At 42.1% G+C, this 230,686-nt stretch carries 206 protein-coding genes, 1 other RNA gene and 1 pseudogene (2 of these 208 only partly in view); 100 read left to right on the top strand and 108 right to left on the bottom strand.

Annotated features, from left to right (window positions below; genetic code table 11):
- The 9 genes from PQO05_RS20005 to PQO05_RS19965 all read left to right on the top strand — a co-directional run.
- A protein-coding gene (locus PQO05_RS20005) for a multiubiquitin domain-containing protein (protein ID WP_273629212.1) crosses the window boundary here: on the top strand, positions 1–672 show its 3' portion. It extends 465 nt beyond the left edge of the window; the window shows 672 of its 1,137 coding nt (coding positions 466–1,137); its start codon lies off the left edge, out of view; the stop codon is at positions 670–672.
- A 2-nt stretch (positions 673–674) separates the two neighbouring features.
- The gene (locus PQO05_RS20000) at positions 675–2,060 is read left to right on the top strand and encodes a ThiF family adenylyltransferase (RefSeq protein WP_273629211.1); all 1,386 of its coding nucleotides are present in this window, start codon (positions 675–677) and stop codon (positions 2,058–2,060) included.
- Entirely contained in the window at positions 2,057–2,389 is a 333-nt protein-coding gene (locus tag PQO05_RS19995) for a ubiquitination-like system serine protease family protein (protein WP_273629210.1), read from the top strand. Before PQO05_RS20000 ends, PQO05_RS19995 begins: the two co-directional genes overlap by 4 nt.
- A 36-nt stretch (positions 2,390–2,425) precedes the next feature.
- The gene (locus tag PQO05_RS19990; protein WP_273629209.1) at positions 2,426–3,364 is read left to right on the top strand and encodes an AlbA family DNA-binding domain-containing protein; all 939 of its coding nucleotides are present in this window, start codon (positions 2,426–2,428) and stop codon (positions 3,362–3,364) included.
- Between the two features lie 317 nt (positions 3,365–3,681).
- Entirely contained in the window at positions 3,682–4,443 is a 762-nt protein-coding gene (locus PQO05_RS19985; protein WP_273629208.1) for a hypothetical protein, read from the top strand.
- Between the two features lie 150 nt (positions 4,444–4,593).
- On the top strand, positions 4,594–4,860 hold the full coding sequence (locus PQO05_RS19980; RefSeq protein ID WP_273629207.1) for a helix-turn-helix domain-containing protein: 267 nt from the start codon (positions 4,594–4,596) through the stop codon (positions 4,858–4,860).
- A complete protein-coding gene (locus tag PQO05_RS19975; RefSeq protein ID WP_273629206.1) occupies positions 4,857–5,171 on the top strand; it encodes a hypothetical protein in 315 nt (104 codons plus the stop codon). Before PQO05_RS19980 ends, PQO05_RS19975 begins: the two co-directional genes overlap by 4 nt.
- 279 nt (positions 5,172–5,450) lie before the next feature.
- A complete protein-coding gene (locus PQO05_RS19970) occupies positions 5,451–6,011 on the top strand; it encodes a BfmA/BtgA family mobilization protein (RefSeq protein ID WP_273629205.1) in 561 nt (186 codons plus the stop codon).
- Between the two features lie 68 nt (positions 6,012–6,079).
- On the top strand, positions 6,080–7,003 hold the full coding sequence (locus PQO05_RS19965) for a DUF5712 family protein (protein ID WP_273629204.1): 924 nt from the start codon (positions 6,080–6,082) through the stop codon (positions 7,001–7,003).
- 376 nt (positions 7,004–7,379) lie between these two features.
- Here the strand turns inward: PQO05_RS19965 and PQO05_RS19960 are convergent, their stop codons facing one another.
- From PQO05_RS19960 to PQO05_RS19945, 4 genes are all read right to left on the bottom strand, one after another.
- Entirely contained in the window at positions 7,380–9,251 is a 1,872-nt protein-coding gene (locus PQO05_RS19960) for a DUF2075 domain-containing protein (RefSeq protein WP_273629203.1), read from the bottom strand.
- Positions 9,252–9,253: 2 nt separating this feature from the next.
- Complete coding sequence (locus tag PQO05_RS19955) at positions 9,254–9,583, bottom strand: nucleotide pyrophosphohydrolase (protein WP_273629202.1); 330 nt, start codon at positions 9,581–9,583, stop codon at positions 9,254–9,256.
- A gap of 646 nt (positions 9,584–10,229) precedes the next feature.
- On the bottom strand, positions 10,230–11,186 hold the full coding sequence (locus PQO05_RS19950; RefSeq protein ID WP_273629201.1) for a hypothetical protein: 957 nt from the start codon (positions 11,184–11,186) through the stop codon (positions 10,230–10,232).
- 185 nt (positions 11,187–11,371) lie between these two features.
- Positions 11,372–11,539 carry a hypothetical protein gene (locus tag PQO05_RS19945; protein ID WP_273629200.1) on the bottom strand — a complete coding sequence of 56 codons (168 nt, stop codon included), beginning with the start codon at positions 11,537–11,539 and terminating at the stop codon, positions 11,372–11,374.
- Between the two features lie 52 nt (positions 11,540–11,591).
- On the opposite strand from PQO05_RS19945, the gene PQO05_RS19940 reads away from it, so the two are divergent.
- Both PQO05_RS19940 and PQO05_RS19935 read left to right on the top strand, forming a co-directional pair.
- On the top strand, positions 11,592–11,915 hold the full coding sequence (locus PQO05_RS19940) for a helix-turn-helix transcriptional regulator (RefSeq protein ID WP_273629199.1): 324 nt from the start codon (positions 11,592–11,594) through the stop codon (positions 11,913–11,915).
- A 5-nt stretch (positions 11,916–11,920) separates the two neighbouring features.
- The gene (locus PQO05_RS19935; RefSeq protein WP_273629198.1) at positions 11,921–12,460 is read left to right on the top strand and encodes an ImmA/IrrE family metallo-endopeptidase; all 540 of its coding nucleotides are present in this window, start codon (positions 11,921–11,923) and stop codon (positions 12,458–12,460) included.
- A gap of 141 nt (positions 12,461–12,601) precedes the next feature.
- Here PQO05_RS19935 and PQO05_RS19930 read toward each other — a convergent pair whose 3' ends face one another.
- Positions 12,602–13,018, bottom strand: coding sequence for a helix-turn-helix transcriptional regulator (locus tag PQO05_RS19930; protein WP_273629197.1), 417 nt, complete (start codon positions 13,016–13,018; stop codon positions 12,602–12,604).
- Between the two features lie 194 nt (positions 13,019–13,212).
- On the opposite strand from PQO05_RS19930, the gene PQO05_RS19925 reads away from it, so the two are divergent.
- The gene (locus PQO05_RS19925) at positions 13,213–14,643 is read left to right on the top strand and encodes a hypothetical protein (RefSeq protein WP_273629196.1); all 1,431 of its coding nucleotides are present in this window, start codon (positions 13,213–13,215) and stop codon (positions 14,641–14,643) included.
- Positions 14,644–14,950: 307 nt separating this feature from the next.
- Here the strand turns inward: PQO05_RS19925 and PQO05_RS19920 are convergent, their stop codons facing one another.
- The 9 genes and pseudogenes from PQO05_RS19920 to PQO05_RS19885 all read right to left on the bottom strand — a co-directional run bounded on the left by PQO05_RS19920 (position 14,951) and on the right by PQO05_RS19885 (position 21,918).
- Positions 14,951–15,898, bottom strand: coding sequence for a site-specific integrase (locus PQO05_RS19920; RefSeq protein WP_273629195.1), 948 nt, complete (start codon positions 15,896–15,898; stop codon positions 14,951–14,953).
- Between the two features lie 69 nt (positions 15,899–15,967).
- Positions 15,968–16,174, bottom strand: a pseudogene (locus PQO05_RS26770) (Arm DNA-binding domain-containing protein); the annotation flags it as partial.
- Between the two features lie 26 nt (positions 16,175–16,200).
- On the bottom strand, positions 16,201–16,488 hold the full coding sequence (locus tag PQO05_RS19915) for a helix-turn-helix transcriptional regulator (protein ID WP_273629194.1): 288 nt from the start codon (positions 16,486–16,488) through the stop codon (positions 16,201–16,203).
- Between the two features lie 644 nt (positions 16,489–17,132).
- Entirely contained in the window at positions 17,133–17,492 is a 360-nt protein-coding gene (locus tag PQO05_RS19910) for a helix-turn-helix domain-containing protein (RefSeq protein ID WP_273629193.1), read from the bottom strand.
- 135 nt (positions 17,493–17,627) lie between these two features.
- Complete coding sequence (locus PQO05_RS19905) at positions 17,628–18,149, bottom strand: ORF6N domain-containing protein (protein WP_273629192.1); 522 nt, start codon at positions 18,147–18,149, stop codon at positions 17,628–17,630.
- A 107-nt stretch (positions 18,150–18,256) separates the two neighbouring features.
- On the bottom strand, positions 18,257–19,474 hold the full coding sequence (locus PQO05_RS19900) for a site-specific integrase (RefSeq protein ID WP_273629191.1): 1,218 nt from the start codon (positions 19,472–19,474) through the stop codon (positions 18,257–18,259).
- Positions 19,475–19,718: 244 nt separating this feature from the next.
- Positions 19,719–20,086, bottom strand: a transfer-messenger RNA (tmRNA) gene (gene ssrA, locus PQO05_RS19895).
- 143 nt (positions 20,087–20,229) lie between these two features.
- Positions 20,230–21,426, bottom strand: coding sequence for a pyridoxal phosphate-dependent aminotransferase (locus PQO05_RS19890; RefSeq protein ID WP_273629190.1), 1,197 nt, complete (start codon positions 21,424–21,426; stop codon positions 20,230–20,232).
- 90 nt (positions 21,427–21,516) lie between these two features.
- Entirely contained in the window at positions 21,517–21,918 is a 402-nt protein-coding gene (locus tag PQO05_RS19885) for a DUF1573 domain-containing protein (protein ID WP_174314643.1), read from the bottom strand.
- Between the two features lie 135 nt (positions 21,919–22,053).
- On the opposite strand from PQO05_RS19885, the gene PQO05_RS19880 reads away from it, so the two are divergent.
- From PQO05_RS19880 to PQO05_RS19865, 4 genes are all read left to right on the top strand, one after another.
- Positions 22,054–24,486, top strand: a complete 2,433-nt coding sequence (locus PQO05_RS19880) for an alpha-ketoacid dehydrogenase subunit alpha/beta (RefSeq protein WP_273629189.1) — start codon at positions 22,054–22,056, stop codon at positions 24,484–24,486.
- 51 nt (positions 24,487–24,537) lie between these two features.
- Positions 24,538–25,281, top strand: coding sequence for a peroxiredoxin family protein (locus PQO05_RS19875; protein ID WP_273629188.1), 744 nt, complete (start codon positions 24,538–24,540; stop codon positions 25,279–25,281).
- Between the two features lie 427 nt (positions 25,282–25,708).
- Complete coding sequence (locus PQO05_RS19870; protein ID WP_273629187.1) at positions 25,709–26,287, top strand: nitroreductase family protein; 579 nt, start codon at positions 25,709–25,711, stop codon at positions 26,285–26,287.
- Positions 26,288–26,455: 168 nt separating this feature from the next.
- Positions 26,456–27,259: a murein L,D-transpeptidase catalytic domain family protein gene (locus PQO05_RS19865; protein ID WP_273629186.1), complete on the top strand. Its 804-nt coding sequence runs from the start codon at positions 26,456–26,458 to the stop codon at positions 27,257–27,259.
- A gap of 317 nt (positions 27,260–27,576) precedes the next feature.
- Here the strand turns inward: PQO05_RS19865 and PQO05_RS19860 are convergent, their stop codons facing one another.
- From PQO05_RS19860 to PQO05_RS19850, 3 genes are all read right to left on the bottom strand, one after another.
- Complete coding sequence (locus tag PQO05_RS19860) at positions 27,577–28,329, bottom strand: SDR family NAD(P)-dependent oxidoreductase (protein ID WP_273629185.1); 753 nt, start codon at positions 28,327–28,329, stop codon at positions 27,577–27,579.
- Positions 28,330–28,448: 119 nt separating this feature from the next.
- Complete coding sequence (locus PQO05_RS19855; protein ID WP_273629184.1) at positions 28,449–28,838, bottom strand: ArsR/SmtB family transcription factor; 390 nt, start codon at positions 28,836–28,838, stop codon at positions 28,449–28,451.
- Positions 28,839–28,946: 108 nt separating this feature from the next.
- Positions 28,947–30,488: a L,D-transpeptidase family protein gene (locus PQO05_RS19850; RefSeq protein WP_273629183.1), complete on the bottom strand. Its 1,542-nt coding sequence runs from the start codon at positions 30,486–30,488 to the stop codon at positions 28,947–28,949.
- A 105-nt stretch (positions 30,489–30,593) separates the two neighbouring features.
- Between PQO05_RS19850 and PQO05_RS19845 the strand changes: the two genes are divergently transcribed.
- Positions 30,594–31,070, top strand: coding sequence for a DinB family protein (locus PQO05_RS19845; RefSeq protein ID WP_273629182.1), 477 nt, complete (start codon positions 30,594–30,596; stop codon positions 31,068–31,070).
- A gap of 33 nt (positions 31,071–31,103) precedes the next feature.
- On the opposite strand, the gene PQO05_RS19840 is transcribed toward PQO05_RS19845, so the two are convergent.
- The 5 genes from PQO05_RS19840 to PQO05_RS19820 are packed head-to-tail and all read right to left on the bottom strand — an operon-like array spanning position 31,104 to position 37,593.
- Positions 31,104–31,682 carry a chemotaxis protein CheB gene (locus PQO05_RS19840; RefSeq protein WP_273629181.1) on the bottom strand — a complete coding sequence of 193 codons (579 nt, stop codon included), beginning with the start codon at positions 31,680–31,682 and terminating at the stop codon, positions 31,104–31,106.
- The gene (locus tag PQO05_RS19835) at positions 31,664–32,482 is read right to left on the bottom strand and encodes a CheR family methyltransferase (RefSeq protein ID WP_273629180.1); all 819 of its coding nucleotides are present in this window, start codon (positions 32,480–32,482) and stop codon (positions 31,664–31,666) included. Before PQO05_RS19835 ends, PQO05_RS19840 begins: the two co-directional genes overlap by 19 nt.
- A 6-nt stretch (positions 32,483–32,488) precedes the next feature.
- Positions 32,489–32,863: a response regulator gene (locus tag PQO05_RS19830; protein ID WP_273629179.1), complete on the bottom strand. Its 375-nt coding sequence runs from the start codon at positions 32,861–32,863 to the stop codon at positions 32,489–32,491.
- 9 nt (positions 32,864–32,872) lie between these two features.
- Positions 32,873–36,439 carry a response regulator gene (locus tag PQO05_RS19825; protein WP_273629178.1) on the bottom strand — a complete coding sequence of 1,189 codons (3,567 nt, stop codon included), beginning with the start codon at positions 36,437–36,439 and terminating at the stop codon, positions 32,873–32,875.
- 32 nt (positions 36,440–36,471) lie between these two features.
- On the bottom strand, positions 36,472–37,593 hold the full coding sequence (locus tag PQO05_RS19820; protein ID WP_273629177.1) for an ATP-binding response regulator: 1,122 nt from the start codon (positions 37,591–37,593) through the stop codon (positions 36,472–36,474).
- A gap of 331 nt (positions 37,594–37,924) precedes the next feature.
- Between PQO05_RS19820 and PQO05_RS19815 the strand changes: the two genes are divergently transcribed.
- Genes PQO05_RS19815 through PQO05_RS19805 form a run of 3 tightly spaced genes read left to right on the top strand, consistent with a single transcriptional unit; the run spans position 37,925 to position 40,717 of the window.
- Positions 37,925–39,049: an acyltransferase family protein gene (locus PQO05_RS19815; RefSeq protein ID WP_273629176.1), complete on the top strand. Its 1,125-nt coding sequence runs from the start codon at positions 37,925–37,927 to the stop codon at positions 39,047–39,049.
- A 50-nt stretch (positions 39,050–39,099) separates the two neighbouring features.
- Positions 39,100–39,591, top strand: a complete 492-nt coding sequence (gene moaC, locus PQO05_RS19810) for a cyclic pyranopterin monophosphate synthase MoaC (protein ID WP_273629175.1) — start codon at positions 39,100–39,102, stop codon at positions 39,589–39,591.
- Positions 39,572–40,717, top strand: a complete 1,146-nt coding sequence (locus PQO05_RS19805; RefSeq protein ID WP_273629174.1) for an NTP transferase domain-containing protein — start codon at positions 39,572–39,574, stop codon at positions 40,715–40,717. Before moaC ends, PQO05_RS19805 begins: the two co-directional genes overlap by 20 nt.
- Here the strand turns inward: PQO05_RS19805 and PQO05_RS19800 are convergent.
- The 11 genes from PQO05_RS19800 to PQO05_RS19750 all read right to left on the bottom strand — a co-directional run bounded on the left by PQO05_RS19800 (position 40,705) and on the right by PQO05_RS19750 (position 51,498).
- Positions 40,705–41,343, bottom strand: coding sequence for an HAD family hydrolase (locus tag PQO05_RS19800; RefSeq protein WP_273629173.1), 639 nt, complete (start codon positions 41,341–41,343; stop codon positions 40,705–40,707). The genes PQO05_RS19805 and PQO05_RS19800 overlap by 13 nt on opposite strands.
- Positions 41,344–41,376: 33 nt before the next feature.
- Entirely contained in the window at positions 41,377–42,606 is a 1,230-nt protein-coding gene (locus PQO05_RS19795; RefSeq protein WP_273629172.1) for an MDR family MFS transporter, read from the bottom strand.
- 58 nt (positions 42,607–42,664) lie between these two features.
- Complete coding sequence (locus PQO05_RS19790) at positions 42,665–43,288, bottom strand: hypothetical protein (RefSeq protein WP_273629171.1); 624 nt, start codon at positions 43,286–43,288, stop codon at positions 42,665–42,667.
- 23 nt (positions 43,289–43,311) lie between these two features.
- The gene (gene aroC / locus PQO05_RS19785) at positions 43,312–44,400 is read right to left on the bottom strand and encodes a chorismate synthase (RefSeq protein ID WP_273629170.1); all 1,089 of its coding nucleotides are present in this window, start codon (positions 44,398–44,400) and stop codon (positions 43,312–43,314) included.
- 179 nt (positions 44,401–44,579) lie between these two features.
- Positions 44,580–45,899, bottom strand: a complete 1,320-nt coding sequence (gene aroA / locus PQO05_RS19780) for a 3-phosphoshikimate 1-carboxyvinyltransferase (RefSeq protein ID WP_273629169.1) — start codon at positions 45,897–45,899, stop codon at positions 44,580–44,582.
- A 6-nt stretch (positions 45,900–45,905) separates the two neighbouring features.
- Entirely contained in the window at positions 45,906–47,033 is a 1,128-nt protein-coding gene (locus tag PQO05_RS19775; RefSeq protein WP_273629168.1) for a chorismate mutase, read from the bottom strand.
- 241 nt (positions 47,034–47,274) lie between these two features.
- Positions 47,275–48,111: a prephenate dehydratase gene (locus tag PQO05_RS19770; RefSeq protein ID WP_273629167.1), complete on the bottom strand. Its 837-nt coding sequence runs from the start codon at positions 48,109–48,111 to the stop codon at positions 47,275–47,277.
- 254 nt (positions 48,112–48,365) lie between these two features.
- Positions 48,366–48,947 carry a PH domain-containing protein gene (locus PQO05_RS26790; RefSeq protein WP_475582065.1) on the bottom strand — a complete coding sequence of 194 codons (582 nt, stop codon included), beginning with the start codon at positions 48,945–48,947 and terminating at the stop codon, positions 48,366–48,368.
- Positions 48,948–49,272: 325 nt separating this feature from the next.
- Positions 49,273–50,169 (bottom strand): sterol desaturase family protein, encoded by an 897-nt coding sequence (locus tag PQO05_RS19760; RefSeq protein ID WP_273629165.1) that lies wholly within the window; start codon positions 50,167–50,169, stop codon positions 49,273–49,275.
- Positions 50,170–50,211: 42 nt separating this feature from the next.
- Positions 50,212–51,288: a 3-dehydroquinate synthase gene (gene aroB, locus PQO05_RS19755; protein WP_273629164.1), complete on the bottom strand. Its 1,077-nt coding sequence runs from the start codon at positions 51,286–51,288 to the stop codon at positions 50,212–50,214.
- A 3-nt stretch (positions 51,289–51,291) separates the two neighbouring features.
- On the bottom strand, positions 51,292–51,498 hold the full coding sequence (locus PQO05_RS19750) for an RNA-binding S4 domain-containing protein (protein WP_174312815.1): 207 nt from the start codon (positions 51,496–51,498) through the stop codon (positions 51,292–51,294).
- A gap of 64 nt (positions 51,499–51,562) precedes the next feature.
- Between PQO05_RS19750 and PQO05_RS19745 the strand changes: the two genes are divergently transcribed.
- The 4 genes from PQO05_RS19745 to PQO05_RS19730 all read left to right on the top strand — a co-directional run bounded on the left by PQO05_RS19745 (position 51,563) and on the right by PQO05_RS19730 (position 56,035).
- The gene (locus tag PQO05_RS19745; RefSeq protein WP_273629163.1) at positions 51,563–52,765 is read left to right on the top strand and encodes a proline dehydrogenase family protein; all 1,203 of its coding nucleotides are present in this window, start codon (positions 51,563–51,565) and stop codon (positions 52,763–52,765) included.
- 6 nt (positions 52,766–52,771) lie between these two features.
- The gene (locus PQO05_RS19740) at positions 52,772–53,344 is read left to right on the top strand and encodes a Crp/Fnr family transcriptional regulator (RefSeq protein WP_273629162.1); all 573 of its coding nucleotides are present in this window, start codon (positions 52,772–52,774) and stop codon (positions 53,342–53,344) included.
- A gap of 96 nt (positions 53,345–53,440) precedes the next feature.
- Positions 53,441–54,148 carry a hypothetical protein gene (locus tag PQO05_RS19735; RefSeq protein WP_273629161.1) on the top strand — a complete coding sequence of 236 codons (708 nt, stop codon included), beginning with the start codon at positions 53,441–53,443 and terminating at the stop codon, positions 54,146–54,148.
- 51 nt (positions 54,149–54,199) lie between these two features.
- Complete coding sequence (locus PQO05_RS19730; protein WP_273629160.1) at positions 54,200–56,035, top strand: hypothetical protein; 1,836 nt, start codon at positions 54,200–54,202, stop codon at positions 56,033–56,035.
- 52 nt (positions 56,036–56,087) lie between these two features.
- On the opposite strand, the gene PQO05_RS19725 is transcribed toward PQO05_RS19730, so the two are convergent.
- Positions 56,088–56,381 (bottom strand): putative quinol monooxygenase, encoded by a 294-nt coding sequence (locus tag PQO05_RS19725; protein WP_273629159.1) that lies wholly within the window; start codon positions 56,379–56,381, stop codon positions 56,088–56,090.
- Positions 56,382–56,593: 212 nt separating this feature from the next.
- Between PQO05_RS19725 and PQO05_RS19720 the strand changes: the two genes are divergently transcribed.
- Entirely contained in the window at positions 56,594–59,095 is a 2,502-nt protein-coding gene (locus PQO05_RS19720) for a S9 family peptidase (protein ID WP_273629158.1), read from the top strand.
- A 53-nt stretch (positions 59,096–59,148) separates the two neighbouring features.
- On the opposite strand, the gene PQO05_RS19715 is transcribed toward PQO05_RS19720, so the two are convergent.
- The 5 genes from PQO05_RS19715 to PQO05_RS19695 form a co-directional block, all read right to left on the bottom strand.
- Complete coding sequence (locus PQO05_RS19715) at positions 59,149–59,805, bottom strand: response regulator transcription factor (protein ID WP_273629157.1); 657 nt, start codon at positions 59,803–59,805, stop codon at positions 59,149–59,151.
- Between the two features lie 3 nt (positions 59,806–59,808).
- Positions 59,809–60,594 carry a sensor histidine kinase gene (locus PQO05_RS19710; RefSeq protein WP_273629156.1) on the bottom strand — a complete coding sequence of 262 codons (786 nt, stop codon included), beginning with the start codon at positions 60,592–60,594 and terminating at the stop codon, positions 59,809–59,811.
- Positions 60,552–61,220, bottom strand: a complete 669-nt coding sequence (locus PQO05_RS19705; protein ID WP_273629155.1) for a hypothetical protein — start codon at positions 61,218–61,220, stop codon at positions 60,552–60,554. The genes PQO05_RS19710 and PQO05_RS19705 overlap by 43 nt, the downstream gene beginning before the upstream one ends.
- 8 nt (positions 61,221–61,228) lie before the next feature.
- Complete coding sequence (locus tag PQO05_RS19700; protein WP_273629154.1) at positions 61,229–61,813, bottom strand: hypothetical protein; 585 nt, start codon at positions 61,811–61,813, stop codon at positions 61,229–61,231.
- A gap of 384 nt (positions 61,814–62,197) precedes the next feature.
- Complete coding sequence (locus PQO05_RS19695) at positions 62,198–62,425, bottom strand: hypothetical protein (protein WP_273629153.1); 228 nt, start codon at positions 62,423–62,425, stop codon at positions 62,198–62,200.
- A 66-nt stretch (positions 62,426–62,491) separates the two neighbouring features.
- Between PQO05_RS19695 and PQO05_RS19690 the strand changes: the two genes are divergently transcribed.
- Both PQO05_RS19690 and PQO05_RS19685 read left to right on the top strand, forming a co-directional pair.
- Positions 62,492–63,799: an MFS transporter gene (locus PQO05_RS19690; protein WP_273629152.1), complete on the top strand. Its 1,308-nt coding sequence runs from the start codon at positions 62,492–62,494 to the stop codon at positions 63,797–63,799.
- 30 nt (positions 63,800–63,829) lie between these two features.
- Positions 63,830–64,180, top strand: coding sequence for a VOC family protein (locus PQO05_RS19685; protein WP_273629151.1), 351 nt, complete (start codon positions 63,830–63,832; stop codon positions 64,178–64,180).
- 621 nt (positions 64,181–64,801) lie between these two features.
- Here PQO05_RS19685 and PQO05_RS19680 read toward each other — a convergent pair.
- The 6 genes from PQO05_RS19680 to PQO05_RS19655 form a co-directional block, all read right to left on the bottom strand.
- Positions 64,802–65,452, bottom strand: a complete 651-nt coding sequence (locus tag PQO05_RS19680) for a hypothetical protein (RefSeq protein WP_273629150.1) — start codon at positions 65,450–65,452, stop codon at positions 64,802–64,804.
- 49 nt (positions 65,453–65,501) lie between these two features.
- Complete coding sequence (locus tag PQO05_RS19675; RefSeq protein ID WP_273629149.1) at positions 65,502–67,919, bottom strand: ABC transporter permease; 2,418 nt, start codon at positions 67,917–67,919, stop codon at positions 65,502–65,504.
- Between the two features lie 160 nt (positions 67,920–68,079).
- Positions 68,080–70,464: an ABC transporter permease gene (locus PQO05_RS19670; protein ID WP_273629148.1), complete on the bottom strand. Its 2,385-nt coding sequence runs from the start codon at positions 70,462–70,464 to the stop codon at positions 68,080–68,082.
- Between the two features lie 180 nt (positions 70,465–70,644).
- Positions 70,645–72,081 carry an outer membrane protein assembly factor BamB family protein gene (locus tag PQO05_RS19665; RefSeq protein ID WP_273629147.1) on the bottom strand — a complete coding sequence of 479 codons (1,437 nt, stop codon included), beginning with the start codon at positions 72,079–72,081 and terminating at the stop codon, positions 70,645–70,647.
- 112 nt (positions 72,082–72,193) lie between these two features.
- Complete coding sequence (locus PQO05_RS19660) at positions 72,194–72,793, bottom strand: FMN-dependent NADH-azoreductase (RefSeq protein WP_273629146.1); 600 nt, start codon at positions 72,791–72,793, stop codon at positions 72,194–72,196.
- Between the two features lie 134 nt (positions 72,794–72,927).
- Positions 72,928–73,299, bottom strand: a complete 372-nt coding sequence (locus PQO05_RS19655) for a DoxX family protein (protein WP_273629145.1) — start codon at positions 73,297–73,299, stop codon at positions 72,928–72,930.
- A gap of 106 nt (positions 73,300–73,405) precedes the next feature.
- Between PQO05_RS19655 and PQO05_RS19650 the strand changes: the two genes are divergently transcribed.
- Positions 73,406–73,807 (top strand): winged helix-turn-helix transcriptional regulator, encoded by a 402-nt coding sequence (locus PQO05_RS19650; protein ID WP_273629143.1) that lies wholly within the window; start codon positions 73,406–73,408, stop codon positions 73,805–73,807.
- 63 nt (positions 73,808–73,870) lie between these two features.
- On the opposite strand, the gene PQO05_RS19645 is transcribed toward PQO05_RS19650, so the two are convergent.
- The 3 genes from PQO05_RS19645 to PQO05_RS19635 form a co-directional block, all read right to left on the bottom strand.
- On the bottom strand, positions 73,871–74,263 hold the full coding sequence (locus PQO05_RS19645; RefSeq protein ID WP_273629142.1) for a pentapeptide repeat-containing protein: 393 nt from the start codon (positions 74,261–74,263) through the stop codon (positions 73,871–73,873).
- Between the two features lie 165 nt (positions 74,264–74,428).
- The gene (locus PQO05_RS19640; RefSeq protein WP_273629141.1) at positions 74,429–75,400 is read right to left on the bottom strand and encodes a GlxA family transcriptional regulator; all 972 of its coding nucleotides are present in this window, start codon (positions 75,398–75,400) and stop codon (positions 74,429–74,431) included.
- Between the two features lie 254 nt (positions 75,401–75,654).
- A complete protein-coding gene (locus PQO05_RS19635) occupies positions 75,655–77,673 on the bottom strand; it encodes a tetratricopeptide repeat-containing sensor histidine kinase (RefSeq protein ID WP_273629140.1) in 2,019 nt (672 codons plus the stop codon).
- A gap of 234 nt (positions 77,674–77,907) precedes the next feature.
- Between PQO05_RS19635 and PQO05_RS19630 the strand changes: the two genes are divergently transcribed.
- Positions 77,908–78,450, top strand: a complete 543-nt coding sequence (locus PQO05_RS19630) for a hypothetical protein (RefSeq protein ID WP_273629139.1) — start codon at positions 77,908–77,910, stop codon at positions 78,448–78,450.
- Positions 78,451–78,811: 361 nt separating this feature from the next.
- Here PQO05_RS19630 and yidC read toward each other — a convergent pair whose 3' ends face one another.
- From yidC to trpS, 7 genes are all read right to left on the bottom strand, one after another.
- On the bottom strand, positions 78,812–80,626 hold the full coding sequence (gene yidC / locus PQO05_RS19625) for a membrane protein insertase YidC (RefSeq protein WP_273629138.1): 1,815 nt from the start codon (positions 80,624–80,626) through the stop codon (positions 78,812–78,814).
- Between the two features lie 18 nt (positions 80,627–80,644).
- On the bottom strand, positions 80,645–82,255 hold the full coding sequence (locus PQO05_RS19620; protein ID WP_273629137.1) for a CTP synthase: 1,611 nt from the start codon (positions 82,253–82,255) through the stop codon (positions 80,645–80,647).
- 379 nt (positions 82,256–82,634) lie between these two features.
- Positions 82,635–84,170, bottom strand: a complete 1,536-nt coding sequence (locus PQO05_RS19615) for a response regulator (protein WP_273629136.1) — start codon at positions 84,168–84,170, stop codon at positions 82,635–82,637.
- Positions 84,171–84,199: 29 nt separating this feature from the next.
- Positions 84,200–85,330: an FIST signal transduction protein gene (locus tag PQO05_RS19610; protein ID WP_273629135.1), complete on the bottom strand. Its 1,131-nt coding sequence runs from the start codon at positions 85,328–85,330 to the stop codon at positions 84,200–84,202.
- A 288-nt stretch (positions 85,331–85,618) separates the two neighbouring features.
- The gene (gene kdsB, locus PQO05_RS19605) at positions 85,619–86,347 is read right to left on the bottom strand and encodes a 3-deoxy-manno-octulosonate cytidylyltransferase (RefSeq protein ID WP_273629134.1); all 729 of its coding nucleotides are present in this window, start codon (positions 86,345–86,347) and stop codon (positions 85,619–85,621) included.
- A gap of 96 nt (positions 86,348–86,443) precedes the next feature.
- A complete protein-coding gene (locus PQO05_RS19600; protein WP_273629133.1) occupies positions 86,444–87,058 on the bottom strand; it encodes a deoxynucleoside kinase in 615 nt (204 codons plus the stop codon).
- A 99-nt stretch (positions 87,059–87,157) separates the two neighbouring features.
- Positions 87,158–88,153 carry a tryptophan--tRNA ligase gene (gene trpS, locus PQO05_RS19595; RefSeq protein WP_273629132.1) on the bottom strand — a complete coding sequence of 332 codons (996 nt, stop codon included), beginning with the start codon at positions 88,151–88,153 and terminating at the stop codon, positions 87,158–87,160.
- A 39-nt stretch (positions 88,154–88,192) separates the two neighbouring features.
- On the opposite strand from trpS, the gene PQO05_RS19590 reads away from it, so the two are divergent.
- The 4 genes from PQO05_RS19590 to PQO05_RS19575 all read left to right on the top strand — a co-directional run bounded on the left by PQO05_RS19590 (position 88,193) and on the right by PQO05_RS19575 (position 91,322).
- On the top strand, positions 88,193–88,924 hold the full coding sequence (locus PQO05_RS19590; RefSeq protein WP_273629131.1) for a lysophospholipid acyltransferase family protein: 732 nt from the start codon (positions 88,193–88,195) through the stop codon (positions 88,922–88,924).
- Positions 88,921–89,247 (top strand): Asp-tRNA(Asn)/Glu-tRNA(Gln) amidotransferase subunit GatC, encoded by a 327-nt coding sequence (gatC, locus tag PQO05_RS19585; RefSeq protein WP_273629130.1) that lies wholly within the window; start codon positions 88,921–88,923, stop codon positions 89,245–89,247. Before PQO05_RS19590 ends, gatC begins: the two co-directional genes overlap by 4 nt.
- 50 nt (positions 89,248–89,297) lie before the next feature.
- Positions 89,298–90,014, top strand: coding sequence for an ABC transporter ATP-binding protein (locus PQO05_RS19580; protein ID WP_273629129.1), 717 nt, complete (start codon positions 89,298–89,300; stop codon positions 90,012–90,014).
- Positions 90,015–90,569: 555 nt separating this feature from the next.
- A complete protein-coding gene (locus PQO05_RS19575) occupies positions 90,570–91,322 on the top strand; it encodes a hypothetical protein (protein WP_273629128.1) in 753 nt (250 codons plus the stop codon).
- A 269-nt stretch (positions 91,323–91,591) separates the two neighbouring features.
- Here the strand turns inward: PQO05_RS19575 and PQO05_RS19570 are convergent, their stop codons facing one another.
- Positions 91,592–92,602: a chitinase gene (locus tag PQO05_RS19570; RefSeq protein ID WP_273629127.1), complete on the bottom strand. Its 1,011-nt coding sequence runs from the start codon at positions 92,600–92,602 to the stop codon at positions 91,592–91,594.
- A 120-nt stretch (positions 92,603–92,722) separates the two neighbouring features.
- Here PQO05_RS19570 and PQO05_RS19565 point away from each other — a divergent pair, with 120 nt between their 5' ends.
- The 3 genes from PQO05_RS19565 to PQO05_RS19555 all read left to right on the top strand — a co-directional run bounded on the left by PQO05_RS19565 (position 92,723) and on the right by PQO05_RS19555 (position 93,853).
- Entirely contained in the window at positions 92,723–93,271 is a 549-nt protein-coding gene (locus PQO05_RS19565) for a cob(I)yrinic acid a,c-diamide adenosyltransferase (RefSeq protein WP_273629126.1), read from the top strand.
- Between the two features lie 94 nt (positions 93,272–93,365).
- Positions 93,366–93,587 carry a DUF2795 domain-containing protein gene (locus PQO05_RS19560; protein WP_002996718.1) on the top strand — a complete coding sequence of 74 codons (222 nt, stop codon included), beginning with the start codon at positions 93,366–93,368 and terminating at the stop codon, positions 93,585–93,587.
- A 119-nt stretch (positions 93,588–93,706) separates the two neighbouring features.
- Entirely contained in the window at positions 93,707–93,853 is a 147-nt protein-coding gene (locus tag PQO05_RS19555; RefSeq protein WP_174314695.1) for a lmo0937 family membrane protein, read from the top strand.
- 25 nt (positions 93,854–93,878) lie between these two features.
- Here the strand turns inward: PQO05_RS19555 and PQO05_RS19550 are convergent, their stop codons facing one another.
- Together PQO05_RS19550 and queA are read right to left on the bottom strand one after the other, a co-directional pair.
- Positions 93,879–94,601, bottom strand: coding sequence for a 2-C-methyl-D-erythritol 4-phosphate cytidylyltransferase (locus PQO05_RS19550; protein WP_273629125.1), 723 nt, complete (start codon positions 94,599–94,601; stop codon positions 93,879–93,881).
- Positions 94,602–94,862: 261 nt separating this feature from the next.
- On the bottom strand, positions 94,863–95,912 hold the full coding sequence (gene queA, locus PQO05_RS19545; RefSeq protein WP_273629124.1) for a tRNA preQ1(34) S-adenosylmethionine ribosyltransferase-isomerase QueA: 1,050 nt from the start codon (positions 95,910–95,912) through the stop codon (positions 94,863–94,865).
- Positions 95,913–96,069: 157 nt separating this feature from the next.
- On the opposite strand from queA, the gene PQO05_RS19540 reads away from it, so the two are divergent.
- On the top strand, positions 96,070–97,317 hold the full coding sequence (locus PQO05_RS19540; protein WP_273629123.1) for an ABC transporter permease: 1,248 nt from the start codon (positions 96,070–96,072) through the stop codon (positions 97,315–97,317).
- 230 nt (positions 97,318–97,547) lie between these two features.
- Positions 97,548–98,834, top strand: coding sequence for a citrate synthase (locus PQO05_RS19535; protein WP_273629122.1), 1,287 nt, complete (start codon positions 97,548–97,550; stop codon positions 98,832–98,834).
- Positions 98,835–99,206: 372 nt separating this feature from the next.
- Here the strand turns inward: PQO05_RS19535 and PQO05_RS19530 are convergent, their stop codons facing one another.
- Genes PQO05_RS19530 through PQO05_RS19520 form a run of 3 tightly spaced genes read right to left on the bottom strand, consistent with a single transcriptional unit; the run spans position 99,207 to position 104,924 of the window.
- Positions 99,207–100,238, bottom strand: coding sequence for a SusE domain-containing protein (locus tag PQO05_RS19530; RefSeq protein ID WP_273629121.1), 1,032 nt, complete (start codon positions 100,236–100,238; stop codon positions 99,207–99,209).
- Positions 100,239–100,289: 51 nt separating this feature from the next.
- Complete coding sequence (locus PQO05_RS19525; RefSeq protein ID WP_273629120.1) at positions 100,290–101,879, bottom strand: RagB/SusD family nutrient uptake outer membrane protein; 1,590 nt, start codon at positions 101,877–101,879, stop codon at positions 100,290–100,292.
- Between the two features lie 18 nt (positions 101,880–101,897).
- Positions 101,898–104,924, bottom strand: coding sequence for a SusC/RagA family TonB-linked outer membrane protein (locus PQO05_RS19520; RefSeq protein ID WP_273629119.1), 3,027 nt, complete (start codon positions 104,922–104,924; stop codon positions 101,898–101,900).
- Positions 104,925–105,269: 345 nt separating this feature from the next.
- Between PQO05_RS19520 and PQO05_RS19515 the strand changes: the two genes are divergently transcribed.
- The 9 genes from PQO05_RS19515 (at position 105,270) to PQO05_RS19475 (ending at position 116,457) form a co-directional block, all read left to right on the top strand.
- Positions 105,270–106,415, top strand: a complete 1,146-nt coding sequence (locus PQO05_RS19515) for an alpha/beta hydrolase (RefSeq protein ID WP_273629118.1) — start codon at positions 105,270–105,272, stop codon at positions 106,413–106,415.
- A gap of 44 nt (positions 106,416–106,459) precedes the next feature.
- Positions 106,460–108,352 carry a RecQ family ATP-dependent DNA helicase gene (locus PQO05_RS19510; protein WP_273629117.1) on the top strand — a complete coding sequence of 631 codons (1,893 nt, stop codon included), beginning with the start codon at positions 106,460–106,462 and terminating at the stop codon, positions 108,350–108,352.
- A gap of 169 nt (positions 108,353–108,521) precedes the next feature.
- Positions 108,522–109,121 (top strand): GIN domain-containing protein, encoded by a 600-nt coding sequence (locus PQO05_RS19505; RefSeq protein ID WP_273629116.1) that lies wholly within the window; start codon positions 108,522–108,524, stop codon positions 109,119–109,121.
- Positions 109,122–109,239: 118 nt separating this feature from the next.
- Positions 109,240–109,962 (top strand): head GIN domain-containing protein, encoded by a 723-nt coding sequence (locus PQO05_RS19500; RefSeq protein WP_273629115.1) that lies wholly within the window; start codon positions 109,240–109,242, stop codon positions 109,960–109,962.
- 288 nt (positions 109,963–110,250) lie between these two features.
- Entirely contained in the window at positions 110,251–111,606 is a 1,356-nt protein-coding gene (tig, locus tag PQO05_RS19495; RefSeq protein WP_273629114.1) for a trigger factor, read from the top strand.
- 234 nt (positions 111,607–111,840) lie between these two features.
- Positions 111,841–112,560, top strand: a complete 720-nt coding sequence (clpP, locus tag PQO05_RS19490; RefSeq protein ID WP_074488351.1) for an ATP-dependent Clp endopeptidase proteolytic subunit ClpP — start codon at positions 111,841–111,843, stop codon at positions 112,558–112,560.
- A 112-nt stretch (positions 112,561–112,672) separates the two neighbouring features.
- On the top strand, positions 112,673–113,911 hold the full coding sequence (gene clpX, locus PQO05_RS19485; protein WP_273629113.1) for an ATP-dependent Clp protease ATP-binding subunit ClpX: 1,239 nt from the start codon (positions 112,673–112,675) through the stop codon (positions 113,909–113,911).
- 241 nt (positions 113,912–114,152) lie between these two features.
- On the top strand, positions 114,153–115,013 hold the full coding sequence (locus tag PQO05_RS19480; protein ID WP_273629112.1) for an AMP nucleosidase: 861 nt from the start codon (positions 114,153–114,155) through the stop codon (positions 115,011–115,013).
- Between the two features lie 82 nt (positions 115,014–115,095).
- Positions 115,096–116,457, top strand: a complete 1,362-nt coding sequence (locus tag PQO05_RS19475; protein WP_273629111.1) for a pyridoxal-phosphate dependent enzyme — start codon at positions 115,096–115,098, stop codon at positions 116,455–116,457.
- A 263-nt stretch (positions 116,458–116,720) separates the two neighbouring features.
- Here PQO05_RS19475 and PQO05_RS19470 read toward each other — a convergent pair whose 3' ends face one another.
- Positions 116,721–117,092: a DMT family protein gene (locus tag PQO05_RS19470; RefSeq protein ID WP_273629110.1), complete on the bottom strand. Its 372-nt coding sequence runs from the start codon at positions 117,090–117,092 to the stop codon at positions 116,721–116,723.
- 101 nt (positions 117,093–117,193) lie between these two features.
- Positions 117,194–118,747 (bottom strand): ArnT family glycosyltransferase, encoded by a 1,554-nt coding sequence (locus PQO05_RS19465; RefSeq protein ID WP_273629109.1) that lies wholly within the window; start codon positions 118,745–118,747, stop codon positions 117,194–117,196.
- 75 nt (positions 118,748–118,822) lie between these two features.
- On the opposite strand from PQO05_RS19465, the gene PQO05_RS19460 reads away from it, so the two are divergent.
- The 3 genes from PQO05_RS19460 (at position 118,823) to PQO05_RS19450 (ending at position 120,738) form a co-directional block, all read left to right on the top strand.
- On the top strand, positions 118,823–119,386 hold the full coding sequence (locus tag PQO05_RS19460) for a helix-turn-helix domain-containing protein (protein WP_273629108.1): 564 nt from the start codon (positions 118,823–118,825) through the stop codon (positions 119,384–119,386).
- 81 nt (positions 119,387–119,467) lie between these two features.
- Positions 119,468–120,196, top strand: a complete 729-nt coding sequence (locus PQO05_RS19455; protein WP_273629107.1) for a heavy-metal-associated domain-containing protein — start codon at positions 119,468–119,470, stop codon at positions 120,194–120,196.
- A gap of 182 nt (positions 120,197–120,378) precedes the next feature.
- Positions 120,379–120,738 (top strand): hypothetical protein, encoded by a 360-nt coding sequence (locus PQO05_RS19450; protein ID WP_273629106.1) that lies wholly within the window; start codon positions 120,379–120,381, stop codon positions 120,736–120,738.
- Positions 120,739–120,835: 97 nt separating this feature from the next.
- On the opposite strand, the gene murA is transcribed toward PQO05_RS19450, so the two are convergent.
- The gene (gene murA / locus PQO05_RS19445; RefSeq protein ID WP_273629105.1) at positions 120,836–122,143 is read right to left on the bottom strand and encodes a UDP-N-acetylglucosamine 1-carboxyvinyltransferase; all 1,308 of its coding nucleotides are present in this window, start codon (positions 122,141–122,143) and stop codon (positions 120,836–120,838) included.
- 144 nt (positions 122,144–122,287) lie between these two features.
- Entirely contained in the window at positions 122,288–123,022 is a 735-nt protein-coding gene (locus PQO05_RS19440; protein WP_273629104.1) for a DUF4290 domain-containing protein, read from the bottom strand.
- A 266-nt stretch (positions 123,023–123,288) separates the two neighbouring features.
- On the opposite strand from PQO05_RS19440, the gene PQO05_RS19435 reads away from it, so the two are divergent.
- Complete coding sequence (locus PQO05_RS19435; RefSeq protein ID WP_273633540.1) at positions 123,289–124,344, top strand: mandelate racemase/muconate lactonizing enzyme family protein; 1,056 nt, start codon at positions 123,289–123,291, stop codon at positions 124,342–124,344.
- Here the strand turns inward: PQO05_RS19435 and PQO05_RS19430 are convergent.
- The 3 genes from PQO05_RS19430 to PQO05_RS19420 form a co-directional block, all read right to left on the bottom strand.
- Positions 124,334–125,680: a deoxyguanosinetriphosphate triphosphohydrolase gene (locus PQO05_RS19430; RefSeq protein WP_273633539.1), complete on the bottom strand. Its 1,347-nt coding sequence runs from the start codon at positions 125,678–125,680 to the stop codon at positions 124,334–124,336. The two genes, PQO05_RS19435 and PQO05_RS19430, sit on opposite strands and share 11 nt — an antisense overlap.
- A 92-nt stretch (positions 125,681–125,772) precedes the next feature.
- Positions 125,773–125,910, bottom strand: coding sequence for a hypothetical protein (locus PQO05_RS19425; protein ID WP_273629103.1), 138 nt, complete (start codon positions 125,908–125,910; stop codon positions 125,773–125,775).
- Between the two features lie 71 nt (positions 125,911–125,981).
- Positions 125,982–127,352 carry a dipeptidase gene (locus PQO05_RS19420; protein ID WP_273629102.1) on the bottom strand — a complete coding sequence of 457 codons (1,371 nt, stop codon included), beginning with the start codon at positions 127,350–127,352 and terminating at the stop codon, positions 125,982–125,984.
- Between the two features lie 292 nt (positions 127,353–127,644).
- Between PQO05_RS19420 and PQO05_RS19415 the strand changes: the two genes are divergently transcribed.
- The gene (locus PQO05_RS19415; RefSeq protein ID WP_273629101.1) at positions 127,645–128,595 is read left to right on the top strand and encodes an SGNH/GDSL hydrolase family protein; all 951 of its coding nucleotides are present in this window, start codon (positions 127,645–127,647) and stop codon (positions 128,593–128,595) included.
- A 6-nt stretch (positions 128,596–128,601) separates the two neighbouring features.
- Here the strand turns inward: PQO05_RS19415 and PQO05_RS19410 are convergent, their stop codons facing one another.
- From PQO05_RS19410 to PQO05_RS19380, 7 genes are all read right to left on the bottom strand, one after another.
- Positions 128,602–128,775, bottom strand: a complete 174-nt coding sequence (locus PQO05_RS19410) for a hypothetical protein (protein WP_273629099.1) — start codon at positions 128,773–128,775, stop codon at positions 128,602–128,604.
- Between the two features lie 61 nt (positions 128,776–128,836).
- Complete coding sequence (locus tag PQO05_RS19405; protein WP_273629098.1) at positions 128,837–129,262, bottom strand: hypothetical protein; 426 nt, start codon at positions 129,260–129,262, stop codon at positions 128,837–128,839.
- Positions 129,263–129,325: 63 nt separating this feature from the next.
- The gene (locus tag PQO05_RS19400) at positions 129,326–129,505 is read right to left on the bottom strand and encodes a hypothetical protein (protein WP_273629097.1); all 180 of its coding nucleotides are present in this window, start codon (positions 129,503–129,505) and stop codon (positions 129,326–129,328) included.
- Between the two features lie 67 nt (positions 129,506–129,572).
- Positions 129,573–129,752 (bottom strand): hypothetical protein, encoded by a 180-nt coding sequence (locus tag PQO05_RS19395; RefSeq protein ID WP_273629096.1) that lies wholly within the window; start codon positions 129,750–129,752, stop codon positions 129,573–129,575.
- Positions 129,753–129,798: 46 nt separating this feature from the next.
- Positions 129,799–129,981 carry a hypothetical protein gene (locus tag PQO05_RS19390; RefSeq protein ID WP_273629095.1) on the bottom strand — a complete coding sequence of 61 codons (183 nt, stop codon included), beginning with the start codon at positions 129,979–129,981 and terminating at the stop codon, positions 129,799–129,801.
- Positions 129,982–130,045: 64 nt separating this feature from the next.
- Positions 130,046–130,225 carry a hypothetical protein gene (locus PQO05_RS19385; protein WP_273629094.1) on the bottom strand — a complete coding sequence of 60 codons (180 nt, stop codon included), beginning with the start codon at positions 130,223–130,225 and terminating at the stop codon, positions 130,046–130,048.
- A 60-nt stretch (positions 130,226–130,285) separates the two neighbouring features.
- Positions 130,286–130,468 (bottom strand): hypothetical protein, encoded by a 183-nt coding sequence (locus PQO05_RS19380; protein ID WP_273629093.1) that lies wholly within the window; start codon positions 130,466–130,468, stop codon positions 130,286–130,288.
- 198 nt (positions 130,469–130,666) lie between these two features.
- On the opposite strand from PQO05_RS19380, the gene PQO05_RS19375 reads away from it, so the two are divergent.
- Positions 130,667–132,100: a tetratricopeptide repeat protein gene (locus PQO05_RS19375; protein ID WP_273629092.1), complete on the top strand. Its 1,434-nt coding sequence runs from the start codon at positions 130,667–130,669 to the stop codon at positions 132,098–132,100.
- A 3-nt stretch (positions 132,101–132,103) separates the two neighbouring features.
- Here PQO05_RS19375 and PQO05_RS19370 read toward each other — a convergent pair whose 3' ends face one another.
- The 4 genes from PQO05_RS19370 to PQO05_RS19355 all read right to left on the bottom strand — a co-directional run bounded on the left by PQO05_RS19370 (position 132,104) and on the right by PQO05_RS19355 (position 138,161).
- Positions 132,104–132,403 carry a hypothetical protein gene (locus tag PQO05_RS19370; RefSeq protein WP_273629091.1) on the bottom strand — a complete coding sequence of 100 codons (300 nt, stop codon included), beginning with the start codon at positions 132,401–132,403 and terminating at the stop codon, positions 132,104–132,106.
- A 234-nt stretch (positions 132,404–132,637) separates the two neighbouring features.
- Positions 132,638–133,006 carry a helix-turn-helix domain-containing protein gene (locus tag PQO05_RS19365; RefSeq protein ID WP_273629090.1) on the bottom strand — a complete coding sequence of 123 codons (369 nt, stop codon included), beginning with the start codon at positions 133,004–133,006 and terminating at the stop codon, positions 132,638–132,640.
- A 181-nt stretch (positions 133,007–133,187) separates the two neighbouring features.
- Positions 133,188–135,476, bottom strand: a complete 2,289-nt coding sequence (locus PQO05_RS19360; protein WP_273629089.1) for an ATP-dependent helicase — start codon at positions 135,474–135,476, stop codon at positions 133,188–133,190.
- Between the two features lie 294 nt (positions 135,477–135,770).
- Positions 135,771–138,161 carry an ABC transporter permease gene (locus PQO05_RS19355; RefSeq protein WP_273629088.1) on the bottom strand — a complete coding sequence of 797 codons (2,391 nt, stop codon included), beginning with the start codon at positions 138,159–138,161 and terminating at the stop codon, positions 135,771–135,773.
- Between the two features lie 255 nt (positions 138,162–138,416).
- Here PQO05_RS19355 and PQO05_RS19350 point away from each other — a divergent pair, with 255 nt between their 5' ends.
- Positions 138,417–140,414 (top strand): thioredoxin domain-containing protein, encoded by a 1,998-nt coding sequence (locus tag PQO05_RS19350; RefSeq protein WP_273629087.1) that lies wholly within the window; start codon positions 138,417–138,419, stop codon positions 140,412–140,414.
- A gap of 28 nt (positions 140,415–140,442) precedes the next feature.
- A complete protein-coding gene (locus tag PQO05_RS19345; protein WP_273629086.1) occupies positions 140,443–140,940 on the top strand; it encodes an FKBP-type peptidyl-prolyl cis-trans isomerase in 498 nt (165 codons plus the stop codon).
- A 135-nt stretch (positions 140,941–141,075) separates the two neighbouring features.
- On the opposite strand, the gene PQO05_RS19340 is transcribed toward PQO05_RS19345, so the two are convergent.
- Both PQO05_RS19340 and PQO05_RS19335 read right to left on the bottom strand, forming a co-directional pair.
- A complete protein-coding gene (locus PQO05_RS19340) occupies positions 141,076–141,363 on the bottom strand; it encodes a GIY-YIG nuclease family protein (protein WP_273629085.1) in 288 nt (95 codons plus the stop codon).
- A 193-nt stretch (positions 141,364–141,556) separates the two neighbouring features.
- Positions 141,557–142,243: a hypothetical protein gene (locus tag PQO05_RS19335; protein WP_273629084.1), complete on the bottom strand. Its 687-nt coding sequence runs from the start codon at positions 142,241–142,243 to the stop codon at positions 141,557–141,559.
- A 142-nt stretch (positions 142,244–142,385) separates the two neighbouring features.
- Here PQO05_RS19335 and PQO05_RS19330 point away from each other — a divergent pair, with 142 nt between their 5' ends.
- Together PQO05_RS19330 and PQO05_RS19325 are read left to right on the top strand one after the other, a co-directional pair.
- Positions 142,386–142,961: an acyl-CoA thioesterase gene (locus PQO05_RS19330; RefSeq protein WP_273629083.1), complete on the top strand. Its 576-nt coding sequence runs from the start codon at positions 142,386–142,388 to the stop codon at positions 142,959–142,961.
- Between the two features lie 844 nt (positions 142,962–143,805).
- The gene (locus tag PQO05_RS19325; RefSeq protein ID WP_273629082.1) at positions 143,806–144,897 is read left to right on the top strand and encodes a fatty acid desaturase; all 1,092 of its coding nucleotides are present in this window, start codon (positions 143,806–143,808) and stop codon (positions 144,895–144,897) included.
- Positions 144,898–145,120: 223 nt separating this feature from the next.
- Here the strand turns inward: PQO05_RS19325 and treY are convergent, their stop codons facing one another.
- The 3 genes from treY to glgX all read right to left on the bottom strand — a co-directional run bounded on the left by treY (position 145,121) and on the right by glgX (position 153,479).
- On the bottom strand, positions 145,121–149,341 hold the full coding sequence (gene treY, locus PQO05_RS19320) for a malto-oligosyltrehalose synthase (RefSeq protein WP_273629081.1): 4,221 nt from the start codon (positions 149,339–149,341) through the stop codon (positions 145,121–145,123).
- A 176-nt stretch (positions 149,342–149,517) separates the two neighbouring features.
- Entirely contained in the window at positions 149,518–151,347 is a 1,830-nt protein-coding gene (gene treZ / locus PQO05_RS19315; RefSeq protein WP_273629080.1) for a malto-oligosyltrehalose trehalohydrolase, read from the bottom strand.
- 2 nt (positions 151,348–151,349) lie between these two features.
- On the bottom strand, positions 151,350–153,479 hold the full coding sequence (gene glgX / locus PQO05_RS19310) for a glycogen debranching protein GlgX (protein WP_273629079.1): 2,130 nt from the start codon (positions 153,477–153,479) through the stop codon (positions 151,350–151,352).
- Between the two features lie 151 nt (positions 153,480–153,630).
- On the opposite strand from glgX, the gene PQO05_RS19305 reads away from it, so the two are divergent.
- From PQO05_RS19305 to PQO05_RS19235, 15 genes are all read left to right on the top strand, one after another.
- On the top strand, positions 153,631–155,172 hold the full coding sequence (locus tag PQO05_RS19305; RefSeq protein WP_273629078.1) for a TolB family protein: 1,542 nt from the start codon (positions 153,631–153,633) through the stop codon (positions 155,170–155,172).
- A complete protein-coding gene (locus tag PQO05_RS19300; RefSeq protein WP_273629077.1) occupies positions 155,172–156,092 on the top strand; it encodes a sugar phosphate isomerase/epimerase family protein in 921 nt (306 codons plus the stop codon). Before PQO05_RS19305 ends, PQO05_RS19300 begins: the two co-directional genes overlap by 1 nt.
- Positions 156,093–156,191: 99 nt before the next feature.
- On the top strand, positions 156,192–156,791 hold the full coding sequence (locus tag PQO05_RS19295; protein WP_273629076.1) for a gluconate 2-dehydrogenase subunit 3 family protein: 600 nt from the start codon (positions 156,192–156,194) through the stop codon (positions 156,789–156,791).
- A complete protein-coding gene (locus PQO05_RS19290; protein WP_273629075.1) occupies positions 156,784–158,502 on the top strand; it encodes a GMC oxidoreductase in 1,719 nt (572 codons plus the stop codon). Before PQO05_RS19295 ends, PQO05_RS19290 begins: the two co-directional genes overlap by 8 nt.
- Before the next feature lie 133 nt (positions 158,503–158,635).
- Positions 158,636–160,318, top strand: coding sequence for a GMC oxidoreductase (locus PQO05_RS19285; protein ID WP_273629074.1), 1,683 nt, complete (start codon positions 158,636–158,638; stop codon positions 160,316–160,318).
- Positions 160,319–160,339: 21 nt separating this feature from the next.
- Positions 160,340–161,779: a Gfo/Idh/MocA family oxidoreductase gene (locus PQO05_RS19280; RefSeq protein WP_273629073.1), complete on the top strand. Its 1,440-nt coding sequence runs from the start codon at positions 160,340–160,342 to the stop codon at positions 161,777–161,779.
- 53 nt (positions 161,780–161,832) lie between these two features.
- Positions 161,833–162,402 carry a gluconate 2-dehydrogenase subunit 3 family protein gene (locus PQO05_RS19275; protein WP_273629072.1) on the top strand — a complete coding sequence of 190 codons (570 nt, stop codon included), beginning with the start codon at positions 161,833–161,835 and terminating at the stop codon, positions 162,400–162,402.
- A gap of 118 nt (positions 162,403–162,520) precedes the next feature.
- Entirely contained in the window at positions 162,521–163,672 is a 1,152-nt protein-coding gene (locus tag PQO05_RS19270) for a Gfo/Idh/MocA family protein (protein ID WP_273629071.1), read from the top strand.
- 7 nt (positions 163,673–163,679) lie between these two features.
- On the top strand, positions 163,680–164,732 hold the full coding sequence (locus tag PQO05_RS19265; protein WP_273629070.1) for a sugar phosphate isomerase/epimerase family protein: 1,053 nt from the start codon (positions 163,680–163,682) through the stop codon (positions 164,730–164,732).
- A gap of 19 nt (positions 164,733–164,751) precedes the next feature.
- Entirely contained in the window at positions 164,752–165,201 is a 450-nt protein-coding gene (locus tag PQO05_RS19260) for a c-type cytochrome (RefSeq protein ID WP_273629069.1), read from the top strand.
- A gap of 8 nt (positions 165,202–165,209) precedes the next feature.
- Positions 165,210–166,463, top strand: a complete 1,254-nt coding sequence (locus PQO05_RS19255; RefSeq protein WP_273629068.1) for a nucleoside permease — start codon at positions 165,210–165,212, stop codon at positions 166,461–166,463.
- 12 nt (positions 166,464–166,475) lie between these two features.
- Positions 166,476–167,360 carry a hydroxypyruvate isomerase family protein gene (locus PQO05_RS19250; RefSeq protein WP_273629067.1) on the top strand — a complete coding sequence of 295 codons (885 nt, stop codon included), beginning with the start codon at positions 166,476–166,478 and terminating at the stop codon, positions 167,358–167,360.
- A gap of 45 nt (positions 167,361–167,405) precedes the next feature.
- Positions 167,406–168,269 carry a sugar phosphate isomerase/epimerase family protein gene (locus PQO05_RS19245; protein WP_273629066.1) on the top strand — a complete coding sequence of 288 codons (864 nt, stop codon included), beginning with the start codon at positions 167,406–167,408 and terminating at the stop codon, positions 168,267–168,269.
- Between the two features lie 10 nt (positions 168,270–168,279).
- Positions 168,280–169,062, top strand: coding sequence for a 3-keto-disaccharide hydrolase (locus PQO05_RS19240; RefSeq protein WP_273629065.1), 783 nt, complete (start codon positions 168,280–168,282; stop codon positions 169,060–169,062).
- Positions 169,063–169,661: 599 nt separating this feature from the next.
- Positions 169,662–170,927: an alkaline phosphatase family protein gene (locus PQO05_RS19235; protein ID WP_273629064.1), complete on the top strand. Its 1,266-nt coding sequence runs from the start codon at positions 169,662–169,664 to the stop codon at positions 170,925–170,927.
- 82 nt (positions 170,928–171,009) lie between these two features.
- Here the strand turns inward: PQO05_RS19235 and PQO05_RS19230 are convergent, their stop codons facing one another.
- Positions 171,010–173,796, bottom strand: a complete 2,787-nt coding sequence (locus tag PQO05_RS19230; protein ID WP_273629063.1) for a M14 family metallopeptidase — start codon at positions 173,794–173,796, stop codon at positions 171,010–171,012.
- Between the two features lie 242 nt (positions 173,797–174,038).
- Here PQO05_RS19230 and PQO05_RS19225 point away from each other — a divergent pair, with 242 nt between their 5' ends.
- The 7 genes from PQO05_RS19225 to PQO05_RS19195 all read left to right on the top strand — a co-directional run bounded on the left by PQO05_RS19225 (position 174,039) and on the right by PQO05_RS19195 (position 185,909).
- Positions 174,039–178,193 carry a hybrid sensor histidine kinase/response regulator gene (locus tag PQO05_RS19225; RefSeq protein ID WP_273629062.1) on the top strand — a complete coding sequence of 1,385 codons (4,155 nt, stop codon included), beginning with the start codon at positions 174,039–174,041 and terminating at the stop codon, positions 178,191–178,193.
- A gap of 133 nt (positions 178,194–178,326) precedes the next feature.
- Positions 178,327–179,670 (top strand): APC family permease, encoded by a 1,344-nt coding sequence (locus tag PQO05_RS19220; RefSeq protein WP_273629061.1) that lies wholly within the window; start codon positions 178,327–178,329, stop codon positions 179,668–179,670.
- 120 nt (positions 179,671–179,790) lie between these two features.
- Complete coding sequence (locus tag PQO05_RS19215) at positions 179,791–181,080, top strand: zinc dependent phospholipase C family protein (RefSeq protein WP_273629060.1); 1,290 nt, start codon at positions 179,791–179,793, stop codon at positions 181,078–181,080.
- A gap of 329 nt (positions 181,081–181,409) precedes the next feature.
- Positions 181,410–181,778 (top strand): hypothetical protein, encoded by a 369-nt coding sequence (locus PQO05_RS19210; RefSeq protein WP_273629059.1) that lies wholly within the window; start codon positions 181,410–181,412, stop codon positions 181,776–181,778.
- Between the two features lie 149 nt (positions 181,779–181,927).
- Positions 181,928–184,270, top strand: a complete 2,343-nt coding sequence (locus PQO05_RS19205) for a TonB-dependent receptor (RefSeq protein WP_273629058.1) — start codon at positions 181,928–181,930, stop codon at positions 184,268–184,270.
- The gene (locus PQO05_RS19200; RefSeq protein WP_273629057.1) at positions 184,270–185,724 is read left to right on the top strand and encodes a PepSY-associated TM helix domain-containing protein; all 1,455 of its coding nucleotides are present in this window, start codon (positions 184,270–184,272) and stop codon (positions 185,722–185,724) included. The genes PQO05_RS19205 and PQO05_RS19200 overlap by 1 nt, the downstream gene beginning before the upstream one ends.
- A gap of 2 nt (positions 185,725–185,726) precedes the next feature.
- Positions 185,727–185,909 carry a heavy metal-binding domain-containing protein gene (locus PQO05_RS19195; protein ID WP_273629056.1) on the top strand — a complete coding sequence of 61 codons (183 nt, stop codon included), beginning with the start codon at positions 185,727–185,729 and terminating at the stop codon, positions 185,907–185,909.
- A 643-nt stretch (positions 185,910–186,552) separates the two neighbouring features.
- Here the strand turns inward: PQO05_RS19195 and PQO05_RS19190 are convergent.
- Positions 186,553–187,356, bottom strand: coding sequence for a DUF4249 domain-containing protein (locus PQO05_RS19190; RefSeq protein WP_273629055.1), 804 nt, complete (start codon positions 187,354–187,356; stop codon positions 186,553–186,555).
- The gene (locus PQO05_RS19185; RefSeq protein ID WP_273629054.1) at positions 187,347–190,112 is read right to left on the bottom strand and encodes a TonB-dependent receptor; all 2,766 of its coding nucleotides are present in this window, start codon (positions 190,110–190,112) and stop codon (positions 187,347–187,349) included. Before PQO05_RS19185 ends, PQO05_RS19190 begins: the two co-directional genes overlap by 10 nt.
- A 370-nt stretch (positions 190,113–190,482) precedes the next feature.
- Here PQO05_RS19185 and PQO05_RS19180 point away from each other — a divergent pair, with 370 nt between their 5' ends.
- Positions 190,483–190,848: a hypothetical protein gene (locus PQO05_RS19180; protein ID WP_273629053.1), complete on the top strand. Its 366-nt coding sequence runs from the start codon at positions 190,483–190,485 to the stop codon at positions 190,846–190,848.
- A gap of 470 nt (positions 190,849–191,318) precedes the next feature.
- Here the strand turns inward: PQO05_RS19180 and PQO05_RS19175 are convergent, their stop codons facing one another.
- Complete coding sequence (locus PQO05_RS19175) at positions 191,319–191,699, bottom strand: hypothetical protein (RefSeq protein ID WP_273629052.1); 381 nt, start codon at positions 191,697–191,699, stop codon at positions 191,319–191,321.
- 596 nt (positions 191,700–192,295) lie between these two features.
- Here PQO05_RS19175 and PQO05_RS19170 point away from each other — a divergent pair.
- Positions 192,296–192,982, top strand: coding sequence for a hypothetical protein (locus PQO05_RS19170; RefSeq protein ID WP_273629051.1), 687 nt, complete (start codon positions 192,296–192,298; stop codon positions 192,980–192,982).
- A gap of 58 nt (positions 192,983–193,040) precedes the next feature.
- Here the strand turns inward: PQO05_RS19170 and PQO05_RS19165 are convergent, their stop codons facing one another.
- Together PQO05_RS19165 and PQO05_RS19160 are read right to left on the bottom strand one after the other, a co-directional pair.
- Entirely contained in the window at positions 193,041–194,189 is a 1,149-nt protein-coding gene (locus PQO05_RS19165; protein WP_273629050.1) for an FAD-dependent oxidoreductase, read from the bottom strand.
- A gap of 12 nt (positions 194,190–194,201) precedes the next feature.
- Complete coding sequence (locus PQO05_RS19160; protein WP_273629049.1) at positions 194,202–194,801, bottom strand: TetR/AcrR family transcriptional regulator; 600 nt, start codon at positions 194,799–194,801, stop codon at positions 194,202–194,204.
- Positions 194,802–195,097: 296 nt separating this feature from the next.
- Between PQO05_RS19160 and PQO05_RS19155 the strand changes: the two genes are divergently transcribed.
- A complete protein-coding gene (locus PQO05_RS19155; protein WP_273629048.1) occupies positions 195,098–196,153 on the top strand; it encodes a nucleoid-associated protein in 1,056 nt (351 codons plus the stop codon).
- A 138-nt stretch (positions 196,154–196,291) separates the two neighbouring features.
- Here PQO05_RS19155 and PQO05_RS19150 read toward each other — a convergent pair whose 3' ends face one another.
- On the bottom strand, positions 196,292–197,302 hold the full coding sequence (locus tag PQO05_RS19150) for a glutamine synthetase beta-grasp domain-containing protein (RefSeq protein ID WP_273629047.1): 1,011 nt from the start codon (positions 197,300–197,302) through the stop codon (positions 196,292–196,294).
- Positions 197,303–198,035: 733 nt separating this feature from the next.
- Here PQO05_RS19150 and PQO05_RS19145 point away from each other — a divergent pair.
- Positions 198,036–199,622 (top strand): ammonium transporter, encoded by a 1,587-nt coding sequence (locus PQO05_RS19145; protein ID WP_273629046.1) that lies wholly within the window; start codon positions 198,036–198,038, stop codon positions 199,620–199,622.
- Positions 199,623–199,910: 288 nt separating this feature from the next.
- Positions 199,911–201,011, top strand: coding sequence for an outer membrane beta-barrel protein (locus PQO05_RS19140; RefSeq protein ID WP_273629045.1), 1,101 nt, complete (start codon positions 199,911–199,913; stop codon positions 201,009–201,011).
- A 169-nt stretch (positions 201,012–201,180) separates the two neighbouring features.
- Here the strand turns inward: PQO05_RS19140 and PQO05_RS19135 are convergent, their stop codons facing one another.
- The gene (locus tag PQO05_RS19135; RefSeq protein ID WP_273629044.1) at positions 201,181–202,431 is read right to left on the bottom strand and encodes a glutamate-5-semialdehyde dehydrogenase; all 1,251 of its coding nucleotides are present in this window, start codon (positions 202,429–202,431) and stop codon (positions 201,181–201,183) included.
- 8 nt (positions 202,432–202,439) lie between these two features.
- Complete coding sequence (gene proB / locus PQO05_RS19130; RefSeq protein WP_273629043.1) at positions 202,440–203,519, bottom strand: glutamate 5-kinase; 1,080 nt, start codon at positions 203,517–203,519, stop codon at positions 202,440–202,442.
- Positions 203,520–203,852: 333 nt separating this feature from the next.
- On the opposite strand from proB, the gene PQO05_RS19125 reads away from it, so the two are divergent.
- Positions 203,853–206,405 carry a TonB-dependent receptor gene (locus PQO05_RS19125; RefSeq protein WP_273629042.1) on the top strand — a complete coding sequence of 851 codons (2,553 nt, stop codon included), beginning with the start codon at positions 203,853–203,855 and terminating at the stop codon, positions 206,403–206,405.
- A gap of 113 nt (positions 206,406–206,518) precedes the next feature.
- Here the strand turns inward: PQO05_RS19125 and PQO05_RS19120 are convergent, their stop codons facing one another.
- The 3 genes from PQO05_RS19120 to PQO05_RS19110 form a co-directional block, all read right to left on the bottom strand.
- Positions 206,519–206,845 carry a HesB/IscA family protein gene (locus PQO05_RS19120; RefSeq protein ID WP_166584917.1) on the bottom strand — a complete coding sequence of 109 codons (327 nt, stop codon included), beginning with the start codon at positions 206,843–206,845 and terminating at the stop codon, positions 206,519–206,521.
- 91 nt (positions 206,846–206,936) lie between these two features.
- Complete coding sequence (gene iscU / locus PQO05_RS19115; protein WP_273629041.1) at positions 206,937–207,350, bottom strand: Fe-S cluster assembly scaffold IscU; 414 nt, start codon at positions 207,348–207,350, stop codon at positions 206,937–206,939.
- A 182-nt stretch (positions 207,351–207,532) separates the two neighbouring features.
- The gene (locus tag PQO05_RS19110; protein WP_273629040.1) at positions 207,533–208,744 is read right to left on the bottom strand and encodes an IscS subfamily cysteine desulfurase; all 1,212 of its coding nucleotides are present in this window, start codon (positions 208,742–208,744) and stop codon (positions 207,533–207,535) included.
- A gap of 105 nt (positions 208,745–208,849) precedes the next feature.
- Here PQO05_RS19110 and mce point away from each other — a divergent pair, with 105 nt between their 5' ends.
- The 6 genes from mce (at position 208,850) to PQO05_RS19080 (ending at position 214,575) form a co-directional block, all read left to right on the top strand.
- Complete coding sequence (mce, locus tag PQO05_RS19105) at positions 208,850–209,251, top strand: methylmalonyl-CoA epimerase (RefSeq protein WP_273629039.1); 402 nt, start codon at positions 208,850–208,852, stop codon at positions 209,249–209,251.
- Positions 209,252–209,752: 501 nt separating this feature from the next.
- Positions 209,753–210,001 carry a type B 50S ribosomal protein L31 gene (locus PQO05_RS19100; protein ID WP_273629038.1) on the top strand — a complete coding sequence of 83 codons (249 nt, stop codon included), beginning with the start codon at positions 209,753–209,755 and terminating at the stop codon, positions 209,999–210,001.
- 68 nt (positions 210,002–210,069) lie between these two features.
- On the top strand, positions 210,070–211,263 hold the full coding sequence (locus PQO05_RS19095) for a putative sugar nucleotidyl transferase (RefSeq protein WP_273629037.1): 1,194 nt from the start codon (positions 210,070–210,072) through the stop codon (positions 211,261–211,263).
- Between the two features lie 44 nt (positions 211,264–211,307).
- Positions 211,308–212,072, top strand: coding sequence for a triose-phosphate isomerase (gene tpiA / locus PQO05_RS19090; RefSeq protein WP_273629036.1), 765 nt, complete (start codon positions 211,308–211,310; stop codon positions 212,070–212,072).
- Between the two features lie 321 nt (positions 212,073–212,393).
- Positions 212,394–213,233 carry a 50S ribosomal protein L11 methyltransferase gene (gene prmA, locus PQO05_RS19085; RefSeq protein WP_273629035.1) on the top strand — a complete coding sequence of 280 codons (840 nt, stop codon included), beginning with the start codon at positions 212,394–212,396 and terminating at the stop codon, positions 213,231–213,233.
- A gap of 154 nt (positions 213,234–213,387) precedes the next feature.
- Entirely contained in the window at positions 213,388–214,575 is a 1,188-nt protein-coding gene (locus tag PQO05_RS19080; RefSeq protein ID WP_273629034.1) for a T9SS type B sorting domain-containing protein, read from the top strand.
- 25 nt (positions 214,576–214,600) lie between these two features.
- Here PQO05_RS19080 and PQO05_RS19075 read toward each other — a convergent pair whose 3' ends face one another.
- Positions 214,601–214,846 carry a hypothetical protein gene (locus tag PQO05_RS19075; protein ID WP_273629033.1) on the bottom strand — a complete coding sequence of 82 codons (246 nt, stop codon included), beginning with the start codon at positions 214,844–214,846 and terminating at the stop codon, positions 214,601–214,603.
- A 156-nt stretch (positions 214,847–215,002) separates the two neighbouring features.
- On the opposite strand from PQO05_RS19075, the gene PQO05_RS19070 reads away from it, so the two are divergent.
- Positions 215,003–215,590, top strand: a complete 588-nt coding sequence (locus PQO05_RS19070) for a hypothetical protein (RefSeq protein WP_273629032.1) — start codon at positions 215,003–215,005, stop codon at positions 215,588–215,590.
- A 56-nt stretch (positions 215,591–215,646) separates the two neighbouring features.
- Here the strand turns inward: PQO05_RS19070 and PQO05_RS19065 are convergent, their stop codons facing one another.
- Positions 215,647–216,288: an NAD(P)-dependent oxidoreductase gene (locus tag PQO05_RS19065; protein WP_273629031.1), complete on the bottom strand. Its 642-nt coding sequence runs from the start codon at positions 216,286–216,288 to the stop codon at positions 215,647–215,649.
- A gap of 54 nt (positions 216,289–216,342) precedes the next feature.
- Positions 216,343–216,750 (bottom strand): Rrf2 family transcriptional regulator, encoded by a 408-nt coding sequence (locus tag PQO05_RS19060; RefSeq protein ID WP_273629030.1) that lies wholly within the window; start codon positions 216,748–216,750, stop codon positions 216,343–216,345.
- Between the two features lie 157 nt (positions 216,751–216,907).
- Between PQO05_RS19060 and PQO05_RS19055 the strand changes: the two genes are divergently transcribed.
- Positions 216,908–218,278: a UDP-N-acetylmuramate--L-alanine ligase gene (locus PQO05_RS19055; protein ID WP_273629029.1), complete on the top strand. Its 1,371-nt coding sequence runs from the start codon at positions 216,908–216,910 to the stop codon at positions 218,276–218,278.
- Positions 218,279–218,349: 71 nt separating this feature from the next.
- Positions 218,350–218,691: a helix-turn-helix domain-containing protein gene (locus PQO05_RS19050; protein ID WP_273629028.1), complete on the top strand. Its 342-nt coding sequence runs from the start codon at positions 218,350–218,352 to the stop codon at positions 218,689–218,691.
- Between the two features lie 76 nt (positions 218,692–218,767).
- On the opposite strand, the gene PQO05_RS19045 is transcribed toward PQO05_RS19050, so the two are convergent.
- The 3 genes from PQO05_RS19045 to scpB all read right to left on the bottom strand — a co-directional run bounded on the left by PQO05_RS19045 (position 218,768) and on the right by scpB (position 220,861).
- A complete protein-coding gene (locus PQO05_RS19045; protein ID WP_273629027.1) occupies positions 218,768–219,886 on the bottom strand; it encodes a GNAT family N-acetyltransferase in 1,119 nt (372 codons plus the stop codon).
- A 94-nt stretch (positions 219,887–219,980) separates the two neighbouring features.
- Complete coding sequence (locus tag PQO05_RS19040) at positions 219,981–220,172, bottom strand: hypothetical protein (RefSeq protein ID WP_273629026.1); 192 nt, start codon at positions 220,170–220,172, stop codon at positions 219,981–219,983.
- Positions 220,173–220,300: 128 nt separating this feature from the next.
- A complete protein-coding gene (gene scpB, locus PQO05_RS19035) occupies positions 220,301–220,861 on the bottom strand; it encodes an SMC-Scp complex subunit ScpB (RefSeq protein WP_273629025.1) in 561 nt (186 codons plus the stop codon).
- A gap of 85 nt (positions 220,862–220,946) precedes the next feature.
- On the opposite strand from scpB, the gene PQO05_RS19030 reads away from it, so the two are divergent.
- The 4 genes from PQO05_RS19030 (at position 220,947) to PQO05_RS19015 (ending at position 224,621) form a co-directional block, all read left to right on the top strand.
- Positions 220,947–221,639: a ferritin-like domain-containing protein gene (locus PQO05_RS19030; protein ID WP_273629024.1), complete on the top strand. Its 693-nt coding sequence runs from the start codon at positions 220,947–220,949 to the stop codon at positions 221,637–221,639.
- Positions 221,640–221,651: 12 nt separating this feature from the next.
- On the top strand, positions 221,652–222,479 hold the full coding sequence (locus tag PQO05_RS19025) for a ferritin-like domain-containing protein (protein ID WP_273629023.1): 828 nt from the start codon (positions 221,652–221,654) through the stop codon (positions 222,477–222,479).
- 600 nt (positions 222,480–223,079) lie between these two features.
- On the top strand, positions 223,080–223,772 hold the full coding sequence (locus PQO05_RS19020; protein WP_273629022.1) for a ferritin-like domain-containing protein: 693 nt from the start codon (positions 223,080–223,082) through the stop codon (positions 223,770–223,772).
- A 21-nt stretch (positions 223,773–223,793) separates the two neighbouring features.
- Positions 223,794–224,621, top strand: a complete 828-nt coding sequence (locus PQO05_RS19015; protein ID WP_273629021.1) for a ferritin-like domain-containing protein — start codon at positions 223,794–223,796, stop codon at positions 224,619–224,621.
- 431 nt (positions 224,622–225,052) lie between these two features.
- Here the strand turns inward: PQO05_RS19015 and PQO05_RS19010 are convergent, their stop codons facing one another.
- From PQO05_RS19010 to PQO05_RS18990, 5 genes are all read right to left on the bottom strand, one after another.
- Complete coding sequence (locus PQO05_RS19010; RefSeq protein ID WP_273629020.1) at positions 225,053–225,352, bottom strand: peptide deformylase; 300 nt, start codon at positions 225,350–225,352, stop codon at positions 225,053–225,055.
- Positions 225,349–225,534 carry a peptide deformylase gene (locus tag PQO05_RS19005; RefSeq protein ID WP_273629019.1) on the bottom strand — a complete coding sequence of 62 codons (186 nt, stop codon included), beginning with the start codon at positions 225,532–225,534 and terminating at the stop codon, positions 225,349–225,351. Before PQO05_RS19005 ends, PQO05_RS19010 begins: the two co-directional genes overlap by 4 nt.
- 180 nt (positions 225,535–225,714) lie before the next feature.
- Positions 225,715–226,839 carry a CofH family radical SAM protein gene (locus PQO05_RS19000; protein WP_273629018.1) on the bottom strand — a complete coding sequence of 375 codons (1,125 nt, stop codon included), beginning with the start codon at positions 226,837–226,839 and terminating at the stop codon, positions 225,715–225,717.
- A 65-nt stretch (positions 226,840–226,904) separates the two neighbouring features.
- The gene (locus PQO05_RS18995) at positions 226,905–227,249 is read right to left on the bottom strand and encodes a hypothetical protein (protein ID WP_273629017.1); all 345 of its coding nucleotides are present in this window, start codon (positions 227,247–227,249) and stop codon (positions 226,905–226,907) included.
- Between the two features lie 51 nt (positions 227,250–227,300).
- Positions 227,301–228,806, bottom strand: coding sequence for an ATP-binding cassette domain-containing protein (locus PQO05_RS18990; protein WP_273629016.1), 1,506 nt, complete (start codon positions 228,804–228,806; stop codon positions 227,301–227,303).
- 72 nt (positions 228,807–228,878) lie between these two features.
- On the opposite strand from PQO05_RS18990, the gene PQO05_RS18985 reads away from it, so the two are divergent.
- Positions 228,879–229,169, top strand: a complete 291-nt coding sequence (locus tag PQO05_RS18985) for a DUF3175 domain-containing protein (RefSeq protein WP_273629015.1) — start codon at positions 228,879–228,881, stop codon at positions 229,167–229,169.
- Positions 229,170–229,399: 230 nt separating this feature from the next.
- Here the strand turns inward: PQO05_RS18985 and PQO05_RS18980 are convergent, their stop codons facing one another.
- A complete protein-coding gene (locus PQO05_RS18980) occupies positions 229,400–229,627 on the bottom strand; it encodes a hypothetical protein (RefSeq protein ID WP_273629014.1) in 228 nt (75 codons plus the stop codon).
- Positions 229,628–229,793: 166 nt separating this feature from the next.
- Here PQO05_RS18980 and PQO05_RS18975 point away from each other — a divergent pair, with 166 nt between their 5' ends.
- A protein-coding gene (locus PQO05_RS18975) for an alpha/beta hydrolase (protein WP_273629013.1) crosses the window boundary here: on the top strand, positions 229,794–230,686 show its 5' portion. 301 nt of this gene lie beyond the right edge of the window; only the first 893 of its 1,194 coding nucleotides appear in the window; its start codon is at positions 229,794–229,796; its stop codon lies beyond the right edge, outside the window.

Genomic DNA, 230,686 nt, shown 5'->3' with positions numbered 1-230,686 from the left:
GATATTGAGCATTGCTTTAACTGTGGCGTTATACCTGTCATAGCTTTTAAGTACATTATCAAAATCAATACCACACCGTTCACGGTTGATAAACCCGCTATGACTGGCCGTGAGATACTGGCCTTAATCAATGAAACCCCTGAAACCTACTATTTAAGATATAAGCATAAAGGGGGGGCTAAAATTGTCGAAGCCGACGAGGTAGTTGATTTCACAGCCTGTGGTATTGAAAGGTTTAGTGCCAAAGCCAAAAATTGTACAGAAGGTCGCGTTAACAAACGCGACTTTCTTTTACCGGAAGAGGATATTAATTATTTGGAAGAAAAAGGTATCGCGTACGAAACTGTTCTCAATGGTGAAACGCAATGGGTTATTTTACGCGGCTATGGTATACCTGCGGGTTATAACCATGCTAACCCTGATATAGCCATTCGCATACCGCAAAACTATCCCATTGCACCGCTCGATATGTTTTATATGTATCCAAACCTGGCAAGAACCGATAATCAGGCCATAGGCGCTTTATCTCCGTTAACCATTGAAGGCAAATCTTACCAGCAATGGTCAAGACACCGAACCGCAGCTAATCAGTGGGTACCCGGTGAAGATAACCTGGCGACCCACATTGCGCTAATGAACCATAGTTTGCAACAAGAATTCAACAAACGATAACGATGGAGTTCCACTTAAAAATGACCGGTGACAGCCACCGGCAACTGAGGGAACATCTTTTCCCCGGTGATGAAAAAGAAGCCATCGCGTTTGCATTATGTGGCCGTCACATTACAAGTAACCAGAAATGGTTACTTGTACATAGGCTATTGTTTATACCACATGACGTATGTATCAGGAAGGGTGACTTTATAGAATGGCCGACGAACCTGATTGACGATCTGGTGAATGAAGCTGCCAGAAAGGGAATGGGTGTTTTAAAAATACACTCCCATCCGAAAGGTGATACCAGTTTTTCTGAACTTGATGACGCTTCTGACCGTATTATCTTTCCGTCCATTTATTCGCTGATGAACGATACGGAGCCGCACATGAGCGCGATAATGTATGAAGACGAGTCCATTATTGCCAGGGTGGTAACACCGGGTAATGAGTTTTTAAACGTTGAAAGAATTACCGTTGTAGGGGATACTGTTAAATTGATGCGCAGCAAGAATGAGTTTACCACCCATGCTGCCTCGCTGCGAAATCAACAAACATTTGGCGAGGGTACGGTATCTCTTCTAAAGGACATGACGGTCGTAGTGATTGGTTGTTCGGGTACCGGTAGTATAACTATTGAACAGTTGGCGAGATTAGGAGTGGGTAAATTAATAATCGCGGATTCAAAACCAATCGACTATAAGAACCTTAACAGGATATTAAATTCTAAAGAAGAGGACGCACGTTACAAAAGGCCGAAGGTCGATGTTTTAAAAGCGGCGATCACCTCTTTCGGGTTTAATACGGAAGTTGAAATATATCAGAGCCTGTTACAGGAAGACCCTAGGCTGATCAATGCCGCTATAGGTGCCGATTTCGCGTTTGGATGTGTTGATTCGGTTGAGGGACGCAGCATTTTAAACTCCCTGGCTACTTTTTATCTTTTGCCATATATAGATATGGGTGTAAAATTAGTTGCAGATAAAAAGGGCGGTATAGATGAAATATCGGGTTCAGTGCATTATTTACAGCCGGGTAAATCATCCTTGCTTTCAAGGGGTGTTTATACATTGCAACAGTTAAGTTCAGAAGAACTAAAAAGAACCAATCCTGAAATGTATGAGGAACAGCGTAAAAGAGGCTATGTGGTAAATATGGATGTGGAAAGTCCGGCTGTAATTTCTATCAATATGCAGGTTTCGTCGCTTGCCGTATTGGAGTTTTTAGCCAGAATACACCCATTTAGGTATGATCCCAATAAGCGGTTTGCACAAACCGATATAACGATCAGCGAATGGGAGATCTGGCATTCCGAAGAGGGTGAGCCGGATAGATACCTTGCTAAGTTTGCCGGGCGCGGATTGATGCAGCCATTTTTAAATTTATCATCACTACGCATGTTATGATTAAAAAACTGTTTTTCTTTTTAAAAGTTCAATACAGACGAATCGTTTTACGTAAGCCTTTATATATCAATAAATATGTAGAAACGATACCGGAAAATTTGAAGCCGGGCATATTATATATAGAAGGCAGCGATGGTAAATATTGGTTTGCCGCTTTATTGTGCCCTTGTGGTTGCGGAAAAGAGATCAACGTTAACTTGGACAGCGATGAATCACCCTGCTGGAAGCTGGGTGATTCAAAATGCTCAGATTTAACTCCATCTCTTTGGAAAAATAATGGCTGTAAAAGTCATTTCTTTTTAAAAAAAGGAGAGATCAAATGGTGTTAAGTGACCAGTTATATTTGAATTATAATCAAATCCATTATGATGTTTGACCACAACTACTTATTACAACTTATTGCTGATAGCGTAGAGGAAAATCCGGAGCTTGAATATAAAGCGGCGGGTGCATTGCAGCGTGATGATAAAAAGGTCATGGAGATCACTAAAGATGTATCTTCGTTAGCAAACTCAAACGGTGGCGTATTAATTTATGGCATTGCTGAAAACCAAAATAACAAGCGTTTCCCCGAAAAAATAGATCCGGTTGACTGTAAGTCAATTAGTAAAGAATGGCTGGAACAGGTGATTAACGGTAAAATTCGGCCACGCATTCACGGGCTGAAAATCCACGTTGTAGCAATACCGGGAAATCCGGATCAGGTGGTTTATATTTTGGAAATTCCTAAAGGTGAAACCGCACACCAGGCCGATGATAAAAAATATTATCGCCGCCATAATTTTATGGTAGAGCCTCTATATGACCATGAAATCCGGGATATTATGGGCAGGCAGAATAGCCCGAAGATAATGGTAGACTTTGAGATAGTCAAAATTGAGGATTATATACAAGTTGTTGGCGGAAAGAAATTTTTTCACTACTTCCTAAATGTTTATGCCCAAAACGTTGGCCGGTTATATGCGAAGTATATTAACGTTACGCTTACCGTGCCCAAAAGGTGCGTCAATCTACAGAAATATGAAGGGCAAAACGAGGCATTAACGCAGTTGCAATTAGATAACAAAGTAAGAGATCTGGTTGAGCCGAATGCTGAACGCTATTATCAAGGGCCAATTGCTAAGCCTAAACAATATGGCCCGGCGCGTCATGAGCCCCTTTTGCCGGGTATGCGTACAGCAATTGGCCAAATACCTATTCACGAATATTCGACAGATTCGGGCAATACTATCAGTTGGACGTTATATGCTGATAATGCAGAACCAACAGCCGGTGAGGTAGAATTCTGTGATGTAAAACGATAATGAAACATTGATTACAAGAAATATGCATCCATCTGATCAATACCTGCTTATAACATAAACAGCAAGTTAGGGGCAAAAAAAAATCGGACAAAACTTGATATTTCAAGTTTGTCCGATTCGGTAGCCCAAACAAGACTCGAACCACTTAGGAGTTTAGAGTACCCAAATCCATCAACTGGACTAATAAATAGTTCGAAAATAATCTCATAGGGATCGCCATAATGTAACCTATGGGATTCGAACCGTAATGAATAAACCGAATTAGCGGGAGACTAAAACTATAGGTTGTAAAAGTAGTTATTCTTAAAAACCTACCTATGGCAACACAAAGCAAATATTTCAAATTCCGTGGACGTTTCGATTTCTCACCACACCGTTTCGAGATCGGCAACCCGATCATACAGAATAAGGCTTTGTCAGATAACTTCTTTCTAAATAAGCTCTACAAGCTTGGTAAAGAAGAATTTTCATCGTACTATAACTTTCACCTCATTTACTTTTCAAAGTGCAATCCTGAGCAGGAAGAAGAGTTTTTTTATCATGTTACAGACATTGTAATTAGTCGCATCGCCTTCTTTAAAAAAAAAGATCCGTTTTCGTCAAGTTACCCCGATCACATGGCAACGGCGAGGCAATTGGAAGCTTTCCTATATTTCTTGAAGAAAGTTGACCGCTGGCATAAACTCGCGCCTATAGAATCAGTCGTAGCAGAAAAAGACCGGATGATCGATCAGCTAAACGGCAGAATAGCTGATCTGGAGGCACAGTTAAAAGAGTCCACTAAATATGATGCAGGCGAAAAGATCGTCATTGACAAAGGTAGCATATCTACTTTCATGAATCTCGTACATCAAATACAAGATCTAAAACTACCAAACAATAACCGGCTCGCCCGTTCCCAGGCACAAAGCCCCTGGTATAAAATGATTGCCAAATATTTCAAACATGGTGATAAAGACATCTCCATTGATACTGCGCATAATTACTTCCCGGCGAATAAGGACGACAAGCCATCCAAGTACATCAATATTGCAGAAGACGACAAGCTTTTCAAAATCGTTCCCAAAGAGAAAAAGTAAACTACCTGTCCAAATCTGACTAAACGCCTCCATTGGTCATTCATTTTGCCATTTCCCTCTTGACATTTGAGCTATAGTGTTCACAGGTAACTATTGTATACCGCCTTTGAACCGGTTTAATATTTACCCAAAACAACAGGAGGATCAGTGATGAATTTGGAGATTATCACCAAAGAAGATTTAATGGAGTTCAAAAGCGAGCTGCTAACCGAGATTAAAAAACTCGTTCAGCTGGACGGACAAGCTACGTCTAAGAAATGGCTCAAAAGCAACGAGGTCAGAAAGCTGCTGAAGATCTCGCCTGGCACCTTGCAAAACCTGCGAATCAACGGTACGCTTCGCTTTACCCGTATCGGAAGTATCATGTACTACAAGCTGGAAGATATCAACAAGCTTTTGGAAGGAGGCATTCAATGAGAACCAAGCTATCGAATGCAGAGCTTACCGGATACGGTAAGCTGCTGCGCCGCATGAGCAAAGACGAGCGGCTCAATGCAACGCATGTCAGCCTGTTTACAGGCTTGTTCGTTCATTGGCAAAGGAATGGCTATGCCAACCCTTTTGCAATCACCAGGAAAGAGATGATGGCGTTCAGTAAGATCGCCTCGATTGCCACTTACCACAAGTGCATTAAAGAACTGGATGCGTATGGCTATATCCGTTACCAGCCCTCTTACCATCCCAAACTCGGCAGCCAGGTTTACTGGCCTGCCGGTTGGGAGATTTAAAAGTTATAGCGATAGCTGGTTATACAGATATACAACTAAGCATATAACCAGCTATCGGTATAACAAAATAACCGGTCTGCAAAGCAGACCGGCGGCGAAGCAATGTCCTCGCGCAGAAAGCGGGGGGAGCAAGCGGAAGTCGGGCGCACCCGACTTTTTCCGCTTGCCCTGCGGGGCAAAGGCGTTTTGCGTATACCTGCGGTATACTTTACCCCCCGCTTAAAGCCATAACAATAAGAAACAGTATACCTGGCGGTATACTAAGAACGAAGAAAGTGTATGAAGGCTACGAAAGATGAAAATGTGAAAACGATCAGGTTCCCGGTCAAGACAGACGAGAAGCTGCAAATACTGGCTAATAAGAGCGGACTGACCAAGCTGGATTTCTTTATCCACATGGTGGATTATTTCTATAAGTCAAAGAAAGATCCAAGGGACCTGAATGATGAGTTGCTGAAGAATGCGATCAATAAAAAGACCGATAATATCGTTGCTTTTATCAAGACGCAGGAGCAGGATTTGTTAATCCCGATGAAGAAAGATTCTGAAAAGATAGTCACCGTACAAGGCAAAATCGTGGATGCCTTTAACCAATCTGTGATCAGATTTAATGATGAACAGAGAGTCATCAATCAAAGCCAGGCAGCCAATATGACTAAGATTGCCGAGTACATGAGACGGATTGACCTGATGCAATACGACAAGGCCGAGCTTAAAAGAAAGTTTATGGAAACACTGGAATTCTACAATAGGCGCAGGGACCAAATGTCTATGATGACGAAGCAATCGGAAAAGGATGAATTGATCGCTCACGTCCGTGCAGAGGTCAGCAAGCTGTGAGCAATGAAAGTTGATAAACTATAATATCGAACCCAGAGAAGAGAAAAAAGCCTTATTAATGAAATATCATGCACATCAACATCACGAAAAGCGCAACCGGGAACAACAAAGGTAGCAGCAGCCAATTGGTAGCTTACCTGGAAAAAGAAAACATGATGGCCGAGCAGTTAAATAAGAACTACCAACCTGAATACTGGTTCAACCATGAAAGGCATGATATACATCCTTACGAGGTAAGGCTGGGGATAGATAATAACGTCGCAAAGCTTTCTAAAGACGACGCGAAGTTCTTCCTGATTAATGTTAGCCCAAGCGAAAAGGAAATCCTATTTCTGAAAACCAAATATGGAGAGGAGGATGCTAAAGCGCATCTGATTACCTATACAAATCAGGTGATGGATGCTTACGCCAAGAACTTTAAACGTGATGGTGTTAATGGCAATCAGGATCTGGTGTATTTCGGGAAATTGGAAAATAACCGTTACTACACTTACAAAGATCTGGAATTCAGGAAAGGGCAGGCCAAGAAAGGCGATATTAAGCCAGGTGAACAAATGCATGTGCAAATTATCGTTAGCCGTAAGGACGCCAGTAATAGCATTAAACTAAGCCCATTAAATAATTCAAGAGGCACGAATAAATCACATAGCCAAAAGGTGGGACAGTTTGACCGGGTTGCTTTTAAGCAAGCTACAGAAAGCTTATTCGACAATATGTTTGGTTACAACCGGGAGGTCAAAGAATCGTTTAACTACGCGAATGCCTTAAAGCATGGTTCATACGAACAAAAGGAAGAAGTAAGAGAACCGCAAAGGGCAGAACAGGTTATGAAATTTGGTTACAAACAGGGTTATCATGGCAAAGGTGTATTAGAAACATTATTGGACAATAGCGGCAATATCAATATTGCGCCAACATCTGATGATAGCCGGTGGAAGAAAAAGAAAAAAAAGAAACCGGGGCAGGATCAGAGCCGTGGCCCGAGCCGATGATGGTTTTATATGAGATATTCCAATTAAAATAATTCCCCTTACACTCGCTGTTTGGGGAATTAAACCTAAACCTTATCACAATAGGACAAAAGAATTTTGCCCTGGTACAAAGATATTAATATTATTGGGAGCGTTTATAAGCCGATCCGGCTGCGGCAGACGGCTGCGTGTCACCACGCGCTTAGCGCCAGGTTCCATGCCACCGTCCGCCTCGCCTCCCGCACATGCAGGAGTGTTCGTACCTCACATACCTGCCCAAGCCCAACTTCTGAATTATGGAATTAATACTTACCGAGTGCTGATCAGATTAGTTATTAATTAACAATCTAAGGTGTCAGCTATTGGCAAATATTGGAATTATTGAGAGCAAAAGACTTTACTCTGAACGGCGAAAGTCGCTTAGCTTTTCTTTAAAATAAGCGTTGGTTTCAGCGTCTGTGCAAAATATGTAGCACCCTTTCATCCCCCTGGTCATTAATGCGCGATAAGTATTTTTAATAATGCTATCGATAAAATCCGGGCCGGATTCCGGCTGCTTAGCCAAGTAGCTCTTGTAATGATTGGTAGACTTATCTGATTTAGCTCTTTTAGATGCGTCTGTAATTACTTCGCCATCGCGAATAATCAGATCAGGTCCTATGACTACACCGATATAGTCGACCTCCAATCCCTGGCAAGTATGAATACATCCAATTTCATTTACGGACTCCGGGCTTATAATCCATAAACTACCATCGGTAGTCAGGTTCCATCGGATACGAAAATCATAAGCAGGCATGTCTATGTCATATACGCTGGGATCTTTTTTACTGATCCAGTTCCAACAATAGCCAGCAACCATTCTGGCTTTATTATTTACCTTATTCTTTTCAAGAATTAATTCTCGAAGCGAAGTTGGCGAATCCAAAACCCGGAAATCATAAGCTAATTCAGCGATGTTATCGTTAGCGGTTTCCCGAATATCGAGTACCTGATCCAGCCAGGCCAGATAACCATCGGAACCATTACAGCGAAACTGGGATGATAGCTCTACTTCAATAATTTTCGCACCTGCTAAATTGCCCCATTTATAAATTTCCTGTTTATCGCCAATGTCTTTAAGCGTTACCCGCTGATCTTCATCGATAAAGAAGATGCTGGTTTTTGACGACCTTATCAGTTCCTTGATCTGATTTTCTCCCTGGTTACCATAAAGACCGCCCTGCGCATTGAGCCGGTGAGCCTCATCTATAATTAATGCATCGAATGTATCTGGCAAAACATCTATATAAACCCCCGAGCCTTTAAAAAGATTGCGTATTGCTGTTGCGCGTAGTGTACCGCTTAGTTTAGCTTCATAAACTGCACGTGGCGCTGCGTTCTTTGAAACATACTGCGCTAACAAGCCCAACTTGGTTAAAGCCACTAACAAATTAATGGCGACTACAGATTTGCCCGTGCCTGGCCCGCCCTCAACAATAAGGATTTGCTTTTCTGATTGGTGGCCTTTGACTAATGCCAACGCGGTCTCGTAAACCACTTTCTGCTCATCAATGAGCACAAACTCTTGTTGCCCCTTGAGCATGGCGGCCAGACTATCCGCCAATGCTTTAGATGGCTTAATTTTACCCGAATCAATACGGTAAAGAATGTCTGTCGTATCACCATATTTAACATGCTGCTTGATAAAGTCCTGCAATTTTTTGGCGTCGTATTTTAGGAACACGGGAGCCTTGTCTATGTACCCCTGATAGAACGGGTTTAAAATAACATCATCAGGCGGATAGTTATGCAGGTAAGCACAGGGTATCAACCCGATATTTTCGTCGTAAATAGTTTGATTAAAGCCTTGAAGTAATGTAGCATATGACCACGCCTGATAAGCCGGATGACTGGTTAAAGCCTGTCCATGTTCAAATCGGGTACTTACTAATCCGTCTTGTCCTGTAAGTTTTGCTTCACTCCATTGTTTTAATTCAACCAGGATGACCTGATCTTCACCATCTGCATTTTGACCGGACAGAATGAAATCAATACGCTTACCGGTTTGAGGTATCTGATATTCTATAGAAACTCCGCAGTTATCTGGAATAGCGTCATCTCTTAAAATCCGATCCATATAGTGCATGGATTCACGCCATGAACGGATTTCATTTTTTTGGCTACGTTTTTGAAGTTTTTTCCTGTAAAAATCGTGAATGATATTTTCTATATCATTGGAAAAGACATCGTCGAGAAACTGCTTTTTTGAATTCTGATAGACGATCATTATTACAGTTCAGTATATTTTGTTGCGTTGCCCTTAGCTTTGGCTACTGGATATTTCTCGTTATTAATTTGGATCTTTTCCGCCATTATGGCTGAGATATCCAATTTATATTCATGGACAAGTAATAGTAAGAATGAGAAGATATCAGCAATCTCATGTCTGATTTTCTCTTTATCAGCAGCTTCAGGGCTTTTCCACAAGAATAGCTCATTCAGTTCTGAAGCTTCAATAGATAGTGCTAATGCAAGATCCTTGGGATTATGGAATTGTTCCCAGTCACGATCCTTCCTGAATTCTAATAATTGCGTTATAATATTATCCCAGTCTTTCATAAAGGAATAAAGCTAATATATTTATCGATGGCGTACAAGTGAGGCGAAGGCTGAGTTGGTCGCTAAAATGAATCTTATACACATAGTCTATGCCCTCACGGTTGCGGCAGACGGCTGCATTTCACCACGCGCTTTGCGCTGGGTTCCATGTCTCCGTCCGCCTCAATTCCCGCACATGCAGGAGTGTTCGTACCTCATACACCTGCTTTCCCAAACGCACCTCTTGAAAGTAAGGCATAGCGCCGCGGGCACAAAATTAGCACCGCAGATAAATTGTAAAGGGTATATAAACAGCGCGGCGATGTATCGTTTTTCAGCTGTGCGCTGCCCTTGACAATTACCTGCTAACGCTCCCTGTTGTTTAAGCGGTGAAATGCCAACCTATGTTTTGAAACGGATGCTTAGCTAAAGATAGAGGTGACTTATTTATGCGACAATCAACCTTGGTTAAATGAATGCCTTGAAGAGATCAGCATAAGAACAGACATGAAATTCTTAAATAACCGTAGAAACACAATTAAAAAATGAAACGATTGTAAATTCTAAAAAAGTGAATTACAATTGTTAAACACCTTCTATTAATATAACTAATATATCTGACTGAAATTTAAATAAGCGGCCCATAGATATATGGGCCGCTTAGAATTTATTGTTTCGAAATTGATTCAAGAACGATTAGCTCGAGTTCGCTATCAGATAAGAAGTCAATATCATCGGAATAGGAAATCTCAAAATCATTGATGAGTCCAGAGATCTTTTTTATGAATTTTCTGAATTCTTCTTTTTCTGGAATTCCGTTCCTTTTTAGGAATTCTTTATATTCCTTTTTAGTCAATCCTTTATCGATGTTTTTAATTAAATCAGCATATGCAGAATCATTTTTTACATACTTTTCAAAGGCGAAAGACATGAATCGTCTAAATGCTTTTTCTCCAAACTTCCTGTTAGATATTACAAACTTAGGAAGAAGTATAATTGATCTCCCGTTAAAATGAGGTAGATCGCATATCACATTTTCCCAAAGCCCGGAAGTTGAATTGTAGACGTTGGGTACGGAAAACGATTTGGTTGGCAGATTGTACTTCTGCGCAATAATGCCAGTAAAGTCAATAAGCTGCTGTTTTACTATACCTACCAAAATATCAGAAGTCCTATCTGCCCCAATGTTATCTAAGCCAAAATAAAATGAATTAGGTGTAAAATTACCCTGTTTCAATGATTCCATAAGGTGCTCAATTTGACCTTGTATAGCGACTTTAAGCACGTTTCCAACGGCCTTGCCTCGGATTTGTCTAATGCTAAATCCTAAAGAAGTATGATTGGTTTCACCTAAGCCAGAAAGCAGCGTGTTCAACTTTATGGAATGTTGAAAATGAGCAAAATTAAATAGATTTTTCATGAAGGAATCTATTGAGCTCAACATTTCCTTTGCCAATCTGTCTCCAGTAATAGCTTTTTTCTTAATTAAGTTGTAATCTACGAATGCTTCGTTGTCAGAATCTAAATTGACATTGAAAAATTCAACGTTTTGCTGGGTTAATACACTTGTGAAACCCAATGAGTTAATAGCCGTGTTGGCTTTTTGTTGTTTATTAAAATTCATTTTAATGATTGAAAATATTTTATTTCTAAAAAAAGCTTCATGACATTTCTATGACAAAATAATTATTTTCACTTCTTACTTTTGTAGTACGAAATACAAGTAAGAATATTCATCAGAATTACCTGTCAGTCACATTGTTATCAATGTGCATAATTCCTTTAGGTGGCAAGCCTTTTGGATTTCTCTTATTGAGCAGCAATGTCGACTGCGCCATTTGATACTTTTTTATTAATGCCAGATAGTAATGCCCGTGTTGATGGGTATTTACTACAAATATAACTAAATTTTTGGTTTTTCCAAATTTTATTTACATTTATTTCTGAATCACGTAAAAAGTAAAGTATTGCAAACATTTTCTTAAATTTATTCTTACTTTATATATATTCGAATATTAATTAACCTCATATGAAAATAGAAGAGGAAGCGTTTTATAAAGTACTAGGAGAGAAAATTGCGTCAGAGAGAAAGAAAGTTGGTATGACTCAAGAACAGCTTGGTGAGATTCTGAGCTTATCGAGGGTATCAGTCGTCAATATCGAAAATGGGAAACAAAAACCATCGATCTACCAACTTTATTTAATTGTTGAAAAATTTAACGTAACATTAGATTCGCTAACATCAGCATATCATTTTTCTTCTTCGACAGACACAGAGAATATTCAAGGAAGAGAAATTGATAAAAGATCATTAATTGAATTCAGTAATTTCCTCAATCAAATTAAAAAATAAATTCGATGATGAAGCAGATTAGTTACCAAGACCTTACCAATGAGTTTATTGATAAAGTTTTGAATGAAAATAATATAATCACCGTCCCTATTGATGTTGAACAAGTTGCAAAATCAATAGGTTTAAAAGTACTTGACTATCCGTTTCAGGAGGACATATCAGGCGTGCTTGTAATAAACGAAGATGGTGCAACTATAGGTTATAATCCTAATGAATCAAGTGTAAGAAGACGTTTTTCGATTGCACATGAATTAGGTCATTTTGTCCTTCATGCAGATAAAAACTCCTCAGGGATGTTCATGGATAAGTTGCTTTTTAGAAAAAACATAACCACATACAGCACTAAAGAAGAAGCGATTGAACGTGAGGCAAATTATTTTGCAGCAAATTTATTAATGCCTCAAGAGTTAGTTATTAGTGAGGTTAATAAGCTGAATCCCAATAAAGACGACGAGGAAAATATTAAAGTGCTTGCCAAGAAATTTGATGTTAGCGTTAGTGCAATGACATATAGGTTGGTAAACTTAGGTATTTATTATAAGTAAGAAGTTTAAGTATACATTAAACGGCAAGAATCACATAAGCTTTTATATCAATACTACATTTCTGGACAAATTGAGTCGTATATGAAAATAGCATACGACTCAATTTGTCCAGAAATGTTAATTCCCTATTATTAGTTTCCTTTAACTTTTATTTTTCAACAGTTCAATCTTTTCACGTTCGCTAGCTAACAATTGCTCATACAGCTTTTTATTTTCTTCGTAAATTTGAATTAGTTTATCAATTGGATTGAAGTTGGGATTATAATTTACTGCATTTAACATCGAAGTGTCGTTGAATGTGTTGGATATGATGTTCACCGCCTTTTCTTCATCAAGGTTTTTTATCGCCTCTTCAGGCACGTTCAATGCTTGCGCTACCTGGCGCAATATATCAGCTTCCAATGTTTCCTTAGCTTCCAATAACGATACACGTTTTTGATTCCACTCTTCACCAAGTCGAATAGCCAATGCTTCTTGCTTCAGTCCCAGCATTTCGCGGAAACGTTTTACATTACGGCCTTGATGGATATTTTTTGAGGTTTCAGTAGCTGCGCTCATGGGTCAAATGTAGGTTTAAGCAAAGGTAATCATTTCCTTATAATACGAATAAAGGCCTTTTTTGCTTAATAAGCAAGGATAATTTATCCTTTGGTTTTACTTCGTTAGAAACCTACAGAATAGGTTAGCATTTCCACGTTCCGGTTATTTGTACTCATAAGGTTGATAAATAGTTAATAGTTAGTTCTGACGCCTTGGCAGCAGCGGGCGGCCCCTTCGGTTCTCACGCCGCCCGGCTTGCTGTCTTTCATTATCAAACGTACAACATGATGAAAAAGACAATTAAAGCAGTTAGCAACGCAAGAGTAGCATACGATGATCTGTTCTTTTATGCCATACCCTTAGAAAACAATGATCTGCTACTGGATAAAGCCGTCCTCAATAAACATTATCCCGCCTATAAAAAGCTTCCAAAAGAAAAAAATGGAATGCACTTCATCTTTACCGATTACCGTGACGGGATATTTACGCTTGTCATGCAGCAGAACGATATCCGTTTTGAGCAGATCTACTTAGGTATTGAAAAGAAAACATTGTATGTAGCCTGTGATTGCGGTATGCCGGGAGCGGTTTTATGCGAGCATGCTTATAAAGGACTTATTAATATAAGTTATGGACAGAATCGCAAACTTGAAGGTTATTACTGGCCGGGGTTTGAACCGGACGCGAATGGGGTGAGCAAGTATTTGGACATAGACATCACAAGGCTTGAGGCCTATATATCACCCCGAACTGATTTCGGTAACCTTTATAGACGTGGCATGGGCTTTAAAGACCAAAGTGTTGTTGTCTTCGACCACAAACTCCCTGAATCAGCAAAAAGAGAAGAAGGCGCTCACCAAACATTAGGTTATCAGCTACTATATAACCGGTATTCGTTTTATAAAAATCACCTTCCTTTTCTGTTGCCTTTTGTGGGAACAACCACCAAAAGCGGAGATGATATTGGCTATTACGATTATTATCTCGTCAAGGAGAAACAGTTTAACCATGGCTTAAACCTGTCTAACGACCAAATCATCCTGAATGAGATATCTAAAGCCATGTTTGAAATTGCAACCTCAGTCGAACATAATAAAGTGAAGGGAGAATACTCAGCAGAAACCAAAGAGTACATACCTTTGATGCTTGACCTCTGGCGAAAGGCTATCCCCAAATTACGGTTTGAGCAGCATTTAAAAAGCATCTATTCTCATAGCAGTTCCTGCTACCGGGATCGCCCGAGAAAGGCAGATGCAAAAGCTACCCGGGTCACTATGGACGATTTGGAGATCAGCTTTATATTAAGTGATCAGGGAGACTATTATCAGCTCAAGCCGGTTATAAAAACAAATGGAAAAGATATCAGTAAAGACTGTTACAAAGTCTCGCTTTTCGTAATTGAACCTATAACAACAACAAACTTTCATTTCCACTTGGTCGGCAATCTACAGGACGAATATCTATTAAACTGGCTGAGCGAGGACTATAACAAGCTTACTGTTTTAAAACAGGATTTCGAGAGCTTCCACGAAGGATTTTTACAGCAACTTACCGAGTGCTATCAGATTTCATTCCGTAAATATAAAGGCAGCATGCTTCAGCCTTTTCAATACGATCACGTAAAATCCCAAATTCAACACTAAATATAGCAATTGACGCTGACCAGATATAGTTCTCCTGTAGGCAGTTCTCTTTAAGATAGCAGTCACCATCGCCTTCATATTTGGCATAAAAAGGATTATCGAGTTCAAAAGCACATTGCCCGCCTAATTCGTGAATGTTGTTTATATGGGCAAGTAACCAGTCAACTAATTCTGATCTTTCCATACTGGAGGGTAGCTAAATTTGGAACGTCATAGCAAAGCGTTTATTCTAATGAAGGTAAATTGATTGCAATGCAACTTATTGACAAATACGCGATCTCGTTAAAAATTTTAATTGAATAAATATTTAAATATCCGCTAAAAACAGCTTTTGACCAGCATACTTTTTCTTTAAAACCCGCATATCCTTACTAACCTTAGTATCCGTTACTCTCGCGTAAATTTGAGTAGAGCGAATACTTTTGTGTCCAAGCATTTGGCCAACAGTTTCAATTGGAACGCCGTTTGTCAAAGTTACCGTAGTTGCAAACGTGTGTCGCGCACAATGATAAGTTAGGTATTTATTCCATCCAAGCGCCTTTGTTATTTCTTTTAGATAAGCATTTGCTTTTTGATTGCTTAGTTTGGGCAGAATAGCTTCATCGTCTTTTAGTCGGGGATAATCCTTATAATGATTGATCAGTTCTAATGCGGGAGCGAGGAGAGGAATCCGAACCCGATTATTATTCTTCATCCGGTGTGTTTGTATCCAAGTACCGCCATCTTCCCCTTTTACAATATCTGATTTAGTTAACTTTACAGTATCCGCGTAAGAGAGTCCAGTATAACAGCTAAACAAAAAAAGATCCCTTGCAACATGTAGCCGTTTCTTGGATAAATTTTTCTCCGCAAGTTCGCGTAGCTCTTCACTGGTCAGGTACTCCCGGAAAACTTCTTCATTATGAGCGCGGTATGCAATGAATGGGTCTTGTTTAGCCCAGCCAATCTCAATTGCAATTTTCATCATTGTTCTCAGTTTTTTCAACATCTGCGTTGCCGTATTGATCTTAACCCCATAATCCGTTTTCAGGTAATAATCAAAAGCTCTGACAAACCGGTAATCGATCTTATCCAGGCGTATATCGTCCGTCTGACTATTCAATAACATAAAACGTTTTAATACTCGGAAAACTGACTTGTATTTTTGCAGCGTACCCGGCGTGTATTGCTTACCAATGAGACCCGCAATATGCGTGGTGTGATAAGTCCAGATATCGGAAAGCGTTTTAGGGGTATCCAATTCTTCACCCTGCATAACTTTGCGGATGTGTTGTGGGGTAAAAGATTTTCCTGAGGAGTATAGTTCCTGTCTACTTAGAAGTGCCCGTCCGTAAAGTGTGTCAAGCCAGGAATTGATGTTACGGGCATCCGGAGTGTTTCCTTTTAACCTGCTTTTTTGTCCATCCCAATCCTCACGTTGACATTGAGATTGCGTAGACCATTCTTCTCTTTGGCCGTTAACACTGATCCGGATGTAAATGTAATAGCAAGGCCTACTTAGACTTTTTGTCTTTTTTAAGAAGAATAGCACTTTAAAAGATTGTGCCTCAGCCCGAATTAAATCAGCTTTTTCGGGCTTTTTTTTTCAGGGGCGTTCAGCAACTTCTCGATCTCCTCCGCTTTGTAAAACAAGATCTTGCCAATTTTCCGGGGGGTGAGCGTGCCATCTTTTTGAAGGTTCGATAAAGTTCCTGGAGAAATTTTTAGCATGGTACGGACATCTTTGCTTCTTAACCATTTTTGCCGTTGAAAGGATTGCGTTACTACTATTGGTTTTAAAAGTTCAAATAGTTCGGCTTTAAAATTTTCAAGATCCTTTTTAGTGATTAGTTCGTCAAGGGTCATATAATATTGTTTGTAAATCTTATCATGGGTGTATTGAAAACCGATGTTCTTTGGCTAACAAATCAATGATTTGTTACATTATCTTACCTTTGATAGGCAAGCAAGAGACACCATGTTTCTAAATATTCAGCTTAACAAAAGAGCAAAAGGTTTCCCGGATATGAAATTCCTGACCGGGATAAGTTAGTATAAAGCAGGCATATTTAATCAAAGACCGTTGTGGAAACGGATAGCGAACAATTAAGTCGTTACTTAAAGCCCGCGGGGGTGAAAATGTGGGCTCTTATGGAAATAAAATCAACGGCTTTATTATCATTTTCCCGCCTTGCTTTGAAGTCGCATTTTGCGACCTCAACCTATTATGTGTGATTGGGCTTTTTTGTGTCGATCTATTGATGGTATAAGCTGTAACCCTATTCGAAATTATTCTATGAAGATTAGTAAAAAGTTTTCATGAGCCGATTAATTGAAATAATCGGCTCTTGAATTGCCGTTTTTTTGAGCCGATTAAAATTTCGACGATCAAGATTTGTGTCCGATCTACCAGTAATGTCTCAGACACATAACTATTCAACAAACTAAACAAGGGCGTTTTTTCGTCGACCTTGTAAGCCTTCTACTCTTACTATAACATGTCGTTATAATTAATAAGCCTGAATTAAAACTTCGGCAGGTATATGCAGGATTTCGTTCAATTTTCTAATCATAGCTAAACTCAATTTTCTTTTTCCAGAAAGGATTTCCGATTTACGAGACCGGTAACCTAAAATATCGCCCAGTTCTTTTTCAGACATTTCCATTTGATCAAGTCTGAATTTAATTGCTTCCAGTGGGCTAGGAGAAGGCAAAAGATGGTATACCAACTCATATTCCTTAATAAGAATACTAAGAACCTCCAACTCATCTGATGCCACAGAGCCTTCATTTATATCAGTTTGCATCAGCTCATACACGCGAGCCAAAGCATCATTGTATTGTTTTTCTTCTTTAATTGACTTTAACATAAATTATATCATGAATTTAACGACGGCTTTATAGGTAGGTTTATCATATCGTCTCCATTAATTGGCTTATTCTACTCTATGTTCAAGGGGTCACAAAATGTGACCCCTTGAAGGTTAGTTAATGAAATTCTTCTCTCAACCTTTCAGTTTAAAACCAATCGGTTCCCGAGGTTCATTCTTTTGATGTATTAATTGTTTCAATGCTGCAAAAATGGTATTGATGTCATCATCATGCTGAACGATTAGCTTTTCAAGCTGTTCGAATTTAAGTAATAGATCTTTTTGAGAGATTAACATTTCTCTAAATTTGACAAATACCTCGATAATTCTAATGCTCATGGTAATAGCCTGCTGGCTTTTGATTACGTTCGCAAGCATTAATATCCCATGTTCACTAAATGCATAAGGCAAAGTACCGCCTAACGACTGTCTCGATGGTATCGCATTTTGTGATACCAATGAATCTACTTCTTTATCGGAAAGTTGAAACATAAAATGTTCGGGAAAACGCTCCATGTTACGTTTGACCTGTTGCCGTAAACGCTTAGGAATTGTTCCATACATTTCCGCAAGATCTTTGTCCAGCATAACTTTTATTTCCCTTATCAGATATATCTTTTCAACTATTTGTTGGTCGTTTGTGTTTAGCTCTTTCATCGTTTAATTTCTACTTTTGAGGTCGCAATTTGCGACCTCGGATATTCTGTTGTATTAACGCGCATCAATTATGCTGAACGGAACGATTAATGTTCCTCCAATCAATGTCAGGAAGTTTGCAGCTTCTTTCTCAAAGCTCCCATATCTTCGCCAACCTTTAAATCCAAGATCCTCGCGTAATGCTGCGTGGTTTTAATATTGGTATGGCCAAGCATTTTGGACACGCTCTCTATTGGTACACCATTCAATAAGGTGACGGTGGTTGCGAAAGTATGCCTGGCAATATGAAAAGTTAGATCTTTATTTATACCGCACAAATCTGCAATCTCCTTTAAGTAAGCATTCGTTTTTTGGTTGCTTAATATGGGTAGGAGCTTATCCTCAATCTCACATTGTGGATGATCGCGATATTTTTCAATTACACTCAATGCATAAGGCATAAGTGGAATACGGGAGGGTGTATCGGTTTTTTGGCGACTTGTAAAAATCCATTGCTCACCGTCGTGACCCTTGACAATTTCAGAGCGCCTAAGTTTTTGCACATCGATGTAAGCCAATCCTGTATAACAACTGAATAAAAAGATATCCCTGACCTGCTCAAGACGAGCGCTAACGAAAGTTTTCGAAGCCATGATCTCCAACTCTTCTTTCGACAGAAATGGCCGATCAACTTTTTTAATTTTGATTTTGTAATTAAGAAAGGGATTGACAGTAATCCAGCCACTCGCCAAACAGATGCGAACAATTTTACCAAAGTTCTTGATATACTTTAAAGCTGAATTGTTATTGCATTTACGAACCGAACGGAGGTAGAACTCAAATTCACTGATAAACCGGTGATCAATTTGCTTGACGCGGATATCATTGATCTTGTATTTCCATTGCATAAAGTCTTGCGTATGCTTTAGCGTTGTTTCATACCGGGTAACGGTCGCGGGTGCAAATTCCTCATTCACCAAGGCTGCTACTTTACGGTTATGTTCCTTGAATACGTCAACCAGCATAACGGGCTTTTCAGTTTTGCCCAGGAACCTGTTTTTGATTTTTTCCGCTGTGAGCTCTTCACCACAATCTTTTAAGTAACGGATCGTATCGTTAATCTTTAGTTCGAAATCATTAAGGGCCGAGTTCAATTTATACACCGCCTCTGTTTTGCCTTTGGCTCTTTCTTCACTGGGATTCCAGAGCTTTGCCTGAATTTTTTGACCGGTTGCCAATTCGGCACGCTGTCCATCGCAGGTGATCCGTACATAAACCGGAACTTTTTCTTCTTTTGAATTCGTCCTCTTTTTCAGATAAAAGAGAACAGCCACATTTTTGATCATAAAAAGCTGTTAAAAAGTTAAACAAATTTACCTTTACAGCATAATTCTCACAAGATGTTCATTCTCTGAACACCTTGTTTATCAATTAGTTACAAGAGCTCTGGTGAGCACTTGTTTTGAAATCAGGTGCTCACCAGAATGCTCACCAAAATGGCCGTTCAAAGATGAGCAAATGACACCAAAATGCAACAAAAAACCCCTCAAACGTAGCGTTTGAGGGGTTTAGTGGTGTTTGATACCGTTTTCGTGGAGCCGGAGGGATTCGAACCCTCGTCCAAACATGGTATAAGGTAAGCTTTCTACATGCTTAGTACTGTTTGGTTGTAGGGCAGGGGAAGGTCAGTTACTCACCTATACCGTCTACCTTAGGTGCTTTATCTTACCTGCTATGCACACCTTTAAGCAGGCCAGTTTCATCTTTCGATGCCCCATATACCGATCCGATGAAACGGAAAACCGGTGGGACAAAAGCTAGTTAATTCTAAATTAAGCAGCTAAGGCGTAAGTATTTTCGCCATTTGAAAGTTTGAGCGTTCAGATTTTAGCGCTAATTCACCCAACGCGCTGCGTGCTTACTTACTTATCTCCATCCTGTCAATTCCGGTCGACCCCATTGGTTGTAGTGGTAGTCCTTTTTTTGCAGTAGCAGTTAAGGGTTACAAATATACTAAATATTAGTTGCAGTTTTTTAGTAGCAGTGGCAGTCCTGGCATTATAATTATAAAGGTGACTGCTACTGCCACTAACCACTGCTACTATTTTCTTCCCGGGTAAACCTTCAACGCTTCCTGCAGGCAAGTCATTGCGGCTTGCAGGTCATCACTGTTTAAAACATAAGCCATTCTTACTTCGTTGGTTCCGGCACCAGGGGTGCTGTAGAAACCTGTAGCAGGGGCCATCATTACGGTTTGGTTGTTGTATTCAAACTCTTCCAGCATCCATTGGCAAAACTTGTCGGCATTGTCAATCGGGAGTTTGGCTACCACGTAGAATGCTCCACCCGGATTAGGACAGAAAACGCCTTCCATGTTGTTTAAGGCTTTCACTAAAACATCACGGCGATGGGTATATTCTTTATTTACACCTTCAAAATAACTGTCTGGTGTATCAACGGCGGCTTCGCCGGCAATTTGTTCTAGCATACCTGCGCTTAGGCGGGCCTGGGCAAACTTTAATCCTGTTTTAATTACGGCTTCGTTTTTGGTAATCAGGCAACCCAAACGGGCACCACATGCACTGTAGCGCTTGCTTACAGTATCCATCACCAAAACATTTTCGTCTAAACCATCTAAATGCATGGGCGAAATAAACTCGCGGCCATCATAGCAAAACTCACGGTAAGCTTCGTCAGAGAATAAATACAGGTCGTGTTTCAGACACAGTGTCTTTAACTCTTCCATTTCCTCTTTCGAGTAGAGGTAACCTGTCGGGTTGTTAGGGTTGCAGATAATAATCGCCTTGGTTTTATCGGTAATCACCTTCTCAAACTCGCTGATCTCGGGCAATGCAAAACCATTGTTAATGTAAGAGAGGATCGGTTTCACCACAATATCGCTCTGGCAGGCAAAACCATTATAGTTGGCGTAGAACGGTTCGGGAATAATTACCTCGTCGCCCGGATTTAAGCAAGTCATCATGGCTATTGTAATAGCTTCAGAACCGCCGGTGGTTACAATAATATTTTGCGGGGTAATGTTATAGCCCAGCTTATTATAGTATTCCGTAAGTTTTTGGCGATAGCTTAATGTACCTTCTGATGGCGTGTAGGCCCATACTTTAAAGGTGCTGTTATGTATGGCATCCAGCATTCCCTGTGGGGTCTCGATATCGGGTTGACCAATATTTAAGTGGAATACCTTTTTGCCCTGTTGCTTTGCAGCATCGGCAAACGGAGTTAGTTTACGTATAGGAGAGGCGGGCATTTGCTCGCCCTTGTGCGAAATTTGCGGCATGCGGCAAAGTTAGCAAAAAGATGCAAGCCCTATAAACGAAGAAAGGCGCAATTTGCGCCTTTCGTTATAATGTTATTGTTTAAAAACAAATTATTTACTGCTCGATGTTGGTGCAGCTACCACTTCGCCCACAATGTTCAGGTATTTCTGAGGGGTTTTAGCGTTTGATGTAACAATGATGGTTTTGTTGAACGGAGCAACTACAGCAGCATTGTAAGTGATTTTGATAATACCTTTGTCACCTTTTTTAACAGGTGTTTTAGTGTAATCGGCAATGGTGCAACCACAGGTAGGTTTTACATCAGATAAAATTAAAGGTTCTTCGCCGGTGTTAACGAAAGTGAACTCGGTAGTAACTGGTTTACCCTGAGGGATTTTACCGAAATCATGCTTTTCTTCGTTAAATTTAAACTCGGCTTTGTTATCAGTCTGTGCTGAAGCAGTAAAGGCAAAACCTAAGATTACTGCGCATAATATCATTAACTTTTTCATATCCTTGTATACTTTGTACAAATATAAAATGTTTCATTGGAAACCAAAATTTTACAGTAAACGGTTTAAACAATTGCAAAAGCCGTTAATAACAAAATACAATTTTATAACTTTGACTTCTAATCAAAATATAATATGCCTCAGACCGCTCAACTTACTACCAACAGGTTTGATTCTGCCGAACTGAATTTTGAAGACTTTAAAAAAATAGTCATCAATGATTATCGTATAGGCTTCGAGAGCCGACAAGCCGCTTTGATCGGCCGTCGCGAAGTACTTACGGGTAAGGCAAAGTTCGGCATATTTGGTGATGGTAAGGAAGTAGCGCAACTGGCTATGGCCAAAGCTTTTAAAGCCGGCGATTGGCGTGCAGGCTACTACCGCGACCAAACTTTTATGTTTGCCACAGGCATGAGCAACATGAAAGAGTTTTTTGCCCAATTATATGCTAACCCTGATATAGAAAAAGATCCTGCATCGGGCGGCCGCCAGATGAATTGCCATTACGCAACCCGCTATCTGGATGCTGATGGTAACTATACCAACCAGGCCGAAACGATGAATTGTTCATCAGATATTTCGACTACAGGCGGGCACATGCCACGACTATTGGGTTTGGCTTATGCCTCTAAATTATATCGTAACAATCCAGAATTATCAGATCTAACGAAATTCTCAGTTAATGGGAACGAGGTTGCATTCGGTACCATAGGTAACGGATCAACTTCCGAAGGTTTATTTATGGAAACCTTTAATGCCGCAGGTGTTTTACAGGTGCCTATGGCTATTTCTATTTGGGATGATGCTTACGCGATTTCTGTACCGGCCAAACTACAAACTACTAAAGAAGATATTTCTGAAATACTAAAAGGCTTTCAGCGCGAAGATGGCACCAATGGCTACGAAATCTTTAAGGTTCGCGGCTGGGATTATGTTGCCCTTTGCGAAACTTATGCCCGTGCTATTGAAGTATGCCGTACCGAGCAGGTGCCGGTATTGATCCACGTAACCGAGATGACACAGCCGCAAGGCCACTCAACTTCAGGTTCGCACGAACGGTATAAATCAAAAGAAAGACTGGCCTGGGAGGCAGAGCACGATTGCCTTTTGCAAATGCGTAAATGGATCATCTCATCGGCCATTACCACCGAGCAGGAGCTTGATAAAATAGAAGCCGAAGCCAAAATACATGTACGTGATTGCCAGCGTGAAGCCTGGAACGAACTGGGGGCAGTAATTAAAGCCGAACTGGAAGAAGCTGCCTCATTAATAGATGCTGTTGCACAGGAAGCTACCGCACAGGATGAGGTAGAAGAAGTAGCCCAGGTATTGCGCGAATGCATTGATCCTGGACGGAAAGATATTATTGGCGCTATCCGCAAAACACTACGTTTAACCATCAAACAAAATTTTGCGACTAAGCAAACGCTTGTTAACTGGTTTAATAATAATAACGCACAAAACCACGAGCGTTACAATACCAAGCTGTTTACCAATAGTGCGCACTCGCCGCTAAAAGTTCCGGTTAACCCGGCACAGTATGAGGCAGATGCCCGTTTGGTTGATGGCCGCGAAGTATTAAACGCTTGTTTCGATGCCAACTTCGGTCGCGATAAAACTATTGTTGCCTTTGGCGAAGATTTGGGTAACATCGGTGATGTTAACCAGGGTTTTGCTGGTTTACAAGCTAAATATGGCGATCTGCGTATTACTGATACCGGCATCCGCGAATCAACTATTATAGGTCAGGGAATGGGTTTAGCGATGCGTGGCCTGCGCCCGATTGCCGAAATTCAATACCTTGATTACCTGCTTTACGCCATGACGGTATTAAGTGATGACCTGGCCTCATTAAGCTACCGCACCAGTGGCGGACAAAAAGCGCCTGTTATTGTACGTACACGTGGCCATCGTTTGGAAGGTATCTGGCATTCAGGTTCGCCGCTTGGGATGATCCTGAGTTCGTTACGTGGACTGCACATCTGCGTACCGCGCGATATGACACAGGCTGCCGGGATGTACAATACCTTGCTGCGTGGCGATGAGCCTGCTTTGGTTATCGAAAGCCTGAACGGCTACCGCTTAAAAGAAAAACTCCCGATCAACGTTGGCGACTTTACTGTACCACTGGGCAAAGCCGAAATTATAAAAGAAGGCACCGATATTACCGTGATCTCTTACGGCTCAACCCTACGTATTGTAATGGAAGCTGCCGAAGAACTGGCCCAAATGGGTGTAAATATAGAAGTGATTGACCCGCAAACGCTTTATCCTTTCGATACCGATCAGCTGAGCCTGGCTTCTTTAAAGAAAACCAGCAAACTATTGGTGGTTGATGAAGATGTACCAGGTGGCGCTTCTGCCTATATTACCCAAAAGGTTTTAGAAATGCAGGGTGGTTATTATCAACTGGATGCTCAGCCCAAAACGCTTTGCGCTAAAGAACATCGCCCGCCTTATGGCTCAGACGGTGATTACTTTACCAAGCCATCTGCAGATGATATTATCGAGGTAGCTTACGCGATGATGAGCGAGGCTAACCCGGCTAAATATCCGTCGATTTATTAATCGATAAATAAGTAAATATTGTACATTGCTTCATAATAACTAAATCTTATTATGAAGCAATTTTTTTTGATACTCCTCTGTGTTTTTACAGTTAAATCGTATGCCCAGGATACTATTAGGCGCCGTACCGTTACCTATGGTGTTAGTAGTATGCACATGAAAACGGATACCACAAAATTGGTATATGATGAAAACGGAAACGCACTTCATTTTTATCAGTATCAAAAACTGATGAATACGGGCGATTATACGATAACAACCAAACGCGCTTCGCCCCAAGATCCTGCTACAAAACTCTACCTCAAAAAGCTTTCGGACGAGGAAAAAAGGAAGATGTATGATTTGGCTAAACCTCTCATGGCTATTAAAAGCCCATTACTGCAAGAGAATACAGAAATTAATATTACGCCACTAACACAGGCCATAAGTGCCGAAGAGTTAACCAACAAGGTAATAGTACTTATTTTCTGGAATGCAGACTGTAGTGCATGTACCGAAAGCTTTGGCAGTTTAAACGCATTTTTGCAGCAAATTAACAACCCCGAGAACCTGGTGGTTTTAGCCATTACCCCAGATGCACAAGCCATTGCAGAAGCAAAACTTAAAGAGAAACCATTGCACCATGCGCAATTATTAAGCAATGCCGGGTCTATTGCCAAAAGTTATCAATTATATAGCTACCCCTCATTTGTTGTAGCCGACAAAAGCCATATTATAAGGTACGCAGTATCGGGCATGGGGCCAATTGTGCTGCCCTCATTTAAAGAAGCTATTAAAGCCGTACTTTTTCAATAATAAGAAAGGCTAATACAGAGACAAAAGATACGCTCGTCATTGCGAGGAACGAAGCAATCGCGAACTATGCAGAGCGGCTAAGCATGTCGGGTGCTTCGACGGAGCTCAGCATGACAAAGCTTCGTACCTCGCAATTGACGGTTTTTTTATTAATTCTAAAAATTCCACACGCAGTCGCTCGGCTCTTGCCGAGTGACGACTATTTTAGGCCTCTGGCCTTTGCTACCCGATTAAAAGATGCCAGGAGGGATCCGCAAGAATCGTCACTCGGCAGGAGCCGAGCGACTGCATTAGAGAGTCAAGAACCAAGACAGGAAATTCTGGTAATTCATAAATTCTAATAATTCTGGTTCAAGACAGGAAAAATTCTACTTCAAGACCGAATTATCTTATTTTTGCCCCGGCTTAAAATGCCGATAAACGATATATGGATTCTATCACTTTTACGGCTGTTGCCGAAACTATTAAAAAACGCCGCACCATAAAACCGGCAACCATGAATGGCAACAAAATCCCTAACGGGCATGTTGCTGCATTGCTTGAGCTGGCCGACTGGGCACCTACCCACGCATTAACCGAGCCATGGCGCTTTGTGGTTTACGAAAACCCGGCTGACTTTTGTTTACAACATGCCGAAATGTACAAAGCCAACACGCCTGCCGAAAACTTTAACGAGGCTACTTACACAGGTTTCCAAAATACTGGTAACAAGGCATCGCACGTAGTGCTTACCTATATGACCCGTAGCGAGCTGACTAAAATCCCGGTTTGGGAAGAAGTTGCTGCTGTAGGTGCTGCTGTACAAAACCTATTGTTAGGTGCTGCTGCATTAAATATTGGTGTTTTCTGGAGTACCGGTGGCATGGCCTTAAAACCTGTTATGAAAGAGTTTTTAAACTTAGGCGAACTTGACCAGGTGATGGGCGTACTTTACTTAGGTTATACTGATGTACAGCCAGAAGGTAAACGCAAAGTTTCTTTGGAAGAAAAAATAACCTGGAAATAATTCTTGCTTCTTTTTTGCTTTTTGAAATAATTATTTAACTTTAGGGTATTAATGAGAATGCTATGACGTTTAATTGTATTAAAAGAGGTACTTTTGTATACTCTAAGTACAATTAACCTCATAACCCTGTTTACTTTTAAACTTATTGATTAACTCAAAAAGCAAAAAATGAAGAAAACATTTTGGTGGATAACAAGCGTTCTGATCCTGTTCATGATTGTCACTGTAGGTTTTAAAGCCGCAGTTGATACCACAACAAACAACGCCGATATTACCACTAAAACTGCTTCCTTAACAAGCGAGGTGCGTTTTAGTAACATGGTATCTGATGTTTATAAATCTGCAGGGTTACAAAGTTCAGGCTTAGACCTCGGTACTTTTCAAAAAGCAATAACAGGTTTTTATAACCTAAAGCTGGCACACAAGCTTCCTTTCAGCAGTAATATTTTAACCGTTGTAGATTTTAACAAACCCAGCCACGAAAAACGGATGTGGATTGTTGACCTGCAAAGCAAAATGCTGTTGTTAAACACCTGGGTAGCACACGGCCAGGGTAGTGGTAACGACGTGGCAGATCATTTCTCTAACAACGAAGAATCGCATCAAAGCAGTTTAGGTTTTTATGTTACCGATGATATTTACATGGGTAAACATGGCCGCTCGTTACGCTTAGATGGTATGGATGCCGGTTTCAACGATAAAGCCCGCGAACGTGCCATTGTATTACATGCTGCCGATTATGTTTGCCAGAATACCATTAACCAGTTAGGCCGCTTAGGTCGCAGCTTTGGTTGCCCTGCTGTATCGCCAATGGTTATTGATCAGGTAATCAGCACACTGAAAGGTAAAACCGTGTTGTTTATTAACGGCCCGGATACTAAGTATAGTTCGAGATATTTAAACACTAACCTCGCTGCAAGTTTTGCAGCGCCCGATACTACTTCGCAACCTGTGTTAAGCGCGAGAATGTAAGTTGGTTATTTTTGGTTATTAGGTTACTGAGTTATTAAGTTGCTGTGTAAATCTTCTAATAACCTAATAACTCAATAACTACTTGCTAACTAAAGAGTTTTTTAAATCCAATTATAAATCAAAAAGCCTCCCGGTACATCAGGAGGCTTTTGTGTTTATACACTGTTGAGTTTGTTCGCACTTTTATGATACTCAAAAATTGATCGTCATTGCGAGGTACGAAGCAATCCCTGACCGTGCAGTTCTAATTTACAGAACCGCTCTGTAAATCGGGGATTGCTTCGTTCCTCGCAATGACGTGGTTGTTTAATAACCAATTAGATTAACCCACCAGAGGTAACAATCCTTTCCGCAGTGATCCATCCTGAAGCGTCAGATGCCAGGAAGGTTACAACATTGGCAATATCCAAAGGCTGGCCAACGCGGCCAAGCGGTGTAGTTGCAATAAATTGTGCTTCCATTTCGCTGCCTTTAACGCCTGCCGAAATAAAACCTTCTGTTTCTACCGGGCCAGGGGCAACCACATTCACACGGATATTTTTAGGGCCTAACTCTACAGCCAATACTTGGGTCAGGGTATCTAAAGCACCTTTTGTGGCCGAGTAAACACTGGCGCTATGTGTGCGGCTTGTGCTGGCTACCGAACTGATGTTGATGATACTACCACCTGTAGCCGGGATATATTTCAAGGCCTCCTGTGTGGTAAGGATTGGGCCCAGCACGTTGATGTTAAACTGGCGATGAAACTCATCTTCGGTAACACCTTCTATCGGTGCAAACTGGTATACACCTGCATTATTTACAACAATATCAACTTTGCCGTAAGTTTGGGCAGCGATAGCAAATAGCTGTGCTACCTCGGCAGCATTATCAACACTGGCTTTTACTGCTGTTGCATTACCACCAGCGTGGATGATGCTTTCAACCACGTTATCAGCGTCAGTTTGGCTGCTGGCATAGTTTACAATAACATTTACGCCCTCGGCAGCCAGTGCTTTAGCAATACCTGCGCCTATACCTTTGGATGCGCCGGTTACTACGGCAACTTTTCCTTTTAAGTTTAAGTTCATTTTAATTTACTTATTTAAATGTTTAGATGTGTTTGTGTGTTATATTGCGTACATCAATAAAACATAAGTAAAATTACATTAATACATTTAAATGTTTTGATGTATTAATGTAATTTTTTTTAACCTTTTATTCCTTGTAAAAATTTTGTGTAGGCATCAACAACACCTTTATCAATCGCATACTTAATATTGCGCCCTTCCTTTTCGGCGATCAATAAACCTGCGTCGGTAAGTTGTTTAATGTGGTGGGAGATGGCAGACTGGGTAAGATCAATCATTTCAACAATATTGGCGCATTGTGTGCAGTCGCGGCTTTTGCCCACGTATTGCATTATTTTAATGCGATGCGGGTCGCCCAATGCTTTCGATATACGTTCAAATTGTTTATTATCCATTGTATTTACAGATGCAAATATATTAATAAGTATTTTTATGTTGGGCTTTTGCTGTAAAGGATCGTAAAAAGCCTCATACCTGTCAGGATATGAGGCCTTTTTAATGGATGTCATGCGATGAAGTAATATCGAACACAGAATATCCAATATCGAATAATGAAGTAAAACTTCGATGTTGGATATTCAAAATTCATTATTCGATATTGTTTACCCTTCTGTCGTTTATACTCCCAAAAACTTCTGCATGTGTGCAAAAAGCACAATATCTAAACCATAAACATCGGGGCGGTATTGCAGGGTTCCGCTTTCATCGGCCCAGCAGGTAACGTAGGTTATGTATACGGGTACTTTTTTGGGCAGGGCAACATCGGTAGGTTTAGGGTTGTCCTGGCTCATAAATTGTTTAATCATCTCGAACTTTTCGCCGTCACCAAACAGGCTGTGGGCTAAATCTAACGGCTTTTCTAAACGCACACAACCGTGGCTTACAGCGCGCATAGTATAACCGAATGGCGCTTGTGCCGGCGTATCGTGTAAATAAACGCTGCTCTTGTTAGGGAACAGGAATTTTACTTTACCAAGTGAGTTATCATCACCTGGTTTTTGCTTGAAATCGTATTTACTCAAATCTTCCGATCCCCATTTAATAGTCTCGGTATCTTCCAGTTTTTTACCGTTTTGGTATACTTCAATGTTGTTGTTGTCAAGGTAGTACGGATCATCTTCGGCATGTTTAACAATCTCTTTGTTTACAATACTTTGAGGGATATTCCAAACCGGGTTCACCTGTGCTTCATAGATCAAACTGTTCAATTGTGGTGTTTCGCGCGAGAACGGGCGATCGGTTTTGTCACTGTCGTCATACTCAACCAGGTTATTGGCGTAATCTTTATTACGGCCTTCGCCCACGCAAACCTTCATGTTTAGAGATGATTTGCCATCTTCCATTACATCCAGACGGAAATCGGGGATATTCACAATCACATACTTAGCTTCAGATGGTTTGTTTTTCCAACGCAGGCGTTCCAGGTTCACTTTAATGATGCGGTCTGTTTCTTCCTTAGTCATGCCTGGCGCTGTTGTACCTGCGGCCAAGGCTTTTTGCAAAGCAATGTATTGCGGGTTTTTAGGCTGAATGCTATCCAGATAGGCTTTCATGTTGGATACGGCCAGTACCTGCCTAACCGAATTGCTATCAGGGCGCAGCGTTTTGGTAAAATAACGCGCATAGATCCGGCGCGGACTAATCAACCCGAACTGCAAGTCATTAGAATAATTGATAAACATATTAGCCGTCATCACCTCCAGTTCGGCCATATCGTGGTAGGCTTCGTCGGTGGTTTTGATGGCGGTTTTATCGTAGAATTTGTTCAGCAGGTCATTATATGCTTGCGCGTTGAAGATTTTTGGGTCGAGGCCATGTTCGCCGGCTTTTTGTAAATATTCGCCGAAAGCTTTAAGGTCACCGTTACCTAAATGGTCCATCACAAAGCTTGGGTCGTACTCATTCTGTTCGTAAAAAGCTACAATCTGTTGCGGGTTGTTAAGGTTCTTTTTTTCATCTGCCAACACCTTTTGAAATATTGGGTCAAAGCCCTCTGGAGTAATATTTTTAAATGCTTTGTTGGGAGTTATCTTGTAAAGTGCGTTTGCCATGTCAGATCGCTTCTTTTTACAGCTTTCAACCGTAAGCAGCACCATAGCAATAAGTATAAGCAGCAAGCTAATAGGGGTCTTACTTAATTTATAGGTAATGTTTTTCATTTATATTATAGTTGTGTATGCCAACTAAAGCAATTGTAATACCATAAAGTTTGGGGTAAATTATTAATGTTGAAAATGAACAGAAAGCTATGCTAAATTTGTGGGATGAGTACAGATAACATGCCCGAAGTTTGGTTACGCGGCCCGATAGATGAAATCCCTGAACTGGTACAGCCGGTAGCTTTTGCCCTGTTACAGGCCCGTGAAGAAATAGAAGTTTTGATGGAAGATTTCCCTGATGAACTGCTTTGGGAAAAGGTAGCCGGTATGGCATCGCCCGGTTTCCATTTGCAGCATATAGCCGGTGTGCTTGACAGAATGTTTACTTATGCTAATCAAAAGCAATTAAGCGCAGGTCAAATAGAATACCTGGCCGAAGAGGGCAAACCGGAAGAAGGGATTACAACGGAACAATTAGTAAATACATTTAGCCTCGCTGTCGAATTATCCTTACGCCAATTAGGCCGTGTTGATGAAGGCATGCTGACCGAATACCGCGGCGTTGGCCGAAAGAACTTACCATCTACATTAATGGGCTTGTTAACCCACGCTGCCGAACATACTATGCGCCATACAGGATAGCTGTTGGTTACAGTAAAAGTTTTAAAAGCAGGTTTATAATTGGTTAATAAAGTCGGGGATCTGCTCAACCGTAAGCGTATGATCAATCGGCATGGCATCAATGGCTTGCTGGGGCATATAGGGCACCTGTGCGGTTGATGGGTCTTGCACAACGATAGTCCCTTTGTGGGCTTTGATAATGCTCAGGCCTTCCACGCCATCGGCATTGGCTCCTGATAATAAAATACCGGTTACGCCTTCGCCATAAGCTTCGGCTGCGGTTTCGAACGTTACATCGATACTTGGGCGCGAAAAGTTAATCTTTTCAGAATCGTCCAGCGAGAAATTTTTGTCGGTCTCAATCAGTAAATGATAATCGGCAGGGGCGAGGTAAACATTCCCCGGTAGGATGGCTTCCTTATCATCGGCCTCTTTTACGGGCAGATCTGTACGAAAAGCCATCAACTGGCTCAACGACGAATCTGAATCATTTTTGCGGTGCAATATAATCACGATTGGGATGTTAAGATCGGCACGCAAACGCGCAAGTATATGCAGGATAACATGCAAGCTGCCTGCTGAGCCCCCGATAACTACAATTTTTTGAACCCCGTTTAGTGAATTTTGCGCCATATTTTCTCTTTACCTTCCTGCCGGTACTTAGAGATAATGGGCGATAGCTTTAAAGTTTCTTTACTACCAAGCGCCAAAAATCCTAAGTTTTCCAGACTATCATCAAAGAGTGCAAAAACCCTGCCTTGAAGTTCTTTTTCGAAATAGATAAGCACATTTCTGCACATGATCAATTGAAACTGGTTAAAAGAGCTTTCAGATACCAGGTTATGTGTCGAAAAAACCATGCGGCTGCTTAGCTCTTCATCAAATTTAACCATATTATAACTTGCTGTATAATAACGCGAAAAATCTTCCGTTCCACCACCGGCAATATAGTTCTCAGAGTACTGTTTCATCTGGCTCATGGGGAATATCCCTGTTGATGCCTTTTGTAACACTACCGGGTTAAGATCTGTAGCGTAGAGTAACGATTTGTGTAATAAATTGGCCTCTTTGAGTAAAATTGCCATCGAAAAAACTTCCTCACCTGTTGAGCAGCCCGCGTGCCAGATGCGGATAAAAGGGTAGGTGGCCAGTACCGGCAGCACATGTTCGCGCAGGTTTTGGTAAAACACGGGGTCGCGGAACATCTCGGTTACGTTAACTGTAATTTGTTCTACAAAGCGTTTAGAGTAATCAGGATCGTTGCGCAGGTGGTACCTGAACTCGGCAAAGCTGGGGAAGCGATCCAGTGTAAATAAGCGGTTAATCCGTCTTTTGAGCGAAGCTTTGGCATAGTCTGTAAAGTCGAAACCATACAGCTCCAGCATATCGTTTAATAAAAGTTTAATCTCCTGCTCTCCAACGGGCGTATCCATTCAGTATTATAAATAAGTATTCAATAAATCAATCAACACATCCACATTAACGGGTTTGGATATGTAGGCGTTAGCGCCCGCCTCGAGGCATTTTTCACGGTCGCCGGGCATGGCCTGCGCGGTTACGGCAATAACAGGCAGGTCGCGTAGTTTTTTATCGTCGCGTATGCGGTTAATGGCTTCATAACCATCCATTTCGGGCATCATCATGTCCATCAATACAATACCAATGGTATCATCTTGCTGCATCATGTTAATGGCCCTTGCCGCATCGGTTGATGACAGGCAGGTATAGCCTTTTGAACGCAGGGTGAGGCTTAGCGCAAAAATATTGCGTGTATCGTCATCCACAATCAGGATCTTTTTGGCAGGGATACTCATGTATTAATTTTAACTGTTTTTGTCATACAACCAAACACGCAGCAACGATACCAGCTGATCAATATCAACCGGTTTAGAGATATAATCAGACGCACCTGCACGGATACATTTTTCACGGTCGCCCATCATGGCTTTAGCTGTTACGGCAATAACCGGCAGGTTTTTAAAGCGTGGGTTCTGGCGTATTGTGGCGGTGCTTTCGTAACCATCCATCTCCGGCATCATCATATCCATTAATACGATGGAGGTTTCGGGGTGTTTCTGTAGCTGCGCCAAAGCCTCTTTACCATCCGTGGCCGATATTACGCGCATCTGATGTTTCTCAAGCGATTTGGTGAGCGAGAAAATGTTGCGCACATCATCATCGGCAATTAATACAGTTTTATCTTTCAATACCTCATTCATTGGTGCGTTAGAGGTAGTGCGGGTAGCATTTGGTTTCTCTTTATTTTCCTCAATCAGGTGCAGGAACAAAGCAACCTCATCCAGTATACGTTGATAAGAGTGGGCAGTTTTTACGACGATCGAATCTGCGTATTGCTTAATCCGGCCTTCTTCGGCCGACGACAGGTTTTTGCCTGTAAATACAATGATCGGCAGGTTTTCCAGTCCGGGGTTTTGTTTAACAACTTCCAGCGTTTCGTAAGCGTTTTTATCAGGGATCCCCATATCCAGTATCACGCAATCAACTTCTTCTCTTTTCAAGGTATTAACACCATCGCTCACACTGCTCGAAACGGCCGATGATACGTTGAAAGTTTCGAGGAAGTAGGCAAGCGCTTTGGCATGTTTGCTGTTCTCTTCTACAATCAGCACTTTTTTAGGGCTTCGGCTCAGGGCATCTTCCAGCTTGGCAAACATCTGTTTCATCTGCTCCATGGCAATCGGCTTGTTAATAAAGTCGACAGCGCCACGCAGGCGGCTCTCTTTCTTAGCCTCCATTGATGACATGATGTGTACCGGGATTGGCCGGGTTGCCGGGTTGCTCTTCAGCTCTTCCATTACTTCCCAGCCATCCATAACCGGTAGTTGTAAATCGAGTAGTATAGCCAGCGGGCGATATTTCAAGGCCATCTCTACACCCTGGTCGCCGCGTACAGTAATTACACCTTTGTAACCACGCTGGCGGGTAAAGCCAAGCAGGGCTTTGGCAAAGGCGGTATCATCCTCAATGATCAGGATCACTTTATCGCCTTTAACAATGCTTTCGCGATCGTCGTCAATATCGCCCGGTATATTTGGCGAAAGGTGTTTGATGCGCTCGTCAACCTTAACTTCTTCTACAGGTAACGGGGTAATAATCTGTACAGGTTGTGGCAGTGGCACCGTAGCCGGCTTAACTTTAGGCAGTATCACGGTAAAGTTACTTCCCTTACCAGGCTCGCTGGTTAGTTTAATTTCGCCGCCTAACAAACGCGCAAGTTCACGGCTGATTGATAGCCCCAACCCGGTACCGCCAAACTTGCGCTTAGTTGAACCATCGGCCTGTTTAAAGGCTTCAAATACCATCTCCTGTTTTTCTTTAGGGATACCAACGCCGGTATCTTTAACAGAGAATTCGATCAGCGAATTATCATCCGCAGTAGGCTGTATCGTTAATTGAACCGAGCCCGAAGTGGTGAATTTAAGCGCATTGCTAAGCAGGTTTTTGATGATCTGCTCCAGGCGCATTTTATCAGTCTCGAAGGCATCCGTTGGTTTAAATTTGTTATCGATAACCAGTTCCAGTTTCTTCTCGCGGGCAATTGGGCTAAATAATGCCTGCATATCAGCCGCAATACCTGCAAAGGGAATATTCTCGTATTCGAGTTCCATTTTACCGGCTTCAATTTTTGATAGATCGAGTAATTCATCTATCAGGTCTAATAATCCGTTACCCGAGTTGAGGATCACACGTGCCGATTCGGTTTGCTCTTCGGTCAAGTTCTCTTCATTATTTTCTGACAGGTATCTCGACAACAACAAAATAGAGTTTAAAGGCGTACGCAACTCGTGCGACATGTTGGCCATAAACTCAGATTTGTAGCGGGTGCTTTGCTCCAGTTCGGCAGCTTTGCGTTGGATCTCTTCGTTACGGTCGTTAATAATACGATTGCGTTCTTCCAGCTCGCCATTGGTTTGCTGCAATTCTTCCTGTTGTACACGCAGCTCTTCTTCTGATGTTTGCAGGCGTTGGGTATGCGCCTCAAGCTCGGTGTTAAGGTTTTCGAGCTCGCTGTGCTGTGCCTGTAGCTCTTCAGATTGTGCCTGGGTTTCTTCCAGCAATTCCTGCATTTTTTTGCGGTTCTGTGCGCTGGTTATGGCAATACCGATATTACCGGAAACGTTCTGCAAAAACTCGAGCTTACGTGGTGTGTAATTATTGATGGATCCCAGTTCAATAACCCCACGTACTTTATTATCCTGAAATACCGGGATAGCAATTACATTTTTAGGTTTAATATTACCTGTAGCATGGCTTACCGAAATATATTCGGGGTCGATATCATTCAGGAAAATTTGTTTACCTGTTGAGGCCACCCTTCCTAAAATACCTTCATTAGCAGGGATAGTTTTGCTTATGCTTGAGGATAGTGCAAAGCCGCTTTGCAGGTGCAAAGTTTCGCCCTCAAAGGTGTATAAAGCACCAACCTGGCTTTTGGTGTAGTTGGCCACAAAATCAAGAATATCATCGGCAATTGCTACCACATCCTTTTCGCCAACCATACGGTCGTTTAGTTGGGCGATACCAGTTTGCAGCCATTCGTTATCAGATAGTTTGGCGAAAGAAAAATCGAGCGATTCGGCCATTTTGTTTAATGAACCTGCCAGGCTTCCCAGCGTATCTTTCTCCTTATCATCAACCCTGATCTCGTATTCGCCATTCGAAATTTTATCGGCAATACCTTGTATCACGCCTATACGGTGCGATGTTTCTATGTCTTTATCTTCAAGCGCTTTTTGTAAACGGTTACGTTCGGCCAAATCGCTGGTTACTTTAAAATAAGAGAAAATAGAAATTACCAAAGATAGTATAGCTGCAAAAACGATAATAATTGGAGTAATGGACGAAAACTGTTTAAGCCTTGCGGTGCGTTCAATCAACATGGCATTCTCATCATGCTCCATATTACCTACTGCAGCGCGCAGGGCATCCATGCTGGATTTACCCTGGCGAAGATCATCAACACTAACCACCTGGCCCGATCTTTTTTTGTTGATCAGCTGCTCCAAAACGGTCATGCGTTTCAGCATAATGTCTTTTATCGCCTTTACGTTTTCCTGCTGACGCGCATTATCAACTGTTAGATCGGCTGCTTTATTAACGTTTAAAAGCGCTTTTTCGTAAGCGCCATTGTAAGGTTCCAGAAATTCATCCCGGCCGGTTAGTAAAAAACCACGCTGGCCGGTTTCGGCATCCTTCATGGTTGAGATTACCGTTTCGAGCGATTGCATAACCTGCCCGCTATGGTCAACCATGTCTGAACTGGTGAGCAGGTTAGTGATGCTGAAGTAAGAAACTATAGAGCTGATGACAAGCAACAGCAATGAAAGTCCGAATCCAATTTGCAGATTACGGGTAACAGTAGTTTTCATTTTCGAAAGAAGTATATTTTATAAGATTTTATTTACTGTTTATCTTTTTGAGTAGGTACCGTGAAATAGAAGGTAGAACCTTCGCCTTCTTCACTCTCTACCCCAAAGGTACCGCCATGCCTTTTAATAATTTCGGCACAGATGTATAAACCCATCCCCAGGCCCTGGAAACGGTTTGATGATTCTTCTACGCGGTAAAACTTATCAAAAAGCTGCTCCTGTTTAGCCTTGGGGATGCCAATGCCTTTATCGCGTACACGCAGGGTTACCTTGTTGGCCGGCAGTGCGGCTACTTCAACAAAAACCTCATTGCTATCAGGCGAATATTTGATGGCATTGGTTAAATAATTGAGTACAACCTGCTCCAGTCGCAGCGGGTCGCCATAGATCTTAACATTGGCAAGGCCGGTTTTAATAATGTGCTTGGTAGGATAAGATTGCTGGATAATATCGATAGCACTTTCTACAAACGGCTCGAAATCAAACTCTTTGAAATGGTATTCGAGCTGGCCCGAAATTATTTTAGAAGTATTTAACAGGTCGGAAACCAATTGGTTCAATTTGTTCAATTGTGTTTTAGTACGGTCGAGGTACATGCGCGTATTGGGCTTGTTATCTTTCTCGAACGATTTTTCGGCCAGCTGTAAATAACCTTTAACCGAGGTTAGCGGCGTATTTAACTCGTGGCTGGCTATGCTGATAAATTCATCCTTTTTGCTCTCAGCTTCTTTACGGTATTCAATTTCTTCGAGCAGGGCACTTTGAATGCGGTTCAGCTCGTCGGTTTGCTCGTAAAGTTTAATAAAGGTGCGGATCTTAAGCACCAGGATATCCGGATCGATAGGTTTAACCAAATAGTCGCGGCCACCCGAAGCATAGCCCTTGCTAATAAACTGTTTATTGATCTTAACAGCCGATAGAAATATGATCGGGATGTCCTTTGTTTTACTGTAGCCAACAATAGCTTCGGCCACTTCGAAACCATCCATGCCGGGCATCTGCACGTCAAGAATGATCAGTTTATAGGAGTACTTGAGTATTTTGCGTAGCGCTTCTTCTCCCGACAAGGCTGTGTCGACGCTGAAATTATGCGTTTCCAAGATTTTTTTTAACGCAATAAGATTTTCAGACTTATCGTCAACTATTAGTATCATGAATCTTTATCAATCGGTAGATGAAAAATGTAAATATATAGTACAGAGCTGTGTTAAGCAATAATTAATTTAGTTTGATAAGAAATTTATTCGTTTTAAGAATATAAGTGTGGTTATGTAATTCATGATTTCTTATTTCTAAACAGATTTACTTACTGATGAATTTCTGTTAAATATTTGTTAAAACAAAGCAGCGGATATTGTTAATTAAAGTCATTTATCCGTTACTGTATAACCCCATTTGGGAAACTTAGTTTTAAGAAATAGCATATTAGTTTTATGAATATATTAAATAAAACATATCTTGTTGATCCCAATCATCTAAACCCGAATGAACAAAAAAATATACTTTGAAAATCTTGACGGACTGAGGTTTTTGTGCTTTTTGTCAGTTTTCTTTTATCATAGTTTTTATACGCAATTTGCTTATATCGAGAAAGATGCGGTTTACCAGTTTATAAAGCATGGCATATTTGGAAATGGAAACCTGGGGGTTAATTTCTTTTTTGTGCTTAGTGGGTTCTTAATTACCACATTACTTATTGAAGAAAAAAAGTTAAACGGGAACATTAAAATCCCATTTTTTTGGTTGCGACGAATTTTACGGATATGGCCCTTGTTTTATGCGGCTGTATTTATTGGGTTTGTGATATTTCCGTTTTTGAAAAGGTTAACCGGGCAGGTGCCTAATGAAACGGCTCACCTGGTTTATTACCTCACTTTCACCAACAATTTTGATATGATTAAAAATGGCCTGCCCGATGCCTCAATATTGGGCGTACTGTGGAGCGTTGCGGTTGAAGAGCAGTTTTACTTTGTATGGCCAATTATCCTCTATGTATTCCCTATTAATAAACTTTGGATCCCTTTTAGTGTGATTCTTATTAGCAGCCTTATTTTTAGGGCTTTAAATCATAATTATGCCATGCTCGAAAATCATACGCTATCATGTATTGGCGATATGGTTATTGGAGCAACAGGTGCATGGCTAATAGAAATTTCGCCCAGGTTTAAATTGACGATTCAAAAATTAAGTAAAACTAAAATATTGTTAGTATATCTTGTTTTTGCTGTTATTTATTTTTTCAGGCAACAGCTATTACTGGCCAATTATGGAACCATGATTTTTGAGCGATTGTTTATAGCAATTGTTATTGTGACTATCATTATGGAGCAAACTTACGCAAGCAACTCGTTTTTCAAAATGTCGAGCTTTAAGCGGATGTCAAAATTGGGCACTATTACTTATGGCCTATACTGCCTGCATTTTTTAGGGATATTGATAGCTATTAACATTACTAAAAAACTTTCCATCAACAATAAATTGTGGGAGGTAATGATTGTGGATACTTCGATTGCTCTTGTAACTGCAATTATAATAAGTGCAATAAGCTATAAGTTTTATGAGGCGCCTTTCCTGAAGTTGAAAAACAAATTCGCTTTTATCACCAAATAATAACCTGCCGCTTTAAAGCAATATTGCATAGCTTTGTTATATAACCGGATATGGAAAATAATACAGCCAATTTTACGCATATTGATACCGACACCAATTATCCAACCATGGTTGATGTAAGCGAGAAGCAGGTAACCAAAAGAACTGCCGTTGCCCAAAGCATTGTATTGCTGGGAGCGGAAATTATGGCGCAGTTGACTGGTAATGAGATCCAGACCAAGAAAGGCCCGGTTTTTCAAACCGCTATTATTGCGGGCACTATGGCTGCAAAAAAAACTGCCGACCTGATACCGCTTTGCCACCCTTTGGCGTTAGAAAGTGTAAAGTTTGATATTAACATAAATAACGAGCAGGAAGTGGTGATTATATGCACAGCTACCATTACCTCCAAAACCGGCGTAGAGATGGAAGCCTTGACCGGAGCAAGTATCGCTGCCTTAACCATTTACGATATGTGCAAAGCATTTTCGCACGATATAGTGATCAAAGAAACCAAACTGATACAAAAAACAGGAGGGAAGAGTGATTACCAAAACAAATAAACCACACCAAAAACATGCGCAGTTGGCAAGACCAAATCTCGGCGATTTCGGCAGGAATGAACTGGCGATTTTGGGTGCGCCATGCAACGTGATCCGTAGCCTGGCAGAACGTTGGTTGAAATTGTTGGACGGCAAATGGAAGGTAGCGTATGCTGATGCCGACCATAAAAATGACAGCCCATCAAATGACTTGTTAGAGGGCGCTTCGCTGCAGTTTACCGATAAAATAAGCCACAAAAGGATAGATTTTAGGCAAAAAAATGTTACTCATTTAAGTAATAGGATTTTGTTCAATAATGAGGACTTAGTGCTCATTAATGGCAACCATTTTATCGGTAAAAAGCAGATTGTGATTATCCATCCCGATAAGCCGTTGAATGAGAAACTGGATAAGCTAACCGATGTTGCGTTGATATTGCTAAGTGAACATGCGCGCATCCCAGAGTTTATGGAAGCCCATTTGCCGGATATAAAAAACGTCCCGGTACTGGCTTTGCAGGATGAGGCCAGGATCATCTCCTTCCTTACCATATTTTTAAACGAAAGCGTGGCCCCACTTAGCGGACTGGTTTTAGCCGGAGGCAAAAGCACCCGTATGCTGGCTGACAAAGGCAGTATCGCTTACCACGGCATGACTCAGCGGGCTTATATGGTTGAGATGCTTGGTCGTTTTTGTGGCCATGTTTATTTATCAGATAACACCAAAACCGGCTTTGAAACCATTGAGGATACTTTTATAGGTTTAGGGCCGTTCGGTGGGATACTGTCGGCCATGCAAAGCAACCCAAATGCGGCCTGGTTAACCGTAGCCTGCGATTTGCCTTATTTAACCGCCGATACTTTAGATTACCTGGTGAAACATCGTAACCCATCAAAACTGGCTACTGCATTTTTAGATAGCGATAGTAAATTCCCCGAACCGTTGATTACCATTTGGGAACCACGCGCTTACCCGGTAATGCTGCAGTTTTTGGCGCAGGGCTATTCGTGCCCGCGCAAAGTGTTGATCAATAGTGATATTGAATTGTTGACCGCACCCGATGTAAGTGAGTTTAGAAACGCCAACACACCCGAAGAACGGGACGAGGCACTACGCTTTTTCAAATCCGAAAATCATTCTTTCTGATTCTCGATCAGCCATTGCAACTTCTTGTAGTTCTGCTCGTGGTAGGTTACTGTGCCGGTTTTAAAGCGGCTTTCAGGATCATACAGGTAGGTTTTAATACCGAGATCGTGGGCCGCTTTTATTTCAGATTCTGGGTCATCACCAATGGCCAGCAGTTCATCTTTGTGGTAGCCGTATTTCTCCATTATATCCACAAAAATATCGCGCTTGGTTTTAGAGCTGATCTCGGGATCAACTACAAAAATCTCCTTAAAATGGCTGCGAACACCCAAACCATCAATTTTGCTCTGCTGTAGTTTTACAAAACCAAACGTTACCAGAAATTTGGGTAAGCTGATGGATTCAACAATCTCATAATCCTTGTAAGGTTTGATGGGTTTGTTGTATGTGGTATTTTTGAGCAGTTCGATAGCGTTGGTTTTAAACTCTTCGGTAAAGCCATGTTCATCAGCCACTTTTTGGAAAGGTGTGCGGCTTAATGCAGTCTTGGCTTCGGCTAACTGTTCGTCGTTTAAGTTGCCGCGATGCTCTTCCATCAGATGTTCGATGGTGGCGAAGATCTCATCTGAAATGGTTTTGGTTGGGAATATGGTGTTATCCATATCCAGTATCAGTGCTTTAATCATAGGTATAAAATAAGGGAAACGGGTTTAATGTTTTTATTCGACTTCAGATTTTATAGTTATCAATTGGTTCTGAAACCTCAATTTATAAAGCAGGAGGAACCCTATAGCAGCAGCCAGACAAACGCACGCCAATGACCACCACAACGCCCCGTAACCAAACAATGCAATAATCTGGCTGCCGATAACAGGTGCCAGTATTTGAGCCGCTGACCATGCCATAGTATAAAGCGCAGCATATTGTCCCCGGTTATTATCGTTGGTGCGCACAATCCAGAACGAGTTCATGAAAGGCATGGCAAACATTTCGCCGAAAGAGATAACGATGATAACCATTGTAGCCACCCAGACAGCCGGCGGCAGCAGATTCATAAACGTTAAAGAAATACCGGTTAACAGAACGCCGAGGCAAATGTACCGCAAGGCATGCCGCTTGCCTTCGAGCCAGTTGATGAGCACCATTTCTATAAAGGCCACCATTAAGCCGTTTAAGGCCATTAAGCTACCAATAACCCGTTCATCGATATGCCATATCGTTTTGTAGAAAACAGGCTGAATGGTAAATGTTTGAAAGAAACACATGCCGAACAAGGTAGTCAACAGAATGAAAATCATATAGATACTATCCTTATAAGGCGATGTTTTTGCATCGGGATGTGTATCATTTGCCGGTTTTTTGTAGTTGGATCTCGGCATGATTTTCAGCAAGAGCAATCCCGACATCAGGTTAGTACAACCATCAACCCAAAATAATAAATGATAATTGTGCGCTGCCAAAAAACCACCCAATGCACCACCAAACGACCAGCCCAGGTTTACAGCCAACCTGTTGAGCGAATAGGAGCGGGTCTTATTTTCGGGCGTGCTGTAAGCAGCAATGGCCGTGGAGTTGGCCGGACGGAAGGCATCGTTACACATACTCAATATGTAAACACAACCGCAAATAGCAAAAAAGTTGGTTTGATAGCCCAGCAAAATAAACAGCAAGCCTGCGCTAAGCAGTGAGCAAACCTGCACATCGTAAAAACCGTACTTGTCGGTAATTTTGCCGCCGATAAATGCCCCTGTTATAGAACCCAGCCCAAACAAACCCATGATAATACCTGCCTGCACAATGGTAAAATGCAGGGCCTGGGTACAGTAAATGGTCATGAAAGGCAGTACCATAGTACCGCTGCGGTTAATTAAAACCACCAGCGACAGGTACCAACTATTGCGAGATAAGCCGCTATATGCTTTTTTGTATAACTGGATAGGAGAGGTCACGGTGTAAAGGTAATGAAAGTACGTGCGTGCCTGTAGTTAAATGTGCTATTGCGTATTGCTATATTTTGGCCGTTCTAAAGTGTCGCTTTAAATCATATTCATAGATTATACAGGCAACAAAACCTATGAACCCAACTATTGATATCCATTTTTTGACCAACACAAACGGGATATAACTTTTAAATAAACCAACCAGGATCATTGCGCCGAAGGCAAATTCTAAGATGTTTAAAATTGTGCGCTGCCTGCCATGATCAGAAGCCCTGAGCCAAACCTTATACATGTCGTTTTCAGGATCAGCATCAACTAACTTTTTTAAGATAGGATAGGCCGATGAATAATCTTTTAGCTGATTGCAGGACATAGCTTTCGAAAACACGATAGCCTGATAAAGCTGACTATTGAAAAGTGAATAATTTATTTTTTCAATAGAACTGTCAATCATCGGTAGCACCTTATTTATTATTACAAGTGCATTATTGAACTGCTTTTTATAAGTTAAAGCTTTAGTATACCAATCGTTAATTGCCATAAAAGCAGTTATTTCATCTTCGGTATCCAAACTTGTTACATTGCTTAAAATAAGCAAATGGCTTTGATAGAAGGTGATAATATTGTCTGGGCTTTTGTTTGGTAAGGCAAGCAGTTCATTATAAATATTAATAAGCTGTAAGGCAGGCATTTTTAAGGGGTTTAAATATCAGCTTACAATATAGCCGATTTATTCCTTAAATAATGATCTGCAATAACCAGCGCAGCCATCGCTTCTACAATAGGTACAGCACGCGGAACCACACAAGGGTCGTGGCGGCCTTTGCCTTGTATTTCGGCGGCATCGCCATTGGCATCAACGGTTTGCTGATTGGTCATAATGGTGGCTACCGGTTTAAAGGCTACTTTAAAGTTAATAGGCATACCATTGCTGATACCGCCCTGAATACCGCCAGAATAATTGGTCAGCGTACGGATCTGATCGCCGGTGTTTACAAACAAATCGTTATGCTCAGAGCCTTGCATCTCGCTGCCCTCGAAGCCCGAACCGTATTCGAAACCGTGTACAGCGTTGATGCTCAGCATCGCCTTGCCTAAGTCCGCATGTAGCTTATCGAAAACAGGTTCGCCCAAGCCAACAGGGCAATTGGTAATAAAGCAGGTTACTTTACCACCGATGGTATCGCCTTGCTTACGGATGCTGTCGATCTTCTCGATCATTTCCTCAGCCGTAGCCGGGTCAACACATCTTACAATATTTTTTTCACGCTCTTCAATAAATGCTTGCGGATTGCTGATATCTACATTCGGCGCATCAATTTTGCCTACGCTGCTTACGTGTGCAATTACCTCGATTCCTTTTGCTTTAAGCATTAGTTTAGCCACCGCACCTGCCGCCACACGGGCAGCAGTTTCGCGGGCTGATGAACGGCCGCCACCACGGTGATCGCGGATGCCATATTTACTGTGGTAAGTATAATCGGCATGCGATGGGCGGAACACATCTGTATTATGGCTGTAATCCTTAGAGCGTTGATCTTCATTCGGGATAATCATCGCGATAGGTGTACCGGTTGTTTTACCTTCAAATACGCCTGAAAGAATCTTTACTGTATCGGCCTCTTTACGTTGCGTAGTAATTTTAGACTGACCAGGTTTGCGCTTGTCCAGCTCTGATTGAATGTAATCCAAGTCGATGTCCAGTTGAGCCGGACAGCCGTCTATAATTACACCAATTGCCTCGCCATGCGATTCGCCAAAAGTTGTTATCCTGAATATTTGCCCGAAGGTATTGCCTGCCATGTGTTTAGATGTGAGATATTAGATTTGAGTATTGAGATTACCTTTTTTACTCTTTGTATTATATTTTAGAACGTCATTGCGAGGTACGAAGCAATCACCGACTGTGCAGTTCGACTATACAGAGTTGCTCTGTAAGTAGGGGATTGCTTCGTACCTCGCAATGACGTGTATTTTGTAGATTAAACGTCCAACACTTCAAACCCTGCCTTTTCCAGATCAGTCCAGAACGCCGGGTAAGATTTATCAACCACTGCGGCTTCTTCAACTTCCAGTTCGGGGATGATGAGGGCTAGCGGTGCGAAGGCCATCGCCATGCGGTGATCTTCGTAAGTTTTGATGGTCATTTTTTGAGGGATAAACTTCTCGCTGCAGTCAAGTTTGTAAACCTGTCCTTTTTCAATCAGTTTAACACCCATTTTGCCCAGCTCGTTTTGTAAAGCTGCTATACGGTCGGTTTCTTTAATTTTTAAAGTTTCCAGTCCGGTAAAGGTAGCTTCGTGGCCAAGAGCTGCACATACCACTACAACTGTTTGCGCCAGATCGGGGCATTGGATCATATCGAAGATCTTGCGAACAATTGGCTTAGGCTCTTTTTTCAGATACACACCGCCGTCTTTAAACTGCGAGGTGATGCCGAAGTTGGCCATAATTTCGCCGATTACGCTGTCGCCTTGCAGGCTGTACGAGGTTAAGCCGGGTAAAAATAATTCGGCTTCGTCGCTCAGGGCCGCAATGGCGTACCAGTACGATGCTGCGCTCCAATCTGGTTCAACCCAGATGCTGGTTTCTGCAAATTCTTGCGAAGCAATGCTGATCACGTTATCTTCCCATTGATGCTGGATGCCTGCCTGTTGCAGCATGCTCAAAGTCATCTCTACATACGGGCGTGAGGTTAATTCACCTTCAATCTGTAGTCTTAAACCTTGCGGTAAACGCGCAGCAATCAGTAACAAAGCAGTAATATACTGACTGCTGATATTACCCTGGATGCTAATCAGATCAGTCTTTTGCTCAAAGCCGCCTTTGATGTGCAGGGGAGGGTAACCGTCCTGCTCTACATAATCAATATTGGCACCCAAAGTGCGCAAAGCATCAACCAAAATACCGATTGGGCGTTGTTTCATGCGCTCGCTTCCGGTTAGGATCACTTCTTCGCCACTGATTGCGTAATAGGCAGTCAAGAAGCGCATAGCCGTACCAGCGGGACCGATGTTTACGGTTGTCAGTTGTCGGTTATCGGTTGTCAGAGGTCCGGATTCACTTTCTGAGTTCTGAGTTCTGGCCTCCGAATTCTGTACTCCGGCCTCTGACAACTCGGACCTCAGGATACCTGCTAACAGCACAGCATCCGCAGCATCAGAAACGTTGGTTACTTTTACGCGGCCCTGGCTTAAGGCCTCAATAACGAGTGCACGGTTGCACTCGCTTTTTGAGCCTGTTAATTGTATTGTAGTATTTACCGTTTTACTGTTTTTACGCAGTATGATGTTTGGTTTCATCAGCAATTATGCGTGGGTTAAATTTTCCTTAACACCGGTACCAGCATTCATGATAGCGGTTTGTTTGCGGATTGATTCGCTGTGGATCAGTTCTAATAATTTCTCAGTAAAATCTTCGTCCAGTTTCAAAGCTTTGCCGTATTGAACTCCTTTTTTCAGGATCTCGTCCCAACGGTTAACTTGTAAAATGGTGATACCGTTATCTTTTTTGTAGTTACCGATTTTCTCAACAATCTGCATACGCTCAGCCAGTTTCTGGATCACTAAGTCATCAATTTTATCGATGTTGGCACGTAGCTCAGCCAGGGCATCTTTAATGTCAGCGTTTTTAACTTCCGGTTTACGTAAAGTAAGGTTGTCAATTAAGTCGGCCAGTGCTTTAGGTGTAACTTGTTGTTTAGCATCAGTCCAGGCAACAGAAGGATCGATGTGTGATTCGATCATTAAACCTTGCATATCCATATCCAAAGCTTTTTGAGCGATGTAAGGGATCAGATCGCGGTTGCCGGTAATGTGGCTTGGATCGTTGATGATAGGCAGATCTGGCGCATGTGTTTTTAAGTTGATAGCCATATCCCACATTGGTTCGTTACGGAAAGCAGATTTCTCGTAAGATGAAAAACCACGGTGAATAGCAGCCAGTTTAGTGATACCTGCATTGTTGATGCGCTCTAAAGCACCAATCCACAAAGTTAAATCAGGGTTAACCGGGTTTTTAACCATTACCGGTACGTCAACACCTTTTAAAGCATCAGCAATTTCCTGCACGGTAAAAGGGTTAGCGGTTGAACGTGCACCTACCCAAAGGATATCCACACCAGCTTTTAAAGCTTCTTCAACGTGTTTTGCAGTTGCAACCTCAACAGCGGTTGGCAAGCCTGTTTCTTGTTTAGCAGTTTTTAACCACTCTAAACCAATGCTGCCGATACCTTCAAACTCGCCCGGGCGGGTACGTGGTTTCCAGATACCTGCACGCAGTGCGCTCAGTTTGCCTGTTTTAGCTAAAAGTTGGGCAGTAGCAACTAACTGTTCTTCAGTCTCGGCACTGCAAGGGCCTGCAATTAAAAGCGGTTGATTTTCGTTAGCCGGTTTAATCCAGGTGCTTAATGGCTGTATTTTAAGATCGATTTTCATACTTTTTTAGTCCGGAAGTCAGTAAGACCGTAAGTCCGGAAGCTTTTTATGTTATTTTTTAATATTTACTGTTTAGTCCGGAAGTCAGTAAGACCGAAAGTCCGGAAGTTTATTTCTATATGTTAATTTTTCTTTCGGTCCGCAATTTTTGTCTTTCGGACTTCCCGACCCCGGACTTCCAGACTTTTTTCTTTTGTCTTTCGGACTCACGGACTTACCGACTTCCGGACTACTCACAAATTTACTCCTCTATAAAGCGTTTATATTCACCAAGTATGTTAAAATTGTGTGTATACTTTAACACCTGGCGAATGGCGGCGTCGTAAGCTTTGCCATCTTCCCACTCTACATCTACATAAAAGTTGTATTCGTTACGTTTACCCAGTACCGGCATCGATTGGATCTTGCTCATGTTAACACCTTCTTCGGCCAAAATATTCAGCACCTTTGCCAGTGAACCAACCTCGTTGCTTACCTGAAAACAAAGCGATGCTTTATTGGCAGGGATATTCTTAGCGTTTTCCTGGTGGGTAAGGATCAGGAAACGGGTAAAATTCTTTTTGTTCGATTCGATGCGGCGCTCCAGAATTTGCAAATCGTACAGCTTGGCAGCCAGTGAGTTGGCAATGGCAACCGTATCAGTCAATTGCTCTTCGCGGATACGTTTGGCACAGGCTGCGGTGTCGCTGCTTTCAACCACTTTCAGTTGGGGATGATCGTTAAAGAAATCATCACACTGACGGATAGCAATAGGGTGCGACATGGCTGTTTTTATATCCTCGAACTTAACACCAGGTAAGCCCATTAAGTGCAATTGGATAGGCAAATAAATTTCGCCAACCACGGGGAAGTTGTAGCTCAGCAACAACGAGTAGTTAGGCAAAATACTGCCTGCAATGCTGTTTTCGATAGCCATTACTACATAGTCAGCTTCGCGGGCCTGCAGCTTGTCGAATGTTTGTTTAAACGAGTTGCATTCTATCGTTGTAATGTTTTCGCCAAAGAATTTGAAGGCTGCTTCTTCGTGAAAAGATGCCCTTATTCCTTGAATTGCTACCCGTGGTTTCTGCTGTTCCATAATGTGTTAAACAAAAAAGTCCCGGCTGTTGGGCCGGGACTTTTTCTGATTTGTGTATGTCTTGTTATGGCATATATCAGTCCCGGCTCTTACTGCTAAAGTAAAAGTAGAAACCAAAATAATATGCGCCTGTGTATTTCATTGTTGTGTTACGGCGGTAAATGTACTGTTAAAAATTAAATTGTCAATAGAAAATTTTTATTTTTCGATATTTCATGACACAAACCAAATTTTATTTGCTTTAAGATGATAATCTACAAAGATACCGGCCATTTATTACGTGTATATTGAATATCGATCCCGGAAAATTTGTTGAGAAAATCGTAGTAAGGAATCAACAGCCCCGGAAACCTGATAGATATATCATCCTTAAATGTGATGTTGTAAATGGGAGATTTATCATTTTTACTCACGTTTGAGATAGTGATAGCCTTAATATCGGCCTTGTTATAAGTGTTAATGTCATTATTATCACCAAATTGAAAAACGTTATTTCCCTTTGAAAGGTGAAGGAACATATTTTTCGATTTTGAATAGGTTTTCAGTACAATATATGGAAGGGTAAACATTGATAGGGTGAATGCAATAAAAAATATACGAAAGAATAACGGACAGTCTTTTGCAGTCAAGATAATAGTTGAACTAAAAATTAGGATTAATAATAGAAATAGGAGTACAAAAAAATTCCAATAAAAGGTATTATGACTGACTGTATAATCGAAACTTTTGCTTTCGAAATGTTTGCTGGCACCAATATCGAGCAGGTGCTTATCAAATTTTTGTAGGTCTAAATTGCCGTTAAAGTAGTCAGTCACTAAACTGCAAGCAGTATCCATATCCGGTGAATGGTACTCATAGACATGGGCGCCATAATCTAAAAAATACAGGCAGAATTTTCCGTTGAAGTATAGGCCAACTTTTAAATACTCCCTGTCTTCATTCTTTATGGTAACCGATGGCCCGGTGAGTTGAATATCAGTTAACGGCCTTTCCTCATCCCAGGGGAAGGTTTTAATAAGACGAATCGTTTCTTCTAAAGTTCTGGGCTGCTCGTCAGAGAACTCACCTTTCTCGTAGGTATTGTGCTATAGTTTGGATATGAATTGGGGCATCAGAATCTAAGTCAAAAATAATATAGATTACTAATGTGCTTAATTCGACTTACGCCGCCTTCTCCTGCTTATACTCCCTTTGCAAAACCCTGGCCGTTTGTGTGCTACCATCGTGGCTCCAGCCGGGTGGGTTAAACATATAGCCAAGTTTGTTTTTAATACCCGGTGCTTTTTTTACGTCATGCACCAGGGCTTTCCACTCGTGGAAAATGATGTTGACTGCACCGGTATCTTCGGGTTGGTGGGTGAGGCCGTATTTGATAGGCTCGGGCAGGTTCTCATCTTGGAAGGTGCCAAACATGCGGTCCCAGATAATGAGCATCATGGCCATGTTTTTATCCAGGTAGGGGATGTTTGATGCATGGTGGACCCGGTGATGCGATGGTGTAACAAAGATCCAGCCGTACCATTTGGGTAGGTTAACCTTGTATTGAGTGTGTACCAGGTTGCCGTATAATTGGGTAACCAGGTAGGCGTATAAAATATCTATGGCGTTAAAGCCCATCAAAGCCAATGGCAAATAAAAGAAAACGCGGTACAAAGGCTCGAACACGGTAGACCGGAACCCCGTAGTAAAGTTAAAATGCTCAGACGAATGGTGCGTTACATGCATAGCCCAGAAGAAGCGGCAGTAATGGCCGGTATAATGCAGCACCCAGTATAAAAAATCCTGCGTTACAACCAGCACAAACCAGTACCAGAATACGTTGCTAATCTCAAACAGCCTGAACTGGTAAAAGTACTGCAGCACAAGAAAGGTAGAACCCTTAACAGCAAGATTGATAAAAAATGTAATGGTTGTTAAATAGATGTTGGTAAGCGTATCGCGTTTCTCGTAATAATGACGGTTTTCACGATAGCTGAGCCACATTTCGGCAAGGGTTAAGGTAACCAGCAAACCGATTAATACAACAACGGCATCATTTTTAGCATTAAGGGGAATCATACTAATAATAACTATAAAAAGAAAGAATGTGTTTTGAACGTATTACAAAGCTGCGTAGTATTTTAAACTTTCGCTCAACTCGTCTTCGGTACAAATCGCGTTAATACTATAAGTGCCAATGGCTTTTAACAGGGTACAGTTAATGGTATTGCCTTCGTTTTTCTTATCCTTTTTCATCAGCTCAATTAAAGCTGGGAAAGTCGAATCTTTGATTTCGTATTTAGGGTACAAACGGGTCAATACTTTAACCGTATCATTTAGTTCAGACTCAGTTAAACCGGTGTTCTTTTTTACAGAAAGCCAGGCTTCGCAGATCATGCCGATAGCAATAGCTTCACCGTGGGTCAAATGCTCTTTCTCGTCATGATCTAAAGACCATGTCTCCACAGCATGACCAACCGTGTGACCAAAGTTCAATGCCTTTCGGTGACTCTTCTCTGTCGGGTCCGAAATTACGATGCGATTTTTAATCACTACCGATTGTGCAATCAGCTCGGTTGATGGGATAGAAAGGTCGCTGTTTTTTAAAGCTTCCCAATAAGCTGCATCGGCAATTAAACCATGTTTCAGCATTTCGGCCAGACCCGATAATATTTCTCTTGATGGCAGGGTTTTCAGAAAGGCCTGCTCTATAAATACGGCTTTAGGTTGGGTAAACGTACCGATGATGTTTTTAATACTATCCATATCGATACCGGTTTTGCCACCAACAGAGGCATCAACCTGCGAAAGTACGGTAGTAGGTACATTCACAAAATCAATCCCGCGTTTAAAGGTCGAGGCTGCAAAGCCACCCAGATCGGTAACTACGCCACCGCCAACGTTAATTAACAAGCTGCGGCGATCGGCACCAAAATCAATCAGCATTTTCCACACACCAATGCAAAAGTCGATGGTTTTGCATTCTTCGCCTGCGCTGATCTCAATCAGGTCGTAAGTTTTACCTGTTAATTTCTCTTCAATAAGCGGCAGGCAGTGTACGGTTGTAAACTCGTCGGTAAGGATAAAAAACTTAGAGTAATTGCCTTGCTCAACAAAATTTACCAGTTCGTTAAGGCTATCGTTTAAATAAACATTGTAACCAATGCTTTCTATCGGTTGTATTTGTGCTGTATCCATAGGTTAAACAATCGTGATTTTCTGACCTCTAAACTCAACAACGTCGCCTTTTTTTACTTTAAGGCGTTTGCGGTAATCAACCTCACCGTTGTAGGTTACTTCGCCTTCCGATACTACAATTTGGGCTTCGCCGCCGGTTTGCACCAGGTTTGTGGCCTTTAACAGTTGTATAAGGGGAATATATTCGCCTTCGAGCTCAAAATTTATCATGATGGCAAAAATAAACTATTCGCAGGATAATGAGTTATAATAATGCATTTTCTAACTTTGCAGCATGGCTTTAAATGATACTGCTGCTGCGCCGAAAAAGAATTTACTTTCTTTCGAAAATACTGAGATCGCTTTCAAACACCTATCCAACGGTAGTTTAGACCGTGCTTACTGGTTGTTTAAGGCAATTAATAATAACACGCTGGTTAAAGTTGGGCCACCGGTTACTAACCTGGCCATGAAAATTGGCTTGCCGATCAAAAGCCTGATCAAGGCTACCATTTTTAAACAATTTTGCGGAGGAGAAACCATTGCCGAATGCGATGCTGTAATTAAGGAACTGGCTTCCGGCCATGTAGGTACTATTTTAGATTACTCTGTCGAAGGTGAAGAAGACGAATCTGTTTTCGATTTTACCCGCGATGAAATTATCCGCACCATTAACCGTGCAACCGGCGATAAGGCTGTGCCGATCACTGTATTTAAAGTTACAGGCGTAGGCCGTTTTGGCTTATTGGAGAAACTGGATACAGGCGCAACACTTACTGCCGAAGAAGAACAGGAATGGCAAAAAGTACAAGCCCGTGTATTGGACATTTGCCAAAAGGCATTTACCGCAGGCGTACCGGTAATGATTGATGCCGAAGAAACCTGGATCCAAAAAACGATTGATAGGTTAGCGATGGATATGATGCGCAAATTTAACCAGTACAAGGCCATTGTTTATAATACTTACCAGATCTATCGGCATGATAAACTGCAATCATTAAAAGATGATTTCAAAGTCGCTAAACTGGAAGGTTTTATCCTGGGCGCCAAACTGGTACGCGGTGCTTACATGGAGAAAGAGCGTAAACGTGCAGCTGAAATGGGTTACCCATCACCTATACAACCCAACAAAGAAGCAACCGACCACGATTATAACGAAGCCTTAAAATTCTGCACGGATTATATCGAGAAAATCGCCTTTGTAGCCGGAACGCACAACGAAGATAGCTGCCTTGTCCTTACCAACCTGATGACGCAGAAAGGCATCCCGCACAACCACCCGCATGTGTATTTTTCGCAACTGCTGGGCATGAGCGATAACCTGAGCTTTAACTTGGGCAGTGCCGATTACAATATTGCCAAGTATGTTCCTTACGGTCCGGTTAAGGCGGTGTTGCCATACCTGTTCCGCCGTGCGCAGGAGAATACGGCCATTGCCGGCCAAATGAGCCGCGAGCTGAGTTTGATTTTGAAAGAGAAGAAACGCAGGAAGTTGTAATTGAGCATGTCATCACCGCTTATCAATTACCTGCGCTTGTTCAGGCATATCTCGGCAGAAGATGAAGCGTTGATTGCTACAGCCTTTATACCGCACAATTTTAAGGAGGGCGATGTGTTGTTTAGCTCCGGCCATGTGTGTAAAGAGATGTTCTTTATTTGTAATGGTGTGCTGCGCATTATGGTGCAGAACGAAAAAGGAGTAGAGGTAACGTACTTCTTCCTGAAAGAGAATTATTTCTGCACCATCCTCAATAGTTTCAATAATGAAGTTATTGCCCACGAAAGCATCCAGGCCGCTTGCGATGTTGATGTGCTCATTGTTTCTAAATCACGCATAACGGCGTTGTATCAGCAAATTCCTTACCTTAAAGATCTAATAGATCAGATTACCCAACAGGGTCTATTAGATAAGATCCAGATCCGCAACGCCTACCAGGGGCTCGACTCAACCGAACGCTATAAACTGTTTATGATGCGCCAGCCCGAAATTGCCTTGCGTGTGCAATTAACAGATGTAGCATCTTACCTTGGCATTACACCACAGTCGTTAAGCAGGATCAGGAAAAATATGCGGTAGTAGTAAACTAACTTATAAGTTAGTTTCATTTGTAATTAAAATACTATTTTAGTTGCGGAGAAATTCTCCGATTTATTAACAACTAAACCTTTTTACGTGCAAAAACTACTTCTGCTATGTGTGGCAGTCCTTTTACTGGGAAGCTGCGCTAAAGATCACACAGTAAATCCAGTAAATTCAAAACCATCATTTAAGCTTTCATTTGCCCCTGTTGTAAACGGTATACCCAACACGCCGTGGAAACAGGTATTAGGTGGTAAAGGGCTTATTACCTTTGCCTTTATTGCTAACGATACCGTTACAGCCTCAACAATTAAAGATAGCGTAAGCTTAAAAGACATCAGCACTTATAAGCACGATGTGCTGGCCGGTGCGTACAACATTACCCTCGGTACAGTGAGTGCTGCAGTAGCAGATACCTTTATCAGGTTTAATGCCCAGGCACAAAATATTACTATTAATAAAGACCAGGCCATTAGTTTGCCTGCTACCACTACTGATGGTGTAATTACAATTAGTAAAAGCCTCATTAAGGCCGGTACAACCCCAACTTTTACCGATGCTAAAACAGCCGTTGTTTACAAGCTGGGCCTGGCCAATGATTATTATTTTTTATATGCAAAGGATGCAACAGCAGGCAGGTTAAGTTTTACAGAAACCACCAGTGGCGATGTGTTTTTGAAAGACCTTACACTTGCTGCCTTAAACTGGTATGATGTGTCTGCGGTTCTTAACAAAACCTCTTCTGTTAGTATTGCTCAGCATGCTTTTAACCTGAACGGTTTTTCTGGCAAAGTTCAATAAAATATCATGCTAAACACTTTATCAGTTATCCCTCCCCGAACCTTATTTCACATGAAAAGAAATTTATATTTTTTATTCTTTGCTTATGTATGCCTGCTTAGTGCATGTTCAAAAAAAGAAGCATTAACAGATGTTGTTGTTACGGTACCACCGGTTACCATCAGCAATATAAGCTTGCCATCATTTACCAACAGCACCTGGGTACAGGTAGCCGGCGGCACAGCCTTAATTCAATACAAGTTAAAGGATAGTAAAGATTCTACATCGTCGGTTACTAAAGATAGTATCGACCTTAAAAATTTATCGACCTATAAAAAAACTTTAGCGGCCGGTACGTATGATATTGTTATATCGTCAAAAAATCAGAGTTCTGCTGCCGATACCTTTATGCGTGTTACCGAAACCGCAAAAGGCTACACTGTGCCCAGTCAGCAAGCGCCGGTTTTTACAGAAAGCAGTACCGATGGTTTAATAACCATTGGCAAAAGCTTTATAAAAGATGGCGCTGTACCAACCTTTAAAACAGACACAGGCACCAAAACATACAAAATGGGTTTAATAAACGGGTTTTATTACCTATATATTAAAGGGGGCCTGCAAGGCGCAATTTCATTTACTGCAAAAACAGGCGGGCAGGCAGTGGTTAAGAAATTAAGTATTGTTGCGGCCAAGCATCAAAATATGTCTGTTGTAACCAATGGTGTTAACGGTGTAAGTGTGGTGTTTACAGATTTTGCCTATAACCAGGTATCAGCAAATTCAACTACGTTGATAACCTTAAATATTAACCCCGACAGGATGGCCGGATACACCAGTTATTATGTAGCTACCGACGAGAACGGCAACATTATAGCTGAGGCTAAATATCAAACAGGCACCACTACGTTTAAATTAATATCAACCAACCCGTATGACAAAGACAGGTTGAATTTTTATGAAATAAAGGTAGCCGATAACCCTTCCACTGTACCCGGCATAACCGGATATTTACAAGTAAAGAAAGGTTGCGTTTATACCCAGTTCCCAGGTCAGCAAAGCCCCGAATCTAATGCGCCGCTTAATATCCATTTAAAGAATGCCGCCCAATTTGATAAATTGAGTATCAGTACCGACAGAAATGCCGGGACAATCACTTCACCGGCTGATAGCGCTAATTTTAAACAATGGGATTATAGCAGTAACAGCCAGGTATGGGTACAGGTGTTAAAGAACAACCAGACCTTATATAACCTTTTCGATATTGCGAAGGGTACGCATGATTATACAGTTGATTTAGCACAGTGCATAAAAACTGCAGTTGCAAAAACCATAACAGCGCCGGGAGGTAATTTTCAAATGAATTTATTTGGGAAGAATGATGTAACGGCAACTTGGCAATACAATCATGACCTGGAGTATAACTTCGGTATGGTTTATTCACAATATGGCAGCCTGATATATAATTACCCGTCAGAAGCATTTAAATCGTATGTTGCTGTGATGTATTACAGTATAGGCGATTACAATTACAACCAGGTTAAAATTGGTGCAGTGCCAGATAAGGCCGATTCGTTTGATGCGTCATTCACCGTAGCCGGAACTTCAATGGCCGATTTTAAACCATCGTTCTCAGGCACGTCTGATTATTACCAGGCACATTTTATAAACGCGCCGTCATCGCCTAACTTGTCTGTATACCTGCTTTCGCCATCGGTCGCTGGTTACACCAATGTGAAGTTTCCCGATTTTTCGAAATATCTTAACATAACCAGTTTAGATTTGAGTAAGGTAAAATTGGTCAACTTTGGTTTATACCAACAGGATACCTTTAGTGAAACGAATGTTCCGTATAACGATACCCACAACTATCATTACCTCAATAGCAAATCGGTTCAGAAAAACTACTAAGACAATCATCATAAAAAAGGCTTTAGATTTTTCTAAAGCCTTTTTTATTGATTTATTTCTCTGCCAGTACCGTCACCATTTCTATAACCGGGGCTTTAGCCAACAGCTCGGGCGCGTGTTGCATTAATGCCTGCGCGATAGGGCCGGATAGGTGAGCCTGGCGGCCTTCCTCATCATCAAACGTATCGAATATCCCGAATGTTGATTCGCCGATTTGCCAGGCGTACCAGCTACGAGTATCAGGTTCGCTCTGTGCTAATGGCAGGGCGTTTTTTAAAAAATCGGCTACTTCTTTTTCTTTGCCGGGTTTAGCCTCTAAGCGGGCCAGTAATGCTAATTTGCTCATGGTAGTTTTAATGTGTTTACAATAACTACGTATGGCACTTACCATAGGTTTACACTTCTGGGCTATTTAATTATTTGGCCATTTGGATTGAAATTAAATACTTCAAAACACACCAACCTTTATAACAAGAATTTGGGTTACCACCGTATTAAATTTGTTGCAAATGCTTTTATTGCGCGGTATCATTTAAATTAGTCGGTCTAAATTATTGTATGAAAAAACTTTACCTCTTGCTGTCGGCTTCCCTGTTTTGTTTGCACACCAAGGCGCAAACACCAGCGGCTGCACCGGCACCTGTACAGGCTAACTATCAGTTGGCTGCCAGGTTTTCGCCCAAAAAAATTCAGAAACTTGTTTTTACAACCAATATCGAACCGCATTGGCTAAAGCAAAGCGACCGCTTTTGGTATGTGTACGAAACCAGCAATATTAAGAACTGGTACCTGGTTGATCCGGGCGCGCAGAAAAAAGAGCTGCTTTTTGATAATGCTCGCCTGGCTGCAGAAATTACGCTGATTGTTAAAGATCCGTTTGATGCCCAGCATTTACCTATCGAGAACCTGAAATTCACTAAAGATGAAAAAAGCATCCAGTTTGAACTGAAGAGCAGTATTGACGTAGTGAAGAAAGACCGCAAGGATAAAAAAGCGGCAGACTCGTTAGAGAAAAAGACTTTTTATTTTCAATATAACCTCGCCACAAAAAAACTGGCCGAACTTAAAAACTACGAAAAAGTAAAGCCTAAACCAAAATGGGCTTCTATAGCGCCTGATAGTTCGGTTGTAATTTTTGCCCGGTACTTTAACCTGTACTGGATGGATAAGGAGAATTACAAAAAAGCAGTAAAGAACGAAGACGACAGTACTATTGTTGAGCATGCGCTTACTAAAGATGGGGTAGAATATTACGCCTACGGCAACAGCGGTAATGATGATGATACGGACACGGATGGTGACGATGCCAAAAGCAAAAAGAAACGTAAATCATCATCTGTATTATGGTCGCCGGATTCGAAGCATTTTGCTTTGATCCGTAGCGATGAACGTAAGGTGAAAGATCTGTGGGTAATTAACAGTATTGCCCAGCCACGCCCAACCCTGCAAACTTACAAATACGAAATGCCTGGCGAAAAAGAGCAACCGCACCGCGAATTGCTTTTGTTTGATTTTGATGCCAAAACCAGCAAAAAGCTAAACGTTACTTTATTTAAAGATCAGGAGCTTTCTACATGGCAGGCACCTGTTTTAGCCAAAAATAAAGATGATGAGTTTAGGCCATCTGTTTGGTTAGGTACCAACAGCCGTTTCTACTTTTACCGCACAGGCCGAGACCTTAAGAAGATTGATGTATGCAGTGTTGATATTAATACCGGCAAGGTTGACATTAAGGTTGAGGAGCGCATGAACACCTACGTTGAAATTGCGAAACCGGGACTGATTAATGGCGGCAAAGAACTGGTAGAATGGTCGGAACGTGATGGTTGGGCTCATTTTTATTTATATGATGATGCCGGCAACCTTAAAAATCAGATCACTTCGGGATCATTCCACTGCGATGATATTGTTAATATAGATGAAAAGAACAGGGTATTGTATTTTACAGCATCGGGCAGGGAACCTAACGAGAACCCTTACTATGTGCATTTATACCGTATAAATTTAGACGGTAGCGGCTTAAAGCTGTTAAACGCCGGTAACTTTGATCATACCAGTAACCAGAACGATACCGAAAAGTATTTTGTTGATGCTTTTTCGAGAGTAAACACAGCACCAAAATCTGTACTGTGTGACAACACAGGCCGTAAATTGATGGATCTGGAAACTGCCGATCTTTCGCGCCTGATGGGTGCTGGTTATAAATTCCCGGAGCCATTTAAAATTAAGGCTGATGACGGTATTACCGATTTGTATGGCGTAATGTACAAACCGTTTGATTTCGACCCGACTAAGAAATATCCTTTGATAGAGTATGTTTACCCTGGCCCGCAAACCGAAGCTGTAAACAAAGCATTCAGTTCAAGAATGGACAACGTAGACAGGCTGGCGCAGTTTGGCTTCATCGTAGTTACGGTAGGTAACCGTGGCGGTAACCCGGAACGCTCTAAATGGTACCATAACTTTGGTTACGGTAACCTGCGCGATTATGGCCTGGCCGATAAAAAAGCAGCGGCAGAGCAACTGGCAGATAAATATCCGTTTATTGATATTAACCGTGTGGGTATAACCGGTCACTCGGGCGGTGGCTTTATGTCGAGTGCGGCTATGCTGGTTTATCCCGATTTCTTTAAAGTGGCGGTATCAGAATCTGGTAACCACGATAACAGCGTGTACAACCGCTGGTGGAGCGAGAAACATAACGGTGTAAAAGAGATCATCACCCCTAAAGGCGATACCACTTTCCAGTACACCATTGATAAAAACCCGGATGTAGCTAAGAACCTGAAAGGCCGCTTACTGCTTTCTACCGGTGATATTGATAATAACGTACATCCGGCCAATACCATCCGTTTAATTAATGCTTTAATTAAAGCCAACAAGCGTTTTGATTTTGTATTGCTACCGGGCCAAAGACATGCTTACGGCGATATGACCGAATATTTCTTCTGGCAAAAAGGTGATTATTTCTGCAAATACCTGTTGGGCGATTTTAACCAGCCGGTAGATATTGTAGAGATGGACCGCGAAATAGAAATGAGCAATAAAAAGAAACCATAAAAGAGTTCTTATAATAACAAAGAAGGCCTTGCTTTAAGCAAGGCCTTCTTTGTTTAAAACTTAGCAATGTTGTTTTTCAGGGCGAACATGACCAGTCCTGTACGCGATTTAATATCGAATTTCTGAAACAAAGCCTCCCGGTAATTATCAATAGTATGCGGGCTGAGGAACATTTTATCAGCAATCTCCTTGTAGGTAAGTTCAGAACAACAGTACTCTAAAAACTTGGTTTCATTAGCTGTTAACTCACTGGTAGGTTCTTTTGGCAGGGTATCATCCTGTATAGAACGAAGGAGTTTTCCCGAAACCAGGTTATTTAAAAAGAAACCGTGTGTGGCGATAGTTTTAATAGCATACACCAGGTCTGATGCTTTTGATTCTTTGAGGATATAGCCGCCTGCACCGCTTTTCAGCATTTTTATAATGGGCTCATCCTCCTCAAACATGCTCAGGGCCAATACCCTTACCTGTGGATAGTTTTGTTTTATCCAGGCGGTGGTTTCGTAACCGTTCATCAGGGGCATGGTAATATCCATCAGTATTACCTGGGGTAGTGGGTATCTGGATAATTTCTCCTTTAACTCCAGGCCGTTTGCTGCATCAAATAAAATCTCGATCTCTTTATACTCTGATAACAGGCTGCCTATCCCTTGCCTGAATAAGGTATGATCATCAACAATAGCGATCTGTATTACCTGATCTTCCATCATAATTTAATAGGGTACAATTATATTAATTTCGGTTCCAATATTTGGGGTGGCAATTATATTAACATCGCCATCAATAATCTGCACTCGCTTGCGGATGTTAAATAATCCCATGCCGCGTTTTTCTTTCAATACTTCTTCGGCATTAAAACTTTTGCCATTGTCTTTTATCACCAGGTTTAAACGTTTGTCGTTTTGGGTAATGGTAACATCTATGGCAGTGGCGGCTGCATGCTTTATCACATTGTTAAGCACTTCCTGGAAGATGCGGAACAGGATAATTTCTTTATCAGACTGCCCTTCTTTATTTAAATAGTTACTATTAAAGGTAATGGCATGCAAGCCCGCTGTTTCTAAATAATCCAGCTCAAATTTAATGGCATCTGCCAACCCCATCCGGATAAGCTCCTGCCCATAAATCAGTCGCGAAAGTTGCCGCAGTTCTTTGATCGATCGTTTAGCCAACTGGCTGGCCGATTCTACTTTTTCTGCAACCCGGTCGGGATCATCAGGGTTAATGGCACTTAGCGTAACTACGGTAAGGCTTAACAGCTGGCCAATATTATCATGCAGGTTACTGGCAATGGTTTGCATGGTTTGCTCCTGAACTTCCATCTGACTTTTTAACAGCTCGTTCTCAAAGTCTTTCTTCAGCTGTTCTTTCTCTTCTTTATGCCTCTTTTTTCTCCGGTTATATAAGTTAACATATATAATGAGGGAGACCGGTGCGATAAGAAAGATAACAGACGTTAATCCGATAAGGAAGATGAAGTCCTCTGACGATATCTGCATATAAATGAATATGACCAGTTTAAATACAAAACAATATTAAGAATATTAAAAACCACATACCTTACGGAGTGATTGATGATCGGGGCGCGGTCTTTAGCCAGGTAGCTGAAAAAGATGTTACTGGCAGTGCCTGCAAAGTAAAAACATAAAGTACCGCTTACCCACCAAAATGGCGCATATACAGAAAGGCTCCTAAACTGGTCTTCGCGCAGCACCAGGTAATAGTAATACACACTTGCCAGTACCAGCACAACCGAAACAACGGTAAATGTGATAAACACAAAACCTGCATATTTATTAGTTATCAGTTCGGCAAAATAAACGAACAGAAAAATAATTGCCCACGAGCCAAACAGTTTAAAACGATTGTAGTACGTTTTGTACAGGTGGTAAAAAAAGTAGCTTTCAACCAGGCACTCTATCACTAAAAAAACATTGTACAGCATAAAGTTGGGTTGCTGTAATACCCTACGCATGTAAATGCCGCCCACTTCAACCATACTTGTTACCAATAAAAATAAGATAAGGAGCCGCCAAACGGGGTCCTTATCTTTATATAAGCAAAGTAGCGATACTACAAAGCAAATAAACTCGGCAGTAGTGTTTACGGTTATGTAGGGAGACATTTTTGTTTTTATTGTTCCAATAACATGGCGCCTTGTGTGTTACATTTTGCAGGTGGCGGGCATAGTTCGCCCTCATTTTCTGGGGTTGCCGATATAATTATGCCGCTATGTTTAGCATCGATCACAGATTTACCGTTAAGTAGTTTTGTTTGTTCTTTATAGTAATCCATGTGTTTGCCGCTTAGCAAACCGGTTCCTTTGCGGGTAGTAACCATTACGAGGGTACTATAGTTAGCATACTCTGGTTTAAAATTGTTAAAGCCGTGTGCAGGTATCGAATCGTAAGTGGCCAGGTAGAAACGGATACCGTCACCATCTTGTATAGAATCTACCTTGCTTAGTAATGCTTTTAATTGATCTTTACTAAACCAAACACAGCGGGTATCGCCCATGTTTTCTTTAAATTTATGGCTGCGTGACTTAAATCTAGCAACCCATCGCTTTGCTGTGGTCGTATCTACTTTACCCGTTAGCACCGGGGTGGCAGCAGTGGCTTCGGGTATGGCATCATGGTCTTTGTTGGGTGCCTCATTGCAGGCACTAATCATAAGTACTGCTAAAGCAAGAAGTGGGATCAGTTTAAGTGTTTTCATAATTGTGGGTTTTTAATTGGCTACGGAAATATAGATATTATATAACACATTGCCTGTACAAAGCAATAAATAAGTGCCCACAGCCCAAAGGGTGAAAACAGCTTTACAGCTTACAGAAAATTAGCTTATCAGCGCTTTTTTTAACCGCATATATTACAACCTGTTTACGATTTTGAGTGAAAGGGTGAAATTACCCTGCCAGATACCCTGTAAGCTATCATATACAGTACAGGGTGATCGTACTAACTTAGCTTCACAGATCATTAATCAGTAATACCCCTGCAGGAGAGGCCTAAAGCCTGAACCTTATCCGTTCCTGTATATTTTTTACGAGAGAAGCCCCGATTGGTATCGGGGCTTCTTGTATTTGAGGTATTCGACAGCTCAATCTTCCCAAACGATATACCATTTGCTATCGTCATTTTTGGCATAAATAAGGCCGTCGCTCATTTCGTGTACATCGCGGCCCTGCTTTTCGCTGAACCATGTTTTCTTTTCATAGATACGGACCCCGCCGTTTTCGCGCTGTAAATAAACCTGCAGCGCATTAATAGTTGGCGGCACCTCGTGCAGCCACTGTTGATCACTTTCCCTTACAAATGCCGAACTCATATAATTATAACATGCGCTACTACTTAATGTTGCTGTAAATCAGCCGGAAAATGATATTTTTAAGGCATGGAGCAATTAACCCTCAGCAAGTCACAATTAATCAGGTCGCGTGTAAAAGGCGTGGTAGGCGGTTCGATAGGTAATTTGGTGGAGTGGTACGATTGGTATGCCTACTCTGTATTTGCACTGTATTTCGGCGCTGCATTTTTCCCCAAGGATAGCGAGACTGCCCAGTTGCTTAATACCGCAGGCATATTTGCCATTGGCTTTTTAATGCGCCCCATAGGCGGCTGGATAATGGGTACTTATGCCGACAGGAGAGGGCGTAAAGCTGCACTAACTCTCTCTGTGCTGTTAATGAGCGCCGGTTCATTAATGATTATGCTGGTGCCGGGTTATAAAAACATCGGTATTGCTGCACCTATTATATTGGTTTTAGCACGTATGCTGCAAGGCTTAAGTATTGGGGGAGAGTATGGTACTGCCGCCACTTACCTCAGCGAAATTGCCCCTAAAAAACACCGTGGGTTTTATTCGAGTTTTCAATATGTAACTTCTTGTTTAGGTCAGCTTATAGCTTTAAGTATTTTGCTGGTATTGCAGCGTTTTTTGTTAACCAAAGAACAATTGGGCGATTGGGGCTGGCGAATTCCATTTGGACTGGGTGCTATACTATCAGTTTCAGCTATTTATTTGCGCCGCAGTTTGGCCGAGACAGATTCATTTAAAAATGAAAAGGTAGCAACATCGCGCAAGGGTTCGTTTAAAGAATTAATGAAATATAAGAAGGAGGTGCTGCTTATCATCGGTTTTACTATTGGTACCACGGTAGCATTTTATACGTTTACCACTTACATTCAAAAGTTCCTGGTTAATACGGCTAAATTCTCGAAGAACGATTCGACCACAATTACCATGATTGCCCTGTTCATTTTTATGATAGCGCACCCCATTGCAGGTGTAATAAGCGATAGGGTAGGCCGCAAAAAAATTATGATCATCTACGGCGTAGTAAGCATGCTGACTACCTATCCAATTATGATCGGCCTTGGTAAAACGCACGATTTATGGACGGCTGTATTGCTCATCACCCTTGCTTTGGTGATATTAAGTTTATGTACCTCAATTTCGGCTATTATTAAGGCGGAGTTGTTTCCGGCCAATGTGCGCTCGTTGGGTGTAAGCTTCCCGTACGCGCTGGCTGTAGCCATATTTGGTGGCACGGCCGAGTATGTTGCGCTGGGCTTTAAGCAGGCAGGGCATGCCAATTATTTCTTCTGGTATATCACAGCATGTTCGGTGGTTTCGCTTATTGTGAGCTTTAATTTACCCGATATGGACAGGCACTCTAAAATGGACGAGGATTTAAAATGATTTCATTAATTTAGGTCGATATAACCAATTATGAAAATCTCAATCATCTCTATCCCGGTTACCGATCAGTCGCGCGCCAAAGAATTTTATATAAAGCTTGGCTTCCAGGTACTTGTTGATGCCCCTATGGGCGGCGACCAACGCTGGGTACAATTAGCCCTGCCCGGTACCGAAGGTAGTATTGCGCTTGTTACCTGGTTCGAATCTATGATTCCGGGCAGCATCAGAGGTTTGGTGATCACAGTAGATGATATCGAACAAAAAATTAAAGAGCTTAACGTTGGTGGTATTGAGGTAGAACCTATCGAAAAATTGCCATGGGGCAGGTTTGCCGCAGTGGAAGATCCGGATGGTAATAGGTTGAGTTTGCATCAGGAGTAATCGTCTCGTCCGGCAATACCGTCATTGCGAGGTACGAAGCAATCTCAGACCGATCTGACGTAGCTTTCATATAGCAGAAATCCGTTTTTCATTAGGAATGGTAGAGTGGATAAATCATCGCCGGTGGATGTACTTTTTCTTTTCTCTCAAAAGAAAAAGTACCAAAAAGAAAAGTCGCAGCCGGGTCCTGTTGCTATTAAGTGCAGTGGTTAGGCAGGGACAGTGGTTGCCGCAACATTACCAATGCTGCCTTGAGGAAGGTTAGGCTAAGGCAGTGGTGGGTTGGGCCAGAAAGGCTTTGAATCTTACGAGCGATGGCCCGGACAGAAAAGCGGGGCCGAGGGTTAGCTTGTGTGGTGGAGCTTTTTTCTGTCTTGATGTTATTCACCAGTTAATTGTTTTTAATAGGTATTCATGAAACCGCTGCGCTAAGTATTGGTTACTTTTGGATCAAGCCAAAAGTGACAGCCTACCCGCGGCGATTGAGCGGGACTGACTTTAATCAAAGCACCATCCTAATGAGTGCCCTTCGATGAAATTCAAAAAACAAAAAAAGGACAGATGCTCTCACCCATCTGTCCCTCACATTCACATTAATTAACTAAGCTAAAACCTCAATCCCTATTGAGTAATAGTTAGATTCTTCCATTCGCCTTCAGAGCCATTGCCCGCCCAGAAACCAATCCGGGTGCCGTTTAACCTGGCGAGTTGCTGCACTGTAAGTGCGGCTTTAGTATTATGATTTACATAAACGCTGATTGTTACACCCTGTACTATAATTTTTACATGGAACCAGTTATTAGGCTCAGGAGCGGACTCAAGCGGTTGTTCGTATTTATTCGGAAACTTTTCGCGCAGCACCGGCCAATCGTAGTTAGGTATGCTGATGTATTGCACCGCGTGTGATTTTCGCACCGCATCATCAGCCTTAAAATTAAAAGGACGGAAGTAGATGGCATCGTAAGTATGCTCGTCAGTAGCATGGAAGGCAATGCCCACAAAACTTTGCTGTAGTACATCCTTGCCTTTCATATCAAACTCGATGGTACCATTTGTAAACGTGTAACTATTGAGCCAGGCGATGCCCACATCGGCCTGTTCATCTAAATACATAACTGTGTCGATACTTTTAAGCACGCCACCGTGGCGGTTAAAAATATTGATCTTTTTCTCCCTGCTCTGTTTCAAAAGATCAACTTTAGTTGACATTTGCGAAAAAGCCGATAATGAGATCAGGCATAAAGGCAGTATATATTGTATTTTAAATTTCATAGATATTATCAACTACTCACACTCACTAATTCACTACTCACAATTAAATTTACTCGCTCCTCAGGCTCTTAACCGGGTTAGCCAGTGCAGCTTTAATCAGCTGGAAACTCACCGTAGCCAGCGCAATAAACACGGCCATACCGCCCGATAACACAAATATGTCCCAGCGGATGTTGATGCGGTAAGTATAATCCTGCAGCCATTTTTGCATCAGGTACCATGTAATAGGTGATGCTATTACAAAGCCAATCACAATCAGCATCACAAACTCTTTAGAGAACAGGAACACAATGCCCGATACCGAAGCGCCCAACACCTTGCGGATACCCACTTCTTTGATCCGCTGTACAGCCATAAAAGAAGCCAGTCCGTACAAGCCGAGACAGCTTAATAAGATGGCAACTGCTGCAAACCAGGTATAAATACTGGCCAGCTGGTTTTCCTGTTTGTAAAACTGGGCCATTTGCTCATCTACAAAATGGTACTCGAAAGTGTAATCAGGATATACCTCGCCCCATATTTTTTCTAATGCAGGCAGGGTAGTGGCAATGCTGTTTGCCGAAAGTTTAATATTAGTCAGATGATAACCCCATTTTGGTTTCATGGTGGTCATCAGCATTGGCGCAGTTTCATTTTTAAACGAACGGTTGTGGAAGTTTTTAATCACGCCTACAACGATGCCTTTAGCATGTTCGCCCAGTTTAATTTCCTTGTTTAAGGCATCTTCGGGATGATGAAGCCCTAATTTTTGCACTAATGCTTCGTTAATCAAAAATTCTTTCAGGGTGTCTGAAGCCATTAAATCTCTGCCTGCCACCAGTTTGATCTGGTAAGTGTCGAGGTATTGGTTATCAACCAGTTTGAATATCGAATAGAAATCGGTTTGTTTTAAAGCATGATCGAAATTAAACATGCCCCAATTGGTGTTCTCGCTGGCCGGGAGATCTGAGCTGATACTCATTTTCTCGACGCCTTTTAAGCCGCCTACTTTTTGCCGCAGATAGGTTAGTTTACTTACCGAGGCACTATCCTGCGGGAAAGGCACGTTTACAATGGCATCTTTAGCAAAGCCCATGCTGGTGCTGCTAAAATAATGCATCTGTTTAACTATGATAAGGGTACAAATAATAAGCCCCTGTGCAATAATAAACTGAAATACTACCAGCCCGCGTCGCAACGAAATACCTTTTGCCGTTTTAACGGCCAGCTTGCTTTTAAGCGCATTGATAGGGTTAAAGCCTGATAAAACGATAGATGGATAAAAGCCTGCAATCAGCGTTACACAAATGGTAGCAGCGATTAAAAATGCCGCTACTTTAAACTGGAGTAATAAACCTGCTGTTAAAGGTAACTCCAATACCCGGCCAATAAACGGAATAGCAATGGCGCTAATGCCCAGTGATACAATTACAGATGCCAGCACAATAACCAAAGTCTCCGTCAAAAACTGGATTTGCAATTGGCCACGGTTACCACCCAGCACCTTACGGATACCTACTTCTTTAGCACGGTTTACGGCCTGTGCTGTTGCCAGGTTAATGAAGTTTACACAGGCTATAATGAGGATAAAGGATGCAATAAGCCAAAGCATCCGGATCATTTGCGGGCTGATTGATTTGCCCGAGTAATTGCCCGATTGCGTATCGAAATGAACATCTTTTAACGGTTGTGCAACTTCACTATCGGTTATGCCATCTGTATGGTTCTTTTTAACCAGGGCACGCAAGCGCGATGTAAGGTAAGCCCCAGTTACATTAGGCGGCAACAAAACATAGCAGCCAAAATTAGTACTGGTGCTGTTCCAGTCTTTAGATTGCATATACTTAGCTGTATAACCCGTACCAACCGACATTACTACTTTAAGCTGAAAATCTGAATTTTTGGGGATAGGGGCCAGTATACCTGTTATTTTTACAAGATCGGTATTATTCCACTTCATGGTTTTGCCCATCGCGTTTTGCCAGTTGCCAAAGTATTTTTCGGCTGTTTCCTGGCTGATGATGGCTGTGTTGGGATATTTCAGAGATGCCGTGGTGCCCGCTACCAACGGGAAATCGAATATTTTGAAAAATGCTGGTGTTGTGGCAAAGATGCCGCTGGTTTCTTTAAACTTTTTATCTGTTTGCCCGGCTGCGTTAAGCACCTGGATCTGGTCGTCAAAATTGTTAAAAACCGGGGCGATTTCTTGTACCGATGGCATATCTATACGCAACCCCTGCGGTATAGGAGCCGAGATGCCCGACCCGTAAAATACATCCTTGGTATCTGCGTGATGATATTCGGTTAACAGGCGATAGATGCGGTCTTTTTTTGTATGGAAACTATCGAAACTGCTATGGAATTGTATGAGCACAAAAATGAGCAAACAAACTGCTATGCCCGAACCAAGGCCAATAATGTTAATAAGCGTATATGATTTTTGGCGGGTGATGTTTCGCCAGGCGGTTTTAAAGAAATTTGACAGCATAGTTGTTGGTTTTAATGGTTTTGTACCCTGATACTAATTAATTGACAAGCGTAGTGCCAGTCGCAAAATCGCTGTTTCTGTATTGTTTAAAGCATATCCATATTTACAGGTGTACGAAAACGGACGATTCTACGTACGCTTTCGTACATTGTATTGATGTTTACTCGTTCCTTAAACTTTTGGTTGGATTTGCCAGCGCCGCCTTGATAGATTGAACGCTGATGGTAATAAACGCAATGGCAATAGCGCCAACCCCTGCAACCGCAAACAGCCACCATTGTATGTTGGTACGATAGGCAAAATCCAACAACCATTTGTTCATGGCATACCACGATACCGGCACAGCAATAAACAGGGCAATTACTACCAGCAGCATAAACTCGGTAGCCAATAAGGCCACAATACGCACGATACTGGCGCCAAATACCTTGCGGATGCCAATTTCCCGTGTTTTTACCTGTGCCGTATAAGTAGCCAAACCGAACAAGCCAAGGCACGACAAGGTGATGGTGATAGCCGAGAACAAGTTGAACAAAGAAGCCGTATGCTGCTCGGTATTATACAGCTTATTATAATCATCATCTAAAAAAGCATAGCTTATAGGGACTTGCTGGGTATTATATTTTTTCCAGATTTTTTGGGCTGCTATGATGGCATTAGAAGCATCTTTACCGGTGGTTTTAATATAAACCCGCCAGGCTTGTTTGGGATCATATAACATTACAAGCGGTTCAATTTTTTGGCGCAGGCTGTTAAAATGGAAGTCTTTTACTACGCCAATTATGGTGCCTTTATTTTTCCAAACGCGCATCTGTTTACCAACAGGATCCTTCAATCCCATTGCTTTTGCGGCGGCCTCGTTTATAATATAGTTCATTGAATCTGCCGCCAAACCGCTAAAGTTGCGGCCGGAAGCGATTTTCATTTTAAAAAATGGTATAAAATTTTGGTCGGTTACCACCGGGTGAAATAACAGGTTTGAATTAACCGGTTTGCCCTCCCAATCATTATCTCCGGTCCAGCTATCATAATGCACAATATTATTTCCCGACCGTGCTACCGCAAGTACACCAGGTTGTTTAAGCAGGTCGGCACGTATGGCATCGTAATGTTTAACCATATCTTCACGGATATTAAATGAGAGCGTGTTTTCTTTATCATAGCCCAAATTTTTGTTACGAATATATTTGAGCTGATTGCCAATAATCAGCGTACCGATAATGAGCACAATGGATACGGTGAATTGCACTATAACCAGTACCCGCCTAAAACCAACATTGCTTATGCTTGCTGTAATCTTGCCTTTCAATGCCTTTAATGGTTCGAATGATGAAAGTAACAGGGCCGGATATATACTTGAAGCCGCCAATGTTGCAATAAGCGCGGTACCTATGCATTCCCAGATATGATAATTGCTGATGTTGAGTGTTAGCTGTTTGCCCGAAAAATCATTAAATGCGGGCAGCAACAGATACATAATAGTGATAGCCAGTATAGATGCCATCATAAACAGCAACGTTGTTTCCACAATAAACTGCATAAACAACTGCATTTTGCTTGCGCCAATAATTTTACGCATGCTTACTTCTTTAGCGCGCAGTATAGACCGTGCTGTTGATAGGTTAACGTAATTTATACTGGCTACAATAAGGATTAGCAGGGCCACCAATGCAAATATCCTGACTGTGCTAATACCATTATCCGTACCATCGGCTTTGTACAGGTGCATTTGTAACAGGGGCTGGGCAAGGTAGGGTACAGGTGCGTCGTCAGGTTTCTGGCGTTCGTGGATGCGCTGTAAATTTTTCTCCAACAGGTGTATATCGGCACCGGGTTTTAAAAGCAAGTAAGTTTCGAAATTAAATTGACCCCAGTCGGCATCCATAGAAGGTACGCGTACATCATTATAGGCTGTGGTATGTGCTACATAAACAATATGGTTATAAAAGCCAATCGGTGCTAATAACTTATAATTAAAGCTCGAATTGGTGGGCCCATCTTTAATAATACCCGTTACAGTAAAACTGAATTTATCAATCGTAATTACTTTGCCAACCGGCTCTGCATTGCCGAAATACTTTTTGGCTGTGGATTGGGTAATCACTACCGAATTATTATCGGGGAAAGGTTTCTTAGCGTTGCCATCGATAAGATGAAAATCGAGCATCGAAAAAAATGCAGGATCGGTAAAAGCAAGCTGTTTTTCCAGGAATACCTGATCTTTATATTTTATTGGGGTTTCGCCTGCATTGTTAATGCGGAAACCATCTTTAACATCAGGTATCTCATTTTTGGCAAATGGTACTACCGGGGCAATAATGTTGTTGAAGATTTGCCTTGTAGGGCCGGTACCGCCAACTATACCTATTTTATAAATGTTATCGGCCTGCTTATTGAAGCGGTCGAAACTTAATTCGTCCTGTACCCAAAGTAAAATGAACAGGCCAATTACAAGGCCAATAGTAAGCCCCGCTATATTGATGAAGGTGTAAAATTTATTATTGAAAATATTACGCCAGGCGGTTTTAAATAGGTTTCTGAACATAGGTCTGGAAAATTGAATCAATATACTGATATCAATGCCAGTGCCATTCAAAAAAACGATGTTTCTGCACTACTGTGGCAGTTTGCCCATTTTTCGGTGTACGAAAACGGACGGTGGCACGTACGCTTTTAAACAGGCGCAATAGCCAGCCAGGTGTAGGCTATCTAAGCTACAATCAGATTAATTAGTTTGCCTGCCATAAACCAAACCCGTACTGCCAATGATGCAAGGTGCCGATGTAAAAGTGTTCCCCGGCATCGGGAAGGTCCATTTGGTGGCACCGGTATTTGCGTTTAAAGCATACAGGTTGCCGGTGCCGCCCCCTACAAATACATAACCTTCGGCAAGGGTAGAAGTGGTATTACTGTTGGGGTAAATAAGCGATTTCCAAAGCACGCTGCCATTTTTGGCATTTAGGGCGTACATGTAGCTATCAAAGCAAGTGGCATAAACCGAATTGCCGGATACAATAGGGCTGCTGTAAAAACCTTTATGTTCAAGAGCCTTCCAGATAACTGAACCCGTATTAGCATCAACAGCGTACATGCTGCCTAAGGCTGTGCTTGTGGTATCCATGCTTTGGGCTGTACCAAAATAAACTACGCCGCCTGTTACAAATGGATGTGTAAAGCCTGCCGAGATGCCATCGGTGCCCAACTTCCATTTTAACTGTCCGCTGCCTGAACTTAGGGCATACATGTTGTTATCATCACTGCCAATATATAATACATTGTTAGCAACGGTAGGGCTCGATCCGGCTACTGCGCCCCCTGTCTTGAATATTCTTGTAGAAGTTGCTTTGCTTAAATTGATAGCATAAACACTGCCTGTAGAGCTGCTGATATAAGCAATGCCGTTTACAATGCTTGCTGTAGTGTTTAAATCATCAGGCTCGGTAATATCCAGTTTTACTGCGCCGGTTACGGCATCAAGCCCGCGGAAATGATGATCGTAGCTGCCGAAATAAACCACACCATTATCGTAAGCAGGGGCGGCTTTAATTTTGTTGCCGGTATCAAAGGTCCAGTTCACTTTGCCGCTTGCTGCGTCAAAAGCATACAGAGTATTATCAGCAGCTGCATAAACCGTGTTATTGTAATATATAGGGCTCGAGTAGCAAAAGTTTTTCTGGTCGCTGTAGCTCCAGATCTTTTGGCCGTCTATGGCATCTATCGCATAAAAAACTTTGTTGTTACTGCCTGCAAACACAATGTTTTTAAGCGGGCTTAGTTTTACCACTACGGTATAGGTTTTTGTGCTGCCATCTTCGGCCTTTACAACGTATTTAACAGGTTTGGTGAAATTTTGTACGGTTTCATTAGCAGGTGTTATCGCATGTGCCCTGATAGAAATGTCGGGAATTAATTTGGTTAGATCTGTTTGGCCGGGTACATAAACTTTGATGGTATCGGCGCCTATAGTAGTGCTGATATCGGAAGACCTGAATGTAGTATTGTCTGGTTTTTTAAGCGAAAAGGCTACAACCGATTTATCGGTTGGTTCAACAAAGTTACCGCCATCTAATCGTTCGGTTTTGCACGATTGGATAACAGTAGTTGCGATTAGGCAAAGTATTCCTATACAGCGTTTTACGCTGTTGTGGGTTATGTTTTTCATCGGCAGACTGAGTGTGGTTGAATTCACTCAACAGCCATCTTTACGCAAAAGTGAAAGCATCTGTTGCGCTTTTACAACAAATACTTTCACTTTTAACTATTTGGCAATTTTATTATAAAATAATGCTGTTTACGGCTGTTTCAAGCGCTGTATCTTTCAAATTTGGATAAGCTACGCCTTCAACTCTAAACACGCTTAGGTCTGTCATACCCATAAAACCTAACAGGCTTTTAAGGTAAGGTGCTGCAAAATCATATTGCTGCATCGGTCCGGCACTGTAAACACCACCCGATGCCAGGGCTATGTATACCTTTTTGCCTTTAACCAAACCTTCGGGGCCATTTTCGTCGTACTTAAATGTAACTCCGGCACGTGCAATATGGTCTATCCAGGCTTTAAGCCCCGATGGAATACTGAAATTATAAAGCGGCGCATCAATTACAACTACGTCTGCGTCCATTAACTGGGCAATGGCCTCGTCAGAATGTTTAATGGCTTCAATGTTTTCAGGTGTACGTTGTTCGGCCGGAGTAAAAAACGAGGCAAGTTGCGCTTCTTCCAAATGTGGCAACGGCTTTTTGGCGAGGTTGTTTTCTGTAACTGTACTGCCCGGATTAGCTTCTTTTACTTTTTCTATAATAGCATTACCCAATTTTATGCTAAATGATGCATCGCCCTTAGGGCTCGAAATAACATGAAGGATCTTTTTCATTTTTGGAATTGAATTTTTAATTATTTGGTGTTTTATTAATAATGCATGGATTAAGAATTTTTGGACAAAGGCAAGCCAACCCAGCCTGATTTTTTTAATCAGAAGGGCAAACGTTGGCCGGTTTTAATATTAAACTATGCGGTTATTGCCTTGCGCTGTTTATGGTAAGTGATATATGAAACGATGAGCAGAATTAAAAAGATGACCGGCATGATGCGATTAGCAACCGGATCGCCCGAAACAGTATGGGCAATAAATGCCGAAATAAAGGTGATGGCAAAACCGGCATAAGCCCATTCTTTGATGCGTGCAGCCAAAGGGACAAGTAGTAAGATTGCACCTATTATTTTGCCGATGGCGAGTTCGATCCTGAAATAATCGGGATAGCCCAGGTGATGAAAGGCGGCAGCCATGGCGGGTTGAGTTAGGTATGCTGATGCTGAATAAAGCATCATTAAGGCCACTATTGCAGTGGTTATCCAGTACGTAATTTTAGTTGCTTTCATTATTTACTTGTATTTAATGATGCAAACTTAAGTACCTTTACTATCTAAAGGATACTACTATCCAAAAGGATACCGGTATCCTTTTGGATAGTAATTACATTTGTACATGTTACAAAGAGCAACAGAAATTGATGAAAATGAAGCCGTAGTATGGCCAGAACATACTGCCGAAGCTTGCGGTGTAGCCATAGCAGGCGTTAGGGATGCGCTTTACGTATTAAACGGAAAATGGAAGCTGCCCCTAATTGTAGCTTTAACAAACGGGCCGCAGCGCTTTAAAGATATCCAGCGGGCATTAGGTGATATTACGCCCAAAATTTTATCCAAAGAATTAAAGGAACTGGAACTGAATGAGTTTGTAGTCCGCAAGGTATATTCAACAACCCCGGTAACCGTTACCTACCAGCTAACGCCTTACAGCCAAACGTTGGACAAGGTGATGCAAGAGTTGAGAGACTGGGGAATACAGCACCGCCAAAGGATTGTAGCGAGCCGGAAAAGAGGTTAGTTGTCGGATGCCGGTTGTCGGAGGTCGGAGGAACTTCACTTGTAGAACTGACACTCGCCACTGCTACTTCTTCAAAAGCTCTTCAATCAAAATACCATTAATCCGCAGGCCTGTAATATTGCAATTGCTGATATCCAACCCACTCAAATTACAGTTAGTTATTGTACTGCCTGATAAGTCGCAATCCTCAAACTTTAATGGCCGCTGTTCAACATTAGCATCATAGTTGGGATGGCCTTTGGGCGGCATGCCGATGTTATGGATATAAGCGCCGCCCAACTGTGCGTTTTCAATCTCAAGGTCGCTTAAATTGGCATCTGTTATTTTGCAATTGGCCATGTTCACATCCTTAAATAACAGATGTGTTGAGCAAACCATCTGAAACTCCGAATGATCGATGTTCGAACGTTTTACGTCCAGTACTTTGTTGTCGTCTATGATTTTTATCTTCTCCATTTTGGTTCAGTTGCGAGTTGCGAGTTGCGAGTTGTGTGTTGCGAGTTGCGAGATGCCGGTGTGCGTTATCGGTTGCGATTTATCAGTTATCTGGAACAAGTTTGGTTATATGTAATAGGAGGAGGAGCTCCCGGCAACTGAAAGCTGACACCCGGCAACTGACACTCAATTGACCTGGAATTTTTCGCGATAGCCGGTTGGGGTCATGCCTACGGTTTTCTTGAATACTTTGCGGAATGCTTTCGGGTCGTTGTAGCCCGAGTTGAGCATAATCTCGGTCATTTGCTGGTTGGTTTGTTCCAGTAATTTCTTAGCGCCTTCAACCCGTAAATTCTGTAAGTACTCGATAGGGGTGTAGCCGGTTACCTGTTTAAAACGGCGTACCATATTGCGCCTGCTCGATGGGATGTCTTTGATCATCTCCTCGATAGTGGCAGGCTCGTGGTAAGCAGCTGCTATTTTCTGCTGGGCCATAGCCACCAGCTCGTCGTTATGATCCTGTGATGGTGCAAAGGTACCGAAGTAGGCCTGTTGGCTCCGGTCCATATCTATCGAAAATATTTTGGCCGTACGGATAGCCATTTCACTGCCGCAATATAGTTTAATGAGGTGCAGCATTAAATGAAAGCTCGATGTTGAACCGCCGCTGGTGTAAATGCCACCATCGCTGGTAACTACCTGGTAAGGCAACAGGTTTACATCAGGAAATGTGGCCGAAAATGCGCCGCAGGCATCGATATGCGTAGTTGCCGCGCGGCCGTTTAACAAACCTGTAGCACCCAATAAAAACGCACCTGTACAAAAGCTTGCAATGTGTGTACCATTAGCAAACTGATTGCGCAGCCAAGGGATATAATCCAGATTATCCTGCACAGCCTGCTGGGTTTGCTCGGTACCAAATGCAGGTATCAGTATAATATCCTGCTTTTCGGCCTGGCTGATGTGGTAGATCTGGTCGTTGATCAAAGCGTCGGTAGCTTGTGAAGCGCTCTCATCAGCCCGTAATAAACTGATGTTAAAATAAGGCGATTGTCCGGCATATTCGGCCAGCTTGTTAACCGTTTGAAATACATCCAGCATGGCGGCCACGCTTAGCAACCTATATTGACGGGTTAGTAAAATACCTAAGTTTATCATAACCTGGTTTATTGGTTTTGGTAAAGCTATATAATTTTTTCTGTCCCGAATAGCCCTGTTGTATTAAATTTTATATCGCTTTTAAGAATGATGAATTGATTATCAGGGAAAAGTGTGAGATAAAGCACGTTATTGCGAGCGATAGCGTGGCAATCCCCGATAAGCAGAGTCACTCTGTATAGTTCGCGATTGCTTTCCCGAAGTAAATTCGGGACAGGCTGTTCCTCGCAATGACGATGTGGCGACAATGTGGCTTACAATTTGCTTACCGGCTTCTTTTCTTTATTATCAACCGGGGTTTCTTGCGTGATAGTAGCTTTAAGTGTAAAAGAGAACACTGAACCTACTCCCGGGGTACTTTTTACGCCAATAGAGCCTTCGTTGGCATCTATAAACTCTTTCGACATTAGCAGGCCTAGGCTGGTACCCTTTTCGTTATAGGTACCATTGCTGCTGATATTATTGAGGCTGAAAATAGAATTCAACCGATCGGGTGCAATACCAACGCCGGTATCTTCAACAGTAATGGTTGCTATATTACTTTGTGGATCAAAAAATGAGTTGATGGTTACCTGCCCGCCTACACTGGTAAACTTAATGGCATTTGAAATCAGGTTACGTAATACAAACTCAACATGGTCTTTATCTGCAAGCAGGATCAAATCGTCGGAGATATTATTTTTAATTCCGATCCGCTTAAAATTGGCAGCACCGGCCAAGAGCAACAATACCCGTTCGGTTATAGGTTTAAGCACAAATTCGTGGCGGTTAAGGCGCACACCTTTAATTTGCATTTCGCCCCATTTGAGTAAGCCGGTAAGGGTTTCGAGCGCGGCTTTACTGGTTGTTGATAGCTCTGTCACCATTTCCTTGCGGGTATCGGCAGGCAGGTCTTCATCATCAATCAACTCTAAAAGATTAATTACCGATACAAACGGCGACCGCAGATCATGCCCCAGGATAGAGAAAAGTTTATCCTTCAACTGGTTCGATTCATCGAGATTGGCGTTGGCATTGCGCAGCTTTTTATTAAGTGAACGGGTACGATAGTTAGAATAACCAATAACCAGCAGTATCAAAATAGCCCCGATAGCTACAGCCATTATAATTTTACGCTCCAGCGCCTGGTGAATATTAATGTAGCGCAGCTCCTGCACCTTAGCCCGTGATTTACTTAACTCATAATCGTTCTGTAAACTGTTTACCTGTTTCGACATTTCTTTGTAGAAATATTTGTCGGCCAGGTTATACTCTTCATTTTTGGCATCAAGGGCCGCTTTGTAATCCCCCTTTTTAGTGTAAAGCTCTGAGATACCCTGCAAGGCATCTATTACCTGCTTGTAGCCCTGACGGCCTTCGGCAAGCGTTTTGGCCTTGTAGAGGTAACTTAGGCTGCTATCAACACTAATATTCTCATAACTGCCGGCCAGTCCGTTCAAGGTTTGTAGCTGGCGGATGTAATTATGGATCTGTATCGATTTCCTCAAAGCCTGTTTTTGCAGGACGATCGAATATTCGGTATTGCCTTCTTTGGCATAAATAGTAGCCAGGGCATTGGTGAGGGTAATATTATGGCCCTGGTACTGTTGCGGATTGCTAAGGCTGATGCCCTTTTCCAGGTAATCTTTGGCTTCTTCTAAAAGGCCGGTTTCGCGGTAGGTAACACCAATATCATTAAACAGGTTAAATGTTAAGTTTGATAAGGGGAGCGTATTGTTGATTTTTTCGGCTGTTTTAAGATAACGCAGTGCTGTATCATATTTATGCTGGCCCATGTAACCTTCGCCCAGGGTTATGTTGGCTTCCATTATACCCATTGGGTCTTTGATACTTTCGCTTAGTTGCAGTGCTTGCAGAAAAAATGCGATAGCCTTATCATAATTGCCTTTACGCAGTTCAACAACGCCCAAACGTATAGTAACTGTGGCCATCCCTTTGGTTTGGCCAACAGATTTATACAGGCTGTAGGCTTCATGATAATTATTCTGCGATTCTGTAAACTGGCCGCGATTATCATTAATCATGCCCAGCTGGTTTAATATCATGGCCTTACCGGCAGTATCACTGGTTGCTTTTGCCAACTCGAGGCCTTTGCTCACATATATTAAAGCCGAGTCGGGATTTTCGTAACGGTAAAGACTGATGAGTTTGTTATACTTCTCTATCTGAGAAAGCGGCTTGGCGGGTTTTGCAATAGCTGTATTTTGCGCCCTTACAACAGGGGCGGCAAATAAGCTGATAATGAGTAAAAATATAAATCCACACTTTGCCATAGTTGTGCCGGGCAAAACCAATTTAATTAGGGTTAAAGCAAAGATAAATTTTATTATTTATTAATGAAGAGTGTTAAATATTTTCGTTTAAATTAATTTCATGCAGATGACAATTTTATAAAAAGCAGCCACATCAGTAACATTATTTATTAAAAATAAATTTTAACGGAGGCAACCTATCTGTAAATGTGGCAGTAATATCAATAAACGAATATTATCTAATTACAATTACAGATGAAAAAACTATCAAAACTAATAGCCGTAGCGTTTGCAGCCGCAGCTTTATTTGTTACAACCCAGGTAAAAGCACAAACTACACCTGCCAATGCTTTTACTTTTAGTTTGGGCGTTGCAGCCGGCGTACCTACCGGTAATGCACATAACTATTCTACATTTAATCTTGGCGGTACAGGCCGCTTACAATATGGTATCACCAATAATTTTGCAGTATTGTTTGAGACTGGTGGCGATCACTTTTTCAGCAAAACCATACCAGGTACCGATGTGCGTTATGCCAGCTACGGTGTAATACCATTGAAAGGTGGTGTTAAAGGCTTTATCGCACCACATATTTATATCGCGGGAGAAGCTGGTGCCGGTTTCGAGGTATTGGAGCATGGCTTGTTTAAAGACGGACAAACTAAACTGATCCTTGCACCATCTGCAGGCTGGGCTAACAGGCACTGGGATGTAGGTGTACGCTACGATAGTTTTACCGGCGATGGCAATAACTATGGCACAATTGGCGTTCGTGTAGCATACGGTTTTCAGTTATAAAGATTTATAGATAGGGTAGAGCCTATCTTGTGTTCGGGCAGGGTATCTTGATGAAAGGACCCTGCCTTTTTTTGTACCGCCATGTCATGCTGAACTTGTTTCAGCATCCCACTTGCTAAGTATAAAATATGCTCTGTATGTTAAACCTACAAGTTTGTAACCTGTTCTGTGAGGTGCTGAAACAATCCCGATAGCTATCAGGACAGCATGACAGATAGGGGATTAATATTCTGTTAATTCTCAAATTCTATAAATTCTGGTTCAAAAATATGGTGTATAACAAAAAAGGCTTTCAGATTATCTCTGAAAGCCTTTTTTATATCTTGAGTGTGAACTTAATCAACCACTCACCAATTACCAATTACTTTTTCTTTGGTGCCTGGTTTTGTTGGCGCATCATTTCTTCCATACGTGCCTGGAAACCACTTTTCTTTTTCTTGGTGTCTTCAGGTTTCTTTTTGTTTTCCTGGATCTGGCTGTGGATCTTCTTGTCGTCAACCATCTGACGGATCAGGTATTGTTGTAAGAAGGTCATCATGTTGGCCAGGAAGTAGTAGTAGTTCAAACCGGCAGGGTAAACGTTCAGTACGCCGAAGAAAATAAGCGGAGAGATGTATCCGATATATTTCATCTGGCCTGTAGCACCCGAGATCTGGTTATTAAAATACGTATAGATCAGGGTAGAGATAGTCATCAGTAAACACATAGCACTGATGTGGTCCCAACCTAATAATGGCAATGCAGGGAAATTTAAGATGGTATCGTAAGTCGATAAATCGTGCATCCACAAGAAACTTTGTCCACGCAGCTCGAACAAGCCCGGGAAGAAGCGGAAGAATGCGATTACGATAGGCATTTGCAGCAATAAAGGCAAACAACCCCCAAGCGGGTTAACACCGGCTTTACGGTACAGCTTCAAATACTCCTGTTGTAATAAGGTAGGGTTGTCTTCGCCAACTTTAGCTTTAATCTCGTCCATTTCCGGCTTCAGCACACGCATTTTAGCCATTGATAGGTATGATTTGTAGGTAAGCGGAGAAAGTACCAGCTTAAGCAAAAGTGTAAGCACCAGGATGATGATACCATAGTTCCAGCCGAATTGCTGTAAGAAGTTAAATACCGGTAACACCGCAAAACGGTTAATGTATTTCAATGGACCCCAGCCTAAGTTGATGATCTTTTCGAAATCATTTCCCTGTGCCTGTAAAGTTTTAAACTTGTTTGGACCGAAGTAAAACTCAACCGGGTAAGCGCCTGATGCATCTGCAGATAAAACTACATCTGCTTTCATTTGCTTCACATCTTTTGATGCCAGATCTGTAGCAACTCCTAATGAGCTTTTTGCAAAGCCCCCTTTTGATGATAATACGCTTGAGAAGAAGTGTTGTTTAAAGGCAACCCAATCCACTTTTTTAACATCAGCACCAAAATCTTTGGTTTCGTCTTTTGATTCGCTCAGGTAATCAACAGCACCTTCTGTGTTATGATAGTAAACGGTTGAATACTGGCGCTCAATTTTAATGGCTTTCTCCAGTTGGTGTAAGCTTGCAGACCAGTTAAGGTTCAGCGTGTTGCCATTGTTGATAACCGCTTCCAGACCTACCGGTTTAATTTGCAGGTTAACCTTGTACTCGGCACCCATGGTGTATATATAATCGATATACTGGGTTGGGCTGTAGCTTAAACGCATGGTTAACGCGCCGTTGTTAGCCTGTGGTGTAGTAGGGGTAAAGTGCAGCTCATCTGTATTGATAGCTTTGCCGCCTGCTGTAAATTTAAAACCGAAGTGATTATCAGCGCCATCAAACAAGATCAATGGTTTGCCGTCGAAAGTTTTAAACTCTTTCAGTTCAACTGAGTAAATGCGGCCACCAATGGTGCTCACTTTTAACTTAACGTCTTTGTTCTCTAACGTAATCAGTTGCTCGGTACCTACAGTTGCAGCACCGAAAGGTGTTTTTAACAAGGCCGAATCAACCGCACCTGCTTTGGCAGCGGCTGCGGCAGTTGTATCTGTTTTGGCAGTTTTTGCAACAATGCCGGCGCGCTTAAGTGAATCGAGGTGTGCTCTTTCCTGCTCTTTTTTAACTTCGTCTGCTGATGGCTTTAGCAAAAAGAATGAGCCAACCATAATCAGCATGATCAGGAATAGTCCTGTGAACGTATTTTTATCCATTACTTATTTATCGTACAATTATTTTTTGCGGGCAAAGGCCAGCGAAGCGGCGACAAAGTTAACAAAAAGTGGGTGAGGATTTGCTACTGTTGATTTTAATTCTGGGTGAAACTGTGCGCCCACAAAATATGGGTGATTTTTCAGCTCAATTATCTCTACCAGATTGTTTTCCGGGTTGATACCAGATGGGATCATGCCTGCTTCTTCGTAGCTTTTCAGGTACTCGTTATTAAACTCGTAACGGTGGCGGTGGCGTTCGCTAATGCGGGTTTTGCCATATATTGCAGCCGCTTTGGTGCCTTTTTTCAAATCGCAATCCTGCGCACCTAAACGCATGGTACCGCCTTTGGCTGTAATGTTTTTCTGATCCTCCATCATGCCGATAACCGGGAATGGAGTTTCAGGGTTCATCTCAGTACTATTGGCATTTTTTAAGCCCAGTACGTGGCGGCCAAATTCAACAACGGCACATTGCATACCTAAACAGATACCGAAGAACGGAATATTATTCTCGCGCACATAGCGGATGGCTTCAATTTTACCCTCGAAACCACGCTCGCCAAAACCAGGTGCAACAAGTACACCATGTAAGCCTTTTAATTTGTCAATCGCATTGCCTACGGTTAATTGCTCAGAGTGGATATATTCAACCTTAACCTTGCACTCATTTTTAGCGCCCGCGTGGATAAAGGCTTCGGTGATTGATTTGTAAGCATCCGGAAGCTCTACGTATTTACCCACTAAACCAATTCTAATTTCGGCAGTAGGGTTTTTTAAGCGGCCCAGAAAGTCTTTCCAGCTTTCCAGATCGGGTTCGTTTTTAGATGGTAGTTTTAATTTGCTCAGTACGGTTTTGTCTAATTGCTCGCGCAGCATCAGCAAAGGCACATCGTAAATGGTAGAAGCATCGATAGATTCGATAACTGCATTTACGTTTACGTTACAGAACAAAGCGATTTTTTTACGCAAATCCTGCGTTAAGTGGTGCTCGGTACGGCAAACCAAAATATCTGGCTGGATACCATACTCTAACAACATTTTAACCGAGTGCTGGGTTGGCTTGGTTTTTAATTCGCCCGCAGCAGCCAGGAAAGGCACCAGGGTAAGGTGTATCACCAATGAATCGTGCGAACCTAATTCCCAACGGAACTGGCGTACGGCTTCAACAAATGGCAATGATTCGATATCGCCCACGGTACCACCAATTTCAGTGATCACGATGTCGTATTTACCGCTCTCGCCCAAAATTTTGAAATTACGTTTAATCTCATCTGTAATGTGCGGAACAACCTGTACTGTTTTACCTAAAAATGCACCCTCGCGCTCGCGGTTAATTACATTTTGGTAAATACGGCCTGTGGTAATGTTGTTAGCCTGTGAAGTTGGCGTATTTAAGAAACGCTCGTAGTGGCCTAAGTCAAGGTCGGTTTCGGCACCATCTTCGGTTACATAACACTCACCGTGCTCGTACGGATTTAGCGTACCCGGGTCGATGTTAATGTAAGGATCAAACTTTTGGATGGTTACGCGATACCCGCGCGATTGAAGCAATTTGGCTAAAGAAGCGGATATAATACCCTTCCCTAACGACGAAGTAACGCCGCCCGTAACAAATATATATTTAGTCATAAATTTCTCGTGTACGGGATACAAAAGTAAGAAAATTTACCGGGTTTGGTGTAAGTGTGGAGAAAATGACAAAATGTGAATAGAAGGAATTTGTCTGGAATCAGAATTTACAGAATTAAAGAATTTGCTGAATTTTGGACAAAAATACTTGTCATTCAGAGCGATAGCGAAAAATCTTTTGCGAGGAAAATTTCTACTCTGCTGTCGTAATTACGGTTTACTAAACTTGCGGCAGCATTCTGTTAATTCCTTAATTCAGTAAATTCTGGTTCGAGACCAACAATGCGAAGAAGATTATTAATGAGTTGTTTGTTTTTATAAAGTATTAATGAACTCTCTCCGGTCGGTTCTTCGCTATCGCTCTGAATGACAAAAAATGTTAATTTAACCTTTCTCTGTTACCACTATACGAAGCTATCTTTTTATACAGCTCGTTAGGGTTAAAGGGCTTACTGATATAATCATTCATACCCACGGTAAAGGCGCGGTCTTTGATATCGAGCATGGCCGAGGCAGTGAGGGCGATGATGGGCAATTTCTGATACTTTATACCAGGTAAGTTACGTATGGCTTCTGTGGTTTGGTAGCCATCCATTTCGGGCATTTGCAAATCCATCAGTATCATATCGTAATCGTTGGTTTGCACCAGCAATAAGGCAATTTCGCCGTTCTCGGCTACATCGCAGTCTATCTGCCATTGTTTCATAAACTGCCTGGCCAGTATAACGTTAATCTGGTTGTCTTCAGCAATTAATATGCGGGTGCCCTGTAAGCTTCTTTGCTTAATATTTTCATCAGTGTACAGGCTGCTTTTTAACTTTATAGCACTGTTTTTAAATGATAAACTAAAGTAAAATTTCGATCCTTTGCCTACTTCGCTATCTACATAAATATCACTTTCCAGCAATTGCAGTAAGCGGCGGGTAATGGTTAGGCCGAGGCCTGTGCCGCCATATTTGCGGGTTGTATCAGAACTGGCCTGGGTAAAGCTATTGAAAATATCGTTTTGTTTGTCTTTGGGTATCCCGATACCGGTATCGGCCACTTCAAAATCTATCACGGCATTATCTTTATCAGCCGAAGATAGCGTTGCCGAAATGGTAACCTTACCCGTTTCGGTAAACTTAATGGCGTTAGTTACCAGGTTGGTGAGTATCTGGCCTAAACGTACCGGATCGCCAATTACGGCATCGGGTAAATCCTGGTCAATCATTAACTTAAGCTGAATATTTTTTTCGTTGGCCTTTTGCAGCAGCGACAGGCGGATATTGGCAATAAGATCTTTTAAGTTGAAATCCACATTCTCAAACTCCAATTTACCTGCTTCTATTTTGCTGAAATCGAGGATGTCATTAATCAACACTAATAAGTTTTCGGCAGAGAATTTTAGCAGCCTTAAAAACTCCATTTGCGAAGGCTTGGGGGCTTGCTGTAGCAGCAAATGCGTAAAGCCGATAACCGCATTCATCGGCGTGCGGATCTCGTGGCTCATTACTGAAAGGAATTGCGATTTGGCCATAGCAGCTTTTTCGGCAACATCTTTGGCATGGATCAATTCTATCTCCAGTTCTTTAGCCTTGGTTATTCTTTCCTGCAGAAAACGGATCACATTCATCATATCGTCATCCGTATCCGACATGTTAAAAGTAGAATCGGGATCAAGCGCTTTAATGGCTTCTTTTAATTGCGAGATCGATTTTAATTTCAGCTCGTTCTGATCATGCAAATTGGCTGTTACCTGCTGGTACTCCTGCTCGCTGATCTGAAAGGCGTGGTCGGCCAGTTTTTTGGCTTTATCGAAGTTATTGTACGAATTATTGATGGTGGTTAAAAAGTGCTTAATAATCTCATCTTCCAGGTATTCGGCCGGGAGCTGTTTTTGTATTTGTTTATTAAGCAGGTAATGAAAATCCATCTGTGGGCAATTACGAAAATTCTGATACGTTAGTTTGTTTCTGATAAAGTTGTGATAGTCATGGTTTGGTTATGTAGTTCGCATTGCGATTTATTATTGTAAGGCGATAGTTCACCATACGAGTAAAAGCCCGTTACCTTAACGGCATCACCAAGAGCTTCCTTTACAATCATAATTTCTTCGTCGGTACGATCAAGCAATACCAGCTTACGGCCTACACAACTTACAAGTATGGCTAGTTGTGGGTTTTCGGTATCGGCATCGCCCGCTGCTTTTGATGAGGCATCTATCAGCTTATCAAAATTGGCTTTCATCAACCTCACCTTGCTACCCTCGGGTAGGTTACCCGCGAAAGTCATGGTTTTATCCTGTTCATTGATACTCAATATGGTGCGGACCAAGTTGTCCGAAGATCCTTTAATATGCAACGAAATAGGGAACAGCAGGGCAGAACCCGGCAGTTCGTTCACATAATCGCCCAGGTATTGTTTATACAGGTCGAGGGCATTTTTGCCGTCAATTTCATACAAAACATTTTTGTCAGATTTGGTGATGGTGCGCTCGGGGCCAAACTCGTCCCAGCCACCTGATGAACCGTGGCCAATCTGCAGCTCATCACCATAAAATGCGGTGAGAATAATATTACCTTCTGATGCTGCGGCGTTTAAACCGGTATAGGTATGGTTAAAGCGATCGGCATCTCCAGCCAGTCCGCCTGTAACTAACACGCCTTCGGGCAGCTCACTATTAATACCGGCTATCAAATCGCTACCGTTAATATGCATCCCATCTGATATCACGAAAACAAAGCGTAAGCCATTTTTATCCAGGTTATTGATCAGGAACTTACCTGCGGCGCAGCTACTCTCATGTTCCTTAACGGTAGTTTTTACGCAGTTTAAGCGCGATTTTTCGAGTTGAATAGCTGTTACGGCTACGCTTTCGTCAAAAACGTTATCGTTAATAATTTCGCCCGCAGTTGATGATAAAATAATGTTGGCCGAAGGGTAATTCTGCTTCAGGTGGGTAAACACGGTTTCGTTCTGCACATTTTCTGCCGAGCCAAAGGCCAATACCAGTTGGCATTGATGCGCATCAAAGTCGGCCGACAAGTAGTCGAGCCAGGTGCCGTTTAAATAATGGTGCTGCTGTATCTTCATAAAACAAACAGGTTAAGCAGATAATTAAATATAGCTTTTTATTACGGGAAGGCCCGGTACTAAGTTTATGATAAGAAACACCCTCAGGTTGTAAATAGTTTTAACGTGTTGATGCAGAATAAGTTTGGAGCTAACTTATATACTGTTCATCTTGTTCATTCTAAAAAGGAGTGGGGTTGAAACGAGAAACATGCTAAAATTTGTCATTTCGACGACAGGAGAAATCTTCTACGCTTGCACATGGCGAAGAAGATTCGTCGTTTACACTCGGAATGACAAGACAGATAGCTAAACTTTTAGCTTCAATAAATCTTCCGGCGTATCTATAGCATGGGTTTCCAGTTCAGTTTCGGCAACCTTAATGCGATAGCCGTTCTCAATCCAACGAAGCTGCTCCAGGCTTTCGGCTTTTTCCAGTGAAGAGATAGGCAGTTTGGTAATTTGCTGTAAAATATCGGCCCTGTAGCCGTAAACACCGATGTGTTTAAAGTAGGTAAAGTGCTGAAGCCAGTCGGCAGTTTGCTGACCACGGATATGTGGCAGGGGCGAACGTGAAAAGTAAATAGCCTCGGCAAAACGGTTGATAATTACTTTGGGCGAGTTAACGTTGTGCAGTTCGTTGTCCGTTAAAATCTTTTTGATCAGCGTAGCTAATTGTGTTTCAGGATCAGTAAAACAGGCAGCTACTTTGGTGAGCTGTTCAGGATCGATATAAGGTTCATCACCCTGAATATTGATGATTACATCATATTCGGGATGTAGCAGGGCAACTTCGGCGCAACGGTCGGTACCGCTTTGGTGTTCGGATGAAGTCATTACGGCCTTGCCGCCAAAAGCGTGCACATGCTCAAAAATACGGTCATCATCAGTAGCTACAATAACTTCGCTGATGGATACACACTTTTTAGACTGCTCATACACCCGCTGGATCATGCTTTTGCCACCAATATCAACCAGCGGTTTACCCGGAAAGCGGGTAGAAGCATAACGTGCAGGGATGATACCGAGGACTTTCATTTAGTTGCGGGTTTTGAGTTTCGGGTTGCGAGTACTGAATAGTGAGTTCTGAGGTCTGAGTAAAACAACTCGTAACTCAAAACTCGAACCTCATAACTAAAACAACCCGTGTATTTCGCGTTCTATTTTTTCTATAACACTGGCCAGGTCTTCGGTGTTGTTGGCGAAGTCGAGGTTATCTTTATCGATGATTAATAGTTTGCCCAGTTTATAACCATCTATCCATTTCTGATATTTCTCGTTTAGCTTAGATAAGTAATCCAAACGGATGCCAATCTCATACTCGCGGCCACGGCGTTGGATGTTGTTTACCAGTGTAGGCACAGAAGCTTTTAAATAGATCAGTAAATCCGGTGGTTTAATGAATGAGGTGATGTTTTCGAAAATGTTGTTATAATTCTCAAAATCGCGACCTGCCATCAAGCCCATATCGTGCAGGTTTTCTGCGAAGATGAAAGCGTCCTCGTAAATGGTACGGTCTTGTATTACATCCTTGCCGCCGCTCTGGATGTCCACAATCTGGCGGAAACGGCTGTTCAGGAAGTAGATCTGTAGGTTAAAGCTCCAGCGTTTCATATCGCCGTAAAAATCTTCGAGATAGGGGTTATTATCAACAGCTTCGTAAAGCGGTTCCCAACCATAATTTTTGGCCAGCAGTTCGGTTAGTGTGGTTTTTCCGGCTCCTATGTTTCCAACAACGGCAATGTGCATGGTGTAGTGTTAAGTTATTGTGTTATTAAGTTATTGGTTCTAAGGATTAGTAATATTCTTGTGAAAATAACTTAATAACCTAATAACTGAGTAACTAAATTAAAAATTCCTGAACCCAATTAGTTCTCTTACCTCTTTAATGGTGCGTTGTGCACTTTCGCGGGCTTTATCGGCACCGTGGCGGGCTACTTTGCGCAGGTAATCGCTGTCGGCTGCAATATCGTTGATCTTGTCGCGCATAGGGGCGGTGGCGATAATCATGTCTTCGGCCAATTGTTTCTTCAGATCACCATAACGGATCTGCATTTTATTGTACAGATCGTTAAAATGATCGTGTGTATCTGGTGTCGATACTACTTTAAGTAAATCGAACAGGTTTTGTATTTCCAGTGGTTTTTCCTGGTTCTCAGCGGTTGGTCCTGCATCAGTAACGGCACGCATTACTTTCTTGCGAATCACTTCTGGTGCGTCGGCAAGGTAAACAGCATTGGCTTCACCTTCAGATTTTCCCATTTTACCTTTGCCATCCAGTCCCGGAATTTTTACCAGGCTCTCGCTAAAGCTAAAAGCATAAGGCTCTGGGAAGTATTCGTTATTATACAAACGGTTAAAGCGGTTACCAAAGGTACGCGCCATCTCCAGGTGTTGTTCCTGATCTTTACCCACAGGCACTTTAGTAGCTTTGTGAATCAATATATCGGCAGCCATCAACACAGGGTAGGTAAGCAGGCCGGCGTTAACGTTATCGGGGTTGGCACGTACTTTATCTTTAAAAGATGTGGCGCGTTCCAGTTCGCCCAGATAGGCGTTCATGTTTAAATAAAGATATAATTCGGCAACCTCGGGTACATCACTTTGGATGTAAATGGTAGATTTCTCGGGGTCGATGCCTGATGCTAAATATTCAACCAGCACACTTTTTACATTGCCGTGCAAATCGCCGGGCGTAGGGTGCGTGGTTAATGAGTGCAGATCAGCTATAAAAAAATAACAATTGTATTGGTGCTGCATTTTTACGAAGTTTTGGATGGCTCCGTAATAATTGCCCAGGTGTAACTTACCTGTAGACCGAATACCGCTAACAACAGTTTCCATAGGGTGCGAAAGTAAGGAATTTTTCTATTTTTGGTGTCGATGAAATTGATATTGAAGAAAGCACATACCTGGTTTTACATCTTTATAGTTTCTGTAATATTTTTCCTGATCTGGCCATTCCTGTACTTCTGCTCAAGAAAACCATCGCGTTATCAGGGCATGAATTTTTTTCGGAAGATCTGGGGTTTCAGCACATCGTTATTGAGTGGCTTTATCTATCGGTTTCAATATGAGAAGCCTATAGACTGGAGTAAAACTTACATTGTTTGCCCTAACCATACCTCTAACCTCGATATTACCAGCGCAAGTTTGCTCACCAAAGGCAATTATTGTTTTATGGGGAAGGAAGAGTTGCTGGATAGCTTTGTAACCAATTTGTTTTTTAAAACAATTGATATCCCGGTAAATCGCGAAAGTAAAATGTCATCGTTCCGGGCGTTTAAAAAGGCTTCTGAAAGGTTAAAAGAAGGAATGAGCCTCATTATTTTCCCTGAAGGGAAGATCGCTGATGATTATCCACCGGTACTGCACGAGTTTAAGAATGGCCCGTTTCGGCTGGCTATTGAATTTAAAATTCCGATTATTCCTGTAACTTCGTTAAACACCTGGCAAATGCTGTGGGATACAGGCCTGCAACATGGCAGCAAGCCAGGAATATGCAATATATTTGTACATAAGCCGATAGAAACAGCCCATTTAACGCTGGATGATGCTGATAGCCTGCGCGACGAAGTGTATAGCCTGATGCAGCAAAAGTTTGAACAACAATGAAAATTACCGAAGATACCGTAGACAAGATAGCACACCTGGCGCGACTGGAAGTTAGTGCCGACGAAAAAGAGCAGTTAATGGCCGATATGAGCCGGATACTAACCTTTATGGATAAGCTGAACGAGGTTGATACCAGCAGCGTGGAGCCGCTTGTTTACATGACCGGAGAGGTGAATGTTTTCCGCAAGGATGAAGTAAAAGAGTTGATTACACACGATGAAGCCCTGCAAAACGCACCAGAGCGGGATGAGAATTACTTTTTAGTACCTAAGGTAATTGAAACCCGTAACCATGCCGATGGTAAAGCAGATAAAAGTGTATAAGCGCTGTAACATTTGGTAGGGGCTTGCAGTCCAAAAACAAAAAACCATATATGGAGCCACTAATTACTATTAATGATATCGGACGTAAATATGTTATAGGCGCAGAAGTAATTCATGCGTTGAAATCGGTATCGTTAACTATTAATAAGGGCGAATTTGTGGCGCTGATGGGGCCGTCTGGTTCAGGTAAATCAACTTTGATGAATATTTTGGGTTGCCTGGATACCCCAACCAAAGGCAGTTATGTGCTTAACAACATAGATGTAAGCCACATGACTGATAATGATTTGGCCGAAGTACGCAACAAAGAAATCGGCTTTGTATTCCAGACATTTAACTTATTACCACGTAACAGTGCATTAGATAATGTTGCGCTACCACTGGTATACTCTGGCATAAGTAAAGAAAATCGTGAAAAGCGAGCTAAAGCTGCTTTAGAGAACGTAGGCCTCGGTCACCGTATAGATCACAAACCCAACGAACTTTCGGGCGGTCAACGCCAGCGTGTAGCCGTGGCCCGTGCGCTCATCAATAACCCCTCTATCATCCTGGCCGATGAGCCGACAGGTAACCTCGATACCAAAACTTCGGTAGAGATTATGGGCCTGCTCGAAGATATCCACGCCAAAGGAAACACCATCATTTTAGTCACCCACGAAGAAGACATCGCCCTGCACGCCCACCGTATTGTACGTATGCGCGACGGTTTGATTGAGAAGGATTATGCTAATGAGAATATTGCGAGGGTTGAGAGAGCGGTGGTTTAGTATAGAATCAGGAATCGAGAGTCAAGAATCGGGACTTCCTTTCATAAATAACGTTCATACTATTACGTCATTGCGAGCGATAGCGAAGCAATCCGAGACCTACAATCACTGACTTTAATAACGCAGAAATCTGTTTTTCATTAGGAAGGGTAGAGTGAATTATTAATCGTTAGTGGATGTACTTTTTCTTTTTCCGCAAAAGAAAAAGTACCAAAAAGAAAACTCGTGGCTGCTCAATTTTCTATTGAAGGGTGTGCCGAGGCTAATGTAGTGCTATCCGAAAATTAAGATGCCACAATTATTAGTGTATTTAGGGGTTCTTCTGTTCAGCCTTTTACGTTCCTATCAAATTTGTCATTGCGAGCGATAGCGTGGCAATCTCGTAGCTATACAGAATGGCTATTCACTTCGATAAATGATTGGCGACGAGATTGCCACGTCGTTCCTCCTCGCAATGACAAAATTGAAAAATGCATTCTTGGCTCTCTTTACATAATTTTCTATATTTTTGTTTACTATTGGTTTATAGCTGATTAAATAGTGCCGAAACGCTTTATGAATAATTTTTCCCTGATTAAATTCCCCGCTTTTTTATTGCTTGTTGCTGTGGTATTCACTTCTTGTAAAAAAGATCCGGGTGATGATGTTTCTACTGTTGATACGCAGTTACAGGTTTCGTTTTCAAGTGCCGGGGTGCCTATTACTTCAACCGATTCTATGACCACTACCTTCATTAACGGTACCGATACCATTACTAAAAAAGCTATCAGGGCAGGTACTTTCTATAGCGTGTCGCTAAAGGGCTTAAAGACTACCACTTATACAACCTTAACAAAACTATACACAGCTGCAGATACCAATGGCGACCGGCACATGTACCGTTTAGCTGGTTCGGTTGATACTCAAACCGGAGGAACGGTACTGGCACCAACAGGCAACCAGTTTGACACCTGGAAGGCTAATTATATTTATTACAATGCAGATCTGAATATTTCCTTCGCCATAGCCGCCCTGCCAACCGATCCATATTTTGAGGTGAAACTGCCGGCATCATTGCCTTATCAAAACCTGTACATAGCACGCACAATTTATAAAACAAACAATAAGGTGCAATATGTAGTGAAATTTTCGAGTGTTACTTTTAAAACGGCTGATTATAAAGGTTTCCATACCAACACCACATCTTTTGCAGATTTTGCTACTACGGCTGCTTCAGCAAGCTACGATGCTGCTGATTTTTCGCTCGAGCTTTATAACGAAGTGAATAACGATTACAAGATTCTGTATACGCATACTTCTAAGTTTTAGAAGCAAGAAACAAGAGCCAAGAAACCAGACAGGAAAAATTTGTCATTGCGAGGTACGAAGACAACCGACCGTAGAGAGTTCATTAATACCTGCAAAAAAACAAATACAACATTAATAATCCCGTAGCTATACAGATCGGATCTGCTTACTACGAGAATATTAATAATGTGCTTGTTCTCATCGGTATTAATGAGCTCCCTACGGTCGGTTGTCCACGCTATCGCTCGCAATGACAAATGAATCCGAAATCGAAAATCCGACCTCCGAAATTAATAATGATATGGCTGCATAGTAGCACATGAGCATACACAGTTAGGATCAGATACACCCAATTTTTTCAAAAAGTACTGATAAAAACCAATCCGGTCGTTCATGTTGTACATGTTTTCGCCGTGGTTACATTCAACCTCTCCGTTTACAATGTTTATGATCATACCGAAACCAGGTTTACGGCCTTTGGCTGTATCATTAGCATTGGGTTGCCATTTGCCGGCCATCACATCATGTGCTGATGGTTTCTTGGTCTGTGGGGTCATCCAGAAGTAGATGGCGGTTTTAAAGGCCACTACCGGGTCTGTTTCTACTAATGCAGGGTTATTCAGCAGTACTTTATGATCGCCAAAAATACAATCTGAGGCATAGCCATAATTACCGTTATAACTGATCTGCATTGGGCCGCGGCCGTAATATTTTTGTCCGGCAACTGGAGGGTACTCGTCGCTGTCGCCAAAATAATTGAGTGTGGTATTATTCTCGTGTATCAGCATTAACCCATCATTATAAGCGCCATTTTCGCCGTGACGGGTTTCGTGGGCTATCTGGGCAAAGAAGGCTGCCAGCTCTTTCTTGTTACTTGCCGGGTCTTTCTCACTGCAAAATTCGCCGTAGTCAATGGTGTAAGTACTGTCGGGTTTTACTTTGGCCCAGTTCTCATTCCAGTCGGGGTCCTGGCGGACGATAGTGGTTTTGCCTGTGGTTTTATCCGTGCGTGCCAATTGGTAAACAGAAACTGCCCGGCGGGTTACTTTCACTTTAATATTGGCCAAATCATTGGCTGCCTTAATAAATGCGGCGTAGGTATAAAATTTATCGCGTTGCGGAAAAAGATCATTAAATTGTTTCTCGGAAATAAGGGTAGAAACCGAAGGCCGTGCAACTGCCGCCGGAGCTGACTTTGCCGCTTGCGATTTTTTATCGGTATAACCGCAGCTCACGCTTACAACTAAGAGCGAGGCGAGAAAAAGAGAATTAAATTTAACAGCTAAAGCAGATGGTTTCATAGCTAAATAGTAGTTTTTAAATAGGATTGTAATCCTGGCGTTAAGTTTAAAGTGTAAACATTTAAATAATTATTCACATCTGCTAAAAACAAGTGTAAAAATTATTTAATTGCACAATCTATGAAGATATATACCAAAACGGGCGACAAAGGTTTTACCTCCCTGATAGGAGGTACCCGTGTACCCAAGCACCATATCCGAATAGAAAGTTATGGAACGGTTGACGAATTGAATTCGTACATCGGACTGATTCGCGACCAGGAAATAACTCAGCATGATAAAAATATGTTGAAAGAAATACAGGACAGGTTGTTTACCATCGGTTCATCGCTGGCGGCAGATCCGGAACGGTCTAAAATGATTATTCCTGATTTGAACGTAGAAGATATTGAGCTTTTGGAGCAGGAAATGGACAAAATGAACGAAATTTTGCCCGAGCTTAAACATTTTATACTCCCCGGTGGTAGTACTGCCATATCGTTCTGTCACGTGGCCCGCTGTGTGTGCCGCAGGGCCGAACGTTTAAGCGTAGAACTATCAACCGAAAGTGAGGTAGATGAAAAGGTTAATATTTACCTAAACAGGCTTAGCGACTACCTGTTTGTACTGGCACGAAAGATAGGATATGAGCATCAAATACCTGAAAATGAATGGATACCAAGAATTTGAAAATAACTGTTGAAAATAATTTGATAATCAGATAGAAATTATTATACTTTTGCGAAAAATTAAAATTCAAATAGATAACTAAAATATAGCATATATGTATTGGACACTCGAACTCGCATCGCATTTAGAGGATGCACCATGGCCAGCAACCAAAGACGAATTAATTGATTATGCTATCCGTTCAGGAGCACCTGTTGAAGTTATTGAAAACTTACAGGCCCTTGAAGACGATGGCGAACCGTATGAAAATATAGAAGAAATATGGCCTGATTACCCTACAAAGGATGACTTCTTCTTTAACGAAGACGAATATTAATTTACTTTAGATAAAAAACCTTGTGAAAACAAGGTTTTTTTATTTTATAACAACCTTTTGGTGTGGTTTTGGTTATTGATGAAGTAACATTTATCTATCAAACTAAAACTTTAAAACTCATGAGAGGCTTACTTTACATCATCGCTGTTATCCTGATTATTGGATGGGCATTAGGCGTATTCGTTTATTCGGCAACCGGTTTAATCCACGTATTGCTTGTAATCGCAATTATAGCATTACTGTTAGGCGTTATCCGCAGGGCCTGATCAAATAAATACTGATTAATAGTTTTTAAAGCTGCTTAGTATTAAGCGGCTTTTTTTGTATTACCTCGGCAATGGCAATATCCTCGGGAAAGGTAATCTTGATATTGGAATGGTCGCCCTCTATCAGGTTTATTTTAACACCCGAACGTTCAACAACACTGGCATCGTCAGTAAAAGTATTGTCGAAAGATTGCTCATAAGCTTTTCTCAATAAACCCAGCTGAAAGGTTTGCGGGGTTTGTACCAGGTAAATCTCGTCACGGTGCAAGTGTTGTGAAATGCCGTTTTTAAGCTGCCTGATAGAGTCGCGGCTTTTAACGGCTACAATGGCGTTGCCTTTTACTTTAGCTTGGTTGTAGGCGTCGTCAATAACCCTGGTTGAAGTAAGTGGACGTACAGCATCATGTACGGCAACCAGTGCGTCTGTATCCTGTATAGTTTCCAGTCCGTTTTTTACCGAATGGAACCGGGTTGCGCCACCACTAATTAATTGGTGTGGGTTAGCAAATCGATGTTCGGTACAAAGCTCTCTCCAATACTCGTGAAAATCTACATGAAGTACTACTATAATTTTAGGCTTACAGGTGCTGTTATGGAACGCCTCGATGGTATGCATCATCACCGGCTTGCCGTTCAACAATAAAAATTGCTTGGGTACACTGCTTTGCATGCGCGAGCCTGTGCCGCCGGCAACTATAATAACGTAAGATGAGATATGAGATGTGAGATTTGAGATATGAGATTCCAAGTCTGTTGTATTAATGGGGCTAATTTATGGAAAATCTGCTTTCATCTACCATTGTCGTCATCCCGAACTTGTTTCGGGGACCCACATACAAAGAGAACTTAGCAAGGTTTATACCTGTCCTGTGGGGTGCCGAAACAAGTTCGGCATGACGTAGTGGAGTAAGCTTGTATATAAAAACAAAAAAACCGCCATTGTGAACACAATGGCGGTTTTAAAAATGCAAGATTCTCAAATCTCACATCTAATATCTCAAATCTAAAATTAGATAATCAGCATAGCATCACCGTAGCTGTAGAAACGGTATTTCTCTTTTACAGCAACTTCATAAGCGTTCATTACGTTTTCGTAGCCGCCAAATGCCGAGATCATCATTAATAATGTTGATTCTGGTGTGTGGAAGTTGGTGATCATTGAGTTAGCAATGCTGAAATCGTAAGGAGGGAAGATAAACTTGCTGGTCCAGTCGTTAGCCGCTTTTAAGGTTTTGTTAGCAGATACGGCCGATTCGATAGTACGCATTGAAGTAGTACCCACGGCGCAAACGCGATGTTTACCTTCAATAGCCCTGTTTACAATCGCAGCTTGTTTTTCTTCAATAATGAATTGCTCAGAATCCATTTTGTGTTTGGTTAAATCCTCAACCTCAACCGGACGGAAGGTTCCTAAACCAACGTGTAAAGTAACTTCAGCAAATTCAACACCTTTAAGTTCAAGGCGTTTCATTAGCTCGCGGCTAAAGTGTAAACCAGCGGTAGGGGCAGCAACCGCACCTTCGTTTTTAGCGAAAATGGTTTGGTAGCGCTCTTTATCTTCGGCAGTAGCTTTACGTTTAATGTATTTTGGAAGCGGTGTTTCACCCAGGATCTCAATGTTGCGACGGAATTCTTCGTCAGTACCATCAAACAGGAAGCGGATGGTACGGCCACGTGAAGTTGTGTTATCAACAACCTCGGCAACCAGTAAATCGTCATCGCCAAAGTAAAGTTTATTACCAACGCGGATTTTACGGGCTGGGTCAACTAATACGTCCCATAATCTAAGCTCTTTGTTTAATTCGCGTAATAAGAAAACTTCGATAGTGGCACCGGTTTTCTCTTTGTTACCGTACATACGGGCAGGGAAAACTTTGGTATTGTTAAGGATCATTACGTCTTTATTGTCGAAGTAATCCAGAACGTCTTTAAATATTTTATGTTCAATTTTACCAGAATCGCGGTGTAAAACCATTAAGCGTGCCTCATCGCGAGTTGCTGCAGGTGTATGTGCTACTAATGATTCTGGTAAATTAAATTTAAACTGGGATAATTTCATTTTATACGGGTATAAATTAAGCGCGCAAATTTACAAATAATTAAGTAATATTATATGTTAAAAAAATGCACTGGTTTACAACGGTTTAAAAGGCTGATAATAAATTTTTCTAAATCTGTAACCTAATAACAGCGGCGCGGTCTAAATGTTACAAAGTATGATATTTTTAAAACTATTTAGAGAGAGCTTTTTATTTGCCTTTGATGCACTGAGGCAAAATAAGCTGCGCACCCTGCTATCATTACTGGGTGTAACCATCGGTATTTTTACCATTATTGCTGTATTTTCGGCGGTTGATACGCTGCGAAACAACCTGCAGCAAAGTGTTAATAAATTGGGTAGTAATAGTATATACGTACAAAAATGGCCCTGGATAGGCGGCGAAGATTTCCCGTGGTGGAAATACCTGCAACGCCCATCGCCAAGCCTGCGCGATTTTGCCGAACTGCAAAGACGCAGCCAAACTGCTTACGGTATCTCTTATGAGGTTAGTGTTGATGGCCGTACCGTTAAATATGGCAGTAATACCATACAGGGCGTAAGTATCTGGGCTGCATCGCAAGACCATGATAAAACCTGGAACTTCGATTTTTCTACAGGCCGTTACTTTACCGATATGGAATCGAAAACCGGTGCACCGGTTGCCATTATTGGTGCCGATGTTGCTGATAACCTTTTCCCGGGCGGAGATGGCTTAGGGAAGAAGATAAAAATTATGGGCCGATACGTTACTATAATTGGCGTATACACCAAAGAGGGCGATGATATTTTAGGGATCTCTGATGATAAGGTAATCCAGGTGCCATTGAACTTTGCCCGTAATTTAATGGACATTCAAAGCGATAAATACGGGCCTCAAATTGTAGTTAAAGGCAAACCCGGACTTACTGATGTGGAGGTAGAAAGCGAATTGAAAGGCTTAATGCGCTCTATCCACAGGCTTGGCCCACAACAAGAAGATGATTTCTCGCTCAACAAAACAACCATACTTTCTAACCAGCTCGATACCTTGTTTGCTGTTGTTAATATTGCCGGGTTAATTATCGGAAGCTTCTCGATACTGGTAGGCGGGTTCGGTATTGCCAATATTATGTTCGTGTCAGTTAAAGAGCGTACGCCGATTATCGGGATCCAGAAATCCCTGGGTGCTAAAAACTACTTTATATTGCTGCAATTCTTGATAGAAGCTATTGTGTTATGCCTTTTGGGAGGGATTATAGGCCTCGGATTAGTTTACCTCGGTACATTAGGTATAAAGGCTGCTATCGGTATGAAGATTGTACTCGATATTAAAAATATCATAGTTGGTATAAGTACATCCGTAGCTATCGGTATCATCTCGGGTATTGTACCGGCTTATTTTGCCTCAAAGCTTGATCCGGTGGAAGCGATAAGATCGAATTAATTTGGCAATTAGCTAATTTGTCAATTTGGTAATGAAAAATCATCAGTAAATGGAGTTTTAATTGACAAATTGCCGAATTGACAAATTAGCTAATTAGCGCCAGCTCTCTTTTTGACGAAAAAATGTTGTTAAATACATAAACAATTTACAAACACACCTTACCTTAGCGGCTTATAATACGCAGATTTAAACTACATTTGCGTAAGACACAATTATACTTCTATATTTCTATGTCAGAAAATGCACAGCTAAAAATTGGTGATCAGGTTATTGATCTTCCTGTTATAGAGGGTACCGAGCACGAAAAGGGTATTGATATTTCGAAGCTTAGGGACCAAACCGGTTATGTTACTTTAGATATTGGTTATAAAAATACCGGCGCTACCAAAAGCGCTATCACTTTTTTAGATGGTGAACTGGGTATCCTTAAATACCGTGGTTACCCAATTGAACAATTAGCCGAGAAATCAACATTTATTGAGGTTGCCTACTTATTAATCTATGGCGAACTACCCAATAAAGAACAGCTTGCAGATTTTGAATTCCAGATAAGCCGCCACACACTGGTACACGAGGATATGAAGAAATTTTTTGATGGTTTCCCGTCAAAATCGCACCCAATGGGGCAACTTTCTTCATTAATCGGTGCTTTAGCCGCTTTTAACCCCGAGTCGCTTAAGCAGGGCTTAACTAATGAAGAAGTAAACCTGGAGATCATTAAGCTGATTGCTAAAATGAGTACCCTGGTTTCATGGATTCACAAAAAGTCATTAGGGCACCCGGTAACTTACCCGCAAAATAAGCACGATTATGTAACCAACTTTATGCACATGACCTTTGGTGAAATTACCGAAGAGTATGTGGTAGATCCGGTTGTGGTTGATGCCATGAATAAATTACTGATCTTGCACGCAGATCATGAGCAAAACTGCTCTACCTCAACTGTGCGTATCGTAGGTTCGTCTGATGCTAACCTTTATGCTTCTATCTCGGCAGGTATATCTGCACTTTGGGGCCCACTTCACGGTGGTGCTAACCAGGCGGTGATTGAAATGCTTGAGAAAATTAAGGCTGATGGTGGTGATACCGATAAATGGATTGCCAAAGCTAAAGACAAAAATGATCCGTTCCGCCTGATGGGTTTCGGTCACCGTGTATATAAGAACTTTGACCCACGTGCCAAGATCATCAAAAAAGCATGTGACGATATCCTGGAAAAATTGGGTGTTAACGATGAAGTGTTGGAGATTGCTAAAAAGCTGGAAGAAGTAGCCCTGAAAGATCCATACTTTGTAGAGCGTAAACTTTATCCTAACGTTGATTTTTACTCAGGTATCATTTACCGTGCATTAGGTTTCCCTACCGAAATGTTTACCGTATTATTCGCTTTAGGCCGCCTACCAGGCTGGATTGCACAATGGAAAGAGATGAAGACTAATAAAGAGCCAATTGGTCGTCCTCGTCAAATTTATGTTGGTGTAAGCGACAGAGATTACAAAGACATCAGCAGCAGATAATTGCTGTTAATGATATAAATGGAAAGCCCGCTTAGTAGCGGGCTTTTTTTGTGGCAAGGATTTACAATGCTTGAAGTTTGCGTTAGGGATTGAAGTGGATACCGGCCTGTGTGTAAGGCCTGCAGGCGTATGAACGTAAAGCCCGGCCCGTAGGGAAACGCCCAAAATAGTTATTGAGTTGTGAATTAGTGAGTAGGAGCGACGAATTAATATTAATTGAAGAAGATCCTTCGCTGTAGCTCTCCAAAGGAGTCCTTCGGACTGGATGACAAATTAGGTTTTATAATTATTATCAAATTTTCCCTACAAAAAAACCGCCTCTTCTCAGGGAGGCGGTTTTTAATCAATCAATCTACAATCCTAATCAATATTTTATTGTTTAGTTAGGGTATAAGTAAGGGTTGCCTCGCTAAAGGTAACCAGGTATTTACCATCGGCAGGTATCGCAATATTGCCTGCGGTAGTACTTGCTACACCATTGGCACCACCATAACTGGTATCCCAGGCGTGGTTTAACCTGAATTTAATACTGCCCGAAGCCTTTAATGTAGCAGTGCCGCTCCAGGTCTGGGTGCCATTGTTAAAGGTCATGTCAATATCGTCGCCGGCATCCCAACCAAGTGCACCGTCACCAATAATGCTGATCTGGTATGCTTTCATGGTCAGGGTGTTTTTGTTCTCATCAAGTACCAGTTGGGTATTGCCAACGGCCGGTGCAGTTAAGTTACTGCTGGCAGTAGTGCTTACTGCGCCACTACCTGCATCGCCATAGGCAGTGTTCCAGTTTTTGGCAGTTGTAATTTTATAAGTAAGATCAGTACCTACAAAGTTGATAATACCGGTGTATACGCCATTACCTGTAGCCGATTTTAAGCTATCAGCAGTAGCCGGATTCCAGCCCTGGTAAGCGCCCGGTACGTATACATAAGATATTAATGGGTAAGGCGTAACAGTTACCGTTACCACATTTGAATATACTGGCGCAACTGCTGTAGAGATCTGTGATTTTACACGCACCTGCATTGGCGCTGCAACACCGGTTTTCATATTTAATGATAATGCAAGGGCATTAAAATCTAAACCGGTATAAACTACTGAGCCTGCTTTTGCAGCCAGTACAACTTCTTTAGGAGCAGCAAAGTTATCGCCGCTCACATCAAGCTGTAATGTATTGGTAGGGGCAGCAGGGTAACCAAAGCTTGGTTGTGTAACTGTGAAAGTAACTGCTGTAGTAGTTTCGGTAGCCTTGGTTAATACCAATGTACTGGCCGATGCAGCAAGTGTGCCGCCTTTGGCGTTGGCTGGGTCGGCCACAAGTTTGGTTTCATCCTTTTTGCAGGATGCCAGCATCAGCAGCGAAACGCAGCCTGCTGCTAAAACTGTATGTAAATATCTTTTCATCATAAAATGAGTTATATAAATTGGTTAACCGGCCGCCTAAGCGGCCGGCAATTATTAATATCCTTGGTTTTGTTTCAAGTTAGGGTTAGCGCTCAAATCTGGTGCAGGGATAGGGTAAATGGTACGGAATGATTCAACCGCACGGCCTGCTGCCACGCCACCTTTCCAAGGCCATTTGTAGTTATCACCATAAAACTGACCGAAACGGATTAAGTCTGTACGACGTACTGCCTCAAAATACAACTCACGGCTACGTTCGGCTAAGATGTCGTTTAGTGCAACCGAAGTTACATTACCGTTGGTATTACCATAAGCACGTGCACGTACTTTATTATAAGCATCTAACGCACTGCCTGCTGTACCGGTTCCGCCACGTAACAACGCTTCAGAATAAGTCAGATACATTTCCGCAAGGCGGAACAATGGAAAATCTGTTGAAGTAAATACACCATTTGGCGATGGTGCGGCTACACCTGCCGAAGTCATATTGGTAAATTTAACTACCGCAAGACCATCAGTAAAGGTCGATTCATCGTCATTAGCAATCTTTGGTCCGGCAAACATGGCGCGTTTATCAGTATTACCGCTGTAATCACCGAATGTAGTTGCTGGTAGTGTACTTACCGCACGGTTACCACCCCAACCACCACCGGCTACACCATAAGCTGCAGGGTTTAAAGCTGCGTTTAAGCATGAGTTGATCAGGAAGGTTGTACCGCCATAATTTTGGCCGGTAACACCATCATAGTTGATAGATAAAATTACTTCCGGATTATTCAGGTTATTATCAGCCTTAAAGAGGTTAGCGTAGTTTGTATTTAAAGTATAACCTGCACCAATTACTTTTGCTGCATAAGTTGCGGCATCGGTATAGCGGCCCTTGCCGCTACCTAAATAAACTTCGGCATTTAAATATAAACGAGCCAGTAATGCCCATTCGGCACCCTGATCAGCACGGCCATATTCGTTTGCTTTTGCCGCAACTAATGAGCCATCAATTGCTTTTAATTCAGACTCTACATACGCAAACAGGCTGGCACGGCTTATTTGTGCAGGGTAAACTTTACCAATAGGCGAGTTCTCGTCAACAAATGGTGGGTTAGCAAATAAATCCATCAGTACCCAGTATTGAAAAGCGCGTAAAAAACGGGCTTCAGCACGGTAATGGCGTATGTTATCTGCATCTGCACCTGTAAAGCCACGTGCAGCTATTTTATCATCAGTTGATTGTGCGATAAATGAGTTGGCTACCGTGATCTGGTATACGCAGCGGGTGTATAAACCATTCAGGAAAGTGTTGCCCGATGTCCAGTTCATATCATGGAAGTCGTGCAAGCCTACATCGTTCCAGGCGCAGATGGCCTCATCGGTAGGTAATTCCTGTGCGTTCCAGTAAAGGCGTAAAAAGTCGGAAGTACCGGCATCAATACCACCCAGATCAGAGCTTCCTGAACCGGTGCTGCCTGTTAAGGCATACGCACCGTATACTTTAGCTAATGATTGTTTGTAACCCGTAGCTGTGCTGTATACATTATCGGCAGTGGCCGTATTAATTGGTTCCCGGTTCAGCTCTTTTTTGCAGGAGGTTAAACCACCTGTAAGCAGGGCTGCGAGTATAAAAGTTTTAATCAGATTATTTTTCATCTCTCTTGTGTCGTTAAATTAAAAGCCCAGGTTAAATCCTAAAGTATAGGTACGTGGACGTGGATAGAATTTATTGTCAATACCGTTATAGATCTCCGGATCTATACCTGTGAATTTAGTGATCACAAATACGTTTTGTACGTTGGCATTTAAGCGTAACGTTAAATGCTTGTTGCTGGTAATATGGCCAAAGTTGTAACCTAAGCCTAAGTTATCCATACGTAAAAACGAAGCATTTTGCACGTAATAATCAGATAAGTATTGGTTGTTGGTAAATAAGGTGTTGTAATAATCTGTGCTGGCATTACCAATTGTACCCACTGTTGTAATAATGTTACGGCTGGTACCCAGGTTAGAAGCTGTATTGTTATATACGTAGTTGCCCAAACTGGCACGTAATACAGTGCTCAAGCTCCATTTTTTATAATCGAACTCGGTTGAGAAGCCCATAGTAACTTTAGGGGCAGGGCTTTTGTATAAATAACGGTCGCTATCATTAATAATACCATCGCCATTTAAATCGGCGTAAACACCTTCAAGTGGTTTGCCGTTAGCGCCATATACTTGTTTGTAAACATAGAACGAGTATGGTGCATAACCAACAGCATGCTCTTGCACGGTAGTGCCTGTAGCACCCGAAATAGAACCGGTAGCTATTGTTACATTTTGTACACCCGGTACTAAGCTAAGGTTGGTAATTTTATTGTTGTTATAAGCTACGTTATAGTTAAAGCTCCAGGTAAAATCTTTGGTTTTAACAGGGATAGCATTAATGGTAAACTCAACACCTTTTGTTTCGGTGTTACCAACGTTGGTTGTAATTAAGTTGGTAAAGTTGGTACCAACCGGCAAGTATACCTGCGAAAGCAGATCTTTAGTTTTCTTGTAGTAAAAATCAATGCTACCGCTAATGCGCTGGTTTAAGAAACCGTAATCAAAACCGGCGTTATAAGCAGTTGTTTGTTCCCATTTTAAGCTGGTATCATAAGCATTTGGTGTATACATGTTATAAAGGCTATTTCCACCATTGCCAAATTGATATTTAGAAGTGTTATCACTCAGGTAATAAGATGGGATATAACGATAATAATCAATACCGTCTTGCTGGCCGGTTACACCATAGCTTAAGCGCATTTTCAAGTCAGACAAAGTTTTTGAACCTTTCAAAAAGTCTTCGTCGCTCATGCGCCAGGTAAATGCTGCAGAAGGGAATACACCCCAACGGTTTTCGGGAGAAAATCTTGATGAACCATCTGTACGGATAGATCCTGCTAAAATATATTTGCTATTGTAAGTGTAAATTAAACGGCCATAGTACGATTCTAAAGTATAGCGGTTTTCGCCGTAAGGGTAAGTAGGGGTAGAACCATCTACAAGAACTCCGGCTGCTGTATAGCTTGCAAAGTTGCGGTTAACGGTACGGAAATCGTAATAACCATAACCTGCTGTAGCGTTAATATTACTCTTAATATCTTTAAAGGTGTTGTTGTAGTTTAAATAACCTTCAAAAACCGAGTTATAGGTTTTTTGATGATATTCTGAACTCAAACCGCCTGTATTGAAAAGGTTATTTGGGTTACCGTTGCTAAAAGATTGTGCTGCATTTGCAGGTACGTAAGTACTGCCGCCGCCTTTAGCCAAATCATAACCTAAGTTAACGTTAGCATGTAATTGCGGTAAAAAGTGAAAACGATAATCGGCGGTAACGTTACCGTAAGTTCTGTAAGCGTCGCCATCATTGTGTTTATCCTCTAATAAACCAACCGGGTTACGCGGGGCGTTAGGATTTAACAGGTTGTTGGCATCATAAAACTCGGTATAACCGTTATATTTTGATTTTGAATTATAAACGGGTTGAGTTGGATCGAAAGCTACGGCAGCGCCGATAGCATCCTGATTAGCAAAGCGGCTATCCTGGTAAGTACCGTTTAAGTTTACATCAATTTTAAGGTCATCGTTAAAAAAGCGTGGGCTTAATCTAACAGCACCAGAAGTACGGTCGATATGGTCGGTTTTTAAAATACCATCCTGGCTAAGGTAACCAACAGAAACGCGGTAAGGCATGTGTTTGGTTGAACCAGAAATGCTCAGGTTATCATTACTTGCAAATGCATTTTGATAAATTTCATCCTGCCAGTTAGTATTGGCAGTACCTAAAAGCGCTTTAGCGGCGGCATTACCATTAGCATTTACATAAGCTCTGATCTGATCGCCGGATAGCAGGTCTAATTTTTGTGTTGCTGTAGCAATTGAGTTTTGCGAGCTGAAATTGATAGTAGGGGTACCACTTGTGCCTTTTTTGGTAGTAATGATAATTACACCGTTTGATGCACGTGAACCGTAGATAGCAGTTGAAGCCGCATCCTTAAGGATGGTAAAGCTTTCGATATCGTTAGGATCAATTAAGCTGATCGGGTCACCAACACCGGCAATTCTTGAAGTTCCGTCAGGGTTTCTGCCCGGAGCCAATGGCACACCATCAATTACAATTAAAGGCTCATTGCTGGCGTTTAATGATGCACCCTGGCGGATACGGATGGTGCTACCAGCACCTGGCTGACCACCGGTTGTAGTAATAGATACACCGGCTACTTTACCTTGTATCAATTGATCGGGCGAGGTAACGGTGCCTGTCTGGAAGTCTTTTGAACCTACAGTTGAAATAGCGCCTGTAACTTCTTTACGTGTTTGTGTACCGTAACCGATAACCACAACCTCGTTTAATGATTTAGTGCTTGGTAACAGACCGAACGATGCAGTTGTGGCGCCGTTTACGGTTACTGTTTTTACTCCGGCTTCGTAACCAACAAATTTTGCGGTTAAAGTATATGTGCCGGCTTTTATGTTTTTAATTACATAATTACCGTCGGCGTCAGCAGCGGCCCCGTTGGTGGTGCCGTTAATAGTTACTGTTGCACCGGGTAGGGGTTGATTGTGTTCATCAACAATCTTACCGCTGATGCTTCCGGATTGCGCAAATGCCATAATAGAAAGCATTAGGAACGCAAAAAGAAGCACATACTTTTTTGAGTAGGTTTTTCCCATTTAGTTTAGTTTTTTTCTGTTAAAAATTAAGGCTATTGAAGGCCGAAATTGGTTTATTTGTTTTATGCTAAAACAGCATGCGACTAATTTACAGCAAGAACTAATATTTGCAAATTTTATATATAAGATAATTATCAATACTTTTTATTGTCTAATTTTAACTTTAAGGAAATATTGATAGGGGCGTAAGTTTTTAAAACAAAGACTTATTTTCGGGCTTATTTTGAACTAAATAAGGATTATAAAAAAAACTGGTGTCAAAATTACACAATTGGCAATTTTACTTTTACGTAAACGTTACCGGGAACGTTCCCGGTAAATTAAATGTTCATCATACAATTAATAATGAAAAAAAAATATTTTTTCTGCGCGTTTTTGCTTTTCGCGCAAACTTTTTTGATTACGGCACAGCCCAAAATCACCTTTAACCTGCATGCGCCGGCTGCCAAAAATGGAGCGGAAAGCAAGCTTTATTTGGCAGGCAGTTTTAATAGTTGGCAGGCGGCAGATACTGCTTTTAAATTGCAGCAAATAAGTGAGGGTACTTACCGGCTAACAACCCGGTTAAAACCTGGCTTATACGAGTTTAAGGTAACCCGCGGCAGTTGGGAAACTGTTGAATGCGATGCCACGGGAAATGGCCTAACTAACAGGCAAATTTATTTGAAGAAGGATACTACCATTAATATTACTGCGGCAGCCTGGCAGGATAACTTCCCTAAAGCAGAGAAACAGCACACAGCCACAGCACAGGTACATATTATTAGTGAACATTTTGATATGCCGCAACTGAGCAGGCAACGCCGGGTATGGATCTACCTGCCCAAAGATTATGAAACCACTAAACGTAAGTACCCGGTGCTTTACATGCACGATGGTCAAAACCTGTTTGATAATTATACTTCGGGTTACGGCGAATGGGGCGTTGATGAACTGATGGATAAAGTGCCCGAAAAAGACCAGTGTATTATTATAGGTATAGATCATGGCGGCGATTACCGCATTAGTGAATACAACCCCTACGATTCTAAATATGGCAAAGGCCAGGGTGATGCTTATGTGGAATTTCTGGTAAAAACGTTGAAGCCTTATATAGATCAACATTATAAAACGCTTACTGATGCCGGACACACAGCAATTGCAGGCAGCTCGATGGGAGGATTGATCTCTATGTATGCCGAATTAAAATATCGTGAAGTATTCGGACAGGCGGGTATTTTCTCACCGGCATTCTGGATAGCGCCGCCTATTTATGATTTCGCCCAAAAACAAAAAGTAAATGCCAAGGCCCGTTTCTATTTTGTATGTGGAGATGCTGAAAGCGATGATATGGTAGCCGATATGCAAAAGATGGCAGAGCTGATGCAGGCTAAAGGCATCAACAAAGTAAGTACACCAACCGTTATTATAAAAGGAGCTCAACATAACGAGAAACAATGGAATGGCGATTTCCCTGCGTTTTATAGCTGGCTGGTGGAAGGATTTAAGTAGAAGCCGATAATTTGCGATATTAGCAGGCTTTGTCACCCGCAATAATGACGATACAAGAAATTTTAAAGCAATACTGGAACCATCAACACTTTCGCCCGCTGCAGGAGGAAATTATTTCTGCCGTGCTGGATGGCAAGGATGCGCTGGCTTTATTGCCTACAGGTGGTGGTAAGTCGGTTTGCTTCCAGGTGCCTGCTATGGCGATGGATGGTATTTGTCTGGTGATCTCTCCATTGATTGCCTTGATGAAAGACCAGGTAGAGAACCTGCGTGCTAAAGGGATTAACGCCATATCTATTGTATCAGGCATGAGCAGGCGGGAAATTGATCTGGCATTAGATAATTGTATTTACGGCGATGTAAAGTTTCTATACCTCTCACCCGAGCGTTTATTGTCTGAGTTGGTGCAGGAACGTATCAAGTATATGAGGGTAAACCTCATTGCGGTTGATGAAGCGCATTGTATCTCGCAATGGGGTTACGATTTCCGTCCGTCATACCTACATATTGCCGAGCTGCGCAACCTGCATCCGCAAGTACCTATACTGGCGCTTACGGCAACCGCCACGGTAAATGTTAAGATTGATATTATTGAGAAGCTGCAATTGCGAAATGCAGTTACGTTTCAGCAAAGTTTCGAACGTAAAAATATCAGTTACCTGGTAGAATATGAGGAGAATAAACTCCGCCGGATGTTGCAGGTTGCCCGTGGTGCCAAAGGCAGCGGCATTATATATGTACGCAGCCGTAAAGACACTTTTGAGCTGGCGCAATTTTTAAATCAGAATGGTTTACGTGCCGATTATTATCACGCCGGTTTATCGTCAGACCTAAGATCATCCAAACAGAACAACTGGAAAAATAACCTTACCAATATAATGGTAGCCACCAATGCTTTCGGAATGGGGATTGATAAGCCGGATGTAAGGTTTGTGATCCACCGCGATCTGCCCGAGAGCCTGGAAGCGTATTACCAGGAAGCAGGCAGGGCTGGTCGGGATGAGAAGCGTGCCTACGCCGTACTCCTATATAATAGTGCCGATAAGGTGCTGATGGAGAAAAAATTTGAGGCCAGTTACCCAACCCTCGAAGAAATGAAGCAGGTATACCATTACCTAGCTAATTACTTTCAACTGGCCTACGGTGCAGGCGAGGGGCTGAGTTTTGATTTCGACCTGAAAGATTTTTGCAGCAAGTTTAAGCTCGATGCCATCAAAACTTTAAATGCCTTGAAGTTTCTGGAGCAGGATGAATACCTGTCTGTTAACGAGAGTGTATTTCTGCCATCACGTTTCCGTTTCGAGGTAATGAATGAGCAGCTGTATAACTTCCAGATCCAAAACCCGGCATGGGATCCTTTTATTAAGGTATTGCTGAGGTCTTATGGTGGTGCATTCGACCACTATATTAATATCCGCGAATTCGATATCTCCAAACGAACGGGTACCACGGTGCAGATGATCATCGATAACCTGAACCAGTTGCAGGATTTTGGTGTGCTCAATTATCTCCCTCAAACCGATAAACCACAGATCACTTATTTAAAGCCCCGGCAAACCGGTGCTAATATGCTCATCAGCATTAACTATATTAATGAGCGCAAGCAGCTGTACCGCGATAAAATGGAAGCCGTGTTTCATTATACCGAAGCCCAGAAATGCCGCAGTCAGTTATTGTTAGCTTATTTTGATGAGTATGATGCGCCCAAATGCAGCCTCTGCGATATATGCCTGCAAGAGAAACGCCAAAACAACCGTCAGGAAATAGCCGAAAACCTCGCTACAGAGATCATTCAGCAGCTTACCACATCACCCTTAACCCTCGATCAGCTGATTACCGCGCTCAACGGTAATCACCAAAACGAAAAACTGGCCGCCATCAGGCTGTTATTAGATGCCGGGAAGGTAAAAACCAACGGCGATGTGTATTATTTATAGGGGATTTCGCCGATAAAATTAACCCGTTCACCGGGTAAAACTGCCTGTTTACATATTAGATGCCTTATTGGGTAACGGAGGCTGTAACGTTTTAAAAATGGGTGCGTCTTATTATCGTAATTAGCACAGAGGCTATTACAATTAACAGATCATCAAAACATTACATAATATGAAAACTCAAATCTTAACCATTGCAGCAGTGTTATCATTAGCATTAGCAACCAGCACAAACACATTCGCAGCAACTCATAGCAGCAGCACCAGCACCGTATTAACAGATGTAAAACATATCAACAAAATAGATGTTCGCGGTAACGTTGAATTATACGTATCAGATGGCACAACCGATAATGTAAAAGTATACGATAAATACTACAGCGAAAATGCTTTTGTACAAAACCAAAACGGCGTGTTACGCATCGCATCATACAAAAAAGAAAAATTGGTGATTTGGGTAACCGCAGCCGAATTACAAAGCATCACCGCTTATGATAATGCTTCAGTAAAATCATTCGGCAAATTAAACAGCATTAACCTGGAAGTTAACCTTTACAACCGCGCAGCCGCTAACCTTGAAATGGAAGCTTACAGTGCAAACATCAATGTAAACGATCAGGCTACTGCCAACTTAACAGGTACTGTAAACGATTGTAACTTAAAATACAACCAGTCTGCCACAGTAAACAGCACCAAATTTGTAGCCACCAACATGGTTCGTAAAGTAAGCTCCGATGGCTTTGCAAAAGCAGAACAAGTAGCCGGTTTATAAGAAAACACTTGCAAAAAAGTTCATTATATATGTTCACAGCCATCAAAAATTGATGGCTTTTTTTATTTTTGGTGTAACTTGGGCTCACAATCACTGGTCTAAACACTAAACAATCATCATGAAAAAGCTAATAGTAATCCCTTCATTTATAATGGCCATTGCCTTGTTGTGTACACTCTCTGCGTGCAGAAACAATTGTATTAAAGGCTCGGGCAATGAAAATACAGAAACCCGCAAGTTTGGCGATTTTAAAAGCATAGAAATTCAGGGTGCTTTTAATGTAGTACTTAAACAGGATAGCAGCATGGGCGTTAAAATTACTGCCGATGATAACCTGTTAAAATATATCAGAACAGGTGTAAGCGGCGGCAAATTGCACATTTACTCTAAAAAGAACTTTTGTTCTAAAGGCCCCATCACCATTAACATCGGTGTAGGCAGGCTCGAATCACTATCTGCAGATGGTGCAATTGAGTTAAATAGCGACGGTAAAATCAATACTGATAATTTAAGATTGTCTCTATCTGGCGGTAACAAAATTACACTGAATTTAAACGCCGCCGATTTCTCTGTTGATGGCAGCGGCGCTAACGAGCTCTTTTTAACCGGCCAGGCGGCTGCAGCAAAAAGTAGCTTCACCGGCAGCGGCAAGTTACATGCCTTTGATTTTGTAGTTGGCGATTACGACCTGAGTACCACAGGTGCCAGCAACTGCGAAATTAACGTACTAAAAAGTTTAAAAGTTAGCACAATGGGTGCCTCAGATATTAAATATAAAGGCAACCCGGCTAATATCCAGAATGAAAAATCAGGCGCTTCGAAATTGACGAAGGTTGATTAAGGGAGTTCGGATATCGGATTTTCGATTTCGGAATTAATCATCAAACGCGTCATTGCGAGGAACGAAGCAATCCCCAATATGCAGAGCCGCTCTGTAAAGTTCGCGATTGCTTCGTACCTCGCAATGACGTTCTTGTTTATTACGTGTTAACCAATTCCGAAATCGGACATGCGAAATCCGAAATCAAAATTGTCCGAATTCTCCAAAAAAATCCTTATTTTTGCGCCTCGAAAAACTGACTGCATTTGGCAGCAGAGATAAATTAAAAAACAAAACTCCTTTAATAAGATGAACATCTCACAGGAAAAAACAGGTAAGCTTAATGCTGTTATCTCCATTAACCTTAATCCTGAAGATTACCAGCCACGTGTTGAAAAAGCGATAAAAGAACAGGCTAAGAAGGCTAAAATTCCAGGATTTCGTCCAGGTATGGTGCCAACATCTCACGTAAAAAGAATGTATGGTAAAAGCATTTTGCTTGATGAGATCAATAACCTGTTATCAGATACATTAAACAACTACTTAACCGAAGAAAAACTGGAAGTATTGGGCCAGCCATTACCTAAAGTTGATGATAAGGTTGAATATAACTGGGATTTTAATGACAAATTTGAGTTTAACTACGAAGTAGGTTTGGCTCCGGAATTTAGCGTTGAATTTTCTAAAGATGATAAGTTAGACCAATACGTTATCAAAGTTGATGACGAAACGTTAGACTCTCGTATCAAAAACCTGCGTCGTAGCTATGGAAAGATGACAAATCCTGACGTATCGGCAGATGGTGACGTTCTTTATGGCGATTTAGCGCAGCTTTCACCAGATGGTTCTGTTTTTGAAGGTGGTATTACACAAACTGCTTCTGTTCGTATCGAGCAAATCCAGGATGAAAAAATTAAAGCATCACTGATTGGTTTAAAGAAAGGTGATGTTGTTGAATTTGATATTCAAAAAGCATATAACAATGATGCTGCAAAAATTGCCGGTCTGTTAAAGATCGAAGAAGATGCAGCTGCTGATCTGAAATCTAACTTCAGCCTAACTGTTAAAAATGTTAACCGTTTAGATGAAAGCGACCTGGATCAGGCGTTCTTTGATAAAATATTTGGTGAAGGTACTGATGTAACTACCGAAGAGCAATTCAGAGCTAAGATTACCGAAGAGCTGGAAAGCATGATGGTGCAGGATGCAGATCGTAAACTGCAAAACGACCTTTATAACTACAGCATCGAGAAAATTAAATTTGAATTGCCTGATGAGTTTTTAAAACGCTGGTTAAAAGCAACCAACGAAAAATTAACTGACGAAGAGTTAGCAGGTGGTTACGATGATTTTGCTAAAAACTTAAAATGGACTTTGATCACCAATAAAATTGTGACCAACAATGATTTGAAGATCGAGTACAAAGAAGTTTTTGAACAAGCAAAACGCCAGCTTGATGCACAGTTCCGCATGTATAGCCCGCAACCGCTTCCTGAAGAGCAACTAGCACAATACACTGTACAATTTTTACAGGATAAAGAAAATGCTAACCGCATGTTCGAAGAGGCAAAAGCTATTAAAGTGTTAGATTACCTGAAAGGCATTATCACTTTAAACAAAAAGGACATCACATTTAAAGAGTTTTCTGAGCTTGCAGAAGCATAAGCAAACCTTAAAAATAGTATAACACCATAAAAGCAACCAGGGTAACCCCTGGTTGCTTTTATTTTTTATAAAAAACTTAGTTTTAAGCGCTGCGTTTATTGTTCGATTTCGCCTGTGTGGCACAAATACAAACAAGCGCTTAATAATTATGTAAAAATGGGCAGGCGGTTATTAAACTGTCGGCCTAAAAACTATATTTACCAGTATTAACAGTAATTACTTAATCACAGATTTATGAATAATATTAATAAAGACGAGTTCAGAAAATACGCCGTTAAACACCACCGTATTAACAGCCTGTTTGTAGATAAATTTATATCGAGCGTTGAGCATAAAATGATGCCTACCGCTATTCACCGCCCGGTTGACATGACTCCTTACATCATCGAGGAACGTCAACTGAATGTAGCACAAATGGACGTTTTCTCTCGTTTAATGATGGACCGTATCATCTTTTTAGGTGATGCCATTTATGAAAACATTGCCAACATTATCCAGGCACAATTACTGTTTTTACAGTCTGCAGATGCTAAACGCGATATCCAGATCTACATTAACTCACCAGGTGGATCGGTTTATGCAGGTTTAGGTATCTATGATACCATGCAATTTGTATCAAACGATGTGGCTACTATTTGTACAGGCATGGCTGCTTCTATGGCTGCTGTACTATTATGTGCCGGTGCCGATGGCAAACGCGCTGCTTTACCTCACTCACGCGTAATGATTCACCAACCACTGGGTGGTGCACAAGGCCAGGCTTCTGATATCGAGATCACAGCTCGCGAAATTCAGAAACTGAAAGTTGAGTTGTACGAAATTATCTCTAAACACAGTGGTGCACCTTACCAAAAAGTTTGGGATGCATCAGACCGCGACCATTGGATGATTGCTGAAGAAGCAAAAGAATTTGGTATGGTTGATGAGATTTTACGTGGCGCACACGAGAAATAAAAAATAAAATAATTAATAACATTAAGCTGCTTTTGCAGTTTAATGTTATTGTTATAGCGTGAAGTTGCGATTGTGACGGGGATTAATTATTTTTGATATAAAACCAATTCAGATGAATAAGAACAGCAAGGAAATCAGGTGTTCATTTTGTGGCGCCGGTAAACAGGATTCCCTGATGCTGATAGCGGGGCTTGATGCACACATTTGTGATAAATGCGTTAACCAGGCCAATGAAATTTTAGCTGAGGAACTTAAAGTACGTAAAGTAAAGGCTTCGCCTGCTGCACCTACTATGCTTAAACCGGCCGAGATTAAATCTCACCTGGATGAGTATGTAATAGGCCAGGACGATGCTAAAAAGATATTGTCTGTAGCGGTTTATAACCACTACAAACGCTTAAACCAACGCATAGAAAAAGATGAAGTTGAGATTGAAAAATCGAACATCATTATGGTTGGCGAGACCGGTACAGGTAAAACTTTACTGGCAAAAACCATTGCAAAAGTATTAAACGTACCGTTTTGTATTTGCGATGCTACCGTACTTACCGAAGCCGGTTATGTAGGCGAAGACGTGGAAAGTATACTTACCCGTTTGCTGCAAGCCGCAGATTATGACGTTACAGCTGCCGAAAAAGGCATAGTATATATAGATGAGGTTGATAAAATTGCCCGCAAGAGCGATAATGCCTCTATTACCCGCGATGTATCTGGCGAGGGCGTGCAACAAGCGCTTTTGAAGATACTGGAAGGTACCATGGTAAACGTACCACCACAAGGTGGCCGTAAACACCCGGATCAAAAAATGATTACGGTGAATACCAGCAACATCCTGTTTATTTGCGGTGGCGCGTTCGACGGTATTGATCGTAAGATTGCCAACCGTTTACGTACCCAAACAGTAGGTTACAAGTTAAAGCACGACGATGGCGAGGTTGACATGAAAAACCTTTACAAGTACATCACACCACAGGATTTAAAATCTTTTGGTTTGATTCCTGAGTTGATCGGTCGTTTGCCAATCCTTACTTACTTGAACCCGCTTGACCGTGATGCATTGCAGAATATTTTAACCGAGCCTAAAAACTCGCTGTTGAAACAATACAAAAAATTGTTTGAATACGAAGGTGTTAAATTGGAGTTTGAAACAGATGTGCTTGATTTCATCGTTGATAAAGCAATGGAATTTAAGTTAGGTGCACGTGGTTTACGCTCAATTTGTGAGGCTATCATGATTGATGCGATGTTTGAGTTCCCATCTCAAAAAGATGTGAAACGCCTGAACGTTACGCTTGATTACGCACACGAGAAGTTTGAAAAGTCGGACCTTAAAAAGCTGAAAGTAGCTTAGGTTGATAAAATACCGAATATATTTAGTATATTTGTAAACATTACAAGCAGCCCTGGTGTCAAAAGCACCGGGGTTTGTTGTATAAAAAGTTAGTGTTTCCCGCAAATTAACTTTTCAAACAAGCCCTTACAGGCACTCAAAATAAACTTATCTTTATTGATAAATTGGCCTTCTCCCCAAGAGAGGGCATTGTAGGTTAAAAAGACCTCTCATGGTGAGAGGCAATGTTAAAAGAGGCAATATGAACGAAGAAATCGAAGCAAAAAAGAATCCAATTGAAGAACAAACCAACCAGGTTAAAGAAGTTCAATCACCAGTTAAAGCAGGCTTAAAAACAAAAGAATCAATTGTAGCCAATTGGTTGCCACGTTATACCGGCCGCCCGCTGAGTGATTTTGGACAGTACATTATCCTGACTAATTTTTCAAAGTACCTGCAGTTATTCTCTACCTGGAATAACGATGCACCAATTATGGGCCTGGATAAACCCATGCAAAGCGTTACGGCTAACGGCATCACTATCATCAACTTTGGTATGGGAAGCTCGGTAGCAGCAACTGTAATGGATCTGCTAACCGCCATTAAACCCAAAGCAGTTATATTTTTAGGTAAATGCGGTGGTTTGAAAAAGAAGAATAACGTAGGCGACCTGATCCTGCCAATCGCGGCCATCAGGGGCGAAGGTACATCAAACGATTACCTGCCGGCAGAAGTGCCTGCGCTACCAGCTTTCGCATTGCAAAAAGCAATATCAACCACCATGCGCGATTTTGGTAAGGATTACTGGACAGGTACCTGCTATACCACCAACCGCCGCGTTTGGGAACATGATAAAGAATTTAAGAAATATCTGAAAACCCTGCGTGCCATGGCTGTAGATATGGAAACAGCAACTATATTTACTACAGGTTTCGCTAATAAGATCCCGACTGGGGCGTTGCTACTGGTATCAGATCAGCCGATGATCCCGGAAGGGGTGAAGACTGCAGAAAGTGACTCGAAAGTAACCGAGAGTTATGTGGAAACACATTTGAAGATCGGTATCGAATCATTGAAACAGTTGATCAACAACGGGCTTACTGTGAAGCACTTAAAATTCTAAGATACTAAGTCTATCATTTTAATATACTTTTAGGTAAATAGGTATTGATTATTCAATGCCTATTTGCACCTTTGCACTAATTATGTGGTACAATAATATACTCGAAACCATTGGCAATACGCCGATGGTTAAGCTTAACAAAATTACAAAGGATATACCGGCTACTGTTTTGGCTAAGATCGAAACAACCAACCCCGGCAATTCTATTAAGGACCGTATGGCCCTTAAAATGATAGAAGATGCCGAGCGCGACGGCCGTTTGAAACCCGGGGGCACCATCATCGAGGGTACATCTGGCAACACCGGTATGGGTTTGGCTATTGCAGCTGTAATTAAAGGCTACAAGTGTATTTTTACCAGCACAGATAAGCAATCGAAAGAAAAATTTGACGCTTTACGCGCTTTTGGTGCCGAGGTTATTGTATGCCCAACCAACGTTGATCCCGAGGATGCACGTTCTTATTATTCTGTATCATCACGTTTGGAGCGTGAGGTGCCTAATTCTTGGAAACCAAACCAGTACGATAACCTGTCGAATTCGGCTGCGCATTACGAGCAAACCGGTCCGGAGATTTGGGAACAGACAGAAGGTAAAATTACTCACCTGGTAGCAGGTGTGGGTACAGGGGGTACCATTTCTGGTACAGCTAAGTATTTAAAAGAAAAGAACCCTAACATTAAGGTTCTGGGTATCGATACTTATGGTTCGGTATTTAAGAAATATAAAGAGACCGGTATTTTTGATAAGGACGAGATCTACCCATATATCACTGAAGGTATTGGCGAAGATTTTCTTCCGCAAAACGTTGATTTCAGCCTTATAGATCACTTCGAGAAAGTAACCGATAAAGATGCTGCCTTGATGACCCGTGAGGTTGCCCTGCGCGAAGGTATCTTTGTAGGTAACTCTACAGGTTCGGCAGTTGCAGGTGTGCTACAAATGAAGGATATGTTTAAAGAAGGCGATGTGGTGGTTATTATTTTCCCGGATCACGGTACCCGCTATTTGGGCAAAATGTACAACGAAGACTGGTTGCGCGAACGTGGTTTCCTGAAAGACGAAAAGCTAACAGCACGCGATATTATCAAGAAAAAAGAAACGTCAGAGATTGTTACCATCGACTCAGAGAAAACCGTTCTGGAGGCTATAAACACCATTAAAACGCTTAATATCTCACAAATCCCGGTAACACAACAAGGTATGGTGATTGGTAAAATTACGGAGAGTGATATTTTAGATGCCCTGTTAGAAAACGGCGCACTAAAATCGGCCCCGGTAAAAACCATTACCACAACGCCATTCCCGTTTGTTGATTTGAATACCTCGATAGATAAAATTTCATCCATGATTAACCGCGAAAACATTGCAGTATTGGTAGAAGATGATCACGGTAAAATTGAGATTATTACCCAGTATGATATTATCAACGCAATGGCGGGATAGGTTGTTGGACTGAAAGACTTTTGGATTAAGGATAAAGGACAAGAAAGGTGTTAAGCGAAAGTGTAACACCTTTTTTTGTTTACCCATTTTTGTCATTGCGAGCGATAGCGTGGCAATCTCGTAGCTAATGCTTATTCGATCTGTATGGCTACGAGATTGCCATCCCGATTACCATCGGGACAGGCTGTCGTTACATTCCTCGCAATGTCAAAATAAAAGGCCATTGACAAATCAACAAATTGCCGAATTGCCAAATTGAAGCCCTACCATTTCTTAAATATCACAAACACCGCCAAAACAATCAGCCCAAAACCAACCAAATGGTTCCAGCCCAGGCGCTCTGTTTTGAAGAATACAGTGGTGAAAATCATGAAAACGGTTAGTGTAATGGCTTCCTGTATAGTTTTAAGCTGTACAAGGCTATACGGTCCGCCATCACCTTTAAAACCTGCTTTATTGGCCGGTACCTGGAACATGTATTCGAAAAAAGCTAATCCCCAGCTAATGAGAATTACTGAAACGAGGCCTAAGTTTTTGCCCCACGAATATTCCTTGAATTTTAAGTGCCCGTACCAGGCAAAGGTCATGAAGGTATTGGAGATGATTAAGAATATAATAGTTTTTAGTCCGCGCATTGTTTTGAACCAGAATTTATAGAATTAATGAATTTGCAGAATTATTTGTTTAGCTAAGCATTGACAAATCAACAAATTGCCGAATTAGCTAATTATCAAATTCATTCTGATAGCTTTTGTTTCAAACTTTGCTCATAAATTTTAGTAATCGCTGGTTTCATGCCTTTAAGCAGGAAAATGCCGGTGCCATATTCGCGTGCTAAGGGATCGGTTATTTCATCTTTTAATTCAATACTGGCTGATACAGGTTTCAGGTCACTTACATCTTTATCATCACTCACGTAAATAATATTTTTTGGAGCCATAGTGGCAGGAGCCCACAGTGCGAAACTACTGTTAAGGCATATTATACTTGGCAAATGATATTTTGGGCCGAAGTGCTGGAAAGCACCGCCTTCGCCATAATTATCAGCAAAAATGATGGTATGCGCCTGCTCTTCGGGCGTTAGACTGAAGTATATTTTGGCTGTTTTGGCTACCATTTCTTCCCAGCTTAACATGTCAGCATAATCCTGGGTAAGCGGATGTTGTTTTTTATCTTCCCAGGTTACAATGAAGTTTAGGGCAGGCATTTTCTCCATAGCCCATTTAGTGTAAGCTAAAGTTTCATTCAATGTTAAAAATGGCAATACAATGGGGAAAAAGATCAAGTTAGGCAAGGTAAGAAACACAATAATTGCCCCTCGCAAAATTCTCCAGCTTGTTTTTACCCAACGCTCTATCATATAAGCACCGGCAGCAAACAGCATGGGGTATGCAGGGAACAGGTAATAGGCTTTGCCATTCATTTTTAATAAGAAGGCGAACACAACTAAATAAGCTATACCTAAAAACATGTATTTACGCAGCTTATAAGAACCAAACAGACAAAGCAAACCAATTGCCCACACAAATAAACCTACGCCATGCACCAGGAACTGTTGCTTAATAAAATCGAACGGGTCATTTTTATCAAGCTGATATTTTTGCAGGGTAGACATGTGGGTAAATACCGGCATGTGGTGTGTTAACTGCCAGATAAAGTTAGGCAGCACGATGATAAACGCTATCAACGCACTAATTAAAAAAGGCTTACTCCAAAGTACTTTACGCTGTTTGCTGATGAGCAAACCGATAACCAAAGCCACCACAAAAAATACCATGGTGTATTTGGTGAGGATACCCAAACCAACAGCTACACCAAGCAGGTACATATAGTTAACATTGCGGGTATGCAGGTATTTAACCAGCAGGCAAACCGTTACCAGCCACCAAAACTGATCGAATATTACGGGTTGAAAAAGGTAATCACTTGCTGCAAAAGCGGGGGAAAATATCAATGTTAAGCAGGCAATTGTAATAGCTAAGCGTCGGCCGCCAAATTCTACTACCAGTTTGCCGGTAAACCAAACCATCATGGCTGCAAACAGCGTAGGGAAAACACGTGCTGCCACTAACGAACTGCCGAATACATGATTTACAATACCTGCCAGGAAAGCAATGAACGGCGGGACTTCTTTATACCCCCAGTCCAGATGATCGCCTAAGGCCAGATGCAGCAACTCATCCCGGTGAAAACCAAAGTGCGAGATGGCAAGCAGATTGAAGAGGATCTTGATCCCTACAAAAATTAAAATGAAGTTTCCGTACGTTGGCTTGAGGTTTCTGTATGGCATCTGGCTTTATTGGTTCGAGCTAAAGTTAATTAAGAAATCCGTATTTAGATAATTGTACCTTTACGTTTATAACTTATGAGCACGCTGCATATAAAAAACATGGTTTGTAAACGCTGTATAATGGCGGTTGAGAACCTACTAAAAGCCGAAGGCTACCATGTTAACAATATAGAATTAGGAGAGGTAGAGATAGCAGAACAAGCTGATGCGGATCAATTAGTCACGCTTGATAAAGAACTGCACCATTTAGGTTTCGAACTGATAGATGACCGTAAAGGCCGCCTGGTTGAGCGGATCAAGAACCTCATTGTTCAATTAGTCCACTACAGTAAAGAGCCCATACAGGTAAACTTATCAGACTATCTTACAGAAAAGTTGCCTTATGAGTATAATTACCTTAGTAACTTATTCTCTGAAACTGTGGGTAGTACAATTGAAAAATTCTACATCAACCAAAAAATAGAGCGGATTAAAGAGTTGCTGATTTATGATGAGTTGAGCCTGTCCGAAATTGCTTACCAAATGGGTTACAGCAGTACAGCGTATTTATCGAGCCAGTTTAAAAAGGTTACCGGCTTAACGCCGGGCTATTTTAAAGCCATTAAATCAAACAAACGCCGTAATATCGAAGAACTGTAAATGTTATAAAGCTATCCTCAAATTTTATAATGCTGCGGGCTGCCCCATGCTGTAAATTTGTAGCATCAATAAAATTAAACAATGGAACATACCTATCAGGTAACTGGCATGACTTGCGCCGGTTGCGAATATAAAGTGAAAACCCTGCTCTCTGGCGTACCCGGAGTTAAACAAGTAGACATCGATCTAACAGCAGGAGAGGCACATGTTGCGATGGATCAGCATGTAGCGACTACAGCCCTGCAAAACGCGCTGAAAGATTATCCTAAATACCAGCTAAGCGATGCACATGTTGATATGCCTGTTGTAAACGCAGATCAGCCTAAAAGCTGGGCAGCTACCTACAAGCCTATTTTATTAATCTTTGGATATATTCTAACTATCGCACTCATTGCCGGCTCAACCGCTTTAGGTTTTGATTGGATGCTGGCTATGCGGGTGTTTATGGCAGGTTTTTTCCTGATCTTCTCTTTCTTTAAAATGCTCGATCTGGATGGCTTTGCCGATAGTTATGCCATGTACGATGTGGTGGCCCGCAAGTTTAAAAGCTGGGGATATCTCTATGCCTTAATTGAACTGGCATTAGGTTTGAGCTATGCCCTCAACTTAAACCCGGTGGTTACCAATATAGTTACCATTGTGGTGATGGCCGTAAGCATAATTGGTGTGCTACAAAGCGTACTTAATAAAAAAGTTATCCGCTGTGCATGTTTAGGCTCTGTGTTTAACCTGCCGATGAGCACGGTTACCATTATTGAGGATGGATTGATGATTGTTATGAGTGGGATAATGTTAGTAAGTATGTTGTAAAAATTGGGTATATATGGGGAATATGTTCCCCGTGTTTATTTTGGCATCTGATAAAGTAACAGAGCTAATAAGAATAAAGCCGGATTGTGATGTTTGAGGCTACATTGCATCCGGCTTTTTTGGTGATGGCTTCATAATTGCACGCTTTCGTACAACTATTCTGATTTAACTCCAAAAAGTGTATGAAATTTTTAAAAATATGCGTTCCGATACTTCTCGTTTTAAGCGGCTGCAAAAAGAAAGATATTGATCCTACCACAAGTACTACCAAAAACCAGGGCTACATTGTTGTTAACTGCGATAATTGCAAGGTTGACTATGGCATGCCCGATCAATATAAAGAGTTTAACGTGGTAACCACATCACCAAAGGCTACTTTTAGTTATACTACCGGTTATGTATTACAGGTGTACGTAACTGCCTTAGATCATCAGCAAAAAATAACCTTAAACGTATATAACAATGCCGGTACGGCAGTTTATACTAATAGTGCAACACAGCCATTAACCAATTACTGGAGTAATTCGGTATTAATTAATTAGCATTCACAGTATTGATATAACGCTCCAATCTTATATCAAACAAAAAGCCGCTTCATTAAAAAATGAAGCGGCTTTGCTATATCAGAGAGTATTAAGATCAGATACGTGTTATATCTGCACCTAATGCTTTTAAACGGGTGTCGATGTGCTGATAGCCGCGTTCAATTTGCTCAATATTATAAATGGTTGACTGGCCTTGTGCCGATAATGCAGCGATCAGCAATGAAACGCCTGCGCGGATATCCGGTGAGGTCATCGAAATACCGCGAAGCTTAACCTGGTTATCTAAACCAATAACGGTAGCACGGTGCGGATCGCAAAGGATCAACTGGGCACCCATATCCAAAAGCTTATCCACGAAGAATAAACGGCTCTCGAACATTTTCTGGTGAATTAGTACCGAACCTTTAGCCTGGATAGCAACTACCAGTACAATGCTGATTAAGTCGGGAGTGAAGCCCGGCCATGGTGCATCAGCAATGGTCATGATTGAGCCATCGATAAAGCTTTCGATCTCGTAATGTTCCTGTGCCGGGATAAACAAATCATCGCCACGCAACTCCATTTTAATACCAAGGCGTTTAAAGGTATCCGGGATAATACCCAGTTCGTTATAATGAACGTCTTTGATGGTGATTTCAGAACCAGTCATTGCAGCCAAACCGATGAACGAGCCAATCTCGATCATATCCGGCAGCATGCGGTGTTCGGTACCGCCCAGTTCGGTTACACCTTCAATAGTTAACAGGTTTGAACCAATGCCGCTAATTTTAGCGCCCATGCGGTTCAGCATTTTGCAAAGCTGTTGCAGGTAAGGCTCGCAGGCTGCGTTGTAAATAGTGGTAGTACCTTTAGCCAAAACTGCTGCCATTACTACGTTTGCAGTACCGGTTACAGATGCTTCGTCTAACAGGATGTAAGTACCTTTAAGGTCGCTGGCATCAACGTTGTAGAAACCGCTTTCGGCATTATAATTAAAGCGTGCGCCAAGCTTCTCGAAGCCCAGAAAGTGGGTATCCAAACGGCGACGGCCAATTTTATCGCCACCCGGTTTAGGGATGGCTGCTTTACCAAAACGTGCCAGCAGCGGGCCAACGATCATGATTGATCCACGCAGGCTGCCGCCTTTTGATTTAAACTCGTCTGACTGGAAAAAGTCAGTATTGATATTTTTGGCTTCGAACTTATAGGTATCTGCAGACAGTTGTTCTACAGTAACACCCATATCGCCCAATAATTCTATCAGTTTTTTAACATCAACAATATCAGGAATGTTGCTGATGGTGATGGGCTCGCTGGTTAAAAGCACAGCAGACAGGATCTGCAATGCTTCGTTCTTAGCCCCCTGGGGTATAATTTCTCCTTTAAGCGGTTTGCCGCCCTGTATAACAAATGCGTTCTTCATGTATCTTCTTTAACGTTAGGTTTGCCTATACATGATCTATGCCAGTACAAGGCATAGCGCCCCGTAAATGGATAAAATATGCCGCATAAGCAGGCCGCTAAGTTACGTTAAAGAAGCTTAAACTACCAAGGCGCTAACCGAGAATTAATATTTCTTACCGCCCATATTACGGTTACGGTTGTTATTATTGTTCTGGTTGTTATTACGCGGATTGTTGTTGTTATTGCGTGCGTTATTGTTGTTGCGCGGGTTGTTATTCTGGTTATTGGTACGGCCGCGGTTGTTATTATTGGGCGGAGGTGTACGGTATTCAACACGGTTAAGGTTTACGTTTTCTTCTAAGGTAAGCTCACCGTTCGACATTGCTTTCAGATCAGATATGATGCTTTCGTCAGCTACCGAATCTTTGTTCCATTGTACGTAAGCCATTTTCATAAAGTTGGCAATGGCTTGTACCATGTGCTGCTTGCGGGCAGGCTCTTCAATGCTTTTGGCTTTATCCATCATCAGTTCGATGGTTTTACCATAGTGTTTGTATTTGATCCGCTGGTTAGGGTATCTTAATGGAGCCGGTTTAGCAGCCAATACTTCAGGCTCTGGTGGCGGGTAAGGTGCGTCAACATCTATCTGGTAGTTAGATATAATTTGAAGGTGGTCCCAAAGCTTATGCTTAAAGTCGGCAACATCGCGCAGGTGCGGGTTTAGAAAACCCATCAGGTCTATTACAACCTGTGCATAACGGTTACGTTCTTCTTTGGTGGGTAGTTCAACAATATATTTAACCATGTTCTGTACGTTACGACCGTATTCAGACAGGATCAGTTTGTTTCTGGTTGAATTGTAATCAAATTCAGAAACCGGCTTAGTAAGTGACGCCATGTAAATCTTTAAAGCTTTATAATTTGTTCGTTTTTAATGCATTTGGTTGCGTAGAGCACCCGGCAAGTAAAAATGAGAATTTGTAAATATTATCTTGTAGTAACGCAAATATAAATTAATTGTGTTAATGTACAAAGCATTATAAACTGCAAAAGGCATTACTTATTGTATTTTAGCGTTTGCATACATAGTTTAACACAATACTGACAGTGGCAGAGCAACAAGTTTTAATTACCGGCATTGATATTTACCGTTTTAGCATTAAAATGGAACCCTTTACTATTGCTACCGGCACCATGGATTCGGCACAAAATACTTTTATTCGTGTACATACTGATGCAGGCATTTACGGTGTAGGTGAGTGCTCTGCCTTCCCGATGATTGTTGGTGAAACGCAGGATACCTGCCTGGTAATGGCTAAAGAGTTTGCCCGGTTATGGAAAGGACAGGATGCGTTAGATATCCCAGCCCGCATGCAGCAATTGCATAGTTTCACTGCCGGAAACACGACTATCAAAAGTGCTTTCGATATTGCTTTGTATGACATTGCTGCTAAGAATGCAGATTTGCCACTATTTAAGTTTTTGGGTGGAGAGCGTAGAGATGTGGAAACCGATATTACCATCGGTATTGCTGCACCTGAATATATGGCCCAACGAGCGATGGAATTTAAACAGCTTGGCGCAATGATATTAAAAGTGAAACTGGGTAAAGATGCGAAGGAGGATGTAGAACGCATTCGCCAGATCCGGGAAGCTGTTGGACAGGATATGAAAATCCGCATTGATGCTAACCAGGGCTGGGGTTTTGATGATGCTGTGTTCGCTTTACAAGGAATGGGAAGCTTGAGCGTTGAATTTTGCGAACAGCCCATGCGCACCTGGTATGATGACAAGCTACCCGAACTAATGAAACTTTCGCCTGTGAAAATTATGGCCGATGAAAGCGTTTATAATCATCATGATGCACGCCGACAAATCAATAGCGGTTCATGCGATTATATTAATATTAAGATGGCTAAGTCTGGTGGCATTTTGGAGGCCAGAAGGATTCATGATGAGGCTGCAGCCAAAGGCATCCCATGCATGATGGGTGGTATGCTCGAAAGCCGGATTGCCCTAAGCGCTAAACTACATTTTGTGTACGCCAGCCCGAACATCCATTTTTATGATATGGATACCTGCATGCTTGGTCACCTCGAGGACCCATGCATTGGCGGCGTAAGTTACGATGGTTATCATCTGCACATTTCAGACGCACCCGGTATAGGTGCTGATGCAGATGATGACTTCCTGGCTAAATGCGAGCGTTTTAGTGTATAGAAGGGAAGGAGATGCCTTTTATCTTCCGGTACATTTCAACGGCGTAAATATCTGTCATGCCTGATACAAAATCCAGTACACTTTGGATCTTAGAGTATAGATCAGGTTTGTCATTGATAAACTGTGCTGGGATAAGGTTCACTAATTTTTTATGGTATTTGCTTTCGTTGTTGATTAAGGCTGGGATAAATTCTTCCAATAATCCACCCATTACTTTATAACCAGCCACTTCAATTTCTATTACCGAATGATAGTTATAGATCTTTTTGATGGAAATAGTTTCAATTGCTTTCCAGGCTATAGCTAAGTTTTCGGGCAATACATCAGTCAGGCTCTTGTTGAAATCACCCTTTAAAATTTCTTCCTGGTTATTGAAGAAGATATCTGAGCAAGCCGTAACCAGCTTACCAATGGCAATTGCCCGCATAAAGCTTACCTTGGCATCATCATCGCCAAAATCGGCCTTTAATTTATCCGGTAGCGTAGGGCTTTCGCAAAGCGGAAGTAAAAGCACTTCAACCTGTTCGTATGATAATATTTTGAGGCGGTGAGCATCTTCCAGATCGATGATGTTATAACAAATATCATCGGCCGCTTCAACCAAATAAACCAGCGGATGGCGTTTATATTTAATAGGATCTTCCTGTGCCTGGGCTAAACCAAGTTCTACAGCAATCTTCTCAAAAACTGCCTTCTCCGATTGGAAGAAACCATATTTTTTAGTGTAGATATGCTTTTTATCACCACCAACAATAGCCTCGCAGGGGTATTTAACAATGGCCGCTAAAGTAGAGTAGGTGAGTGCAAATGCCCCATTGCCTTTACCGGTAAACGAGTGCGTCAGTATGCGAAGTGCATTGGCATTACCTTCAAAATTAATGAGATCGGCCCATTGATGTTCGTTGAGCTGATCTTTGTATTGCTTGCCTTCGCCCTCAATAAAATAATTAGAAATGGCGCTCTCGCCCGAGTGACCGAAGGCGGGGTTACCCATATCGTGCGCTATACAAGCTGCGGCAACTATATTGCCCACCTCGCTAATCAGCGGGTATTGCTCATCGAGCTGTGGATTTTCTTTTTTGAGTTTGTTGTAAAATATTCGGCCTAATGATCGGCCAACGCTGGCAACCTCAAGGCTGTGCGTGAGGCGGTTATGTACAAATACACTGCCCGGTAATGGGAAAACCTGGGTTTTGTTTTGCAGCCTGCGGAAAGGGGATGAAAATATCAGCCGGTCATAATCAACCTGGAACTGCGACCTGGCCAAGTCCGGGTCTGTATAACTTTTATGTTCGTTGCCCCATCTTTTTGATGACAGCAGCTTATCCCATTGCATAACACTCATATCGAGTGCTAAAGATAGGCACACAAAAGGTTTAAAAACAAGAAAGCCCCAATTTATATCGGGGCTTTCTTGTTTTTATGCGGTTATTTACCGCTGCTTTTTTTAGAACCGCTGCTCAGATTTTTTGCGGCAGCGCTCTTTTCTTGTTTCGATGTGTTTGGACTCCTCAACTCTTTTGAGGCTTCACTTTTGCTTGATGATTTTTCTCTGGTAGTTGCCATAACTTTATTAAATTAGTTATGAATATAACACCCGATTTTACATCTTGTTTTATAAAATTAACTAAAAGTTATTATTTACTAAGTTCAGCAAAATATTTATGGAACAATGGCAGCGTTTCAATGCCTTTGTAGTAGTTAAAAATATCGTACTTCTCGTTAGGTGAGTGCAACGCATCGCTATCTAGACCAAAGCCCATTAACACAGTTTTAATGCCCAGTTCAGCCTCAAATAAAGCTACAATTGGGATACTGCCGCCACCGCGTGTTGGGATAGGCGCTTTACCGAATGACTCTGTAATTGCTTTTTGCGCTGCTTTGTAAGCCACGCTATCAGTAGGCGTAACAACAGGCTCGCCACCGTGGTGAGGGGTTACGGTTACTTTAACAGATTTTGGCGCAATTTTCTCAAAGTGATCGGTAAAGATCTTGGTGATCTCGTCCGAAGTTTGGTTTGGTACCAAACGCATCGAAATTTTAGCATTGGCCTTTGATGGCAATACTGTTTTAGCCCCTTCGCCAATGTAACCACCCCAAATACCGTTTACTTCCAGCGTAGGGCGTGTGCCGGTACGCTCGAAGGTTGAATAGCCTTTTTCGCCCCAAAGCTCTTGTACATCAAGATCAGTTTTGTATTCTTCCTCGTCATAAGGTGCACTGTTTAATGCTTTTTTCTCTTCATCAGTCAGCACCAAAACTTTATCATAAAAACCAGGGATGGTAATATGATTGTTTTCGTCGTGTAATGAAGCAATCATTTTAGAAAGGATGGTGATCGGGTTAGCCACCGCGCCACCATATACACCAGAGTGTAAATCGCGGTTGGGGCCAACAACTTCAACTTCAAGATATGATAACCCACGTAAACCAGTCTCTAACGATGGGTTTTCCATGCTGATCATCGAGGTATCAGAAATTAAAACCACATCGGCTTTTAAACGCTCTTTGTTAGCTTTTACATAAATGCCCAGGTTGTTTGAACCTACTTCTTCCTCACCCTCAATCATAAATTTAATGTTGCAGGGCAGGGTGTCTGTTTTCATCATCAGCTCAAAAGCTTTTACGTGCATGTAAAACTGGCCTTTATCGTCGCAGGCGCCACGGGCATAAATTTTACCATCACGTACCGTTGGCTCAAACGGCGGGGTTTTCCATAACTCCAATGGATCCGGTGGTTGCACATCGTAGTGGCCATAAACCAATACGGTTGGCAGGGTAGTGTCAATAATTTTTTCGCCATAAACAATAGGGTAACCGGCAGTTGGGCATACCTCTACATTATCAGCACCGGCCTGTTTCAGTTTCTCGGCCACATAATCGGCAGTTTTTAAAACCGAATCTTTGTACTTAGGGTCGGCGCTTACCGACGGGAAACGTAATAGTTCGAAAAGCTCTTCCAGAAAACGCTCCCGGTTTTGTTCGATATATTGTTTAATCTGTTCCATTATTAAAAGTTTGTGACAAATATATTTATGCTGTAGAACATTTTGCTGATTATTCCTCGTAAATTATAGTCCCTTTGTAAAAAGGTAAAAAAGCAGTATGTTTAACAATATGTTAACATGCTTTTAAGGTGTTAGCAGCCAAGATATTAACTATCTTTGCAACCGATTTAAACTGATTGCTTAAACTCTGGTATTTAATTTGCCTGATAGTTAATACGGGTAGTAAATTATCCGTTTATAGCATCGTAGATAATTATATTTTACAGATACAAATAAAGTCGGCAAATTAACAATGAGCATCAGGAAGATACTCCTCCTTACTATATTATTATCTTTTTCCATTTCGGGCGCATTATATGCTCAAATGCCGAGTTGTAGTGCAGCATCTAAGTTTTACAGTAAAGACAGCATAAACATTACCACTTTTGGTGCAAGCACAGTATTTGGGATACATGGTACCTTCCAGGCGCCACTACAAGCAGATTTTGAACATTGTTATATCGGTAAAACAGTAAGTATTACTAATAATGGCGTACCCGGCGAAACAACTACGCAAGGTTTAGTGCGCTTTCCGGGGGCAATAGCAGGCCGTACGGGCTTCTTTCTGATATTAATGGGGGCTAATGACGCCATTGCCATGTATCAGAAAAGAATGAAGATCAGTGAAACCGAAAAAAATATGAGGTTTTATGTAGCCCAGGCTTTAAAAAATAACCTGATACCTATTATAGGCACGCTTCAGTTTTTTAACGATACCAAAAGCGATCAGAATAAAGCCATCAATCTATACATTAAGCAACTCAATGCGCTTTATAAGAAAATTGCGAAGGATAATAATTTATACGTTGCCGATATAAATAAGGCGCTGGGCCGCGACTGGACTTTGTATGGAGATGATATTCACCCTAACCCACAGGGGAACGAAGTGGTAGCTTTTGTTTGGTTTGATACCGTAAACCAGGCTATCGAGGATAAGTTGTTACTAATAGGTTTGAACCAAAATTATCCAAACCCGGTAAAAGATGATACTAAAATAGGTTTTAGTTTATCGCAGGCCGGCAGGGTTCAAATTAAACTTTACAGTATGACCGGGGCTATCGTTAAAAATGTTTATGACGATTATCAGAGCGCCGGCTACCACGAACTAACTGCCTCTATGGGCGATTTACCTACCGGTGTTTATATATATTCTATGCAGGTGGGTGGGCAGCATATAAGCAAAAAAATGATTGTTGCCCACTAACATCAATTAGTCTATAGAAGAAAGATCGCTTTTTGGTGCTGTAAAGCTTTTCTTTACCAACTCGCTGCTGTTTACTTTAGTTAGCTCTACCGGTTTTGTTGATGTGCTTTTGCTGCTTACAGTTAAAGTAGTTAATGCGGCTACGGCTATTATGGCGATTGCTATTATTGCTTTTTTCATGGTGTTGTTATCTTATTGTTTGATTACTGGAGGGTTATTAATGGTGAGACAGTCGTCGGGATTAAGCGTCAGCTTGTCCTAAATCTTGTTTGTTGCTATCTGCCTGGCCTAAATCTTGTTTGTTAGCGTCAGCTTCACCTAAATCTTGTTTGTTACCAAGAGCAGCATAATCAGCCTGGCCTAAATCTTGTTTGTTGCCATCAGCTTGTCCTAAATCCTGTTTGTTAGCATCAGCTTGACCAAGGTCTTGTTTGTTACCCAAAGCAGCATAATCAGCCTGACCTAAATCTTGTTTGTTACCGTCAGCTTGTCCTAGGTCTTGTTTGTTAGCATCTGCTTGACCAAGATCTTGTTTGTTACCCAAAGCAGCATAGTCAGCCTGACCTAAATCTTGTTTGTTGGCTACTAAATTTTGAGTGCTATATTTTGCTGATACGGTAAAAGAAGCTGATAATACGATTGCTGTTGCTATGATTAGATTTTTCATGATTTGCGATTTTAAAAATGTAATAGTTGTTATAGAAGATGATATAGTGTTTGTGTAATTGGCTTACAAATCAGCCTGACCTAAATCTTGTTTGTTAGAATCTGCTTGTCCCAGGTCTTGTTTGTTGCCGTCATCTGCTAATTTTTTAGTGCTAACTGAAGTTGGCTGAACACTGTTATCTTTTGTGCAGGCGGTGAATGATGCTGTTAATATTACTGCTGCTGCTATGATTAATTTTTTCATGATATGGTATTTTTAAATTGGGGTCTTGTTATTGGATGTTGTTTATAAAAAGGTATTCGTAATTGGCTTACAAATCAGCCTGGCCTAAATCTTGTTTGTTAGCATCGGCTTGTCCTAAATCTTGTTTGTTGCCATCGTCTGCTAATTTTTTAGTGCTAACTGAAGTAGGCTGAACGCTGTTATCTTTTGTGCATGCAGTGAAAGATGCTGTTAATACTACTACTGCTGCTATGATTAATTTTTTCATGATTTTGCTTTTTTAAAATGTAAGGGTGTTATAGAGATAGTATAGATTAGTTAATGTCAGCCTGACCTAAATCCTGTTTGTTGGCATCAGCCTGTCCTAAATCTTGTTTGTTGCCATCATCTGCTAATTTTTTAGTGCTAACTGAAGTAGGCTGAACGCTGTTATCTTTTGTGCATGCAGTGAATGATGCTGTTAATACTACTACTGCTGCTATGATTAATTTTTTCATGATATGCTGTTTTAAAATGGGGTCGTTATTGAATGTTGTTTATAAAATAGTATGTGTAATTGGCTTACAAATCAGCCTGGCCTAAATCTTGTTTGTTAGCATCGGCTTGTCCTAAATCTTGTTTGTTGCCGTCATCTGCCAGTTTTTTAGTGCTAACTGAAGTAGGTTTAACGCTATTATCTTTTGTGCAGGCAGTAAAAGAAACTGTTAATACTACTACTGCGGCTACGATTAATTTTTTCATGATGTATAGTTTTTAATTGGGGTTCTTATTTTATAATATAATTGTTGGGTATAAATTGGCTTATAAATCAGCCTGACCTAAATCTTGTTTGTTAGCATCCGCTTGCCCTAAATCCTGCTTATTGCCATCGTCTGCTAATTTTTTGGTGCTAACAGCATTGGGTTGAACGCTATTATCTTTAGTGCAGGCAGAGGTAAAAGAGATTATAGTAATGGCGGCAATTGAATATAAAATTTTTTTCATAATAATTTATATAACTATTTGATTGTTAATGTTTTAACACCACAAAAGTAAACATGTTTTTCAATCTGACAAATATTTTTTCAAAAAAAAATTGACTTCATTTTTTCGTGTTTTCCCGGGTGATTTTTTTGCTCGGTAATTTTTTATAACTTTCAGTACATTTACACGTAATAGTGCTTTAATTGTCACAGTGTTTTAATGAAAAAAAATCTGATATTACTGTTCCTTCTTTCTTTTTCACTAACTGTTTACGCAAGATCAACGGATGATGTTGCTGTAGATACAGCCCAGGTAATGAAGTTAGATAGTGACGGTTATCAGTTGCGCCGTTCTGATGCAGAGCAAACCATAGCTAAGGCTACAAAGGCATTGCAACTGGCCAAAAAAATAGGATATGTTAATGGTATTGCAGAATCATATCGGGTTATTGGTGTAGGGCGTGATTATAACGGCGAACCCGAAAAAGCGATAGAAAGTTATCTGAATGCTTTAACATACTTTCAAAGTTCAAAAAATAAAATAGGGCAGGCCAAGGTATATAATAATATCGGTAACCTTTATCGCGACAATGATTATGACAAGGCGCTTGAATACCTCACAAAAGCCCTTACAATAGCTAACCAAATAGGCGACGACGAACTTATAGCTTCTATTTACCTCAATCTCGGTAACGTTTACACCCGGCAAAAAGACTATTACAGGGCATTATCTTTTTATAATAAAAGTAACACGCTTTTCACTAAGCTTAATAATACCGAATACAAGATTACCTGTATGCAGGATATGGGCGTAGCGTACTTTAACCTGGTACAGTACGATAAAGCAGAAGCTATGCTTTTGAAAAGCAATGAAGACGCTAAAAAGTTTGACAGGCCGCAACAAATTGCCAGTATTGACCTTACCCTGTCGTCTTTATATATCGCTAAAAGGGATTTTAACCAGGCTGAGAAGTTTTTGGAAGAAGGGATCTCTTACGCCACCATTATTAAAAGCAAGAAACTGCTTTCTGATTTTAAATACACCTCCTATCAGCTGGAATACAAGCGCAAAAATTTTGAGAAGGCGCTTTACTACCTGCAGGATATCTACAATAAGGATAGTATTGATTTTACAAACTATGTTTCGGCCCGTATAGCCTTATTACAGGTAAAGCACAGACAGGACGAGCAGCAAAAAGAAAACGCGATTATTATACTGAAGCAAAAAAGCGACCGTAACTTCTTTTGGGGAGTTACTGTGGTGGCTTTCTTATTGCTGATTGTAATTATATTATTGATTGGCAATATCAGACGCAAAGCTGAAACCAATAAAAGGCTTACAGAGCTTAACGGCGAGGTATCACGCCAGAAAGATAACCTCGACAGGGTTAACCATCACCTCGAGGAAATTATCGACGAGCGTACCAAAGACCTTCAGATCAAGAACAGAAAACTCTCTGAATACTCATCATACCTATCGCACCAGATACGCGGGCCAATAGCAACTCTTAAAGGGCTCATTAACCTAGAAAAAGAAGGTTTAGTGAACAAAGAGGAGTGCTTTAATATGATGGACAAATGCGTATCCGAAATCGACAACAAGATTATGGATATGAGCGATATGCTGCACGACCAGGATAGAACCGGTATGTAATTCTTAATGATGGCTAAAGGGCAATGACGAATGGATCTGTGCCTCAATAAGCCCTAAGTAAATACAGTAACGGGATATCATGGTCAAAATAAGCACTTGTCTGTGCTTCTTATAACCCTCAGTTTCAAACGCAAGTGTATCCTGGCCGGCTGTTACAAAGTACTGTACTTCGCCTTTTGTTGGCTTATGGTTAGGCTTTAAAAAATCGAACACCTTAACCTTTAGTTTACTGCCGGGATCATGGATAGTGCCTTTTTTGGAAGCCTCGCTATTATCTGATATAGAGATTAGGTAATTTGACATTTTTCTGGTTGTTAATAGTTATTGTATGCGAATACATTATGAGTTATACCAAACCCATGCCGATTGTATAGAAAACTATAAATCTGAACCGAGAAATAATTATGAGATAAAAAAGGCGCAGTTATTTAACCTTAATGAAAATAAATATCATTTAAGTGTTTGCCGGCGATAAAGAGTGCATAATATTGTACTTAATAGTGTCAGTTTTAACAAACACTATTAAGTACAATGCATTTATGATGCAAAAGAAGAAGTGCGGTTGTGAAGTTCTTCGTAAAGTTCAATTACCTTGCGCTGCAGGTGTGCAATTTCAAACTCACGGTCAGTCAATTTTTTCTGGATCGAATTTAACTGGATCAGTTGCGGCTCAATAACTTCTTCTTCAAGTGTTATTAAGTTTACTACGCTTATTTCGTAAATTTTTGCAATCTGCTCTAATCTCGAAAGATTGATGTCAGTTACCCCTGTTTCAATTTTAGAAAAAGCCGGAATTGAAATACCTAATTTATTAGCGATGTCTTCCTGGCTCCATCCGCGTTTGTGCCTAAGCGTACGAATGTTTTTCCCTACAGATTTGTTGGCTTTGTCTTTGTGGTCGTTCATTAGATTAGTTTAATTTTAGAGAAAGGGTATTAATTAATAGCCAATTAATGTGCCATATTCTCTAAAACACGAAATGCGGTGTGTAAACCGCATTTCGTGTAACCACAGCCGTTGTTGGTGTAAAAATATTGTGTAATAATTTCCCCAAAAATCAGCAGTGATTAATAATATTTCCCCAAAATCAGCTCACTATGCGCAATTTGGCAAACTTTAGTAGTAATTGTTTCTGTCCTATTTCTTTAAAGAATATAGTTGCCTTAATATCAGGGCTTTTGCCTTCCAGGTTAATTACTTTTCCATAACCAAATCGCTCATGTTCAACCTCCATACCGTTTTGCAGGTTCGAGGTATCAGATGGTGCAAAACCCGCCGAAGGTACGTGTGCCTTAGCCAGTATAGATGTAGTTTTAATTGGTGCCGATGATGGCTTCGGTTTCGAGAAGCTGTCTTCTTTCGTATTATCCTTACGGGTCCAGGCCTTGCGGTCGTCTTCGTAAAAGGGATTACCTGTTGATTCCTTTTTAGCGGTAAAATCAAGTTCCAGAAATTTGGCGTCGATCTCATCCAAAAAGCGGCTGGGCTCACAGCTAATCAGCGTACCGAATTTAAAGCGAGATGTAGCATAGCTGATCGTCAGCTTAGTTTCGGCACGGGTTACAGCTACGTAGAACAGGCGGCGTTCTTCTTCCAGATCGCTGCGCGAGTTTAACGACATTTGCGATGGGAACAGGTTTTCTTCCAATCCCACCACATTCACTTGCTTAAACTCAAGGCCTTTGCTCGAGTGTATGGTCATTAACGATACCGTGTCGGCATCTTTGTTCTTGTCGTTATCGTCGTTGGTTAACAAGGCAATATCCTGCATGAAAACATCAAGGCCTTTATCCTCAATATCCTCACGTTCAGAGAATTCCTTAATACCATTCAGTAACTCCTGGATGTTCTCGTAACGGTTCAACCCTTCTACTGATTTATCCTCGTACAGATCTTTTAACAGTCCCGAATGCTGTGCAATATGCAAAGCAGCATCATAAGCCGACAAATTCTTCGCAATCACCTGGAAGCTCTGGATCATGGTACCGAAGTTACCAACCGAAGCAGATGTACGGCCATCCATAAACTGCCCCGGGTTAACCACCACCTCAAAAGGCGTAATACCGTGCTGATCGGCAGCCAATATGATACGATCTACTGTGGTATCCCCAATACCGCGTTTAGGATAGTTAATTACGCGTTTAAGGGCTTCTTCATCATTAGGGTTAAAGGTGAGCCTGAAATAAGCGACTAAATCTTTAATTTCTTTACGCTGATAGAAAGACAAGCCACCATAAATTTTATATGGAATGTTAAGCTTCCGTAAAGCCTCCTCCATTGAGCGCGACTGGGCATTGGTACGGTATAAAATGGCAAAATCGTTCCATTTCATGCCTTTGGTGGCACGGTCTTGCAAAATGCCTTCTGCCACCATTTTACCTTCTTCATTATCGCTGAAAGAGCGCATGATCTTGATCTTGTCGCCGTCTTCCTTAGTCGAAAAAACGTTCTTCTTCAGCTGCTCTTTATTGTTAGAGATGATGCTGTTGGCAACGTTTACAATGTTTTGTGTAGAGCGATAGTTTTGCTCCAGTTTAAACACTTTCAAATCCGGGTAATCCTTCTCAAAATTGAGGATGTTCTGGATATTAGCACCACGGAAAGCGTAGATACTTTGCGCATCGTCACCCACCACACAAAGGTTTTCATTAAGCGCAGCCAGTTTTTTCACAATCAGGTATTGCGAAAAGTTGGTATCCTGGTACTCATCCACCATCAGGTATTTAAACTTGTGCTGGTACTTGTGCAATACATCAGGGAATTCGCGCAGCAGCTCGTTGGTTTTGAACAGTAAATCATCAAAATCCATAGCCCCTGCACGGAAACAACGGCCGGCATAAGTTTCATAGATCTTACCCAGCTGACCACGACCGGTTGAAAAATCATCGGCTTGGATCTGCGGGTTATTTTGATACTCCTGCCATGAGATCAGGTTGTTTTTTGCGCTCGAGATGCGGCTGTATACCAGGTTGGCGCTATACAGCTTATCATCCAGGTTCATTTCTTTTAAAATGGCCCTTATAACGCTCTTGGTATCGTCGGTATCGTAAATGGTGAAGTTGTTGGGGTAGCCAATTTTTTCGGCCTCCACCCGTAATATTTTAGCAAAAACGGAGTGGAAGGTACCCATCCAAAGGTTTTTGGCTTCGGGGCCTACCACATGGGTAATACGCTCGCGCATTTCGCGGGCGGCTTTGTTGGTAAACGTTAAAACCAGTATGTTAAATGAATCGACACCCTGGCGTATTAAATGTGCCACACGGTAGGTAATAACACGTGTTTTGCCCGAACCGGCACCCGCTATAATCATTACCGGACCTTTGGTTTGCAATACTGCGCCCCTTTGCTCCGGATTTAATCCCTCTAAATAATCCAATGCTGTTCCTTATTTTTTGAATCAGCAAAATTAATCTTTTACCCGGGATGTAGGGAAGGTGTTGATTAGTTTATTGATTGTTTGGTGAATGGTTGATTGAGTGAGTAGTTGATTGGGTTTTAACCCCTTTTTATTGTAAATTTTTTGTCATTCTGAGCGGTAGCGAAGAATCGTCTTCACCCTGTATAGTCGCCTTACATTGCGCAGAAGATTTCTCCTATCGTCGAAATGACTAAAGTGATGGGCAATAAATCCGAAATCGAACATCCGAACATCCGAAATCAGAAATCAGAATCACTCGCTCCTCAAACTTTTCACCGGGTTCATCAGTGCTGCTTTAATGCTTTGATAACTTACCGTAAGCAAAGTAATGCTAACTGCACCCAGGCCGGTAACCACAAATACCCACCACGATAATACGGTATGATAATTATAATGTTGTAGCCAGCCGTACATAAAGTAATATGCTATTGGTGTGGCTATAAACAGGGCAATAAGTACCAGCAGTACAAAATCATTCGACAACAAACGCCACAGGCTGAAAACAGAAGCGCCCAGCACTTTACGTACGCCAATTTCTTTGGTACGCTGCTCTGCCATAAATGAAGCCATGCCGAATAATCCCAGGCAGCTGATAAATATGGCAAGGCCTGCAAAGCAGCCGGCCAGTTTGCCAATACGTTGTTCGTCTTCAAATTTGCGGGCATATTCCTCATCCGCAAAGCGGTACATAAATGGCGACGATGGCGAGTATGCTTTGCATATCGCCTCTATTTTGGTCAAGGCATCATGCGTGCTTAATTGGGGGTTTATTTTAATGTTTACAAAGCTTGGGTCATTGTTTTTATTGAAGTAAAAAACAGTTTGTTTAACAGGTTCGTAGGGCGAATCCATCACCATATCTTTTACCACGCCGATAACTTTATGATCGGCTCCCCAAAACTTTACAGTTTCGCCAACTGGGTTCTTCAATCCCATAAATTTAACGGCCGACTCGTTCAATACAATGCCCGATGAATCGGTTGCAAAAGTTTTTGAAAAATCGCGGCCAGCAGTAAACTGCCAGCCAACGGTTTTGCCAAAATCGGTAGTTACGCCAACTACACCAAAATCATCTACCAGTTCGGGTGCTTTACCTGTCCACTGAAAACCGGCGGTGTTATTACTCACATGTGTGGTAGAGCTGGTTGATTCGGCCACGTTTGCTACCGCACCCGATTGTAGCAAATCGGTTTTCATAGCCTCAAAGTGTTGATGCAGATCATTTACGGTTAATGGTATGGCAACCAACCCTTCGCGACTGTAACCAACCGGGCGGTTTTTGGCAAACTCAATCTGTTTAAAAACAATGATGGTACCGATAATCAGGATCACCGAAACTGAGAACTGCAACACCACCAAAACCTGACGCGGAATTGCCGCAAACCGGCCACCTTTAAACGTACCTTTTAATACTTTAACAGGTTTAAATGATGATAGGTATAAAGCAGGATAGCTACCTGCTACAAGCCCGGTAAACAAACTAAAGCCAATCCCCATTAACCAAAACAAAGGGCTATCCCAAAGTACAACGATGTTTTTATCGGCCAGTTGATTAAAGAATGGAAGTGTTAGCGAAACCATAACCAGCGCGAATACGAAAGCAATAACAGCTATTAAAACAGATTCGCAATAAAACTGAATAATGAGTTGCCCGCGTTCTGAACCGATGGCTTTGCGTATGCCCACTTCTTTAGCACGTTTTTCGCTTCGGGCGGTGCTCAGGTTCATAAAGTTAATGCAGGCCAGTAATAACACAAATATCCCTACAATGCCGAATAGCCATACATATTGAATTTTTCCGCCCACAATAACTCCGTTTTTAAATTGCGAATACAGGTGCCACTTGCTCATGGGGTGCAGAAAAAGCTGTGGTTTATAGCGGATGTCTTCTTTGGCCAGATGTTTTAGTTTAACGTCTTTTATTTTTGCCGAAACTTTGTTGATATCAGCATGCGCTGCCAGTTGAACATAGGTGCGGTACGAGTTATCGCCCCAGTCGGTAAGTTTGCCTTTAGAGAGCTCGTTTGCTGTGTAATAATCCCAGGGAGCTATAAAGGCTAAATCGATGTAATGAAGTGTAGTATTTTGCGGCAGATATTCATAAACGCCCGTAACTTTAAAGTTTGCCTTATTATCCATTAAAATAGTTTTATTGATTGGGTCGGCATTGCCAAAAAGCGCTTTGGCCGAAGCCTGCGAAAGCAGGATAGAAGAAGGGTCATTTAATCCGGAGGCTGTACCCGCAATTATTTTGAGCGAAAACATATCAGGCGCGCCGGATTGCATAAAGCTGCCCGAAATAAATAGGTTTTTATCGCCCACGCGCACAATATGCGGCCAGTTTTGCGAGGCCATAACGATATGTTTAAAATCGCCCGAATAGTTTTTCTGTAGTTCGGCACCCAATGGCACGGGGACAGATTTATTGGTATTAATATCGCCGTTATAAGTTTGGTTTTGCATTACAATGGCAACACTGTTGTAGTTTTGGTGGTATTTATCGAAAGATAGTTCGTCCCAAACCCACAAGCCGATAAGCATAGCCACAGCCATACCCACAGCCAGGCCGCCAATGTTGATTAATGATGAAAATTTGTTTTTAACAAGGTTTCTCCAGGCTATTTTAATGTAGTTTCTTACCATATCAATAGAATTTACAACGTTTTAATAGTGAGTGTTTTACCTGTTGATACGTTTAAATATTATGCCTTAAATATAAGTTATTGATTATCAGTGTATTGGCTGTGTTGTTAATGATTTGATTGTATCGAAACCGAACGCCCTCGCGTACGCTTTTGGTGCAGAATTGATGTGGCTGTAAATATGTCATAACCCCAATTTTCGGAATAACAATTGTAGTATAAATCCGACATCGAAAATCCGACATCCGAAATCAAAATGAATCGTCTTGCCAACTCTGCCTCGCCATACTTACTGCAACACGCCAATAACCCAGTTAACTGGTATCCCTGGGGAGCTGAAGCTTTGCAAAAAGCTCGTGATGAGAATAAACTGATACTGGTGAGCATTGGCTACTCGGCCTGCCACTGGTGCCACGTAATGGAGCACGAAAGCTTTGAGGACGAGCAGGTAGCTGCCGTAATGAACGAGAATTTTGTTTGCATTAAGGTTGACCGTGAAGAACGCCCGGATATTGACCAGATCTATATGAGCGCTGTGCAATTGATGACCGGTCGCGGGGGCTGGCCATTGAATTGTATTTGCCTGCCCGATCAGCGGCCTATTTATGGCGGTACGTATTTCCCTAAAAAAGACTGGACAAGTTTGCTCATTAACCTCGCTGAATTTTACCGTGATAAACCACAGGAAGCCGAAGGTTATGCCGTACGCCTTACCGAGGGCATCCAACAATATGAATCGGTTGATTTTATTACCGAGCAGCCCGAATACAGCGAAGCAGATTTGGAAGCAATAGTAAACAACTGGCGCAAACATTTCGACCTCAAAGAAGGAGGGATGAACCATGCGCCCAAATTCCCGATGCCTAATAACTGGCAGTTTTTGATGCGCTACGCTCATTTAATGAAAGATGAGGGCATTGCCAACGCGGTAAAACTGACGCTGAAGAAAATGGCCTACGGTGGTATTTACGATCATATAGGCGGTGGCTTCGCCCGTTACTCGGTTGATGCGCGCTGGCATGTGCCGCATTTTGAGAAGATGCTGTATGATAATGGTCAGCTCATTAGCCTTTATGCCGAAGCTTACACCTGGAACCGCGACCCTTTATATAAACAGATAGTTGACGAAACCATTGCCTTTGTGCAGGGAGAGCTAACATCACCGGATAATGGTTATTACTCGGCTCTTGATGCCGACAGCGAAGGGGTAGAGGGCAAGTTTTATACGTTTACCAAAGCAGAAATTGAAGAGGTGTTAGGAAAAGATGCCAATCTTTTCTGTATCTATTATAATATTACCGAAGATGGTAATTGGGAGGAAGAGGAAACCAACGTCTTCTTCCGTAAGGATGACGATGCAGAACTGGCAGCGAAGTTGGGCATCAGTGAAAGCGAACTGAAAGATAGAATTGCTACGCTCAAAACCAAAGTATTTGAACACCGCAGTCACCGCATTCGCCCGGGCTTGGATTATAAGATCATTGCCTCATGGAACGGCCTGATGCTGAAAGGACTTTGCGAAGCTTACCGTGTATTCAACGATGAAGTATACCTCGACCTTGCCCTGAAGAATGCCGAATTTATCCTCAATAACTTAGTAGATAAAGATGGCAAACTGATCCGCATCCATAAATCTGAGAACCCGATTGCGTTTTTGGATGATTACGCCAATATCATTGAAGCATTGATTGCTTTGTATGAAGTTACCTTCGACCTCAAATGGCTCAACTTTGCCCGCGCATTTACCAACATTGCCATCGAACTTTATTATGATGAAAATGAAGGCATGTTCTTTTACACCGCTGCCGATAACGAGCAACTGATTGCCCGTAAATGCGAAATTATGGATGGCGTTATCCCGGCATCAAATTCGGTAATGGCGCGCAACCTTAAAAAGCTGGATTTGCTGTTTGAAGAGGAAAGATATCACCATATCTCGGCTCAATTGCTGCGTAATTTGATGCCTTATATGGCCAAATACGGTTCGGTATATTCTAACTGGGCTATGTTGCTGTTGGAAGAAGTGTTTGGTACCTACGAGGTAGCAATAACCGGCCCGCAGGTTACAGAACTGCGCCGCGAAATGGAACAAAACTATATCCCCAATAAAATAATGTTGGGCGGTAACGAGGAAAACTTACCTTTGCTGCAAGGCAGAACGGGGGATACAGCGCGTATTTTTATCTGTAAAGATAAAACCTGTGGTTTGCCGGCCCACAATGTTGTGCAGGCATTAAAACAAATTACTGCATAAAAACTTTTATCAAATAAATATTTCAATAATGAAGATCGAGCCTCAACACGTCGTGTCATTAACATACAATTTATATGTTGATCAGGATGGCACTGAAAACCTTGTAGAAAAAACAACCGAAGAGCAACCATTAACTTTCTTGTTTGGTGCCGGACAAATGCTCCCTCGCTTCGAAGAAAACTTGTCAACCCTGTCAACCGGCGATGCGTTCGATTTCCGTTTGCCTGCAGCTGATGCTTATGGCGAATATGATGAAGAAGCTGTTGCCAACCTGCCGAAAGAAATGTTTGCAGGCCAGGACCTGCCAGAAGTAGGTAACATCCTGCCGCTGCAAGATAACCAGGGTAACCGTTTTCAGGGACAGGTAGTTTCTGTTGTTGAAGATGCAGTGATAGTTGACCTTAACCACCCAATGGCTGGCCAGGAACTACACTTTACCGGTAATATTATAAACGTACGCCCGGCTACGCCAGAAGAGTTATCGCATGGACATGCTCATGGTGCGGATGGTCATCACGGTCATTAATTGAAAAAGGCTCTCTAATTTTTATTAGAGAGCCTTTTTGTTTATTATAAAACTCGTCATTGCGAGGAACTTGTTTTTTTGAGCGCTGTCATCCTGAGCTTGTCGAAGGATAACGGGAAGGCCATCTACGCTATATTATTTGGCAGTCTTTGCTAACTGTGGTAATAAACTCCAATTGCCGTTAATTATAGCTTCTTTCTTGTCGCGTCTCCAGCCCTTAACTTGTTTTTCAAATGCTATAGCTTGGTTAACATCAGTAAATCGCTCTTGAAAAACTAATTTAACCGGACGTTTTTTATAGGTATAGCATTGCGGATTTTCACCGTTTTCATGCTCAAATAATCTTCGTTCAAGGTTATTTGTAATGCCGGTATAATAAGAATTATCGTTACAAATTAATATATAGACAAAATATTGCTTCATTTAAAATATGTTACAGATAATATTATAGATGAACAGCGCATAATCCCCTGCACCATGCTTCGACAGGCTCAGCATGACACCCCTTCTACCATCTCTCTAAATTATGTTACAGATAATATTGTAGATGAACAACGCATAACCCCCTGCACCATGCTTCGACAGGCTCAGCATGACACCCCTTGTTACCATCCCTCTAAAACAAATCCAAATCACCACCACTGGTTAAAAAGCAGCGGATAAATATCCGGCAGGCAATCGGTTCGCCGTTAATGGTGGCGGGGATAAAGGTTTTATCCTCATCGCTTAGGTAATCGATATTAAAGCCCACTTTACGGTCGTAGTTTTCGGCTTGAAAATGTACAATGTACTCGGCAAGGCGGCCACCAGGGCTTACCAGTAATTCAATAGTTGGTACAACTACCTCATTGTTAATATTGCGCATATCTGGCGGTAAACGAAATAGCCTCAGGTAATTGATATAGCCGAAAAAACGACCGCCAATTACTATCGGTTTGGTAGTACGGTCAGTATCGCGTACGGTGTGGTCAACCACATAACGGCAGTTGGTTGCGCTATCTTCCGGCGCTTCATACAACAGGGTATTGGTGGTATAATTAAAGCGTTGAATTACATTGTTTTTGGTATCGTAAAAATTCCAGATCCCGGTTTTTACGTTTTTGGTATAGCTGCCGTTGGCCAGTACTGTTTTACTGTCCCAAAGCGCCTGGTAAAGCCCCTGCTTAGTAACATTGTCGCTTTTTAAAACACTCACGCGCTCTTTAACAGCATTTGTAAGTTTACGTTTAATAATAACGGTTTCTTGTGCAAGGCAACAAACAGGCAATAAAAATGCAAGCAGGTAAATGTAAAAACGCTTCACGGTATCAAGTGTTAGAATGCCAAAATTAGCATACTATACTTCACTAACAATAGTTGGCTTAATTTGCTTAGGCGTTTCTATAAAAATATGTGTTTTCGATGTTCTTTAATTTGAAAAAAGCATTAAACTGCTAAATTTGGCTATGCAAGACTCCCCCGAATTTAAATCAGCCAAGTTTTCTCAAACCACCCTTACCGAATTGATGATCCCTTCGTATGCCAACTTCGGCGGTAAAATACACGGAGGTATCTTATTATCGCTAATGGATAAGGTAGCCTATGTATGCGCTGCCAAGCACGCGGGCAACTATTGTGTAACGGCATCGATAGATGGGGTTGATTTTTTGGAACCGATTGAGGTGGGAGAGATGGTATCGCTGATGGCATCGGTAAATTATACCGGTAATACATCTATTGTAGTAGGCATCAGGGTGATATCAGAAAATGTGAAAACCAATGTAATTAAGCATACCAATACCAGCTACTTTACCATGGTAGCCAAGGATGAGTATAACAAACCCGCACAGGTACCGGGCCTTATTGTAGAAAACCGCGAACAGGTAAGGCGTTTTATTGAAGCCATGCACCGCAAGCAGCTTAAACTAAACTACAAACGCGAAGCCAAGCAAATTAAAGTACCTAATGATCCTGAGAAGTTATTGGAGCTATTAAAAGGTGAGCGTTGTGTTTTTGAGCGCAAAGCGATTGTAAAGCAGTAAAGGATTTCAGAGTTTTAAAATTTGTCATTGCGAGCGATAGCGTGGCAATCCCGTAGCTATACAGGACCAATATGTCGGTGATTGCTTGTATATCCGTTTTCCATTAGGAAGGGCAGTGTAAAGTATGAATCGTTAGTGGATGTACGTTTTCTTTTTCCGCAAAAGAAAAATTACCTATTCTGGCGCAAGTATGCAGCGACAGGATGCGGGCTGAGTACTTGTGCCTATACAGTTTTCTTGTAAAGTTTATTATACCAAGCATACAGGCACAAGTACTCCATTGCACAAGCCTGTCGCTGCATACTTGCGCCAGAAATGGGGCTGTCACACTGAGGCACTCGAAGTGTCGCGCGTAGATGCCCGCCCACCATGCTTCGAGTGCCTCAGCATGACAGCCATTGATAATAACCAAAAGACAATTCGCGTTAAGGATTGCAGCGGATACCGGCCTGTGACTAAGGCCTGCAGGCGTATAAGCGGAAAGCCTGGCCCGAAGGGAAACGCCATAAGGCCGAGTACCTGTGCCAATACAAGCCAGAAAGCGCTAAAAACAAGTATCAAGAATCAGAATTTTTGCTTTGCAACGGTCAGAAAATCCTAAAAATATCCTAATTGTTAATATATTTTTATTGCCGGTTCTTGGCCTCTGTTACTATTTAAAGGCTTTTTGAACTATTTTTTCAAATGGTTATATCTAAAGCATAGATATTTACGTTTAAATGTCAAGCACTACGTTAAAGTTTTAAGTATTAATTACATTTTGATGATATAATTACCTACCTTTCCACTATTAACTACGCCCTCTATTTAATTTTCACTATATAATTATAAACCCAATTATTTAATGTCATTTTTAGACACTGTTCTTCAGCCTCCCTCGTACGGTTGGCAAGACGCTAATGGCTTATTGGTTAAGCCATCCCCAAAACAACTTTTCGGCGAATTTTTCTCGAGACTTAATGTTTTTAAAGACAAAAAAAACTGGCTTTCATTCTTATGCTGGTTTACTGTATTGGCTTTAGTGCCTTTCTTTTTGCTATTCTTGTTTAAATACATGTCGGTAAAAACGCTGTTAGCCGCCTTTTTTTACAGCATGATTGTGATGGGCACCCACGGTACTATCTGGCACCACAGGTATTGCACACACAATGCTTACCAGTTCCGCAACAAGTTCTGGAGGTTTTTTACCCAAAACCTTACACTCAAAATTATCCCCGAAGAAATTTACGCGGTATCGCACCACGTACACCACGCCAAATCTGATACCCCAGGCGATCCATACAATGCACAAGGTGGTTTCTTATATTGCTTTTTGGCCGATGTTAACCACCAGCCTATCAGCAAAAACCTGAGCGAAAAAGAATATGCCAAGTGCGTAAACCTGATGAAACATACAGGCGTTAGCGTAAACACTTATGAGCAATACCAAAAATGGGGATCGCTGGCTAAACCTTTAAATACGGTTGTGGGTATTATCCTTAACTGGTCGTTCTGGTTTGGTGCATTTTACCTGATGGGTGGTATCCCTCTGGCAGTTTCGTTATTTGCAGCAGCAGGCTTTTGGGCAGTTGGGGTACGTACCTTTAACTATGAAGGCCACGGTAAAGGTGAAGATAAGCGCCGTGAAGGTATTGACTACAACCAGGACGATATGTCTATTAACCAGGTTTGGCCAGGCATTGTAGCAGGCGAATGGCATAACAACCACCACTTGTATCCTAAAAGTGCACGCTCGGGTTTTAAACCTTACCAGGTTGATTCTGCCTGGTATTATATTAAGTTTATGCATACCATTGGTGCTGTAAGCACTTATAATGATTGTAAAGCGCAGTTCTATAAAGAGTATGTAAATGCTCATGAACAAGAGCATAAGGCAATTGTACCAGAGTTATTGGTACCTGTTATTGTGCCTGTATTAGCGGTTGAGGAAGTATAATTTAACTTAATAAAATAGGAAAGGCTTCGATATATCGAAGCCTTTTTTCGTTTAAGGAAATTTTTAAACAATCGCCGCTTTTCCCTTGTTAATAATACAGACTAAATTATAAAGCTATGTTTGTATTACTTGGAGTTGGATTTATCATCGCTTTTTTCGTGTTGTCTATATTTTTAGTGATCAGAAAAAGCAACGGAAAAGAATAAATAAACAGGCAGTACTTTTACTGCCTGTTATACATTTTAATTAGCCCAATTAGTTTGGCTGCAGTATCGTCATCAACCAGTTTGGGCAGCATTCGCCATAACCAGTTATGCTCTGCCACGGCAGGGTTATTCATTCTTGATTCCCTGTTCAGGTTTAAAATATCTTGCATGGGTATAATAGTCACTTTTGCTGTAGATGCGTAAGCCATGCGCATCAATACCTTATTGATGTTTTTATGCTTCACAACCTGCCCTGTATATTCTTCTATCTGCTTAATTACTTTTTTATCTGCATCCTCATTATACCAGCCCAGGGTGGTATTATTATCGTGCGTGCCGGTGTAAACAAAAAAGTTAGCATCGTAATTATGTGGGATGTAGAGCGATTGCGCTGTGTCATCGCCAAAGGCAAATTGCAGTACTTTCATGCCTGGCAGTTCAAACTGGTCGCGCAGTTTAAATACAGGTTCATCAATATCGCCCAGATCTTCGGCCACAAGAGGCAGGTTGCCTAAGGCATGTCTGGCTTTGTTAAAGAAATCGGCTCCCGGCCCATTTACCCATTTGCCGTTTTTGGCCGTAGTTTCACCGGCGGGGACTTCCCAATAGGCAGAGAAGGCACGAAAGTGATCGAGCCTAAGCAGATCAAACAACTCCATATTTTTGCGCAGGCGATTGATCCACCATTGATAGCCCTGCTTTTTCAATACATCCCAGCGGTAAACCGGCATGCCCCAAAGCTGGCCATCAGCATTAAAATAATCGGGTGGCACACCCGCAATACCTGTGATGTTGCCTTGTTTATCGAGGGCGAAGATTTCCTGGTTAGCCCAAACATCGGCCGAATCATAACTTACATAAAAAGGCAGATCACCAAACAGCCGAATGTTGAGTACACGGCAATGATCTTTTAATTGTTGCCACTGCCTGAAGAAGATAAACTGCAGCCATTTAATTTTATCGATAGCGCGACTGCTGCGCTGAGCAAAGCGGGCCAATGCAGGTGTATGGCGCGTTTTGTACGATTTATTCCATTGATGCCATGGAGCGCCATCATGGTTTTCGCGCAGGGCACTATACAAAGCAAAATCATCAAGCCAGCTTGCTTCATTTTTACAGAAAAACAGGAAATCCTGTTTAAGCGATTTAAATTCTTTTCTGTAGAAGTTTTCATAGGCCCGGTCGAAGAGTTCGTGTTTGAGATCTTCTACCTTGGTGTAATTAACTTTATCGATTTGTGGCAGGTGGAATTCATCGAGTTCGGCCTCGTCAAGTAGCTCATCTTTAGCCAATAGAACCGGACTAATTAACAGCACATTACCAGCCATGCTGCAAAGCGAGCTGTAAGGTGAATATTTTTGATCGGCCCCGGTTGGGTTAATGGGTAGTAGCTGCCAGTATTTTTGCCCGCTCTCACTCAGGAAATTAGCGAAGGTGCGTGCACCCGGTCCCATATCACCAATACCAAAAGAAGATGGTAAAGATGTGATGTGCATCAGTATACCTGCGCCCCGGTTATTTTCGGGATGTGCTAATTGAAGCAAGGCGAAGGGTAATGTGCGGAATATTTCGCTAATCAGCAACTCGTCATTGGCTACTTTACCTTTTAAATTTAGCCATTGATGCTGCCATTGTACAGGTGCTTCCTGCGGTAAAATGATGCGGGTATCTTTCCAGTCAATAGCAGTAATATCCTTTTGCTGTGCTTTGCATAAAGCTGCGCTGTATAAGGGAGCGGCCACAATAAGCCATTTGTTTTGATAACGCCGGGCAAAAGCGATGATGTTTTCTTTATAAGCGCCTTTAACCTTAAGTGGGATGTATTCGCCTTTGGTAAAGAGTTCGGTTTCGTTGCTGCGGACTTTGAATAGCTGCTGGGTAAGCCATAGTTTAATGTGCCCGTCATAACGTTCGGCCCAAAGGTCCATTAATGCTTCTGCGGAATCCGTTGAAAGCTTTTTATTCAATAATTTCTGGCGAAGCTGATAATCAACCGGTCGGCGGTTATCGGGATCAACGAGGCTCAAATCCCATAGTTCGCATCCCTGGTAAACATCGGGCACACCGGGGCTGGTAAATTTAAGCAGCAGTTGCGAGAGTGAGTTAACGATGCCATGATCTGCTATATTTTGATGCAATGGCGCAAACGTTTGCCAAAATACACTCTGTTGATCAAGTAAGCCGGTGGCAAAATCTATCGTTGCCTTTTCATAATCCTCATTCGGTTGTGCCCAGTTAGAGTTTACTTTGCCCTCACGCAGTGCTTTGGTGAGGTATTCGCCTAAGCGTACGCCAAAATTATCATCGCCCTGGCCAGGCATAGGATATGCACCGGCAATGGTTTGGTAAATAAAGTAACGATCATTGGCGTTGGGTACACTTACGGTTGTGTTATCCTGCTTTTCCCAATGTTTAACCGCATCCAACCATTCGTGCTGCAGGGCAGTTAAGGCATTTAAGCGGGCACGTACATCCTCGCCGCGTTTGGTATCATGGGTAGATGTTCCGTTAATAGCCAAAGGCCATTGCTTCTGCCGCTGTTTCATCAGTTTATGAAAATCTTTTACCGAAGTGCCGAAAGCATCTGGCGCGTCACCAACCTCGTTGTGGCCTACAAAGCGGTTGTAGGTATACATCAGCGTGTCCTCAACGCCTTTGGCCATCAGCGGGCCGCTAAACTGCATTAAGCGTTGATAGAATTGTAATGCCTTTTGGTTATAGGTGTTTTTGTTTTCGTAAGGCTTTTCGAGCAGGGCAGTAGTGATTAAGTCACAGGCGGGTTTCAGGTCTTTGTTGTCTTTGATAATTGAATACAGAATAGTCTGCACTGCATGGGCTTCATCAGAGTTCAACGGCATCTGGTTACCATAAAACCGGTAAACCGGGCAATGGATCAGGAATTGTGCAATGGTTTCCTTCAAAATATCCCGGCCGATAGCTTTCAGCAGGCGGTCATCAACCAGTTTTAGTTTGATGAAGTAGTTGAGCAAATTATCCAATTCGCCCTGCATGTTGGCGGATAGGATATTGGCTTTCTTAGTGAGGATCTGTTGGTGGACTGACTGGTCACTCTCTACCAATTCTTTATAGAAATGCGTGAACTTATGTTCTGATGAACTATCGGTCAATAGGTTATTTACCTGGGCTAAAAAATCGTAACCCGTGGTACCTTGTAAGGGCCACTGGGTAGGTAGGTTTTCGCCTTGCTCTAATATCTTTTCAGCAACTATATAGGTTTCATCTCCAGCGAGCTCACGTAGGTTGTTGAGGTAATTTTCGGGATCGTACAAACCATCGATATGGTCAATCCGCAGACCCTGAAATATACCTTCATGTACCAACTGCTTAATCATGCGGTGATAATGTGCAAATACTTCCGGGCGCTGAATGTTGAGGCACATGAGGCTATTGACGGTGAAGAAACGGCGGTAGTTGATAGCGCTGTCAGTTTCCTGCCAGCTGCACAGACGATAATGTTGCTGACCGGCTATCTGACTTAACAGTTCCTGATTTTCATTGACCGATTTTAGTGCCGATGTGATATACGATTTTACCTCAGCAACCTTTGTTGCATTTGACAATTTTACCAGCCAGGCACCCCACTTTAAAGCGAGTTTTTTATTGTCCTTGTTTCTTAAAATAGTGCCGATTTCTTTTACTATCGGTTTTAATTTTTCGGGTGGCTCATTAGTGTTATTTTGTAGTATTTCGGCGTACGATTGTATGCTCAAGGGCCACGTATTATCGAAATATTTGAACACAAATTGCTTACTTAAATAAGTAATATTTATTTCACCGTTTTTGATCACTTCCTGCAAAGAATTGCCTAAAAATGGCATCATAATTTGCGGATCCGTAAACAGGTCGCTGCTCAATCCGGTATCAAAAAAAGTTGAGTATAAAGATCGCCTTCCTTTTTCTAAAACATCCATCAACCAGGGGTTGTTGGCATGCACACCCATGTGATTCGGCACAATATCCTGTAACCAGCCGATGCCTTTATCCTGCAGTTTTTTGCTCACGATCCGCAGCTGTTTTTCGGTGCCGATCTCGGGGTTGATGCGGTGCGGGTTCACACCATCGTACCCATGCGTGCTGCCCGGCGCAGCTTCGAAAACCGGTGAAGCGTAGATAGTGCTTACACCCAATTTTTGCAGGTAAGTGATGATTTGCTCAAAATCACTAAACGTGAATTCTTGATGGAATTGCAGGCGATAGGTGGCTATGGGATTGTACATGGTAAAAAGGGTCAGTAAGAATTGAGTTTTATTTCCCCTCTTGAGAGGGGGCGGGATGGATAGTGCGATGGGAGGGGTTTGTCATCTGCGATAGAAAAATCTAATGAATGACACACCCCTGCACCCCTCTCAAGAGGGGAAACGCGCGAGGCCAGTGCTTTTGCTTTGCTCACTCATCATCCCACACAATAAATTAAAACCGATTGCGGCTGTAAATCAACTACAGCCTCGCTTTGAAATTCATCATCTGCTTTTGTCGGTCCATTCCATTCGGGATCGGCAGAATCGAGTTGCTTGATCCATTTTTTATCTGTGGGTGGCATGGTTACCTGTTGAACTTGGTTAGAGAAATTCATCAGTGCCACCAGATACTCGCCCTGGAACCAGCGTTGCAGGGTTAATACCTGTTTGGCTTTATCGGCTGTGGCTTTTGATTGCTGGCGGTTTGGATTGGTGAGTACATGCAGATACTTCCGTAAGCCGATCAGCTTTTTGTAGTAAGCCAGCATTACGGCATGCTCGCCCTGCTCTTGCAGCTGCCATTGTAATTTGGATTGAGTAAAGGTTGCCTCATCCATCGGATCTGGTGCTTCGCCTTCGGTGTGGAAAGCGGCAAACTCTGCCTTGCGGCCTTTGCGCACGGCTTCGGCCAATTCGGCATCTGTATGGCTTACAAAGTAGAGGAATGGGTTAGGCTCGCTCCATTCTTCGCCCATAAACAGCATGGGGATGTAGGGGGCTGTTAATGTTGCCGCTGCTATCAGTTTCTGCATTTCGAAACTGAAGAGCTGGCTGCTCCGTTCGCCCAGCATGCGGTTGCCCACCTGGTCGTGGTTTTGGGAGAAAACGATGAACTGGCTATCCGGATGGTCTGTAGCCTTTACGCCGAACTTTTTGTGCCGGTGTTCGGAGTACTGTCCATCATATACATAAGCATCATTATAAGCTTTGGCCAGATGTTCAATCCCGTTAAAATCTTCGTAATAACCTGTAGTCTCACCGCCTGCTGTAACGCGCAGGGCGTGGTGAAATTCATCGACCCATTGGGCATCCATACCATAGCCGGCTTTCTCGAGCGGGTTAATGTAGCGGGTATCGTTCAGGTCGCATTCTACAATGAGGTGGTGTTCGCGGCCGGTCTCTTTCATGAGTTGGTCTACATGCTGTTTGATCTCTGCCAGAATATGTACCGGACTAAAATCCTTTATCGCATGCACTGCATCCAAACGCAAGGCATCAATATGGAAATCACGGAACCACATCAGGGCGTTCTCGATGTAGTATTGGCGAACGGCATCGCACCAGGCATCATCAAAATTAATAGCATTACCCCAGGGTGTGTTGTATTTGTCGGTAAAGAAAGGGCCGTATTCGCCAAAGTAATTGCCTTCGGGGCCAAGGTGATTGTACACCACATCAAGCACCACGGCAATGCCTTTATGGTGCGCGGCATTAACCAGTTGCTGCAAGGCTTTTGTACCCCCGTAAGAACTTTGCACCGCGAACGGAAACACGCCATCGTAACCCCAGTTGCGCTCACCGGGAAACTGGGCCACCGGCATAATTTCAATCGTGTTGATTCCTAAGCTTTTCAGGTAATCCAGTTTACTTTCTATACCTTCAAAAGTGCCTTCTGGCGTAAAAGTGCCGGTATGTAGTTCATATATAATGTATTCGTTGAGGTGCCAATTGCGCCAGTGCTCGTCTGTCCAGTTAAAACTAAGATCGATAACCTGTGAGGCCTCATGTACACCTTTGGGCTGGCTCAACGAAGCAGGATCTGGCAGGAATTTTTCATCATCCAACACAATCCGGTACAGGTCGCCAGCCTTTAACTGATCGGTTTGTAAAGTCCAGTAACCATAATCCTGCTTTTGCATGGGCAGGTCTATTTTACCCTCGCAAATACGCAGACTTACCTTTTCGGCCTTTGGTGCCCATATCAAAGCATCAACCCCGCCATCGGGGTTGATGTTAATACCGATTGTTCTTTTAGTAATCTCCATTCTTATTTCTTGAGCGGACTGTGTAATAATATAACCGAGCGGCCATCAACGCTAAATTTTTCACCAGCCTTGTAAGTATCGCCCTCACCAATATAATTTTTACCGGTGTCCAGCATAACAGTCCAATCTTGTCCATATTCGCCCGATGGTAAAATATAATCGATGATTTCGTGGTGGGCATTAAAGATCACGTAGAAATTATCATCCACAATCGGCTCGCCTTTGGGGTTGCGTGACCTCAAACCGCTACCATTCATAAACACAGCAAGTGATTTCGCAAAATCGTGGTTCCAGTGTTCCTCGTTCATTTGCTCGCCGCCGGGTAAAAACCAGGCAATATCCGCCAGTTCGCCTTCTTTAACGGGCTCGCCCCTAAACCATCTGCGGCGGCCAAAAGCCGGGTGCTCGCGTCTGATCTTGATGAGCTTTTGGGTAAACTGTAACAGATCCTGATCTGCCTTTTCCCAATCTAACCATGAAATTTCGTTATCCTGGCAGTAGGCATTGTTATTACCTTGTTGGGTGCGGCTCACCTCGTCACCGGCAACCAGCATGGGTACACCTTGTGAAAGGAATAGTGTTGCCAGGAAATTACGTTTCTGGCGCTCGCGTAACTGGTTTATTTCTTCGTTATCCGTAGGGCCTTCTTCGCCGCCATTCCATGAGCGGTTGTTGCTGTCGCCATCGTTATTGTCTTCGCCGTTGGCGTCGTTGTGTTTATCGTTGTAGCTTACCAAATCATTCAGGGTGAAGCCATCATGTGCGGTTATAAAGTTAATACTGGCCGTAGGGCGACGGAATTCATCGCGATACAAATCAGCGCTGCCTGTAAAACGCTCGGCAAACTCGGCCAGCATACTATCGGCACCGCGCCAGTAATCGCGGATACAATCGCGATACTTACCGTTCCACTCGCCCCAACCGGCCGGGAATTTACCAACCTGGTAACCACCTTCGCCAATATCCCATGGTTCAGCAATCAGCTTAACCTGCGATATGATCGGGTCCTGGTGAATAATATCGAAGAATGCACTCAGTCGGTTAACCTCGTGCAACTCGCGCGCAAGCGTAGCCGCCAGATCGAAACGGAATCCATCTACGTGCATTTCGGTAACCCAATAGCGCAGGCTATCCATAATTAAACGTAAAACGCTTGGCAGGTTGGCATTCAGGGTGTTACCCGTACCGGTATAGTCCATGTAAAAACGCTTGTCGTCATCCATTAAACGGTAATAACTTTCGTTATCAATCCCTTTAAATGAAATGGTTGGGCCCAACTGGTTACCTTCGGCGGTATGGTTATAAACCACATCTAAAATTACCTCGATGCCTGCTTTGTGCAGTTCTTTCACCATGGCTTTAAACTCGGTTACCTGCTCGCCTATAACGCCGCTGCAGCCGTACGATACCTCGGGCGCAAAATAGCCAATGGTGTTATAGCCCCAATAATTGGTTAGGCCTTTCTCTTTCAAATGGCGGTCGGCCAAAAAGTGATGTACTGGCATCAGCTCAATGGTGGTAATGCCCAGGTCTTTCAAATATTTAATGGTAGCAGGGTGGCCAATAGCTGCGTAACTGCCCCTTTGCTCTTCGGGGATTTCCTGACATAATTTTGTGAAACCCTTTACGTGAGCTTCGTAAATAATGGTATCGGTATAAGGGATCTTTAATAGTTTGTCGCCTTCCCAATCAAACGCCGAATCAATAACCACGCTTTTAGGCAGGTATGGGGCACTATCTTCTTCGCTAAAGCTCAGGTCTTCAGCCTCGTCGCCCAGTTTGTAACCAAATAGCGAATCGTGCCATTCAATCGGTCCGGCAATGGCTTTTGCATAGGGATCAATCAATAATTTATTAGGATTGAAACGCTGGCCATTTTCAGGCTCGTAAGGACCCGAAACCCGGTAACCATACAATTCGCCCGGTTTAATATCGGGGATAAAGATGTGCCAGATCTGGTGGGTGCGTTCCTGCATTTCAATGCGTGCATATTCTTGCTGGTCGGTAGTGGTTTTAAATAAGCAAAGTTCTACTTTGGTGGCTTTGTCGGCATATAATGCAAAATTAACACCATTACCTTTCCAGGTGGCGCCAAGTGGATAAGGTTCTCCAGGGTAGTTTTTTATCGTCATATACCCATCAATCAAAAATGAATGAAAATGTTTGGAGAAAACCTGAAATCTGATAAAATAGTACACTAATTTAACGTGAATGATGTACTTGTTTACATTGAGGAATTAATAACTTAGACGCAACAATTATAAGTTTACCTAAAACAATTTTATGAAAAATACCCTGCGTTGCTTTTTTGCCGGCTTAGCGGCAATGGCAATAAGTACTGTTTCGGTTTACGCACAAAAAGGCCCCGGCATATTTGACGGGCAAAGCGATGTTGGCCGTGTAAAACATCCGGGAAGCGCTGTCTATAACGCCGCTTTACAGCAATACGCTATTAAAGGTTCAGGCACCAACATCTGGGGTAACCATGATGAATTTCATTTTGTATGGAAGAAAATGAAGGGCGATTTTCTGCTCCGCACCACCGGCGCTTTTATTGGTAAAGGCGTAGAGATGCACCGCAAATGGGGCTGGATGGTGCGTACCAGTTTGGATACGGCATCGGCACATATTAATGCAGTTGAGCATGGCGATGGTTTAACCTCGCTGCAATACCGCCGAACTACGGGTGCAACTACCGAAGAAATTAAATCGAAGATTACGCATGCCGATGTGATCCAGCTGGAGCGTAAGGGCAATACTTACACCATGTCGGTAGCACGCAAAGGCGATACTTTTGTAACCGAAGAGGTAAAGGATGTTGATCTGGGCGATGATGTTTATGTGGGCTTATTTGTATGCTCGCACAATCCTGATGTTACCGAAGAAGCTGTTTTTAACAACGTGCGCATTGTTGTACCTGCTGATAAAACCATGAATGGTTATCAGAAATACATCGGCAGCAGTATTGAGATCTTAGACCTTTCTACCCAAAACAGCAAAATCATTTATCAGTCGCCAAAGTCAATTCAGGCACCCAACTGGACTCAGGATAACAAATGGCTCATCTACAATAAAGATGGCCTGTTGTATAAATACGATCTGAAAACCAACACGCCAGTAGTTTTAAACACCGGCTCGGTTAACCAGAATAATAACGATCACGTGCTTTCTTTCGATGGTAAAATGCTGGCTATTAGCAGTGCAACCAAGGGCAGCGATGGCTCTATCGGCTGGACGGTACCGGTAACCGGCGGCGAACCGAAACGCATGAACGAAGTTGGCCCGAGCTATATGCACGGCTGGTCGCCGGATGGACAGTACCTGGTATTTACCGGTCAGCGCGATAAGGAATTTGATATTTACCGGATCCCGGCCAAAGGCGGACCGGAAGTGCGTATGACCACAGCGCCCGGCCTTGATGACGGACCAGAGTATACACCTGATGGTAAATACATTTACTTCAACTCAGTACGCACAGGCCTGATGCAGGTTTGGCGCATGAAAGCCGACGGTACCGAGCAAACTCAAATTACGCACGATGACTTTAACAACTGGTTTCCGCATGTATCACCTGATGGTAAATGGATTGTGTTCATCACTTTCCTGAAAGATGAGGTTGCAGCTGGCGATCACCCGTTTTATAAACATGTTTACCTGCGTGTGTTGCCGATAGATGGCGGTGCCGGTGTTGAACCTAAAGTGGTTGCTTATCTGTATGGCGGCCAGGGTACTATCAATACGCCGTCATGGGCTCCTGATAGTAAGCATCTGGCTTTCGTGAGTAATTCAGCATGGTTGTATCCTATTTTCCCGATTGAGAAATAATGGATTCATCACGCAGAACATTTATAAAAACAAGCGCGTTGGCTATTGCCGGTGGTGTGTTGTTAAAAGATACCCTGTTTGCTGCGGCAAAGGGCAAGGAGTTGGTGGGCTTGCAGTTATATTCTGTTCGCACCGCGATGAAGGCCGACCCGGCAGGTACATTGAAATTACTGGCCGATGGCGGTTATAAGTACATAGAGCATGCCGGTTATGCTGATGGCAAATTTTATGGTTATACACCAGCCGAATTTAAAAAGCTGATGACCGGACTGGGACTTCAAATGCCGAGCGGGCATAGCCGGATGGCACTTTCTGATTGGGATAATACCAAAAACGATTTTACCGATGTTTGGAAAAAGACCATTGCCGATAGCGCCGAAGTTGGTCAGCATTTTGTATTGAACCCCTGGCTGGATGAAAACCTGCGTAACGATACCGAAGGGCTTAAACGCCTGATGCAGCAGTTTAACAAATGCGGTGAACTGTGCAAAACTTACGGAATGAAGTTTGGTTACCATAACCACAATTTCGAGTTTATTACGCCGATGGGCGATGGTAATTTGTACGATTTTATCCTGAAAAACACAGACCCCGCCTTAGTTGCCCAGCAAATGGATTTTGGAAATATGGTAGGTGCAGGCGCGAAACCGGTTGACTACCTGAAGAAATATACCGGCCGTTTTGAACTGCTGCACGTAAAGGATGAAATAAAAAGTGATGGCAAAGGCGATCTGGGCGATGGTTACGATAGCTGTATTTTGGGCGAAGGTACAATGCCTATGACAGAGATATTGAGCCTTGCCCGTAAAATTGGCGGTACAAACTATTTCATGATCGAGCAGGAATCGTACCAGGGAAAAGACCCGGTTGACTGTGTAAAAAAAGACTTACAAATCATGAAAAAATGGGGCTATGTATAAAGCCTTTTAATAATAAATGTATATTGCACATGTAAACCAGTCGCTTTTCGACCCCTTAAAGAAAGCGCATTTTCTACCTATTATAACTCATAACACCCTATGAACAGGCGTACCGTTATAAAAAATCTGGCTCTCGTTATTGGCGGCGCGGCGCTGTTGCCTTCGTGTTTGCACGATAGCGGCAAGGCTTCCATCGCGCTAAAAAAGATTAACGTAAGTGCCGATCAGGAAAAGTTTCTAGCTGATGTGGCCGAAACCATTATCCCCAAAACTGATACGTCGGGAGCTAAAGATTTGAACCTGCATTTATTTGTGCTGAAGATGGTTGACGATTGTTTCAGTAAGAAAGATCAGACCGCGTTTATGTCGGGACTGGATAAACTGAGTAAAGAAGCAGAGAATAGATTCGGCAAACCATTCGGTCAATGCAGTCAATCGCAACGCGAAAGTTTGTTGAACGAACTGGACCATAAACAAGCTGAATTTTATAAAGCCCAACAGGCTAATAAAAATGCTAAGAAAGAAGTGCCTGCCGATGATATGCTTGCTTTTTACGCTATCACTAAAGGTGAAACGGTTTTTGGCTACACTAATTCAAAATACTTTATGACTAAGCAAATTGTATGGGAACTCGTTCCTGGCAGGTACAATGCTTATTTCCCTGTTAAAAATCTTAAACCGAATATAAAACATGGCTAATCTGAATGTAGATAGCGCCAAACAACGGACCTATGATGCCATAGTAATTGGTTCGGGCATGAGCGGGGGATGGGCAGCCAAAGAGTTTACCGAAAAGGGCCTCAACACCCTGATGCTGGAGCGTGGCCGTGATGTAAAACATAACATCAATTACCCCACCACCAATATGTACCCCTGGGAGTTTGAACACCGGGGCGAAGTGCCTTACGATATTCAGCAAGCCAACCCGGTTATCAGCCGTTGCTATGCTTTCAGAGAAGATGCTATGCACTTTTTTGTGAAAGATACCGAGCACCCTTATATACAGGATAAGCCTTTCGACTGGATCCGTGGCTACCAGGTTGGCGGTAAATCGCTGATGTGGGCACGCCAAACCCAGCGCTGGAGCGATTATGATTTTGAAGGCCCGGCTCGTGATGGTTTCGCGGTTGACTGGCCTATCCGTTATAAAGACATTGCGCCATGGTACAGCTATGTCGAGAAATTCGCCGGCATCTCTGGTAATAAAGACGGGCTGGATAATTTACCGGATGGTGAGTTCCTGCCTGCATTCCCATTAAATAGTGTCGAAAACTATTTTAGCAAGGTGGTAAGCAATAATTATGCAGGCCGAAATGTAATTAGTGCGCGTTGTGCGCATTTATCGGTGCCGCAGCCTATCCATATTCAGCAGGGTAGGGTGCAATGCCAAAGGCGGGTGCTTTGCCAGCGGGGTTGTCCGTTTGGCGGGTATTTTAGTGCTAATTCAACCACAATTCCCTGGGCACTAAAAACAGGAAAGCTTACTTTAAGGCCATATTCGGTAGTACAGGAGGTAATTTACGACGATAAAAAAGGCAAAGCCACCGGGGTGCGTATTATGGATGCGCAAACCAAGCAGGTGATTGAGTATTATGCCAAAGTAATATTTGTAAATGCAGCGGCTATCAATACTAACCTCGTTTTATTAAACTCCAAATCGCAGCGTTTCCCTAAAGGTTTGGGTAATGATAGCGGTGTGCTGGGTAAATATGTAGCTTTCCATAATTATAGTGCAAGAATTTCTGCCGAATATGATGGCGAAATGGAATGGACAACCGACGGCCGTAACCCGGCAGGTGGGGGCTATATCCCAAGATTCCGCAATGTGAAGAAACAGGAGACCGGCTTTTTGCGTGGTTATGCAGCGGGTTTCAGCGCGCATAGGGGTATGGATACTAATTCATCGGGTGTTGGCAAAAATCTGAAAGAAAACCTGGGCCATCCAACCTTAAGCAACTGGAAAGTAGGTTCGCACATGATGGGCGAAACCATCCCTAAAGAAACCAATACGCTTACTTTAGATACCACGAAGAAAGATGACTGGGGCGTACCATTGTTAAAATTTAACATTGCTTATGATGATAACGATGCCAAAATGAAGCAGGACTATTTTGAGCAGATGACCGAGATGTTTACCAAGGCAGGCTTTAAAAATATCCAGACTAATGACAGTAAACAAGCACCCGGTTTGGATATTCATGAGATGGGAGGTGCAAGGATGGGTAATGATGCTAAAACGTCTATTTTAAACAAATGGAACCAAATGCATGCCTGCAATAACGTTTTTGTTACAGACGGCGCCTGCATGACCTCGACATCGACCCAAAATCCTTCATTAACCTATATGGCATTGACTGCCAGGGCGGTTGATTATGCGGTAAGTGAGATGAAAAAAGGAAACATTGCATGATAAATTAAACAAAAAAGCTTTATTGTGTGATAAAAACACAATGGGCTTTTTAATGAAATAAAAAAATTCATACATTAGGCCGGGCTTACCAAAATGGTACCCTTTTATAACCAAATTATACCTTCTTTTAAATATGTCAGCTAACAATACGTATGATGCTATCGTAGTTGGATCGGGAATCTCCGGCGGATGGGCAGCTAAAGAACTAACCGAAAAGGGATTAAAAGTGCTGATGCTCGAACGTGGGCGTAATATTGAGCACATTAAAGATTATGTGAACGCCAATAAAGCTCCCTGGGAGTTTGAACACCGCGGCGGCCGCACCCAAAAAATGATCGAAGACCACCCGGTGTTAAAACGCGATTACGTGTTAACCGAAGTGAACGAAGATTATTGGGTGGACGAAAAGGAAAGCCCTTATATCGAGGAAAAACCTTTCGACTGGTTCCGTGGGTATCATGTGGGTGGCCGCTCATTAATGTGGGGCCGCCAATCATACCGCTGGCACAACAGCGATTTCGAAGCTAACTTAAAAGATGGTATTGCCGTTGACTGGCCTATCCGTTATGCCGACCTGGCACCTTGGTACAGCTATGTAGAGCGTTTTGCCGGTATCTCTGGTAACCGCGATGGCGTACCTATCCTTCCGGATGGCGATTTTATGCCGGCCATGGAAATGAACGTGGTTGAAAAAGATGTTTCTGCCCGCTTAAAAGCTTTCTATAAAGGTAACCGCCACATGATTATTGGCCGTACCGCTAACATCACCGTGGCGCATGAAGGGCGTACCAATTGCCAATATCGCAACAAATGCTGGTTAGGTTGTCCGTTTGGAGCTTATTTCAGCACGCAGTCATCAACCTTGCCTGCCGCTACAAAAACCGGTAACCTTACTTTACGCCCCTGGAGTATCGTAACCAAAGTATTGTACGATAAAGACACTAAAAAAGCAACAGGTGTTGAGGTACTGGATGCCGAAACCAACAAAACTTACGAATACAAAGCGAAGATCATCTTCTTAAACGCTTCGACTATAAATACTGCCTGGATCCTGCAAAACTCGGCTACTGATATCTGGCCTGATGGCTTGGGTAGCAGCAGCGGTCAGCTTGGCCACAACCTGATGGATCATCACCTGGGTGTTGGTGCTTCTGGCCACGTAGAAGGTTTTGAAGATAAATATATGTATGGCCGCCGTGCAAACGGTATCTACATCCCACGTTACCGCAACCTGGATGGCGATAAACGCGATTATATCCGTGGCTTTGGCTATCAAGGTAGTGCAGGCCGCGAAAGATGGAGCCGTGATATTCCTGAATTAAACTTAGGCGGCGACTTTAAAGATGCACTGAGCGAACCGGGAGGCTGGACAATGGGTATCGGTGGTTTTGGTGAAACATTACCGTACCACGATAACCGCGTTTACCTGGATAAAACCAAGAAAGATAAATGGGGCTTACCGGTACCTGTGGTTAATGCCGTTATTAAAGATAACGAAATGAAGATGCGCATTGATATGGCAGCAGATGCCAAAGAGATGCTGGAGAACGCAGGTGTTAAAAATGTAAATGTTTACACTACCGAAGCTGTGCTTGGTAAAGGTATCCACGAAATGGGCACAGCCCGTATGGGGCGCGATCCAAAAACATCGGTGTTAAACGGCTGGAACCAGGTTTGGGATGCGCAAAACGTATTCGTTACCGATGGCGCCGCCATGACATCATCTGCCTGCCAAAACCCTTCGTTAACTTACATGGCATTAACAGCCCGCGCTGCCGACCATGCTGTAAGCGAGTTAAAAAAAGGTAACCTCTAATCTGCATCAAACCATCAACCAATGAATAACAAACCCGAAGAGAAGAAAGATAACGCCAGTTCAACCTCGAGGCGCGATTTCCTGAAAACAGGTGCTGTTGCAGCAGCCAGTTTCATGATCGTTCCGCGATATGTGTTGGGTGGTAAAGGTTTTATTGCCCCAAGCGACCGTTTGCTTATTGCCAGCGTGGGCGCAGGTGGCAAGGGCGAAAGTGATATTGCTAACTTTTATAAAAGCGGAAAAGCCGAGATCGCTTTCCTGTGCGATGTGGACGACCGCCGTTCGGCAAAAACGAGAGCGAATTTCCCGAAAGCAAAATATTATAAAGACTGGCGCGAAATGTATGATAAGGAACACAAGAATTTCGATGCTGTTTCTGTATCAACTCCCGATCATAACCACGCTATTATAACCTATCATGCCATGCAGCTGGGCAAACACGTTTACGTGCAAAAACCGCTTACGCATGATATTTATGAGGCAAGAATTTTGACCGAGGCTGCCAAAAAGTATAAAGTGGTTACCCAAATGGGTAATCAGGGTGCATCAAACGATGGAACCCGTTTACTATCTGAGTGGTACGATGCCGGTGAAATTGGTGATGTACATACCATCTATTGCTGGACAAACCGCCCCGTTTGGCCGCAAGGTATCCAATGGCCAACAACCAAAGCCGAAATTCCGAAGGAATTAGATTGGGATCTGTGGTTGGGTACTGCACCGCAAAAAGACTATGTAGATAAACTGGTTCCTTTCAACTGGCGCGGCTGGTGGGATTACGGTACCGGCGCCCTGGGTGATATGGGCTGTCACCTCGTTGAAGCACCATTCCGCATGCTGGGTTTAAAGTATGTGAAAAATGTACAAGCCAGCGTGGGTAGCGTTTATGTAGATGAATTTAAAAAAGGCGTTTTCCCTGAAAGCTGCCCGCCATCGAGCCATATTACGCTTACTTTCCCTAAAACCGAAAAAACTAAAGGCGATGTTACCTTACACTGGATGGATGGTGGCATAGAGCCTGAAAGACCGGATGAGCTTGGCCCGAACGAAAAATGGGGCGGCGAAGAAGGTAACGGTACTTTGTTTATCGGTACCAAAGGTAAAATGTATGCAAGCACCTATTCGTCTGCAGCAACACTATTGCCAAAATCAAGAACTGAACAGGTAAACGCGCCTCAGAAATGGGCACGTGTACCAGGTGGGGCCGACGGCCATTATGGCCAGTGGGTTGAGGCTTGTTTAGCAGGTTACGGTAAAAAGGAAGTAAGCTCTCCGTTCGAAGTAGCTGGTCCGCTTACTGAGGCTTTACTGATGGCAAACCTTGCCGTTCGTGGTCACGATTTACCGGGCGGTCAGTTCAAATACGAATGGGATAGCGCAGCCATGAAAGTAACCAATTTTGATGCGGTTAATAAATACGTTAAACGCGAATACCGCCAGGGCTGGACTTTGGGCGTGTAATAATTAATTGACAGATAATTCAATAACCAAATAACATAGTAACCAATAAAACTATGAACAGAAGAGACGCTATTGGCCGGGTGGCCCTGCTACTTGGAGGAACCGTAATAGGTGCCGAATTTTTTCTTTCGGGCTGTAAACCCTCTGTTGCCTCTGTGCAGGATCTTTTTGATCAGGACCATGTGGCTTTCTTAAACGAGGTTGCCGAAACCATTTTGCCAAAAACTAAAACCCCTGGCGCTAAGGAAGCCAAGGTGGGTGAGTTTATGGGCGTAATGGTGCGCGATTGCTATGCGCCGGAAGATCAGAAGATTTTCCTGGACGGCCTTAAAAAGCTGGATGATGCGACTGATAAAAAATTCAGCGTTAAGTTTATGGGTGCCGATGTTAAGCAGCGCACTGCCGTATTAGCCGATCTGGATAAAGAGCAGGCGGCCTACAACAAAACCAAAAAGAAAGAAGATCCGAACCATTACTATACCATGATTAAGCAGTTAACGTTGCTGGGTTACTTTACATCAGAGGTAGGCTGTACCCAGGCATTACGTTATTTGCCGGTACCGGGTAAGTTTGATGGTAATTATCCTTACAAAAAAGGGGATAAGGCCTGGGCGTTAGCATAGGCAAATATTTATTGGACCGTCATTGCGAGGTACGAAGCAATCCCCGACCTACAGAGCCGCTCTGTATAGTTCGCGATTGCTTCGTACCTCGCAATGACGAATCTATCTAAAAAGTAAAATGAAACTAAGATTAGGAATGATCGGCGGCGGGCAAGGTGCTTTTATTGGCGCTGTACACCGCATTGCTGCACGTATAGATGACGAATATGAACTGGTTTGCGGCGCTTTTAGCAGCGACCCTGTAAAGGGCAAAGCCAGCGGTATAGCTTTAGGTTTGGATGAAAGCCGGATCTATGGCTCGTACAAAGAACTGATTGAAAAGGAGACTCAATTGCCCGAAGATCAGCGTGTGCAAGTGGTAAGCATTGTTACGCCCAACCACGTACACTTCGACCCATCTAAAATGGCTTTAGAGCATGGCATCCACGTGGTTTTAGATAAACCGATGACCTTCTCGCTCGATGAAGCCAAACAACTCAAAAACATTGTAGCAAGCAGCGGTAAGCTGTTTTGCTTAACACATACTTACACCGGTTACCCGATGGTGAAAGAGGCTAAGCAGCTGATTAAGTCGGGTAAGCTTGGTAAGATCCGCAAAGTTTATGTTACTTATCCGCAGGGATGGTTAAGCGAGTTTTTAGAGGCAGGGGATAACAAACAAGCTTCATGGCGTACCGATCCGGGTAAAAGCGGTATTGCGGGAGCTATGGGCGATATTGGTACCCACGCATTTAATCTGGCCGAATATGTAACCGGACTAAGTGTATCGCATTTATGTGCCGATATTAATGTTGTGGTTGAAGGCCGTAAGTTGGATGATGACGGCGCAGTGCTGTTAAAATTTGAAGGCGGCGCAAGCGGTGTTTTAATCGCCACACAAATTGCAGCCGGTGAAGAAAATAATGTGCGCATCAGTGTATCCGGCGAAAAAGGTACGCTGGAGTGGCAGCAGGTTGATTGCAACTCTTTAGTGGTTAGATGGCCTGATAAACCTGCTGAAATTTACCGCACAGGCGGTGGTTATACCAGCAGTTTTGCGCAGCACAATACACGTACACCGGCCGGTCATCCAGAAGGTTACCTGGAGGCATTCGCCAATTTGTACCGCAATTTTGCGTTAACCGTTAAAGCCGGTTTGGAAGGCAAGGAAGCACAGCCCGAGTGGTTGGATTTCCCTGGGGTAGAAGACGGTGTGCGCGGTATGGCATTTACAGAAAATGTGATAGCCTCGGGCAAATCAGACCAAAAGTGGACAGCATTTACAATCTAAAACAAATATGGTTACCATAAAAGGACCTGCTTTATTTATAGCACAATTTATTGGCGACAAAGCGCCGTTTAACGATCTTAAATCTATCGCCGAATGGGCGGCAGGTTTAGGCTACAAAGGCTTGCAAATGCCAACCGGCGATCCGCGTTTTATTGATCTGCAAAAAGCTGCCGAAAGTAAAACTTATGCCGATGAGGTAAAAGGAACCGTTGCCGAATTTGGTTTAGAGATCACCGAACTATCAACCCATACACAAGGTCAACTTGTAGCTGTTAATCCGGTTTATGATGATCTGTTCGATGGATTTGCACCGGCATCATTACACAAAAATCCAAAAGGCCGCCAGGAATGGGCGGTTCAGCAGGTTAAATATGCAGCTAAGGCTTCACAAAACCTGGGCTTAAAAGCAAGTGTTACCTTTAGCGGTGCATTTGCATGGCCATTTATGTATCCGTGGCCACAACGCCCTGCCGGTATGGTTGATGCTGCTTTTACCGAACTGGCTAAACGCTGGACACCGATCTTAAACTATTACGACGAGCAAGGCATCGACCTTTGCTACGAGATACACCCGGGCGAAGATTTGCACGATGGTATTACTTTCGAAATGTTTTTAGAAAAGGTGAACAATCATTCAAGAGCAAACTTACTGTACGATCCATCACACTTTGTATTGCAATGCCTGGATTACCTGGAGTATATCGACATCTATCATGAGCGCATCAAGATGTTCCATGTGAAAGATGCCGAGTTTAACCCAACCGGCCGACAAGGTGTTTATGGCGGCTACCAAAATTGGGTTGACCGTGCCGGACGTTTCCGTTCACTGGGCGATGGTCAGGTTGATTTTAAATCAATCTTCAGTAAAATGGCGCAGTATGATTTCCCGGGATGGGCAGTTCTGGAATGGGAATGTGCCTTAAAACATCCTGAAGATGGTGCCCGTGAAGGTGCACAGTTTATAAAAGACCACATTATACACGTAACCGACCGTGTTTTTGATGATTTTGCAGCATCGGGTATTGATGCTTCGTTAAATAATAAGATATTAGGAATATAAAACAAACACCCCCACAACAATGAAGAAGACATTTAGCATTTTAACCTTAGCCGCATTTTGTACCCTAATGGCAGCCTGCGGTGGCGGCACAAAATCAGACAAGGTAAGTACAGATAGTACTACCGCAACCAATCAAACTGCTGTAGCCCAAAGTTCAGACGCGGCACAGGATACATCAACCAAAACCGGTGCAGAAAAAACTGGCGGTGGTGTAGCATCATCATCAAAAGGCGCAGAGCTGATCTCTAAAAACGATTGCTTAAGCTGCCATAAAGAACATGATAAACTGGTAGGCCCTGCTTATGCGGATGTGGCTAAAAAATATACTTCGGCTGATGTTGATAAACTGGCTGATAAGGTAATTAAAGGTGGTTCTGGCAGCTTTGGCGATGTGCCAATGAGCGCTCACCCTTCATTATCTGTTGATGATGCCAAAGAAATGGTTAAATACATACTTACCGTTAAATAATCAGCATCATGAATGCAGCAACCCGAGTAAAGTTATCATTCATGATGTTCCTGGAGTTTTTTATCTGGGGCGCGTGGTTTGTAACATTAGGTACCTACCTGTTAACCAACCTTAAAACTTCGGCTACCGAAGTAGGGGTGGCATTTTTAACCCAATCAATCGGTGCTATCGTAGCTCCGTTTATTATTGGTTTAATTGCCGACAGGTTTTTTTCGGCACAAAAAATACTGGGTGTTTTGCACCTGGTAGGGGCAGTGGTATTATACCTTGCTTCAAAAGCGCCTGATTTCAGTTCATTCTACCCCTATGTATTGTTGTACATGATTGTGTACATGCCAACTTTGGCACTGGTAAACTCAATCTCGTTCCGTCAGATGACTAACCCGAGCAAAGAGTTCCCACCAATCCGTGTATTAGGTACTTTGGGCTGGATTGTTGCTGGTTTCACTATCGGCTGGTTAGGCTGGGAGAAAAACGGTACCCTTGATTTAACTTTTAAAACGGCTGCTGCAGCTTCATTGATCTTAGGCTTATTCAGCTTCACACTGCCGGCTACGCCTCCAATTAAACGTGAAGGCAAAACTACGGTAAGCGATATTTTAGGCCTGGATGCGATTAAATTGTTGAAGAACAAATCGTATTTGGTATTCTTTTTAGCGTCTGTTGCTATCTGTATCCCGCTGGCATTTTATTACAACTTTACCAATCCGTTCTTAAACGAAGTTGGTATGCAGGGGGCTGCAGGTAAACAGGCTTTCGGCCAAGTATCTGAGTTGGTATTTATGGCGCTGATGCCTTTCTTCTTTGTAAGACTTGGCGTTAAAAAAATGCTGGCATTTGGTATGTTAGCATGGGTTCTACGTTATATTTTCTTCGCCTATGGCGATATCGGCAACAACTATTGGATGCTGATTGCCGGTATCGTGATGCACGGTATCTGTTACGATTTCTTCTTCGTAACCGGACAAATTTATACCGATAATTTAGCTGGCGAACGCTTTAAAAGTGCAGCACAAGGTTTCATCACTTTGGCTACTTATGGCGTTGGTATGCTTATCGGTTTCCTGATTTCAGGCCCGATTGTGGATTCATACAAAACAGGAGATAATACACACAATTGGATGCAAGTGTGGTTGATTCCGGCCGGCATTGCAGGTGTGGTATTGGTACTGTTCCTATTATTATTCCGTGATAAAAACCACATGGAAACAGACCCAAGCCTGGATTTGAGCGAACAAAAGGACATGCGTTTAGACGTTTAAGCATAAAACTGAATGGCAGATCGCAGAACAGCTATTAAAACTATACTGGCAGGCACGGCAGCAGTGTCGGCCGCCGGTATGCTGGCCCCTTTTACAGCAGAAGCTTCGACTATGGATTTAGATGCACCTTTAAAGGGTAATATTAACCACTCGGCCTGTCGTTGGGTTTATAACGATCTGACATTGGATCAGCTTTGTGTTGAAGCGAAGAAGATCGGCTTGAAAGGTATCGATTTACTCGGTCCCAAAGAGTGGCCGACTATCAAGAAATACGGACTGGATTCGCCTATGTGCAATGGTGCCGAGCTGGGTTTGTACGATGGCTTTAACGACAAGAAATTCCACGAACAGCTGATTAAGAACTACACCGAAATGATCCCGTTGGTGGCAGCAGCAGGTTATACCAACCTGATCTGTTTCAGCGGAGCGCGTCGCGGTAAAAGCGATGAGGAAGGATGGAATAACTGTGTGGAAGGTTTAAAACAACTGCTACCCTTAGCCGAAAAACACAAAGTAGTTTTGGTGATGGAATTGCTGAACAGCAAACTCGACCACAAAGATTACCAGTGCGACCGTACCTGGTGGGGAGCTGAACTTTGCAAGAGATTAGGTTCTGAGAACTTTAAACTGCTGTATGATATTTACCACATGCAGATTGATGAGGGCGATATCATCACCAACATTAACCAGTACCACCAGTACATAGCGCATTACCATACGGGCGGCGTACCCGGCCGTCATGATATTGACGATACGCAGGAGCTTTATTACCCGGCTATTATGCGGGCCATTGTAGCTACGGGTTTCAAAGGATTCGTGGCTCAGGAGTTTACCCCGAAAGATCCTAAAAATAAAATAGCGGCTTTACGCAAGTGTGTACACATTTGCGATGTATAGCCTGCTAAGCAATTGAACTCAATTATAAACTAAAAATACATCGACATGACTACCAGAAGAGCATTTTTAACTCAGGCAGGCTTGTTTGCTACAGGCGCTTTACTGATGCCTAAGTTAACATCTGCAAAAATAGATGGCAAAGCAGGTTTACAGCTTTACAGCCTTCGCGAGCAATTACCGGCAGACCCGAAAGGCGTTATTGCCAAAATTGCACAGGCAGGCTACAAAGAAGTTGAAACTTACGGCTACAGCAAAGAGCATGGCTTTTTTGGCTTAAGCGCGAAAGAGTTTAGCAATGTGTTAAAAGCTAATGGTCTATCAACCCCAAGCGGCCACTATGGCATGGATATGCTATTTGCCGAAGGTAAATTCGGTGAACTGGATGAGGCTATCGAAGCTGCACAAATTACCGGTCAGCAGTATGTGACTATCCCTTACCTGGGCGATAAGTTCCGCAAGACTGGTGCCGATTTAAAGAACGTTGCTGCTAAAGTAAACTTGGCTGCAGAGCGTGCTAAAAAAGGCGGTTTAAAGCTGGCTTATCATAACCATAACTTCGAGTTTGATAATATAGACGGAACATCATTGTACGAAACACTGGCTAAAGAAACCAATGTTACTTTAGAAATGGACCTGTACTGGGCTGTACGCTCTAACCAGGACCCAATTAAATGGTTCGAGAAATATCCGGGACGTTTCCACATGGTACACGTAAAGGATATGGACAAAGGCCAGCCCGAACTGAATACCGAAGTGGGTAAAGGTTCTATCGATTTCAAGAGTATTTTTGCGAAAGCGAAACTGGCCGGCATCAAACATTTTATTGTTGAGCAGGAAAATTTCAAGATAGACCCATACGCAAGTATTACCGAAAGCAGCAGATATTTAAGAAACGTATTGTTAGGTTAATTGTAGTATCATGATGAAAGCAAAATTAATTTGCACTGCTTTATTGGCCGGAGGCTTTTATATGGCACAAGCACAACAAACCGCAAAACCAGAGGATACAGAGTTTTATACCCCCGTGCCTCCAAAGGTTACGCCGGGTAAAATAGAATACAAAGGCGCACCGTCAGATGCTATTGTATTATTCGATGGTAAAAATCTGGACGCCTGGAAATCTGTAGATACGGATGGCCCTGCTTTATGGACTGTTGGCGGCGGCATTGTAACCGTTAAAAAGGGTACAGGCAACATTGAAACCAAGCAAAAATTCACCAACTACCAGTTACACATCGAATGGCGTGTACCTGCAAACATTACTGGTGAAGGCCAGGCACGTGGTAATAGCGGCGTGTTTTTAGCCTCGATAGGTAAAGGCGATGCCGGTTACGAGTTACAGGTACTGGATAACTACGAGAACAAAACTTATACTAACGGCATGGCCGGTAGTATCTACAAACAGTTTGTTCCCTTGGCTAACCCATCCCTTAAACCCGGCGAGTGGCAAACTTATGATGTGATTTGGACAGCCCCAACTTTTAACGAAGACGGAACTGTTAAATCACCTGCACGTGTAACTGTAATTTTTAACGGTGTACTGGTGCAAAACAACGTAACGCTGTTAGGCCCAACTCAATACATCGGCAAACCAAGCTACAGCGTTAAACACGGCGCAGCTCCCATTAAACTGCAAGCCCACGGCGACAAAAGTGAACCGGATAGCTTCAGGAATATTTGGGTGAGAGAGCTGCCGAATTAGTGAATCAGAATCAAGAATCGAGAGTCAGGAATCAAGACTTTTAAATAATAAGAAAGGCAAACGATATCGTTTGCCTTTCTTATTTACCCTCAGCCCGTCATTGCGAGGTACGAAGCAATCTCGTAACTATACAGATCATATAAGCATTGGCGACGAGATTGCTTCGTACCTCGCAATGACAAGTTTATTCTTAATTTTTTAAAAACTACTGTGACGAACCCAACATAACCCAACAATTGTGGTATCTTAATTTTCGGTCAGCACAACATTGGCCACACCACACCCTTTCAAAAAAAATTGAGCAGCCACGAGTTTTCTTTGGTTTCTTTCTTTTGCGGAAAAAGAAAGTGACATCCACTAACGATGAATAACTCACACTACCGCTCCTAATGAAAAGCGGATTGTGCGGTATTGAAGTTAGTGCTAATAGGTCTGAGATTATTAATGTTGTGTGTGTTTTTATGGGTATTAATGAGCTCTCTACGGTCGGTTGTCTTCGTACCTCGCAATGACGTGCTGAGGGGCATCTTGTCTCCTGACTCTTGTTTCTTGCCTCTATTTAAAGTTATTTTGATACTTTTAAGTACTTAATCCCCCTTATGAAAAATTACTTACTATTAGCTCTTGGCATGGCAATTAGCAGTTTTGCTTTTGCCCAGACAGATACGTTGCAGAAAGTTGATGCAGCTACACGGAACAGTGCGGCTCAACAGCAGAAGCCTTATGTGATCATGATCTCGATAGATGGTTTCCGGTATGATTATGCTACGCTTCATCACGCCGATCATTTAAAAGAATTGGGCGAAAAGGGTGTGCATGCCGAGTCGATGATCCCATCGTATCCATCATTAACATTTCCTAACCATTATACATTGGTTACCGGTTTGTATCCTGCTCATCACGGGCTGGTGCAGAATTATTTTTACGACCGCAACTTCAAATCATTCTATTCCTACAAATCAAAAACTGCTACCGAGGGTAAATGGTATGGTGGCACGCCGATATGGTTGGTAGCCGAACGCCAGAAGATGCTTTCGGCAAGTTTTTACTGGGTAGGGTCGGAGGCTGATATTCAGGGTCAATATCCAACCTATTACTATAAGTATAATGAGAAGATCGGCATACATGATCGTATCCAAACCGTGGTAAACTGGTTAAAGCAGCCTGAAGACCGTCGCCCGCACCTAATCACTTTCTATTTCCCGGAGGTAGATCACCAGGGGCATAAATACGGACCGGATGCACCGGAAACGGATAAGGCTGTCCACTTTATTGATTCTGCCATTTATGAGCTGACCAAAGCGGTTAAAGCAACCGGCTTAAACGTTAACTACGTGGTAGTATCAGATCATGGTATGACTAAGATAGACCGTGAGCAAAGCCCAATCACACCTGCCATTGCCTTAGATACCAATAAGTTTATCAGGGCTGATGAAGGTGTATTAACGCACCTCTATGCTAAAAAAACTGAATACATTGAAGTTGCTTATGCCGAAATTAAAGCCGAAGCTAAAGACTATAAAGTTTACTTACGCGATGAATTGCCTGCGCAATGGCACTATAGCACCAAGGATGATAGGTATAACCGCATCGGCGATATTGTGTTGGTACCTAACTGGCCGGAGTCATTTAACTCCCAACACCGTAAGCTTGACCCTGGGGCGCATGGTTATGATCCTTATGCAGTGAAAGATATGCATGCCATTTTTTATGCATGGGGGCCGAATTTTAAGAAAGGTTTAACCGTTCCTACATTCCAGAATGTGGATATTTTCCCGATGGTGGCACAATTGTTAGGGTTGACTTATACGGAGAAAATAGATGGCACTAAAGAACTAGCCGAAAAGGTGTTGGTGAAGAAATAAGTCTCAAACACGACTCAAAAAAGAAAGGCTTCCTGAATTAACGGGAAGCCTGTCTTGATTTAATGTAAATATATTGGAGCGCTTATTTGGCCGATTTGTTGTACAACTCGTTAAATAACATTTTGAAAGTATTATGCGATTGTCCGCGGAAAGTGATCTCCGGTCCGAAGGCATAAAGCGTACCATTACCAACTGGTGCGGTAAAGGCAGCCACACCATCTTTCAGGTATTTTTGGCCCCAGGCCCAGCCGCTGCGCAGTGGTTTGTCTGTAGCATACCAGGCAAGTGGTTTAACGCCTTTGGCTGCTGCATCAGCATCCAGTTTAAATACAGGGCTGCTGTCAAAATCAACATCGGCTTCGCTAAACATACCCCAGTTGGCTGGCTGTGTGGTATCAACAGATACACGCAATACACTGCCAGGGATATAGAATCTGTCGCCTGATAATGGCTTATCATCGCTTCCCGGTTCAACTAATGCGTTTTTAACCGGCAAGTCTAACTGGTAAGCTAGGTTGGTGCTTGTGCCGATGGTTACAATGTTACCACCTGCTTCCAGAAATGCTTTCAGTTGAGGGATTGATTTTTCAGTAGTGATACGTCCCGGCATAGCACGGTACTCTTCTGGCAGGTCTTCTGGTTTAGGCATACGGCCGAAGAACTCGCCGCCACCATTACCTGCGCCGCCGCGTTTAGCAGGGATAGCGCCGCCAACAAATACAATTACATCGTATTTCGATTTCAGGTTACCGCCATCAATCTCCTGCGGATAAATCAATTTGAAAGGGAAGTGGTATTGCTCCATCATCCAACGAACCCAGCCCGAAGGAATTGAGCCTCCGTAAGTATCCCAAACTGCAATGCGTGCCGGGGTAATTTTAACCAGATCTTTCGGTTTTTTATTGGCGGCGATAACCTTAACACCGTAACCCGGAGCTGACTTTTCTAACTCAGTATAAGCAACTTTATCTGTAGCGGGTATAAAGAAAGTACCTGCTGTAGCATCTGTAGTGCCTTGCATGCTATTTTTAACACGGTAAACAGCTACTCCTTTGTTTAGTAAATCATTTACCACGATGAACGAGTTATTAACGTTACCGCTTAACAAATAGCCGTTTTTAGCAGCAGCCGGAACGGTTGTGGTGGGCGGATTTTGCAATTGACCGTAAGGGATACGCTCGAACGGACCGGTAAAGCCATCCAAAATACGGTCAAAAGTTACACCCATTTGGAAAGCCAGTGTCCAGCCTGCAATATCGTACGGGCGGATAGGGGGGCCTCCAGGATATTGAAAATCATTCGGGTGATCCTGCGGCTCAAACATATCAATCACATGTGCACGGAAAGCCTGATCTGTTTTTACAATGTATGACCCGGCCGGGTATTGTTTGCCTGCAACAGTAAACGGAGCAGTAGCTTTTTGGATCAGGATCCCAGATTTAATTAACGCGTTAATAAACTTAACTGTAGTAGGGAAATCGGGCTGATTGGTGGTGATGATATAACCACGAGGATCGCGCAAAGTAGGGTTACGCAATACCGAATCGAAATATTTAACCGGGATGTTCGGGCCACGGCCTTCGCCGCCCAAAGTTACAGCACCACCACGGCGACCGCCACCTTCGGCAGGGGCTGGTTTGTTTTTTTCATAAAGTGCGGTAATGGCTTCAGCGCGTTTAGGCGATAAAGTCCAGTAATCGGCGCTGCCATGCTCAATCGAATTTTTACCCATGCGGTAAGCGTTGTATAACAACTCATCGCGGTTACGCACAGCATAATCTAATACGGCAAAGTTTAGCGATACCGAATAATCGATTGATTGCTTGTAGTGCCATGGCTGCGGCGTAATTGGGAATGGCGTGTTACTGCTCGGTATCAGGCGGTCTGGTACCAAAGGTATTTCTGATGGGGTAGGGCTACCTACAATTTCGGTAAGCAAACCAACCATATTATGGAAATAAGCTGTGGTACGTAAACCACCATTCCACCAGGTAGAAAAACTGGTACCGTTACGCTCGGTATAACCCGGTTTGTTTTCAGCATTCAGGCGGCTTACCATAGCGGCACCAACACCGTCGATACTGGTCATCAATAACGGGTCAAACACATAGTTAAACGGGTCGCGGTATGGTGGGCCGGCCACAACAGATCCTGGAGGGCCTGCCTGGTGGTGGTTATAAATAATTTCGGGCATCCACTCCAGGTATTGCTGGCGGGCAATGTTCTGGCTTTCTTTCATGTTCATGATAAAAAAGTCGCGGTTATTATCATGGCCAATGTATTTTTCCCAAAGTCGCGGTACGTTCATGTTACGCTTTTTAGGGTCTTTTTCGCTCATGTACCAGTTGGCCACCAGCTCTTGCCCATCGGGGTTGGCGTGTACAAAAAGTATAATGGTATTATCCAGTATCTCCTTCACCTGTGCATCGGTGCGGGTTACCATCTCGTAAGCAGTTTCCAGTAACTGGTGCGAGCCTACGGTTTCGCTGGCATGCAAACCACCATCAATCCAGATAATGGCCTTACCTTCACCGGCCAGTTTATGAGCCTCGTCATCACTTAAACCTTCGGCACGTGCAAGCTTTTGGGCAATGGCTTTGTATTTGTCAAGGTGTTTTATGTTTTCGGGCGAAGAAACGATCAGCATAAACTGGTGGCGGCCTTCTTCGGTTAAACCGATATCAACATATTTTGCTCTGGGAGAGGTAGCCAGTTTTTTAATAAAAGCCTCACTTTGGGTGTAGTTGGCCAACTGGTAATCATCACCAATGTTAAACCCAAAATGCTCTTTGGGGGTGGGGATGGATTGTGCACTGGCCATAGAAACGGCCAACAGCATGCACGAGACATAACCGGTAAATTTGCGCATCGTATTTAGTTTAGAGTAATTATTAGCCCAATTTATGGATTTGGTATCTAATTGCGGTGTAACTTTTTTGAAGCATATATTTAACTGTTATTGAACTTATTATTAATTAAAAGTTATATTTAACAGCGGTGATGCTTATTATATGAGCAATATCACATCCTAAACAAAATCTATTACGTATAAACTATAAATATCTCTTTTTAACCAATTGTATGATTAACCGCCACCTTGTGTTTAAAGGTATGCGCGCATTAATAGTATTTTTATTAGTGTTGCCAATGCTTAGCTATGCCCAGCCCCAAACGCTGAAGGTAGAGCACATGGGTACGCAGCAGGGTTTATCGCAGGTTAATGTAAGTGTAATTATTCAGGATAGTAAAGGCTTTATATGGGCGGGTACCCGCGATGGGCTTAACCGCTACGACGGCTACAAGTTTACCACCTACAGGCACGACCCTAACGACCCTTACAGCATAGGTGCAAATTTTGTGCAGGATGTTGTGGAAGATAAAAGCGGCAACCTCTGGATTGCTACCCAAAGCGGCGGGCTTAATATGTACGATAGGAAAACCGACCGTTTTTACCGCTACCAATACAATGCCCGCGACCCTGAAAGTATATCGAGCAATGTGATTAATAAACTGGCTTTAGATGATAAAGGTAATTTATGGATAGGTACGCAAAAAGGCGGGTTAAACTGCATGAACCTGCAAACAAAGAAGTTTAAGCACTTTATGCATACCGAGTACGATGTTAACAGTATAAGCGATAACAATGTACGGCATGTATATTTTGATAGTAAGCACCGGCTGTGGGTTGCTACTTTCAATGGACTCAATTTGTATGATACCCAAACAGGTAGTTTTATAAAATATCAGCACAAAGATGATGACCCGCAAAGCTTATCGAGCAACTCTGTCAATTGCCTTTTTGAGGGAAGCCAACATCATTTATGGGTAGGTACGCAAGATAAGGGCCTCAATGATTTTGATATTGAAACAGGTAAATTCAAGTCTTTTTTGCATGATGATAAAACTAACAGTATATCAAGCAATACTATTTATGCCATTAATGAAGACGATGATCACAATTTATGGATTGGTACAGAAAACGGCGGGTTGAGTATTTTTAATCGTGCAGAAAAACGTTTTCATAATTATAACCATGATGATATAGATAATACGAGCCTTAAAGGCAATTCCTTTTACTCGATCTGTAAAGACCGGATGGGTAACATGTGGCTTGGTGCTTTTAGTGGTGGCATTAATTTGTTTAAAAGAAGTACACTTAGTTTTAAGCTGTACAAGCACACATCAGATCCTAATAGTCTCTCGAATGATTTTGTGCTGGATATTAAAGGCGATAAGGAGGGCAACCTTTGGATAGGTACCGATGGTGGCGGCCTCAATAAACTGGATCGCAAAACCGGGAAGTTTACCGTTTACAAGCACGATGATAATAACAAAAACAGCATAGCCGGCAACTATGTACTTAAGGTTATCCATGATGCCGATGGTGATACCTGGTTAGGTACCTGGGGCGATGGGGTAAGCCTTATTGACCATGCCACGCACAAGGTTACCAACTTTAAGCATGACCCTAACAACCCGCAAAGTTTAGTTTCTAATAACATATATGCTATTCTGCAAACAAGGGATAAAAAGATCTGGATTGGTACTTACGATGGCGGGCTGGATCAGTATGATAAAGTTACCCATGTATTTAAGCATTATACTTTTGATGAAGATAATCCGCACAGCATTAGCTCTAACCGTGTATATGCTTTGTATGAAGATAGTCACGATAACCTGTGGGTGGGCACGTATGATAGCGGCCTCAATCTGCTCGATCGTAAAACAAACACCTTTACCCGGTTTATACATGATGAAAAGCATAACAGCATCAGTAATAATACCGTTCCCGATATTTTAGAAGATAGTAAAGGCAATCTGTGGGTGTGCACCTATACAGGTTTGGATAAGTTTGATTACAAAAACCGCCACTTTACCATATTTACCCAAAAAGAAGGCCTGCCAAATGATGCTGTTTATGCAATATTGGAAGATAGAAACGGTAACCTGTGGATGAGCACCAATGATGGTATTGCCATGTATAATACAAGCCGTAACACATTTGAAAATTATACCACAGAAGATGGCTTGCAGGGTAACGAGTTTAAACCTCACTCGGCCTATAAAGCGCCTGATGGCACACTTTATTTTGGTGGCTTGAATGGTTTTAATGCTTTTGACCCCGATCATATTTTAAAACCACCCGGTTTTTCTCCACTGGTTATTACCGAGTTTGAATTGTTTAATAAGCCTGTACATATTGCACGGAATATTAAAGATCCATCGCCTTTAAAAGAAGATTTAACAGATACAGATAAGCTCACCTTAAGCTACAAACAATCTATCGTTACTTTTCATTTCGCAGCATTGGATTACGGCGACCCCGCCAGAAAAGAGTACGCCTATATTTTAGAAGGCTTTGACCATAGCTGGAATTATGTAGAAAGCCGTAATACAGCATCGTACACTAATATCCCGGCAGGTACTTATGTGTTTAAGATAAAATACAGAGATAATACAGGCAACTGGTCGCCCGAGAGCAAAGGGCTTACAATTACTATTATTCCGCCTTTTTGGCAAACCTGGTGGTTTGAGTTGTTTGTGGGTATTATTATTGCCGCCCTCATTTACCTGGGCTTTAAGATGCGGATAGACAGGATCAACGAGCAAAAGCTCGAACTGGAAACCCAGGTGCGCGAACGCACAGACCGCCTGGCGCAAATGACAGCTAATGAACGCAAGTTACGTGAGGATGCTGAGCAAGCCCGCGAAGAAGCTGAGAAAGCAAATAAAGCAAAAAGCACCTTCCTGGCCACAATGAGCCACGAGATCCGCACGCCGATGAATGGGGTTATCGGGATGGCAACGCTGCTTTCATCAACAGAACTCACTACCGAACAGGATGAATACGTAGAAACCATTAAGAATTGCGGTGATGCTTTGCTGGCGGTAATTAATGATATCCTGGATTTTTCGAAGATAGAATCGGGGAATATGGAGCTCGAGGTACAAGAGTTCGACCTGCGCGATTGTATTGAAGGTGTGCTGGATGTATTCGCCGCTAAAGCTGCCAAGCTTGATCTTGATCTGGTGTATCAAATCCACCATGATGTACCCACCCAAATAGTAGGGGATAGTTTGCGACTGCGACAAGTGTTGATCAATCTTATCGGCAATGCCATGAAGTTTACTACGCATGGCGAAGTGTTTGTGGATGTGAAAAAGACAAACTCAGATGGCGAATACTTCGACCTGAATTTCAGTGTGCGCGATACAGGCATTGGTATCCCCGATGATAAGCTGGACAGGCTGTTCAAAGCTTTCTCGCAGGTAGACTCGAGCACAACCCGTAAGTATGGCGGTACCGGCCTCGGTTTGGCTATTAGTGATAAACTGGTTAAACTAATGGGAGGGACGATAAGTGCCGAGAGTGAGGTGGGGGTTGGTTCTACATTCGTATTCACTATTAAAACCAAAGCTGGCCTTAAAGCACAGCGCACTTATGTAAACCTTACAACGGCTGATATTGCGAACAAAAAAGTGTTGGTTGTGGATGATAACCCCACCAACCGCAACATACTGGAAACGCAATTGAAGCAATGGAATTTGGTTCCCCTGATGGCATCTTCCGGGCAGGAAGGATTGGAAATATTAGAGCAAAACCCCGATACCAGCCTGATAATAACCGATATGAGCATGCCCGGAATGGACGGTGTTCAGTTTACGGGTAGTGTTAAAAAGAAGCATTCTAAATTACCTGTGATATTACTGAGCTCGATTGGTAATGAGCAAAGCAGGCAGGTATCGCACTTGTTTAATGTAGTGCTCACCAAACCCACCAAACACAATATTTTGCACAAACAGATCATCGATCAGCTGAAAAGCAATGGCAGTATTGTAAAAGAAACCAGGATCTCTAAAACACAGTTCGACAAAGGCTTTGCCAAACAATACCCGTTTGATATTTTAATTGCTGATGATAACGCGGTTAACCAAAAGCTTACACAACAAATACTCACCAAAATGGGCTACAAGCCAGATGTTGCTGTTAACGGGCACGATGCGGTAAACGCGGCGGCAAACAAGCCATATCAACTGATATTTATGGATGTGCAAATGCCCGAAATGGACGGTATGGAGGCAACCCAGTTTATCCGCCAGAATTTGGAAAAACAGCCCGTAATTATTGCCATGACTGCCAATGCACTCTCTGAAGACCGCGAAGCCTGCCTCAAGGCCGGTATGGACGACTACTTAAGCAAACCCATGAAACTCGACGAAATTGTTGCCATGCTGGAAAAGTGGGGGAAGAAAATAGTTCAGTAGTTCATTTGTTCAATGGTTCATTGGTGCTGTTCTGAAATATTAATTAGCATTTGAATGACTCAACAAGTAAATGAAAATTCAAATACCATTAGTATCTTGAGCACCTTAATGAACTAATGAACACAGTGAACTAATGAACGAAAATCACCAGCTCGAGCGTGGCTTGTCGCTCACCCAGGCAACAGCCATTAACATGATCGATATGGTGGGTATTGGTCCCTTTATTACCATACCATTTATTGTGGGTGCCATGAAGGGGCCACAGTGTATTATTGCCTGGTTGGTAGGCGCATTACTGGCTATTATGGATGGTTCCATTTGGGCAGAAATGGGAGCTAAGTGGCCTCAGGCCGGTGGCAGCTATGTTTTCCTGCAAAACCTGTATGGCAAATGGGGTAAAATGTTCGCCTTTCTGTTTATCTGGCAAACTACCATACAGGCGCCTTTGGTTATAGCCAGCGGTGCTATCGGCTTTTCCCAGTATCTTACTTACCTCGTAAATTTAACCGGTTGGGAACAGAAAGTGGTGAGTGGAGCATTGGTAATACTATTGGTGCTGCTTCTATACAGAAACATTAAAACGGTAGGTAAAATCTCAGTTATACTTTGGATTATTACCGGCGGTACATTTATCTGGCTTATTGCATCAGGATTTAACGGTTTTAACAGTAAGCAGGCTTTTACAGTAAGTAAAGATGCCTGGGATCTTACACCCTTATTTTTTGTAGGCTTAGGCCAGGCCTCGCTTAAAACGGCTTACTCATTTTTGGGCTACTACAATGTTTGCCAGTTAGGCGGCGAGATTAAAAACCCCGAGCGTAATATCCCGAGGGCTATCTTTATCTCTATTGCCGGTATTGCAGTACTTTATCTGGGTATGCAAATTATGATGCTGGGTATATTGCCCTGGCAGCAGGTAGCTAAATCAGATTTTCCCATTAGTTTGTACTTTCAGCATATATACAACAACGGTGTCGCTAAATTTGCCACTGGGCTTATTCTTATCATTGCTTTATCGTCTCTCTTCTCGGTAACACTGGGATACTCGCGTGTGCCTTATGCTGCAGCTATCGATGGTAACTTCTTTCCGATCTTTGGTAAGATACATCCAACCAAAAAGTTTCCACACGTTTCGTTATTATTCCTGGGGGCCTTCGCCTTTGTGTTTAGCCTGCTATTTAAAATGAAGGAGATCATTACCGCCATTGTAACTATGCGTATTATTATCCAGTTTTTAGGGCAGGCATTCGGGGTAATCTGGTGGCATTATCACAAACCTAAAGATGCAAGGCCTTACAAAATGTGGCTGTTTCCAATACCTGCTATTATTGCCATCATTGTATGGTTATTCATCCTGTTAACCAGTCCGTTGTTTTACATTGCTACAGCTGGGGGGATAATTTTAACCGGGTTAATTATCTATTTCTTTTGGCAGCGTAGAGCGGGTAAGCCATTGCCGATAGACATTGTTTCGTAATTTAATTATTTAGGTTATTTCTCTTTAAAAGAAATCGGTTGCGCCCGTGTACAGAATGTTACAATCCATATAAAACATTCTGTAATATTTTGGTATTTACAATACGTTTAATATCCAACAATGCTACGCGTACTCAGCCGGTCTTTATTTCTAATATTTTTCTGCACTTGCATCAGTATAACATCTGTAAGCGCCTATGCCATACTGGCCCACGAAGCTATTGTTGATGCCTGCTGGAATAAAGACATCAAACCCATGCTTAAAGAGCGGTTCCCGATGGCTACCGACTCTGATATACAAGTGGCCCACTCTTATGTATACGGTGGCGCCATGATCCCCGATATGGGTTATCTCCCCATGGGAAGCGCCTATTTTAGCGACCTGATGCATTATGTACGCAGCGGTTACATGATCCAGAATTTACTCAGCGAAGCCCAAACCCTCAACGAATACGCTTTTGCACTCGGTGCATTATCGCATTATCTGGCTGATGAGTACGGCCATTCGAGGGCTACAAACCGTACTGTGCCTACCGTTTACAAAGACCTCCGCAAAAAGTACGGCAATTATATTACCTATGGTGATGATCATGTTTCGCACAGCAGGATAGAGTTTTCGTACGATGTATTGCAGATTGCACGCGGTAATTACAACAGCGATTCGTACCATGAGTTTATTGGCTTTAATGTTTCTAAACCTGTACTGGAACGGGCTTTTCTGAAAACCTATGGCGAACGGCTCGATGATGTGTTCGGTAATTTCGAAGGCAGCGTATCTACCTTTAGATGGGGCGTTAAAAACCTGATGCCTACCTTGGTTAAGAAGACCTGGAAATCTGAAAAAGACAGTATCCTGAAACGCCAGCCAGGCATGACCGAGAAGAAGTTCAAATACAAAATGAAGAAACGGGAATATCACCAGGAATTTGGTAAAGGTGAATCAAAACCCGGTTTCTGGGCTAATACATTGAGCTGGATTATCAACGCACTACCAAAGATCGGCCCGCTTAAAACGCTAAAATATGTAGACCCTGGCAAGGATGGAGAGAAGTTTTTTATCCATAGTTTTGATACCATACTGGTTTGCTACAAACAGGACCTACAAGCCGTGCGCGACCATACCCTTTACCTCAAAGACATAGATTTTGATACCGGCCGACCAACCCAGATAGGTGAATATGCACTCGCTGATCAAACCTATGCCGATTGGCTCATCAGCTTGCAGAAAAAGAATTTTCAATACTTGAATCCGGCTTTGAAAGAGCATTTGCTCAACTACTATGTCGACCCGCAGAATATACCGGCATCTAAAAAGTTCCCCATTAATTGTGATGATGTGGAAACGGCATTGGCGGCTTTGAAGGTTGCGCCTACTGTAACTGATACTGCAAGGGTTGCGGGGGGAAGATAATAAGGAATCAAGAGTCGGGAATCAAGAATCGAGACCAGCTAAAAGAGGATGTCATGCTGAGGCTCTCGAAGCATGGTGGGCAAGCCTCTACGCGCTGTCAGAACACACCCCTTATTGAAGTTTGTGCTAAATGTACTGCACAATAATTCCCCTCTCGAGAGGGGAGAGTACGGACATTGCAATTTGCAGCAACATTCATGGGGGTGTGTTATGCGTTGAACAAATCCGAAATCGAACATCCGAAATCCGAAATAACTCTTACTTTTGCACCAATGAAACCATCATGTATTCATGATAGCTTCATTACCGTTAAAGAACAAATTAACTTAATGAAAAACCGGTTCATCTGTATGTTACTGCTATTGGGGCTGTTTAGCGCCCAGTTTTCGCAGTATTTTATTGAGGCAGGTTTTGATCTGAACCAGAAGTACATTGCCGAGCGGTTTTGTGTAAACAAAAGCCGGCCATGGATGCACTGTAACGGGCGTTGTTATCTGATGAAAAAGCTAAAGGCGGCTGCTGAGAAAGAGAAGTCTGCCGAGCGTGAAAGTCAGAAAAATAACTTCCAGGTTGCCATCATTACCCAGCCAGATCATTTTTCGTTGAATGAGCAGGACTGCATAACCCTCGTTGTGCCCGAAGCTCCGTTTGCTCTTCCGAAAAATCAACCCTCCATCTTCCAGCCTCCACGGGCATAACGTTTCCCTCTTTTATTAATTCATTTTTTTGACCGGCAGGCATTGCTATGTCTATTCCTATACCATTTTTATGGTTTGGGCCGGTCTGTATTTTATTACCTGGAACCCAATCCATTCAACCGGATACTGGGGTTCCTCATCTATTAATAATGAAACGTTATTACCTTATTTTTATATTTTTTATCGGGCTCATCAACACAGCCTTTAGTCAGCAAATAAACGGAACAGTTGTAGATGCAATTACCCACGAAGCTTTGCAAGGTGTAATGGTGCGCATTGCAGATACTTCAGCTTTAGCACGCCCAATTGTGGTGGCTACAGACCGCAAAGGCAAATTTACCATCAACGCCAATAAGCCATTGAAGTTTAGCATGGTTGGTTACGTGACACAGATCATTAAACCAGGTGACCGTATGCAGGTTATGCTACAACCATTATCGTTAGATTTGCAGCCGGTTGTGGTAACTGCCAGCCGCGAAAAGCAATCCCGCCAGGATGCGCCGATTGCCATTAGTAAAATTAACTCCGTGCAAATTCAGGACACCAAAGCTACCGCACTTTACCAGTTATTAAACAAGGTAGCAGGCGTGTACATGGTTGACTTGGGCAACGAGCAGCATACTATGGCTATCCGTCAGCCTATTACTTACAACGCCTTGTATTTATATATGGAAGATGGTTTGCCGATTCGCCCAACGGGGATCTTTAACCATAATTCACTGTATGAGATCAACATGTCGGGTGTAAAAGATATCGAGGTTATTAAAGGCCCTGCATCATCACTGTACGGCAGTAACTCTGTTGGCGGTGCGGTTAATTTTATCACCCAAAGTCCGCCGTCTGGTTATGCAGGCAATGTATCAGTTCAGGGCGATAACTATCATTACCGCCGTGTGGATGCTAATGGTGGTTTTACCGATGGCAAGTTCGGTTTATATGCCGGTGGCTACGTAGCCCATCAAAGCGACGGCTGGCAGGATTATACCAACTTCGATAAGTACTCGGGCAACTTAAAAGCCACTTACGATTTTGATAACAATACCAAGTTAACTGCTGCCGCATCATACAATTATTTGAACACCCAAACGCCGGGCAGCTTAGATAGTGCACATTTTTATAACCGCAGCTATAGCAGTAACCAAAGGTTTACCTACAGAAAGGTAGAAGCTTTCCGCAGCAGCTTACGTTTGGACCATGCCTGGAGTGCCAAGAGCAATACCTTTGTAACGGCTTTCTTCAGGGATAACTCAACTGCACAATTACCCAGTTATTATATTGCCGATGTGCGTGATGCTAACGGTAAATATCTAAGCTCGAACGGACAGGTTAACGATCAAAAGTTTCGCAGCTATGGTTTACTGGTTCAACATCGTACCGATTTCGATTTCTTGAACTCGCGTATTATTGTGGGTGCTTACCTTGATGACAGCCCGAGCTCGTACTATGCGCAGTACCTGAACATTGATAAAGATCAGGCTAATAACTATTACACCGGCTTTACCAATACAGGTGTTTATATCGATGATTATCGTATCAAATTATTCAATACTGCGGCTTATGCGCAGTACGAAATGAAACCCTTCGAAGCATTACGCATTGTGGCCGGCTTACGTTACGATAGGGTACATTACGATTTTACTAATGGATTGCCACCGAGCAACACCAAGTACAAACAACAGGAAGCCAACAACTTTAACATTGTAGCGCCAAAGCTTGGTTTCACTTATAACCTGGGAGCTAACAAAGGTTTTTACGGAAACTTCAGCGTAGGTTTCCAACCACCAGAGACGGGAGATTTATACAGCTCTCGCCAGTTAGTACCGCTTAAGCAAGCCACGTTTGATAATTATGAACTGGGCGGCTGGTTCTCGGCCCTGAACAAAAAGATGTATTTCGAACTGAGCTTGTTTGATCTGGAAGGTAGGAACGAGATCATCAGTCAGCTATTGCCGGATAACACTACGCAGAACCAAAACGCAGGTGCAACACGCCACCGCGGTATCGAGTATTCGGTTACTTATGCTCCTGTGCAGGATTTGACCTTCCGTTTTAGCGGTACCAATGCCATACATACCTATGTGCATTACAGCGAGGTGCGCACCAATTATGCAACCAACACCAATTACACCATTGTGTACGATGGTAACCGCATGAACAATGCCCCTGCCTGGATTGCCAACAGTGAGCTGACATACAAACCGCACATTTTACCGGGCTTCCGTATTTCACCAGAGTGGCAGCACATTAATCACTACTTTACAGATCCAGCTAATACCAAAACTTACAGCGGCTATGATATTGCCAACCTGCGCACAGGTTATGAATTTAGGCATAGCGGTCTGAAAGGTTTAGGTATCTGGTTTAATGTGTTGAACCTAACCAATAAACTTTACGCCACAACAGTAACCAGCAACCAATATGGCGATACCTATAATGCCGCGCCGCCGCGCACGTATACTTTGGGTATCAGTTACGCTATTTCAAAATATTAATGATGGAAAGTAAATTGAAAAACAAACTGCGTAAAAACTTCTATCAGCTGCACCGCATGGTAGGGCTCATTGCCTTAGTACCGGTGATCTGCTGGACGCTGAGTGGTTTGTCGCACCCCTTTATGTCGAACTGGTTTAGGCCATTTATTCCTCAGGAGGTATTTAAACCACTAACGCAGGATAAAATGCAGCCTAAACTATCCGTTCAGCAAGTGATGGATCAAAACCATTTGGGACAGATCCGCAATTTTGGTTTGGTTAATTTTAATAACAGCACCTGGTATCAGGTGCTGTTAAAAGATAGTACGTACAAATATTATTCGGCCACTAATGGATCATTATTTCCGGATGGGGATCAGGCTTATGCTGTTTATTTGACGCGATTTTTTACCGAAGATTCGATCTCGCCAGTTAAACGGATCAGGCTGCAAACCAAATTTGATAGCGAATATCAGCCCATTAATCACCTGTTACCAGTCTGGAAAGTTCAGTTAAACCGGCCCGATGGTATGACCATTTATGTAGAAACAGGTCAGAGTCGCCTGGCCACCTTCAACAATAATACCCGCAAAATTATGCTGGGCTTGTTCGAAGAGTTTCATACCTGGCAATTTTTGGGCGAAGCCGGTGGTGAAAAACTGCGGATCATTGTGCTAACCTGTATAATCGGTCTATTATTTGTTTCATTACTGACAGGTGTAACCGTTTACGGCTTATTTTGGAAACGGTTTAAAGAGATCGCCCAAAAACGTAAAGCTAAAGGAGGGGAGGACAAACGTTTTGTACACCGTTTCCATCGCCAGCTGGGGCTGATTGTTTCTTTTGTGATGCTCACGTTTGTTATAAGTGCCGCTTTTCACTTATTGGTTAAACTGCATAATTTGAAGCCAGAGAGTAAGCCATTTGAGCAGCGGATTAATCGTAACGAGTTGGTACAGTCTAACCTGAATTTGCCTGTAGCGGATAGTGTAATCCGCAAAGTATCTGTTATCAAATTCAACAACCATGTTTATTATCAGGTATTGAAAAAGAATAAGCAGATGGATTATGTGGATGTACAAAATGGTGAATTGTTAAAAGATGGCGATCAGCAATTGGCTATTTCACTGGCTGGTTATTATCGGGCTATTGATGGTCGGTCATCTTCAAAACCTGATTCTGTAACGCTGATTAAACAGTTTAACAACGATTACGGCTTCAACAACAAACGCCTCCCGGTAGAACAGGTGAGTTATAAAGGCGAAAACTGGTATGTAGAAACAGCTACAGCCAAACTATCAACCAAAACCGCCGGGATTGACAGGGCTGAGGGCTTATCCTTCATTTTCCTCCACAAATATTTCGGGATGACTTGGGCAGGCAAAGATATCCGCGACATTGTAACCATGTTGGCCGCCTTGGGGATTCTCGTAGCATCTTTATTCGGTTTTGCAGCCTTCATCAAAAACAATTAACAATGAAAAGATTAGTAATCATTTTAGCGGTTGTGTTAGCCGGATGCGCACAACCTGCACCGAAAAAGCAAACCGCAGCCAAGTGTAAATACACCTGCGTAATGGATAAAGATGTTTGTTCCGAAAAGCCAGGCGTTTGCCCTAAGTGTGGGATGAGGTTAGTGGAGAAGGAGGAGGAGAAGTAGCAGGGGTTAGTTGCAGTAGCAGTTAAAATCCTCTTACGCGTCATTGCGAGGAACGAAGACAACCGACCGTAGGGAGCTCATTAATACCTATAAAAACAAACACGACATTAATAATCTCAGACCTATGCGCACTTCCTTCCATTACTGCAGAGTCCGTTCTTCATTAGGAGGGGTAGTGAGAGTTATCATCGTCAGTGGATGTTCTTTTTCTTTTCTCTCAAAAGAAAAATGAACCAAAAAGAAAAGTCGCAGCCGGGTCCTGTTGCTACTGAGTACAGTGGTTAGGCAGGGACAGTGGTTACCGCAACATTACCAATGCTGCATGAGGAGAGGATATGTTAAGGTAGTGGTGGACTCGGTCTTATGATTTGCGCGCCATGCGAGCGGTGGCCCTGACGCAAAAGCGTGGCCGTGTAATGGACTTGTGCGGTGGAGCTTTTTTGCGTCTTGATCTTTTGGTTACTTTTGGATCAAGCCAAAAGTAACAGCCTACCCGCGGCGATTGAGCGGGACTGACGTTCGTATTAGCACTGACAAACGATTGGTGTTATGGCGTTAATTAACTACAAAAAGTGTTATTAAACCAAAGAAGCCCCGGCATTACACCGGGGCTTTCTTATGGAGGGGGGATTGTTGTTTTTGTTTAGTATTGTGTAAGCGTAAGCTTAATAGTATCTGCCTGCATGGCGGTAAAAATACCCAATCCGTTGTTTACGTTGGTGGGTATGTTGGCCAGGTTTTGTGATGATGAGCCCGATTGGTTATTCAGCAAATTGATGTACTCTTTATCTACACTCAGCAATATGGCCCGGTAAATACCGATGTAGTTAAACGAGCGGTACAGCATCTGGTACTCTATCGTTTTATTTACGTTAACCGTAAAGTTTACAGGCGGGTTACCACGCGAGTTAACCTGGAAAGGTGCCGTATCATCATTTTTAAAAGCAATAACATGGTAAACCGAATCGGGGTTGCTCCAGCGGAAAGTGGTTGCCACAGAATCTGAAATTGATGATGATGTACCCGTTGGCAGGTTAATGGTGGTTTTGGTGGCTGTGTAATTCTGCGGTTTCTCTGGCATTACAGTTTGCGCCGATACCTGTGTGTTTAGGTAGCTAAACTGTAGCGTATAGGTTTTACCTGTCACCAAAAAGGTATTATCGGCGTAAGTATAAGTACCTGCTGCGCTTTCTGTGAGCGATACTGTTTTGCTGCCGTCAGACAGGGTAAGCGCAAGGCCTTTTATGGCTGCTCCATAAGTAGCGGTATCTGTTAATTGTTTTTGCTGATATATTTTTACGCTGATAGGCTGGCCCGGTATTAAGTAACCGACAACCACAGGTTTGTTGCTGATTGCGGTATCAACAGAGGTTTTAGTACATGATGAAAAAGCCAGCACGCCAAGTATCATCAGGGTAAAAAACATTTGGTGTATTTTTATTTCCATCTTAAGCTAAGGGTTATATTAGGTGTCATGCCCAAGTAGTTTACATTTGAAATTACCACTTGGTTGTTTTGTATACTGTATTGTTTGTACCAGATATTGGTGTGATTATAAGCATTAAATAAGCTGAAACCGATGCTGCCTACTTTATTGCCGCTAATCTTCAACAGATCGTAAGTGGCTGATAGATCGAGGCGGTGATAGGCTGGTAAACGCTCTCCGTTTTTATCGCTAATGGTTAAGTAGGTCTGCTTGTTGCCATCAACTGTGTTAATGGTGTAGCTGCCCAGCGGTGCGGTGTAGGGTTTGCCGGTACTGTAGATCCAGGTAGCAGCAAAGCTCCAGCGCTGCAGGTGGTACATGTTGATGGATTTAAACTCGTTACGCACATCCTGATCAGACGGGAAATAATCTGTACCATAAGCAGCGAATTTGCTTTTAGATTGTGCCAGTGTATAAGCTATCCAGCCGGTGTATACACCAACCTTTTTCTGCAATAATACCTCGATACCCTTTGCCCAGCCATTACCTACATAGTAGTTTTCGGTAATGGTTGCGGTGGTACCAACGCTTCTAAAACCTTCGCCGCCTTGTTGCCTGATGGAGTATTGGGTTAGGCCGTCTAACTGTTTATAATAGCCTTCTACATCAATTAAGAAATCTTTGGTTTCGTAGTTAAAACCAGCGATGTAGTGGTTGGCGCTGCTTACCGGCATGGTTTTGCCATCGGCCAATGTCCAGAAGGTACGGTTACCGTTTAAAATATCTTCACGGGTTACCTGGTTAGTAAACTGGTAGAAACGGCCGCCGGCGACCTTTAGGTTAAAGCGGTCTGTAAGGTGATAGGTGGCATTAAACCGGGGCTCGGTATATAACTTTCCTGTAGGCGAATAATAGGTTTCGCGAATGCCCGGTTGTATATGCAACTTGTTATTAGGATCGTATTCTAATTCGGCATAACTACCTGCAATTTCTCCTGTATTATGCTGACTAATAAGTGATATGGTATCATTCTGTGTATAATCATAATCGATGTTGAGGTAAGAACCATAAGCACCGAATAACACTTTATACTTAGATCCCGCTTGCCATTCCCAGTCAGATTTGAGGCTGAGGTCGCGCAGGCGGTTATGCTCCAGTATGCCGTTGTTTACGTTGGTGGTAGTACCGCTATCGGTTACTGTACCTGTTGTACCCTGGTTATGGTCGCTGTTAAATTGCGAGTAGCTGAGCACGGTGGTTGAGAATAGTTTTTTACCCCAGGTGCTTACCCATTTACCGCTTGTACCCACGTTGCCAGATTTGGTATAATCATTCATCCGTAAATCGCTGCTGTAGCTGGCTACGAATGAGGGAAAATTTAAATCTCGGCTATTATCCAGGTGATCAGTACCCGAGTAATACGTCCAGCTGAACGAATTTTTGTCAGAAGGTGAGTAGGTGTACTTGGCATTCAAATCATAAAAGTATGATGAAGGGGTAGTCTGGTTCATAAAACCGCGGCCACCACCCGGGCCGCCACCGCCTATGGCAGTACTTTTGTTGAACTGGCCGAAGATCTTATCATACAATGGCCCCTGGTACGACCGGCGGAAAGAGACCAACGCCGATGAGTTTTTATTCAGCGGGGTTTCGGCATACAGGTTAAGGCTCAGTAAGCTGATATCGCCACCAATATTGAGCTCGTTTTTGTTACCATCCTTGCCGCGAATCTCGGTAACGGCCGATAACCTGCCGCCATATTTGGCCGAGTAACCGCCTTTGTACATTTCCACATCGCGCACGGCGTTAGGGTTAAATGCGCTGTAGAAACCATAAAGGTGATCTACCTGGTAAACAGTAAAGCCATCAAAGGTCACGAGGTTCTGATCGGGTGTACCACCGCGAACGTAGGCTCCGGATGATGATTCGTTACTGCCACTCACACCGGGCATCAGTTGGAAAGAGCGGAGGATGTCGCGCTCGCCAATGTTAGGCAGTTTATCCAGTGCTGCAGGGGTTAATTGCAGTACACTCACTTTCTTGCTGTCGGTGTTCATAACGCCTTTTTTCTTGTCGGTAACTACAACCTCGCTCAGGGCATTCATGGACGGGAAAAGTGTGAGCACCATTTGCTCTTTGATCTTGGTATCATCCAGCCGGAATTTATCGGGTTGGTAACCCATAAATGATACTTCCAGTACGCAGGTATCGGCAGGTACATTCAACATGGTAAAGTTACCATTGGTGTTGGTGGCCGTGCTCAAACTGGTATTACGGACTGCAACGATGGCTCCCGGCAAAGCTTCGCCCGTATTTTGATCCACTACACGCCCCGAGATCGAGAACATAAAATGCGTTGGCGGACCTTTTGGCGGATCGAGCGTTTTGGGTTTTACTTTAGAGAGCGTCTGGTCCATCTTGTTTAGCTGTTTCAATCGGTCCAGGTCATCTGGCTGTTGCAGCATGTAAATGGTGCCATCATTTTCGACCCAGTAATGCAGATCGTTTTTCTGGCAAACGGTTTTTAGTACATCAAGCAGCGATTCATTAAAAAAGTGCTCCACAATATCCATAGTGTGGAGGGGTTCGCGCTCAAAAATAAAACGCAGTTTGTACTGCATCGAAAGCGTATCGAGCATCGCATCCAGCGGGCAGGAAAAGAAATGGTCGACAACGGTTTTCTTTAAAATTTTTTGAGCTTGTGGTGCCTGGGCATGTAGTTGTTGCGTACAGGCAATAGTTAGAAATAGTAATAGGGGTAAGGAGAGTTTTTTCATCCAGTCGGTTAAGTGTTTAACATTAGGTAGCTGTTCCGTTTTTCGGTATAGGCAACCGGAGCATTGACGTTAAAATTGCCCTTACAGTATGAAGGGTAACTGAAGACCCGACTAAGAGGTGATATGTATCGACGAATACGCTGAAAGAATATACAGGCGCAATTAGTTAATTTGTCGATTTGACAATTTGTCGATGGAAGCACCAATTAGGTAATGTGCTAATTTGTCGATTTGGCAATGAGACCGCAATTAACTAATTTGTTCATTAGTTAATTTGTCGATACCTTTAAATCAATTATTAACGATCATTTAAACCCTGCAAGTCATTGACAAATAGACAAATTACCGAATTAGCACATTAGTAACCATCATGAAAAAACTATTATTATTCTGTTTGCTGTTAAGCCCGGCGCTTGTTAAGGCACAAACTACTGAACCTGCTAAAACTATGACTGCAGCAGAAGCGCGTGAGGTTTATTGCACGTTAACAGCTTCGGACAGGACATTAAGCAGCACTAAAGTAAATGTGACTGTAAATTATGGGCAGGTGGCTAAGGACGACCCGCGGAATATTGCCGAGGCTGCAAAGGTACAGGCTTATATTACCATCCCGGATGCCTTAAATTATATGGCCACGCAAGGCTGGACGGTGGTAAGCAGTACCATTACCAGTGAACGAACTGTTAACACAGCTCACTTTTTATTGAAACGGATAGTTTCGGTTGATACAAAATAGTATCAGCCGTAAACTTTAAAATCCACTCATTTACAAACACAGGTAGTGTTCTGTTGATGAGTATATTGGTGTATAGTATGTTTTATTAACTACTTTTATATCAGTGTTTTTAGCAATAGTTAAGTATAATATCCTAATACTTTAAATTGATAGTTTATTTGGCGATGTTGGACGTTTTGTGTAGGATTTCTCGATAAGAATTATAGATTTGGTATAGAGATGTTAAAAAAACATCATGACCCCAAATGAACATAAACCTTTACATCGACATCCTTTGCGGGGTATTTTGCCTTATTTTTGGAATATGGTTATTTGAGTACATTTTGCGTAGGGCACGTGTTTCAAAAAAGAGCGCATTTTATACAAACACCAAATTGTATGTGCTGTCACTCGTATTTATAGTTATAGGTATCGGGCTTGTTTTTACCGGTATTGTATTACTTAGAACCACTTAATTAAGCCATCATTGTTTACTCGCTGCTCCAGGGTTCTTCGCCGGTTAGGTGTAGGGTGCAGCTATGATCATCTATCTTAAATTCCCAGCTAATCGTATCGTTTTTATCGATATGCAAATCATCGCAACCAAAGAAAAACGATACCTTAAATTTACAGTTAAAGCTGCCTGATAATGTACCGGCATTATAGCTGACCTGGGTTATTTCAAACTCCAATACTTCGGGAGCGCCGCCATTTTGATGATGGTAGGCTTTTAGTGCAGCACACATCTGCAGATAGTTTTTGCCTTCATTGTAATTAAAAACTTTGTTCAAAAAATCTGTAAAGCTGATTTGTTGTGATTGTAATTGCTCAAGTAGCTGTAACGCGAATTGTAGGTCTAACTTTTCTCCCATAAGGCGAAGATAGGATAGAGAGAAGCAAGAGACAAGAAACAAGAGCCAAGAACATAATCTCAGTTTGTCATTTCGACGATAGGAGAAATCTTCTGCTATCGATAAGTAACTTCTATAGGATCTCTCCTTCGTCGAGATGACAAATAACGGAGCCCGCGTTAGGGATAAAAGCGGATACCGGCCAGGTGTGTAATGCCTGCAGGCGTATGAGCAGATAGCCCGGCCCGAAGGGAACGCCGAAATCAATGAGTGAATGAGTGAGTTTTGATCCGATAGCTATCGGATGAGTGAATGAATAGAAGCCGGAGATATGAACCTCGTTTATTTCTATTCTAACCATACCAAATCTTTTCCTCAAGACATTCTTTTAATTCATTAATTCTGCAAACTGCGAAGCATTCTTGAACACCAATGAAAATAATTAATAGTGAAAAATTCTGGTTTAAACAGATTGTCGCCAAAAGAGAATATTAAATAATATGCACATTGTTTTTTGAAACAATAATGATAGTGTACTAAAAAGAAATAATAGTGTAATTGTTACGAAAATAGGCGCACTAAATTCGGGCTCACTATAAACCAATTATTGTTTAATTATGAAAAATTTTTCAAACCAATTCCTTATTGGCGCAATGGCGCTGTGTTTAACTTTTTGTTTAGGTTGCCGGAAAGATGCTAATAAAGCAACTGACCCCGATGCTGTAAAAGCTACCATCCCAAGGGCGGCAGTACCCCAAAGCGCCTTTAATTTATGGGGAACCTGTAATGGTTCGCCTTACCTTATTTCGGGCACCAATGGTATTTGTGTACCGGTTGGCAACTGTAGTTCTGATATTGATGCTGCGCAGCAAAGTACAGGGCAAAATGCTACCGGTTTCCAGTTTAATGGTTGTTTTAAAGGAGGCACAAGCGCTAACAGTTCGGCAAGTGAGCAGGCTGTGTTTTTGTGCGATAATGTTACCCAGTGGAACGGTAATGAGATGGGTTTTGTAAAAACGCTGAATGATAATGCGCTGAAAGGTTACTTACAAGGCGGCGGCAACTACATTACCCAGGTAATTTCTGTGGGCGATAACGGCTACCATACCTACAAAGTGCAGGCACAAAGCGGTAACGTACATGCCGTTGATTTTTATGTTGATGGTACTTACAAATTTACCTTAACCAACAACAGTGGCCACTACTGGAACAATTACGACTATTTTGTGGGCACCAATCATTGGTATGGCGGATCGGCCAATACCGGCCAGCAGATAGAAATGTATAACATGACCACCTATTAATCTACTACGTTTATTTATTAAGAAAGGCCGCTCTTTAATAGAGCGGCCTTTGTTGTAATTAGCTAATTAAATTAACCATAAACTCGAGTGCATCGGGTGCGTGCAGGGCATCTGTATTAATCATTGTTTCTTTTGCCGTTTCTGAGGCGCGCGCGCGCATTTGATGCTCGTAAGCAGCAATGGCAGTTTGTAAATCGGGATGCGTATTGCTGGTCAGTTGTTCACTTAGTTCAACGGCATCCAGCATGGCCATATTTACACCTTCACCGGCGAAGGGTGGCATCAGGTGTGCTGCATCGCCAAGCATGGTAATGTTAGGTTGTGCTTGCCAGGTTTGGTCTAAAGGCATGCAGTATTGTGGCCGGGGGGTAAAACTGCCGCTTGCGTTTTCGAAAAGCTCGAGCCAGATACTATCCCAGCCTGCAAATTCTGCCTTAAACCAGGCTAATACCTGTGCTTTATCTGTAAAATCGATACCGCAATTGCGTACCCAGTTTTCATCGGTTTTGCAACCTGTATAAAACACCAGACTGCCATCGCCTTTCGAACTCACAACCAAGGTTTTTTCATCATTCAGGGCGAAGATCTTTCCGCCATTTAGCAGTTCATGTATGCGTGACGTTGCTTCGGCCGAATGATATACCGCTCCCTCTATTACAGTTACACCTGCATAAAATGGTTTAATAGGAGTGATGTACGGGCGGATTTTAGAATTAGCACCATCTGCACCTATTACAATATCGGCTGAAATAGTAGTGCCGTTCTTAAATTCTACCTGCCAGGTATCGCCGGTTTGTTTAAGCCCTGTAATATGGCTGCCCCAAACAACGGTACTAGGTTGCAACGAATTTAGCAGGATGTTTTGCAGCGGGCCGCGGTCAATCTCAGGCCGATCCCTTTCTCCAAGTTCATCGTTATTGAAAGCGTCTTCAAATTTTATATTGGCATGCTTGTCTGTAATACGCATTCTATCTGCACCGGGGCGATAATTAGCCCTGAAAGCATCCATCAATCCAGCCTCGCGCAGTGCCCTTAAACCCGACTCGTAATGCAGATCGAGTGTAGCGCCCTGTTGGCGGGCATCTTTATGGGTATCCCTTTCATAAACTTTTACATCAGCACCCTGTATTTGTAGTAAACGTGCAAGGGTTAAGCCACCCGGGCCACCGCCTATTATTGCTATTGTTTTGTTTTTTAGTAGGTTCATTTTTTTAATATTTTATCTGTTTATCATCCCCCTGATCACCACCTCGCAGGAATCCATAAAAACCTCGTCGGTTATAATTTGCTTTGGGCGGTCGAGATAGTCGAAATATTCGTTCACCAGATCGAGTGCAGGGGCAAATAGTAAGGCGCGCTGCACCTCCTGCGGGAAATCTTTAATTACGCCCTTCGCCACGTTCAATTCCAGAAAGCGCATCACAGGGGCAAAATAATCGCCCTCTTTAATGTTCATTTCCTGGTAAGCCTTGTTGAGCAGGGGCGATGATTTGCCATACTGCATTAGTGCAAAGGCATGCCGGTTGTTTTTAAAGTACCCGAAAGCGTTGAGCCAAAGTTTCTTTACGCCATCGGCAAAATTCATTTCATTGTCGAAGTTTTGCAGTACAGCAGTTTCATAATTGCCCAGTACTTCTTCTACATAAAGTTTCACCAGCAGGTCGTCCTTGTCTTTATACTTGATATAGATTGTCCGCGGCGAGATACCCGCTGCCGCTGCCAGCTTTTGCATGGTGAGGTTTTCTAAACCTTCTTCGGCAATTATTTGCAGGGCAATGCTGCGGATGGCTTGTTCTTTATCTAAATTCTTTGGCCTCATAATGGCATTGATTTTAATAATGATACAAATATAAGTAAATGTTTATTTACTTATAGAAATAATTTGTTTGATGACAAAGGAGTGAGATTTATGAAGCGCGTCATTGCGAGGTACGAAGCAATCCCCGACCTACATAGTGGTAACTTTAATTATTGCACAGTTCGTTTTTCATTAGGAAGGGTAGAATGAATTATGAATCGTCAGTGCATGAACTGCCACATTGGTAGAGCTCTTTAAACATAATCAACCAATCAACTGCTAAACAAATCAACAAATCCCTAACTTCGTTCCCGATTATGATATTTTCTCAAGAAGCTTCACTGGGCCGGTTGGCCATACATCATATTGGTAGTAAGGCGCTCGACGAGCGTTTTGTGCTCTCGGAAGAATCGCTCGAACTAAACGACGAGTTGTTGAGCAAACTACTGCTCCAATATTTTCTGGTGCCTTACGAAAAGGTGCCCGAGGTTTACCGCTTTTACCAGGCTAATGATAACCTGAATTTAAACGAGGTTTACCACTTCGCTACCGCAATATTTGATGACCCGGAAACTTTTCAGGAGAATAGCCGTCAGCTGGCTAAGCATTTGTATGAGGTGAGTAACCATCCGAAGATTAAATCTGGTGAATTATACGTTACTTATTTTAGTAATGTGCAGATTGAAGGAGAGCAGCATGATGCGATCGGAATCTTTAAATCGGAGACTAAAGAAACTTATTTAAAGGTATATCCTGAAAATGAGGGCTTCGGTGTTAGCTACGAAGAGCAGGCTATTAATATTAACAAGCTGGATAAAGGTTGCCTCATTTTCAACACTGAAAAGGAAGAGGGTTACAAGGTTGCGGTGATCGACAAAACCAATGGCAGTGAACAGGCGGTGTACTGGAAGGATGAGTTTCTGAAGCTCCGCGTGCGTAACGATAATTATAATCAAACCGCCAACGTAATGGGGGTGTACAAAAACTTTGTTACCGAAAAGCTCGATGATGAATTTGAAATGAGCAAAGCCGACAAAATTGACCTGCTGAACCGCTCGATGAAATACTTCAAGGAAAAAGAGAGCTTCGATATAGAGGAGTTTGGTCAGGAAGTAATCGGCAACGAGCAGGGTATAGCCACCTTTTTGAATTATAAGAAGGAATACGAGAACGAATTTGATACCGCCATACCCGATAGCTTTGATATTAATGATGCCGCGGTTAAAAAACAGGCTAAAGTTTATAAAAGCGTTCTAAAACTGGATAAAAACTTCCATATCTATATACATGGCAATAAAGACCTCATTGAAAAAGGTTTCGACAATGGCAAAGCCATGAATTATTATAAAGTATTTTTTAAGGAAGAAGCTTAAAGAAGAGTGGCAGTTTTAAAGTAGCAGTGGTAGTTTGCCGTTGCGGTTTGACTGCTACTGCAACTAAAATACTGCTACAAAAAACGGCCCGTGAGCAATTGCCACGGGCCGTTTGAGTATTTAAATGGCGGTATTAAATTATACGCCTGCTGATTTAACAGTTTTGATGATACGGGCAGCAACTTTGTATGGATCGGCAGCAGAGTTAGGGCGACGATCTTCAAGGTAACCATTCCATCCTTTTTGTACAGTATAAAGCGGGATGCGGATAGAAGCACCACGGTCTGATACACCATAGCTGTAATCGTGGATAGAAGCAGTTTCGTGTTTACCGGTTAAACGTTGCTCGTTATCAGCACCGTAAACTTCGATGTGCTCTTTTACCACCGGGCGGAAAGCCTCCAGGATTTTTTTGTAAACATCTTCGCTACCAGCTGTACGTAAAGTAGTGTTAGAGAAGTTAGCGTGCATACCAGAACCGTTCCAGTCTAAAGTACCTAACGGTTTGCAATGCCAGTTGATCGATACGTTATACTCTTCGCCGATACGCTCTAATAAATAACGTGCAACCCAGATCTGGTCACCAGCTTCTTTAGCGCCTTTAGCAAAGATTTGGAATTCCCATTGTCCGGCAGCAACTTCAGCATTTATACCTTCAACATTTAAGCCAGCTTCAAGACATACATCTAAATGTTCTTCAACAATTTTACGGCCGAAAGCGTTGTTAGCGCCAACTGAACAGTAGTAAGGGCCTTGCGGACCAGGGTAACCACCATCAGGGAAACCAAGCGGTTTGTTGGTGTCTGGGTTCCACAAGAAATACTCTTGCTCAAAACCGAACCAGAAATCGTTGTCGTCATCTTCGATATGCGCACGTCCGTTAGATTCGTGCGGGTTACCGTGAGAATCTAAAACTTCGCACATTACCAGGTAACCTTCTTTACGCTGAGGGTCTGGGCAAATAAACACAGGTTTCAGGATACAATCAGATGAACCACCTGGTGCCTGCTCTGTAGAAGAACCATCAAAGCTCCAATTTGGACAATCTTCCAGTTTACCGCTGAAATTTGCTTCGATTTTAGTTTTACTTCTTAAACTCTGTGTCGGTTTGTAACCATCAAGCCAAATGTACTCAAGTTTAGCTGCCATGTTTTTTAAAAATTATAAAATTAGGGTTAAGCGATTAATATATTTTGATTAAATCGTGTGAATTTATGCAGTTTGTGTGAATTTTTATAAAAATATCTACTAAAAATGTATTCTATAGTTGATTTTTTTTAAAAACGAATAATATGTTAGGCAAAATTAAACAATTCGCAATTTTTGTAAGAAAATTAATGTCTAAAATATGAAATTCTTAAAATGGCCTTTTTTGAGGATTTAAGGGCTATTTATTGAAAGTATGTTCAAACTCATATTGTATACCTTATTATATAGGTATGTTGCCTTATATATAAGGTAATTTATAGCGATTTCTCCAAAATCAGCGTAAATTTTTTGCAGTTTTCACTACAAAAACTGTTTTTTCCATGTTTTTAGTAGAATTTTTGACAAAATTTTATTCCTTTTTATATAAAACTTCAGATTTTAATATGGATTAGTACTCTGTGGCCGAATTAAATTTGCTTTAAAACAATAATTTTATTGAAAATTTAATAATTCGGTAACATATAATGGTTTTGTTTTTAATGATTTGATAAAAATACTATTAAACACCAAAAAATATATGATTTTAATCATTTTTATTTCTAATTTCATAAAAACAATCAAAGTTATTGTCGTTTGGTTGGATTATTTATAATAAAGATGCGATGAACTCAAATTTTCACTAAATAAATCACTGATTTTCTAAACACTCTTAAACAATTAAACAAATTAAACTATGAATCCCCTGTCGAGACTCAAAAATCAATTCAGTACAGTGCTGGAGCTAAGCAAAAACAACTGGCGTATCGGTGTTGCCATCTTTTTCGGCAAAATTATCGGCACATTTTTGGTAATTGCTGCCATGATGGTTATTCCGGGTATGATTTCAACCCCTGCCCACGCTGCAGACACTTACACTGCGCACGAAACAACATTAATTAACACAGTTAACACTATCTGGACTTTGGTTGCCGCATTCCTTGTATTTGGTATGCAAGCCGGGTTTGTGATGCTCGAAGCAGGCTTTGCCCGCAAAAAAGAAACAGTTAACGTATTAATGGAGTGTATTTTTGATACATGCCTTTGCGGTATCCTGTTTTGGGCAATAGGTTATGCCTTTATGTTTAGTAACGGTAACGGATTTATCGGTTTACATTGGTTCTTCCTTTCTGGTGCCCCTGCTACTTACCTGGCAACAGGTATTCCAATCCTGGCACACTGGATTTTCCAATATGCATTTGCTGATACCTGCTCAACCATCGTATCAGGTGCTATGATTGGCCGTACCAGTTTCCGTGGCGATATATTATATAGCATCGGTATCACTGGTTTCATTTACCCAATCATTGGCCACTGGGCCTGGGGACCGGATGGTTTCTTAGCTTTAATGGGCTCAAAAGGTAATTTCTTAGAATCATTAGGCCAGGGTTTCCGCGATTTCGCAGGTTCAACCGTGGTACACACTATAGGTGGTATTGCTTCACTGGCAGGTGCCATTGTATTAGGCCCACGCATGGGTCGTATATTTAAAAGAGACGATAAAGAAAAAGGAGGCCTGCCGCCAGCTCACAATTTAACTGTTGCTGCTGTGGGTGCATTTATCCTTTGGTTTGGTTGGTACGGTTTTAACCCGGGTAGTACATTATCTGCAATGGATATGCAAGGTATTGGCCGTGTTGCTGCTAATACAACTTTAGCTGCCTGCGCAGGCGGTATGGTTGCTATGTATTTTGCTTTATGGTTTGGCCCAACAAAAGGTAAATTCGATGTTGGCTTTACGGTTAACGGTTTATTAGGTGGCCTTGTGGCTATCACTTGCCCTTGTTACTGGGTTAGCCCGCTTGGCGCTATTTTATTAGGTGCTGTTGCAGGTGTGGTGATATTTGTGGGTACTAATTTATTAGAGTACTTCCGTATCGACGATCCAGTTGGTGCAGTACCGGTACACGGTTTATGCGGTATCTGGGGTACTTTATCATTAGGTTTATTTGCTTCTGGCGAGTATGGTGCTACAGGCCCATTGGGTGCTGATAACTCTGCCCCGGTAAAAGGTTTATTTTACGGTGGTGGTTTAGATGTGTTGAAAGCACAATTTATAGGTAGCTTTACGATAACGGTAGCCACGTTTGTAGTCACGTTTGCTATGATGTGGATCATCAACAAAATGCCAAACCCTTGGAAACTGCGTGTTGAAGAGCATGGTGAGAAAGCCGGTTTGGATGTATTTGAGCACGGTGCGGCTGCTTACAGCGAAGATGAAGATGATATCGACATCCAGGGTCTGTTTGAAGGTGGTTCGGTTAAGAACCCCGTAACAGCGTAAATATTTTTGAAGAGGGCGTATGATTTAAATCATACGCCTTTTTTAAAACATATTATAATAAGCTTCAAAATATTTGAAGCCATAAATACAATGGCCGGTTTGCGTGAAAGCCTCTCTCTATCGAACCTGATTTATAACCGGCTTTAAGTTTTCTATTTAAAAGTGCTATAGTTTTTTCGAGCCAAAATTTGGCTTGCGGTTATTGCTATGTCTAAACAATCAGAAACTAACTAACTAAAAAACAATCTCCAATACTATCAATCTACTACAATCCTTAAACAATTAAACATGAAAAAATCACTACTATTTCTATCTCTCTTATCGTCTGTTGCGTTATACTCTAAAGCCCAGGATGCTCCAAAGGCAGATACTGCCAAAACAGCAGCTGCACCTGCAGGCCCGGCCACTACTACACCGCTTACTGTATTTGGCTCTGTTGATGCCTACTATAAATATGATTTTTCTGGCTTAAAAACAGCCTCAGGTTCTAATATCCCAACCAGCTTTGCTAACGAGCAAAACTCAGTTTCATTGGGTATGATTGACGTGGGCTTAAAGAAAAAAGTAGGCAAGGCTTCATTCCTGGGTGAGCTATCATTCGGTCCGCGTGGACAAGGGCAATCAATCCCAACACCTGCAAGTTCTACTGATAACAGTTTCCATATCCAAAACTTATATATCAGTTACGATTTAACCGATAAACTGAACTTAACAGGTGGTTATATGTCAACCTTTATCGGTTATGAAGTAATTTCTCCGACAGGAAACTTTAACTATTCAACTTCGTACCTGTTTACTAACGGTCCGTTCCAAAATGGAGGCTTAAAAGCAACTTATACTTTCTCTGATCGCGTGAGCTTAATGGCCGGTATATTTAATGATAAATGGAACCTGTATCAATCAAACAAAAGTGTAAATACTTTTGGTGCACAGTTAATGGTTGTACCGGTTAAAAACTGGACTGCCTACTTAAACTTTATCAGCGGTCATGATTCTGGTACCGAGTTTGATTTAACTACTAATTATCAAATTACATCTGCCTTTAAACTGGGCTTAAACGGTGCTACTTTCTCTGCACCAAGCGGCACAAGTGGTGGCTTTGATGGCGTAGCTTTATATCCTCAGTTAGCGGTATCGCCAGCGGTGACTTTAGGCTTACGCGGCGAGTATTTTAAATGTAAAGATGGTGATTATACAACCGTTGGTGCTGCACCTGGCAAATCTGTAACAGGTTTAACTGCAACTGTAAACTTCAAATACGGTCCATTAACTGTTATCCCGGAGGTAAGGTTAGACCATAATAAAGACGAAGTATTTTTACAAAGTGACCATGTTACGCCAACACAATCAGCATCTCAATTCTTAATTGCTGCTGTTTACGCATTTTAATACATAAAATCCGTAGAGACACAATATTTTGTGTCTTTATTCTATACCTAGATATTAATAGAAAGAGACACAAAGTATTGTGTCTCTACGGTGAAAAGAGACATCGTAGAAGTCTCAGTGAAATTTGAGGAGAGGCACAATTTATTGTGCCTCTTGTTTTTTATAAAGATTAAGGCCAGCGGACTTGTCCGTCGCCTTTTACTATCCATTTGTAGCTGGTTAACTCTTTTAATCCCATTGGCCCTCGCGCGTGGAGTTTTTGTGTACTGATACCAATTTCGGCACCCAAGCCAAACTGTGCGCCATCGGTAAATGCGGTTGAGGCATTTACATAAACAGCCGCTGCATCAACCTTATTTAAAAAGTCTTCTATATGCTGTGAGTTTTGCGAAATAATGGCTTCGCTATGTTTCGAACTGTGTTGAGCAATATGCTGAAGCGCTTCTTCAAAAGTGTTAACGGTTTTAATAGCCATTTTCATCGACAAAAATTCTGTGCCGAAATGTTCTTCTGTAGCTTGTTGCAATAGTTTGGCAGGGTAGTGGCTCTTTAGTGCCTGGTACGCTGCTTCATCAGCAAAAATTTCTACTGATGCTTCGCCTAAAGCTTGCATCAATTTCGGCAGATCATTTAAACGATTTTCATTGATGATTAAACAATCCAATGAATTGCAAACGCTAACCCGTCGTGTTTTCGCATTGAAGATAATAGCGGCACCTTTTTCCAGATTTCCATCCTCATCAAAATAAGTATGCACAATACCTGCGCCGGTTTCAATAACCGGTATTTTGCTATGCTGACGAACAAAATTAATTAAGCCCTGGCTGCCACGGGGAATCAATACATCTACAAAACCAACTGCATTTAATAATGCTTCAGTAGCATCGCGTTCGGCAGGTAATAACGTTGCGGCATTAATATCAATATGGTGTTTTTTAAGCACGGAATGAATTACCGAAATAATGGCTTGATTTGAAAAATCGGCATCGCTGCCACCTTTCAACACACTTACATTGCCGGTTTTAAAGCAAAGCGAAAATACATCGAAAGTTACATTAGGGCGTGCCTCATATATTACACCAACCACACCAAGCGGTACACGTACTTTCGACAAATCGAGGCCATTCGGTAAAATATCGTTTGATAATACTTTACCCAACGGATTTTCAAGTGCCGCTACATTCCGAATTTCCGAGGCGATACTTTTAATGCGCTCTGCTGTTAGTTTAAGTCGGTCATATTTTGGGTCGGAAGTGTCCATCCGGTCCAGATCTTTTTGATTTTCGGTCAATATGAAATCGGTTTGTTCAACAGCCTTTTCAGCAACATCTAATAAAACCTGGTTGATAACGTCAGGAGCGAGGCCTGCAATATTGCGGCCGGCTAACACTGCGTTCTCAAAATATGCGGAATAACTCATGGTATCTATCATGCCTGTAAGTAAAGATAATCATAATGCACCAGCGCTTTTTCGTGCTTTTTACCGATGCGTTCGCGGGCTTTATCGGCGCCATATTCGGCAATACCCTGGCCAATGATTTTTTGTTGTTCATCAACCAGTTTAATAATGTCGCCCTTTTTAAAATCTTCTAAAATATCAATAATACCAATCGGCAATAAACTAGTTGCTTTACTCGATGTTAAGGCCGTTTTAGCGCCATCATTAACCCTAACTGCGCCGGTAGCATAATTGCCAGAGTGTGCAATCCATTTCTTTTTACCCGATGCCGATTTGTTAGGGACGAAGCGCGTATGCTTTACTGTATTATTTAATACATCTATTAATATATCATCCTTAGTACCATTGGCAATATGTACCGCAATACCCAGCTGCGCCACTTTTTGCGACATGGTTGATTTGGTGATCATCCCACCACGCCCAAATTGAGATTTGCTGGAGCTGATAAATGATGAGAAATCTAACGACGCATTGCTGATTTCTTCCAACAGGGCAGAACCTTCCAGTTTGGGGTCGCCGTCGTAAATGCCATCTACATTACTCAGTATTATTAGTGCCTGGGCATTTAACATGGAGGCAATCAGTCCCGCCAGTTCATCATTATCTGTAAACATCAGTTCGGTTACCGATACCACGTCGTTCTCATTAACAATGGGTAATACCTTGTGCTGCAGCAATATCTCTAAACAGTTTTTCATGTTGAGATAATGGGTACGGTCGCGAAAATCTTCTTTAGTTACCAGTACCTGCGAGCATATCATTTGATACTGCTCCAGTAGTTGCGCATAAGTATTAATCAGCTTAACCTGCCCAACTGATGCCAGTAATTGGCGGGCAGCAATATTATCTACTTTTTCCGGCAGAGTAATCAGGCTACGACCTGATGCTACAGCACCTGATGATACCAAAATAACCTCTTTACCAGACGCATGGATCTCCGCAATTTGCTTAACCAGGTTGCTGATGCGGCTAGCATCAGGCAGCCCGTCTTTCTGCGTTAATACGTTCGATCCTATTTTTATAACTATGCGTTGGTAATTAAAAGCCATGAAAACGATGTTGGAATGGGCAATATTAGTAATATAGGTTAAGTTTTAAAGCCTTTAAATTCAATTAAATGATTTTTTTATGAAAAATATTTGATAACAAATATAATTTAATATTTTTGTCTACTTATTCTATAGATAATGTATAAATATTCAATCATCTCAACCCTTAAGGCTACCCAAAGCTGCTGCTGTTGTTGTTGATTTTTTTACATCCATCCCCCTCAAATTTTATTGGATCTTATAAAGATGTACACACATCGGGGGAAAGTATAGCTGTGCACTCAGCAATTACCAAGTTCAATTATCTCATTAAATAGCAATCAATCCCTAAACATGAAAAAAAGTATACTCATTTTATTAACGTTTTTAACGAGCGTTGTTTTTGCGCAAACCCCCATTAAAGGGGTTATAAAGAATTCGGCGGGAGCCATAATACCCCGCGCAACGGTGACTATCCGAGGCACCAATATTGCCGTAAGTGCTAATGACAACGGCGAGTTTACCATCAATACTAAACAAGAACCACCGTTTTATATCCAGGTACGTTCGGTTGGGTTTAAGCCACAAGATTTCCAGGTTTTAAAGTTCCAGGATACTCCCTTGGAGCTGATACTGGTAGAAGATGACCAGTTACAGGAGATCGTGGTTGTATCGAGAAGACGTAAAGAACTTTTACAGGATGTACCGATCCCGATTTCGGTAATAGGTGGTGCTCAGATTGAGCAAACAGGCGCATTCAACGTTAACCGCGTAAAAGAGCTTGTGCCTTCATTACAACTTTATACATCAAACCCCCGCAATACAGGTATTAACATTCGTGGTATTGGCTCACCGTTTGGCTTAACCAATGATGGCCTTGATCCGGGTGTGGGCTTTTATGTAGATGGTGTTTATTATGCGCGCCCGGCTGCTGCCACGCTTGATTTTATCGACATCAGCAACATTGAAGTACTGCGCGGCCCGCAAGGAACTTTATTCGGTAAAAACACTGCGGCAGGTGCTATCAACATCACCACACGTAAAGCCAGTTTTACACCGGAGGTTGCTTTAGAAAGTAGTTTTGGTAACTATGGCTATATACAAACTAAAGCCTCTGTTACAGGCCCATTATCTAAAACTTTAGCCGCACGGGTATCATTTTCAGGAACGCAACGAAACGGTTTGGTTCAGAATGTGGCTACTCAGGTACCTGTTAACGATATTAACAACTTAGGGGGCCGTGCTCAATTGCTTTATCAACCGTCAGACAAAACAACCATTACCTTATCGGGCGATGTGTCTGATCAGAAACCTAATGGCTATGCCCAGGTAGTTGCCGGCGTTGTACCTACTTTACGCGCATCATACCGCCAGTTTAACAATATTATTGCCGATTTAGGTTATAAATTACCGTCTACAAATGCTTATGACCGGGTTATAGATGATGATGCCCCGTGGAGATCTGGTAACCAATTAGGCGGTGTATCATTAAATGCTGATTTTAAACTTGGCAAGGGTACTTTAACCTCAACCACGGCATGGCGTTATTGGAACTGGGACCCATCAAACGACCGTGACTTTACAGGCTTGCCGGTGTTAACCAAGTCGCAAAACCCATCCAGACAGCACCAGGTATCTGAAGAAGTTCGTTATGCGGGCGATATTTCTGATAAATTAAGTGGTGTAGTTGGATTATATTTTCTGGATCAAAAAGTAACTACCACAGGCAGGGAAGAGGCAGGCTCGGCCGAATGGCGTTTTGCACAAAGCACAACCAATACCGCTCTTTGGAAAACCCCGGGTTTGTTTGAAGGTTATGGTATCTCAACCGATTCATGGATCAAATCACAAACTGCGGCAGCCTTTGCCAACGTAGACTGGAAAATTGCTGACGTGTTCCATATTAACCCAGGTGTGCGTATCAACTATGATAAAAAGGATGTTTATTATAACAGGGTAGCCAACGGAGGTATTACAATAACAGATCCGGCACTGCTTGCATTAAGGAATGGTGTTTACAGCAGCCAGTTTTATACCACTAATTTTGATGAAACAAACTTCACTTATCAGGTTACTGCATCTTACCGCCCCGGTAAACGCTTTAATGCATTTGCAACGTATTCAACAAGCTACAAGCCATCAGGTGTTAACGTAGGGGGCTTGCCAACTATAAATAACGCACCGGCACTTGATTTAGCAGTAATTAAACCCGAAAAAACTAAACATATTGAGATTGGTGCTAAAACCAATCCGGCAGAAAATTTGACGGTGAACTTTACGTTTCATAATTCGGACATTAAAGATTACCAGACCAATGTTCAATCGCCAGATCCGGGTGTGAACCGTGGTTACTTAGCAACTGCAGAAAAGGTAAATGTAAAAGGTGTTGAACTGGATGCAAATTATTTGGCCGGCAGATACTTTACATTCTATGCTTCGGGCGCATACACAGATGCCAAATATGTAAAATTCACTAATGCACCGCTTCCGCTTGAATTAACAGGGTTAACGGTAAATGGCCAAAGCGTTTATTTTGAAGATATTTCCGGCACGCAATTGCCGGGTGTTTCTAAATGGACAACATCTGCAGGTGGTGAGTTTGCTACCGATGCAAAGTTTGTGAGCGATAACACCAAGTTTTTCATCGGAGTGGATGATTATTACCGTTCACGTTTTTCATCAAGCCCAACACCATCTAAATATTTAAATATTGATGGCTATACCATAGTGAACGCCAGGTTAGGCTACAGGGCTACCAAAGGTCTGTCTGCCTATATTTGGAGCCGTAACTTACTTAACAAGAACTACTTTGAGCAATTATTACCAGCCACAGGCAACGCTGGCCAATATGCTGCCGTACTTGGTGACCAACGGACTTTTGGCATCACCTTACGTTATGTTTTATAATTAACAAAAAGTACGTAATTAAAAGGCGGCCATCATGGCCGCCTTTTTGTTGAAATGATACTAACAAAAAAGGCGCTCAAAGAGCGCCTTTTCAATATTATAAATCTTAAAGATTATACAGAGAAGCTTTCGCCACAACCGCAGGTACGGCTGGCATTAGGGTTATTGAAGTTGAAACCTTTACCGTTTAACCCGTCCGAAAAATCTAATTCGGTACCAGCCAGGTATAAGAATGATTTCATATCAAGCGCCATTTTAACGCCTTTATCTTCAAAAAACTGATCGCCTTTTTTCTCTTCGTTATCGAAATCAAGATTGTAAGACAATCCAGAGCAACCACCACCCTGCACAGATACCCGTAAAAAATACGAAGCATCCAGCCCGGCGTCGGTCATCAGGTGGTCTATTTTATCTTTTGCTTTATCAGTTACAGTTACCATAGTAATTAGTTATGAGTAGTGAGTTTGAGTAGCGAGTATTAGAGAGTGCTTTGGATCACTCATAACTCACAACTTAAAACTCACAACTAAATTAGTGGTGTGATTTTTCGCTTTCAATTGGCTCCATGCCGTTTTTAACACGGTAATCGTTAATGGCAGCTTTAATAGCATCTTCGGCCAAAACAGAGCAGTGGATTTTTACCGGAGGTAAAGCCAGCTCTTCTACAATGTCCATGTTGTCGATAGCCATTGCATCGTCGATTGATTTACCTTTTAACCACTCAGTAGCTAATGATGAAGATGCAATTGCAGAACCACAGCCAAATGTTTTGAATTTAGCATCGGTGATTACATTGTTGTCATCAACTTCAATTTGCAGGCGCATTACGTCGCCGCACTCTGGTGCACCAACAAGGCCGGTACCTACCTTGGTGCTCGATTTATCTAAGGTACCCACGTTACGCGGGTTGGTGTAATGATCAATTACTTTATCTGAATAAGCCATAGCTCTATAATTTGTTAATTCGGTGATTTGACAATTTGCCAATGCTCTTCATTATGTAGAGCATAATATTATACAAAAATAAATCAATGTGCTAATTGACAAATCATCAAATTATCACAATTGAAATATTCGAGTTGATGTGCTAATTGACAAATTGCCAAATTACCACATCAACAAATTGATTAATGTTCTGCCCACTCAATTGAGTTAAGGTCGATACCTTCTTTAAACATTTCCCATAGTGGTGAAAGTTCGCGCAGGTGGGTAACAGACTTTAACGTTACTTCAATAGCGTAGTCAATTTCTTCTTCAGTTGTAAAGCGGCCTAAACCAAAACGGATAGAAGAGTGTGCCAGGTCATCAGATAAACCTAATGATTTTAACACATAAGATGGCTCTAACGATGCCGAAGTACATGCAGAACCAGATGATACTGCTAAGTCTTTCATGGCCATCATTAAACCTTCGCCCTCTACATATTTGAAAGAGATATTGGCAACGTGTGGTAAGCGGTGTTCAACGTTTCCGTTTACATAGCTTTCTTCCAGCACGGTTAATGCTTTTTCTAATTTGTCGCGCAGTTTCGATAAACGTACAGCTTCATCGGCCATTTCTAAACGGGCAATTTCGCATGCTTTACCTAAACCAACAATACCTGGTACGTTTAAAGTACCAGAACGCATACCGCGCTCGTGGCCGCCACCGTCCATTTGGGCAGTAACTTTAACCCTAGGGTTTTTACGGCGAACGTATAATGCGCCAACACCTTTAGGGCCGTACATTTTGTGAGCAGATAAAGCTAATATGTCAATACCGTCAGCAATAACGTCAACAGGTATTTTACCTACCGCCTGGGTAGCATCGGTCATAAATAATGCACCGAATTTGTGTGCAATGGCAGCAATTTCTTTAACCGGTTGTATAACACCAATCTCGTTGTTACCATACATGATAGATACCAGGATGGTTTCAGGGGTCATGGCAGCTTCTAAAACTGCTAAGTCAACTAAACCGTCTTCTTTAACCGGCAGGTAAGTAACACGTGCACCCAATTGTTCGATGTGCTTGCAGGTATCTAAAACTGCTTTGTGCTCGGTAACTGCAGTAATTACGTGGTTACCTTTTTCTTTATACATCTCAAACACGCCTTTAATACCCAGGTTGTCTGATTCGGTTGCGCCCGATGTAAATATGATTTCTTTTTCGTTTGCTCCAATTAGTTTAGCTACTTGCTCGCGGGCATAGTCAACCGCTTCTTCTGCCACCCAGCCAAAAGCGTGGTTACGGCTTGCTGCATTACCAAACTTTTGTACAAAGTAAGGCACCATAGCATCCAGAACCCGTGGGTCCATCGGCGTGGTTGCATTATTATCTAAATATACAGGGATGTTCATAGCTCTTTAATTACAAACACAAAGATAAGCAAACTTTAAATAGAAATATTTCAATGTTTTGTTATAAATGTTTCAGCGTAGTCATTAATTTGCAATTTTTAGTATATGAAAAAGGTAGAGCATATTGGCATAGCGGTAAATAACCTTACAGATGCTTCGGTTTTGTACGAAAAATTGCTGAATACCAGCGTTTACAAAACCGAAGAAGTAGCCTCAGAGCATGTGCTAACCGCCTTTTTACAATGCGGCCCCAATAAAATTGAACTGCTGCAAGCCACTTCTGAAGATAGCGCCATCGCCGCCTTTTTAGCTAAAAAAGGAGAGGGCATCCATCACATTGCTTTTGATGTGGAGGATATTGAAGCCGAAATGCAACGCTTGAAAAACGAAGGTTTTATTTTACTGAATGATAAACCTAAGCGAGGTGCTGATAATAAATTGGTGTGTTTTGTGCACCCGAAGAGTGCGGGAGGGGTTTTGGTGGAGTTATGCCAGGAGATTAAGTGATTTCGGATTTCGGATGTTCGATTTCGGATTTACCTCTTTGTCATTGCGAGGAGGAACGACGTGGCAATCTCGTCGCCAATGCCTATTCGATCTGCACAGCTACGAGATTGCCACGCTATCGCTCGCAATGACAAATTTTATTATCAACGCTCATCCATAAACCCGATTGCCGCGGCACGCAGTAGAGCAGAAAGCGGGGCTGATGGGGGCTAAGTGCTAGTGAACGTTCGTTTACAAAAAAACGTTTGGCAATGACATAGACCTAAATAGTTATAGTCATTCTGTTAATTCTTTAATTCAGTAAATTCCGGTTCAAGACATCATACAGCAGAAAATTTCTCCTATCGTCGAAATGACAAGGTTTATAATCTAAATAAATCCGAAATCGAACATCCGAAATTCGAAATCAGAATATTGTTAAAAACTTTTTAATCAACCCTTTTTACTTTTCACTTTTAATCGTATATTTGCACCTCTTTTATAAAGAAAGTAAACATTAATATGAAACAGGACCTGCATCCCAAAAACTATAGATTAGTTGTATTTAAAGATATGTCTAACGAGTATTCTTTTATAACTAAATCATGCATCGATACCCGCGAGACCGTTAAATGGGAAGACGGTAATGAGTATCCATTGGTAAAATTAGAGATCTCTCATACGTCTCACCCGTTCTACACAGGTAAAATGAAACTGGTAGATACAGCTGGTCGTATCGATAAATTCCGTAGCCGTTACAACAAAAAGTAATTCGTTACTGAGTAATATAAATATTAGAAAGTCCCCCGTACTACGGGGGACTTTTTTATTTTTGCGCAATGGCAATTATCTTATTCGACGATAACGCATCACAAACACTACTTCCATTAACGTACACGCGTCCGGTTGCCAACCTGCGCATTGGTATATTAACCATTGCAGAAAAGTGGGCTAAATATTTAAATACCGGTTACTCATACCATACACGTGATTACCTTCAGGCTAAATTTCCGATAGAGATTTCAGAAGAAAATATTTTCATCAACGGCTCTTTCTGTCCCGATGAGTATTTGCTCGAGTCCATCGATAAATTGCAAAACGGTGAAGCTTTAAAATACAACGGTCTGCTGGTTGCTGTTAAACTAAACAGCACCGATGCAAAGAGTTTTAATGTCGATCAGGATTTTGGCCGTACGGTTGATCATACGCATACACCGGTATCTATCACACATCCTGAAGAAATTTTTCGTAAGAACGATATTGAACTGCGGAAGGATTTTCAACTGTTAACCAAAGGCCGTACCAGCGCTACCATCAGCACCACCAATACTATTATAGGTGAGGATTTTTTTGCTGAGGATAGCGCCACGGCAGAATGCTCGACCTTTAATACCAAGAACGGACCGATATACCTGGGTAATAACGCCGATGTTTGGGAAGGGACGCATATACGCGGGGCATTTGCTTTGTGCGATAACTCGCAGGTTAAAATGGGTGCTAAAATTTATGGTGCAACCACTATTGGTCCATTCAGCCGCGTTGGGGGCGAAATTAATAACTCAATTATCTGGGGATACTCATCAAAAGGGCACGAAGGTTATCTGGGTAATTCTGTAATGGGCGAGTGGTGCAACATAGGTGCCGACAGTAATAACTCGAACCTCAAAAATAACTATGCCGAAGTAAAACTGTGGGATTATACTACAGAGCACTTCCGTAAAACCGGTCTGCAATTTTGCGGCTTAATTATGGCCGACCATGCCAAGTGTGGTATTAATACCATGTTTAATACAGGTACGGTAGTAGGCGTTAGCGCCAATGTTTTTGGTGCCGGTTACCCGCATAATTTTATCCCGGATTTTAGCTGGGGAGGGGCCAGCGGTTTTGAAGTTTACAGCCTTAATAAAATGCTGGAAACCACGCAAAAGGTTTTTGACCGCCGTGAACACAGAAGCTTTGACCAGGTGGAGCAGGATATTTTAGCGTACGTATTTGAATTAACTGCAGATTACAGAAATGCCCGGATGAAATAGCGGGTACTTGAAAAATAAATATAACACACTCAATAAAAAAAGAAATGAGAAAGAAAATTGTTGCCGGCAACTGGAAAATGAACCTCGATTATAACGAAGGTCTGTCATTATTTTCGGAAATAGTAAACATGGTAAAAGACGAGATAACAGGTACTCAAACCGCTGTTATTTGCAGTCCGTTTATTCATTTACATAGCCTGGCACAACTGGCAAAAGGTTATGATAAAGTTACTATCGGCGCACAAAACGCACACCAGGCCGAGAGCGGTGCTTATACAGGTGAAACTTCTGCTAAAATGGTTAAATCAACCGGTGCAGAGTATGTGATCCTGGGCCACTCAGAGCGCCGCCAGTATTTTGGCGAAAGCAATGAACTGTTGGCTGCTAAAACTGATACAGCACTTAAAAATGGTTTAAAACCAATTTTTTGTATCGGCGAAACTTTAGATGAGCGCGAAACAGAAGTACACTTCGATGTGATTAAAAAGCAACTGGTTGAAGGTGTATTTCATTTATCGGCCGAGCAATTTGCACAGGTTGTTTTAGCTTACGAGCCGGTTTGGGCTATTGGTACTGGTAAAACTGCTACTGCTGCACAGGCGCAAGAGGTTCATGCTTTTATCCGCGAGGAAATTGCAAACCAATACAACCAAACTGTTGCCGATGATACTACCATCCTTTACGGTGGTAGCTGTAACCCTAAAAACGCACAGGAATTATTTGAACAAGCTGATATTGATGGTGGCCTTATCGGTGGTGCATCATTAAAATCCCGCGACTTTTTAGATATCGTTAAGGTATTTAATTAATTGTTAGATTTGAGATGTGGGTATTGAGATGTGCTTCGGTTCATTTTGATACTCATATTTTTTTTCGTGCTGTTGACGCGCCGTTGTTGGTGTTGTCACCAACAACTTATTCGATGACGCATTAACTTGTGAAACTTATTCGATGACGCATTAACTTGTGAAGGCTCTTTACTGGTTTTTTAATCTGATTACTTTATATCTGTTTGACAGGCTGTATCATAAAAAACGCGAATTAAGTTTGATGTAGCTTTAAGTATTGAGATATTTGTTGCGATGTTGGATTTGCCCCTATCTCTCATCTCCATACTCAAATCTAAGATTATGAACTATTACGAACTTGTATTTACCCTTACAGATGGGGAAGACTATCAGCAGGATTTACTGATAGATGCGTTGGGTGGTTTGGGTTTCGATACTTTCGAAGAAACTGAAACAGGGTTTAAAGCCTATACACCGGCAGAAAGTTTTGATAAATACCAGGTTGATGAAGCCCTGAGCGAATATGACGACATGTTTACCTTCACATACGAGGTAAACCTGATCCCGCAAAAAAACTGGAACGAGGAGTGGGAGAGTAACTTCCAGCCGATGCAGGTTGGCGAAAAAGTGCGTGTAAGGGCAACCTTTCATCCTACAGATCCCGCCTATCCTTACGAGATTGTGATTGATCCAAAGATGGCCTTCGGTACCGGCCACCACGAAACTACTACCATGATGATGGCTCACATACTGGAGGCTGATCTGGCAGGAAAGTATGTTTTAGACATGGGCTGCGGTACAGGTATCTTGGCAATACTGGCTTCTAAAGTTGGCGCATCTGAAGTTGTTGCGATAGATTACGATCCGCTCAGTTACGAAAGTACTGTCGAAAACTCGAAGCTTAACAAAGCAGATAATATCTTAGCAGTTTGCGGCTCTAAAGATGTGATCCCTGATGCCAAATTTGATACCATATTGGCCAATATTAACCGCAATATCCTGCTCGACCAGATGAAGCGCTACGGCGAAGTATTAAAGCAAGAAGGCGAGATCTACTTCAGCGGTTTCTATGAAAGCCCCGATCTGGATATTATCAAAGAAGAGGCTGGCAAACATGGCATGAACTACATCGAACATAAAAAAATGAAAGACTGGGTTGCCGCCCGGTTTGTTAAGGCATAATATCAAGGCTCCTGATTCAGGAGCCTTTTTTGTTGTTAGTCTCTTGTATTTAACATTCCCTTTACAACAATCTATCTATTTGATGATGTTATAAATCAGGCGAAAAGGCTTAGTTTTCGGCAGATAAAAACCTGTCCTATTCTGCTTAAATAAAATGAAGTTCTGTTATTGTTCGAAGCATTTTGCCATCTTATTTATTGCCTTATTAATTTCCTGCTCAAATATATTATCAGCCCGGCCGCATACAGCCATCATCGATCCAACAAAGGGGCAGTACATCGTATTTCCACCCCTTCAGCAAAAATCAATTTGCAGCACCGATTTTGCCGCAGGTGCCAGAAGTAATGGCACGGTACTCCCAATTACCTATGCGAGCAGCAACCCTGCTGTTGCTACGGTTACTACTGCAGGTATAATCCATGTGATACGAGCCGGTACAACAATAATTACAGCCTCGCAGGCCGGTAACGACTTATATATAGCAGCAGAACCCCAAACACAATTATTGATTGTTAATAATTTACCTCAGCCAGGAATCATAGTAAATCCCGCTGATATCAACTCTTGCGAAGGTGAAGAACTTAAATTTATAGCGAAAGGGTTAGCTGCGGGTAATAACCCAACTTACCAGTGGAAGCTTAACGGGCAAAATGTTGGAGATAACAGCGATGTTTATATCAGCAGCTCGTTTAAAACAGGAGATGTTGTAACATGTGTTGTTACCAATAACGATGGTTGCGTACCAATGATGTCTGATGTATCCGCCGAGATAACAGGTTTAGTACGCCCAATAACAACAATTAGTGTGAGCATTGCCCGCACGCAGGCCGGCATAATTTACGCAGGCACCCCAGTTACTTTTAAGGCTACCCCATCAGGTAATATTGTAAACCAGATAATTTATGATTGGTATATAAACGGGCGTAGTACGGGTAACAACAGCCCTGTATTTACTACATCAACGTTAGCTGATAATGATGTGGTAAGCTGTTATATCGACGTGCCTTTATTCAACATGTGTATAATTAACCCTTTTGTACAGTCAAACCTTATTTTGGTTAAAGTTAAAACGGTTAAGGATATTATTCCGCCCAATACTTTTACACCTAATAATGATGGTGTTAATGATACTTGGGATATTCCTGGCTTATCCTCATTTGCACATAATAATGTTAGTGTTTATGATCGTTATGGTTCAATAGTTTACCAATCTGCTGGTTACAATATACCCTGGGATGGAAGCCGTAATAACCATGCACTACCTGTAGGTACTTACTATTACATCATCAATTTAAATGATGGAAGCAGAGGGATTTCGGGCTCTGTTACCATTATAAGATAGGTTGGTGATGCAAACCTCGATTATGTTAAGATGGTGACGGTACCGGATCGGGTTCGTCGTCATTATATGGTGTTTGGTCTTTTGAGTAATCTTCTTCCGGGTCGGGTTCACGTACATCATCACCTACACGTACTTCATGCAAATCATCCTCATCTTCAATGCCGGTTTCATTTTCATCCGGATCAACGCTATCTAAATCGTTATTGCTAAAACTGTAATCCGTAGCAAAGCTCAATGGCGAATACCCTGTATGTTCTTCAGTAATTTTCATAACGTTTTTAGTTAAGTAAACACTTTTAAAATGCCAGATAAATTCTGGAACGATACTTTAGCAACAACTTTACGGGGCGAAGGGTTTTAATTTTTCTACAACATTAAACCAATTTGGGTTTTAAATATCTTACGTTTAAATTAACCAACTTATCCTATGAAACTTAAACTTATCTTATTAGCTGTAATAATGCTGGGCATTAACGTTTACGGTAAATCTCAAAATCTTTCTGCTATTAATGTTGCAGTATCGGGGCATGGTACTTCCGTATCTTCTGTCGAACTATTTGCCGGTAACAAATGGATAAACATTAGTTTAAAAGGGCGTGTATCATTTCAAACTCAGGGCGATAATTCTACTAATAATACACAGATTGCTTATTACGATCAATTTGACGGCGTAGAGAAAACAGGCAAGGCCAAATCTGTTGATAATATTGGTTTTGATTATTACGACAGGTTTGATGATGATGTTTTACGCGGTAAATTAAAGCAGGCAGGGAAATTAAACTTTACTTACTATGATAGGTTTGATGCTGCCGAACTAAGGGGGAAGATTAAGTCAATCGGCAATATTAACGTTACTTATTACGATAAGTTTGATATGGATAACGTTGGCAAAGTAAAAAACATTGGCAACACGAAGATTGTTTATTATGACAGATTTGACCCTGTGGAACTTCGTGGAAAAATTAAATCGATACAAGGAGATAGCCCTACTATTAATGTAATAGGCGATTATTGAATAAGGTATTAAGCCATGCCAGATGTTGGCATGGCTTAATAAATTGAGAATGGTAATTAATATCCTACAGTAAAACGCTGTTTAGCAAATTGCTTGTTCTCTGCTTCATCAACAATAGCAATGGCCATATCCTCGGCAGTGATACTGCATTTTCCGTTCTCATCAAATACAGGGCTTTCTGTACCAATGCGGTATTTACCGGTACGCTCGCCAGGGTGTAGTTCAATGGCAGGGCTTAAGAAAGTCCAGTCCAGTTCTTCTTCTTTTCTTAGGTCGGTTAAATAATCGCGGGCTGCAGTTGCACCGGCTTTCCATTCGGCCGGGAATTGTGGCGAATCAACCAGTTGCTGGCCGTCAATAAATAAACTGCCTGCACCGCCAATAACTAACAGGCGTTTTACGCCGGCTTGTTTGGTTGCGGTCTGGATAGCTTGAGATCCTTTAATAAAATCGTTATACAGATCGGGATTGGTCCAGCCCGCGTTGTACGCACTGATCACAATATCGTTTCCGGCTAAAACTTCAACTAGTTTGTCGGTATCTAAAACGTCAAGGGCAACTTTGGTTAAGTTGGCATTTTCTAATTCAATTTTTTGAGTGTTACGTGCAATAGCGGTAACGGTGTGGTCGCGGTGTAAGGCTTCTCTTAAAACGTTTGTGCCTACAAAGCCTGTGGCGCCTATTAGTGCAATTTTCATGTTTTTGTTGTTTTAATTGTAATTAAATTTGTTACAGTTATATATAAAAAAAATTTAAACGAATTTTTTACCGAAATCGGCAAGAGTAATAGTATTGAGTTGTTTGCTTATGTTTTGGTCAACATCATTGTATAAATCAACAATGTGTTTATTCACTTGTTTGCCAATAGGGCAGTCGGGGTACGGTTGGTTTTTTGCCAGCCCGAAAGGAGAGGCTGATTTTACGGCCGCATAAACATCGGCTAAAGTAATCTGTTCGGCAGGTTTACTTAGCGTGTAGCCACCGGTTTTACCCTCTTTACTTTCAACCAAACCACGTTTACGCAGGTTACCCAGCTCTTTTCTGATCAATGCCGGGTTGGCATTTACGCTACCCGCAATATAATCAGACGAGAGCACCTCTCCATTCGAATGGTAAAGCAGGGTGAGGATATGTGTTGCTATTTGAAACCTGGCGTTCATCTGTAATATTTATTATTACAGTACAAATGTAGGAAAGTTTTAAACAATGAGGCAAGTAATTAACTTTTTTTCGAAAAAAGTTAATTATAGGGCATAAACTGTGCTGATAGGTTATCAATATTTTTTATTTTATGTTAATTTAGCACACGTTTAAACTATGAAAGTACATTTTATAGCCATTGGTGGCAGTGCGATGCATAACCTGGCTATCGCTTTACATAAAAAAGGTTTCCAAATTACCGGGTCGGACGATGTTGTATTCGAGCCATCTGCCTCGCGTTTAGCTAAATACGGTTTGTTGCCAGCTCAACAAGGTTGGTTTCCCGAGAAATTAAGCACCGATCTGGATGCCGTTGTTTTAGGGATGCATGCACGTATCGACAATCCCGAACTACTAAAAGCGCAGGAACTTGGGCTGAAGATATACTCCTATCCGGAATATATTTACGAACAATCAAAAGACAAACTACGTGTAGTAATAGGGGGCAGTCATGGCAAAACCACCATTACCTCCATGATACTGCATGTATTACAAGCTGCGGGTAAAAGGTTTGATTACCTGGTAGGCGCACAATTGCAGGGATTTGATACCATGGTAGGGCTAAGTGATGCCCCGATTATTGTGATAGAAGGGGATGAGTACCTGGCTTCGCCTATTGACCGCAGACCAAAGTTTCACCTGTATAAAGCCAATATTGCTGTACTAAGCGGCATAGCCTGGGACCATGTTAACGTATTCCCCACGTTTGATAGTTATATAGAGCAGTTCAGGATTTTTATGAAAACCATTACGGTTGGTGGCTCACTGTTTTATAGTGAAACAGATGAGGTGCTGAAAGAAACCGTACTGGCCGATGATTCTGAGATTAATAAGTTAGGTTATAATTTACCTCCTCACCGTATTATAGATGGTGTAACATATATTATTTATGAAGGCAAAACGTACCCGTTGAACGTTTTCGGGCAGCATAATTTATTAAATATTGAGGCTGCCAGATATGTTTGCGGTATGTTTGATATTAAAACTGATGAGTTTTATCAGTATATTAGTGACTTCAAGGGGGCGGCCAGGCGACTGGAATTATTGGGTAAAAATGATCATGTAAGTATTTATAAAGATTTCGCGCACTCGCCGTCGAAACTTAAAGCTACAATACAGGCAGTTAAGGCCCAGTTTCCAAACCGTAAATTGCTGGCCTGTATGGAGCTGCATACATTCAGCAGTTTAAATGCAGATTTTTTGAATGAATACGCCGGTACCATGGACGAGGCGGATACGGCCGTGGTATTTATAGACCAAAAAACCTTCGAGCAAAAGAAAATGCAACCTTACCCGGCAGAGCGGGTTAAAGAAGCTTTTCATCGGGATGATCTGGTGTTTTTTGACCAGCCTGCATCACTGCTTACACTGTTCGAAAACTTTGAGCCGGTTGACTGTAGTATATTGCTTATGAGTTCAGGAAATTTCGGTGGAATTGATCTAAACGTATTGACACAGAGTGTGTTGAAAAAGTATTTTGATAAATAAATATTTATTTGAAAATATAATTGTAACTTTATTAACTATTGAGAAACCTTTATCCTTAATTAAATTTAAAAATGAAAACACTGGGAAAAAAAATCAGATTATTACGCCACCAAAAAGGTTGGAGTCAGGAAGATGTAGCAAAAAGGTTAGATATCTCGATACCTGCTTTTTCAAAAATTGAAACCGGTATTACCGACATCAATCTATCTCGCCTTGAGCAAATAGCTGATTTGTTTGAGATGTCAGTGGTTCAATTGCTAACGTTTAACGATGCAGAGGGAGAAGCGAAATACGCAAACGAGCTTGAATCAGTAAACAAGAAATTGATGGATCGTGAAACCGAAGTTATCGATCTGCAGAAAAAGGTTATCGAATTATTTGAAGAATTACGCCAGTCAAAAGCAACTGCATAACTTGCGACACCAGTTGTTTGTTGGCCATTAAATAATTTATAAGCCCGTTATGTTTAGCATAACGGGATTTTTTGTTTTAAAATTTATAGATCATGGTTGCATGCCTTTTGCTGGCGGTGGCCCCCATAGCATAGTGCATGGAGAGCATCTTCTCATTAAAATCGCCCACCCATGATAGTTCCAGTTCCTGGTATTGGTTAAGCGGGTACACATACGCCTTCAACTTCATAAATATAGCCGACTCGAGCCCGTGGTTCTGGAATTTTTGTTTGGTACCCATCACCACAGCACGCATGTGGGTAACGCCTTTCCAACGTTTATAAGCAAATTTGAGTTTGCCTATCAGGTTCAACTTCCCGTTAAGGCCTTTGATCATCTGGTTGGCATCCGGTAAAATAACCACTGCCGAGGCTGGTTCGCCATTAATGTACGCAAACCAGATCAGGTTCTCATCCATAATGGGTTTCATCTGCCTGAAACTATCCAGAATAGCATCTTGTGTAATAGGCACAAAGTTCTCGAAATCCTGCCAGGCATCGTTGTAAATTTCCTTAAAATCGGCAGCGTATTGGTCAATCTTCGATGCTTCGAGATGCTTAAACTCATAGCCCTGTTTTTTTGCAACCCAGTTGGCTATTTTGGTAAAGCGCTCGGGGAATTCATCATAAACAATCAGTTTATTGGTAATCTGTTCGTATGATGTGGTGAAGCCATAAGCCTCAAAAAGTGCTTTGTAATAGGGTGGGTGATAGTTCATGCCGTAAGATGGGGGGATAAAACCATCAATAAGCAAACCCCAGTTACTATCGTTCTCACCAAAATTAATAGGGCCTTCCATAGCTTGCATGCCGTTTATTTGCAGCCATTCTTTTGCCGTATCAAACAGTTTATTAGCTGCTTCCTGATCATCAATACATTCAAAAAAACCCATACCGCCTGTTGGCTGCTCATGGCCGTAAGCTTTTTTTTCGTTGATAAAGGCAGCAACACGGCCAATCAGTTTTCCGCTATCGTTTTTTAAGATCCAGCGATTGGCGTTGCCATGCTTATAAAAGCTGTTTTTTTGCGGATCGAAAGTGGCCTCAATATCATTGTCCAGCGGGCAAACCCAATTGGGGTCGTCTTTATAAATTAGGCGTGCTGTATCTAAAAAGGCTTTACGGGTTGTTTTGTCGTTAACTTCGATAATAGTCATGCAGAAAAATTAGTACAGCGAAAGGTATAAAATAAAAAAAGCACTCAGCTCCTAAAAAACTGAATGCCTGTAAATGAGTATTTATTAAACTATATTAATAGTCGTCGTCCTCATCAAAATCTTGCAACTGATCATAGTCCAGATCGTCATAAGATGCGTCGAAATCATCGTCATCATCATCCAAAGATCTTTTCTTAGCTTTTGGATCAGCTGGTTTCTCGGCTTTGTTAGGTGCTGTATTTTTAGATGCAGCATTGTTTTTTTCGGGTTTTTTGGGCGTCGCCATTGCACTTAAAACTTAAGGTGTAATTGTATAAGCAAGATAACTAATATTTACTTCTTTGTTACCTATAGGTACAAATTTAGTGTTTCTCAAAAATAAAAAAATTGCTTGTTTATAAAAAAATGAAAAAATTATTCTGTCTGGTCGCCAATAGCGTCACTTTCATTAACCAGTTCTTTAATCTGCGGCAGCTCATTAATGTTGTTGATACCAAAATAATCCATAAATAAGGGGCTGGTAGCATACAATATCGGTTTGCCTACAGTGTCAGATTTTCCGGCTATACTAATCAACTCTTTTTCCAGTAATTTTTGCACGGTATAATCGCAGTTCACGCCGCGGATCTGCTCAATTTCTACCTTAGTAATAGGCTGCCGGTAAGCAATAATTGCCAGCGTTTCTATAGCGGCCTGGCTTAGCTTTTTCTTAGACCTTTGCAGCTGTAGTTGATTAATTGCTAAATGATATGCCTTTTTAGTGAGAAATTGATAACCATTTCCTATCTTAACCAATTCAATGGCGAAACGTTCGTCGGCATATTTTGCCTGTATGCTATTGATAGATTTGTTGATGATGTCTGTGCTAAAGTCTTCATTAAAAACACTTTGCAAGCAATACTGAAGTTCTTCTAACCTGATGCTCTGTTCTGAAGCAAATATCAATGCTTCTAAATATTGGTCGATATTTTCCACTGGGTAAATATAGTAAGAAGTAGCTTTCAGCGCAGGTTTTTCGGGAAAAGTAAGTCAGGAATTAAAAGTTAAACTTCTATCGTTTATGAAAATAACAACAGGAGATAAAAAAAGCGAAGGAATGGCGCGACGGCAGTTTCTGCAATATGCAGGTACCGGTACTGCGCTATTTGCTGCAGCGCTTATCGCCTCATGTTCTAAAGATAATTCTAAACAAAATATTTATAATGACCACGTTGATTTGGGTACCGGCGATGTTGCCATTTTAAATTATGCTTATGCTTTAGAACAACTGGAAGCCGCCTTTTATACCCAGGTTGTGGCATCGCCGTATACAAGCATTTCTGCTTATGAAAAATCTGTGTTAACAGATATCCGCGATCATGAAGTATCGCACCGCGAATTTTTTAAAACAGCCCTTGCAGGGATTGCCATCCCTAAATTAACGATAGATTTTAGTTCAATTAATTTTGCCGACCGTACCAGTGTTTTAGCAGCAGCAAAATCATTTGAAGACTTGGGGGTATCAGCATACAACGGTGCAGGTTATATGATTAAGGATGCAAGTTACCTTGCTGTTGCAAGTAAAATTGCCTCTGTTGAAGCACGCCATGCATCACTGATCCGTAATCTGATTGCAGTTGGCTCATTTGCAGATAATACTGTGATTGATACAAACGGGTTGGATATTGCTCAATCGCCGCAGCAGGTAATACCTGTTGTTAATACTTTTATAAGTGTAAAGAAGATTTTAGCACCGGCTTTTGGTATTTATTAAACAAAAATATTAATGAATTTATTTGGCATAATAGAGGAGATAAAAGAGGTTGACGCAGAGTTTGAAGACAGGATCAGCCCTCGCCGTGCCGCGATAAAAAATATAACCAGCTTTGGCAGCAAGGTAGCTATGGCTACATTGCCGTTTGCCTTTAGTGCCTTACTAAAAAAGGCCTATAGCCAAAATACTACCCCGGTAAATGATGTATTAAACTTTGCTTTAACGCTCGAATATCTTGAAGCTTATTTCTATAACCAGGGTTTAGCGCAAGCTAATTTAATCCCGGTAGCTCATAAAAGTTATATAACCACAATAGCCGGGCACGAAAATGCACACGTGGCTTTTTTGAAAAATATTTTGGGAAATGCCGCAATTGCATCGCCAAAGTTTGACCTAACTGCTAAAGGCATTTTTGGCGATGTATTAACCAATTACAATACCTATCTGCTTGTTGCTGAAATATTTGAGGATACTGGTGTGCGTGCCTATAAAGGCCAGATGGGTAACCTGTTGGGCAACCAGGTTGTGCTAACAGCAGCCTTACAAATTCATTCTGTTGAAGGGCGCCACGCCTCAGCTATCCGCTATCTGCGTGCTTCAAGAGGTGCAAATATTAAACCCTGGATTTCGGGCAGCAGTACGGTATTTAATGATACAGGTGTTATTGTATCAAATGCTTCGTACGCGAATGAAAATAATACGGTACAAAATGGGATAGATATTACTACTTTAAATGCTGTTAACGGTACTACCTCAATTACCGCAGCAATTGAAGCATTTGATGAGCCATTAGATAAAGCCACTGTTTTAAATATATTGGTTCCGTTTATAGCTTCTTAATCATAATTAAATTAAAATATGAAGGCGGCTTATACTTCGCCTTTTTTGTGTGGAAATTTTAGGCTATTACGAGTATAAAATTCCCCACTTTGTGTAACGTGTTCGTTACAAATGGTGTGTAAACAACCCTTGATTAGGATTTAGCGCCATGGCACAGGCTTTGTCTATATATATTCAATCCTCCATAAGGATTATGTTTTTCATAGGTAGATGTAGGGTCGGGTAAACTGCGAGAGTGAAGCCGACCTTTTTTTATTTAATGGTGAGTAGTGAATGAGTGAGTTGTGAATTGTTGCTCAGCGGTAACTTGTCGTTTCGACCGACAGGAGAAATCTTATACTATTTACCTTCCCGGTGCACAACCAAATGACAAATCTGTTAGTATACTTCAATAGCCATATCCTTTCTCTTCTCCAAACTGAAAATATTGCATAATCTCAAATAGCTGTCAGTATCTCCAATTCATCGTTTTTTACAACCAGTGTGTTTGCCAGCGCTTTTGGCTCTGCGAATTATAAATCCGAAGCCCAACCATCTACGGTATGTAGTGTATTAACAAGAGCATATAAATAATTTATTATTAGTTAATATATCACTTCTATGAAAACACTTACACAAGAACTACAGAACGAGGGAATGGCAAGGCGCCAGTTTCTGCGTTATGCAGGTACAGGGGCCGCAGTAATGGCCGGAGTACTCACCATGGCATCATGCTCTAAAGATCATGCAGCATCAGTGGTTAATGACCACGTTGATTTGGGATCTGGCGATATTGCCATTTTAAACTATGCTTACGCATTGGAGCAACTGGAGGCTGCTTTCTATACACAGGTAGCAGCTACACCATATTCCAACCAAAGCACTTATGAAAAAGCATTACTAACCGACATTCGTGATCACGAAGTTGCACACCGCGAGTTTTTTAAAGCTGCGCTTGGTGGCAATGCTATCCCGGGTTTAACTCCCAATTTTAGTTCAATCAATTTCTCTGACCGTACCAGCGTTTTAGGTGCTGCAAAAGCATTTGAAGACTTAGGCGTATCGGCTTACAACGGTGCAGGTTACATGATTAAGGATGTTAACTACCTGGCTCTTGCCGGTAAAATTGTTTCGGTTGAAGCACGCCACGCCTCATTGATCCGCAACCTGATTGCTCCGGGTTCATTTGCTGATAGCACAGTTATCGACGCAAACGGATTGGATGGCGCTAAATCGCCGCAACAAGTTGTGCCTATTGCCAACACTTATTTATCGGGCAAAAAGATTTTAGCACCAGCATTGGGTATTTATTAATCGGTTTAAAACAGGGAAATCATGAATTTATTTAACGTAATAGACGAAATACAACAGGTTGATCCGGAGTTTCAGGACAGGATGAGCCCGCGCCGCGACGCGATAAAAAATATAACAAGTTTTGGCAGCAAGGTAGCTGTTGCAGCTTTGCCTTTTGCTTTCAGCACATTGTTTAAAAGAGCTTATGGCCAAACTACATCAAGTGTAAACGATGTTTTAAACTTTGCTTTAACGCTGGAGTACCTGGAAGCATATTTTTACAACCAGGGTTTAGCACAAGCTAATTTAATCCCCGCCGCTGATAAAGGTTATTTTACTACAGTAGCCGGGCACGAAAATGCACACGTAGCTTTCTTAAAATCAGTATTAGGTAGTGCAGCAGTAACTTCACCAAGTTTCGACTTAACAGCTAAAGGTACCTTTGCAGATGTACTAACCAATTATAACACTTATCTGGCCGTTGCCGAAACATTTGAAGATACAGGCGTTCGCGCTTATAAAGGCCAGGCCGGTAACCTATTAGGTAATCAGGTTGTGTTAACCGCAGCTTTGCAAATCCATGCAGTTGAAGCACGCCATGCATCAGCCATCCGCTACCTGCGTGCCTCAAAAGGTGTAAATATTAAACCATGGATCTCGGGTAGTGCTACTGTATCAAATGATACCGGTATTGCTGCGGTAAATGCATCTTATGCTGGTGAGAATAATGTTATGCAGGGTGGGGTTGATATTACAACTTTAAATGCAGTAAGTGGTAAAACTACAATCACAGCAGCCATTGAAGCATTTGACGAACCTTTAGATAAAGCATCTGTTTTAGCTATTGTATCGCCATTTATTAAATCATAAATAACCAATCTATATAAGTGAAAAAGGCGCTCCAGTTGGGGCGCCTTTTTCATTGTGGGGAAATTTATCCCATAAATAGTGATATATTTTCCCCAGTGTGAAAATGTTATCCTATAAAAACATTGTTTATTGCCTATTAGGCAATGTTTGGCATATTGGTACAGCCTTTGTCTATATCTATATGTCCTTCCAAGAGGATATGTTTTTCATAGGTAGATGTAGGGTCGGGTTGAACTGCGAGAGTGAAGCCGACCTTTTTTATTTAATGGTGAGTAGTGAGTAATTGCCAGTATGGTTAATCGTCTCGTCATTTCGATGATAGGAGAAATCTTGTACGGTTTGCCAATCGTTAAGCATAAGATTTCTCACATACGTTCGAAATGACAAATTCGGAAAACCAATAACCCAATAACAATTAACCCAATAACCAGCTACCTCCACTTAAACGCCTTCTCATCCACAGCACGCATGGTGCAAAGTATCCCATCCAAATGATCATACTCGTGTTGCAATAATTCAGATAAATCATTTTCCAATTTCCATTGCCGCGGTTGCCAGTTTTCATCAAGATATCTGATAGTGAGGGATTGATGTCGTTTTACTTTCACCAGCAAGTTAGGGAAGCTCATACAATCATCACATAGTTCGAAAAGGCCTTCGCTTAAATCGGTGAGTTCGGGGTTGATGAAAATAATGGGTTTATCAATATTCATGTAGATCAACCGTTTCATGATACCAATTGTGGTGCAGCAATAGCACGACCGAAACCATACTTCACCCTTACTTCTTTCATCACATTATCCAGATCAGCTACCCAGTCCTTTACTAAATGTAATTCGGATTGTTGGATTGGAGCGCAAACTTCATAAAGACGTGCATCGCCGAGCAGGAGGAGGTCTTGGAGGGTTTTCATTAGGCTATGTTTCTCTACGCCCGTCATGCCGTCCCGACTATCGTTGGGATCGGCATCCCACATGCTAAGTCTAAGATATTAAAAGTCTGCTACCTGTCCCGTGGGGTGCTGAAACAAGTTCAGCATGACGTTATGGTTTTTTCAAGCTCCCTCTCCTTTGGATAGGGCCGGGGAGAGGTCTTAATAATCAATCACCTGCTCTTCTAACTCTGCAGGCAATTCACGCCATTCATATTTCTGGTTACGAAGCTGTGATTCAAAGCCGGCTTCTTCAATGGCAGTCTGGATGCCTTTGGCGGTGAAGCGGTGAGGTGCACCTGCTGCTGATACTACGTTCTCTTCGATCATGATCGAACCAAAATCGTTAGCGCCTGCGTGTAAACAAATTTGTGCAACTTGTTTACCAACAGTTAACCACGATGCCTGGATGTTTTTAATATTCGGCAGCATGATGCGGCAAAGGGCAATCATACGGATATACTCGTCGCCGGTTACGTTATTGGTGATGCCGCGTACTTTACGCAATAAAGTACCGTCGTCCTGGAAAGGCCATGGAATAAACGCAGTAAAACCATAATGGTCTTCCGGCTTTTCTGACTGTACCTCGCGAACCCATACCAGATGCTCAAAGCGTTCTTCGATGGTTTCTACGTGGCCAAACATCATGGTGGCTGATGATGGTAAGTTCAGTTGATGGGCGGCACGCATTACGTCCAGCCATTCTTTACCACCACATTTACCTTTTGAAATTAAACGACGTACACGGTCGTTCAAAATTTCAGCACCTGCACCTGGGAGTGAATCTAAGCCTGCTTCTTTCATGGCGCGCAATACGTCGATATGGCTAATGTTTTCCAGTTTGGCAACGTGGGCAATTTCGGGTGGGCCTAAAGAATGCAGTTTCAGCGTTGGATAAAGTTCCTTCAGCTGTTTAAAAAGATCGGTATAAAAAGCGAGACCCAGATCAGGGTGGTGGCCGCCTTGCAGTAAAAGCTGGTCGCCGCCGTATTTAAAGGTTTCTTCTATTTTGCGTTTGTAGGTTTCGATATCGGTAATGTAGCTATCCTCGTGGCCGGGGCGACGGAAGAAGTTACAGAACTTACAGTTAGCAATACAAACGTTGGTGGTGTTAACGTTACGGTCGATCTGCCAGGTTACTTTGCCATGCGGCACCTGTATTTTACGCAGTTCGTTGGCGGTGTACATTAAATCGGGCGTGGAAGCGTGGTGATATAAATAAACGCCTTCTTCCTGGCTCAAAAAATCAAACTGCAACGCGCGTTGTAACAGATCAGCTGTATTCATATAACAAAGATAGTGGCAATTACTTTAATATTCAATCACTGGAATGTCGCAAATTATAAAGTAGTTCAAATCCTGCTCATACTTTCATATACTATATCAGGGTCTTTTTGAGTATGATAGGTAAAATGTAGCCGGTTAAAATCCTTGTATTTATTGGTATTTGAATAAGGAAAATCGGAGTTAATTATTTTTGGCCTTTTCCATTGTTGAGCGATTATTGCAAGTGGACTGTTAAAAGCAACGCTCCAGGTCGCTTTTCCTCCCCATATTTGTGGCAGGTAATTAATTCTCAATACTTCATTAAGTATTTCACCAATTTTCCAATCTTCATTTACCTCAATTTCTAAACTATTATCTGCAACATCGTCACCCATTGATACGCTGTCTCTTGTTAATAAAAGCTTTCTCATTGTTATTAGCAATTTAAATTTCTTTTAATATAAGTGTTGCTTCAGGTATTTTTAAATTGTTTCTACCCGTGCAACCTCGCCTTTTTGTAAGTGAATGTAATGATCAACCGCATTAGGTATCTCATGCGCGTAATGTGTTACATATATTAAAGTGATGTTGCTTTTACTGCAAATGATATCCACAAGATGCTTAAATAACTGTTGCTGCTGGTCATCCATTCCCTGGCACGGTTCATCTAATATTAACAGGGTTGGGTTCTTAACCAGTGCCCGGGCCAGCAGACAAAGGCGTTGCGCGCTTGCCGGTACATTCTTCAATAACTGGCGGGCATATTTCTCGATATTAAAAACCTTCATCCAACGTAATACAATAGCTGCACGGCTGGGTTCACTTTGGCGAAACAAACCCAGCGTATCATAAAACCCAGATTCTATCACCTGTGCACAGCTATTATCCATCGGGAAAAACTGGTATAGTTCGGGTGATACAAAGCCGCATTTACGTTTAATATCCCAGATGCTTTCGCCGGTGCCACGTTTCTTATCGAACAAAATAATATCATTGGCATAAGCCTGTGGGTTATCACCATAGGCCAGACTTAATAAGGTTGATTTACCCGCACCATTTGGCCCAAGCAATGCCCAGCGTTCGCCTTGCTTTACCTGCCAGTTTATGTTGTGCAAAACCTGTATGTCACCGTAACGCACGTTTACATTATTCATTTTGATGATCCAGTCGAAGGTTGGGTACTCCGTAAGACTTAATAGCGATTCAATTTCTGCTTCATCAACATCAGGCGTACTGCTTGCCCATGCAAAGTTATGTTCGGCAACCTGGGCAGGGGTAAGGGTTTGGGTTAGCTTGCCATCTTCCAGCACAGCTACAGTTTTTATAATATCCGGGATTTCATTGGGCGATGTTGCCATGATCACAGTCACGCCCGAATCTGCAATTTCCTGCAATAATATACTAAAATACAGGCGTGAGTTTACGTCGAGGCCAGTTAAAGGTTGATCTAACAATAACAGGGTAGGGTTTTTCACCAATGCCGCAGCAATTCGCAGTCGTTTAGTTTCGCCGTTGGAGAGCTTGATGAGTTGCTTTTGGTATAGATCAGTGAGGCGAAGACGGTCTACCGCTTTTTCCAGCGTCCAATAATGTTCTTCAGTAACGTGGGCAAGGATGGCTGATAAATATTGCTCAACTGTCATGGCATCTTCCGAATCAGAAGAGTTGTATCGCTGCTGATAGTAAAAATCAGATGTATTAGAAAAATTCTTAAAATGATGGCGCGACTCGATCAAAGCCATACGTTGCAAAGCCAATGGTTCGCCAGTATTGATAAGATCATCTGATGATTTAAAGTGATAAGAAATACTACCGCCTGAGATTCCCTGCTTGCCGATCATCGCTTTCAGCAACACGCTTTTGCCCGAACCACTTTTGCCGATAATAGCCCAGTGATGGCCTTGATTAATCTCTAAACTGATATTATCTAATATTTTTTGGTTTTGGATAGCGGCGTTAATATGCTGAAGCGAGAGCAGGATGTTCATAGTATGGATGTTAATGTCAGATCAACAAATGTAAAAGTTGCCTGTTATAAAACAAGAAGGAGAAAGATATTTATGAAAAAGAGCACAGGAAAAAGAAAGTGGTCGGCCGGGGTAACTGAGAACAGTGATGCGCTCGACCTGAAAAAAGACGTCTTTAAATCGAAAGACCCAACCAGGATCGCCAAATCATTAAAGCATTCGGCCGATGAAAGTCATAAGCGTAAAGCGTCGCCGTTTCAATCAGCCATGTCGATGTTAAATTTCTACATTAACCGCGCTGGCAAAAATCTCACTAAGAAAGAAAAGGAACCGCTTGAAAAAGCTAAAGGCAAATTAAGGCAATTGTATCATCGCCCGGCTTAATACCGGGTAATGTCCACATTTAAATACTGCTTGGAATCTACCCCTTATTAACGCTGTTGCAAATTGCACCGGCTTAGTGTTTCCCTAATTTAGGGGAATGCAGTGACAGTGCTACTACTTCTAACACTAATAAAGGGTAGAAAATGATTAATTCCGAAGTGCTTCCTGCGAAAAAGCTGATAAGGTGTATAATTTAGTCCGATCTGACTTGTAGATACAAAGTGGTTTCTTTAATACCGGGTAATGTCTTTACGGTTATTAGTTCTAACACCGTAGATCAGATAAAAGATTAATCCCACCACTGGTGCAAAGAAAAGCACTGCCGCCCAAAAGGCTTTTACAGGCAACAGAATATCCCGCCGGCGAAATAGCGTATATATGGCTATAATAAGCACTACCAGCCACACCAGGAATAAGATGACGAATATGTTTAACAGGGTTGATGTTGTATTGCCCATTTGTTTTCAATTTATATTAGATAATACAGGGCAAACTGTTATAAGTTTGATTTAGATCTTGTTGTGATTGTGTTTACACGTACAACTTCAGGCTATTGCTATGTTGCCTTATAGTTTAAACATTGTAATATAAGTGTAGTTAATTAGGTATCATTTAAAAATATCTATGAAAACTAAAACTAATCAATCAAACAAAAACATCGCAGGCAAAGCCGGCTACTTAAAAATGGCAGCTCTCGGGCTGGCCGTAGTTACCTCGTTTACGGTTGCCTGTAAAAGCAGCACCACATTAAAAACTACAGATAGTACAACTGTTACTAAAGACAGTACCGTTAAAGTAGACAGTACCCAAGGCGGCACTGCTGCCAATGTTAAACCTACCGGGCCAAAACCGGCTTTTGCGCCCGACATTAAACCGCAAATGCAAGCTGTGATTGAACAGCTGGCCAGTTATGGTGATAAACCTATCCCAGGCTTAACAGCAGTTGAAGCGCGTAAAAATCACACCGCTACTGATGCTGTGATGGATGTAATGAAGAAATTTAATATCCCAACACCACCGGCTAACGTAGATACCATGGGTAAAGAGATCCCGGTTGCTGGTGGTAATATTCATTTACGTATTTATACTCCTAAAGCAGGCAATGGCCCGTTCCCGGTTATTGTATATTATCATGGCGGTGGTTTTGTAATTGCCAATGTGGATGTATATGATGCATCAGCCAAAACCTTGGCAGATAAAGTTGGTGCCGTTGTGGTTTCAGTAGCTTACCGTTTAGCGCCCGAGCATAAATTCCCAACCGCACATAACGACTCTTTTGCTGCTTACGAATGGGTGGTTAAAAATGCTGCCTCTATTAAAGGCGACCCTAAAAAGATTGCTGTAGCCGGCGAAAGTGCCGGTGGTAACCTTGCCGTTAATATGGCTATTATGGCCCGCGATAAAGGTATTATGTTGCCAACTGCAATTTTAGCTGTTTACCCGGTTGCGGGATCAGACATGACTACGCCATCTTACACAAAGAATGCGGCCGCTAAACCTTTAGATAAACCGATGAT

Source organism: Mucilaginibacter jinjuensis (assembly GCF_028596025.1).
Lineage (GTDB): Bacteria > Bacteroidota > Bacteroidia > Sphingobacteriales > Sphingobacteriaceae > Mucilaginibacter > Mucilaginibacter jinjuensis.
This window is presented reverse-complemented; position numbering and strand designations above follow the sequence as displayed.

Coding starts and splice junctions, on each gene's coding strand:
- PQO05_RS20000 (WP_273629211.1), top strand. CDS start 675: ATGGAGTTCCACTTAAAAATGACCGGTGACAGCCACCGGCAACTGAGG.
- PQO05_RS19995 (WP_273629210.1), top strand. CDS start 2,057: ATGATTAAAAAACTGTTTTTCTTTTTAAAAGTTCAATACAGACGAATC.
- PQO05_RS19990 (WP_273629209.1), top strand. CDS start 2,426: ATGATGTTTGACCACAACTACTTATTACAACTTATTGCTGATAGCGTA.
- PQO05_RS19985 (WP_273629208.1), top strand. CDS start 3,682: ATGGCAACACAAAGCAAATATTTCAAATTCCGTGGACGTTTCGATTTC.
- PQO05_RS19980 (WP_273629207.1), top strand. CDS start 4,594: ATGAATTTGGAGATTATCACCAAAGAAGATTTAATGGAGTTCAAAAGC.
- PQO05_RS19975 (WP_273629206.1), top strand. CDS start 4,857: ATGAGAACCAAGCTATCGAATGCAGAGCTTACCGGATACGGTAAGCTG.
- PQO05_RS19970 (WP_273629205.1), top strand. CDS start 5,451: ATGAAGGCTACGAAAGATGAAAATGTGAAAACGATCAGGTTCCCGGTC.
- PQO05_RS19965 (WP_273629204.1), top strand. CDS start 6,080: ATGCACATCAACATCACGAAAAGCGCAACCGGGAACAACAAAGGTAGC.
- PQO05_RS19960 (WP_273629203.1), bottom strand. CDS start 9,251: ATGATCGTCTATCAGAATTCAAAAAAGCAGTTTCTCGACGATGTCTTT.
- PQO05_RS19955 (WP_273629202.1), bottom strand. CDS start 9,583: ATGAAAGACTGGGATAATATTATAACGCAATTATTAGAATTCAGGAAG.
- PQO05_RS19950 (WP_273629201.1), bottom strand. CDS start 11,186: ATGAATTTTAATAAACAACAAAAAGCCAACACGGCTATTAACTCATTG.
- PQO05_RS19945 (WP_273629200.1), bottom strand. CDS start 11,539: ATGTTTGCAATACTTTACTTTTTACGTGATTCAGAAATAAATGTAAAT.
- PQO05_RS19940 (WP_273629199.1), top strand. CDS start 11,592: ATGAAAATAGAAGAGGAAGCGTTTTATAAAGTACTAGGAGAGAAAATT.
- PQO05_RS19935 (WP_273629198.1), top strand. CDS start 11,921: ATGATGAAGCAGATTAGTTACCAAGACCTTACCAATGAGTTTATTGAT.
- PQO05_RS19930 (WP_273629197.1), bottom strand. CDS start 13,018: ATGAGCGCAGCTACTGAAACCTCAAAAAATATCCATCAAGGCCGTAAT.
- PQO05_RS19920 (WP_273629195.1), bottom strand. CDS start 15,898: ATGCAGGGTGAAGAATTGGATACCCCTAAAACGCTTTCCGATATCTGG.
- PQO05_RS19915 (WP_273629194.1), bottom strand. CDS start 16,488: ATGACCCTTGACGAACTAATCACTAAAAAGGATCTTGAAAATTTTAAA.
- PQO05_RS19910 (WP_273629193.1), bottom strand. CDS start 17,492: ATGTTAAAGTCAATTAAAGAAGAAAAACAATACAATGATGCTTTGGCT.
- PQO05_RS19905 (WP_273629192.1), bottom strand. CDS start 18,149: ATGAAAGAGCTAAACACAAACGACCAACAAATAGTTGAAAAGATATAT.
- PQO05_RS19900 (WP_273629191.1), bottom strand. CDS start 19,474: ATGATCAAAAATGTGGCTGTTCTCTTTTATCTGAAAAAGAGGACGAAT.
- PQO05_RS19890 (WP_273629190.1), bottom strand. CDS start 21,426: ATGCCGCAAATTTCGCACAAGGGCGAGCAAATGCCCGCCTCTCCTATA.
- PQO05_RS19885 (WP_174314643.1), bottom strand. CDS start 21,918: ATGAAAAAGTTAATGATATTATGCGCAGTAATCTTAGGTTTTGCCTTT.
- PQO05_RS19880 (WP_273629189.1), top strand. CDS start 22,054: ATGCCTCAGACCGCTCAACTTACTACCAACAGGTTTGATTCTGCCGAA.
- PQO05_RS19875 (WP_273629188.1), top strand. CDS start 24,538: ATGAAGCAATTTTTTTTGATACTCCTCTGTGTTTTTACAGTTAAATCG.
- PQO05_RS19870 (WP_273629187.1), top strand. CDS start 25,709: ATGGATTCTATCACTTTTACGGCTGTTGCCGAAACTATTAAAAAACGC.
- PQO05_RS19865 (WP_273629186.1), top strand. CDS start 26,456: ATGAAGAAAACATTTTGGTGGATAACAAGCGTTCTGATCCTGTTCATG.
- PQO05_RS19860 (WP_273629185.1), bottom strand. CDS start 28,329: ATGAACTTAAACTTAAAAGGAAAAGTTGCCGTAGTAACCGGCGCATCC.
- PQO05_RS19855 (WP_273629184.1), bottom strand. CDS start 28,838: ATGACATCCATTAAAAAGGCCTCATATCCTGACAGGTATGAGGCTTTT.
- PQO05_RS19850 (WP_273629183.1), bottom strand. CDS start 30,488: ATGAAAAACATTACCTATAAATTAAGTAAGACCCCTATTAGCTTGCTG.
- PQO05_RS19845 (WP_273629182.1), top strand. CDS start 30,594: ATGAGTACAGATAACATGCCCGAAGTTTGGTTACGCGGCCCGATAGAT.
- PQO05_RS19840 (WP_273629181.1), bottom strand. CDS start 31,682: ATGGCGCAAAATTCACTAAACGGGGTTCAAAAAATTGTAGTTATCGGG.
- PQO05_RS19835 (WP_273629180.1), bottom strand. CDS start 32,482: ATGGATACGCCCGTTGGAGAGCAGGAGATTAAACTTTTATTAAACGAT.
- PQO05_RS19830 (WP_273629179.1), bottom strand. CDS start 32,863: ATGAGTATCCCTGCCAAAAAGATCCTGATTGTGGATGACGATACACGC.
- PQO05_RS19825 (WP_273629178.1), bottom strand. CDS start 36,439: ATGAAAACTACTGTTACCCGTAATCTGCAAATTGGATTCGGACTTTCA.
- PQO05_RS19820 (WP_273629177.1), bottom strand. CDS start 37,593: ATGATACTAATAGTTGACGATAAGTCTGAAAATCTTATTGCGTTAAAA.
- PQO05_RS19815 (WP_273629176.1), top strand. CDS start 37,925: ATGAACAAAAAAATATACTTTGAAAATCTTGACGGACTGAGGTTTTTG.
- moaC (WP_273629175.1), top strand. CDS start 39,100: ATGGAAAATAATACAGCCAATTTTACGCATATTGATACCGACACCAAT.
- PQO05_RS19800 (WP_273629173.1), bottom strand. CDS start 41,343: ATGATTAAAGCACTGATACTGGATATGGATAACACCATATTCCCAACC.
- PQO05_RS19790 (WP_273629171.1), bottom strand. CDS start 43,288: ATGCCTGCCTTACAGCTTATTAATATTTATAATGAACTGCTTGCCTTA.
- aroC (WP_273629170.1), bottom strand. CDS start 44,400: ATGGCAGGCAATACCTTCGGGCAAATATTCAGGATAACAACTTTTGGC.
- aroA (WP_273629169.1), bottom strand. CDS start 45,899: ATGAAACCAAACATCATACTGCGTAAAAACAGTAAAACGGTAAATACT.
- PQO05_RS19775 (WP_273629168.1), bottom strand. CDS start 47,033: ATGAAAATCGATCTTAAAATACAGCCATTAAGCACCTGGATTAAACCG.
- PQO05_RS19770 (WP_273629167.1), bottom strand. CDS start 48,111: ATGGAACAGCAGAAACCACGGGTAGCAATTCAAGGAATAAGGGCATCT.
- PQO05_RS26790 (WP_475582065.1), bottom strand. CDS start 48,947: ATGGATACTGCTTGCAGTTTAGTGACTGACTACTTTAACGGCAATTTA.
- PQO05_RS19760 (WP_273629165.1), bottom strand. CDS start 50,169: ATGATTCCCCTTAATGCTAAAAATGATGCCGTTGTTGTATTAATCGGT.
- aroB (WP_273629164.1), bottom strand. CDS start 51,288: ATGGATACAGCACAAATACAACCGATAGAAAGCATTGGTTACAATGTT.
- PQO05_RS19750 (WP_174312815.1), bottom strand. CDS start 51,498: ATGATAAATTTTGAGCTCGAAGGCGAATATATTCCCCTTATACAACTG.
- PQO05_RS19745 (WP_273629163.1), top strand. CDS start 51,563: ATGGCTTTAAATGATACTGCTGCTGCGCCGAAAAAGAATTTACTTTCT.
- PQO05_RS19740 (WP_273629162.1), top strand. CDS start 52,772: ATGTCATCACCGCTTATCAATTACCTGCGCTTGTTCAGGCATATCTCG.
- PQO05_RS19730 (WP_273629160.1), top strand. CDS start 54,200: ATGAAAAGAAATTTATATTTTTTATTCTTTGCTTATGTATGCCTGCTT.
- PQO05_RS19725 (WP_273629159.1), bottom strand. CDS start 56,381: ATGAGCAAATTAGCATTACTGGCCCGCTTAGAGGCTAAACCCGGCAAA.
- PQO05_RS19720 (WP_273629158.1), top strand. CDS start 56,594: ATGAAAAAACTTTACCTCTTGCTGTCGGCTTCCCTGTTTTGTTTGCAC.
- PQO05_RS19715 (WP_273629157.1), bottom strand. CDS start 59,805: ATGATGGAAGATCAGGTAATACAGATCGCTATTGTTGATGATCATACC.
- PQO05_RS19710 (WP_273629156.1), bottom strand. CDS start 60,594: ATGCAGATATCGTCAGAGGACTTCATCTTCCTTATCGGATTAACGTCT.
- PQO05_RS19705 (WP_273629155.1), bottom strand. CDS start 61,220: ATGTCTCCCTACATAACCGTAAACACTACTGCCGAGTTTATTTGCTTT.
- PQO05_RS19700 (WP_273629154.1), bottom strand. CDS start 61,813: ATGAAAACACTTAAACTGATCCCACTTCTTGCTTTAGCAGTACTTATG.
- PQO05_RS19695 (WP_273629153.1), bottom strand. CDS start 62,425: ATGAGTTCGGCATTTGTAAGGGAAAGTGATCAACAGTGGCTGCACGAG.
- PQO05_RS19690 (WP_273629152.1), top strand. CDS start 62,492: ATGGAGCAATTAACCCTCAGCAAGTCACAATTAATCAGGTCGCGTGTA.
- PQO05_RS19685 (WP_273629151.1), top strand. CDS start 63,830: ATGAAAATCTCAATCATCTCTATCCCGGTTACCGATCAGTCGCGCGCC.
- PQO05_RS19680 (WP_273629150.1), bottom strand. CDS start 65,452: ATGAAATTTAAAATACAATATATACTGCCTTTATGCCTGATCTCATTA.
- PQO05_RS19675 (WP_273629149.1), bottom strand. CDS start 67,919: ATGCTGTCAAATTTCTTTAAAACCGCCTGGCGAAACATCACCCGCCAA.
- PQO05_RS19670 (WP_273629148.1), bottom strand. CDS start 70,464: ATGTTCAGAAACCTATTTAAAACCGCCTGGCGTAATATTTTCAATAAT.
- PQO05_RS19665 (WP_273629147.1), bottom strand. CDS start 72,081: ATGAAAAACATAACCCACAACAGCGTAAAACGCTGTATAGGAATACTT.
- PQO05_RS19660 (WP_273629146.1), bottom strand. CDS start 72,793: ATGAAAAAGATCCTTCATGTTATTTCGAGCCCTAAGGGCGATGCATCA.
- PQO05_RS19655 (WP_273629145.1), bottom strand. CDS start 73,299: ATGAAAGCAACTAAAATTACGTACTGGATAACCACTGCAATAGTGGCC.
- PQO05_RS19650 (WP_273629143.1), top strand. CDS start 73,406: ATGTTACAAAGAGCAACAGAAATTGATGAAAATGAAGCCGTAGTATGG.
- PQO05_RS19645 (WP_273629142.1), bottom strand. CDS start 74,263: ATGGAGAAGATAAAAATCATAGACGACAACAAAGTACTGGACGTAAAA.
- PQO05_RS19640 (WP_273629141.1), bottom strand. CDS start 75,400: ATGATAAACTTAGGTATTTTACTAACCCGTCAATATAGGTTGCTAAGC.
- PQO05_RS19635 (WP_273629140.1), bottom strand. CDS start 77,673: ATGGCAAAGTGTGGATTTATATTTTTACTCATTATCAGCTTATTTGCC.
- PQO05_RS19630 (WP_273629139.1), top strand. CDS start 77,908: ATGAAAAAACTATCAAAACTAATAGCCGTAGCGTTTGCAGCCGCAGCT.
- yidC (WP_273629138.1), bottom strand. CDS start 80,626: ATGGATAAAAATACGTTCACAGGACTATTCCTGATCATGCTGATTATG.
- PQO05_RS19620 (WP_273629137.1), bottom strand. CDS start 82,255: ATGACTAAATATATATTTGTTACGGGCGGCGTTACTTCGTCGTTAGGG.
- PQO05_RS19615 (WP_273629136.1), bottom strand. CDS start 84,170: ATGGATTTTCATTACCTGCTTAATAAACAAATACAAAAACAGCTCCCG.
- PQO05_RS19610 (WP_273629135.1), bottom strand. CDS start 85,330: ATGAAGATACAGCAGCACCATTATTTAAACGGCACCTGGCTCGACTAC.
- kdsB (WP_273629134.1), bottom strand. CDS start 86,347: ATGAAAGTCCTCGGTATCATCCCTGCACGTTATGCTTCTACCCGCTTT.
- PQO05_RS19600 (WP_273629133.1), bottom strand. CDS start 87,058: ATGCACATTGCCGTTGTTGGAAACATAGGAGCCGGAAAAACCACACTA.
- trpS (WP_273629132.1), bottom strand. CDS start 88,153: ATGGAAACTGTTGTTAGCGGTATTCGGTCTACAGGTAAGTTACACCTG.
- PQO05_RS19590 (WP_273629131.1), top strand. CDS start 88,193: ATGAAATTGATATTGAAGAAAGCACATACCTGGTTTTACATCTTTATA.
- gatC (WP_273629130.1), top strand. CDS start 88,921: ATGAAAATTACCGAAGATACCGTAGACAAGATAGCACACCTGGCGCGA.
- PQO05_RS19580 (WP_273629129.1), top strand. CDS start 89,298: ATGGAGCCACTAATTACTATTAATGATATCGGACGTAAATATGTTATA.
- PQO05_RS19575 (WP_273629128.1), top strand. CDS start 90,570: ATGAATAATTTTTCCCTGATTAAATTCCCCGCTTTTTTATTGCTTGTT.
- PQO05_RS19570 (WP_273629127.1), bottom strand. CDS start 92,602: ATGAAACCATCTGCTTTAGCTGTTAAATTTAATTCTCTTTTTCTCGCC.
- PQO05_RS19565 (WP_273629126.1), top strand. CDS start 92,723: ATGAAGATATATACCAAAACGGGCGACAAAGGTTTTACCTCCCTGATA.
- PQO05_RS19560 (WP_002996718.1), top strand. CDS start 93,366: ATGTATTGGACACTCGAACTCGCATCGCATTTAGAGGATGCACCATGG.
- PQO05_RS19555 (WP_174314695.1), top strand. CDS start 93,707: ATGAGAGGCTTACTTTACATCATCGCTGTTATCCTGATTATTGGATGG.
- queA (WP_273629124.1), bottom strand. CDS start 95,912: ATGAAATTATCCCAGTTTAAATTTAATTTACCAGAATCATTAGTAGCA.
- PQO05_RS19540 (WP_273629123.1), top strand. CDS start 96,070: ATGATATTTTTAAAACTATTTAGAGAGAGCTTTTTATTTGCCTTTGAT.
- PQO05_RS19535 (WP_273629122.1), top strand. CDS start 97,548: ATGTCAGAAAATGCACAGCTAAAAATTGGTGATCAGGTTATTGATCTT.
- PQO05_RS19530 (WP_273629121.1), bottom strand. CDS start 100,238: ATGATGAAAAGATATTTACATACAGTTTTAGCAGCAGGCTGCGTTTCG.
- PQO05_RS19525 (WP_273629120.1), bottom strand. CDS start 101,879: ATGAAAAATAATCTGATTAAAACTTTTATACTCGCAGCCCTGCTTACA.
- PQO05_RS19520 (WP_273629119.1), bottom strand. CDS start 104,924: ATGGGAAAAACCTACTCAAAAAAGTATGTGCTTCTTTTTGCGTTCCTA.
- PQO05_RS19515 (WP_273629118.1), top strand. CDS start 105,270: ATGAAAAAAAAATATTTTTTCTGCGCGTTTTTGCTTTTCGCGCAAACT.
- PQO05_RS19510 (WP_273629117.1), top strand. CDS start 106,460: ATGACGATACAAGAAATTTTAAAGCAATACTGGAACCATCAACACTTT.
- PQO05_RS19505 (WP_273629116.1), top strand. CDS start 108,522: ATGAAAACTCAAATCTTAACCATTGCAGCAGTGTTATCATTAGCATTA.
- PQO05_RS19500 (WP_273629115.1), top strand. CDS start 109,240: ATGAAAAAGCTAATAGTAATCCCTTCATTTATAATGGCCATTGCCTTG.
- tig (WP_273629114.1), top strand. CDS start 110,251: ATGAACATCTCACAGGAAAAAACAGGTAAGCTTAATGCTGTTATCTCC.
- clpP (WP_074488351.1), top strand. CDS start 111,841: ATGAATAATATTAATAAAGACGAGTTCAGAAAATACGCCGTTAAACAC.
- clpX (WP_273629113.1), top strand. CDS start 112,673: ATGAATAAGAACAGCAAGGAAATCAGGTGTTCATTTTGTGGCGCCGGT.
- PQO05_RS19480 (WP_273629112.1), top strand. CDS start 114,153: ATGAACGAAGAAATCGAAGCAAAAAAGAATCCAATTGAAGAACAAACC.
- PQO05_RS19475 (WP_273629111.1), top strand. CDS start 115,096: ATGTGGTACAATAATATACTCGAAACCATTGGCAATACGCCGATGGTT.
- PQO05_RS19470 (WP_273629110.1), bottom strand. CDS start 117,092: ATGCGCGGACTAAAAACTATTATATTCTTAATCATCTCCAATACCTTC.
- PQO05_RS19465 (WP_273629109.1), bottom strand. CDS start 118,747: ATGCCATACAGAAACCTCAAGCCAACGTACGGAAACTTCATTTTAATT.
- PQO05_RS19460 (WP_273629108.1), top strand. CDS start 118,823: ATGAGCACGCTGCATATAAAAAACATGGTTTGTAAACGCTGTATAATG.
- PQO05_RS19455 (WP_273629107.1), top strand. CDS start 119,468: ATGGAACATACCTATCAGGTAACTGGCATGACTTGCGCCGGTTGCGAA.
- PQO05_RS19450 (WP_273629106.1), top strand. CDS start 120,379: ATGAAATTTTTAAAAATATGCGTTCCGATACTTCTCGTTTTAAGCGGC.
- murA (WP_273629105.1), bottom strand. CDS start 122,143: ATGAAGAACGCATTTGTTATACAGGGCGGCAAACCGCTTAAAGGAGAA.
- PQO05_RS19440 (WP_273629104.1), bottom strand. CDS start 123,022: ATGGCGTCACTTACTAAGCCGGTTTCTGAATTTGATTACAATTCAACC.
- PQO05_RS19435 (WP_273633540.1), top strand. CDS start 123,289: ATGGAACCCTTTACTATTGCTACCGGCACCATGGATTCGGCACAAAAT.
- PQO05_RS19430 (WP_273633539.1), bottom strand. CDS start 125,680: ATGCAATGGGATAAGCTGCTGTCATCAAAAAGATGGGGCAACGAACAT.
- PQO05_RS19425 (WP_273629103.1), bottom strand. CDS start 125,910: ATGGCAACTACCAGAGAAAAATCATCAAGCAAAAGTGAAGCCTCAAAA.
- PQO05_RS19420 (WP_273629102.1), bottom strand. CDS start 127,352: ATGGAACAGATTAAACAATATATCGAACAAAACCGGGAGCGTTTTCTG.
- PQO05_RS19415 (WP_273629101.1), top strand. CDS start 127,645: ATGAGCATCAGGAAGATACTCCTCCTTACTATATTATTATCTTTTTCC.
- PQO05_RS19410 (WP_273629099.1), bottom strand. CDS start 128,775: ATGAAAAAAGCAATAATAGCAATCGCCATAATAGCCGTAGCCGCATTA.
- PQO05_RS19405 (WP_273629098.1), bottom strand. CDS start 129,262: ATGAAAAATCTAATCATAGCAACAGCAATCGTATTATCAGCTTCTTTT.
- PQO05_RS19400 (WP_273629097.1), bottom strand. CDS start 129,505: ATGAAAAAATTAATCATAGCAGCAGCAGTAATATTAACAGCATCATTC.
- PQO05_RS19395 (WP_273629096.1), bottom strand. CDS start 129,752: ATGAAAAAATTAATCATAGCAGCAGTAGTAGTATTAACAGCATCTTTC.
- PQO05_RS19390 (WP_273629095.1), bottom strand. CDS start 129,981: ATGAAAAAATTAATCATAGCAGCAGTAGTAGTATTAACAGCATCATTC.
- PQO05_RS19385 (WP_273629094.1), bottom strand. CDS start 130,225: ATGAAAAAATTAATCGTAGCCGCAGTAGTAGTATTAACAGTTTCTTTT.
- PQO05_RS19380 (WP_273629093.1), bottom strand. CDS start 130,468: ATGAAAAAAATTTTATATTCAATTGCCGCCATTACTATAATCTCTTTT.
- PQO05_RS19375 (WP_273629092.1), top strand. CDS start 130,667: ATGAAAAAAAATCTGATATTACTGTTCCTTCTTTCTTTTTCACTAACT.
- PQO05_RS19370 (WP_273629091.1), bottom strand. CDS start 132,403: ATGTCAAATTACCTAATCTCTATATCAGATAATAGCGAGGCTTCCAAA.
- PQO05_RS19365 (WP_273629090.1), bottom strand. CDS start 133,006: ATGAACGACCACAAAGACAAAGCCAACAAATCTGTAGGGAAAAACATT.
- PQO05_RS19355 (WP_273629088.1), bottom strand. CDS start 138,161: ATGGTAAGAAACTACATTAAAATAGCCTGGAGAAACCTTGTTAAAAAC.
- PQO05_RS19350 (WP_273629087.1), top strand. CDS start 138,417: ATGAATCGTCTTGCCAACTCTGCCTCGCCATACTTACTGCAACACGCC.
- PQO05_RS19345 (WP_273629086.1), top strand. CDS start 140,443: ATGAAGATCGAGCCTCAACACGTCGTGTCATTAACATACAATTTATAT.
- PQO05_RS19340 (WP_273629085.1), bottom strand. CDS start 141,363: ATGAAGCAATATTTTGTCTATATATTAATTTGTAACGATAATTCTTAT.
- PQO05_RS19330 (WP_273629083.1), top strand. CDS start 142,386: ATGCAAGACTCCCCCGAATTTAAATCAGCCAAGTTTTCTCAAACCACC.
- PQO05_RS19325 (WP_273629082.1), top strand. CDS start 143,806: ATGTCATTTTTAGACACTGTTCTTCAGCCTCCCTCGTACGGTTGGCAA.
- treY (WP_273629081.1), bottom strand. CDS start 149,341: ATGTACAATCCCATAGCCACCTATCGCCTGCAATTCCATCAAGAATTC.
- treZ (WP_273629080.1), bottom strand. CDS start 151,347: ATGGAGATTACTAAAAGAACAATCGGTATTAACATCAACCCCGATGGC.
- glgX (WP_273629079.1), bottom strand. CDS start 153,479: ATGACGATAAAAAACTACCCTGGAGAACCTTATCCACTTGGCGCCACC.
- PQO05_RS19305 (WP_273629078.1), top strand. CDS start 153,631: ATGAAAAATACCCTGCGTTGCTTTTTTGCCGGCTTAGCGGCAATGGCA.
- PQO05_RS19300 (WP_273629077.1), top strand. CDS start 155,172: ATGGATTCATCACGCAGAACATTTATAAAAACAAGCGCGTTGGCTATT.
- PQO05_RS19295 (WP_273629076.1), top strand. CDS start 156,192: ATGAACAGGCGTACCGTTATAAAAAATCTGGCTCTCGTTATTGGCGGC.
- PQO05_RS19290 (WP_273629075.1), top strand. CDS start 156,784: ATGGCTAATCTGAATGTAGATAGCGCCAAACAACGGACCTATGATGCC.
- PQO05_RS19285 (WP_273629074.1), top strand. CDS start 158,636: ATGTCAGCTAACAATACGTATGATGCTATCGTAGTTGGATCGGGAATC.
- PQO05_RS19280 (WP_273629073.1), top strand. CDS start 160,340: ATGAATAACAAACCCGAAGAGAAGAAAGATAACGCCAGTTCAACCTCG.
- PQO05_RS19275 (WP_273629072.1), top strand. CDS start 161,833: ATGAACAGAAGAGACGCTATTGGCCGGGTGGCCCTGCTACTTGGAGGA.
- PQO05_RS19270 (WP_273629071.1), top strand. CDS start 162,521: ATGAAACTAAGATTAGGAATGATCGGCGGCGGGCAAGGTGCTTTTATT.
- PQO05_RS19265 (WP_273629070.1), top strand. CDS start 163,680: ATGGTTACCATAAAAGGACCTGCTTTATTTATAGCACAATTTATTGGC.
- PQO05_RS19260 (WP_273629069.1), top strand. CDS start 164,752: ATGAAGAAGACATTTAGCATTTTAACCTTAGCCGCATTTTGTACCCTA.
- PQO05_RS19255 (WP_273629068.1), top strand. CDS start 165,210: ATGAATGCAGCAACCCGAGTAAAGTTATCATTCATGATGTTCCTGGAG.
- PQO05_RS19250 (WP_273629067.1), top strand. CDS start 166,476: ATGGCAGATCGCAGAACAGCTATTAAAACTATACTGGCAGGCACGGCA.
- PQO05_RS19245 (WP_273629066.1), top strand. CDS start 167,406: ATGACTACCAGAAGAGCATTTTTAACTCAGGCAGGCTTGTTTGCTACA.
- PQO05_RS19240 (WP_273629065.1), top strand. CDS start 168,280: ATGATGAAAGCAAAATTAATTTGCACTGCTTTATTGGCCGGAGGCTTT.
- PQO05_RS19235 (WP_273629064.1), top strand. CDS start 169,662: ATGAAAAATTACTTACTATTAGCTCTTGGCATGGCAATTAGCAGTTTT.
- PQO05_RS19230 (WP_273629063.1), bottom strand. CDS start 173,796: ATGCGCAAATTTACCGGTTATGTCTCGTGCATGCTGTTGGCCGTTTCT.
- PQO05_RS19225 (WP_273629062.1), top strand. CDS start 174,039: ATGCGCGCATTAATAGTATTTTTATTAGTGTTGCCAATGCTTAGCTAT.
- PQO05_RS19220 (WP_273629061.1), top strand. CDS start 178,327: ATGAACGAAAATCACCAGCTCGAGCGTGGCTTGTCGCTCACCCAGGCA.
- PQO05_RS19215 (WP_273629060.1), top strand. CDS start 179,791: ATGCTACGCGTACTCAGCCGGTCTTTATTTCTAATATTTTTCTGCACT.
- PQO05_RS19210 (WP_273629059.1), top strand. CDS start 181,410: ATGAAAAACCGGTTCATCTGTATGTTACTGCTATTGGGGCTGTTTAGC.
- PQO05_RS19205 (WP_273629058.1), top strand. CDS start 181,928: ATGAAACGTTATTACCTTATTTTTATATTTTTTATCGGGCTCATCAAC.
- PQO05_RS19200 (WP_273629057.1), top strand. CDS start 184,270: ATGATGGAAAGTAAATTGAAAAACAAACTGCGTAAAAACTTCTATCAG.
- PQO05_RS19195 (WP_273629056.1), top strand. CDS start 185,727: ATGAAAAGATTAGTAATCATTTTAGCGGTTGTGTTAGCCGGATGCGCA.
- PQO05_RS19190 (WP_273629055.1), bottom strand. CDS start 187,356: ATGGAAATAAAAATACACCAAATGTTTTTTACCCTGATGATACTTGGC.
- PQO05_RS19185 (WP_273629054.1), bottom strand. CDS start 190,112: ATGAAAAAACTCTCCTTACCCCTATTACTATTTCTAACTATTGCCTGT.
- PQO05_RS19180 (WP_273629053.1), top strand. CDS start 190,483: ATGAAAAAACTATTATTATTCTGTTTGCTGTTAAGCCCGGCGCTTGTT.
- PQO05_RS19175 (WP_273629052.1), bottom strand. CDS start 191,699: ATGGGAGAAAAGTTAGACCTACAATTCGCGTTACAGCTACTTGAGCAA.
- PQO05_RS19170 (WP_273629051.1), top strand. CDS start 192,296: ATGAAAAATTTTTCAAACCAATTCCTTATTGGCGCAATGGCGCTGTGT.
- PQO05_RS19165 (WP_273629050.1), bottom strand. CDS start 194,189: ATGAACCTACTAAAAAACAAAACAATAGCAATAATAGGCGGTGGCCCG.
- PQO05_RS19160 (WP_273629049.1), bottom strand. CDS start 194,801: ATGAGGCCAAAGAATTTAGATAAAGAACAAGCCATCCGCAGCATTGCC.
- PQO05_RS19155 (WP_273629048.1), top strand. CDS start 195,098: ATGATATTTTCTCAAGAAGCTTCACTGGGCCGGTTGGCCATACATCAT.
- PQO05_RS19150 (WP_273629047.1), bottom strand. CDS start 197,302: ATGGCAGCTAAACTTGAGTACATTTGGCTTGATGGTTACAAACCGACA.
- PQO05_RS19145 (WP_273629046.1), top strand. CDS start 198,036: ATGAATCCCCTGTCGAGACTCAAAAATCAATTCAGTACAGTGCTGGAG.
- PQO05_RS19140 (WP_273629045.1), top strand. CDS start 199,911: ATGAAAAAATCACTACTATTTCTATCTCTCTTATCGTCTGTTGCGTTA.
- PQO05_RS19135 (WP_273629044.1), bottom strand. CDS start 202,431: ATGAGTTATTCCGCATATTTTGAGAACGCAGTGTTAGCCGGCCGCAAT.
- proB (WP_273629043.1), bottom strand. CDS start 203,519: ATGGCTTTTAATTACCAACGCATAGTTATAAAAATAGGATCGAACGTA.
- PQO05_RS19125 (WP_273629042.1), top strand. CDS start 203,853: ATGAAAAAAAGTATACTCATTTTATTAACGTTTTTAACGAGCGTTGTT.
- PQO05_RS19120 (WP_166584917.1), bottom strand. CDS start 206,845: ATGGTAACTGTAACTGATAAAGCAAAAGATAAAATAGACCACCTGATG.
- iscU (WP_273629041.1), bottom strand. CDS start 207,350: ATGGCTTATTCAGATAAAGTAATTGATCATTACACCAACCCGCGTAAC.
- PQO05_RS19110 (WP_273629040.1), bottom strand. CDS start 208,744: ATGAACATCCCTGTATATTTAGATAATAATGCAACCACGCCGATGGAC.
- mce (WP_273629039.1), top strand. CDS start 208,850: ATGAAAAAGGTAGAGCATATTGGCATAGCGGTAAATAACCTTACAGAT.
- PQO05_RS19100 (WP_273629038.1), top strand. CDS start 209,753: ATGAAACAGGACCTGCATCCCAAAAACTATAGATTAGTTGTATTTAAA.
- PQO05_RS19095 (WP_273629037.1), top strand. CDS start 210,070: ATGGCAATTATCTTATTCGACGATAACGCATCACAAACACTACTTCCA.
- tpiA (WP_273629036.1), top strand. CDS start 211,308: ATGAGAAAGAAAATTGTTGCCGGCAACTGGAAAATGAACCTCGATTAT.
- prmA (WP_273629035.1), top strand. CDS start 212,394: ATGAACTATTACGAACTTGTATTTACCCTTACAGATGGGGAAGACTAT.
- PQO05_RS19080 (WP_273629034.1), top strand. CDS start 213,388: ATGAAGTTCTGTTATTGTTCGAAGCATTTTGCCATCTTATTTATTGCC.
- PQO05_RS19075 (WP_273629033.1), bottom strand. CDS start 214,846: ATGAAAATTACTGAAGAACATACAGGGTATTCGCCATTGAGCTTTGCT.
- PQO05_RS19070 (WP_273629032.1), top strand. CDS start 215,003: ATGAAACTTAAACTTATCTTATTAGCTGTAATAATGCTGGGCATTAAC.
- PQO05_RS19065 (WP_273629031.1), bottom strand. CDS start 216,288: ATGAAAATTGCACTAATAGGCGCCACAGGCTTTGTAGGCACAAACGTT.
- PQO05_RS19060 (WP_273629030.1), bottom strand. CDS start 216,750: ATGAACGCCAGGTTTCAAATAGCAACACATATCCTCACCCTGCTTTAC.
- PQO05_RS19055 (WP_273629029.1), top strand. CDS start 216,908: ATGAAAGTACATTTTATAGCCATTGGTGGCAGTGCGATGCATAACCTG.
- PQO05_RS19050 (WP_273629028.1), top strand. CDS start 218,350: ATGAAAACACTGGGAAAAAAAATCAGATTATTACGCCACCAAAAAGGT.
- PQO05_RS19045 (WP_273629027.1), bottom strand. CDS start 219,886: ATGACTATTATCGAAGTTAACGACAAAACAACCCGTAAAGCCTTTTTA.
- PQO05_RS19040 (WP_273629026.1), bottom strand. CDS start 220,172: ATGGCGACGCCCAAAAAACCCGAAAAAAACAATGCTGCATCTAAAAAT.
- PQO05_RS19030 (WP_273629024.1), top strand. CDS start 220,947: ATGAAAATAACAACAGGAGATAAAAAAAGCGAAGGAATGGCGCGACGG.
- PQO05_RS19025 (WP_273629023.1), top strand. CDS start 221,652: ATGAATTTATTTGGCATAATAGAGGAGATAAAAGAGGTTGACGCAGAG.
- PQO05_RS19020 (WP_273629022.1), top strand. CDS start 223,080: ATGAAAACACTTACACAAGAACTACAGAACGAGGGAATGGCAAGGCGC.
- PQO05_RS19015 (WP_273629021.1), top strand. CDS start 223,794: ATGAATTTATTTAACGTAATAGACGAAATACAACAGGTTGATCCGGAG.
- PQO05_RS19010 (WP_273629020.1), bottom strand. CDS start 225,352: ATGAAACGGTTGATCTACATGAATATTGATAAACCCATTATTTTCATC.
- PQO05_RS19005 (WP_273629019.1), bottom strand. CDS start 225,534: ATGAAAACCCTCCAAGACCTCCTCCTGCTCGGCGATGCACGTCTTTAT.
- PQO05_RS19000 (WP_273629018.1), bottom strand. CDS start 226,839: ATGAATACAGCTGATCTGTTACAACGCGCGTTGCAGTTTGATTTTTTG.
- PQO05_RS18995 (WP_273629017.1), bottom strand. CDS start 227,249: ATGAGAAAGCTTTTATTAACAAGAGACAGCGTATCAATGGGTGACGAT.
- PQO05_RS18990 (WP_273629016.1), bottom strand. CDS start 228,806: ATGAACATCCTGCTCTCGCTTCAGCATATTAACGCCGCTATCCAAAAC.
- PQO05_RS18985 (WP_273629015.1), top strand. CDS start 228,879: ATGAAAAAGAGCACAGGAAAAAGAAAGTGGTCGGCCGGGGTAACTGAG.
- PQO05_RS18980 (WP_273629014.1), bottom strand. CDS start 229,627: ATGGGCAATACAACATCAACCCTGTTAAACATATTCGTCATCTTATTC.